This is a genomic window from Streptomyces liliifuscus, assembly GCF_016598615.1.
Taxonomy (GTDB): domain Bacteria; phylum Actinomycetota; class Actinomycetes; order Streptomycetales; family Streptomycetaceae; genus Streptomyces; species Streptomyces liliifuscus.
On sequence record NZ_CP066831.1, the window covers coordinates 6,417,570 to 6,648,255 of the forward strand.

Consider the following 230,686-nt stretch of genomic DNA (forward strand, 5'->3'; position numbering starts at 1 on the left):
CCGGTCCCAGGTCCTCGCGCCGTCCACGCTGCGGGTGACGTTCGCCTACCTGGTCACCGTGATGCACACCGCCGTGCGGGACCGGACGATCGCGTTGAACCCGTGCGCCGGCATCAAGCTGCCGGAGGTCCGCCGAGTCGAGATCGTGCCCCTGGAGCCCGACGCTGTGCGCGCGCTGATCGAGGCCGCGACGCCCCGGTACCGCGCGATGATCCTGCTCGCCGCGGCCTCCGGGCTGCGACAGGGCGAGATCTTCGGGCTGGAGGTCGACTGCATCGACTTCCTTCGCCGCGAAGTGGCGGTGCGACAGCAGCTCATCACCCCCGACAAGGACACCGACGCCGAAGGGGACGAGCCGCCCGAGCCGTACCTCGGTGAACCGAAGACGCACGAGAGCTACCGCACGGTGCCGTTGGCCGCCTCGGCGCTCGATGCCCTCGCGGCGCACCTCCAGCTGCACCCGGCGATCACGGTGGAGATCGAGGACAAGACCGACCCGCGGAAGCCGAAGCGTCGCAAGGCGCAGATGCTGTTCACCAGCGACCGCAACGAGGTGATCCGGCGGGCCAATTGGTCGTACGTCTGGGAGCGCATGGAGGAGAGGGCGAACGAGGCCCTCGGCAAGGCCTACGCGGAGGCGTACGCGGCATGGGTGCAGGGCGGCCGGCGCGAGGGCGACGAGCCCGCGCTCGTCCGGGTGCCGGACGGCGCGAGCATGCACGACCTGCGTCACTTTTACGCGTCGCTGCTCATCAGGAACCGAGAGGACGTGAAGACGGTGCAGGTGCGCCTCGGCCACTCGAAGCCGTCGATCACGCTCGACATCTACACGCATCTCTGGCCGAGCAAAGAGGACACAACGCGGGCCGCAGTTGAGGCGGTCCTCGGCGATGTGCCCGCGTTGTGCCCTCCGGCCGCAGCGATTTCGAGTTAGTGCAGCTCAGAGCGTTGTGTTAGCGGTAGTTGACGAACTGCAACGCGAAGTCGAAGTCCTGGCCCTTCAGCAGCGCCTGCACGGCCTGCAGGTCGTCACGGCTCTTCGAGCTGACCCGCAGCTCGTCGCCCTGCACCTGTGCCTTCACGCCCTTCGGGCCCTCATCACGAATGATCTTCGCCACCTTCTTCGCGTTCTCCTGGGAGATGCCTTCCTCGATCGAGGCGAAGATCTTGTACTCCTTGCCGGAGAGCTGGGGCTCACCGGCGTCCAGCGCCTTCAGCGAGATGCCCCGCTTGACCAGCTTGGACTGGAAGACGTCGAGGATGGCCTTGACCCGCTCCTCGGAGTTGGCCTCCATAAGGATCTTCTCGCCGGACCAGGAGATGGAGGCGCCGACGTTCTTGAAGTCGTAGCGCTGGGAGATCTCCTTGCCGGCCTGGTTGAGGGCGTTGTCGACCTCCTGCCGCTCGACCTTCGAGACGATGTCGAAACTGGAGTCGGCCATGTCCTGTGGCTCCTTGTATCGGGGTGCGTAGTGGCGGCCGTCGAGCACCGCGTCGGTCCCGGGCCGCATCCGCATAAGCCTAGCCACCCGCTCCCCTCCGAGCGCCGATCAATCGGGTGGCGAAGCACCCCCGAGCATCGGGTATCGTTTACGTCGTTGCCACAGAGCGCCGCCAAACAGCGGTTCGAATGGCAGCGACCCCGGCGGTGTGCCCGAGCGGCCAAAGGGAGCAGACTGTAAATCTGCCGGCTCAGCCTACCCAGGTTCGAACCCTGGCGCCGCCACGCTGAGAGAAACCCCTTCCGAACTGTGAGAACGCAGTTCGGAAGGGGTTTCTGCGTGTTTGGGGCGATGCGTCCCGGCGGCCGAGTTCTGGGGCCTGGGCCTCCCCGGCCTCCCGCCGCTTCCTTCGTACCCTGAGTTCATGTCCTCACGTCGCAGGAACTGCCCCGAGTGCCGTCGCGAGATTGCCGTTGTCGCGGGGCGGTTCGCCCGGCACGACCCGCCTGGGGCGCGGGGGAGTGGGGAGCTCGTGTCGTGTCCCGGGTCGCGCAGACAGGCGGAGCTGGGCGCTGCGCAGCCGGCGCTGGACGGGTATGTCGTCGCGGACTTCCCGGGCCAGCTGCCGCTCTTCTGACCCCCGCTGCGCGCTCACTCTCGCTGTCACTGCCCCGGCCGACCCCGCAGCTGCCTGACTGACTGGCCCGCCAGTCCCCTGGCTGACCTCACAGCCCCGCGCTGCACCGCCGATTCCCGGGCGGTGCCGCGCCCCGCCCCCTGGCGGTTCAAGGCCGGCGTACGTCCATCCGGCTCACCAGCCCGTCCGCCCCGAAGGCGTACACGTGCTCGACCGACTCCTCCGCCCAGTGTTCGCCCGTGGCGTCCCGCAGCCCGGGGCGCACCAGGGCGACCACGCGTCGCCCCTCCTCGTCGAGGCGCAGCCCCTCCAGTCGTACGAGGGGGTGTGCGGCCGCGAACTGCGCTGCCCAGTAGGCGCGTACCGCCTCGTGGCCGTGCAGGCGGACCCCGTCGGCGACGTTCGGCCAGTTCACGTCGGGCGCCAGACAGTGGGGGATGAACGCGTCGCGTTCGGCGGTGCTGAAGATCTCGTACATCCTCCGCAGCAGGGCCTCCTGAGCTGCGGGTACCTCAACCGGCACGGATTCTCCCCCTCGCGCTCGTGGGGCGGGGGTGGCCGATCACCGCCCCACGCCCGCGTGCGTGCTCACGGTCAGTTCCCGGCCACCGACTTCACCGCCACGGACACCGGCGCCGACCCGCTGATCAGCTCCAGCGTCAGCCCGGCCGTCGCCGGAGTGTCCACCAGTTCCGCGAGGACCGCCGCGACGTCGTCGCGCGGGATGGGGCCGCGTCCCGTGGCGGCCTCCAGGCGTACGAGACCGGTGCCGGCGTCGCTCGTCAGCATCCCGGGACGCAGGATCGTCCAGTCCAGGCCCCGGTGAGCGCGTACGTACGCGTCGGCCTCGCCCTTGGCGCGCAGATACGCGTCGAAGACGTCGTCCCCGGGGTGCTCCGGATCCGCGCCCATCGACGAAACGACCACGTGCCGACGCACTCCGGCCCGGGCGGCCGCGTCCGCGAAGAGCACGGCCGCGCCCCGGTCCACAGTGTTCTTGCGGTCCACCCCGCTGCCCGGGCCCGCGCCCGCCGCGAAGACGGCGGCGTCCGCGCCCTCCAGGTGCGTGGCGACCTCCTCCACCGAAGCGGACTCCAGATCGCACAGGACCGGCTCGGCGCCGGCCGCCCGCAGATCCTCGCCCTGCTCGGCGCGGCGGATGATCCCCGCCACCTCGTCACCGCGCGCGGAGAGCAGCCGCTCCAACCGCAGCGCGATCTGACCATGACCTCCAGCAATGACAATGCGCATGTTTCCGACCGTACGCCCGGACGACCCCACTCGCCGCACAACCCTGTGGATAACTCGTGGGTCTCATGAACGATCACTGTGTACGAGGGGTGACGCCGCACGGCGTCATGAAGGAGACCGTCATCACCACCACACGCGAGAGCCGCGCGATGCGCATGAGCACTGCCACGCGCCACCGCCCTGCCCTGCGCAAGACCCTCACCGCGGCCGCCTGCACCACGGCGCTGCTCGCCGGCGCGGCCGCCTGCGGCACGGTCGAGAACCTCACCGCCGGTCAGAAGGTCGACCGCGCCTTCGAAGGGCTCGGCGAAAAGAAGTCGCTGGCCTTCGAGTTGGGGCTCGACGCCAAGCCCTCCGCCCTCACGGAACTGGCCAAAGAGGCGGAGCCCGGCGAGGAGTTGCCGCCCGAGCTCGCCGAACTGTTCACCGGAGTGCGGATCAAGGTGTCCGTCGAGTCGAGGAAACCGCTCGCCGACTCGGGTGAGAAGGATCTCGTCGGTACGGGCGTGACGATCTCGGGGCCCGATGGCGTTCTGGCCGAATACCGCCTCGTCGGCGACTTCACGTACTACCGCGCGGACATGAAGGCGCTCGGTGAGGCCATGGGCTTCCCGCTGCCGTCGGCCGACGAACTCCCCGAGAGCGAGAAGGAGCTCAAGAAGGTCATTGAGGGAAAGTGGGTCAAGGTCGACACCAGCGAACTCGACCGGGCCGGGAAGGGCACTCCTGGCTCTGAGAAGGGCGACAAGGGCAGCAAGACCGACCAGCCCGGTGGGCCCGACGAGATCGACACCAAGACCCAGCAGAAGATCCTCAAGGCCGTACGCGGAGTCGTCGCCCGCGAGGTCACCTTCAGCAACGAGGGAGGCAGCGACGGCGTCGAACGGATCGTCGCCAAGGCCTCGTTCCGCGAGCTGCTCACCGGTGTCCTCGACAAGCTCCGTCCGCTGGCCGACGACCTTCCGGCGGGCGCCGAACTGCCCACCGACGAGGACCTCAAGGAGGCCCCGGACAAGAAGATCGCCGTCAACTTCTCTCTGAAGAACGGCGACTTGACCCGTGTCTCCGTAGACCTCGCCGCGCTCGCGGACGGTCCGAAGGGCACCCGGCTCCCCCTGGTGGTCAAGTTCGGTGAGGCGGGCGACGTCAGCGCGCCGTCCGGTGCCACCGAGATACCCGCGGACGGGTTCGGCGGCCCGGGAAGCCCGTTCACCGGGGGCCTGCTGGGCGGCTTCTGACGGCCTGTCCGGAACCCGACGGCCAAGGGCGACCCGATGGCCACGAGAAGGTGGATGTCGAAAGCATCAGCACGCGCGCGTGGAGCCCGAACAGGCTCCACGCGCACGTGCCCGTACTGAAAGCCGCACCCGCCTCAGGCCGCCCCAAGCTCCACGAAGCCTCATGACGGCTCCTCCGCCCGCCCCGTCCTCCCCTGTCGAGGCAGGTCCAACGCCACGGTCACGGCGGAGTTGCAGTACTCCCGCACCGCACTCGTACGCGCCACCACCCGCCCCCGATGCACCACGATCCGGCTGTACGCCAGGGACAACGCCGCGTCGAGCCGGTCCCCGCGCACCGCGAGCAACTCCGCGGGGAAACCGGCCTCCACCCGCACCTCGGGCAGCCCGAGCGCGGCCCGCGCCGACGAACTCACCGCGTCGTAGGCGTCCCCGGCGCGCAGCCCGTACCGCGAAGCCAGCAGATACGCCGCCTCCAGTGGGTCCCCGCGCCCCACGGGGTTCGACACGTCCCTGAGGGCGCCGCTCCCGGCCGCCACGCGCACCCCGGCCGCCCGCAGCAGCCGTACCGGAGCCGTTCCGCGGCGGTCCACGCCCGAGCAGCCGCCCTGGGGCAGACAGATCACGCTCACGCCGGCCGCGGCGAGTTGGTCCGCCGCCCGCGAGGCGACCTCGGAGGGCAGCCGCCCGAGTCCGCCGCAGGGGCCGAGCGTCACCCCGGGCCGCAGTCCGCCGGCCATCGCCGCGAGCCGTGCGAGCCGCGCAGGGTCGTCACCGTCCGTGTGCAGATCGACCGGGCAGCCGTGCTCGGAGGCGACCTCCAGGACCGCCTCCACATATCCCGTCGGATCAGGATCCAAATCTGGACAACCACCCACTACGGAGGCGCCCATTTTCACCGCGTCCCGCAGTATCGCCAGCCCGTCGGCCCCGGCGAGCCCGGTCAGCACCCGCGGCATCGCCACCACGGTCAACTCGGCCAGCCCCCGCAGCGCGCGCCGCGCCTGGAGCACCGCGCCCATCGAGCCCAGCCCCTGCACATCGCCCACGCGCACGTGCGAGCGCAGGGCGGTGGCACCGTGCCCGAGCTGGAGCAACGCGGCCTCGGTCGTACGGCGCTGGACCTCCTGGGCCTCGTACGACACCGGTCCGTCGCCGTCCGCCGACAGGGCGGTGTCCCCGTGCGCGTGGGGCTCGGCCGGGGCCGGCAGGAGCAGATAGCCGGCGAGGTCCACGCGCGCGCTGTGCGCGGTGAGGCTGCCCGCCGTGCCGACCGCCTCGATGCGCCCGCCGCCCAGCCTTACGTCCACGGTCCGGCCGTCGGTGAGCCGGGCACCGCAGAGCAGCAGGTCGGAGCCGTCGCTCCGGCCGGACGAACCCGAGGAGCCCGACGAGGACGAGGAGGAGTGGGGCTGCTGCGGCTGACTGTCGGGCATCGCGCTCCTGGGGCTCGGCGGCCGCTGCGAAGGAGGGACACAAGATCACGCAGCGTGAGTCGAGCCTAGGGCGGCGACCGGCGTGCATCGAGGAGGAGCGGAATAGTCGTACCGGTGTGGTCCGTCGTGCCGGAGGGGCGCGTGAAACTCCCCGCGAGCGGCCCGGAACGGGCCGGGGCAGGTGCCGCGAAACGGATTTGGGCGTTCGGTGGCGGAGCGTGTAATGTCTTCATCGCTCGCCCCAATAGCTCAGTCGGTAGAGCGTCTCCATGGTAAGGAGAAGGTCTACGGTTCGATTCCGTATTGGGGCTCTGGTGTGGAAGGTTCCCGTCGCAAGACGGGAACCGATCACATCACAGCGGTGTAGCTCAGTCGGTAGAGCAAGCGGCTCATAATCGCTGTGTCACCGGTTCAAGTCCGGTCACCGCTACTGACAGTAGCCGATTGTGGGGTCGGTCCTTCGATCGGCTACTCTTCTATGCGTTATAAGCGTTAATCGTCCCATCCGTTCGTCAAGGAGCACTCCTGTGGCTGCCACCGACGTCCGCCCGAAGATCACGCTGGCCTGCGTGGAGTGCAAGGAGCGGAACTACATCACCAAGAAGAACCGGCGTAACAACCCGGACCGACTGGAGATGAAGAAGCACTGCCCGCGTTGCAATGCGCACACCGCGCATCGCGAAACGCGATAAATCAGGCTCGTACACGAGGCCGTCCCCTGAAGTCGGGGGGCGGCCTCGCGTCGTTACACCCAGCTGCGAACCAGGAGGTGCCGGGCCCATGGCGCTCGACCAGTCCTTCGTGGGGCGGTCCTATCCGCCCACCGAGCCCTATGAGGTCGGCCGGGAGAAGATCCGCGAGTTCGCGGAGGCGGTGGGCGACACCAACCCCGCGTACACGGACCCGGAGGCCGCCAAGGCCCTCGGTCACGCCGATGTGATCGCCCCGCCGACCTTCGTGTTCACCATCACGTTCAAGGCCGCGGGACAGGTCGTCCAGGACCCCCAACTCGGGCTCGACTACAGCCGTGTGGTGCACGGCGACCAGAAGTTCGTCTACCGCCGCCCCGTGCGTGCGGGCGACCGGCTCACGGTCACCTCCACCATCGAGGCGATCAAGTCGCTGGCGGGCAACGACATTCTGGACATCCGCGGCGAGGTCCACGACGAGGCGGGCGAGCACGTGGTGACCGCCTGGACCAAGCTCGTGTCCCGCGCGGCCGAGGGGGCGTGAACAGATGACGGCGAAGATCTCGTACGACGACGTCGAGGTCGGCACCGAACTGCCGGCCCAGACCTTCGGCGTGACGCGCGCCACGCTCGTGCAGTACGCGGGCGCCTCGGGGGACTTCAACCCGATCCACTGGAACGAGAAGTTCGCCAAGGAGGTCGGCCTCCCGGACGTCATCGCGCACGGCATGTTCACCATGGCCGAGGCGGTCCGGGTCGTCACCGACTGGACCGGTGACCCGGGCGCGGTCGTCGAGTACGGCGTCCGCTTCACCAAGCCCGTCGTCGTCCCGAACGACGACCAGGGCGCCACGATCGAGGTCAGCGGCAAGGTCGCGGCCAAGCTCGACGACAACACCGTCCGCGTCGACCTCGTCGCGATGAGCGCGGGCCAGAAGGTCCTGGGCATGTCCCGCGCGGTCGTCCGCCTCGCCTGACGGGGCAGGGCCCGCCGGGGCGCGAGAAGCGCAAGTCCGGGGCACGTGAAGCGCAGGTAAGGGGCGTCCGCCATTGCGGGCGCCCCTTACTGCTTGCCTCTCGCACCACCTGTCTTCTCCTCGCCGCGCCCCCACCCCTTGACCTAGTTAGTGATTGAGTACTAACTTGTTCGCATGGTCAGGATGAGCGCAGAAGAGAGGCGCGAGAGCGTCATCCGCGCGGCGATGAGCGAGTTCTCCCGGGGCGGCTACTACGGCACGTCCACCGAGGCGATCGCCAAGCGTGTGGGTGTCTCGCAGCCGTACCTCTTCCGCCTCTTCCCGGGCAAGAAGGCGATCTTCCTGGCGGCGGCCGAGCGGTGCATGGAGGAGACCATGCGCACCTTCGCCGACGCCTCCAAGGGGCTGGAGGGCGAAGAGGCCCTGCACTCCATGGCGAACGCGTACACCAGGGTCATCGCCGAGAACCCCGAACAACTGCTCATGCAGATGCAGATGTACGTCGCGGTGGCGGCTGCCGAGCAGACCGGCGACCACGAACTGGGCGAGGCGGTGAGGGCGGGCTGGATGCGCCTGTGGGACACCGTCCATCTGCCGCTCGGTGCCGATGTCGACGAGACCACGACCTTCATGGCGTACGGAATGCTCGTCAACTGCCTGGTGGTCATGGGATTCCCGCCCGACCACCGGGTCTGGGAGGGGCTATACCCCTCGGCCCGGGCCAAGGGTCGGCTCGAACACTGAACCAGGGGTGGCGGAGATTGCCGCCCTTTCATGCCCGTGAAAGTTAGTCAGCAATAACTAATTGAAGTCAGCGATCACCCGCTGGGGGAAGCGATGTCACAGCAGACCGCACGTCGCGGGGGAGCCGTCTGGGCCCTCGTCATCACCAGCGTCGCCGGGTTCATGGCGGCGCTCGACAACCTCGTCGTCACCACCGCCCTGCCCTCGATCCGTGAGGACCTCGGGGGAGACCTCCCCGATCTGGAATGGACCGTCAGCGCGTACACGCTCACCTTCGCCGTGCTGCTGATGTTCGGCGCGGCCCTGGGTGACCGGTTCGGCCGGCGCCGGCTCTTCCTCGTCGGCATCACCGTGTTCACCGGCGCGTCCGCCGCCGCGGCCATGGCGCCCGGCATCGACTCGCTGATCGCCGCCCGCGCGGTCCAGGGCGTCGGCGCCGCCATCATGATGCCGCTGACGCTGACCCTGCTCACCGCCGCCGTTCCGGCCGCCAAGCGCGGGATGGCGTACGGGATCTGGGGTGCCGTCAACGGTCTCGCGGTCGCTTCGGGGCCGCTCATCGGCGGCAGCCTCACCGAGCACATCTCCTGGCAGTGGATCTTCTGGCTGAACGTTCCGCTGGGGCTGGCGCTCCTGCCGCTCGCCCGGTTGCGGCTGTCGGAGTCGTTCGGCGTCGGCGCCCCGCTCGACATCCGCGGCACCCTGCTGGCCAGCGGTGGCCTCTTCGGGATCGTGTACGGGCTGGTCCGGGCGCCCGTCGTCGGCTGGACGGACGGGATCGTCCTGCTGGGGCTGTTCGCGGGCACCGCTCTGCTCGTCGGCTTCGTGCTCCACGGCATCAACGCCAAGAACCCGATGCTGCCGATGCGGCTCTTCCGCAACCGGGCCTTCGCCGGGATCAACGCGGCCAGCCTGCTGATGTTCCTCGGGATGTTCGGCTCGATCTTCCTGCTCAGCCAGTACATGCAGGGAGTCCTCGGCTACTCGCCCACCGAGGCGGGACTGCGCATGCTGCCCTGGACGGGCATGCCGATGCTCATAGCGCCCGTCGCCGGCTATCTGTCCGACCGGATCGGCGGCCGCCCGGTCGTCGCCGCGGGTCTGTTCCTGCAGGCCGTCGGGCTCGGCTGGTTCGCCACCGTCATCGCGCCCGACACGCCGTACGCCACACAGTTGCCCGCCCTGATCATCAGCGGCGTGGGCATGTCCCTCTTCTTCGCCCCCGCCTCCAACCTGGTCATGTCCAGCGTCAAGCCGCAGGAGCAGGGAATCGCGTCCGGCGCCAACAACGCGCTGCGCGAGGTCGGCGGCGCGCTCGGTATCGCGGTGATGGCCTCGATCTTCTCCGCCCAGGGCGGCTACGGAACCGCACAGACCTTCGTGGACGGCACCCAGCCGGCGCTCTGGGTCGGCTCCGCCGCGGTGGCCGTGGCGGGAGTCGCGGCACTGCTCATCCCCGGTCGTCGCCGTGCGACGGAGGCGGCGGACGAGAACGCGGAGACCCCGCCCGAGCGGGTGCTGGAGACGGCCTCCCGCTGAGGGCCTCACCGAGTCCGGAATCCAAACGCTCGCTTCGCCTTCGGCTCGCAGTTGGCTCGCGGTTGGTCCGGATGTCGAACCCACGAGAGTTCGGAAATCAAACCGAAAGGAGTCCGATCATGCCCACCCTTCCCTGGACCGTGCCGAACAAGCCGCCGCAGGGCGCCGAGGTGCACGTCTTCGCCTCCCGCTTCGAGACCCGCACCCGCTGGGGAGCGCTGAAGTTCTTCGCCAGGACACCGGCCGTCTGGCGGCAGGTGAGCAGGGCCCCGGGAGCGTACGGCGCCACGCTCAAGGCGGCCCCGCTGCGGCGGACCTTCTGGACCCTGTCCGCCTGGGAGTCGCCCGCGGCGCTCAAGGCCTTCGCCCGCTCCGGCACGCACGCGCCGACCGCCCGGGGCCTCGGCCCCCAGATGCGGGACGCGAAGTTCGTCTCCTGGACGGTCACGGCGGACGACCTCCCGCTCGACTGGCCGGAAGCATTGCGCCGTCTGTGACCGACCACCGCCGCGGACAGCTGCCCGGCCCCGAGAACGGCCCCGCCCCGACCGGCGGGGCCGTTCTCGTACTCTTGGGCACGTGCTGGAACTCCACGACGCCCCGCTCGCCCCGCTGACCACCTTCCGGCTCGGCGGCCCCGCCGCGCGCCTGATCACCGCCACGACCGACGCCGAGGTGATCGCCGCCGTCCGCGAGGCCGACGACTCCGGCACGCCGCTGCTGCTGATCGGCGGCGGATCCAACCTGGTCATCGGCGACAAGGGCTTCGCGGGCACGGCCCTGCGCATCGCCACCCGCGGCTTCGCCCTCGACGGTACGAAGCTGGAGCTGGCCGCAGGCGAGGTGTGGACCGACGCCGTCGCCCGCACCGTCGAGGCCGGTCTCGCGGGCATCGAGTGCCTCGCCGGAATCCCGGGCTCCGCGGGCGCGACACCCATCCAGAACGTGGGGGCGTACGGCCAGGAGGTGTCGTCGACGATCACCGAAGTGATCGCCTACGACCGGCGGACCCGTGAGACGGTCACCGTCGCGAACGCCGAGTGCGCCTTCTCGTACCGCCACAGCCGTTTCAAGGCCGACCCCGAGCGCTTCGTCGTGCTGCGCGTCCGCTTCGACCTGGAGAACGCCTCCGGGCTGTCCGCGCCGATCAAGTACGCCGAGACGGCCCGGGCCCTCGGTGTCGAGCCCGGCGACCGCGTGCCGCTGGAGAAGGCCCGCGAGACCGTCCTGGAGCTGCGCTCCGGCAAGGGCATGGTGCTCGACCCGGAGGACCACGACACCTGGTCGGCCGGCTCGTTCTTCACCAACCCGATCCTCACCCACGAGGAGTTCGCCGTGTTCCACGCGCGCGTGGAGGAGCGCCTGGGTGACGGCGTGCTCCCACCCGCGTACCCGGCGGGCGACGGGCACACCAAGACCTCCGCGGCCTGGCTGATCGACAAGTCCGGCTTCACCAAGGGCTACGGCACCGGCCCCGCCCGCATCTCCACCAAGCACACCCTGGCCCTCACCAACCGCGGCGAGGCCACCACGGAGGACCTCCTCGCGCTCGCCCGCGAGGTCGTCGCGGGCGTCCACGCCGCCTTCGGGATCACGCTCGTCAACGAACCGGTGACGGTCGGCGTCAGCCTCTGAGGCACCCCCCGGGGTGCGCCCGCCGCCCCCGAGCGCGGCGGCGGGATATTTCGCTTGCCGGTCGCCCGGCCCGGCGATCACCCTGGGGCCATGAGAGAACTCCTGTGCGGCTGAGGGGCGACGAGTTCCGGCCGAGCGCCGGCCGGTACGCGTTCCGGGTGGTCCAGCCGCGCCCCGCGCTGCGCCACACCACGCTCAGCGACCCCTTGCGGGGCTGGGGCTATCTGGTCGGCGACCACGACGGACTGGCCCGCCTCGCCGCGCTGTTCTCGTTCGCCGCGTACTCCCGGCACACGGTCGTCCACGTCCCGCTGCGCGACAGCGTGCCCAGGACGTACGCGCCCGGAGTGCCGGTCGACCTCGTCCTCGCCCACCGGTCACTGGGCCTGCGGCCCTCCGTGTGGCCGTCGCTGCGCCGCGGGCTGACCCGGGGCACCCCGGGCACCGTCCGCACCGACGAACAGCGCACCGCGGACCACGCCGCGGCCTGGCAGGCGCGCTGGGAGCAACGCTGGGAGCGCCTGGACCCCGTCGACCGGATCCGCCCCGCCGTGCACGCCCGGACACTGTTCCTCTTCGGCGCCCGGGACACCTTCGCCTCGGCGTCCGTCCAGCTGGAGGTCGCGGCCGGCTTCGGCCCGCGCCACAAGAGGGCCGCCAAGGGATACGACGTGCTGGTCACCTCGCTCACGACACACCTGCCCCTGAGCCGGGGACGTCACACGGAACTGGACATCGGCTTCCAGGCGTATCCGCCCTACGCGCACTTCAGGCGACCGGGGCGCTCAGCCAGTCGTCGATCCCGGACAGCAGCTTCGCCTTGATGTCCTGCGGGGCCGCAGAACCCCGTACCGACTGCCGTGCGAGCTCGGCCAGTTCGGCGTCCGTGAAGGCGTGATATTGGCGCGCGATGTCGTATTGGGCCGCCAGCCGCGAGCCGAACAGCAGCGGGTCGTCCGCGCCGAGCGCCAACGGGACCCCCGCCTCGAAGAGCGTGCGCAGGGGGACGTCCTCCGGCTTTTCGTACACGCCGAGAGCGACGTTCGACGCCGGGCAGACCTCACAGGTGATGCCCCGGTCCGCGAGCCGCTTCAGGAGCCACGGGTCCTCGGCCGCCCGCACCCCGTGTCCGATCCGCGAGGCGTGCAGGTCGTCCAGGCAGTCACGGACGGACGCCGGGCCCGTCAGTTCGCCGCCGTGCGGCGCGGCCAGCAGCCCGCCCTCACGCGCGATGGCGAAGGCCCGGTCGAAGTCCCGCGCCATACCGCGCCGCTCGTCGTTGGAGAGCCCGAAGCCGACGATGCCGCGGTCCGCGTACCGCACGGCCAGCCGGGCCAGCGTGCGGGCGTCCAGCGGATGCTTCATCCGGTTCGCGGCCACCAGGACCCGCATCCCGAGCCCGGTCTCGCGCACGGCCGAGTCCACGGCGTCCAGGATGATCTCCAGCGCCGGGATCAGCCCGCCCAGCCGGGGCGCGTACGAGGTCGGGTCGACCTGGATCTCCAGCCACCCCGAGCCGTCCTTGAGGTCCTCCTCGGCGGCCTCCCGCACCAGCCGCTGGATGTCCTCGGGATCTCTGAGGCACGACCGCGCCGCGTCGTACAGCCGCTGGAAGCGGAACCAGCCGCGCTCGTCGGTGGCCCGCAGTTTCGGTGGCTCCCCGCTGGTCAGCGCGTCGGGAAGGTGGATCCCGTGCTTGTCGGCGAGTTCCAGCAGAGTGGTGATTCGCATCGACCCGGTGAAATGCAGGTGCAGATGAGCTTTGGGCAGCTCAGAGACCTCACGTACGTGCTCCATTCCAGGATCCTGCCGTACGCCGAGTCCGTATCGGTAGCGCTTTCCCTGAACGTGGTCTTGCTCGCACTGAGACACGAACCAGGACACGAAGAAGCGGGCCGCCTCCCTGGGAGGCGGCCCGCTTCTTACCCCACTCACGGTGAGGAGGTTCAGTCCTTGGCCTCGGACAGCAGCTTCTGGATCCGCGAGACGCCCTCGACGAGGTCCTCGTCACCCAGCGCGTACGAGAGCCGGAGATAGCCCGGCGTGCCGAAAGCCTCGCCCGGGACGACCGCGACCTCGGCCTCCTCCAGGATCAGCGCGGCCAGCTCGACGGAGTTCTGCGGGCGCTTGCCGCGGATCTCCTTGCCGATGAGGGCCTTCACCGAGGGGTACGCGTAGAAGGCGCCCTCGGGCTCCGGGCAGAGCACGCCGTCGATCTCGTTGAGCATCCGCACAATGGTCTTGCGGCGGCGGTCGAAGGCCTCGCGCATCTCGGCGACGGCCGTCAGGTCGCCGGAGACGGCGGCGATGGCGGCGGCCTGGGCGACGTTCGACACGTTCGACGTGGCGTGCGACTGGAGGTTCGTCGCGGCCTTCACCACGTCCTTCGGGCCGATGATCCACCCGACACGCCAGCCGGTCATCGCGTATGTCTTCGCGACGCCGTTGACCACGATGCACTTGTCGCGCAGCTCCGGCAGGACCGCCGGGAGGGAGGTGAACTTCGCGTCCCCGTAGACCAGGTGTTCGTAGATCTCGTCCGTCAGCACCCACAGACCGTGCTCGACGGCCCAGCGGCCGATGGCCTCGGTGTCCTCGGCGCTGTAGACCGCACCCGTCGGGTTGGACGGCGACACGAAGAGGACGACCTTCGTCTTCTCCGTACGGGCCGCCTCCAGCTGCTCGACCGAGACGCGGTAGCCGGTCGTCTCGTCCGCGACGACCTCGACCGGGACACCGCCGGCGAGACGGATCGACTCCGGGTACGTCGTCCAGTAGGGCGCCGGGACGATGACCTCGTCGCCCGGGTCGAGGATCGCGGCGAACGCCTCGTAGATGGCCTGCTTGCCGCCGTTGGTCACCAGGACCTGGGAGGCGTCAACCTCGTAGCCGGAATCGCGCAGCGTCTTGGCGACGATCGCAGCCTTCAGCTCGGGAAGGCCGCCGGCCGGCGTGTACCGGTGGTACTTCGGGTTCTTGCAGGCCTCGATGGCGGCCTCGACGATGTAGCCCGGGGTCGGGAAGTCGGGCTCACCGGCGCCGAAGCCGATCACCGGACGTCCTGCGGCCTTGAGGGCCTTGGCCTTGGCGTCCACGGCGAGGGTGGCGGACTCGGAGATCGCACCGACCCGGGCGGAGACCCGGCGCTCGGTGGGAGGGGTTGCAGCGCTCATGGGCCCATCGTTCCAGACACGAAACCTCTCCGGCACACGGGTTTCACAGACTGAGCACCGGCCGACAAAGTCCTTACGGACACTTTCTGTTCGACGACCGGCCGTCGACCACGTACACTCTCACCTCGTTGGCCTTCACCGGCCGCGCCCACCCGGTGCACACCGAGCACCCGGGCGGATGCGGTACGTTGTTGGGGAAACAAAGGGTCGTAGCTCAATTGGTAGAGCACTGGTCTCCAAAACCAGCGGTTGGGGGTTCAAGTCCCTCCGGCCCTGCTACACACTCCTTTCGCCAGGATGTGTGCGCATGTACGTACTGCATTGCACCGCCGTGCGGCTCATACCCGGGCGCGGCACGGCCACGACCCGGAATCAGGTGAGGACGAGTGACGGACGCCGTGGGCTCCATCGACATGCCTGATGCCCAGGATGAGGCGCCGGAGTCCCAGAAGAAGGGCCGCAAGGGCGGTAAGCGTGCCAAGAAGGGCCCGCTGAAGCGCCTTGCCCTCTTCTACCGCCAGATCGTCGCGGAACTCCGCAAGGTAGTCTGGCCGACCCGGAATCAGCTGACGACGTACACCACAGTGGTGATTGTGTTCGTGGTCATCATGATCGGTCTGGTGACTCTGATTGACTTCGGACTCGACAAGGCCGCCAAGTACGTATTCGGCTGAGCCAAGCGCGAAGGGCGCCGTACCCGGCGCCCGCTTTCGCGTGTTCCACCCCCATGATCCAGGAAGAAGCAGCCACCGTGTCTGACCCGAACCTGAACGACGCCGGCGAGTCGGTCGAGTCCGTTGACGACGAGCTCGACATCGTCGAGGGCGCGGACGTCGAGGACGAGGTCGAGGCTGCCGACGCCGAGGCCGGCGAGGCCGCCGAAGAGGCTGCCCTGCACGTCGAGGACGAGTCCGGTGAGGACGTCGAGGCCGACGTGGACGTCGACGAGCCGGCCGTCTCCGACGAGGCCGAAGAAGCCGAGAAGCTCGAAGAGCCCGAAGAAGAGGCCGAGCCGGTCGACCCCGTCGTGGCCCTCCGCGAGGAGCTCCGCAGGCTGCCCGGCGAGTGGTACGTCATCCACACGTACGCGGGTTACGAGAACCGCGTGAAGACGAACCTCGAACAGCGTGCCGTCTCCCTGAACGTCGAGGACTTCATCTTCGCGGCCGAGGTGCCGCAGGAAGAGGTCGCGCAGATCAAGAACGGCGAGCGCAAGACCGTCCGTCAGAACAAGCTCCCCGGCTACGTGCTGGTGCGCATGGACCTGACGAACGAGTCCTGGGGCGTCGTCCGCAACACCCCCGGAGTCACCGGCTTCGTGGGCAACGCGTACGACCCGTACCCGCTGACGCTGGACGAGATCGTCAAGATGCTCGCCCCAGAGGCCGAGGAGAAGGCCGCCCGCGAGGCCGCCGAGGCCGAGGGCAAGCCGGCTCCGTCCCGCAAGCTCGAGGTCCAGGTGCTGGACTTCGAGGTGGGCGACTCGGTCACCGTCACCGACGGCCCGTTCGCGACGCTGCAGGCGACCATCAACGAGATCAACGCCGACTCGAAGAAGGTCAAGGGCCTCGTCGAGATCTTCGGCCGCGAGACCCCGGTCGAGCTGAGCTTCGACCAGATCCAGAAGAACTGACCCCTCGCGGGACGATCTTCCGGAACACACGCCTCCGACCAGGTCAGACGGGCCTTCACAGCCTGTCTGACCTGCTCGGTTTTTGGCCGCACACAGATACCCGTTATCGTTGTGCGGTATGCCTCCGTCCGGATGATCCGGATCGGCGGCTGAAAACTCTCACTAGGACCCGGAGAGAGCAATGCCTCCCAAGAAGAAGAAGGTCACGGGGCTCATCAAGCTCCAGATCCAGGCCGGTGCGGCCAACCCGGCGCCGCCGGTCGGCCCCGCACTGGGCCAGCACGGCGTCAACATCATGGAGTTCTGCAAGGCCTACAACGCCGCGACCGAGTCGCAGCGTGGCTGGGTGATCCCGGTGGAGATCACGGTCTACGAAGACCGCTCCTTCACCTTCATCACCAAGACCCCGCCGGCCGCGAAGATGATCCTCAAGGCCGCGGGCGTGGAGAAGGGCTCCGGCGAGCCGCACAAGACCAAGGTCGCCAAGATCACCCAGGCGCAGGTCCGCGAGATCGCCACCACGAAGATGCCCGACCTGAACGCCAACGACCTGGACGCCGCGTCGAAGATCATCGCCGGCACCGCCCGTTCCATGGGCATCACGGTCGAGGGCTGACCTCCACCCCGTAGGAAAGACCGTGGCAGGGCCTGCTCGGCCCACACCACGACTCCTCAGAACACACAGGAGCAGTAGTGAGCAAGCGCAGCAAGTCTCTCCGCGCTGCGGACGCCAAGATCGACCGGGACAAGCAGTACGCCCCGCTCGAGGCCGTCCGTCTCGCCAAGGAGACCTCCACGAGCAAGTTCGACGGCACCGTCGAGGTCGCCTTCCGCCTGGGTGTCGACCCGCGCAAGGCCGACCAGATGGTCCGTGGCACCGTGAACCTCCCGCACGGCACCGGTAAGACCGCCCGGGTCCTGGTCTTCGCGACCGGTGACCGTGCCGAGGCAGCGACCGCCGCGGGCGCCGACATCGTCGGCTCCGACGAACTCATCGACGAGGTGGCGAAGGGCCGTCTGGACTTCGACGCCGTCGTTGCCACCCCGGACCTCATGGGCAAGGTCGGCCGCCTGGGCCGTGTCCTCGGCCCGCGTGGTCTGATGCCGAACCCGAAGACCGGCACCGTGACCCCGGACGTGGCCAAGGCCGTGACCGAGATCAAGGGCGGCAAGATCGAGTTCCGCGTCGACAAGCACTCGAACCTGCACTTCATCATCGGCAAGACCTCGTTCGACGAGACCCAGCTGGTGGAGAACTACGGCGCCGCGCTGGAGGAGATCCTCCGTCTGAAGCCGTCCGCCGCCAAGGGTCGCTACATCCGGAAGGCCGCGATCAGCACCACGATCGGCCCCGGCATCCCGCTCGACCCGAACCGCACCCGCAACCTCCTCGTCGAGGAGGACCCGGCCGCCGTCTGAGCCTGACGCTCACCGGCAGCCGCGTCGCACACGCGATTCCAGGACGGGCCCCGCAACCTTTCGAGGTGCGGGGCCCGTCCCTCTTTGTCAGATGCCCGTTTCCGGACCGGGTGTCAGTGCCCTGCGCTAGCGTGCAAGGCACAGGAATCGCATAGGGGGACGAATGAAGAGCACTGCCGTGCGACGCGCGACTGTCTCGATCGCGATGGCCGCCGCGCTGACGGGGGTCGCGGCCTGTAGCGGCTCGGACTCCGAAGGGGGCTCGGGCGGGAGTTCCGGCGGGGGCGACAAGGCGGCCGGCAAGGCCAAGACGCAGGCGAACCCGATCGTGGCCCTGCGCTCCGTCGAGAAGTCCACCGACAAGGCCGACTCCGCCAAGGTCGAGTCCACCACGACCATGGGCACGATGATGTCCATGGAGGCGGACGGCGCCCTCGGCTGGTCCGACGGCCTCACCGGCACCCTGACGATCACGTACACCGGCGGCACGATGGCCGACCAGATGCGCCAGCTGGGCACCACCTCCATGGAGGCCCGCTATCTGCCGGACGCCTACTACGCGAAGATGGGCGACAAGTTCGCCGAGCAGTCCGGCGGCAAGCACTGGATCAAGTACGCGTACGACGACCTGGCGGACCTCGCCGGCGGATCGGGCGCGTACATGAAGGACCAGATGCAGAACACCACGCCGAACCAGTCGGTGAAGCTCCTGCTGGCCTCCGGGGACGTCAAGAAGGTCGGCGAGGAGAAGGTGCGCGGCGAGAACACCACGCACTACTCGGGCACGGTCGACGTGGCGGACCTCGCGGGTGAGAGCTCGAACCTCACCGCGGACCAACTGGCCGACATGAAGCGCCAGCTGGAACAGGCCGGAGTCACCACCGAGACCATCGACATATGGGTCAACGACGAGGATCTGCTGGTCAAGAAGGTCGAGAAGGGCGAGCTGGCGACCGGCTCGATGTCCTCGACGGCGTTCTACAGCGACTACGGCGTGAAGGTCTCCACCGAGGAGCCCCCGGCCGGTGACACCGCCGACTTCAAGGACCTGATGCAGACTCAGCCGGCGGCTTGAGAGCTCTCGTACGGGACACAGGTGGGGGCGCCACCCAGGCGTCCCAGGCGTCCCGGCTGTTCACATGGGCCTCAAGGAACTCGGAGGACTGGCCGAGTCCCTCTGGGATACGCTCGCGCCCTGTCTGTGAGTCGCTCATCTGTTCCTTGGGGGGAACCATGAAGTTTTCTGTGCGCGGATCCGTGCGTCGTAGGACGACCGGTGCGGCACTCGCCGCGCTGGTGCTCGCCGGGGGTGCCGTCGGCTGTTCGAAGGACAGCGCGAGCCAGGAGTCGCCGAAGATGACGCCCGCCGCGGCCGTGGCCAAGGCGGCGAAGAACACGGAGGACATCACCTCCATCAGCTACCGGATGACCGGCAGGACCCCTGAGGAGGGGCGCGTCAAGGCCGATGCCCAGATGCGCATGAAGCCCGACGTCGCCATGAGCATGAAGATGACCGCCCTCGACCAGGGCGCGGACGGCACCGCCGAGATCCGCCTCGTCGACAAGGCGATGTACATAGGCGGCGGCGCCGCGGCCGCCAAGGAGATGGACGGCAAGAGCTGGATCAAGTTCGACCTGTCCACGCTGGGCGACGACGCGCTGGGGGGCGCGGCTCCGGGCGCCGGTACGGCCGACAAGAACCCGGCCCAGGAGTCCACCTTCCTCACCGGCTCCAAGGACGTGAAGAAGGTCGGCACCGAGAAGGTCGACGGCGTCGAGACCACGCACTACAAGGGCACCGTCACCCTCGACGAGTTCCGCAAGTCCCTCAAGGACGAGAGCAAGGCCACCCGCGAGCAGCGGGAGAAGAGCCTTGAGCAGTACGAGAAGATGGGCGTGGACGCGCTCACGATGGACATGTGGATCGACGGCGACGACCGCACCAAGCAGTTCCGTATGCAGGGTGACGCCGACAAGGGCAAGCTCGACATGACCATCACCTTCGTCGACTACAACAAGCCCGTGACGGTCGAGGCGCCGCCCGCCAAGGACGTCATGGACCTGGCCGAGATGATGGGCGACATCGAGAGCTGACATCGGCGTCGGCCGGCGTATGACGTCGGCCGACGTACGGATTTGCTTGACAGCGACCCGTTCACGTAACCTTCCACAGAAGCCAAAGACCGCTGGTCGTTGCCGTGTGCTCCTAGAGGGCGCGGTGACCGAAGGATCCGCTGAAACTGCGGACGACCCGCGTAGGTGACTGTGGATGAACTCCCGGGCAGTCCTGTACTTCGTACGGATCCGTTCGGTCGAGTCACGCCCCGTGCGCCTGCGCCGGGGCGTTTCGTTTTCCCAGTCTCCTTCTGAGCGGTCCTCATCACCCGGAAGGAGGCCACGCTTATGGCAAGGCCCGACAAGGCTGCCGCGGTAGCCGAGCTCGCGGACCAGTTCCGCAGCTCGAACGCCGCTGTGCTGACCGAGTACCGGGGTCTCACCGTGGCGCAGCTCAAGACGCTGCGTCGTTCGCTCGGTGAAGACGCCCAGTACGCCGTGGTGAAGAACACGCTGACCAAGATCGCGGCCAACGAGGCCGGGATCTCGACGCTCGACGACCTGTTCAACGGTCCGACGGCGGTTGCCTTCATCTCCGGTGACCCGGTGACGTCGGCGAAGGGTCTTCGTGACTTCGCCAAGGACAACCCCAACCTCGTCATCAAGGGCGGTGTCCTTGACGGCAAGGCGCTGTCCGCCGACGAGATCAAGAAGCTTGCGGACCTCGAGTCCCGCGAGGTTCTGCTCGCCAAGCTGGCGGGTGCCATGAAGGGCAAGCAGACTCAGGCTGCGCAGCTCTTCCAGGCGCTTCCGTCGAAGTTCGTCCGCACTGCGGAGGCGCTTCGCGTCAAGCTCGAAGAGCAGGGCGGTGCCGAGTAATTCGGCTCGCGCATTGACCGCCGCCTGAGGCGACGGTCGTAGCGGGCCGAACGTACGCCCGCCTCACCAGTACATCCGGCACCTGCCGATTTAGTGGAAGGACGCCATCATGGCGAAGCTGTCCCAGGAAGAGCTGCTCGCGCAGTTCGAGTCCCTCACCCTCATCGAGCTCTCCGAGTTCGTTAAGGCCTTCGAGGAGAAGTTCGACGTCACCGCCGCCGCCGCGGTCGCCGTTGCCGGTCCCGCCGGTGCCGCCGCCCCCGCCGAGGCCGAGGCCGAGCAGGACGAGTTCGACGTCATCCTCACGGGTGCCGGCGACAAGAAGATCCAGGTCATCAAGGTCGTGCGTGAGCTGACCTCCCTGGGTCTCAAGGAGGCCAAGGACCTCGTGGACGGCGCTCCGAAGCCGGTCCTCGAGAAGGTCGCCAAGGACGCCGCCGAGAAGGCCGCCGAGTCCCTCAAGGGCGCCGGCGCCTCCGTCGAGGTCAAGTAACACCACGAGTCGTCCGCCGCGGCGCCTGTGGGCGCCCCGCGGCGGCGGCTCGAGTGAGCCGACACAGCCTCTCCCGCAGGGGCTGTAACGCTGACGCACCGAAGAGCGATCATCCATCTGGGTGGTCGCTCTTCGGCGTTCGAGGGGGCCGTGCGGCGACTGCCTTGCGCTGTCGGTCGCTACGAGTATGGTGATCTTCGTTCGTGCCTCCGGCCGCCCTGTGACGGGCAGCAAGACAGGTTGCAAGACGGGTTGCAAGTGACGATGGCAGCACCCGGTTCGGGCATGGGGGGCCTTGACGAACCGCACGCAGCGCGCAATTCTCAGGACGCGTCGTCACAACGATCCGGATCCGAGGCATGGATCGGTGGCGAAGAGGGCAGTATCGATGTGCATCGAGGGCGTGGCTTGCAGCAGGGGTTGAGAACAACGAGGGTCTTCAAAAACCCGCACTGGACATCAGTGGGCCTAGTGGCTACACTGACCCTTTGCGCTGCCTGTTAGCTGCCTCCTGCCCGTCACCAGGGGCATGCCCTCGCTTCAGCACTGTGGATTGAACCGATCCTGACCTGGCCTTTTGGCTGATTCAGGAAACGGCTGTCCCGGTGTCCGGCTTGGGACCGGTACGCGCGTAGTGAGTCCGAGCCCTCGGAAGGACCCCCTCTTGGCCGCCTCGCGCACTGCCTCCGCGAATACGAACAACGGCGCCAGCACCGCCCCGCTGCGCATCTCTTTTGCAAAGATCAAGGAGCCCCTCGAGGTTCCGAACCTTCTTGCGCTGCAAACCGAGAGCTTCGACTGGCTGCTCGGAAACGACGCGTGGAAGGCTCGTGTCGAGGCGGCTCTGGACAGCGGACAGGACGTCCCCACCAAGTCCGGTCTGGAGGAGATCTTCGAGGAGATCTCCCCGATCGAGGACTTCTCCGGGTCGATGTCCCTGACATTCCGCGACCACCGCTTCGAGCCTCCCAAGAACTCGATCGACGAGTGCAAGGAGCGCGACTTCACGTACGCCGCCCCGCTCTTCGTCACGGCCGAGTTCACCAACAACGAGACCGGCGAGATCAAGTCCCAGACGGTCTTCATGGGCGATTTCCCGCTCATGACCAACAAGGGCACCTTCGTCATCAACGGCACCGAGCGTGTCGTCGTGACGCAGCTGGTCCGTTCGCCGGGTGTCTACTTCGACTCCTCCATCGACAAGACGTCCGACAAGGACATCTTCTCGGTCAAGGTCATCCCCTCCCGGGGTGCCTGGCTGGAGATGGAGATCGACAAGCGCGACATGGTCGGTGTCCGCATCGACCGCAAGCGCAAGCAGTCCGTCACCGTTCTCCTGAAGGCTCTCGGCTGGACGACCGAGCAGATCCTCGAGGAGTTCGGCGAGTACGAGTCCATGCGCGCCACCCTGGAGAAGGACCACACCCAGGGCCAGGACGACGCACTGCTCGACATCTACCGCAAGCTGCGTCCGGGCGAGCCCCCGACCCGTGAGGCCGCGCAGACGCTTCTGGAGAACCTCTACTTCAACCCGAAGCGCTACGACCTCGCCAACGTCGGCCGTTACAAGGTCAACAAGAAGCTGGGCAGCGAGGCCCCGCTGGACGCCGGGATCCTGACCGTCGAAGACATCATCGAGACGATCAAGTACCTGGTGAAGCTGCACGCCGGTGAGACCGAGACCGTTGGTCCCAACGGCGCCTCGATCGTCGTCGAGACCGACGACATCGACCACTTCGGCAACCGTCGTCTGCGCAACGTCGGCGAGCTCATCCAGAACCAGGTCCGTACGGGTCTGGCGCGTATGGAGCGTGTCGTCCGCGAGCGGATGACGACTCAGGACGTCGAGGCGATCACGCCGCAGACCCTGATCAACATCCGGCCGGTCGTCGCCTCCATCAAGGAGTTCTTCGGCACCAGCCAGCTGTCGCAGTTCATGGACCAGAACAACCCGCTGTCGGGCCTGACGCACAAGCGTCGTCTCAACGCGCTCGGCCCGGGTGGTCTGTCCCGTGAGCGGGCCGGCTTCGAAGTCCGTGACGTGCACCCCTCGCACTACGGCCGCATGTGTCCGATCGAGACCCCCGAAGGCCCGAACATCGGCCTGATCGGCTCGCTCGCCTCCTACGGCCGGATCAACGCGTTCGGTTTCGTCGAGACGCCGTACCGCAAGGTCGTCGAGGGTCAGGTCACCGACGACGTCGACTACCTCACCGCCGACGAGGAGGACCGGTTCGTCATCGCGCAGGCCAACGCCTCGCTCAATGACGACATGCGCTTCGACGAGGCTCGTGTCCTGGTCCGCCGTCGTGGCGGAGAGGTCGACTACGTCCCCGGTGACGACGTCGACTACATGGACGTCTCCCCGCGCCAGATGGTGTCCGTCGCGACCGCGATGATCCCCTTCCTGGAGCACGACGACGCCAACCGTGCCCTCATGGGCGCGAACATGATGCGCCAGGCCGTGCCGCTGATCACCGCCGAGGCCCCCCTCGTCGGTACGGGCATGGAGTACCGCTGCGCCGTCGACGCCGGTGACGTCATCAAGGCCGAGAAGGCGGGTGTCGTCCAGGAGGTGTCCGCGGACTACATCACCGTCGCCAACGACGACGGCACGTACACCACGTACCGCGTCGCCAAGTTCTCGCGCTCCAACCAGGGCACCTCGGTCAACCAGAAGGTGATCGTCGACGAGGGCGACCGGGTCGTCGAGAACCAGGTTCTCGCCGACGGTCCGGCCACCCAGGAAGGCGAGATGGCGCTGGGCAAGAACCTGCTCGTCGCCTTCATGCCGTGGGAGGGTCACAACTACGAGGACGCGATCATCCTGTCGCAGCGCCTCGTCCAGGACGACGTCCTCTCCTCGATCCACATCGAGGAGCACGAGGTCGACGCCCGTGACACCAAGCTCGGCCCCGAGGAGATCACCCGGGACATCCCGAACGTCTCCGAGGAGGTCCTGGCCGACCTCGACGAGCGCGGCATCATCCGCATCGGTGCCGAGGTCGTCGCCGGCGACATCCTGGTCGGCAAGGTCACGCCCAAGGGTGAGACCGAGCTGACCCCGGAGGAGCGCCTGCTCCGCGCGATCTTCGGTGAGAAGGCGCGCGAGGTGCGCGACACCTCGCTGAAGGTGCCGCACGGCGAGATCGGCAAGGTCATCGGCGTCCGCGTCTTCGACCGTGAGGAGGGCGACGAGCTTCCCCCCGGTGTGAACCAGCTGGTGCGCGTGTACGTGGCGCAGAAGCGCAAGATCACCGACGGTGACAAGCTCGCCGGCCGTCACGGCAACAAGGGCGTCATCTCCAAGATCCTGCCGATCGAGGACATGCCGTTCCTGGAGGACGGCACCCCGGTCGACATCATCCTCAACCCGCTGGGTGTCCCGTCCCGAATGAACCCGGGACAGGTCCTGGAGATCCACCTCGGCTGGCTCGCCAGCCGCGGCTGGGACGTCTCCGGTCTGGCGGACGACTGGGCGCAGCGCCTGCAGTCCATCGAGGCCGACAAGGTCGACCCCGGCACGAACGTCGCCACCCCCGTCTTCGACGGTGCGCGTGAGGACGAGCTGGCCGGTCTGCTGCAGCACACCATCCCGAACCGCGACGGCGAGCGCATGGTGCTCCCCACCGGTAAGGCGCCTCTGTTCGACGGCCGCTCCGGCGAGCCGTTCCCGGAGCCGATCTCGGTCGGCTACATGTACATCCTCAAGCTCCACCACCTGGTCGACGACAAGCTCCACGCCCGCTCGACCGGTCCGTACTCGATGATCACCCAGCAGCCGCTGGGTGGTAAGGCCCAGTTCGGTGGCCAGCGATTCGGTGAGATGGAGGTGTGGGCGCTGGAGGCTTATGGCGCCGCTTACGCCCTCCAGGAACTGCTGACCATCAAGTCCGACGACGTGACCGGCCGCGTGAAGGTCTACGAGGCCATCGTCAAGGGCGAGAACATCCCCGAGCCCGGCATTCCCGAGTCCTTCAAGGTGCTCATCAAGGAAATGCAGTCGCTCTGCCTCAACGTGGAGGTGCTGTCCTCGGACGGCATGTCCATCGAGATGCGCGACACGGACGAGGACGTCTTCCGCGCCGCGGAGGAGCTCGGTATCGACCTGTCCCGGCGTGAGCCGAGCAGCGTCGAAGAGGTCTGACGGGTCTGGCCGGGGCTTCCTGAAAACGAGCCCCGGCTAACCCCGGACCCCAGTCAGACCAGTGAAGAATCGACCCCGAAAGAGGGATTGACGACAAGTGCTCGACGTCAACTTCTTCGACGAGCTGCGGATCGGCCTTGCTACCGCTGACGACATTCGTCAGTGGTCACACGGTGAGGTCAAGAAGCCGGAGACCATCAACTACCGCACCCTCAAGCCCGAAAAGGACGGACTCTTCTGCGAGAAGATCTTCGGTCCGACCCGGGACTGGGAGTGCTACTGCGGCAAGTACAAGCGTGTCCGCTTCAAGGGCATCATCTGCGAGCGCTGCGGCGTCGAGGTCACTCGCGCCAAGGTGCGTCGTGAGCGGATGGGCCACATCGAACTGGCCGCTCCCGTCACCCACATCTGGTACTTCAAGGGCGTTCCGTCGCGGCTGGGCTACCTGCTCGACCTCGCCCCGAAGGACCTCGAGAAGGTCATCTACTTCGCCGCGTACATGATCACGTACGTGGACGACGAGCGTCGTACCCGCGACCTGCCGTCGCTGGAGGCTCACGTCTCCGTCGAGCGTCAGCAGATCGAGAACCGGCGCGACGCCGACCTCGAGACCCGCGCCAAGAAGCTCGAGACCGACCTGGCCGAGCTCGAGGCCGAGGGCGCCAAGGCCGACGTACGCCGCAAGGTGCGCGAAGGTGCCGAGCGTGAGATGAAGCAGCTGCGTGACCGTTCGCAGCGCGAGATCGACCGTCTCGACGAGGTGTGGACCCGATTCAAGAACCTCAAGGTCCAGGACCTGGAGGGTGACGAGCTCCTCTACCGCGAGCTGCGTGACCGCTTCGGGACCTACTTCGACGGCTCCATGGGTGCGGCTGCCCTGCAGAAGCGCCTGGAGTCCTTCGACCTGGACGAGGAGGCCGAGCGCCTCCGCGAGATCATCCGTACCGGCAAGGGCCAGAAGAAGACCCGTGCGCTGAAGCGGCTGAAGGTCGTGTCTGCCTTCCTGCAGACCTCCAACAGCCCCAAGGGCATGGTTCTCGACTGCGTCCCGGTCATCCCGCCGGACCTTCGCCCGATGGTGCAGCTGGACGGTGGCCGCTTCGCGACCTCCGACCTGAACGACCTGTACCGCCGTGTGATCAACCGGAACAACCGTCTGAAGCGGCTTCTCGACCTCGGCGCGCCCGAGATCATCGTGAACAACGAGAAGCGCATGCTCCAGGAGGCCGTGGACGCCCTCTTCGACAACGGTCGTCGTGGTCGCCCGGTCACCGGTCCCGGTAACCGCCCGCTGAAGTCCCTGAGCGACATGCTCAAGGGCAAGCAGGGTCGTTTCCGTCAGAACCTGCTCGGCAAGCGTGTGGACTACTCCGCGCGTTCCGTGATCGTCGTCGGTCCGCAGCTGAAGCTGCACCAGTGCGGTCTGCCGAAGGCGATGGCGCTGGAGCTCTTCAAGCCGTTCGTGATGAAGCGCCTGGTCGACCTGAACCACGCGCAGAACATCAAGAGCGCCAAGCGCATGGTGGAGCGCGGCCGCACGGTCGTGTACGACGTCCTGGAAGAGGTCATCGCGGAGCACCCGGTTCTGCTGAACCGTGCTCCCACCCTGCACCGCCTCGGCATCCAGGCCTTCGAGCCGCAGCTGGTCGAGGGCAAGGCCATCCAGATCCACCCGCTCGTCTGCACCGCGTTCAACGCGGACTTCGACGGTGACCAGATGGCCGTGCACCTGCCGCTCTCCGCGGAGGCGCAGGCCGAGGCCCGCATCCTGATGCTGTCCTCGAACAACATCCTCAAGCCCGCCGACGGCCGTCCGGTGACGATGCCGACCCAGGACATGGTCCTCGGTCTGTTCTTCCTCACCACCGACGGCGAGCTGCGGGACGTCAAGGGCGAGGGCCGGTCCTTCGGCTCCTCGGCCGAGGCGATCATGGCGTTCGACGCCGGTGACCTCTCGCTGCAGTCGCGCGTGGACATCCGCTTCCCGGTGGGCACCATCCCGCCGCGCGGCTGGACCCCGCCGGCTCAGGAGGAGGGCGACCCGGAGTGGCAGCAGGGTGACACCTTCCGCCTGAACACCACGCTGGGCCGTGCGCTCTTCAACGAGCTGCTGCCCGAGGACTACCCGTTCGTCGACTACGAGGTCGGCAAGAAGCAGCTCTCCGAGATCGTCAACGACCTCGCCGAGCGCTATCCCAAGGTCATCGTGGCGGCGACGCTCGACAACCTGAAGGCGGCCGGCTTCTACTGGGCGACCCGTTCCGGCGTCACCGTGGCCATCTCCGACATCGTCGTTCCCGACGCGAAGCGCGCGATCGTCAAGGGCTACGAGGACCAGGACGAGAAGGTCCAGAAGCAGTACGAGCGTGGTCTGATCACCAAGGACGAGCGCACGCAGGAGCTCATCGCGATCTGGACCAAGGCGACCAACGAGGTTGCCGAGGCGATGAACGCGAACTTCCCGAAGACCAACCCGGTCTCGATGATGGTCAACTCCGGCGCTCGCGGAAACATGATGCAGATGCGTCAGATCGCCGGTATGCGTGGTCTGGTGTCGAACGCCAAGAACGAGACGATTCCTCGTCCCATCAAGGCGTCCTTCCGTGAGGGCCTGTCCGTGCTGGAGTACTTCATCTCCACGCACGGTGCCCGTAAGGGTCTGGCCGACACCGCCCTGCGTACCGCCGACTCGGGTTACCTCACCCGTCGTCTGGTCGACGTGTCGCAGGACGTGATCATCCGTGAGGAGGACTGCGGCACCGACCGCGGTCTGCGTCTGGAGATCGCCGAGCGGGGCGCCGACGGTGTCCTGCGCAAGGCGGAGAACGTCGAGACCAGCGTGTACGCACGTGCGCTGGCCGAGGACATCACCGTCGACGGCAAGGTGCTGGCCCCGGCCAACACCGACCTGGGCGACGTCCTCATCGACGAGCTCGTCAAGTACGGCATCGAGGAGGTCAAGACCCGTTCGGTCCTGACCTGCGAGTCCGCCGTCGGTACCTGCGCCATGTGCTACGGCCGTTCGCTGGCCACCGGCAAGCTGGTCGACATCGGTGAGGCGGTCGGCATCATCGCCGCCCAGTCCATCGGTGAGCCCGGCACGCAGCTGACGATGCGTACCTTCCACACCGGTGGTGTGGCCGGTGACGACATCACCCAGGGTCTTCCCCGTGTCGTCGAGCTCTTCGAGGCTCGTACGCCGAAGGGTGTCGCCCCGATCTCCGAGGCCTCCGGCCGCGTGCGGATCGAGGAGACCGAGAAGACCAAGAAGCTCGTCGTCACCCCCGACGACGGCAGCGACGAGACGGCGTTCCCGATCTCGAAGCGTGCCCGTCTGCTGGTGGGCGAGGGCGACCACGTCGAGGTGGGCCAGAAGCTCACCGTGGGTGCCACCAACCCGCACGACGTGCTGCGCATCCTGGGTCAGCGTGCCGTCCAGGTCCACCTGGTCGGCGAAGTCCAGCGGGTCTACAACTCGCAGGGTGTGTCGATCCACGACAAGCACATCGAGATCATCATCCGGCAGATGCTCCGTCGTGTGACGATCATTGAGTCCGGCGACGCCGAGCTGCTGCCCGGTGAGCTTGTCGAGCGCTCGAAGTTCGAGACCGAGAACCGTCGTGTGGTCCAGGAAGGCGGCCACCCGGCCTCCGGCCGTCCGCAGCTGATGGGTATCACCAAGGCGTCGCTGGCCACCGAGTCGTGGCTGTCGGCGGCGTCCTTCCAGGAGACGACCAGGGTTCTGACGGACGCGGCGATCAACGCCAAGTCCGACTCCCTGATCGGCCTCAAGGAGAACGTCATCATCGGTAAGCTCATCCCGGCCGGTACGGGCCTGTCCCGCTACCGCAACATCCGGGTCGAGCCGACCGAGGAGGCCAAGGCCGCGATGTACTCGGCCGTCGGCTACGACGACATCGACTACTCGCCGTTCGGCACGGGCTCCGGCCAGGCCGTTCCGCTGGAGGACTACGACTACGGTCCGTACAACCAGTAAGCGGGTTGCTTGAGTTGAAGGGCGGTCACCCTGTGGGGTGGCCGCCCTTCGGCTTTTCCCGTGACGGGAACCTATGCCGGAAATGCCGCGTTGGAGCATGATGGAAGCCCAGTCTTTCGGGGGGAGGTGCTCCCGTGTCGTATCCGTCGTGGCAGCCGGGGGAGGGGCCGAAGGACGCGCAGGCCCGGCAGGGGTCGGGTGGTGTGCCGTCCTGGCGTGGGCAGGGGGGTCAGCCGCCGGTCTGGTACGGGCAGGGGGGTCCTCCGCAGCCCGGGTACGGGGACACCGCGCATGCCATGCTCGCCTCGCACTCCGACCGGGAGCGGGCCGTCGATGTGCTCAGAGCCGGCTTCGGCGAGGGGCGTATGGAGCAGGCCGAGTTCGAGAAGCGGGTGGCGCGGGCCTACGCGGCCCGTACGGTGGGCGAGCTGGCCCTTCTGGTGGCCGACCTGCCCCAGGGGCCCGTTCCGCTGCCGGCGGCCGTAGGGGCCGTGCCACGGACGTTCCTGCCCCTTCCGGTGCCGAAGACGAACGAGAAGGCGATCGGGTCGGCGATCTGCGGTGGGCTGTGTCTGGTGACCTTCGGGCTCACCGGTCTTCCCGCGGTGATTCTCGGCCATTCCGCGCGCTCCGAGATCCGTCGCAGAGGCGAGAGCGGTGACGGTCTCGCGCTCACCGGACTGGTCATCGGATGGCTGGCCACGGCCAGCTGGACCCTTGTGGTGACGCTGCTGCTCATCGCCGCACTGACGACCGGATGAAGATCACGGACGGCGTGGCGGGTTGGCATGGTCGGCTCAGAGATGTTAGTGCGGCCCATTTGTTTTGACCGCAGCGTATGAGGTAGGTACGCTCAGACCTTGTGCCTGGGGTGTGCCCTGGCTCCCGTGCGTGCCTTCAAACCGCAAGGGGAGTCGTAAGCGGCCACCGTAAATCTGCGCTCTTCTCGCTTCACGGCGAGAGTCTGCAGGATTCGACACACCCGACCGCGTGGGTCGGCGATGTTCCAGGTTAGCTTCACCATTCGGCACACAGAAACCGGAGAAGTAGTGCCTACGATCCAGCAGCTGGTCCGGAAGGGCCGGCAGGACAAGGTCGAGAAGAACAAGACGCCCGCACTCGAGGGTTCGCCCCAGCGTCGCGGCGTCTGCACGCGTGTGTTCACGACCACCCCGAAGAAGCCGAACTCGGCCCTGCGTAAGGTCGCGCGTGTGCGTCTGACCAGCGGGATCGAAGTCACCGCTTACATTCCGGGTGAGGGACACAACCTGCAGGAGCACTCCATCGTGCTCGTGCGTGGTGGCCGTGTGAAGGACCTGCCGGGTGTTCGCTACAAGATCATCCGAGGTTCCCTGGACACCCAGGGTGTCAAGAACCGCAAGCAGGCCCGCAGCCGCTACGGCGCCAAGAAGGAGAAGTAGAAATGCCTCGTAAGGGCCCCGCCCCGAAGCGCCCGGTCATCATCGACCCGGTCTACGGTTCTCCTCTTGTCACGTCGCTCATCAACAAGGTGCTGCTGAACGGCAAGCGCTCCACCGCCGAGCGCATCGTCTACGGCGCCATGGAGGGCCTGCGCGAGAAGACCGGCAACGACCCGGTCATCACGCTCAAGCGCGCTCTTGAGAACATCAAGCCGACCCTCGAGGTCAAGTCCCGCCGTGTCGGTGGCGCCACCTACCAGGTGCCGGTCGAGGTCAAGCCCGGCCGCGCGAGCACCCTGGCGCTGCGCTGGCTGGTCGGTTACTCCCGCGCCCGTCGCGAGAAGACCATGACCGAGCGTCTGCTCAACGAGCTTCTCGACGCCTCCAACGGCCTCGGTGCCGCTGTGAAGAAGCGCGAGGACACCCACAAGATGGCCGAGTCCAACAAGGCCTTCGCGCACTACCGCTGGTAGTCGCTACCCCCATCGAGACCGAGAGAAGACCGAAGCCTTATGGCTACCACTTCACTTGACCTGGCCAGGGTCCGCAACATCGGGATCATGGCCCACATCGACGCGGGTAAGACGACCACCACCGAGCGGATCCTCTTCTACACCGGCGTCAGCTACAAGATCGGTGAAGTCCACGACGGCGCTGCCACCATGGACTGGATGGAGCAGGAGCAGGAGCGTGGCATCACGATCACCTCTGCTGCTACCACCTGTCATTGGCCGCTTGAGGACAACGACTACACGATCAACATCATCGACACCCCGGGTCACGTCGACTTCACGGTCGAGGTGGAGCGTTCGCTCCGCGTCCTCGACGGTGCCGTCACCGTGTTCGACGGTGTCGCGGGTGTCGAGCCGCAGTCCGAGACGGTGTGGCGTCAGGCCGACCGTTACGGCGTGCCGCGCATCTGCTTCGTCAACAAGCTCGACCGGACCGGCGCGGAGTTCCACCGCTGCGTCGACATGATCAGCGGCCGCCTCGGCGCGCAGCCGATCGTCATGCAGCTCCCGATCGGTGCCGAGGCCGACTTCAAGGGTGTCGTCGACCTCGTCACCATGAAGGCTCTCGTGTGGTCCGCCGAGGCGGAGAAGGGCGAGATGTACGACGTCGTCGACATCCCGGCCACCCACACCGAGGCTGCCGAGGAGTACCGCGGCAAGCTCGTCGAGACGGTCGCCGAGAACGACGACGAGATCATGGAGCTGTACCTGGAGGGCAAGGAGCCTTCCGTGGAGCAGCTGTACGCCGCGATCCGTCGCATCACCATCGCGTCCGGCAAGTCCGAGGGCACCACGGTCACCCCGGTGTTCTGTGGCACCGCGTTCAAGAACAAGGGCGTTCAGCCCCTGCTCGACGCGGTCGTGCGCTACCTGCCGACCCCGCTTGACGTCGAGGCCATCGAGGGCCACGACGTGAAGGACCCCGAGGTCGTCATCCAGCGCAAGCCGTCCGTGGACGAGCCGCTGTCCGCCCTCGCGTTCAAGATCATGAGCGACCCGCACCTGGGCAAGCTCACCTTCGTCCGGGTCTACTCGGGCCGCCTGGTGTCCGGCACCGCCGTGCTGAACTCCGTCAAGGGCAAGAAGGAGCGCATCGGCAAGATCTACCGCATGCACGCGAACAAGCGTGAGGAGATCGAGGCGGTGGGCGCCGGCGACATTGTCGCCGTGATGGGCCTGAAGCAGACCACCACCGGTGAGACGCTCAGTGACGACAAGCACCCGGTCATCCTGGAGTCCATGGACTTCCCGGCGCCGGTCATCCAGGTCGCCATCGAGCCCAAGTCCAAGGGTGACCAGGAGAAGCTGGGTGTAGCCATCCAGCGTCTCGCGGAGGAGGACCCCTCCTTCCAGGTTCACTCGGACGAGGAGACCGGCCAGACCATCATCGGTGGTATGGGCGAGCTGCACCTCGAGGTGCTGGTCGACCGTATGCGCCGTGAGTTCAAGGTCGAGGCCAACGTCGGTAAGCCGCAGGTCGCGTACCGTGAGACGATCCGCAAGGCCGTCGAGCGCGTGGACTACACCCACAAGAAGCAGACCGGTGGTACGGGTCAGTTCGCCAAGGTGCAGATCGCGATCGAGCCGATCGTGGACGGCGACGCCTCGTACGAGTTCGTGAACAAGGTCACCGGTGGCCGTATCCCGCGGGAGTACATCCCGTCGGTGGACGCCGGTGCGCAGGAGGCCATGCAGTTCGGCATCCTCGCCGGTTACGAGATGACGGGCGTCCGCGTCACGCTTCTCGACGGTGCCTACCACGAGGTCGACTCCTCCGAGCTGGCGTTCAAGATCGCCGGTTCGCAGGCCTTCAAGGAGGCCGCCCGCAAGGCCAGCCCCGTGCTGCTCGAGCCGATGATGGCCGTCGAGGTCACCACGCCCGAGGACTACATGGGTGACGTCATCGGTGACATCAACTCCCGCCGTGGCCAGATCCAGGCCATGGAGGAGCGTGCCGGTGCCCGCGTCGTGAAGGGCCTCGTGCCCCTCTCGGAGATGTTCGGCTACGTCGGCGACCTCCGCAGCAAGACCTCGGGTCGCGCAAGCTACTCGATGCAGTTCGACTCCTACGCCGAGGTTCCCCGGAACGTCGCCGAGGAGATCATCGCGAAGGCCAAGGGCGAGTAACGCACACCGTTTGCACGCTTTAGGCTTGACACCGACCGACGGGATTCATCCGGAAACGGAAATCCCGGCGGGCGGCATCCCAGCAAAGATCACCCTGGCGCCGATGAGTAAGGCGTACCAGAACCACTCCACAGGAGGACCCAGTGGCGAAGGCGAAGTTCGAGCGGACTAAGCCGCACGTCAACATCGGCACCATCGGTCACATCGACCACGGTAAGACGACCCTCACGGCCGCCATTACCAAGGTGCTGCATGACGCGTACCCGGACCTGAACGAGGCCTCGGCCTTCGACCAGATCGACAAGGCTCCTGAGGAGCGCCAGCGCGGTATCACGATCTCCATCGCGCACGTCGAGTACCAGACGGAGACGCGTCACTACGCGCACGTCGACTGCCCGGGTCACGCGGACTACATCAAGAACATGATCACCGGTGCTGCCCAGATGGACGGCGCCATCCTCGTGGTCGCCGCCACCGACGGCCCGATGCCGCAGACCAAGGAGCACGTGCTCCTGGCCCGCCAGGTCGGCGTTCCGTACATCGTTGTCGCGCTGAACAAGGCCGACATGGTGGACGACGAGGAGATCCTGGAGCTCGTCGAGCTCGAGGTCCGTGAGCTGCTCTCCGAGTACGAGTTCCCGGGCGACGACCTTCCGGTCGTCAAGGTCTCGGCGCTCAAGGCCCTTGAGGGCGACAAGGAGTGGGGCCAGTCCGTCCTCGACCTGATGAAGGCCGTCGACGAGTCGATCCCGCAGCCCGAGCGTGACGTCGACAAGCCGTTCCTCATGCCGATCGAGGACGTCTTCACGATCACCGGTCGTGGCACCGTCGTCACCGGTCGTATCGAGCGTGGTGTCCTCAAGGTCAACGAGACCGTCGACATCGTCGGCATCAAGACCGAGAAGACCACCACCACGGTCACGGGCATCGAGATGTTCCGCAAGCTGCTCGACGAGGGCCAGGCCGGTGAGAACGTCGGTCTGCTGCTTCGTGGCATCAAGCGCGAGGACGTCGAGCGCGGCCAGGTCATCATCAAGCCCGGCTCGGTCACCCCGCACACGGAGTTCGAGGCCCAGGCGTACATCCTGTCCAAGGACGAGGGTGGCCGTCACACGCCGTTCTTCAACAACTACCGTCCCCAGTTCTACTTCCGCACGACGGACGTGACTGGTGTGGTGACCCTCCCCGAGGGCACCGAGATGGTCATGCCGGGCGACAACACTGAGATGACCGTTGAGCTCATCCAGCCCGTCGCCATGGAGGAGGGCCTGAAGTTCGCCATCCGTGAGGGTGGCCGGACCGTGGGCGCCGGCCAGGTCACCAAGATCAACAAGTAGGCCTCGCTTACCTGTTGGGCTTGAACGCCTGGTAGCTCCAGCATCGCTGAGCTCCTTGAAGGGGCCCGCACGACTTCGGTCGTGCGGGCCCCTTTGCTTTTCTGTCAGAACCGCCGGGGCCGTCCTGTAACGCATTCGACCGCCCGTTCCAAGTAGTAGTGACAGCAGGACGGACAACGGGAGGTTCACACCTTGGCATCCGACAGCAAAAGCCGGGGCGGTCCACCGGGAGAGCTGTACGACCCGGCCGCCTTCGAGGTCTTCTATCGCCGCCATGTCGACACCGTCACCCGCTTCATGGCCCGGCGGGTCACCGACCCGCACACCGTCGCCGATCTCACCGCCGAGACCTTCCTGGCGGTGATCGACTCCGCCCGTGCCTACCGCCCAGACCTCGGGAGCGAGACGGCCTGGCTGTACGGCATCGCGCGCAACGTGGTGGCCGCGGAAGCCCGAAGGAGCGCACGGCAGAACGTGCTCGGCGGCCGTATCGCCGGCCGCCGGCTGCTGGAAGGCGACGACATCGACCGGCTGGAGGAGAAGCTCGACGCCGAGGAGGCCGGGCGTCGCGCGCTGGCCGCCCTGGTCAGGCTCCCCGACGGCGAGCGTGCGGTGATCGAACTCGTCGCCGTCGACCAGCTGAGCGTCACCGAGGCCGCCGTGGCGCTGGGCATACGCAAGGTCACCGCCCGGGTGCGGCTGCATCGGGCGCGCAGGTCGCTGCGCTCGGCGGCGGCCGGAGCCGGCGGGCAGCAGGCAGCACTCACGTATGCAGGGGGAGAGGCATGAGCACCAGGACGACGAAGACCTTCGAGGACCGGCTGCTGAGCGAACTCCAGCGGGAGATCGCTCTCAGGGCCGAGGACCCGCCGGAGCCGGAGCCGGTGATCCGCCGCACGATCACCACTCGCCGGGCGCTGGTCGCCCTCGCGGCGTGTGTCGCCGCGGTGGGGGGCGTGGTGGCGCTGCCGGCGTCGACGGGCGGGGCGCAGGCGTACGCCGTCGAGCGGCACGAGGACGGCAGTGTCACCCTCACCCTCGACGAGATCGCCCTGAGTTGGGACGAGAAGACGGCGCTGACCGAGCGGCTGCGTGCGGAGGGCATCTTCGTCAGTGTCGACAAGCCCAGAAGCGGCTACGTCTGTGAGCAGCCGCGCGGTGAGCTGCCGCCTCCGCGCACGAGGAGCTACGACGTGGAGAAGGGCATCTGGAGTGAACCCTTGACGTACACCCTGCACCCCGGCGACACCCTGGCCTTCGAGGAGCCGGAGAGGGTGAAGGACGACGTCAGCCCCGCCTGGAGCATGTACGTGGTCGAGGGACGGATCAAGCCCTGCAAGGAAGTGCCCTTCGAAGGGCTTGTGGGGGAGGACTAGCCGGGCGGGCCCGTACGACCGAGGTCGTACGGGCTCTCGGGCCTTCCCATCTTCGAAACTATTCGGCGCGTTCGACCCGTTGTCCCCTCGCTGCACTCCCTTCACCATTTGTCATGCCGCTGACCAAATAGGGGATCGAGGGGTGTGGCATGTCTGGGTGCGTCAGTCGTAGGGGTGTGCTCGGGGCCGGGATCGGGGCTGTGCCGGTGCTGTCGATGGGGGCCGGGAGTGCGTGGGCCGACGACGGGGGTGGGGGTCTGCGGGTGGGGGACTCGGGGGCGTATCTGTCCTTCTCGCCGGTGGCGGGCGGGTTTTCGCTGGTCGGGGTGGCGGTGGTGGTCAGCCCTGACGACCACCCCGGAGTCGTACGGGTGGCAGGGGATCTGCGGGACGACATCGAGCGGGTCACGGGGGTGCGGCCGGGTTCGACGGTGGCGCGGGAGGTCGTCCTCGTCGGGACGATCGGGCGCAGTCCGCTGATCGACGGGCTGATCGCGGCCGGGAAACTCGACGTCCGCGGGATCCGGGGCAGGTGGGAGACCTCCCTGCAGACCGTGGTCGAGCGGCCGATGCCGGGGGTGGAGCGGGCCTTCGTCGTCGCGGGCAGTGATCCGCGCGGCACGATCTTCGGGGCGTACGACGTCTCGTACGGGATCGGGGTCTCGCCCTGGTACTGGTGGGACGACGTGCGGCCGGTGCGGCGGAGCGAGGTGTACGTGCTGCCGGGGCGGTACAGCCAGGGAACGCCGGCGGTGAAGTACCGCGGGGTCTTCATCAACGACGAGAACCCGGCGCTGGGGACGTGGGCGCCCGCGTTCTTCGGGCCGGGGAAGGCGCCCGGCCATCCCGGCGGCTTCAACGCGGACTTCTACGCCAAGGTCTTCGAGGTGCTGCTGCGGCTGAAGGCGAACTATCTGTGGCCGGCGGTGTGGGGGCGGGCCTTCGCCGAGGACGACCCTGAGAATCACGCGAGGGCGAAGGCGTACGGGATTGTCATGGGCACGTCTCATGAGGCGCCGATGATGCGGGGCATCGAGGAGTGGAACCGGCATGCGGTGCCGGCTGTGCGCGACAGCGCGGGGAACATCGTGACGCCGGGTCGGGATCCCTACGGCGGCACCGGGGAGTGGTCGTTCCGGCGCAACTCCGAGGCGGTCAAGGCGTATTGGCGCGAAGGCGTGCGGCGCATGGTCGACCAGGACTTCGAGGGTGTCGTCACGCTGGGGATGCGGGGGAACGGCGACACGAGCCTCCCTGATGGTGACGGCATCGAGCTGATGCGGGAGATCATCGCGACGCAGAGGTCGATCATCGAGGACGTCACAGGCCGCGCGGCCGCCGAGACCCCACAGGTGTGGACGCTCTACAAGGAGGTCCAGCGGTACTGGGACCGCGGGCTCCGGGCGCCGGACGACGTGACCGTCGTGCTGACCGACGACAACTGGGGCAACATCCGCAAGCATCCGGATCCGGCGGAGGCGGTCCGTGGCGGCGGGTACGGGCTCTACTACCACTTCGACTACGTCGGCGTCGGCCGCAACTACAAGTGGGTGGACACCACTTCGCTGCCGAACATGTGGGACCAGCTCCACCAAGCGGTCGAGTACGGGAACCGGGAGCTGTGGGTCACGAACGTCGGCGACTTGAAGGGGAACGAGCTGCCGACCGAGTTCTTCCTCAACTACGCCTGGGATCCGGGACGTTGGCCGCTGGAGAGGCTGGGGGAGTGGGAGCGGGGGTATGCGCGGCAGAACTTCGGTGAGGGGTCTGCTTCCGGGATCGCGTCGGTGCTGGCGAGGTATGCGCAGCTCCAGTCGCGGCGGAAGCCGGAGCTGTTGAACCGCCGGATCACGCTGGTGGACGGGAAGGTCGTGCACGACGACCAGCAGACGCCTTTCCACTTCGGTCACCGTGAGCTGGAGCGGGTGACGGAGGAGTGGCGGCGGCTGGGGAAGGACGCGGAGCGCATCGGCCGCCGGTTGCCGGCCGCGGACCAGGACGCGTGGTTCGAGCTCGTCGGGTACGCGGTGGCGGCGACGGCCAACCTGTACGGGTTGCGGAAAGCGGAGTTCACCAACCTGCTGTACGCGCGGCAGGGGCGGGCCGCGACGAATGACCTGGCGGCCGAGGCGGAGGCCGGACTGGCGCGGGACTTCGCCCTGGCCGAGCGCTTCAACTCCCGGGTGGCGGGCGGCAAATGGCGTGGTTTCCAGACGCAGCCGCACATCGGGTACGGGGATGTGGAGCGGTACGGGCCGAACGCGCCGTGGCAGCAGCCCGAGCGGGACAACGTCGCGTTGCCGGATGAGATCTTTCCGGCGGTGAAGCGGGTGGGGGTGCCGGTGGGGGCTGAGATGGGGGTGGCGGTGGATGGGGCGGAGGAGGGGAGTGGTGGCCCGGTTCGCATGCCTCTGGTGAGGCCGTGCTGCCTGTGTTCAGCCCGTATCAGACCCGGCCCGACCAGTACATCGAGGTCTTCAACCGGGGGCGTACGGCCTTCGACTTCCGGATCACGCCGTCGGTGCCGTGGATCGGGGTCGACTGTCCGCGGGGTCGGGTCGAGAAGCAGGTGCGGGTGGTGCTGACGGTGGACTGGGACCGGGCTCCGCGGGGGCGTACGGAGGCGTCGGTGAGCGTGGAGGGGGCGGATGCGGTGGTGACGGTCGGGGTGGTTGCCGAGTCTCCGTCGGCGGGCGGGCTGTGGGGGGCGCGGGATGCGCGAGGGCTTCGGGGGTTCGTCGAGGCGGGTGGGTACGTGGCCGTCGATGCCGAGCACTTCGCGCGTTCGGTGGGGGCGTGGCGGAGGATCGACGGGATCGGGCGTACGGGGGCGGGGGTGACGCCGTGGCCGGTGACGGCTCCGCGGCGGACGCCGGGGGGCTCGTCTCCGCGGCTGGAGTACGAGGTGAGCCTGCTGTCCGAGGGTGAGGTCACGGTGTGGGCGTACCTGTCTCCGCGGAACCCGACCTTGCCGACGGGTGGGCTGAAGTACGGGATCTCGTTCGACGGGGACGCCCCGCAGATCGTCGACATCCATGCGGCCACGGGCGCCGATGACGGTCTGATGGACATCGAGTGGGCCCGCAACACATCGGACAACGTCAATCGCACGGCTACGCGCCACATGATCGGGGCTGCCGGGGTGCACCGGCTGAAGTTCTGGATGGTCGATCCGACGGTGGTGGTGCAGCGGCTGGTGATCGATACGGGTGGGTTGACGCCGACGTATCTGGGGCCGCTGGAGAGCTACCGCGTGCGCTGAGCGGTGTCCGTTGGGCCGCGTTCGTTGAACCGCGTTCGCTGAGCCGTACTCGTTGAGCCGTATTCATTGGAGGGATCGCGCATGAAGAACTTCCGTATGTCTGTTGTCGGGCTGCTCGGCGTGACGTTGCTGGTCACGGGCTTCACAGGTGTCCAGACGGCTGCGGCGCACGAGGCCCCGCAGGGCGGGAAGGCGCCGCTGCGGGCGCTCGCCGAACGCGCCGACCTGCGGATCGGTACGGCCGTGGACATGGCGGCGCTGGGCGAGGACACGACGTATCGGCGGACGACCGGGCGTGAGTTCAACTCCGTCACCGCCGAGAACGTCATGAAGTGGGAGGTCGTCGAGCCGGCGCGGGGGACGTACGACTGGTCGGGGGCGGATGCGTTGGTGCGCTTCGCGCGTGATCGGGGGCAGGTCGTGCGCGGCCACACGCTGGTGTGGCACAGCCAGTTGCCGGGGTGGCTGACGGCGGGGGTGGCGGACGGTTCGATCGGAGCGGGGGAGCTCCGCGGGATCCTCCGGAAGCACGTCACCACGGAGGTCAAGCGGTACAAGGGCAGGATCCAGCAGTGGGACGTGGTGAACGAGGTCTTCGAGGAGGACGGCTCGCTGCGGAACTCGATCTGGCTGCAGAAGCTCGGACCGTCGTACATCGCCGACGCCTTCCGCTGGGCGCACGCCGCTGACCCGAAGGCGAAGCTCTTCCTGAACGACTACAACGTGGAGGGCGTCAACGCGAAGTCGACTGCCTACTACGAACTGGCGAAGCGGCTTCGGGCGGAGGACGTTCCCGTGCAGGGCTTCGGGATCCAGGGGCATCTGGCGATCCAGTACGGCTTCCCGGGGGATGTGGCGGGGAACCTCGCACGGTTCGAGCGGCTGGGGATGCAGACCGCCTTCACCGAGGTGGACGTACGGATGATCCTGCCCGCGGACGCGGAGAAGCTCGCCACGCAGGCGACGTACTTCAGGGGGCTGCTGGACGCCTGCCTGGGGGCGCGGAGCTGCAAGTCCTTCACCGTGTGGGGGTTCACGGACAAGTACTCGTGGGTGCCGGGGGTTTTCGCGGGGCAGGGGGCGGCGACGTTGCTGGGAGAGGACTTCGGACGGAAGCCGGCTTATGGAGCTGTGCGGGAGGGGTTGGCGGAGGGGCGTTGACCCGGGCCGGTGTCGGCCGCGCTACTTGGCTTCGCTCTTGTTCGCGTAGCGCGGCAGGTCTTCCGTCGAGATCGTCCGGTCGCCGATGGTGACGTCCTCGCCGTAGACGGTCTGGTGGCCTGTCTGGTGGCATGGTCGTCATTCGTGGCGTGCCTGTCGGCGGCCCAGTGGAACGGGGCCGGTCACCCCGAGGCCAGTTGTTCCGCTATCTCCTGGATCCAAGCGCCGGTCCTCGCCGGGTCGTTGAGGGTCTCGACCCATGCTTCCGGCTCCAGTTTGTGCTTGGCGGGGCCTGATTTGAGAGCGATGAGCAGGGATCTGGCGGACTCCCGCATCTCGGCCGTCGTGCTGCCGCTCCCGGAGATGTCGGGACCCGCCGCCAGGGCGTAGATCTCGCGCGCCATGGCCTGGCGTTCGCCCTGCGACACCTTCTTCCAGAACTTCAGGGCATGCTTCAGCGACTCCTTGCGGGACGCGGCCTCCGCGGGGGTCTCGCCCTTCGGCGCCCAGCGCTCGGGGTGGTGGACCTCTTCGTAGCGCTTCGTGGCGGCGCGGAGCGCCTTGTACATGGTGACGCCGAGGACGAGGCCGGCCCCGGCCCCGGCGAGGCCCCATCCGACCGGGTTGCTCGCCAGCCCGACCGTTCCCGCCGCGACCGCCGTCACGATGCCGGCGGCGGCCTTGGTGGACTCGCCCCCGCCGCTGACCGTCTCCTTGCCCATCTTGGTGAGCTGCTTCTTCTTCGCGTACCCCTGCACGGTGCTCAGCTTTTCCACGTCTCGTTCGGCGTGCTGGAGGGTCTCGGCGGCGTCACGGGCTTCGCCCATCGCATCCCAGGCGGCGTCGATGGCCTCGGAGACCAGCTCCAGCCGTTCCGGGCCGTCGTGGGCCCAGTAGGCGTCCAGTGCGACGTAGGCCTCCGCGGCGGCCCAGCCGGCCTGCTCCCGCGACTCGTTCAGCCGGGCCAGTGACCCGGCCTGGACGACGTTGGGGTCTCCCAGCTTCTTGATCTGCCGGTACTTGGTGGCCGCCCCGCCGACGCGGAAGGCGGACCGCATGCCTTTGATCGCGCCGATGGAGGCGCTGGCGATACCGCTCGCCTCGGACGCCACCGCGGCGTCCGCCGCCTTCTGGACCTTGGTCACCTCCTTGGCGATGGCGGCGCTGTAGCTTCCCGAATTGGCGGCGCCGACAACCGCGTCGGCCCCCTTGGTCTTGGCCTTCTTCTTCGCCGTGTGGTGGTTGGCCCCGGTCTCGTGCTTCTTGGCGTCCTTCATGTTCTTGTACGCGTCCATGCCACTGACCACGGTGCCGGCGGCCTCCGTGAGGAGGTTCCCCGACGCCGCGGAGGTCCCCGAGGCGGCGGTGGAGTGCTTGAGGCCCTCATTGGCCGAGACGGCGGCCTGCTGGGTGAAGGCCGCGTTGGTGGGGGTCTGGAAGCCCTTGATGAAGGTGTCGATGGGTTCGAGATTCTTCTTGAACCTGTCGAGGAGCGCGGCGATCCGGTCGCGATAGTTCTTCTTCTTCGCTCCGGCGGACGCGCCGCTGTTCTCCGCCGTGCCGTCTCTCTCAGTGTCCCGGGCGGGGTCTCGGGCGGTGTCCCGGGCGCGCTGCACCGCCGCGGTCGTGGCCCGGTTGCCGGCGCGGGACTGCATCGCGAGGAGGGCGTGCTCCGTCGAGCGTGCGGACATACTCCCGGTCCGGCCCCCTTCCCGACGCTGCTGGGCCGACGTCAGGCCGGCTGCAGACTGCCGTGTCGAGGTGCGGTGGATCGGGGTGCTCATGGATGGGCCTCTCCTGTACCGGACCGGGCGAGGCGAAGGTAGCCACACCTGGCAAACAGAAGGGGAGCGGCGGGGAAACTCCTCGCGGATGCTGTGGGGCGCGTGCGGTGGGTTGCTCGGGCCGAGTTGGCCACCCGCCTCGCCCCGGGGTCAGGCCGACGGCCGTCGCGAGGCCCAGAGTCACGGACGCTCCGTCGGAGTCCCTGAACAGCAACTCGACTGGCGGGCCTGACCTCGGGATCCGAACTGATCTTGCATGCGAGGGACGCCGACGCCTAGTAAATTCGCTGCTGCGTACGGTTTCGTACGGGGCAGTTGTGACGGGGGTTGAGGCGTGGCGGGATATCGGCCGACGGACTGGCATGTCCTCGATCTGGAGAAGGATCCGACGCCGGGGGATCCGGTCCGGGTGAAGTCGCTGGCCAAGAGCCTGCACGACTTCGCGGACGATGTGCAGGACGCGCTGCGTCTCGTCAAGGGGATGGCGGAGGAGGACGCCGTCCTGACGATGGTGGGCAAGACCGCCGATGTGTTCCGGGACGAGTTCTCCGGCGTCCCGAAGAACTTGAAGAAGCTCAAGAAGTCGTACGACCTGGCCGGGGACGCGCTGGCGGCGTACTGGCCGGAGCTCGAACGCGCGCAGGCGCTGGCCGACAAGGCCCTCGCCAGGGGGCGCGAGGCTCAATCCGATCTCTCCTCCGCCAAGTCCCGGCTCTCGTCGGCCGATTCGTGGGTGACCCGGGCGAACAAGGAGGCGGACAAGTACAAGGACGACCCGACCAGCGGTAAGGACGTCGAGAAGCCCGACGAGGCCAAGGTCAGGGCGGCGACCCGGGATGCGCAGAGTGCCAAGGACGCGCACACCACCGCCCAGTCGGATGTGACCTCCGCGCAGAGTGCGCTGGACGCGGCGAAGAAGATGGCCGCCGACGCCCGTCGGATGCGTGAGGAGGCCGCGGGCGAGGCGAAGCGCAAGCTGGACGAGGCGTCCGACGCGGGGATCCAGAACCGCAAGTGGTACGAGGAGGTCGGAGACTGGTTCGTCGACAACTGGGACACCATCGTCGCCGTGTGCAAGGTCGTCGTCGCCGTCCTCGGGATCATCGCCCTCATTATCGGTGGGCCGATTCTCGGCGCCATCGTGCTCATCGCCGCTCTCGTCGTCCTGGCCGACACCCTCAACAAATACATGAAGGGACAGGCGTCCCTGTGGGATGTGGCCTTCGCGGCGCTGGACTGCATACCCGGAATGAAGGGCCTCACCACCCTCGGCGGACTCGCCAAGGGGCTCAAGGGCCTCCGGACCATGAACGGGCTCAAGGTCGGGCTCAAGGGCATGGCCGAGGGCGTTCGCGGTATGAGCGGCGTCTTCAAGGGCGGAGCCCGCATGCCGGGTGGCCAGATCCCTTACCGGGCGCTGTCCCCGAAGGCCAGGCAGCTCACCCGGGCGCTGGAGAACGGGCACATACCCATCCGGCCCGGAGAGGTGAACGTCTCCCATCTCTCCGAACTCCAGAGCTTCCACGGGGTCGAGCACGCCATCATCCAGAATCCGGCGGGAGATCTGCGCCTCTTCCGGGGGACGGAGCGGACGAGCTCCATTCCACGGGACCTCAGGGGACAGGATTACGATTTCATCGCCCATACGCACCCGGAGGATCGAATTCCCGGACCGCCCAACCGAATAGAAGAGGCGCGGGGAATTCCCAACAGCATGTCGCGGGACCTGGAATACAAGGCGTCGGATCATATGGAAGTGGTCGTCAGCAGGGACGGAAATCTGAGATTCTTCGACGGTGCGGGAATCCGCGAGCTGCCGCAGGGGACATATCCTGAGGGTGGTCCGGTGAATCCATTGGGGTTCATCGTTCCCGTGCGAATGGGATGACCGATGTGCATACCTTGGCATGAACCGCGCAGCGGAAAGGGAAAGCTGTAATGAGTAATGAACACGCTTCGTGTGTCTTCTGCGGGGAATTCGTCCTGCACATCCCCGGGTGGGCCAGCAGTGTTCCTTCGTACCGCCTCATGCGGGCGACCTGGCAGGAGGACCACGCGTTCGTGGTCGGGTCGCTCCACTTCTCCTGCCTGCGTGCCTCGCCCGCCCGGTCGGAGTTCGCCGCCGAGTTCGCGCAGATCGCGACAGGACACGGAAGGGAGATCACGTATCAGGCGGCCGGCGAGACCCAGACGCTGATCCAGCCCGGTCTCGGCTACGTCGAGCAGATCTTCCGGGGCGACGAATGCGCCATCCATCGCAGTGACACCCGGGACAGCTGGCTCGTGCAGGAGCATGCCGGGCCCTGGTACGTGCTGGACCGGCCCCAGTTGGAGGACATCGCGCAAGGGAAGCAGCCTCGTCTCGACCCCGGTGTGGAGCGGATCGTGCTCCCGCGTGAGCCGATGGCGAATCTCGCCGATGCCACGCTTCCCGAACTCCTGGACAGCCTCGGCGTCACGGACCGGTATCCGGATCTCGCGGCGGGGGAGCCGGAGTACGAGTTCTGGAAGTACTTCGCCCCCAAGCGCGTACTGGAGTACGCGGTGATCGCGACCCCGCCCCTGCCGACGGAGGCGGACGTGTTCCTGCGTGGCTACGCCCCGGGCTATCGGCCGATCGACTTCGACGCACTCGAACGCGACGAGCCCCGGAGCTGAGAAGCCGGACGACGCGGGCAGGGGGCAGGCCCGCCGACCGCGAGCGACCGCGATCGCGTCGCGAGTGCAGGACGGCTGCGAGACCTGGCGCCTCAAGCCCGGGGGGTGCCCCGCGGTGAGGGCCCGCCCGGCCCGCCCGTGCGAGCCTGTGTTTGACCTGCGTCACCCTGGGGGTATTCTCTCCGGCTCGATTGGCCAGCCGTATGCCCCGTATGGCAGACTGTCGGGGTTGCTCGGTTGAGTGCCGATGCTGCGCGCCTCCCGCCGGGAGGACCGGAAGCGAGTCCCACAGTACTCGTCGCTCCAACTGCCGTAAGGCAGCGCTGGGGCGGACGTACGGGAATCTTCCGGGAAGTGTCAGCGGGGTGCCGACCAGGCGCCCGGTGGGTGTTCAGCCCCCGGTCCTGCGGTTGTCTTTTGGGCTCAGCCGCGTCCCTCGGTAGGGAAAATCCACTCGTGGATATCTCTGTCAGCAGGAGCGCGACACGCCCGACCGCGTGGGTCGGAGGCAAGGGACGCGAACCCCCGGGTTCCAGAGCGTTAAACGAGACTAAGGACTACTGAGTAGCCATGGCGGGACAGAAGATCCGCATCCGGCTCAAGGCCTACGACCACGAGGTCATCGACAGCTCGGCGAAGAAGATCGTCGAGACGGTGACGCGAACTGGTGCGTCTGTCGCGGGCCCGGTGCCGCTGCCCACTGAGAAGAACGTGTACTGCGTCATCAAGTCGCCGCACAAGTACAAGGACTCGCGCGAGCACTTCGAGATGCGCACGCACAAGCGCCTGATCGACATCCTCGACCCGACGCCCAAGACCGTTGACTCCCTGATGCGACTCGACCTCCCGGCCGGTGTCGACATCGAGATCAAGCTCTAGGGGCCGGTGATCTGAGAATGGCTAAGCAGATCAAGGGCATCCTGGGCGAGAAGCTCGGCATGACGCAGGTGTGGGACGAGAACAACCGTGTTGTTCCCGTGACGGTCGTCAAGGCCAGCCCCAACGTCGTCACCCAGGTCCGTACGAACGACTCCGACGGCTACGAAGCGGTCCAGATCGCCTTCGGCGAGATCGACCCGCGCAAGGTGAACAAGCCCCTCAAGGGTCACTTCGCCAAGGCCGACGTCACCCCCCGCCGCCACCTCGTCGAGATCCGCACCGCGGACGCCTCCGAGTACACGCTGGGTCAGGAGATCTCCGCCGAGGTCTTCGAGGCCGGCGTGAAGGTGGACGTGACCGGCAAGAGCAAGGGCAAGGGCTTCGCCGGTGTCATGAAGCGTCACAACTTCAAGGGCCTCGGCGCCGGTCACGGCACCCAGCGCAAGCACCGCTCTCCCGGTTCCATCGGTGGCTGCGCCACCCCGGGCCGTGTGTTCAAGGGCCTCCGCATGGCGGGTCGCATGGGCAACGAGCGGGTCACCACCCAGAACCTGACCGTCCACGCCGTTGACGCGGAGAAGGGTCTGCTGCTCATCAAGGGCGCGGTTCCCGGTCCGAACGGCGGCCTCGTCCTGGTCCGCACTGCGGCCAAGGGGGCCTGAGGTAACGATGAGCACTGTTGACATCCTTTCGCCGGCAGGCGACAAGACCGGGACGGTCGAGCTCCCCGCGGAGATCTTCGACGTCGAGAAGATCAGCATCCCGCTGCTTCACCAGGTCGTAGTCGCCCAGCTGGCCGCTGCCCGCCAGGGCACGCACAAGACCAAGACCCGTGGCGAGGTTCGCGGTGGCGGCAAGAAGCCGTACCGCCAGAAGGGCACCGGCCGCGCCCGTCAGGGCTCGACCCGCGCGCCCCAGTTCGCCGGCGGTGGCGTCGTCCACGGCCCGCAGCCGCGTGACTACTCGCAGCGGACCCCGAAGAAGATGAAGGCCGCGGCCCTGCGCCACGCCCTCACCGACCGGGCCCGCAACGCTCGTATCCACGTCGTCACCGGCGTGGTCGACGGCGAGATCTCCACGAAGGCCGCGAAGTCCCTGCTGGGCAAGATCAGCGAGCGCAAGAACGTGCTCCTGGTCATCTCCCGCGAGGACGAGCAGGGCCTGCTCTCCGCCCGCAACCTGCCCCAGGTGCACATCCTGGAGCCGGGCCAGCTGAACACGTACGACGTTCTCGTCTCGGACGACGTGGTCTTCACCCAGGCCGCCTTCGAGTCCTTCGTGTCCGGCGCGCCCTCCGCAGAGCGGAACGCTGACACCGAAGGGAGCGAAGCCTGATGGCTACGCGTCACCCGAGCATTGCGCCCAAGGCGGCCAAGGCCGCCAAGGCCGCGCGCGTCGCCAAGGCGAAGCGCCACGCCACCGAGGGCAAGAACACCGTCGAGACCCCGCTGAGCAAGTCCTTCACGGATCCCCGTGACGTGCTCCTCAAGCCGGTCGTCTCGGAGAAGAGCTACGCGCTTCTCGACGAGGGCAAGTACACCTTCGTCGTGGACCCGCGGGCCAACAAGACCCAGATCAAGCAGGCCGTCCAGGCGGTCTTCTCGGTCAAGGTCACCGGGGTCAACACGATCAACCGTCAGGGCAAGCGCAAGCGCACCCGCACCGGCTTCGGCAAGCGTGCGGACAGCAAGCGCGCGATCGTGACCCTCGCTGAGGGCGACCGTATCGACATCTTCGGCCAGGCCTCCTAACGGAGTGCCCTGGTCCGAATATCGGACGAGGACTGAGAAATGGGAATCCGCAAGTACAAGCCGACTACGCCGGGCCGTCGTGGCTCCAGCGTCGCCGACTTCGTCGAGGTCACGCGGTCCACGCCGGAGAAGTCGCTGGTTCGCCCGCTGCACAGCAAGGGCGGCCGTAACAATTCCGGTCGTGTGACCGTTCGCCACCAGGGTGGTGGACACAAGCGCGCCTACCGTGTCATCGACTTCCGTCGCCATGACAAGGACGGCGTGCCGGCGAAGGTCGCGCACATCGAGTACGACCCCAACCGCACCGCGCGCATCGCGCTGCTTCACTACGCGGACGGCGAGAAGCGCTACATCCTCGCCCCCCGCAACCTGTCGCAGGGCGACCGCGTCGAGAACGGTCCCGGGGCCGACATCAAGCCGGGCAACAACCTGGCCCTCCGCAACATCCCGGTCGGTACCACGATCCACGCGATCGAGCTCCGTCCCGGTGGCGGTGCCAAGTTCGCCCGCTCCGCCGGTGCCTCTGTGCAGCTGCTCGCGAAGGAGGGCCAGATGGCCCACCTGCGCATGCCGTCCGGAGAGATCCGCCTGGTCGACGTGCGCTGCCGCGCCACCGTCGGCGAGGTCGGCAACGCCGAGCAGTCGAACATCAACTGGGGCAAGGCCGGCCGTAAGCGCTGGCTGGGCGTCCGCCCGACCGTTCGCGGTGTGGCGATGAACCCGGTTGACCACCCGCACGGTGGTGGTGAGGGCAAGACCTCCGGTGGTCGCCACCCGGTCTCGCCGTGGGGTCAGAAGGAGGGTCGTACTCGTTCGCCGAAGAAGGCTTCGAACAAGTACATCGTCCGCCGCCGCAAGACGAACAAGAAGCGCTAGGAGCGGGTTTAGATGCCGCGCAGTCTCAAGAAGGGGCCCTTCGTCGACGACCACCTGATCAAGAAGGTGGACGCCCAGAACGAAGCCGGTTCCAAGAACGTCATCAAGACCTGGTCCCGTCGCTCGATGATCATCCCGGCCATGCTCGGCCACACGATCGCGGTGCACAACGGCAAGACCCACATTCCGGTGTTTGTCACCGAGTCGATGGTCGGCCACAAGCTCGGCGAGTTCTCGCCGACGCGCACCTTCCGGGGTCACGTCAAGGACGACCGGAAGTCGAAGCGCCGCTAACGCGGGGTGGAATCGACCATGACAGACACTGGAAGGACAACCATGGAAGCCAGGGCCCAGGCGCGGTACATCCGCGTTACGCCCATGAAGGCCCGCCGCGTGGTGGACCTTATCCGTGGCATGGATGCCACGGAGGCTCAGGCGGTCCTGCGTTTCGCCCCGCAGGCCGCGAGCGTGCCGGTCGGCAAGGTGCTTGACAGCGCCATTGCCAACGCCGCACACAACTACGACCACACCGACGCCGGCAGCCTTGTCATCTCCGAGGCCTACGTCGACGAGGGCCCGACCCTGAAGCGGTTCCGTCCGCGTGCCCAGGGCCGTGCCTACCGGATCCGCAAGCGGACCAGCCACATCACCGTGGTCGTCAGCAGCAAGGAAGGTTCCCGGTAATGGGCCAGAAGGTAAACCCGCACGGGTTCCGACTCGGCATCACCACCGACTTCAAGTCCCGGTGGTACGCCGACAAGCTGTACAAGGACTACGTCAAGGAAGACGTCGCCATCCGTCGGATGATGACGTCCGGCATGGAGCGCGCCGGCATCTCGAAGGTTGAGATCGAGCGCACCCGTGACCGCGTCCGTGTGGACATCCACACCGCGCGCCCGGGCATCGTCATCGGCCGTCGTGGCGCCGAGGCCGACCGCATCCGCGGCGACCTCGAGAAGCTGACCGGCAAGCAGGTCCAGCTGAACATCCTTGAGGTCAAGAGCCCGGAGACGGACGCTCAGCTGGTGGCCCAGGCCGTCGCCGAGCAGCTGTCCTCCCGCGTCTCCTTCCGTCGTGCCATGCGCAAGAGCATGCAGGGCACGATGAAGGCCGGCGCCAAGGGCATCAAGATCCAGTGTGGTGGCCGTCTCGGCGGCGCCGAGATGTCCCGCTCGGAGTTCTACCGCGAGGGCCGTGTGCCCCTGCACACGCTCCGCGCGAACGTCGACTACGGCTTCTTCGAGGCCAAGACCACCTTCGGCCGCATCGGTGTGAAGGTCTGGATCTACAAGGGCGACGTCAAGAACATCGCCGAGGTCCGCGCCGAGAACGCCGCAGCCCGCGCGGGCAACCGCCCGGCCCGTGGTGGCGGCCCGGGCGGCGACCGCCCGGCCCGCGGCGGTGGCCGCGGTGGCGAGCGTGGCGGCCGCGGCCGCAAGCCGCAGCAGCAGTCCGCCCCGGCTGCCGAGGCCCCCAAGGCCGAGGCTCCGGCGGCTGCCGCTCCGGCTGAGAGCACCGGAACGGAGGCCTGACCGAAATGCTGATCCCCCGTAGGGTCAAGCACCGCAAGCAGCACCACCCCAAGCGCCGTGGTCAGGCCAAGGGTGGTACGGAGGTTTCGTTCGGCGAGTACGGCATTCAGGCCCTCACGCCGGCGTACGTGACGAACCGCCAGATCGAGGCGGCTCGTATCGCGATGACCCGTCACATCAAGCGTGGCGGCAAGGTCTGGATCAACATCTACCCGGACCGCCCGCTGACCAAGAAGCCCGCCGAGACCCGCATGGGTTCCGGTAAGGGTTCCCCCGAGTGGTGGGTCGCGAACGTGCACCCGGGCCGGGTCATGTTCGAGCTGTCCTACCCCAACGAGAAGATCGCCCGTGAGGCCCTCACTCGCGCAGCCCACAAGCTGCCGATGAAGTGCCGGATCGTCAAGCGCGAGGCAGGTGAAGCGTGATGTCGGCCGGTACCAAGGCGTCCGAGCTGCGCGAACTGGGTGACGAGGAGCTTCTCGCGAAGCTCCGCGAAGCCAAGGAAGAGCTGTTCAACCTCCGCTTCCAGGCGGCGACCGGTCAGCTCGAGAACCACGGTCGGCTGAAGGCCGTCCGGAAGGACATCGCGCGGATCTACACCCTGATGCGTGAGCGCGAGCTGGGCATCGAGACGGTGGAGAGCGCCTGATGAGCGAGAGCAACGTGACTGAAGAGACCAAGACGAGCCGCGGTTTCCGCAAGACCCGTGAGGGTCTCGTCGTCAGCGACAAGATGGACAAGACCGTCGTCGTCGCCGTCGAGGACCGCGTCAAGCACGCGCTGTACGGCAAGGTCATCCGCCGTACGAACAAGCTCAAGGCCCACGACGAGCAGAACGCCGCGGGCGTCGGCGACCGAGTCATCATCATGGAGACCCGGCCGCTGTCCGCGACGAAGCGCTGGCGCATCGTCGAGATCCTCGAGAAGGCCAAGTAATTCTCCTGCGGGGCACCCCCCGCAGGACAGTTCCGCCAGGCTCGGCAGGGGTCCGAATCCCGTACAGGACAAGGCCCCTGCCGGGAACCGGCAGACAAACAGGAGATAGACGTGATCCAGCAGGAGTCGCGACTGCGTGTCGCCGACAACACTGGTGCGAAGGAGATCCTTTGCATCCGTGTGCTCGGTGGCTCCGGTCGCCGCTACGCGGGCATCGGTGACGTGATCGTCGCCACCGTCAAGGACGCGATCCCCGGCGGCAACGTGAAGAAGGGTGACGTCATCAAGGCGGTCATCGTTCGCACCGTCAAGGAGCGCCGCCGTCCCGACGGCTCGTACATCCGCTTCGACGAGAACGCCGCCGTCATTCTGAAGAACGACGGCGACCCTCGCGGCACCCGCATCTTCGGCCCGGTGGGCCGGGAGCTGCGCGAGAAGAAGTTCATGAAGATCATCTCGCTCGCGCCGGAGGTGCTGTAAGCATGAAGATCAAGAAGGGCGACCTGGTACAGGTCATCACCGGTAAGGACAAGGGCAAGCAGGGCAAGGTCATCGCGGCCTACCCCCGCGAGGACCGCGTCCTGGTCGAGGGTGTCAACCGGGTCAAGAAGCACACCAAGGCCGGCCCGACCGCTCGCGGTTCGCAGGCCGGTGGCATCGTCACGACCGAGGCGCCCGTCCACGTCTCCAACGTCCAGCTGGTCGTTGAGAAGGACGGCAACAAGGTCGTCACGCGTGTCGGTTACCGCTTCGACGACGAGGGCAACAAGGTTCGCGTTGCCAAGCGGACGGGTGAGGACATCTGATGGCTACCACCACGACTCCGCGTCTCAAGACGAAGTACCGCGAGGAGATCGCGGGCAAGCTGCAGGAAGAGTTCTCCTACGAGAACGTCATGCAGACCCCGGGTCTCGTCAAGATCGTGGTCAACATGGGTGTGGGCGACGCCGCCCGCGACTCCAAGCTGATCGACGGCGCGATTCGCGACCTCACCACGATCACCGGTCAGAAGCCGGCCGTCACCAAGGCTCGTAAGTCCATCGCGCAGTTCAAGCTGCGTGAGGGCCAGCCGATCGGTGCCCACGTCACGCTTCGTGGCGACCGCATGTGGGAGTTCCTGGACCGCACCCTGTCGCTCGCGCTGCCGCGCATCCGCGACTTCCGTGGTCTGTCCCCCAAGCAGTTCGACGGCCGTGGCAACTACACCTTCGGTCTCACGGAGCAGGTCATGTTCCACGAGATCGACCAGGACAAGATCGACCGCGTCCGGGGTATGGACATCACCGTGGTCACCACGGCGACCAACGACGCCGAAGGCCGTGCCCTTCTCCGTCACCTCGGCTTCCCCTTCAAGGAGGCGTAAGCGAGATGGCGAAGAAGGCTCTGATTGCCAAGGCTGCTCGTAAGCCCAAGTTCGGCGTACGTGGCTACACGCGCTGCCAGCGCTGCGGCCGTCCGCACTCCGTGTACCGCAAGTTCGGCCTCTGCCGTGTGTGCCTTCGTGAGATGGCTCACCGTGGCGAGCTGCCGGGCGTGACCAAGAGCTCCTGGTAGTCCCGTACTTCGGGATTCCGGAAGCTCTCGGTAAGTAAAGGGCGATGTCGGGTGCCCATCTCTCCATGGCTTAGGCTAGGAGGGTTGGGCGCCTGGACGCCCGTACGACTTACTACGCCGTAGGTCCCCGCACCGCACCCGTCCCGCCACTGAGTGGGGAGAGGGATGGCGCACTGGAAACCCCGGCGAGAGAGGCCGAAGGCCAATTCATGACCATGACTGATCCCATCGCAGACATGCTTACTCGTCTGCGTAACGCGAACTCGGCGTACCACGACGATGTCGCGATGCCGCACAGCAAGATCAAGTCTCACATCGCGGAGATCCTCCAGCAGGAGGGCTTCATCACCGGCTGGAAGGTCGAGGACGCCGAGGTCGGCAAGAAGCTCGTCCTCGAGCTGAAGTTCGGCCCGAACCGTGAGCGCTCCATCGCGGGCATCAAGCGGATCTCGAAGCCGGGTCTGCGTGTGTACGCGAAGTCCACCTCCCTGCCCAAGGTGCTCGGTGGCCTCGGCGTGGCGATCATCTCCACGTCGCACGGTCTCCTCACCGACAAGCAGGCCGGCAAGAAGGGCGTAGGCGGAGAAGTCCTCGCCTACGTCTGGTAGCGGAAGGGAACGGAAGAAGCTATGTCGCGTATTGGCAAGCTCCCCATCACGGTTCCCGCCGGCGTGGACGTCACCATCGACGGCCGTACGGTTTCGGTGAAGGGCCCCAAGGGCTCTCTCTCCCACACCGTCGCGGCGCCGATCGAGATCGCTAAGGGCGAGGACGGCATTCTCAATGTCACCCGCCCGAACGACGAGCGTCAGAACAAGGCCCTGCACGGCCTGTCCCGCACGCTGGTGGCGAACATGATCACCGGCGTGACCACGGGTTACGTGAAGAAGCTCGAAATCAGCGGTGTCGGTTACCGAGTCCTGGCGAAGGGTTCCAACCTGGAGTTCTCGCTCGGCTACAGCCACCCGATCCTGGTCGAGGCCCCCGAGGGCATCACCTTCAAGGTGGAAGCCCCCACCCGTTTCTCGGTCGAGGGCATCGACAAGCAGAAGGTCGGCGAGGTTGCGGCCAACATCCGCAAGCTGCGCAAGCCCGACCCGTACAAGGCCAAGGGTGTCAAGTACGAGGGCGAAGTCATCCGCCGCAAGGTCGGAAAGGCGGGTAAGTAAGCCATGGCATACGGTACGAAGATCGCTAAGGGCGACGCTTACAAGCGTGCTGCCATCAAGCGGCGCCACATCCGGATCCGTAAGAAGGTCAACGGAACGGCTGAGCGTCCTCGCCTGGTCGTGACGCGCTCGAACCGCCACATCGTGGCCCAGGTCATCGACGACATCAAGGGTCACACCCTGGCGTCGGCGTCGACCCTGGACGCGTCGATCCGTGGCGAGGGCGAGAAGTCCGCGCAGGCCGGCAAGGTCGGCGCTCTTGTCGCCGAGCGCGCCAAGGCCGCCGGTGTCGAGGCTGTCGTATTCGACCGTGGTGGCAACCAGTACGCCGGGCGCATCGCTGCCCTGGCGGACGCCGCCCGCGAGGCCGGACTCAAGTTCTGAGTCCTGGTTCCGTAGCTAGCGGAAACAGAGAGAGGTAATTCCAATGGCTGGACCCCAGCGCCGCGGAAGCGGTGCCGGTGGCGGCGAGCGGCGGGACCGGAAGGGCCGTGACGGCGGCGCTGCTGCCGAGAAGACCGCGTACGTTGAGCGCGTTGTCGCGATCAACCGCGTCGCCAAGGTTGTGAAGGGTGGTCGTCGCTTCAGCTTCACTGCGCTCGTCGTAGTGGGCGATGGCGATGGCACCGTCGGTGTCGGCTACGGCAAGGCCAAGGAGGTGCCGGCCGCCATCGCCAAGGGTGTTGAGGAGGCCAAGAAGCACTTCTTCAAGGTCCCCCGTATCCAGGGCACCATCCCGCACCCGATCACGGGCGAGAAGGCGGCGGGCGTCGTCCTGCTCAAGCCTGCTTCCCCCGGTACCGGCGTTATCGCCGGTGGCCCGGTGCGTGCTGTCCTCGAGTGCGCCGGCGTCCACGACATCCTGTCGAAGTCGCTCGGCTCGTCCAACGCGATCAACATCGTGCACGCGACCGTGGCGGCCCTCAAGGGCCTGCAGCGTCCCGAGGAGATCGCGGCCCGCCGCGGTCTGCCCCTCGAGGACGTCGCCCCCGCGGCTCTGCTCCGTGCGCGTGCGGGAGCGGGTGCGTAATGGCTCGCCTCAAGGTCACGCAGACGAAGTCGTACATCGGCAGCAAGCAGAACCACCGTGACACCCTGCGCTCCCTTGGTCTCAAGGGGATCAACACGCAGGTCGTCAAGGAGGACCGCCCCGAGTTCCGCGGAATGGTTCACACCGTCCGCCACCTCGTGACGGTTGAGGAGGTCGACTGATCATGGCGGAGAACAACCCGCTCAAGATCCACAACCTCCGTCCCGCCCCGGGCGCCAAGACCGCCAAGACCCGTGTGGGTCGTGGTGAGGCGTCGAAGGGTAAGACGGCTGGACGTGGTACCAAGGGCACCAAGGCCCGTTACCAGGTTCCGGAGCGCTTCGAGGGTGGCCAGATGCCCCTCCACATGCGTCTCCCGAAGCTCAAGGGCTTCCGGAACCCGTTCAAGACCGAGTTCCAGGTCGTGAACCTCGACAAGCTGGGTGCGCTGTACCCGGAGGGTGGCGAGGTCACCGTCGAGGGGCTCGTCGCCAAGGGTGCCGTTCGCAAGAACAGCCTCGTCAAGGTCCTCGGCCAGGGCGAGATCACCGTGGCGCTGCAGGTTTCGGTTGACGCCGTCTCCGGCTCCGCCAAGGAGAAGATCACCGCCGCCGGCGGTACCGTCACCGAGCTCGTCTGAAATCACCAGGCGTCTCGATGACTTGAGCGATCCCGACCGGGGGTGCCCCACAAAAGGGGCATCCCCGGTTGGTCGTTCCTAGGGGAGCGGTGTCGCCGGTAAGGTGGCCTGCACTGCTAATTTTCGCCCGGTGTGACCTCTGGGAACTCAGGGCGGTTCTTAACTGTTAGTCAGCTGTCCGTTACTTATTCGTCGAACCTCAAGACCGTCACCTCTGACGCACTTGCGCGGGGGTCGCAGGAGGCACCGTGCTCACCGCGTTCGCCCGGGCGTTCAAGACGCCCGACCTGCGCAAGAAGCTGCTCTTCACGCTCGGCATCATCGTGGTCTATCGGGTTGGCACGCACATCCCGATCCCCGGTGTCGACTACAAGAACGTCCAGATCTGTATCGACGACGCGAGCCAGAACACGGGCCTGTTCGGTCTGGTCAACATGTTCAGCGGTGGCGCCCTGCTGCAGATCACGATCTTCGCGCTGGGCATCATGCCGTACATCACGGCGAGCATCATTCTGCAGCTGTTGACCGTGGTGATCCCGCGTCTGGAGGCCCTCAAGAAGGAGGGTCAGTCCGGTACGGCGAAGATCACGCAGTACACCCGTTATCTCACGGTGGCGCTGGCCATCCTGCAGGGCACCGGCCTCGTGGCCACCGCCCGCAGTGGTGCACTGTTCACCAGCTGCCCGGTCGCGAACCAGATCGTGCCCGACCAGTCGATCTTCGTCACGATCACGATGGTCATCACGATGACCGCCGGTACGGCCGTCGTCATGTGGCTCGGTGAGCTCATCACCGACCGCGGCATCGGCAACGGCATGTCGATCCTGATGTTCATCTCGATCGCCGCGACCTTCCCGTCCGCGCTGTGGGCCATCAAGCAGCAGGGCAACCTCGCGGACGGCTGGATCGAGTTCGGCACCGTGATCGCGGTCGGTCTCGTCATGGTCGGTCTGGTCGTCTTCGTGGAGCAGGCTCAGCGCCGCATTCCCGTCCAGTACGCGAAGCGCATGATCGGCCGCCGGTCCTACGGCGGCACGTCCACGTACATCCCGCTGAAGGTCAACCAGGCCGGCATCATCCCTGTGATCTTTGCCTCGTCGCTGCTCTACATCCCGGCGCTGATCGCTCAGTTCGCAGGTGGGACGTCCGGCTGGAAGACCTGGATCGAACAGAACCTCACCAAGGGTGACCACCCGATTTACATCAGCACGTACTTCTTGCTGATCGTTTTCTTCGCCTTCTTCTACGTGGCAATCTCGTTCAACCCCGAGGAAGTCGCGGACAACATGAAGAAGTATGGTGGCTTCATCCCGGGCATCCGGGCTGGCCGGCCGACCGCTGAGTACCTGGGATACGTACTCAACCGGATCACCTGGCCAGGTTCGCTGTACTTGGGGCTGATCGCTCTCGTACCGACGATGGCGTTGGTTGGTTTCGGGGCAAACCAGAACTTCCCGTTCGGTGGTACCAGCATCCTGATCATCGTGGGTGTGGGTCTGGAGACGGTGAAGCAGATCGAGAGCCAGCTCCAGCAGCGCAATTACGAAGGGTTCCTCCGCTGATGCGTATCGTCCTCGTCGGGCCGCCCGGTGCGGGCAAGGGAACGCAGGCCGCGTTCCTCGCCCAGAACCTGTCGATCCCGCACATCTCCACGGGCGACCTCTTCCGTGCGAACATCAGCCAGCAGACGGAACTCGGCAAGCTGGCGAAGTCGTACATGGACGAGGGCAACCTCGTGCCCGACGAGGTCACGATCGCCATGGCCAGGGACCGCATGGAGCAGCCGGACGCCGCGAACGGCTTCCTGCTCGACGGCTTCCCGCGGAACGTCTCGCAGGCCGAGGCGCTCGACCAGGCGCTCAAGGCCGACGGCGTGGAGCTGGACGCGGTGCTCGACCTGGAGGTCCCCGAGGACGAGGTGGTCAAGCGCATCGCCGGCCGCCGCATCTGCCGCAACGAATCGAGTCACGTCTTCCATGTGACGTACAGCCCGCCGAAGAAGGAAGGCGTCTGTGACGCCTGCGGCGGCGAGCTGTACCAGCGGGACGACGACTCCGAGGAGACCGTCCGCAGGCGCCTGGAGGTCTACCACACGCAGACCGAGCCGATCATCGACTACTACCGGGCCCAGGGCCTGGTCGTGACGATCTCGGCGCTCGGCAAGGTGGACGACGTCACCAAGCGCGCGATGGAGGCCCTCGACCGTCAGGTGGAGGGCAAGGACCAGAGCGACGAGGACAAGAGCGACAGCGAGGACGGCGACGACAAGTAGTCGTCCTGGCTGGTTCGGCCGCGGTGCCCCTGTCGGGCGCCGCGGCCGTACTGTTGTGTACGTAACCGAGTAGGCAGAGAAGACGGAGAGCGCGGGCCCTCATGGTGCAGATCAAGACCCCCGAGCAGATCGCCAAGATGCGTGAGGCGGGCCTGGTCGTCGCCGCCGTCCACCGGGCGACACGGGAAGCGGCGGTACCCGGGGCCACGACGAAGGACCTCGACGAGGTCGCCCGCAAGGTGCTGGCCGAGCACGGTGCCAAGTCGAACTTCCTGGGATACGGCGGGTTCCCCGCGACGATCTGCACCTCGGCGAACGAGGTAGTCGTGCACGGCATCCCGAGCGACGACGTCGTGCTGAAGGACGGCGACATCATCTCGATCGACGCCGGCGCCATCGTCGACGGCTGGCACGGGGACGCCGCCTTCACCGCCTTCGTCGGGTCCGGTCACGCTCCGGAGCTCATCGAGCTGTCCCGGGTGACCGAGGAGTCGATGTGGGCCGGGATCGCCGCGATGAAGCTGGGGAACCGGCTCGTCGACGTCTCCCGGGCCATCGAGACGTACATCCGGCGACAGCCGAAGCCCGGTGGTGGCAAGTACGGGATCGTCGAGGACTACGGCGGCCATGGCATCGGTACCGAGATGCACATGGATCCGCATCTGCTGAACTACGTGGAGCGGCGGCGGGGGAAGGGGCCGAAGCTCGTTCCCGGGTTCTGCCTCGCCATTGAGCCCATGGTTTCGCTGGGTACGCCGAAGACCGAGGTGCTGTCCGACGACTGGACGGTCATCACCACGGACGGTACGTGGTCGTCGCACTGGGAGCACTCTGTCGCTCTGACCGAGGGCGGTCCGCTTGTGCTTACCGCTCCCGACGGGGGTAAGGCGAAGCTGGCCGAGTATGGGATCACGGCTGCGCCTGATCCCTTGGGCTGAGTTCGCTCTGTAGGGGTGGGCTGGTGTATGTGTCGCGGCTGCGGGCCCGTGGGGGCTGGTCGCGCAGTTCCCCGCGCCCCTGAGCGCCCCCTGCGGGGCGCGCCTGCTGCTTAGGGATCTTCCAAGCGGGGCAGGCTATCTCGATTCGTCTTTCCGAGGGCCCTGGCGTAGACTGACTCGTCGGCTCTCGTGCATCTGCATGTCTGCGTGCAGTAAGCGCGGGGTCGATCAAGGTAGTCGATTCGAAGGGCGAAGCGTGGCCAAGAAGCAAGGTGCCATCGAGATCGAGGGCACTGTCGTCGAGTCTCTTCCGAACGCCATGTTCAAGGTCGAGCTCCAGAACGGCCACCAGGTCCTGGCACACATCAGCGGCAAGATGCGCATGCACTACATCCGCATCCTCCCTGACGACCGGGTCGTGGTGGAGTTGTCTCCGTACGACCTGACCCGTGGCCGGATCGTCTACCGGTACAAGTAGATCTTGCCTGTGTCCCGTATTCCGCGGGGCGGTGGCACTGACCCGGAGAACCTCACCCAATGAAGGTCAAGCCGAGCGTCAAGAAGATCTGCGACAAGTGCAGGGTGATCCGCCGTCACGGCCGGGTCATGGTCATCTGCGAAAACCCGCGGCACAAGCAGCGCCAGGGCTGACGCACGACCGAACCTTCTGCACCCGCAGAGCTTCGCGCGACGCAAGTAGTACATGTTCATACGCAGAGCCCGGATCCGCTGTTCACAGCGATTCCGATACCCCCGGTCGGAGGCTGGGGACCCAACCCGTACCTCATACGGCGGGCTGGGAACCGGTTCTGCGGAAGACCTCCGAACGACAACTGGAGCCATTGAATGGCACGCGTTTCCGGTGTTGACATCCCGCGCGAAAAGCGCGTGGAGGTTGCCCTCACCTACGTGTTCGGCATCGGCCGGACCCTCTCGCAGAAGACGCTGGCCGACACCGGCGTCAACCCCAACACCCGCGTTCGCGACCTCTCCGAAGAAGAGCTGGTCCGCATCCGCGAGTACGTGGACAACAACTTCAAGACCGAGGGTGACCTCCGCCGCGAGGTTCAGGCCGACATCCGCCGCAAGGTCGAGATCGGCTGCTACCAGGGTCTGCGCCACCGTCGTGGCCTGCCCGTCCACGGTCAGCGCACCAGCACGAACGCTCGTACCCGCAAGGGCCCGCGTCGCGCCATCGCCGGCAAGAAGAAGCCGGGCAAGAAGTAGTCCGCAGCGGACAACGCTTCATCAGCGGTCTTCGCTGTAGGACCGACCACCTCCCCGTAGGAGATTTAGATGCCCCCCAAGGGTCGTCAGGGCGCCGCCAAGAAGGTGCGCCGCAAGGAAAAGAAGAACGTCGCTCACGGTCACGCGCACATCAAGAGCACGTTCAACAACACGATCGTCTCGATCACGGACCCCTCGGGCAACGTGATCTCCTGGGCCTCCGCCGGCCACGTCGGCTTCAAGGGCTCGCGCAAGTCCACCCCCTTCGCCGCGCAGATGGCCGCCGAGTCGGCCGCCCGCCGCGCGCAGGAGCACGGCATGCGCAAGGTCGACGTCTTCGTCAAGGGCCCGGGCTCGGGTCGCGAGACGGCCATCCGTTCGCTTCAGGCGACCGGTCTTGAGGTCGGCTCCATCCAGGACGTGACGCCCACGCCGCACAACGGCTGCCGTCCGCCCAAGCGCCGTCGCGTCTGACGCACGGTTGTCTTGATTTTTCTGGGGTCCGGGCGGTATGGCCTTTCGGGGCCGTGCCGCCCGTACCCTTGTAGTACTCAAGGGCATCAAATAGTGGGTGCCCATGACTGAAGGATTCACCACATGCTGATCGCTCAGCGTCCCTCGTTGACCGAAGAGGTCGTCGACGAGTTCCGCTCCCGGTTCGTGATCGAGCCGCTGGAGCCGGGCTTCGGTTACACCCTCGGCAACTCGCTCCGCCGGACTCTTCTCTCCTCGATCCCCGGTGCGGCTGTCACCAGCATCCGCATCGATGGTGTCCTGCACGAGTTCACCACCGTGCCGGGCGTCAAGGAGGACGTCACCGACCTGATCCTCAACATCAAGCAGCTGGTCGTCTCCTCGGAGCACGACGAGCCGGTCGTGATGTACCTGCGCAAGCAGGGCCCGGGTCTGGTCACCGCCGCCGACATCGCGCCCCCGGCCGGTGTCGAGGTGCACAACCCGGACCTCGTCCTCGCCACGCTCAACGGCAAGGGCAAGCTGGAGATGGAGCTGACGGTCGAGCGTGGCCGTGGTTACGTCTCCGCGGTGCAGAACAAGCAGGTCGGTCAGGAGATCGGGCGCATCCCGGTCGACTCGATCTACTCGCCGGTGCTGAAGGTCACGTACAAGGTCGAGGCGACTCGTGTCGAGCAGCGCACCGACTTCGACAAGCTGATCGTCGACGTCGAGACCAAGCAGGCCATGCGTCCGCGTGACGCCATGGCGTCGGCCGGCAAGACCCTGGTCGAGCTGTTCGGGCTCGCTCGCGAGCTCAACATCGACGCCGAGGGCATCGACATGGGTCCGTCCCCGACGGATGCCGCGCTCGCCGCCGATCTCGCCCTGCCGATCGAGGAGCTGGAGCTCACCGTTCGGTCGTACAACTGCCTCAAGCGCGAGGGCATCCACTCCGTGGGTGAGCTCGTGGCCCGCTCCGAGGCGGACCTGCTCGACATCCGCAACTTCGGTGCGAAGTCGATCGACGAGGTCAAGGCGAAGCTGGCCGGCATGGGCCTGGCCCTGAAGGACAGCCCGCCCGGATTCGACCCCACGGCCGCGGCCGACGCCTTTGGCGCGGACGACGACGTGGATGCAGGGTTCGTGGAGACCGAGCAGTACTAAGAGCTCGGGCTCGATGGTCCATACTCGGGTGCGGGTGCGCTGTGGCTTGTCGCGCAGTTCCCCGCGCCCCTTCCGGACTCGCCCCTTCGGGGCTTTGTCCGGATCTTCGACGGGTGACCGCCCGCTCGGACACTGACCTCGGTACCTGATACGGCCGGGGCAGACACCTAGGAGAAACACCATGCCGAAGCCCACCAAGGGTGCCCGTATGGGCGGCAGTGCCGCGCACGAGAAGCTGCTTCTCGCGAACCTCGCGAAGTCGCTCTTCGAGCACGGCAAGATCACGACCACCGAGGCGAAGGCCCGTCGGCTTCGGCCGTACGCCGAGCGTCTGGTCACCAAGGCGAAGAAGGGCGACCTTCACAACCGCCGTCAGGTGCTCTCGGTCATCACGGACAAGAGCGTCGTGCACACGCTCTTCACCGAGATCGGCCCGCGCTACGAGAACCGTCCGGGTGGCTACACCCGTATCACCAAGATCGGTAACCGCCGTGGCGACAACGCGCCCATGGCTGTCATCGAGCTGGTGGAGGCCCTGACCGTGGCCCAGCAGGCCACCGGTGAGGCCGAGGCGGCGACGAAGCGCTCCGCCAAGGACGCCGAGGTCGAGGCCAAGGCCGAGGAGACTCAGGTCGAGGACGCCAAGGTCGACGTGACCAAGGCTGACGAGGAGTCCAAGGACGCGTAAGGCTGTCCTTCGACTGCGGCGCCGTTGTGGCTGGTCGCGCAGTTCCCCGCGCCCCTATGGGGCGCGCTTGAGCGGGTCCGTTCCTTTCGAGGGACGGGCCCGCTTCTGTGTTCTTGAGAGGATCTCCAGGTGAGCGATGAAGTAGAGCCCGGGTACGTCCGCGTCCGTCTCGACCTTTCCTACGACGGGAGCGAGTTCTCCGGGTGGGCCAAGCAGGCCGGGGGGCGCCGGACCGTGCAGGGGGAGATCGAGGATGCCCTGCGGACGGTGACGCGGTCGCGGGACGTCACGTACGAGCTGACCGTGGCCGGGCGGACCGATGCCGGGGTGCATGCCCGGGGGCAGGTGACGCATGTCGATCTGCCCGTCGAGGTGTGGGGTGAGCAGCGCGGGAAGCTGCTGAAGCGGCTGGCCGGGCGGTTGCCCAGGGATGTGCGGGTGTGGGCGGTCAGGGAGGCGCCGAGCGGGTTCAACGCGCGGTTCTCGGCCGTCTGGCGGCGGTACGCCTATCGCGTCACCGACAATCCCGGTGGTGTCGATCCGTTGCTGCGCAGTCATGTCCTCTGGCACGACTGGCCGCTCGACGTCGATGTCATGAACGAGGCCGCGGAGCGGTTGCTCGGTGAGCACGACTTCGCCGCCTACTGCAAGAAGCGGGAGGGCGCCACGACCATCCGTACGCTTCAGGAGCTGAGCCTGGAGCGGGGGAGTGACGGGATCATCACCGCCACCGTGCGCGCCGATGCCTTCTGCCACAACATGGTGCGGTCGCTCATCGGGGCGCTGCTGTTCGTGGGGGACGGGCACCGGGGAGCCGACTGGCCCGGGAAGGTGCTCGCCGCGGGGGTGCGGGATTCGGCCGTGCATGTGGTGCGGCCGCACGGGCTGACGCTCGAAGAGGTCGGGTATCCGGCCGACGAGCTGTTGGCCGCGCGGAACAAAGAGGCACGAAACCGGCGGACCCTGCCGGGAGCGGGGTGCTGCTGAGGAGAGCCGCGGCCCCTGTGTGACGGGAGTCGCGCCCCCTGTACAGAGGGGCAAGTGGCTACATATGCCCGCTGTGGCGTGTGATGAAACCCCTGCGTAACACGTACGTTCGGACGTAACCTCTGAAACTCGGTTATGATTCCGCTGCTCGGCTGAAGGTTCGATTAGGGGTTGGCCGAGTTCGGGTGGGGGTAACGGGCCGCAACGGCCCCGGGGGTTTTGCATGAGTGCAGTGGGGACTGCTCGTGTTCCGCAGAACAGGAAACGAAAAAGGACGCCGCAGAGTCATGGGCTCCTGCCGACGCCGCCTGACGACGTCGAGAAGTACTCGTACTCCCGTCGGTACCTGTGGGTGCTGACGGTCGGTTCGCTGATCAGCTTCGCGTGTCTGGCGATGAGCCAGTTCCTGTTCACGGCGTCGAGTCCGTGGTTCTGGCTGACGCTGCCGCTGCTGGCGTTCATCATCGCGGACTACCTGATCTCGTTGTACCTCGACGGGCTCAGCAAGGACTTCGACATCAAGGGCCACAAGCGTCTCGTACGCCAGTGGCGGCCGGCCGTGTACCCGAGCGTGGACATCTTCCTGCCGGTGTGCGGTGAGCCCCTGGAGGTGCTCCACAACACCTGGGTCCATGTGAACCGCCTCGCGGACAGCTACCAGGGTGTCGTGAACACGTACGTCCTGGACGACGCGGCCGAGGAAGAGGTCGGGGCGATGGCCCGCGACTTCGGGTTCAACTACGTGGTGCGCGAGAACCGCGGCTGGTTCAAGAAGGCCGGCAACCTCAACCACGCCTTCGAGAAGACCCACGGCGACCACATCCTGATCCTGGACGCCGACTTCGCGCCGCGCGCCGACCTGCTCGACGAGCTGCTGCCGCACATGGACGACGACGAGAAGTGCGCCATCGTGCAGTCGCCGCAGTTCTTCCGCATCGTCGACGCGCAGAACTGGATCGAGCGCGGCGCGGGCGCCGTGCAGGAGCAGTTCTACCGGTCCGTGCAGACCTCCCGTGAGGACAAGGACGGCTCCATCTGCGTCGGCTCGTGCGCGATCTACCGGCGCGCGGCCCTGGAGCAGACCAACGGCATCACGCTGATCGAGCACTCCGAGGACATGTACACCGGCTTCGACCTCAGGGCGCTCGGCTGGAAGCTGCGCTATGTGCCCGTCGCGCTGTCCGCCGGCGTGTGCCCGGACACGGCCGGTGCCTTCCACAACCAGCAGTACCGCTGGTGCATGGGCTCCCTGGAGCTCCTCACCAGCAAGCGGTTCTGGGAGATGGACCTCAAGTTCAAGACCCGGCTCTGCTATGTGTCGGGGTTCCTCTACTACCTTCAGACCGCGCTCGCCACGTTCATCGCGCCGGTCATCCCGCTCGCCCTGATGATCCTGCGGCCCGACCTGCTGCGCGCCGAGGCCGCCCTGTGGGTGCTGCCGAGCGTCGCGTACGTGACGCTGGTCCTGCCGCTGTGGCACCGGGCGCCCTACCGACTAGAGGCCTGGGCCGTCCGGATCATGTACGGGTGGTCGCACGTCTTCGCGGTCTGGGACGTGATGCGGGGCCGTCCGATGGGCTGGAAGCCCACGGGCTCGGCGGGCGCCAAGAAGAACGGCATGCGCCGCTACTGGAACTGCATGATCTTCTGGACCGGCGGCACCGCCGTCCTGTGGATCATCGTCGCCGCCTGGCGCATGCTCACCCTCTATCCGCCGGACTTCGCGCTGATGCTGTCCGCCGGCCTCTTCTACGCGATGGTCGTCGGCCGTGTCCTCGTACAGCCGCGTGCCCAGGAAGTGCAGGAAGCGACCGCATGAGTTTTTCCGTACGCCGAGTGCGGGCATCACGTCCCGTGCGGGCGCTCGCCGCCACGCTCATCGCCGGTGCGCTGCTGGCCGGGTGCAGCACGTTCTCCGAGGAGGGCCGCGACCAGTACGAGCGCGGACAGGGCGAGCAGCCGGGTGCCGAGGGCACCGGTGAGGCCAGTGAGTCCGCGAAGCCGGAGCCGCCGTACGACGTGCGGCCGCTGCTGGACCCGAAGAAGAAGTACCTGGGCGTGGCCGCCGACGGCGCTCCCGCCAAGATGAACGCCGTCAAGGACTTCGCGAAGCGCGCCGGCAAGAAGCCCAACCTGATCGAGTTCTACTCCGCCTGGGGCGACCAGTACGAGCAGGAGCTCGTGAAGAACTCCTGGGACTACGGCTCTGTCGCGTTCATCGCCTGGGAGCCCTTCGAGACCAGCATGAAGGACATCGCCTCCGGCAAGGAGGACGAGTACATCCGTGAGTACGCGAAGTCCGTCAAGGAGCTGAACCTGCCCGTCGCGATCAGCTTCGCGCACGAGATGAACGGCTTCTGGTACCCGTGGGGCACCAAGAAGACCAGCGCCGCCGACTTCACCGCCGCGTACAAGCACATCCACGACATCTTCGACGACGAGGGCGCCACCCAGGTCATCTGGGTGTGGAGCCCGAACGTGACCCACCCGATGCCGAAGGTGAAGCTCAAGCCGTACTGGCCGGGCGACGACTACGTCGACTGGGTCGGTGTCATCGGCTACTACGCGGCCACCGGCCCCAACACGTACCAGACGCTGTACGGGCCGACGATGACGCAGATCCGCGGCTTCACGAACAAGCCGTTCATCATCGCGGAGACCGCCGCGCAGGCCGGTGAGCGCAAGCCCGCCGACATCAAGTCCCTCTTCCAGGGGACCGTGCAGCGCGACGACGTCATCGGGTTCGTCTGGTTCAACTTCGACAAGGAGACGGACTGGCGCATCAACAGCGGTCCGCTGTCGGAGAAGACCTTCAAGCAGCAGGCGGCGAACTCGAGCTTCGGATTCGATGTGACGAAGCCATGAGCGACCGACGCACGCCCACCTGGGCGGACGACTCCGAGTTGCACGACGAGTACGGGTACGGACAGCAGCAGGGCCAGGGGCAGAGCCATGCCCAGGGACAGGGGCAGGCGCAGGGGCAGCAGCAGTACGCCGACAACGGGTACCCGCAGCAGAACGAGCAGTACCAGCAGCACCAACAGAATCAGCAGCACCAGCAGTACGGCCACGGAAACCAGCAGCAGTACGCCCCCACCCCCACCGACGAGGACCAGCGGCGGTACGCGCAGCAGGAGAGCCTGCGGCAGTACGCGCAGCAGGCCCAGACCCGTCCCCGGGTACAGCCGACCTACCCTCCGTACCAGGAGCAGGCCTACCAGGGCGGCTATGTCACGGAGACGGGCAGCTGGCGCTTCGACGTCCACGACCGGACGTCCTCGTACCCGGACCAGCAGACCTACGACACGTACGCGCCGTACGACCCGTACGCCTCGTACACCGCGGTCGAGCCGGAGGCGGCTCCCGCGTCCGTGGAGCCCGAGGCGGAGTCGGAGAAGCCGGGATACACGCTGCCGCCCGTGCAGGAGTCGGCGTGGGCGGTGGACGGCGGGCGGAGCAAGCTGCTGGGCCGCTGGGTGATGCTCTGCGTCCTGCTGATCCAGACCGGGCTCTCGCTGCGGCTGCGCGGCACCGCGTTCCAGGACGAGGCGCTCTACATCGCGGCCGGTCACTACGAGGTCGGGAACATCCTGCACGGCACGCCCGTGCCGGGTGACTTCGAGGGCTACTTCTCGGGCTATCCGAAGCTGTACCCGGTGCTCGCGGCCATGGTCGACAGCGTGGCCGGGCTCGCCGGAGTGCGCATCGTCAGCCTCTTCTTCATGCTCGGCGCGACCGCGCTGCTGTACGCGACGACCCGCCGGATGTTCAACGTCCGGGCGGCGCTCGGCGCGGCGGCCCTCTTCTCGGTCATCCAGTCGACGGTGTTCCTCGGCAACTTCGCCACCTTCGACGCGGCGGCGATCTTCCTGCTCGCCCTGGCGTTCTGGATCGTCGTACGGACCGGCAGGTCGCACATCCTGATGGTCGTGCTCGCGGCGCCCCCGGCCTTCCTGGCCTTCGGCACCAAGTACGCGGCGGGTCTGTACCTGCCGACCCTGGTGGTCCTGGCGGTACTGACCGCCTACCGCCACCGCGGGCTGCTCGCGCTCGCGCGCGGTGTGCTGTTCGGCGGGGCGATGCTCGCCATGCTGGTCGCCTCCTACCTCTACACCGGGTCGCTCGGCGGTATCAGCCAGACCACCACCGACCGTGCCAAGGGCGCCGACACGGCGGCGACGATCCTGCAGCACAGCTCCGAGTGGGGCGGGCTGATGTTCCTCGCCGCGCTCGGCGGCTCCATCGCCTATGTGATCCGCCCGAGCATGGGCGAGATGCCGTGGGTCGACAAGAAGGGCCCGGGCAAATTCCGGCGGATCTCGCTCGGTGTGGTGCTGACCGGCACCGCGCTGCTCGCCCCGGCCTACCAGATCCACCTGCAGACCGAGATCTCGCTCTTCAAGCACGTGGGCTTCGGTCTGCTCTTCGCCGGACCGATGGCGGGCCTCGGCATGTCCCGGCTCGTCGGCCCGCACTTCCGGCACCCGCAGCTCGGGATCATGCTCTACGTCCTGACGCTGGTGTTCGGCATGGTGCAGTCCCAGCAGGCGTACAGCTTCCCGGACTCCAAGGAGATGACGGCGATCCTGCGCAACATGGTCGACCGCAAGGGCAGCTACCTCGCCGAGGAGCACGAGGTCCCCGCGTACTACCTGCGGGACAAGACCGACTACGACCAGTGGCAGAGCACGTTCGGCATGGACTACAAGGACAAGAAGGGCAAGCAGCACTCCGGCCCCGATGCCTACCGTGCCGCGGTCAAGGACGCCAAGTTCGACGTCATCGTGTTGCGCGGGACGGTCACGCCGGAGGTCGATACGGCCGTGACCGACGCGCTGCGCGGCAATTCCCACTACCGCCTGGCAGCCGTGTCGCGCTTCACCACCAGCAAGGGCGACGGCGCGTTCCGGATTTGGGTGAAGCGATGAGTGTCAATGCCTCTCCGCCGTACGGCGGCGGATACCCCGATGCCCAGGGTGGCCATGATCCGTACGCGGGTCAGGGCGCCTACGCGGGACAGGGCGCGTACGCCGACGGTCAGGGCGGCTACGGCGGTCCTGGTCAGGGCGCCTATGCCGACCCGGCACAGGACGCGTACGCGGCGGCCCCCGGTCAGTACGCCGACCCCGGCCAGTACACCGATCAGGGCGCCTACACCGCGCCCGGGCAGCAGCAGGCGCAGGCCGCCGAGCCCGTCGCGCCGGCGCCGGTCGACCCGGAGCCGTCCGCCGACGAGCCGGGGGAGGACGAGCCCGAGGAGTCGAAGGGCGGCCGGCTCGCCACTGCCGTGACGTTTCTGCTGCCCACGACGCTCGCCTTCGCCATGATCTGGCGCGGCATCGGCGACCGCCAGCTGTGGCGGGACGAGCACGCCACCTGGTGGGCGGCCACGCTGTCGTTCCACGACCTGAGCCTGCTGATCCGCTCGATCGACGTGGTGTTCACGCCGTACTACGTGTTCATGCACATGTGGCTCGCGGTGGCGGGGGACTCCCCGACCGCGATGCGCATCCCGGGTGCGGTGGCCATGGCGGCCTCGGCAGGGCTGCTCGCCCTGCTCGGGCGGCGGCTGTTCACCACACAGGCGGGCATCCTCGCGGGGCTGGCCTTCGCCGTCGTGCCGGTCACGACCCGGTTCGGGCAGGAGATCCGGCCGTACGCCTTCGCCGTGGCGGCGGTGCTGCTGTCGACGCTGCTGCTCGCGCGGGCGCTGGACAAGCCGTCGTTCAAGGTCTGGGTCGCCTACACGCTGTCGGTGCCGCTGATCGGCTGGAGCCACCTGGCCTCGATGGCGGTGCTCGGCGCACATCTCGTGATGATCGTGATCGCGCGCCGCGCGGGCGACAAGATCGTGGGCTGGGCGTACACGGCGGCCTTCACGCTGGGCATGTGCTTCGTCGTCCCGATGGCCGTCTCGGGCTCGGGGCAGAGCGGTCAGATCGCCTGGAACAACCCCGGCATCGACGACCTGATGGACTTCCCCATGAACCTCTTCGGTTCCTGGGCGGTGGCCGTACCGGTGATGGCACTCGGCACGGTCGGGCTGTTCTTCGCGGGCCGGCTGGCCCTTCCGCTGGCCGCCTGGATCGTGCTGCCGCCGCTGGTGACCTATGTCACCGCCGCGCAGCTGCACCTCTTCCTGCCGCGCTATCTGCTGTTCACGGCGCCCGCGTGGGTGCTGCTCGCCGCCGTCGCCGTGGTCCGGATCGCCGGCCCGGTGGCCGGTGCGAAGGCCGGTACGGGGGCGGCGGCCAGACGCGGCTTCGGCTGGGTGCTCGTGGCGGCCACGGTCGCCGGGATCGCCTTCCAGTCGCTGCCGGGCATCCGTGAGACCCGGCAGAACGCGCTGGGCGAGCCGGACTACCGGGGCGCCGCGCAGCTCATCGAGGCCGGGCAGAAGAAGGGCGACGGCATCGTCTTCAGCGGTGTGCAGACCGAGCGCCGGGCCATGGCCTACGAGCTGCGCGACGACTCGGGCCGTCCCAAGGACTGGCTGATGTACCGCACACCGCAGGAGCGGGGCTCGTTCGACGCGGCCGAGTGCCCGCATCCCGCCAAGTGTCTGGCCAAGGCCGACCGGCTCTGGCTCGTGTCGACCACGCTCGACGGGAAGCCGTTCAGCGGCATGCCGAAGACGTCGGCGACCGTGATCCAGCGAAGCTTCAAGGTCGTGAAGACCAAGAAGCTCAAATACCTCCAGCTCGTGCTCCTCGAAAGGACACGCGCGGCGACGGACGACTCGTCCGAGGAAAAGGACGACGCCGCCAAGCGCAAGGTGCATACCTGAGTTGGGTTGCCGGACGCGGGGCCAGTCCCGCGTCCGGTGGGGGGCGAACAGAGAAATGGGGAGGGAAAGAGATGTCGTACGACGTGGGGGCGGACGTGGCTGTCACCGTGGTGATGCCTACGTACAACGAAGCCGCCAATCTGCCGAGAATGGCCGAGGCTGTGCTTCAACTGCCGCTGAACGGGCTCCACTTGAAGATAGTGGACGACTCTAGTCCGGATGGTACAGGACGCATCGCCGAGGAGCTGGCGGAGAAGTACAACTGGGACGGGCAGCGCCGGATGAGCGTGCTGCACCGCACCGAGAAGGACGGCCTGGGGCGTGCGTACGTCGCCGGCATGAGCGCCGCCGTCGACGAGGGCGCGCAGTACGTCGTCCAGATGGACGCCGACGGCAGCCACCCCGTGGAAGCGGTCCCACGCATGCTCGGCACCGCCGTGGCCTCGGGCGTCGGCCTGGTCATCGGCAGCCGGTACGTCGAGGGGGGCCAGCTCGACGACGACTGGGGCGCGCACCGGGTGCTGCTGTCCCGCTTCGCCAACCGCTACGCGCGTACGGTGCTCGGCACGAAGATCCGCGACATCACCGCGGGCTTCAACCTCTGGTCGGCCCAGACCCTGCGCGACGTCGACCTGCACTCCCTGGACAGCGCCGGCTACAGCTTCCAGGTCGAGCTCAAGTTCAAGGCCGTACGGGCCGGTCACGCGGCCGTGGAGATCCCGATCCGCTTCGAGGAGCGGACCGAGGGCGTCTCGAAGATGACCCTGCGCACCCAGCTGGAGTCGGCCGTGGTGCCGGTGAAGCTGCGGCTCAAGCACAAGTAGGCATGCGCAACGCGACCAGGCATGCGGAAGTGCGAGCAGCAGTAGGCGAGTAGATACGGGACGGCGGCCTGCCGGGGGGCGGGCCGCCGTTCTGTTCTCCGGCGGCCGTTCCGCCGGTCGAACCAGGTCTACTGGTTCGCGGCCGCCGACGCCTGGGCCTCGCCGCGGCGGTGGATCTGCCGGAAGGTGAACTCGGCCAGGTCGTCGCCGGTGGTGAAGACCTTGGAGTCCTTCTGGGTCACGTCCTTGCCGTTGGTGAAACCGGCGACCGTGAAGTACGTGTAGCGGCCGTACGAGTTGGTGGTCGAGCGGCAGATCGCCGAGCGGCAGAAGGTGGGGACGCCCTCGCCGGCCAGGGACTGGACGACGCTCTTGGCGTCGGCGTCGTTCTTCGCCTTGAGGGCCTGGCCCTCGGCGTCGAAGACGGCCACGCCCACGGTCACGGCGATCCCGTCCTTGGCGTACGTGACGCGCATGAACCGGGTGCAGTCGTTCTTGGTGAGAACCGGGCCGAGCGTGCCCTGGGCGGCCGACGCGCAGTTCTTCGTGGACGCCATCGCGCCCTTCTTGTAGACGGTCTCACCCATCGTCAGCTGCGTACCCGGGAAGAGAAGGTCCGGGGCGAGCGGCGCGGTGTCCTTCTTGACGTTGCCTATGAAGTCCTTCGGATCCAGCGGCGGCGGCGCCGACGTCTCCGCGAAGGACGGGCCGGTGCCCGTGGTGTCCGACGGGATGGCCGCGGACGTGGGCAGCTCGGAGGCAGGCCTGTTCGACGCCTGTTCGTTGCCGTCCGCCGAGACCACGGCCATGGCGACGGCGGTGCCGACCGCGACCGTGGCGAGCGCGCCTCCGCCGATCAGCAGCCATCTGCGGCGCCGATTGCGCGTTTCGGACGCCTCGGCCAGCGCCGCCCAGTCGGGTGACTGACCGCCCCACTGCGGCGGTTGAGAACCTGATCCCCCGGAACCCCACGAGGGTCCCCCCTGCCCAAAGCTCATGGGGCGCATCTTAGACGGGACATGGGGTGTGCTGGTCCGTCTCTTGCAGCACCGGAACCCCTAGCGTGTCAAGCGTGAATGAGGCCAAAGGGGGCATCTCAGGGTGGTTGGTACGAGCCGCGTCCTGGCACGCGTGGGTCGTTCTGGGGGTCGCGCTCGGAGCCGGCGCGGCCGAGACGTCCCTGCGTACACGGGACGGGGGTATGGACAACGCCATCGTCGTACGGGCCGCGAGGGCCTGGCTCGACGGTGGATCCCCGTATGACGATCCGCACTTTCTTTATTTGCCCGGAGCGGTGCTGGCCGCCGTTCCGCAGGCCCTTTTGCCCTGGGGTGTACTGCGGCTCCTCGTCCCCCTCGCCGTCACCGGCGGGCTCGTCGCCGGCTGGGCGTGCGCGCTGCGGCTGTACGGGGTCCCGTGGCGGAGCCGGTTCGCCGTGCTCGGCCTGACCGGGCTCGCCCTCGGGTTCGCGCCCTTCGGGCATCTCGTGCGGCTCGGGAACTGGACCGTCGTCGCGGTCGTGGCGCTGCCGTTCGCCCTGCTCCTCGCGAGCCGGGGGAGGTGGGGTGCGGCGGGGGTCGTGATCGGCGCCGCGATCGCCGTGAAACCGCTGCTGGTGCCTCTGGTGCTGCTCTTCGTCTTCGCGCGGCGGTGGCGGGGGCTCGCACCGGTGGTTCTCGTGCCCGCGGTGGTGTCCGGGGGTGCGGCGCTGCTGATGCCGGATCCCGCGGGGTTCTTCACGCGGACGTTGCCGTTTCTGCTGCGGGGGGACGACGCGTTCGTACGGCTCTATGAGGCGTCGCCCGCGGCTGTGCTGCCGCGGGTGGGGGTGCCTGAGGGGGTTGCCGTGCTGGTGGCCTGCGGGGCCGCCGGGGTCGGGGTGTGGTGTGCGTATCGGTGCTGGCGGCGGGAGGGGAAGGTCGTCGACACGGGGGTGATGTTGATGCTGTCGGCGTTCCTGGTGTCCCGGCCCTCGTACGACCACTATCTGCTGGTGGTTCTTCCGGTGCTGCTCGCGGGGGTGATGGAGGCGGGGAGCGTGGCCCGGGGGGCGTGGTTCTGGGTGGCGCTCGTGCCGCAGGTTCCAGGGCTTGCCCTGCCCTACCTGGAGCCCGTGACCCGGCGGGCTTTTCGGGACTCGCTTACGCTGTGTCTGCTCGCGGGTGCGGTTGCCGTTCGGTTGCTTTCACGGGCACCCGGAGCCTGGGGCTGTGCCCACCAGTCCCGCCCTGCGGGACGCCTGCCCACAGCCGCGGGGGCTGGGCGGCGTCACTCGTTTTGACCCTTCTGGGGCGGCGCGAGTACTCTTGCACTTCGTTATGCGTATCGGCTTGGTCGTTCTCACGCGAGAGGCCCTTACGTAGGTTCCCTGGAGCAGTTACCAGTGGGCGGCATACGGGCAGCGTTCCCGGCATTGTCGTCCCCAGCTGCACGATCGCTTCAGTGATGCCATGTGTCAGGACCCATCCACTGAAGAAGCGAAGGCTACGAAGTGCGTACGTTTAGCCCCAAGCCCGGCGACATCACTCGCCAGTGGTATGTCATTGACGCTCAGGATGTCGTCCTGGGCCGTCTGGCGACCACCGCCGCGAACATCCTCCGGGGCAAGCACAAGCCGATCTACGCCCCCCACGTCGACGCTGGTGACTTCGTCATCATCATCAACGCCGACAAGGTGCACCTCTCCGGCAACAAGAAGACCCAGAAGCTGGCGTACCGCCACTCCGGTTACCCGGGTGGTCTGCGCTCCGTCCGTTACGACGAGCTGCTGGCGAAGAACCCCGAGAAGGCCGTCGAGAAGGCCATCAAGGGCATGATCCCCAAGAACACCCTGGGCCGTCAGGTGCTCTCGAAGCTGAAGGTCTACTCGGGCGACCAGCACCCGCACGCTGCTCAGCAGCCGGTGCCGTTCGAGATCACCCAGGTCGCGCAGTAGTTCCGGCCACCCCCTAAGACGAAAAAGAATCTGAGGAGAATCGTGGCCGAGACCACCGTTGAGCAGCCGGTCGAAGAGACTGAGACCGAGCTCGTCGACGTCGAGCAGTACACCACCGAGTCCGAGGTGCCCGTCGAGGGCGAGTACACCTCGGAGTCCCTCGCCGGCCGCTTCGGCGACCCGCAGCCGGCCGCCGGCCTGGGCCGTCGCAAGAACGCCATCGCCCGCGTCCGGATCGTCCCGGGCTCCGGCAAGTGGAAGATCAACGGTCGCACCCTTGAGGACTACTTCCCCAACAAGGTGCACCAGCAGGAAGTCAACGAGCCCTTCAAGGTGCTCGAGCTCGACGACCGCTACGACGTTGTCGCCCGCATCTCGGGTGGCGGCGTCTCCGGTCAGGCCGGTGCCCTGCGCCTCGGCGTGGCCCGCGCGCTGAACGAGGCGGACGTGGACAACAACCGCGGCGCCCTCAAGAAGGCCGGATTCCTCAAGCGTGACGACCGTGCGGTCGAGCGCAAGAAGGCCGGTCTCAAGAAGGCCCGTAAGGCCCCGCAGTACAGCAAGCGCTAAATATCGCTCAGCTGTTTTGCACGAAACGCCCCGGCGGCACGTTCTGTGCCGCCGGGGCGTTCGTTTACCACAACCTTGGAACAGGTCCGGAAGTCTGCCTCGAGACAGGCCTGCAAGGCGGCAGCCTTGCGACGCACCTGGGAGATATACAGGTCCGGGGGATATACCTGACAGGGGTCGTAGCCGGACCCTGACAAGGGCCGCAGCCGGACCCCTGGCCTGAGCCGCACGTTTCTGAGTAAGCCTGAGCAAGTTCGGAGGACACCAGTGGGACGACTCTTCGGGACGGACGGCGTACGCGGTGTCGCCAACGCGGATCTGACGGCCGAGCTCACGCTCGGCCTCTCCGTGGCGGCGGCGCACGTACTGGCCGAAGCGGGAACCTTCGAAGGCCACCGGCCGACGGCGGTGGTCGGACGGGACCCGCGCGCGTCCGGGGAGTTCCTGGAGGCCGCCGTGGTCGCGGGCCTCGCCAGCGCGGGCGTGGACGTCCTGCGCGTCGGCGTCCTGCCGACCCCCGCGGTGGCGTATCTCACCGGTGCGCTCGGCGCCGACCTCGGTGTGATGCTCTCCGCCAGCCACAACGCCATGCCGGACAACGGCATCAAGTTCTTCGCCCGCGGCGGACACAAGCTCGCCGACGAGCTGGAGGACCGGATCGAGGCCGTCTACGAGGAGCACCGCACCGGCGCTCCCTGGGACCGGCCCACCGGCTCGGGCGTCGGCCGCGTCCGTTCGTACGAGGAGGGCTTCGACCAGTACGTCGCCCATCTCCTCACGGCCGTTCCGAACCGTCTGGACGGTCTGAAGGTCGTCCTCGACGAGGCGCACGGCGCGGCCGCCCGCGTCTCGCCCGAGGCCTTCACCCGCGCGGGCGCCGAGATCGTCACGATCGGTGCCGAGCCGGACGGGCTCAACATCAACGACGGGTGCGGCTCGACCCACCTCGGTCTGCTGAAGGCCGCCGTCATCGAGCACGGGGCCGCTCTCGGCATCGCGCACGACGGTGACGCCGACCGGTGCCTCGCCGTGGACCACACGGGGGCCGAGGTCGACGGCGACCAGATCCTCGCCGTGCTCGCGCTCGCGATGCGGGAGCGTTCCGAGCTGCGGTCCGACACCGTGGTCGCGACGGTCATGTCGAACCTCGGGTTCAAGCTGGCCATGGAGCGGGAGGGGCTGTCCCTCGTGCAGACCGCGGTCGGGGACCGGTATGTGCTTGAGGAGATGAAGGAGCACGGGTTCGCGCTCGGCGGCGAGCAGTCCGGACACGTGATCATTCTTGACCACGCGACCACGGGTGACGGGACGTTGACCGGGCTGCTGCTCGCGGCGCGGGTCGCTCAGACCGGTCGTACGCTTCGGGAACTCGCGTCCGTGATGGAGCGGTTGCCGCAGGTTCTCATCAACGTGCCGGATGTCGACCGGTCGCGGGTGGGGACGTCCGCGGAGTTGGCCGCGGCGGTGGGTGAGGCCGAGCGGGAACTCGGGGCCACCGGGCGGGTGTTGTTGCGGCCTTCCGGGACCGAGCCGTTGGTTCGGGTGATGGTCGAGGCGGCGGATATTGATCAGGCTCGGTCTGTGGCTGGGCGGCTCGCTGATGCGGTGAAGTCCGCGCTCGGTTGATCCTTGGGCCGGGTTGGGGGCGGGGGCTGCTGTTCTTTGCGGGGTGCGGGTTCGTTGTGGCTTGTCGCGCAGTTCCCCGCGTCCCTGAAAGCCAAAGGATTGCGCAGTTCCCCGCGCCCCCAACCCCAGCCTCAGCCCCAGCCCCAGCCCCAAAAGGCTGCGCAGTTCCCCGCGCCCCTAAGGGCGGGCTCTCTGCTTTGACCAGAACCACTTCTGGGCCAGGAGGGTCAGCGTTCCTGCGAGGACGATGCCCAGGAGGTTCAGGAGGAGTTGGTTGGTGGAGCCGAGGGTTTGGGTGGTGTCTCCGTAGCTGAGGGCCACGGCGGCGTTGGCGGCGGCCGGGACCGTGGTGACGGAGATGGCGACGCCGACCAGGAGGCCCGACTTGGCGGAGGTCAGGGAGAGGGTGCCGGCGATGCCCGCGAGGACCGCCACGACGAACGAGAACGCGTCCGGGGCGTAGACGAAGGCCGTGTTCGGGCGGTCGCCCTCCAACTGGGCCTCGCTGAACAGGCCGAGGGCGTCCATGAAGAGGCTGAAGGCGACCGTCACCGCCATCGCCACCGCGAAGCCCACCAGCAGCGCGATCAGGGAGCGCAGGGCCAGGCGCGGGTGCCGCTGGACCAGGGCAGTGCTGAAGCCCGCCAGCGGGCCGAACTCCGGGCCCACCGCCATCGCGCCCACGATCAGGATCGCGTTGTCGAGCACCACACCGCACGCCGCGATCATCGTGGCGAGCGTGATGAAGGCGATGTACGTGACCGAGAGCGTCGACTCCTCGTGCGTCGCGTCCGCCAGGTGCTCCCACAGGACCGCGTCCGCGCCCTCGCCGGGGGCGTCGTCCGCCGCCTTGTCGGCACGATCCGACAGCGACAGGTCGATGTTCTCGACGGCGATCGAGCCGTGCGTGTCGATCTCCAACTCGCGCAGGCCGCCGATCAGTTCGTCGCCGGCCTCGCGCGCCACGTCGACCATCACGATGTCGCCCGCGGGGTTGCGGGCGGCACCCGGTACGACCGCCAGGTGAGTGGTGCCGACCGTGTTCTCGATCAGGCGGACCACGGCGTCGGTTCTGTCGGCCGGGGTGATCAGGCGGAGATGCAGCATGCCCCGCAGAGTAGCCGCGGAGGATGACGGACCGGGGCATCGCCCTCGCAGCTGCCCTTCAGCTCCTCTACAGCTTGCGCAGGCTCAGTTTCTGCACCTTGTGGTCCGGGCCCTTGCGGATGATCAGGGTGGCGCGGCCGCGGGTGGGTGCCACGTTCTCCAGGAGGTTCACCTTGTTGATCGTGCGCCAGGTCGTCCGGGCGTAGTCGAGGGCCTCGTCCTCCGACACCTGCGTGTACTTGCGGAAGTACGAGGACGGGTTCTGGAAGGCGGTGGCGCGCAGCTTGCGGAAGCGGTTGAGGTACCAGGCCTCGATGTCCTCGGCCCGGGCGTCCACGTACACGCTGAAGTCGAAGTAGTCGGCGAGGCCGACGCGGGTGCGGCCGTCCTTGCCGGGGAGGGCGGGCTGCAGGACGTTCAGGCCCTCGACGATCAGGATGTCCGGGCGGCGGACGGTGAGCCGCCTGCCGGGGACGATGTCGTAGATGAGGTGCGAGTAGACGGGGGCCGTCACCTCGTCCTTGCCCGCCTTGATGTCCGCGACGAAACGGGTCAGCGCCCGGCGGTCGTACGACTCGGGGAAGCCCTTCCTCGACATCAGGCCGCGGGCCTGGAGCTCCTTGGTCGGCAGCAGGAAGCCGTCCGTGGTGACCAGCTCCACGCGCGGGTGCTCCGGCCAGCGGGACAGCAGGGCCTGCAGCAGGCGCGCGACGGTGGACTTGCCGACGGCGACCGAGCCCGCGACGCCTATCACGAACGGCGTACCGGACTGGGAGCCCTTCTCGCCGAGGAACGTGTTCAGGGCGCCGCGCAGGCCGTCGGTCGCGCCGACGTAGAGGTTGAGGAGCCGGGAGAGCGGGAGGTAGATGTCCCGCACCTCGTCGAGGTCGATGACATCGCCCAGGCCGCGCAGCTTCTCCACCTCCTCGGCGGTCAGCGGCAGCGGCGTCTTCTCACGCAGCGCGCTCCACTCGGAGCGGGTGAGGTCGAGGTAGGGAGTCGCCTCCGGCCTGGGCCGGTGGGCGCTCCGCGGCAACGAGGAGACCGGTGAGATCACAGTTCATTGTTACGGGAGTTTGAACAGGGTGGCGGGTGGAGTCCGTCACGTCGGTGCGTTCTACACGCGTCCGGAGGCGTCCGCGGGTATGGACCGCCGGGTCGTACGGGGATAGCGTCCCGCCATCCGGGAGCGAGCCGCCTTCCGGTGTTCTGGGGGGTTTGGGGTGGTCGTCATGGCCGTGCGTTTCCGCGTGCGTGGATTCGGCAGACGCAGACCGGGTCCGGCGGCCGGGGTCCCGTCGCTGGAGCACGAGGGCCGGGTGTGCAGCGAACTGGCCGTCGACCTGCCGGACGAGGACCTGGGGGAGTACCTCTACGACTGCATCGACCTGTACGAGATGGGCAGCAAGCCGCGCTGCGAGGAGGTCGAGTACCTGGGGATGGTGCAGGAGGCCATCGACCGGATCGAGCGGGGCGAGTAGGGGAGCGGGGAGCAGGGCGCTCGGGCTGCTCCGGGCGTTCCGGGCTCTCCGGGCGCCAATTTCCGATATCGGGCACGCGGTGCCGGGGCGGGGCGGGCGTCGGCATCTAGGCTGCCGCCATGTGCGGAATCGTGGGATACGTGGGGTCGCAGTCGGCGCTCGATGTGGTGGTGGCCGGACTGAAGCGGCTGGAGTACCGGGGTTACGACTCGGCGGGCGTCGCGGTGCTCGCGGACGGCGGGATGGCCGCCGCGAAGAAGGCCGGGAAGCTCGCCAACCTGGAGAAGGAGCTGGTCGAGCGGCCGTTGCCGACCGGGTCCACGGGCATCGGGCACACGCGGTGGGCCACCCATGGAGGGCCGACCGACGCGAACGCCCATCCTCATCTCGACAACGCGGGGCGGGTCGCCGTCGTCCACAACGGCATCATCGAGAACTTCGCCGCCCTGCGCGCCGAGTTGGCGGAGCGGGGGCACGAGCTGACCTCCGAGACCGACACCGAGGTCGTCGCGCATCTGCTCGCCGAGGAGTTCTCCGCGTGCGCCGATCTCGCCGAGGCCATGCGGCTGGTGTGCCGGCGGCTGGAGGGCGCCTTCACGCTGGTCGCCGCGCACGCCGACGAGCCGGATGTGGTGGTGGGGGCCCGGCGCAACTCGCCGCTCGTGGTCGGGGTCGGGGAGGGCGAGGCGTTTCTCGCCTCCGATGTCGCGGCGTTCATCGCGCACACCCGGTCCGCCATCGAGCTCGGACAGGACCAGGTGGTCGAGCTGCGGCGGGACGCGGTGAGTGTCACCGGATTCGACGGACGACCTGCCGAAGTGCGCCCGTACCACGTCGACTGGGACGTGTCCGCCGCAGAGAAGGGCGGCTACGACTACTTCATGCTCAAGGAGATCGCCGAGCAGCCGAAGGCCGTCGCCGACACGTTGCTCGGGCGGATCGACGCGAGCGGGGCGCTCTCGCTCGACGAGGTCCGGATCTCCCCGAGCGAGCTGCGGGAGGTCGACAAGGTCGTGGTGGTGGCGTGCGGGACCGCCTTCCACGCCGGGCTGATCGCCAAGTACGCCATCGAGCACTGGACGCGGATCCCGTGCGAGGTGGAACTCGCGAGCGAGTTCCGGTACCGGGATCCGATCCTGGACGCGCGGACGCTGGTGATCGCCATCTCGCAGTCCGGGGAGACCATGGACACGCTGATGGCGCTGCGGCACGCGCGGGAGCAGGGGGCCAGGGTGCTGGCCGTCTGCAACACCAACGGGTCGACGATTCCGCGGGAGTCCGACGCGGTGCTCTACACGCACGCGGGTCCTGAGGTCGCGGTCGCCTCGACCAAGGCGTTCCTGACACAGCTCGTGGCCTGCTACCTGGTGGCCCTGTACCTGGGCCAGGTCCGCGGGACGAAATGGGGCGACGAGATCCAGGCCGTGGTCCGTGACCTGTCCCGGATCTCGTGCGAGGTCGAGCGGGTGCTGGAGACGATGGAGCCGGTGCGGGAGCTTGCGCGGTCCCTCGCCGGGAAGAACACGGTGCTGTTCCTGGGGCGGCACGTGGGGTATCCGGTGGCGCTGGAGGGCGCGCTCAAGCTCAAGGAACTCGCCTACATGCATGCCGAGGGCTTCGCGGCGGGGGAGCTGAAGCACGGGCCGATCGCCCTGATCGAGGAGGATCTGCCGGTGGTTGTCGTCGTGCCGTCGCCTCGGGGGCGGTCCGTGTTGCACGACAAGATCGTGTCGAACATCCAGGAGATCCGGGCGCGGGGGGCTCGGACGATCGTGATCGCGGAGGAGGGGGACGAGGCGGTGGTTCCCTACGCGGATCACCTGATCCGCATCCCTGCGACACCGACGTTGCTTCAGCCGCTGGTGGCGACCGTTCCCTTGCAGGTGTTCGCGTGCGAGTTGGCCACCGCCCGGGGCAACGAGGTGGATCAGCCGCGGAACCTGGCGAAGTCGGTGACGGTGGAGTAGGGCGACTTCAGCGCTTCTTTGATGGGTAAGGCCAAGGGCAGGGCTGAAGGGGAGGCGAAGGGGATCCTGCTTGTACTGGACGTGCGCGGCATCCCCGTGCCGACCGACGTGCGCGAGCGCATCACCACCTGCACCGATCTCGACCGCATGGACGCCTGGCTGGAGCGTTCCCGTACGGTCGAGCGGGCCGAGGATCTGTTTGCCGAGGACCCGGAGGTCCCGTCGAGCCCCTCCGAAGGGGCCTGACCGGATGGGCGGTTCTGAGGCGGAGAGCGGTCAGGCGGACGGCTCGGAGGATACGGACGACTCCGAGGACGAGTTGTTCAACCTCTTCCGGTTCACTACGACGTGCCTCGCGTTGGGCATCCCCAAGGAGAAGGTGGCGGGCGAATTCCGGCACTCGCTGGAGGACTTCAGACAGCGCGGAGTTCTGCCCCTTGAGGAACTGGCCCAGCTGAGAGCCTCCACGGACGCGGGCACAAAGGAGCACCCTGCCCAGTGGGCCGCAGGTTTCGCCGCGGGATATCTCGCGGCCTGGGCCGCAGCGATCCTGCGTGTCCTGGACATCCGCGGTCTCGACTTTGGTCAGGACAAGCATCTTTTCCGACCTCTCAACCTCTGCACCGACGCGGACCTGCTCACCCGCTTTCTCGACCGTGCCGTCACCGCGACACACGCGGCCGATCTGGTCGCCGGGGAGCCGAGCCTGCTGGAACGCGACGGATCGTAGAGTGCCCTGATGAGCATCATCGGGGTCGGAATCGACGTAGCTGAGATCGACCGGTTCGCGGCGTCGCTGCAGCGGACGCCTGGGATGGCCGAACGGCTGTTTGTGGAGAGCGAGTTGCTGCTGAGCAGCGGGGAGCGACGGGGTGTCGCCTCCCTTGCCGCCCGCTTCGCTGCGAAGGAGGCGCTGGCCAAGGCGCTGGGCGCGCCGGGGGGCCTGCGCTGGACCGATGCCGAGGTCTACGTCGAGGACAGCGGGCAGCCCCGGCTGCGGGTTACGGGGACCGTTGCTGCGCGGGCGGCTGAACTGGGGGTTCGGTCGTGGCACGTTTCGTTGAGCCATGACGCGGGGGTGGCTTCTGCGGTGGTGGTGGCGGAGGGGTAGGGGTGGTTTCGTCGCCGCCTGCGGGCGGGTGGGGGCTGATCGCGCAGTTCCCCGCGCCCCTAAAAGACTGCGCAGTTCCCCGCGCCCCTGGGTGGGTGGGGCTGCGGCTCGTCCGTCAGGGGCGCGGGGAACTGCGCGACCAGCCCCCACGCACCCGCAGCCGACGTACCGGCTCGGCGCGCAGTGGCGGAATGCGGGAAACTCGGGGCCATGCGTACTGCGTACAGCGTGGAGACGGTCAGGGCGGCTGAACGGGAGTTGATGGGGCGGCTTCCGGAGGGGGCCCTGATGCAGCGGGCGGCGGCCGGCCTGGCCGCGGCCTGCGCCGAGTTGCTGGGGCGCGTCTACGGAAGCCGGATCGTGCTGCTGGTGGGGAGTGGCGACAACGGAGGCGACGCCCTCTACGCCGGCGCCCGCCTGCGCAGACGCGGCGCGGGCGTCACGGCCGTACTGCTCGCACCCGACCGCACCCACACCGGCGGACTCGACGCCCTACGACGGGCGGGCGGCACGATCGTGCGAGGGGCGGACGCGGACGCCGCGGCGGAGTCGATCCGTCGCGCCGACCTCGTCGTCGACGGCATCGTCGGCATTGGTGGGAAAGGCGGCCTGCGGCCCGACGCCGCACCCCTCGCGGACCTGGCCCGCGACTCCCGCGCCGCCGTCGTGGCCGTCGACCTGCCCAGCGGCGTCGAGGCCGACAGCGGGGAGGTGCGGGGCGCCGCCGTGCGGGCCGATCTGACCGTGACCTTCGGGACGCACAAGCCGGGGCTGCTCGTCGATCCCGCGAAGGAGTACGCCGGGTCCGTGCGGCTCGTCGACATCGGGCTCTCGTTGCCCGACGAGGCGGACATCGAGGCGTTGCAGCACGCCGACGTGGCCGCACTGCTGCCCGTGCCGGGGGCCGAGAGCGACAAGTACCGGCGCGGGGTCGTGGGGATCGCCGCCGGGTCCGCCCGGTATCCCGGTGCGGCCGTGCTGGCCGTCGCCGGGGCCCTGCGGGGCGGGGCCGGGGCCGTGCGGTACGTCGGGCCCGCCGGGGACGCGGTGATCGCGCGGTTCCCGGAGACGCTGGTGTCGGACGGTTCGCCCGAGAGGGCCGGCCGGGTGCAGGCCTGGGTGGTCGGACCCGGGGCCGGCGACGACGCCGATTCCGTGGCGGCCGTGCTGAAGTCGGACGTCCCGGTCCTCGTGGACGCCGACGGGCTGCGGCTCGCGGACCGGGACGTCGTACGGGCCCGGACCGCGCCCACGCTGCTGACGCCGCACGCCGGTGAGGCCGCCGCGCTGCTCGGCGTCTCGCGGAACGAGGTCGAGGGTGCCCGGCTGACCTCCGTACGGGAACTCGCGGCGGCGTACGGGGCGACCGTGCTGCTCAAGGGGTCCACCACCCTCGTGGCCGAGCCCGGTGGCGGGGCGGTGCGCGTGAATTCCACCGGCACCGCCTGGCTCGCCACCGCCGGGAGCGGGGACGTGCTGTCGGGGCTGACCGGGTCGCTGCTCGCCGCCGGGCTCGGGACGCGGGACGCGGGCAGCGTGGGGGCGTATCTCCACGGGCTGGCCGGACGGTTCGCGGCGGACGGGGCGCCCGTGGGGGCGTACGACGTGGCCGACGCGGTGCGGGAGGCCTGGCGGGACGTCATGGAGGGCTGACCGCTCCCGCGTTACCGTCGCGCCTCGCCAGGGACGTGTCCCACTCCATCGCGTACCCCTTCCGCGTGCGCACAACGGGCGACCCTTCCGCGCGGCTGAACCCCGTACGCCGTCCCAACGGTTTCGCTGGGGGCATGGTCCGTCAGAGAACCGTTGCCGTGTTGGTCGCCGTCATCACGGCGCTGTCCGTGCCGGGGGCCGTCGCGGAGCCTCCGCCCGCACCCGGCGCCTCCGGGGTCCCCGCGCCGCTGAGCGAGCTGGTGCCGGGGGTGCCCCCGGGGCCGTCCCAGCCGTGGCAGTTGGACACCCCCGACCAGGCGCTGACCCCGAAGGTCTACACGCCGAGCGCCGACGAGGACGCCGCCGAGCCGCCCGACGCCGCCGCGGAGAGCGACGAGCTGATCGAGTACGTACCGCTGAGTGACGCCGTGGAGCGGCAGTCCGGGGTCGTGGCGTGCAGCAAGCAGACCGGGCCGTACCAGCGGCAGGTCGAGCGGTGGCTGCGGCTCAGGGTGGACGGCAGGCAGTCCGCGAGCGACTGCCGGGTCATCCGGGCCTTTCAGATCAGATACGGGATCCGGCCCGACAGTGGCTTCGCCGGGCCCGTGACCTGGGCGAAGATGCAGCTCCTGTCGGCCGCGAAGAACCCGAACGCCGCCGGGAAATGCCCCGTACGGGCCTACCGGGTCGCCTGTGTCGATCTCACCCGGCAGCTGACCTGGGTGCAGAAGGGCACGAAGGTGCTGTTCGGGCCGGTGCCGATCCGCAGCGGAAAGGCCGGGTACCGGACCAGGTCCGGCTGGCACCGCGTCTACTGGAAGCACAAGAACCACTGGTCGACGCTCTACAACACCCCCATGCCGTACAGCCAGTTCTTCAGCGGCGGGCAGGCCTTCCACGGCATCTACGGCAGCGTCTACAACCCGCCCGGCTCGATGGGGTGCGTGAACATGCGGATCGCCGACGCTCGCACGCTGTGGGGCGTGCTGTACAAGGGCGACAGCGTGTACGTGTGGGGCCGTAGGCCCGGTACCTGAGGGTTGTGTCCGACCCCTCTGAGACACTGGGCACGATGACTGAAACTGCACCCGCGCGGGCCCGCGCCGAGATCGACCTGGCCGCACTGCAGGCCAATGTGCGGGCTCTGCGTGCCCAGGCGCCGACGGCCGCCCTCATGGCGGTGGTCAAGTCCGACGCGTACGGACACGGGGCGCTCCCGTGTGCCCGCGCGGCCCTGGACGCGGGCGCGACCTGGCTGGGCACGGCCACGCCCGAGGAGGCCCTGGCCCTGCGCGCGGCCGGACTGTCGGGCCGGATCATGTGCTGGCTGTGGACCCCGGGCGGGCCCTGGCGGGCGGCCGTCGAGGCCGATCTGGACCTGGGGATCAGCGGGTTGTGGTCGCTGCGTGAGGCCGTGGAGGCCGCGCGGGCGTCCGGCCGTGCGGCCCGCGTCCAGCTGAAGGCCGACACCGGGCTCGGGCGGAACGGCTGCCAGCCGGCCGACTGGCCCGAGCTCGTGGCCGAGGCCCTGCGCGCCGAGGCCGAGGGGCTCGTCAAGGTCACCGGTCTGTGGTCCCACTTCGCCTGCGCGGACGAGCCCGGCCATCCCTCCGTCCAGGCCCAGCTCGGCTGCTTCCGCGAGATGCTGGCGTACGCGGAGGGGCAGGGCGTCCGCCCCGAGGTCCGGCACATCGCCAACTCGCCCGCCACGCTCACGCTCCCCGAGAGCCACTTCGACCTCGTACGGACCGGGATCGCGGTGTACGGCGTCTCGCCCGGCCCCGAGCTGGGCACCCCGGCCGACCTCGGGCTGCGCCCGGTGATGACCCTGTCGGCGTCGCTGGCGCTGGTGAAGCACGTACCGGCGGGGCACGGCGTCAGTTACGGACACCACTACGTCACTGCGGGCGACACGACCCTCGGCCTGGTGCCCGTCGGGTACGCGGACGGCATTCCGCGCCACGCCTCCGGCACCGGGCCCGTCCTGATCGCCGGCAAGTGGCGGACGGTCGCGGGACGGGTCGCGATGGACCAGTTCGCGGTCGACCTCGGCGGGGACGAGCCACCGGTCGGCGAGAGGGTCGTCCTCTTCGGGCCCGGCGACCACGGCGAGCCGACCGCCGAGGACTGGGCCAAGGCCGCGGGCACGATCGCGTACGAAATCGTCACCCGGATCGGAACCCGGGTGCCGCGCGTTTACGTGAATACCGAACAAGCGGGGTAACCGCATAGATGCCGGGCACGGCATCGCGGGAACCGGCAGCACGACCAAGCAGCACGACCAAGCAGTACGACTGACACCAAGAGCGACACCGACGACGGACGACATGGGCAGCACCCCGGCGAAGAGGAGCGGTACGTGAGCGAGAGCAGTGCGGAGGCCGCCGTGGAAGCGGCCACGGCCGCAGCCTCGGCCGTCTCCGCAGCGGGGGGCGCGAACTGGCGCAGGGCCGGGATCGCGGGCGCCGCGATAGGCGTGGTCGCCGCGGGCGCCGCCGCCGGAGTCGCCATAGAGCGGCTCACGGTCGGCCGGGGCATGCGCAGGAAGGCCAGGCTCGCCCTCGACTCGGCCGGTCCGTACGGGTCGTTGCGCGGCATGCCGGGCAAGGCCGTCGCGGACGACGGCACGGAGCTGTACTACGAGGTGGACGAGGTGGAGCCCGACTCCACCCTCGCCCCGCGCCGCCGGCGGCTCTTCGGCCGCAAGTCCCCGGCCCCCGTCACCGTCGTCTTCAGCCACGGCTACTGCCTCAGCCAGGACTCCTGGCACTTCCAGCGGGCCGCGCTGCGCGGTGTCGTGCGGACCGTCCACTGGGACCAGCGCAGCCACGGCCGCTCCGCGCGGGGCGTGGCCCAGGTCCAGGACGACATGCCGGTCACCATCGACCAGCTCGGCCGCGACCTGAAGGCCGTCATCGACGCGGCCGCGCCCGAGGGACCGATCGTCCTCGTCGGCCACTCGATGGGCGGCATGACGGTGATGGCGCTGGCCGACCAGTACCCCTCCCTGATCCGCGAGCGGGTCGTCGGCGTCGCCTTCGTCGGTACGTCGTCGGGGAAGCTCGGCGAGGTCAACTTCGGGCTGCCCGTCGCGGGCGTCAACGCGGTGCGGCGGGTGCTGCCCGGAGTGCTGAAGGCCCTGGGGCAGCAGGCCGCGCTGGTGGAGCGCGGGCGGCGGGCCACGGCCGACCTGTTCGCCGGGATCATCAAGCGGTACTCGTTCGCGTCCAGGGACGTCGACCCGGCGGTCGCGCGGTTCGCGGAGCGGCTGATCGAGGGCACACCCATCGACGTGGTCGCGGAGTTCTATCCGGCCTTCACCGACCACGACAAGACGGAGGCGCTCGTCCACTTCGCCGAGATGCCCGTGCTCGTACTGGCCGGGGTCAAGGATCTGGTCACGCCGAGCGAGCACAGCGAGGCCATCGCCGATCTGCTGCCGGACGCCGAGCTGGTGCTCGTGCCGGACGCCGGGCACCTGGTGATGCTGGAGCACCCCGAGGTCGTCATAGACCGGCTGGCCGACCTCCTCACCCGCGCGGGAGCCGTCCCTGCAGGGGCTACCGTGGGTGGTTATGGAAGCACCAGCAGCACCGCGCAACCCGGCTGAGTCCTCGGGACCCTCGGAGCCTTCCGTGGCCGGCGTCACCACTGAGATCACCGTCAACTCACCCGAACAGATGCGGGAGTTGGGCCGTCGGCTCGCCAAGCTGTTGCGCGCCGGCGACCTCGTGATGCTCACCGGCGAACTCGGCGCGGGCAAGACGACGATGACCCGCGGGCTCGGCGAGGGGCTCGGCGTACGGGGTGCGGTCACCTCGCCCACCTTCGTGATCGCACGCGTGCACCCGCCCCTCGGCGGGGGTCCGCCGCTGGTCCATGTGGACGCGTATCGCCTGGGCGGCGGGCTGGACGAGATGGAGGACCTCGACCTCGATGTCTCGCTGTCCGACTCCGTGATCGTCGTGGAGTGGGGCGAGGGCAAGGTCGAGGAGCTGGCCGAGGACCGGCTGCACGTCCTCATCCACCGGGCCGTCGGCGACACCACCGACGAGGTACGGCACGTCACGCTGACCGGGGTCGGGGAGCGGTGGGCGACGGTCGGGCTCGGCGCGCTCTCCGCCTGATCCGGCCTGGTCCTCGTAGGTTCGCCCCAACATTCCGACATGGCGTCGGGAAGATGTTGCGTCGGGCGGCTTCGGCGTGTTCACATGGACGGAGGAGTTGGTTAGGTCTACCTAACCACGTCTGCTCCCGGAGCCGCTAGGAGGCCGCCATGGCGACGTCTGAACGTGACGTGTCGCGTCCGCGGGTTTCTGTGGAGCGGGAGCCTTCTGGGGTGGCTGGGGTGTCGATGCGGGAGTTGCTTGCGGCGGGGGTGTTTGCGCGGGTCGTTTCCACGCCGCCGGCCCCACCGGCTTCGCCGGTTCGGGAGGAACGGCGGCGCGCCGCGTAGCGCTCTGCGGGGGCGTCGTTCGGATTCTGCGGGTGCGCTGTGGCTGGTCGCGCAGTTCCCCGCGCCCCTAAAAGATTGCGCCGTTCCCCGCGCCCCTAGGAGCGCGCCGTTCCCCGCGCCTCCGAAAGACAAAAGACTGCGCCGTTCCCCGCGCCCCTGAGGACCGCGCCTCTGAGGGCCGCGTTCCTGGTGGGGTGCTCGTGTTGGTCTACTTGATTACCGTGATCTTTGCGCCGATGGTGGCGAACTCCCACATGGCTGTGCCGTCTTCGCGGGATTCGCGGATGCCGCCGAGCTTCTTCGAGGAGGCGGGGGCGGAGGTCGTGCCGTTCAGGGCGGCGCTGAAGCCGATCGCTACGCCGGACACGTTCGTGAAGCGGACGACGTGTTCCACGGCGACGCCGTCCGAGCCGGTGATCTTGCCGGAGCGGGAGGTGACGACGTACGTGGCGGGCGTGGGATCCACCGTTCCGGGGGTCACCTTGAACGTCCGCTTGACCCGGTCACCCGCCCCGACGAGCCACACGCGGTCGTCGTCCACCGAGTAGACGACCCGTCGTCCCGTGCCCGAGTCGGAGGGCAGTGCCGTCGGGTGCTGTTTGTCCCGGGGGGCCTTGGCGGCCGCGGTCTTCGAGGAGTCGTCGGCCCGGGAGGAGCCCAGGCCGCCCGGCACGTCCGCCGACGCCTGGTAGGCGAGGAAGCCGATCGCCGCGAGCGCCGCCGCGGTGAGCCCGGCCACGATTCCCGAGCTGCTCCGAACCACCTTGGGTGCCCACCTCTCGTACGGCATTTATGACTTCTGTGACGTTAGCAGCAGGTATGCGACGGATTGGGGCGGCCGTGCTCCGAGCCCGGGCGCCGTAGGCTGTTCGCGTGCTCTTGCTCGCTCTGGATACCGCCACCCCCGCCGTCACCGTCGCGCTGCACGATGGGACGTCCGTCATCGCCGCCTCCAGTCAGGTGGACGCACGCCGGCACGGGGAGTTGCTCCTGCCGGCCGTCGACCGGGTGCTCGCCGAGGCCGGGCTGCGGCTCGACGCCGTCACCGGCATCGTGGTCGGCGTGGGCCCCGGCCCGTACACCGGGCTGCGCGTCGGTCTGATGACCGCCGACACCTTCGGGCTCGCGCTAGGCATCCCCGTACACGGACTGTGCACGCTCGACGGTCTCGCGTACGCGGCCGACAGCTCCATCGCCGACGGGCCTTTCGTCGTGGCCACCGACGCCCGGCGCAAAGAGGTCTACTGGGCGCGGTACGCCGACTCGCGCACCCGGGTCACCGAGCCCGCCGTCGACCGGCCGGGCGACCTGGACATCGGCGGTCTGCCCGCCGTCGGCGCGGGTGCGCTGCTCTACCCCGACACCTTCCCGGACGCGCGCGAACCCGAGCACGTCTCGGCGGCGGCGCTCGCGTCCCTGGCGGCGGAACGGCTGGCCGCGGGCGAGGAACTGGAGGCGCCCCGGCCCCTCTATCTGCGCCGGCCGGACGCCCAGGTGCCCAAGAACTACAAGGTGGTCACACCCAAGTGACGAGCGCGGTGCTGCGCGAGATGCGCTGGTGGGACATCGAGCCCGTGCTGGAGCTCGAGAAGGACCTCTTCCCCGAGGACGCCTGGTCGCGGGGCATGTTCTGGTCGGACCTGGCCCATGCGCGGGGGCCCGGGGCGACTCGGCGGTACGTCGTGGCCGAGATCCCGTCCGGGTCCGGGGGCGGTGCGCGGATCGTGGGGTACGGCGGGCTCGCCGCCGCCGGGGACGTCGGTGACGTACAGACCATCGCCGTCGCCCGCGAGCACTGGGGCACCGGCCTCGGCGCGCAGATACTGACCGAACTGCTGCGGGCCGCGACCGCGTTCGAGTGCGCCGAGGTGATGCTCGAATGCCGCGTCGACAACATCCGCGCCCAGAAGCTGTACGAGCGCTTCGGGTTCGAGGCCATCGGATTCCGGCGCGGCTACTACCAGCCGGGGAACGTGGACGCGCTCGTCATGCGACTCAACGACCCATCGACATCCGTACAAGGAACCGAGATCAATGGCTGACGAACCGCTCGTCCTCGGCATCGAGACCTCCTGCGACGAGACCGGCGTCGGCATCGTCCGCGGCAGGACCCTGCTCGCGGACGCGATCGCGTCCAGCGTCGACGAGCACGCGCGCTTCGGCGGAGTGGTGCCCGAAGTCGCGTCCCGTGCGCACCTGGAGGCGATGGTCCCCACCATCGAGCGGGCGCTGAAGGAGGCGGGCGTCAGCGCGAGGGACCTGGACGGGATCGCCGTCACCGCGGGCCCCGGGCTCGCGGGCGCGCTGCTCGTCGGGGTGTCGGCGGCGAAGGCGTACGCGTACGCGCTGGGCAAGCCGCTGTACGGGGTCAACCACCTCGCCTCGCACATCTGCGTGGACCAGTTGGAGCACGGGGCGCTGCCCGAGCCGACCATGGCGCTGCTCGTCTCCGGCGGGCACTCCTCGCTGCTGCTCTCCTCGGACATCACGAGTGACGTACGGCCGATGGGCGCGACCATCGACGACGCGGCCGGTGAGGCCTTCGACAAGATCGCGCGAGTGCTGAACCTCGGCTTCCCCGGCGGGCCTGTCATCGACCGGTACGCCAAGGAGGGGGACCCGGGTGCCATCGCCTTCCCGCGCGGGCTCACCGGGCCGCGGGACCCCGCGTACGACTTCTCGTTCTCCGGGCTGAAGACCGCCGTGGCTCGGTGGATCGAGGCCAAGCGGGCGGCCGGGGAGGATGTGCCGGTGCGGGATGTGGCCGCGTCCTTCCAGGAGGCCGTCGTCGACGTGCTGACGCGCAAGGCGGTACGGGCCTGTCGTGACGAGGGTGTCGACCACCTGATGATCGGTGGGGGAGTCGCCGCGAACTCGCGGCTGCGGGTGCTTGCGCAGGAGCGGTGTGAGGCCGCGGGGATTCGGCTGCGGGTGCCGCGGCCGAAGTTGTGTACGGACAATGGGGCGATGGTTGCCGCGTTGGGGGCGGAGATGGTTGCGCGGGGGCGGGCCGCGTCAGACTGGGATCTGTCCGCGGATTCCTCGTTGCCGGTTACTGACACGCATGTGCCTGGGCAGGCGCATTCACATTCCCATTCGCATGGTCATGATCATGTGCATGAGGTCAGTAAGGGCAATCTGTACTCATGACTGTTGCGTTGATGTGGGAGGCGCGGGCTGTTGAGGGGCGGGGGGAGGAACTGCTCGCCTGGGTGAGGGGGCAGGACCTCCCGGCGCGGCCCCTGCGTCGGGAGGTCCTGCGGGCTCCGGGGGATCGGGTGCTCGTCATTACGTGGTGGGATGCCGCGTATGAGTCCGAGCTGCCTGAGTTGCCGGAGCCGGCTGGGGAGTTGGTTGCGCGGGCTGTTCATCGGTGGCGGTTCGAGTCCCTCGACGGGTAGGGGTTCCGGGGGTGTTTGTCGGGTGCCGGCCGGTGGGGGCTGGTCGCGCAGTTCCCCGCGCCCCTAAAAGATTGCGCCGTTCCCCGCGCCCCTAGGGCGCCTCCGTTTCCCTTGAAGCGCAGTGCAGGCGGCGGTTTGGGCCCAGTTGGCGTTCCGGGCCCGTCAGGGTTATGTGGGTCGTGTGGTGGGTGGTTGTGCTGGAGCTGCCCAGGCGGAGTTCCAAGGCGCCTGGTTCCACGATGCGTTGGCCCCTCCCGTCCGTGAACGCCGAAAGGTCCGGGTGGAAGGTGAAAGTGATGCGGCGGGCCTTGCCGGGGGGCAGGGTGAGGCGGTGGTAGGCGATCAGGCGGACGTCGGGGCGGGTTACGCGGGCCACCGGGTCGTGGAGGTAGAGCTGGACCACCTCCGTGCCTTCTCGGGGGCCCGTGTTGCGGACCGTGACCGACACGTCGTACGAGTCGTCCGTGCCGATCTCCGTCTCGTCCCGGTCCTCGAAGTCCTCCCAGATGAAGTCCGTGTAGCCGAGGCCGTGACCGAAGGGGTGCAGGGGGGTCGGGTCGAGGTTGCTCACCGTGCCGGCCAGGCCCAGTGGGGGCTGGAGGTAGGTCCACGGCTGGCCGCCGGGCTCCTGCGGGACGCTCACGGGGAGCCTGCCCGAGGGGTTCACGCGGCCCGACAGCACTCCTGCCACTGCCGGGCCGCCCTCCTCCCCCGGGAAGAACGCCTGGACCGAGGCGGCCAGTTGGTTGTGCCAGCGGCCCAGCGCGTACGGGCGGCCGGTGAGCAGGACCAGGACGACCGGGGTGCCGGTGGCCGTCAGGGTGTCCAGCAACTTGGCCTGTACGCCCGGGAGTTGTAGGTCCCCCACGTCACAGCCCTCGCCCGATGTGCCCCTGCCGAAGAGGCCCGCCCGGTCACCCAGTACCGCCACGCAGACGTCCGCCTCGGCGGAGCGTGCCACCGCCTCCGCGAAGCCCGAGGTGTCCGGGTCCGTGGTGTCGCAGCCCTCGGTGAACGTGACCTTGGCGTCGGGGAGTTCGGTGCGCAGGGACTCCAGGAGAGTAGGGATCTCGATGCCCATCGGCCGGTCGGGGTGGTTGATGCCCACGTGCGAGGGGAACGAGTAGCAGCCCAGCATGGCGAGGGCGTCGGCGGCGCGCGGGCCGACCACGGCGATCCGGGTGTCGGGGGCGAGGGGGAGCAGGCCGTCCGGGTTGGAGAGCAGGACGACGGACTCCTCGGCGAGGCGGCGGGCCAGCACCCGGTTCGCGGTCGAGTCCAGGTCGATCGGGCCGGTCGGCTCGGGGGTCCAGTCCTCGTCCAGCAGGCCCAGTTCGCACTTCTGGCGCAGCACCCGGGCGGCTGCCCGGTCCACCAGGGACTCGGGGATCGTGCCCGCGCGTACCGCCTCGACCAGCGGGTCGCCGTAGCAGCGGAGGGTGGGGAGTTCGACGTCGATGCCGGCCGCCAGGGCCGCGTGGGCGGCCTGAGCCTTCGTGCCCGCGACCCGGTGCAGGGTCTCCAGGAAGCCGACGCCGAAGTAGTCGGACACGACCGTGCCCGTGAACTGCCATTGGTCCCGCAGGAGTTCGGTCAGCAGATACGGGTCCGAGGACGCGGGCACGCCGTCCGTGTCCGTGTACGCGGCCATCACCGAGCGGGCCCCGCCCTCGCGCAGCGCGAACTCGAACGGCGGCAGGGTGATGTCGGCGAACTCGCGCACACCGGCTCGTACGGGGGCGAGGTTGCGGGCGCCCGCGGAGGACGCGTACCCCGCGAAGTGCTTGAGCGTGGCGACGACTCCGGCGGACTCCAGGCCGCGGACGTAGGCCGCGCCGATCGTGCCGACCAGGTACGGGTCCTCGCCGATGGTCTCCTCGACGCGGCCCCAGCGGGGGTCCCGTACGACGTCCAGGACGGGGGCCAGGCCCTGGTGGACGCCGACCGAGGCGAGGTCCCGGCCGATGCGGTGGGCCATCTCCTCGACGAGGTCGGGGTCGAAGGTGGCGCCCCAGGCCAGGGGGACCGGGTACGCGGTGGCGCCCCAGGCGGTGAAGCCCGCAAGGCACTCCTCGTGGGCGACGGCCGGGATGCCGAAGCGGCCGGCCTCGGCGATACGGCGCTGGGCGCGGGCCAGTGCCTGCGCGCCGAGCGCCGGGTCCACGGGGGCCGAGCCGAAGGAGCGGGTCAGCTGGCCGAGGCCGTGGGTGATCAGCTCGTCCCAGTCGTAGTCCGAGGTCATCTCCAGCTGGTTCGGGGCGACTCCGTCGCCGTCCGTGGCGGCTCCTACCCACACGCCGTACAGCTGGGCGGTCTTCTCCTCCAGGGTCATCCGGGCGAGCAGGTCGTCGACCCGGGCCTCGGCGGGCAGGGCGGGATCACGCCAGGGGGCGGTGGTCATGAAACTCCTGTCGGGGTCAGAGTCGAGTGGGTTCACTTGCCGCCCACGCCCATCAGGCCGCCCACCAGGGCTCGGCGGGCCACCAGGTACACGGCGAAGATGGGGATGCCGGAGAGGACCACCGAGGCGAGCAGGGCGGGGATGTTCACGCCGAACTGGCTCACGTAGTTGAAGAGTCCGAGGGTCAGGACGCGTGGGCCGTCGGACTGGGTGAAGATCAGCGGGAAGAGGAAGCCGTTCCAGGCCTGGAGCGCCGCGAAGATGACGACCGTGCTGATGCCGCCCTTGGCCAGCGGGACGGCGAGCTGGAACAGCATCCGCTGCGGGGAGGCGCCGTCCAGGGCCATCGCCTCGTACAGGTCCTCCGAGACGTCCCGCAGGGTGCCGACGAGGACGAGGACCGAGACCGGCATCGCGAAGGCCGCGGTCGGCAGGATGACCGCCAACAGGCTGTCGTACAGGTTGAGTTTGGCGATCAGGAGGTAGAGGGGGACCACGACCGCCTGGGCCGGGATCGCCACGCCGAGGAGGAACAGCCGGAAGGCGAGGCCCGACCAGCGGTTGCGGGTACGGACGGCGACGTACGCGATCGGGACGGACAGGCCGAGGACGATGGCCACGACCGCGACGGCCACGATCGCGGTGTTGCTGAGCAGATGGCCGAAGCCGCTGTTCAGCACGGTGTTGTAGTTGTCGAGCGTCGGACTCGTGGGCGGGTTCAGCGGGTTGCCGGTGAGTGCCTTGTCCTGGCTGGTGAGCGAGGCCGACAGCATCGCGTAGATCGGGACGAGGACGATCGCGAGCCAGATGACCGAGCCGAGGCCCGAGACGGGGTTGCCTCGCCTGGTCCAGTGCTTGCGGCGGCGTCGTGGGGGCGGTGGCGTGGGGCGCTCCTCGGTCTTCGCGGGACGCGGACGCGGCAATGTGTCGTGTGACACTCCGTCACATCCCTTCGCGGGTGCTGCGCATGCTGCCGAAGCCGGTCAGCCGCACGAGGATCAGGGACAGCCCCGTGGCGGCCACCACCAGGAAGGACGCGATGGCGCTCGCGTAGCCGAAGTCGTAGCTCTTGAAGCCCGCCTCGTACATCAGGTACGGCAGGATCGCCGTGTCGGTGCCCGGGCCGCCCTTGGTGAGGATCAGCACGGTCTCGAAGTACGTGAGCGAGCCGACGACCAGCAGCACGGTGGACGTCGTGACGGTGTGCCGCAGCTGCGGGAGCGTGATCGAGAAGAACTGGCGGTAGCGGCCCGCCCCGTCGATCGCCGCCGCCTGGTAGAGCACCTCGGGTATCTGACGGGCCCCGCCCTGGTAGATCAGGGTGTGGAAGGGGATGAACTGCCAGCCGCCGACGAAGACGATCGCGAGGAACGCGCCGCTGGAGGAGCCCAGGATGTTCTCCTGGATGATGCCGAAGTTCGGGTCGAGCAGGGCGTAGAAGAGCAGCGCGATCGCCGTCGAGGAGAGCAGGAACGGCACGAAGAAGATCGCGGACAGGACCGCCCGGTTGCGCTGGCGGCCCGCCGCCCAGACACCGAGCAGCAGGGCGATCACCGTCTGGAAGACCCAGCTGGCCGCCGTCAGCAGGACGGTGAGCCACAGGGACTGGACCATCCGGTCGTCGTTGACCAGCTTCCGCCAGTTGTCCAGGCCGACCGGCTGCGGGTCGCCCAGGCCGTCCCAGCTGGTGAAGGAGAGGTAGAAGGCCAGGACCATCGGGACGACGGCGAAGAACGCGAAGAAGAGGACGCCGGGCAGGGCCCAGGCCGCGTGCGGGCGGCCGACGGCGGAGGACTTGGGCGACTTGGCGGGCGGGGTGGACGTGGTGGCAGTCGGTTCTGTGGGGCGGGCCTTCGTCGGGCTCGGTGCGCTCACTTCAGCTCCTTGAGCGCCGACACGAACTGGCTCGGCGAGGACTTCCCGACGAACAGCTTGTTGATCTCGGTGAGCATCGGCGTCGCGATGTCCGCGCCCAGCGCCTGGTCCCAGGAGAGCGTGAAGGCGGGCGCCTTCTCGACCATCTCGTACTGGAACGTGGCGAACTCCGGGTTGGGCGAGGCCTCCAGCAGCTTGGCCGCGTTGGCGGTCGTCGGGATGTCGCCGTTGGCCACCAGCGCCTTCGCGTACGTCTCCGAGGCGCAGTCCTTCAGGAAGGCGATCGCGGCGTCCTTGTTCTGCGTACGGGCGTTGACGGACCAGTAGTTGGTGGGGTTGCCGACGACGTTGCGGATGTCGCCCGTGCCGCCCTCGACCGTGGGGAACGCGCACCAGCCCAGGTTGTTCTTCGCGAAGGACGGGAACTTGCCGAGCTGCGTCGAGTACTCCCACGAGCCCATCAGGTGCATCGCCGCCTTGCCCTTGGCGAAGACGGCCGGGGCGCCGCCGTTGACGTACGACACCGAGCTGAACTTCGAGCCGAACGCGCCGTCGTCGATGAGTTCCTTGACGGTCTCGGCGGCCTTGAGGACGGCCGGGTCGCCCCAGGCGGACGCGTCGCCGCCCTGGATCTTCGCGAAGACCTCGGGGCCGCCGATGCGGTCGACGAGGTACTCCAGCCACATCAGCTCGGTCCAGGTGTCGGCGCCGCCGAGCGCGAACGGAGTGATCCTCGCGGCCTTCAGCTTGGCGTTGATGTCCTGCAACTCGGCCCAGGTGGTGGGCGGTTGGAGCTTGTGCTCGGCGAAGACGGACTTGTTGTAGAAGAGGATGACCGGCTGCATGCCGCGCATCGGTATGCCGTAGTTGCGGCCGCCGAGTCCGCCGGCCGCGAGCACCGAGGGCAGGAAGCCGCTCTTCAGGACCGGGTCGTCCGCGATGGTGTCGGTCAGATCGATGAGCTGGTTCGCCTCCTGGTAGGCCTTGATGGAGCCGCCGCCCCAGTTGAAGAAGACGTCGGGGGCGCTCGGGGAGCCCATCGCCGTGCGGAGCTTGGCCGAGTAGTCCGAGCCCGGGACCTTCTCCAGTTTCACCTTGCCCTTGGCCGACTTGCTGGCAGCGGACTTGTTGAAACGGTCGACGGCCGCCGTCTGGACCTTCACCGCGTCGTCCCCGTACACCATGGCCGTGATCGTGCTGCTGCCCCCGCCGGAACCGTCGCCGGAGCCGCAGGCGGTCAGACCAGTGGTGAGCAGGGTGGTGGCACCGGCGCCGAGGACCCAGCGCCTGCTGAACGTCCTGCTGTCGAACGTCCGGCTGCCCAGGCTCCCGGGGCTCTCGCCCGTGGGCTGCCCGCCCGTGGGCCGTCCGCCGTTGGACCGCCCGCTGATCGACTCCATGACAGCACCTCTTTTTGGACTCGCGACACGAATGTTTCGGAAGGCACTTCGAATGTTCCGGGAACGTATGGCTGCCGAAGGGCTTCGTCAAGAGGTTGCGCAGGGATACGATCCGGTCCATGACTCGCCCGAATCCCGCTGTAGCCCAGTCGGCGACACTCGCCGAGATCGCCCGCGAGGCGGGAGTCTCCGCTCCGACTGTTTCGAAGGTGCTCAACGGCCGTGCCGATGTGGCCCCCTCGACCCGCACCAGGGTCGAGGAACTGCTGCGCAACCACGGCTATCGGCGCCGCCGGGCCGAGGCGTCCCGGTCGCCGTTGATCGACCTGGTCTTCCACGAACTGGAGAGCGCGTGGGCGATGGAGGTCATCCGGGGCGTGGAGAACGTGGCGCGGGACGAGGGGCTGAGCGTGGTCCTCTCCGAGAGCGCGGGCCGCCTCACGCCCGGGCGCACCTGGGCCGACCAGGTCGCCGCCCGCCGCCCGCACGGTGTCGTCCTCGTCCTGAACGGGCTGGACGAGTCCCAGCGGGCGCTGCTCACCAGCCGCTCGATCCCGTTCGTGGTGGTCGACCCGGCGGGTGACCCGGGCGACGACGTGCCGTCCGTGGGCGCCACCAACTGGCAGGGCGGCCTCGCGGCCACCCGTCATCTCGCCGACCTCGGCCACCGGCGCATCGGCGTGATCAGCGGACCCTCACGGATGATGTGCAGCCGCGCCCGGCTCGACGGCTACCGCGCGGCGCTCGACACGGCCGGGCTGCCCGCCGATCCCGCACTCGTCCGCACCGGCGACTTCCACCACGAGAGCGGCTACCGGGAGGGCCTTGCGCTGCTGAAGCTCCCCGACCGTCCGACGGCCGTCTTCGCGGGCAACGACCTCCAGGCGCTCGGCCTGTACGAGGCCGCCCGCGAGCTGGGTCTGCGCGTACCGGAGGACCTCAGCATCGTCGGCTTCGACGATCTGCCGGTGGCCCGCTGGGTCGGCCCGCCGCTGACCACGGTCCGTCAGCCGCTCACGGAGATGGCCGAGGCCGCGGCCCGGCTCGTCCTCGACCTCGGCCGCGGCGAGCGCCCGTCCGCCGCGACCCGGGTGGAGCTGGCCACGAGCCTGGTGGTGCGCAGCAGTACGGCGGCGCCGGCGGGCGAGGGGCGGGCGGCGTACTTCGGCGCACAGTGACCGAGTCGGCCCGTGAGCTGCGCCGGACCGGCGCTTCGAAACTTTCGAAGATCCTCGACGGGTGCTGGGTGGGGCGCCGCGCGGGCTGCGATGCGGGCTGCTGTGCGGGTGCCGTCCGCCCCCGGCGGCAACTGAGAAGACTCAACGAAATATGAGAGTTTGACTAGGAAAACCGGGAAGTGGTTCCTCGTTGTAATAATTCGGACTTACGTTCCTCTCTGTGAGCGGAGAAGACGAGCACGGGGGCGGGGGCGCCGCGACACCCGGCGCGGGGCGGCAACTATCCAGACGGGCAAGGCTGTTGAGGGCCGCGGGAATCGCGCTCGGCTGCGCCCTGATCGTCTCGCTGGCCGGCGCGGCATGGGCGTACTGGCATCTGAACCAGAACATCAAGAGCGTCGACATCGACAGCGCGCTGGGCGACGACCGCCCGGCGAGGGCGATGTCGACGCCGAGCCCCTACGGCGCGGCCTCCCCCTCCCCGCTCCCGAGCGGCGCGCTCAACATCCTGGTCCTCGGCTCCGACTCGCGGGACGGCAAGCGCAACAAGGAACTCGGCGGCGGCAGCAGCGGCGGGGCCCGGTCCGACACCGCGATGGTCATCCACCTCGACGAGGGCCGGACGAAGGCGACCGTGGTGAGCATCCCGCGCGACACCCTCGTCACGCGCCCCTCCTGCCCGCGGGAGTCCGGCGGTTCGACATCGGTGTCGTACGGCGCGATGTTCAATACCGCGTACTCGGTCGGCGGGCCCGTCTGCGCGGTCAAGACCGTGGAGTCCATGACGAACGTCCGCATGGACCACTACATCGAGATCGACTTCGCGGGTTTCGCCGATCTGGTGGACGCGCTGGGCGGGGTCACGGTGACGACGGACGAGGACATCTCCGACGAGGACAGCCACCTCGAACTGGAGGCGGGCACCCACCACCTCGACGGTACGAAGGCGCTGGCCCTCGCGCGCACCCGGCACGGCATAGGCGACCAGAGCGACCTCGGCCGCATAGGTCTTCAGCAGCAACTGGTGAAGGCCCTGCTCGACCAGGTCGACTCCACGAACCTCCTCACCAACCCCACCCGCCTCTACCGCGTCGCCGACGCCCTCACCGACAGCCTCACCACGGACACCGGCCTCAACTCCCTCACCGAACTGATGAGCCTCGGCCAGAGCCTGAAGGCCCTCTCCTCCAGCACGACGGAGACCGTGATGATGCCGGTGGTCCCGGCCCCGTCCGACCCCAACCGGGTGGTGGCGAACGAGCCGGAGGCGAGCGAGCTGTGGGAGTCGTTGCGCTGAGGCGCTTCCAGCCGGAGCTGCCCGATCCCCTTCACCTGCCGTAACCTCGAAGTGACCATTGATGCACACAGCGTGGTGTGCACAGGTGGAGGTGGGGTCCTTGAGTGAGCAGTCGCCGATCGCGTGGAGGTACTGCGGCCACCAGTTCAAGATGTGGCGGCAGGAGGCGGGGGTCAGCCGGGAGGATGTCGGCAAGGAGTCCAACTACTCGCCGGACACGATCACTTCGTTCGAGCGCGGGGTGCGCCGACCGACGGCCCGACTGCTCGACATCGGGGACTAACTGTTCGGCGCCCGGGGGAAGTTGAAGGCGGCGGCGCAGTATCTGGAGCCGGAGAAGTTTCCGCCGCGCACGCAGGACTTCATGGACTGTGAGGCGGACGCGATCGCGTTGCAGTCGTATCAGACCCTGCTGATGCCCGGTCTGTTGCAGACCAAGGCGTACGTGCAGGCGTTGCTCAACGCCCACTATCCGCCGTTGGACGACGAGACGATCGAGAGCCGGGTGGCCGCCAGGCTGGAGCGGCAGCAACTGTTGTTCCGCAAGCCGACGGCGTATTTCGGCTTCGTCTTCGAGGAGATCGTGCTCCGGCGTCCGGTGGGTGGATCGGCGGCGATGAGGGAGCAGTGTCGACGCCTGCTGGAACTGGGGGAGTTGCGCAATGTCTCCGTCCAGGTGCTGCCGACCGACCGGGGTGCGCATGCCGGACTCAACGGCCCCATAGTGCTGATCGAGACGCCCGAGCGCGAGCATTACGCGTACGAGGAAGGGCAGGCAGTCAGTGTGCTGCACTCGGGTTCGAAGGAACTCAGCGATCCGACGCAGCGCTTTGGCATGATCCGTACGCAGGCCCTCAGTGCGGAGGAGTCGGCGCGGTTCATCGGGAAGGTGGCTGACGAGTGGTGAACACCGAACTCTCCTGGTTCAAGTCGAGTTACAGCGGCACCGAGGGCGGGGACTGCGTCGAGGTCGCCCTCCGCCCCCGTACCGTCCACGTCCGGGACTCGAAGCTCAACCCCATCGATGATCGCCCCGAGTTGACCGTCCCCGCCTCCGCGTGGGCGGAGTTCGTCGCGCACGTCGGGGCTTGAGCTTCGGGGGTCGGGATTCGAGACCTTTTTAGTGAGGAATGGGTGGGTGGCTCAACCCGCCCTCCCTCCCTTGTGCCCCGCCGAGGCGGGCTCAAGTGACGCCCGGGCCAGGGGAGATGACTTTTCGTGATCGGGTCGCGGCGGAGCGTGGCGGGCGTGTAGCGTGCGCCCAAAGAAATGACCCCCGTGGGTGTTAGCGCACCGCGCGGGGGTCTGACCAACTAGATCGAGGACAAGTCGATCCATGGCTACCGCCCAGCTTAGTGCTGCCCCGCGCCCCTCCGCCCATCCCATGGCCAATCCGGGGTACGGGAAGAAGTCCGCGCCCGACCAAGAGCCCCGTACCGGGCGGGACTTCGTACATCTGCCCGCTCGTGAGGCGTCGATCGCCGGGTATCTCGACCGGCTCGACGACGAGGCGGACATGTCCATCAAGACCCTCGCCAAGCATCTGCCGTACGGGCAGTGCGCCATCGGGACCGCCCTCAACAACCTCTCCGCGGCCGGGCACCTGCGGCGAGTGCGCCGGCCCGTCACCGTCGACGGCTGTCCGCGCTGGGTGTGGCACACCTTCTTCTCGCGTGCTGCGCGTGACGACGCGTGGTGGAGTGCCTTTCTGGCCGGGGAAGCGCCGGTCACCGAGCCCTCGCGGGCGGTGAGGTCGGCCGCGCACGGCTTGCTCGCGCGGCTCGGCCGTATCGACGCCCGGCTCACGCTGTCCGCCGCCGAGTGTGGCGTGCTGGAGGAGCAGGCCGCCGAGTGGTTCGCGCGGGGTGCCGGTGAGGCGCAGCTCGTGCAGGCGGTGATCGCGGGGCTTCCGGAGCGGGTGGCGCATCCGTACGGGTTCGTACGGGCCCGGCTGCTCGGCAAGCTGCCGCCGGAGCCGGTCGAGACGTGGGCCGCGCGCTACGAGGTGGTGTGCACGGCGTGTGGTGAGCCCGGTGAGGGGGGTGAGATGCGGGGCGGGTTGTGCGGGGGCTGCTGGGGTGCGCGGCCCGGCCTCGCCGCCGATCAGGTTCGCGCCCGTGCGGGGCAGGTGCGTGCCGCCCTTCGGACAGGGCGGCCTACGGAGAGTACAGAGAACGGAGCACGCGCATGACGACGTTGCAGCACGGTCCGCCTGTGACCGGGGCAGGATGGAGGGGAGGAGGCGACGCCATGACCCCCAGCACTGCCGATCAGCCCCAGATGCTCGTCGAGGAATTCGAGGAGCTCGCCCGCAATGCGCCCGAGCTCGTGCAACTGGAGTTCATCAACGGAAAGGTCGTGGTCAAGCCCGTGCCGGACGGCAACCACAGCGAGATCATCGTGTGGCTTCAGGAAGTGTGCATGCAGCATCGCCCTGATCTCCGGCTGTATGCCGAGCGGGAACTCAAGATCGAGGAGTACCGCAAAGGGCGGGCCAAGCCGGACGGCGTTCTGGCTCCTCGCAGGCACTTCGTCGGGACGGGCGAGTGGGCCGAGCCGGGCGGTGTTCTGATGACTGTCGAGGTCACCTCCCGTGATCGGGACACGAACCAGCGCGACCGCGTCGACAAGCCACACGGCTACGCGGCCGCGGAAATCCCCGTCTACCTTCTCGTCGACCGGGACACGAACAGCGTCACCGTGTACGCCGATCCGGAAAAGGGGGAGTACCGCTCGGTCACCAGCCGGGCCTTCGGTGTCGCGATCGACCTCCCGGACCCCGTCGGTTTCACCCTGGAGACCGACGAGCTCAAGGAGTTCGCCTACTGACGTGACCTGGTGACCTGCGGAAACGGGGCCGTCGGAGAACTTCTCGAAGAGATCCCGAAGAAGTTCGGCGAGCGTGTCGATCCCGCTGTCCGCCGTTCGACGCACAGGTGAAAGGGAAGGTGGGACGAGCCCCGCCCCCGTACCGAGAGACTCAGGAGTCACCATGCCCCGCTACCTGTCGATGATCCGGATCGATGAGCAGAACGCGCCCGCCGAGGGGCCGAGCGACGAGCTCATGGCGCGGATGGGGGAGCTGATCGACGAGATGACGAAGGCCGGGGTGCTGCTGGACACCTCGGGGCTGAAGCCGACCGCGGAGGGGACGCGGGTGCGGTGGGAGGGCGGGGAGATGTCCGTCACCGACGGGCCGTTCACCGAGGCCAAGGAGGTCGTCGGCGGGTACGCGATGCTGCAGGCCAAGGACAAGGCCGAGGCCGTCGAGTGGACCAAGCGGTTCCTCCAGATCCACGAGGCCCACTGGACGGTGACCTGCGAGGTTCGGGAAATCGTCGAAGGCTGAGCCTTGGACGGATGGCCCAGGGGGGTGTCTGATGGTGGAGCGTGACACCAGAGTCAGAGACAGGGCCCGGGGCAGGGCCTGGGGCAGGGGCGACAGGCGGTCCTGCCCCCGCCCCCGCCCACACCATTGAGACCGTCTTCCGTATCGAGTCGCCCCGCATCATCGCCGGGGTCGCGCGCATCGTGCGGGACGTCGGGATCGCGGAGGAGCTGGCGCAGGACGCGCTGGTCGCCGCGTTGGAGCAGTGGCCCCGGGAAGGCGTGCCCGGCAATCCCGGGGCCTGGCTCATGGCCACGGCCAAGCACCGGGCCATCGACCTCGTACGGCGGCGCGAGCGGTACGCGCGCAAGCTCGTGGAGATGGGGCGTGACCTGGAGGCGTCCGCGCCGCACGGGCACCTCGACGAGCCGGCCGATCCCGACGACATCGACGACGACCTGCTGCGACTCGTCTTCACCGCGTGTCATCCCGTGCTGTCCGCCGAGGCCCGTATCGCCCTCACCCTGCGGCTGCTCGGCGGGCTGACCACCGTCGAGATCGCCCGCGCGTACCTCGTCCCGGAGGCGACCGTCGCCCAGCGCATCGTGCGCGCCAAGCGGACGCTCGCCGCGAAGGCCGTCGCCTTCGAGGTGTCGTACGGGCCCGAGCGCGAGGCCCGGCTCGGGTCCGTACTCGAAGTCATCTACCTGATCTTCAACGAGGGGTACGCGGCCACCGCGGGCGACGACCTGCTGCGCCCCGCGCTCTGCGAGGACGCCCTCCGACTCGCCCGTGTGCTGGCCGAGTTGATGCCCAAGGAGCCCGAAGTGCACGGGCTGGCCTCCCTGTTGGAGATCCAGGCGTCGCGGTCGGCCGCGCGCACCGGGCCGTCGGGCGAGCCCGTGCTCCTCAAGGACCAGCAGCGCTCCCGGTGGAACCGGCTCCTCATTCGCCGCGGGTTCGCCGCCCTCGCCCGTGCGGAGGCCGTGTCCACGGGTGGCGGGCGCGGGCCGTACGTTCTGCAGGCCGCCATTGCCGCGTGCCATGCCCACGCCCATTCGTACGAGGAGACCGACTGGGGGCGGATCGCCACGTTGTACGGGCTGCTGGCCGCCCGGACTCCGTCTCCGGTCGTCGAGCTGAACCGGGCTGTCGCCGTGTCCATGGCCGAGGGGGCCGGGGCCGGGCTTGTCCTGGTGGACGCGCTGGTCGGCGAACCGGCCTTGCGGGGTTATCACTTGCTGCCCAGTGTGCGGGGGGATCTGCTGGTGCGGCTCGGGAGGGTGCGGGAGGCGCGGGGGGAGTTCGAGAGGGCGGCATCTTTGACGCGTAACGAGCGGGAGCGGGGGCTTTTGTTGGGGAGGGCGGAGGAGTGCGGGTAGCTCCGCCGGTTCGCTTCGCTGGGCGGGCGGTTCGGAGTCTGCGGGTGGGTGGGGGCTGGTCGCGCAGTTCCCCGCGCCCCTTACGGGGCCGTGGTTGCCGGAGCCAGTCAGGGGATTCAAGGTGCCGCGCCCCTTATGGGGCGCCCCCGGGGCGCCGGTGGTGTCGCTCGAACGGCTCATCCACCGCGAGGCTCTCCGGGTGTCGTGGCACGGTGGGGATACCAGTCGCCACCACCGGACCCGGGAGCGTCGTCATGGCAGATCTGCAGGACGAACTGCACGCAACCGCCGAGGTCGGCGAGCTGGATCGCCCCGATGTCGAGGGGGAGTTCGAGTCGGATGTCCTTGAGGACGAGCATGGGCTCGCAGTCGACGCCGGACCCGAGGGGGACGCGGCCGACGACACCCTCGTACGCGCGCACGCCCTTCTCGCCGCCCACCCCGTCGCCGACGGCTACAGCGGTCTGCCGTGGGCGCTGCGGCACCTGCCCTGGTACGACCTGGAGCTCGGCGAGAGCACGATAGACACGGATGTGCCCCGGCTGAGGGAAGGGCACGTGGGGGCGTTGTTCTGGTCGCTGCATCTGTCCGAGGGCCTCGTCGGTGAGCGGGCCGTCGGGGCCACGCTGGAGCAGCTCGACCTGGTGAGGACCGTCGTGGAGGCCCATCCCGAGGGCCTGCGGATGGCACACAGCGCGGCGCAGGTCACGGACGCCAGGAACTGTGGGCGGGTCGCCGTGCTGCTCGGTCCCGCGGCCGCCGCCGCGCTGGACGACTCGCTGGGCATCCTGCGCGCGCTGCACTCCCTCGGCCTGCGCGTCCTCACCCTCTCCGGCGCGTCCTGGGCCGGCAAGAACGGGCTGACCAGGTTCGGCGAGGAGGTCGTACGCGAGACGAACCGCATCGGCGTACTCGTCGACCTGTCCGGCGCCTCCGACGCGACCGTCCGCCGCGCGCTCACCATCTCCAAGTCCCCGGTCGTCTTCACCCGCTCCGCCGCCCGCGACCTGCGCCCCCACCCGGCGAACCTCCCCGACGACGTGCTCGTCGAGCTCGGCGCCACCAAGGGCCTGTGCCTCGTGCCGCTGACCGCCGAGCAGACGGGCCCGTCCGTACGGGACGTCGCGGACCACCTCGACCACGTACGCGCGCTCGCGGGCCCGGAGTGCGTGGGCCTGTCGGGGACGTACGACTCCGGGGCCGCGCACCCCCAGGACCTGTCCGACGCCTCGGGATATCCGCGCCTCGTCGCCGAACTCCTCGGCCGCGGCTGGTCCGAGTCCGACCTGGCGCTGCTCACCTGGGGCAATGTCCAACGCGTCCTGCGCAGCGCGGACTTCACGGCTCGCGCCGCGCGCAGCCGGCGGGAGCCGTCCACGGCGAAGATCGCCGAGCTGGACGGGTAGCCCAGCCCCCCGGGTCGTTCTTCGGCTGCGGGTGGGTGGGGGCTGGGCGCGCAGTTCCCCGCGCCCCTCAAAAGCGCCGGCCTCGGCCCTCGTTCAGTCTCAGCAGGCGCACGGTCTCAGGTGGCGCACAGTCTCAGGTGGCGCAGAGGCAGAACGGGTGGCCGGCCGGGTCCGCGTACACCCGCCAGCCCCGCTCCTGGTCCCCCGTTTCGAGGACCTTCGCGCCCAGCGCCAGGATCTCCTTCTCCGCCGCGTCCATGTCCTCGACCGTCAGGTCCAGATGGAACTGCTGGGAGCCGTCGGGCGCGGGCCACTTCGGCGGTACGTGGCCGGGGGCGGCCTGGAACGCCAGCGTCCGTCCGCCGGGCAGCCGCAGGTCGACCCAGTCGGCCTCCCCCTCGGCCTCGACGGTGCCGCCCAGCACCTCGGCGTAGAACGAAGCGAGCGCGCGGGGGTCGGGACAGTCCAGAACGACGGTGCCCAGTGTGGCGACAGCCATGACTTCCTCCTCGGTCGTTACCTCTAGATGCAGTCAACCAGTAACCGTTACCGCATGCTGCCTCAATGGAGGTAACAGTGCAAGGGCGGGGACGGAGTGGGGAGGGGGTGGGGCGGGAGTGGGGTGAGTGTCTTGGTGGCGACAATCTCGATGGACGTGACATGTACCCCTCGGGTAACTTTCCGGCGGGGGTTTGATCACTGATGCCCCCTCAGCTTTCACTGATCCTTCGTTTTCTTTCGCATCTCGTCTCAGGGGGAATGTTGATGAAGAAGTCACGGCTCGGCGCGCTGGCGATGACGGGCGCCGCCACCGTCGCCATGATGGGGCTCGCCACCGCCCCGGCCCAGGCGGGCACCGCGGGGTACAACCTCTGCGCCCAGGCCACGAGTTCCGTCTACAACTCGCTGTGTCTGTACTACAACTCCAACCAGGAGGGCTCGTTCGCCGCGTTCACGCGCAACGTCGCCGACCTGGAGCCGTGGATCTTCGGCCACATCGGCACGCCCAACAGCGCCGGCCAGGGCCAGGGCGTCAAGAACAACGCGGCCAGCGCCGCCAACCCGGGCGACAACTGCTGGCGCGTGTACTTCAACAGCAACTACGCCGGTGCCAGCGACTACATCGGCGACAGCGGATACCGCCAGCTCATCCACACGTACAACGAGAACGCCTCCGTGAAGGCGTGCTGACGAACCGATGAGACGACCACTCCCGCGGGCCACGTACTCCGTGGTGCTGATGTCCGCCCTCGCCGCGGGACTGATCAGCGGCTGCTCGACCAGTGGGACGCCGAGCGACTCGGAGCCCTCCGGCTCCGCCGAGGCCCAGGTCCGGGCCCCGGCCTCGGCCGAGTCGCTCGGCTTCACTCCACGACGCCTCGATCTCCCCGTGTACGACTACCAGTTGAGCCCCGCGCAGTACGCGAAGGTCGCCGAGGCGAAGCAGATCCTCGTCGCCGCGTGCATGAAGCGGTACGGATTCTCCTGGAGCGCCCCGGCACCCACGGTTCCCCGCCAGGACCGCAGGTACGGGGTCATCGATCTCCGCGCCGCGCAGCGGTACGGCTATCACCTGCTGCCCACGGACAGCTCTGCCACGGCGGCGCCCGGAACCGCGGCCCGTTCCAAGGAGGAGTCGGCCGCCCTCACCGCGGGACAGCTGCTCGACGGCGACACCGGCGAGTCCCGCCTCGCCGCCGGGTACGACGCCCCGGTGAAGCAGGTCCGCGGCAAGGCGGTGCCGCCGGGCGGCTGCGCGCAGGAGGCCGAGCGGAAACTGCTGGGCCGGGACGACCTGCGGTCCGAGGCCGGGGTCGTGAGCCGGATCAACACCGAGTCGTTCGGCTCGTCCATGAGCACCCCGGCCGTGAAGGCGGTCTTCGCCAAGTGGTCCTCGTGCATGAGGAAGGCGGGGTACGACTTCGCGGACCCGCTCAAGAGCATCGGGTCAGCCGATCTGAACGTACCCGCCGCGCCCGAGGCCGAGACCGAGCTCGCGACCGCGGATGTGAAGTGCAAGGAGTCGGTGGACCTCGTCGCCGTCTGGAGCCGCGCGGAGACGTCCATCCAGCGCACGATGATCAAGAAGAAGGCGTCGGCGACGGCGGCACAGCGCGCCGACAACACGACGCGGCTGCGCAACGCGGCGGAGGTCGTCAAGAAGTCCGGGTGACCGACCGGCCACGGTCGACGGTGGCCGGTGCTGACCAATGGCGGTGCGTTGAGCGGTTCGGGACGACTGCGTGCGTGGGGCGGTCCGGGGTGGCCGCGGTTACCGTATGGCCGCCGCCGGAGGTAACGTCGCCGGTATGAATGACCGCGCGCCCGCACCCGGCGGGCTGGCACTTCTCCAGTCCCTGGTGAACACCCTGGACATCGAGTCGGGTGCCGACTCCCTGGACACGGTGGAGGGGCGCGCCGGGCTGGGCCTGGCGGAGGCCGACGTGGAGGCCGCGCGGGAACTGCGTGAGTCGCTGCGGGCCGTCTGTCTCGCGCACGCGGGCCATCCGGCACACCGGGAGGTACGCCCCCTCGACGAGCTGCTCGCCTCGGCCCCGCTCGTCGTCACGGTCTCCGCGGCGGACGGCTCGGCCACGCTCCGGCCGGCGGACCCGGCGGTCCTCACCTCCCGGGTCGCCGCGGCCGTCGCCGAGTCCCTCACCGCCGGCACCTGGCTCCGCCTCAAGGCCTGCGAGGCACCGGACTGCCACTGGGCGTACTACGACCGCAGCCCGGCGGGGCGTGGCCGCTGGTGCTCGATGTCCGTCTGCGGGGCACGGGCGAAGATGCGCCGCTATCGCGCGAAGTAGACCGTTCCCGGACTTGTGCCGGCCCGACCCTGCATGCGTATGGGTCGGCGCCGCGGGAGTCGGTGCCGCCTGGACCACTGTCCGGGCCGTCATGTCCGGGTGCACGGTGCAGTAGTACCCGTACGCCCCGGCCGTCGTGAACGTGAAGCTCCAGCTCTGCCCCTTCTGCGGGATGGCGACCGGACCGGAGGTGGTCTTCACGTCGTGCGGGGCCGGTCCTGGTTGGTCCACTGGACGGTCTCGCCGAGCTTGTTGCCCATGATGTCGACCTGGTGGTCGGCAGCGGCGGCTGCGGGCGCCTGAGCCGTGCTCGCCGCCGTGTCGGTCGTGGTGCCGGTCGTCGACGCCGAGCCCGGCGACGAGCAGGGCCCGGTTCCCGGCCGGCGCCCGGCGGTGCCGTTCGCCGGTGTCTCTACTGCGCAGTGCAGGGCATGTGCCGATCAGGCGGCCGGTCGGCCCATCGCCCGGTACGTCCAGCCCGCCGCCCGCCACACGGCGGGGTCGAGCGCGTTGCGGCCGTCCAGCACGACGCGGTCCGTCACGGCCTCGCCGAGCGCCGCCGGGTCCAGCTCGCGGAACTCGCTCCACTCGGTGAGGTGCAGGACGGCATGAGCGCCGCGTACGGCCTCCGCGGCCGTCTCCGCGTACGCCAGGGTCGGAAAGAGGCGCCGGGCGTTGTCCATGCCCTTGGGGTCGTAGACCGTGACCTGGCCGCCCTGCAGATGAATCTGCCCGGCGACATTCAGCGCGGGCGAATCCCGGACGTCGTCGGAATCCGGCTTGAAGGTCGCGCCGAGCACCGCGATCCGCTTCCCGAGGAACGATCCGCCGCCGAGTGCCTCACGCGTCATTTCCACCATCTGGCCGCGGCGCCGCATATTGATGGAGTCGATCTCGCGCAGGAAGGTGAGCGCCTGGTCGGCGCCCAGTTCACCGGCGCGTGCCATGAAGGCGCGAATGTCCTTGGGGAGGCAGCCGCCGCCGAAGCCGATGCCCGCGCGCAGGAACTTCTTGCCGATCCGGTCGTCGTAGCCGATCGCCTCGGCGAGCTTCACGACGTCGCCGCCGGCGGCCTCGCAGACCTCGGCCATCGCGTTGATGAAGGAGATCTTGGTGGCGAGGAAGGAGTTCGCGGCGGTCTTCACCAGCTCGGCGGTCGGGAAGTCGGTCACCACGAAGGGCGTGCCCTCGGCCAGCGGCGTCGCGTACACCTCGCGCAGCAGCTTCTCGGCGCGCTCGCTGCGGACGCCGGCCACGATGCGGTCGGGGTGCAGCGTGTCCTGGACGGCCAAGCCCTCGCGCAGGAACTCGGGGTTCCAGGCCAGCTCCACGTCCTCGCCGGCGGGGGCGAGCCCGACCAGCGTGCGGCCCAGCCGCTCGGCCGACCCCACGGGCACGGTGGACTTGCCGACGACGAGGGCGGGGCCCGTCAGATGGGGTGCGAGCGAGGCGAAGGCGGCGTCGACGTACGACATGTCGCACGCGTACTCGCCGTGCTTCTGCGGGGTGTTCACACAGACGAAGTGGACGTCACCGAACTCCGCGACCTCGGCCCAGTCCATGGTGAACCGCAGCCGCCCGCTGGACCCCTCGATACCGGCGACGTGCTTGGCCAGCAGCTCTTCGAGTCCCGGCTCGTACATCGGGACCTCGCCCCGCTGGAGCATCTCGATCTTCTCGGGCACGACGTCGAGTCCCAGCACCTCGAACCCGAGCTCGGCCATGGCGGCGGCGTGCGTGGCGCCGAGGTAGCCGGTGCCGATCACGGTGATCTTGAGGGCCATGGATGCTCCAGTAGGTGTCCGTCAGGTATCCGTCAGGGGTGCGCCTGCAGTGCGCCTCGAGTGCGCTGACCGAGCATAGTCGGGGCTTGTTCGAGTGCTTCACCGGGCAGTTTTCCTCTTGTCGCCAAGCTCACGTATCACTCCCGTGGGCGGGCCCCTAAAATTTGAGTTACTTAACGGTAATTAGCGTCAGCATCACAGCGTCTTTGGAGCGTGAGAGACCTTGGCCGGATCGGCTGATTTCGACCTGTACCGCCCGTCCGAGGAGCACGACATGCTCCGCGACGCGATCCGCTCACTGGCCGAGGCGAAGATCGCGCCGTACGCCGCGGCGGTGGACGAGGAAGCCCGTTTCCCCCAGGAGGCTCTGGACGCCCTGGTCTCCTCCGACCTGCACGCCGTGCACGTACCGGAGACGTACGGCGGTGCAGGCGCCGACGCGCTGGCCACGGTGATCGTGATCGAGGAGGTGGCGCGGGTCTGTGCCAGCTCCTCCCTGATCCCCGCGGTGAACAAGCTGGGCTCGCTCCCGGTGATCCTCTCCGGCTCCGAGGACCTGAAGAAGAAGTACCTGGGCCCGCTGGCCAAGGGTGACGCGATGTTCTCGTACGCCCTCTCCGAGCCGGACGCGGGCTCGGACGCGGCGGGCATGAAGACGAAGGCGGTCCGCGACGGCGACTTCTACGTCCTGAACGGCGTGAAGCGCTGGATCACCAACGCGGGCGAGTCGGAGTACTACACGGTGATGGCCGTGACCGACCCCACCAAGCGCTCCAAGGGCATCTCGGCCTTCGTCGTCGAGAAGTCGGACGAGGGTGTCTCCTTCGGTGCCCCGGAGAAGAAGCTCGGCATCAAGGGCAGCCCGACGCGCGAGGTCTACCTCGACAACGTTCGCATCCCGGCCGACCGCATGATCGGCGAGGAGGGCACAGGTTTCGCCACCGCGATGAAGACCCTGGACCACACCCGCATCACGATCGCGGCCCAGGCCCTCGGCATCGCCCAGGGCGCCCTCGACTACGCCAAGGGCTACGTCCAGGAGCGCAAGCAGTTCGGCAAGGCGATCGCCGACTTCCAGGGCATCCAGTTCATGCTCGCCGACATGGCCATGAAGATCGAGGCCGCCCGCGCCCTGACGTACCAGGCCGCGGCGAAGTCGGAGCGCGTCTCTGCCGGAGGCGGCGAAGGGGACCTCACCTTCCAGGGCGCCGCGGCCAAGTGCTTCGCGTCGGACGTGGCGATGGAGGTCACCACGGACGCGGTCCAGCTCCTCGGCGGCTACGGCTACACCCGCGACTACCCGGTCGAGCGCATGATGCGCGACGCCAAGATCACCCAGATCTACGAGGGCACGAACCAGGTCCAGCGCATCGTGATGGCACGGAACCTGCCGTAGGGCCCGCCGTCGGCCCGCATGCCGTGGCCCTCCGCCCCTCGGCGGAGGGCCACAGCTGTGTCCGGCCCTTCGGAAGCGGTACGCGCCGACGCACGGCCCGCCGGTCGCTCATCGGCCGTTCATCCGCCCCGGGCGACGATCTTTTCTGCTTTCGCCAGGATCCGGGCCTTCCGCGCGTTCGCCTTCTCCAGGGCTGATCGCTGCCCGGCTATTTCCTTGTCCTGGATCCTGGTCTCGGCTTGCTGCCATGTGCGGATCAGACGGGTGGATTCCTTGCAGGCGTAGTCGGCGGCCGCGGTGAGCAGTTCCTTCCCGCCGGGTTTCGGAGAACTCAGATCGGCCTTCGAGAGCGCCTGCAGAGGGTCCGTGAACGAATAGCCCTTCTTGGCCATGCACCTTGACCAGTCGGCGGTGACCGCCTTCACCTTGGGATCCTTCAGGGACTCAGTGAAGCTTTTGCCGCTGATCTGCCGGGCGGCAGGGGAATCCATGGGGTGGCCGCCGGTGAGTTCCTTCTGGGACACGGCCAGGCAGCCCGAAGGACCGCTCATGGCGGCCTCCTGCCGGGCCGAGGTCTTCGGAGGCGCGGTGGTGTCACCGAGCCATGTGGGAGGGAGGTGATAGCCGTAGGTCAGGACGTCGGCCTTTACGATCGGCCCATAGCGTCGCGCGACCTGATAGGGGTCGGGATCGCTTCGACGACCTGTCTTGCCCGTCGTCTCCTTTATCGGCGGCACGTTCCGCTTCTGCAGGCACGTATTGAGCAGAATGATGGTGGCGGGCTTGATGGCCGATATCTCGGCCGGCACCAGAAGATACTTCTGCACGGGCAGCGGGAGCGGATTGGCGTCGACGCCGGAGGACGGCTCCGCGCGCTCGGTGGTCTCCGTGGTCTCGGTGGGCGCCGCCGCCCGGGGGGCCCGGTCGGGGCGGTCCCCGGAAGCGGAACAGGAGGAAAGCCCCAGCAGGGTGGCTGCGGCGCAGGCCGCGGTGACGATGTTCCTGACGCGTCTCATGATCTATCGATTCTTCGATCGCTCGACAGCCCGTGGCGAACCGCGGGCTGCTCTACAAAGCATCCCGGCCCTGACCGCGGAAATCAGTCAGGGCCGGATCATGGCTCACCGGCAGGGCCGGATCATGGCTTACCGGATTACGGGCAACCGGCCTTCAGAGAGGCGTTCTCGTTGTACGTGTACCAGAGCTGCCCGTAGGAGTTTCCAGCCAGCCAGTCGACATTCCCGCCGTAGTTGCTGCTGTAGTAGACCCACATGGAACAGTTGAGGCCGTTGATCTCAGCCGACGCCGCGTTGTTCTTCACCGTCTGTCCCGCACCGGAACCAGAAGAGTCGAAGCGGTAGTTGGCGAGATTCGGTATCGCAGCCGTCACATTGGCGTTGTTCTTGTCATAGGCGACGCTGAACTTCGCACCGGTCTGGCCGGAGTTGAAGTAGAGGCATACGTGACTCGAGGCGCACCGGCCGGTGCTCCCCTTCGTGTCGGACGAGTTGTGCGTGTCGGCGAACGCAGTACCCTGCGCCACCCCCAGGAGAGTCGCCAGAAGTGCGGCGCTTCCGACGAATGCTCTCTTTGCCTTCACTGCAGACCTCCGTTGTCATGTACGCGCAAATGCGCTCACAAGATCGTAAACTATCGATTGTGGTGATCGGCGTCAACGGATTAGAAGTGCGCTGACGTATTTATGGCCGATCTTGACCGAGTCCGGTGGCCCGTGGACCTGGGGCATGACTGAGGGCACCCCCTCGGGGGTGCCCTCAGTTCTGGATCTTCTGGATCGGTGCCCGGTCGCGCGGGGTCAGTTCCCCGACACCGTCACCTTCTCGTCGTTCTTCAGCTCGTTCACCAGGGTCTTGACCTTGGCGGTGTCCCACTGGAGGTTGCCGTTCGCGGAGTTGCCCGAGATCGGCATGTTCATCGACTTGCCGTCGCCGCCGGTGATGCCCTTCATGGCCCAGAACATCGAGGCGAGGTCCCAGAGGGACATGTCCTTGTCGACGGTGAGGGTGTCGAGGCCGGCGCCCATGGTCGGGTAGAGCTTGAAGGGGTTGAGGACCGTGGACGGCGTCGCCGTCTGGCTCGCCAGGGCCGCGAGGAACTTCTGCTGGTTCTTCGTACGGTCCAGGTCGCTGTTGGCGAACGCGTACCGCGTACGGACGAAGGCGAGCGCCTCCTCGCCGTTCAGGGTCTGCTTGCCCGCCTGGAAGTCGGCGCCGGACTTCTTGTCCTTGAACGCCTTGGGGATGTCCAGCTCGACACCGCCCACCGCGTCGACGATCTTGGCGAAGCCGGCGAAGCCGATCTCCGCGTAGTGGTCGATCCGCAGTCCGGTGTTGGCCTCGACGGTCCGCACGAGCAGCTCGGGCCCGTCCTCCGCGTACGCCGCGTTCAGCTTCACCTGACGGCCGGTGCCCGGGAAGGTCTTGCCGGACTCGGAGCCCACGAACGTGGGGATCGTCACGTTCGAGTCGCGCGGCAGCGAGATCATCGTGTTCCCGTTGTCGCCGACGTGCAGGATCATCATCGAGTCCGTGCGCTTGCCCTCGGCGGATCCCGTGCGGAGCTTCTTCTTCTCCTCGGCGGACAGACCCTCGCGGCTGTCGGAGCCGACGATCAGGTAGTTCGTGCCCTCGCCCGCGTCGGGCCGGTCGATCACCTTCGACAGGTCGACCTCGCGCTTGAGCTTCGAGTCGGCCCAGAAGTACGTGCCCACGGAGACCACGACCAGCACGGTGACCACCGTGATCGCGGTCCACTTGATCCGCTTGCGCCAGTTCGGCGCGGGCCGCGGACCCCGTCCATGGCCGCCGGGAGGATCCTGCGGACCGCCTCCGCCCGGCGAGCCGTACACCTGTCCGGTGTTGTAGCCGCTGTCGTAGGCGTCCTCGCCGTAGCCGTCCGTGTACGTCGGCTGGGGCGGGATTCCGCGCGACGGCGCCGAGGGGCGTGGACCGGCCCCCGAGCCGCGCTGCACCTGCCGCATCACACGGGCGCCCTCGGGCTCGGCGCCTGCGCTGCCGCGGCCGTGACGGTCGCCGCCGTTGTGTCCCTGGGGCCAATCGCTCATGGGCCCAGTGTGCAGGGTCCCACTGTGTGCCATACAAGAGTCTTCGGAAAATCGCACCAGGGCTGTTGCAGAGCTGATGCAAAGCAACCCTTGCGAGTGCCCGGCATAAGGTGGGCGGCATGACAGACCAGGCCCGTGCCCCGGAATCCGATATTCCGGGCAAGCCGACTTCGGCGTCCCGAACCACCCTGAGCCACATCATGAGCCACAACGACACCAACCTTCTGGGCACGGTGCACGGTGGCGTGATCATGAAACTGGTCGACGACGCGGCCGGCGCGGTGGCCGGGCGGCACTCCGGCGGGCCCGCCGTGACCGCCTCGATGGACGAGATGGCGTTCCTGGAACCCGTACGCGTAGGCGACCTCGTGCATGTGAAGGCACAGGTGAACTGGACGGGTCGTACGTCGATGGAGGTCGGCGTCCGCGTTCTCGCCGAGCGTTGGAACGAGTCGACGCCGCCTCAGCAGGTGGGCTCGGCCTACCTGGTCTTCGCCGCGGTGGATGCCGATGGCAAGCCTCGGCGGGTGCCTCCGGTGGTTCCGGAGACCGAGCGGGATCGGCGTCGCCATCAGGAGGCGCAGATTCGTCGTACGCATCGGCTTGCCCGGCGGCGGGCGATTGTGGAGTTGCGGGAGAAGCGGGCGTCCGAGGGGCTCGACGACTAGGGCGGCTGCGGCTGCGGCTGGGGCCGCGGGTGCGTTTGGCGGGTGCGGGCCGGATGTGGCTGGTCGCGCAGTTCCCCGCGCCCCTTACGGGGCGCGCCTGACTGGGCCGGGGAACGAGGCTCGGCCGGAGATTTGGGCGGCCACCTGGTATTCGGATGTGAGCCCCCGCCGGATTGGTTCTCTACGGGCAGACCACCTGGTCGCCCGTCACCGTTTTGAATTCGCCCTGGGTGGGGTCTTCCGCTCGGACCTTGTGGACCTGTTTGAAGTCCGCGCCGGCGATCACCTTCATGAGCGGGCCCTGGCCGTTCACGGGGCGTAGCTCGCTGCCGGGCAGGGCTGTGGCGAGGGATTTCGCGGAACGGTCCCAGCGGGGGTCGTACTGGACGATCGTGCGCGGGACCGAGCGGTCGGGGGCGTTCACGGGGGCCCGGGTCGTGCGGAAGCCGGTGGCCGCCAGGCCGCTGTCGACGCGGCGGCCGAGGCCGGCGGTCATGGTGCCGTTCTCGACCTGGACCCGGATCTGCTGCGGGGCGACATCGACACGCAGGGCGTTCGAGCGGACCCGGTGCGGGGCGAGCGGCTTGTCGTCGCGCAGGGTGCGGAAGAGCCGGTCCGCCTTCTGCTCGTCCCACTTCAGGGTCGAACCGATGCCCTTCACGGCGTACCCCATCTTCCCGATCGGGACCGTCGTGAACTCCGAGGAGGACGGCGAGAAGCTACGCATCGCCCGCCCCAGGTCGACGAGTTCGTCGGACCCGAGGCCCTTGTCGGCGCGCACCGAGCCGAGCACGGCCCCGGTCACGTCCCGGAACCTGATCGGGTTGAGCAGCACTCCCGACGAGGTGGCCCGCTCGATCAGCGCGGCCAGGAAGCGCTGCTGGCGCTGCATCCGGCCGAGGTCCGAGGCCCCGTCGATGTGCCGCGAGCGCACGTACTGCAGCGCCTGCCCGCCGTTCAGATCGTGCACACCGGTCGGCAGGTCGAGCCCGGTGTAGGTGTCCTTGAGCGGCTTCACCGTGCAGATCCGGACCCCGCCGAGTACGTCCACGGTCTTGATGAAGCTGGTGAAGTCGACCTCCAGATAGTGGTCGATCTTGACGCGGGTCATGTTCTCGACGGTCCGCACGGTCAGCTGCGGCCCGCCCTCCGCGTACGCGGCGTTCAGCTTGACCGGGTGCGGCTGGTGCCGTCGGCCGGTGGTGCGGTCGATGTGGGCGGGCGTCTCGGCGTACGAGTCGCGCGGCAGGCTCACGATGCTGGCCCGCTTCCGGTCCTCGGAGAGGTGCACGATCATGATCGTGTCGGTGCAGTGGCAGGGGGCGCCGCCGAGCCGGTACTTCTCCTTCTCCTCCGGGGTGATCCGGTCGCGGCCGTCGGTGCCGACGAGCAGGACGTTCATGCCGTGGCCGTGCGCGGGCCGGTTCTTCATGTCCTTGAAGGGGTCGATCCGGTCGATGTCGGAGCCGAGACCGGTGAGCAGCGCGTGCCCGATGCCGGCCGCCGCGAGCACCGTCACGGACACCGAGGTCGTCACCCGCATGGCCCAGCGCGGCCGCCTGCGCCGTACGGGCGGCCGCGCTGGGCGCTGCCGCTGTGGGCGGGCGGGGGAGCGGGGCGGCGTGGGCAAGGCGGACACCTCCGCGTCGGCCGGGTGTGGGGGTCCGTGAGCACCGTAGGCCCATACGATCTGCGGCCCGGCGCAGGGACCGGGCGGCGCGCGTCCGTGTCCCCCATTCGCGGTAACGTAATCCGCGATGAACGCCAAGCCCGACGCGCAGCTCCCCGCCGTTTCCGTGATCATGCCCGTCCTCAACGAGGAACGGCATCTGCGCGGAGCCGTCCAAGCGATCCTCGCCCAGGAGTACGGGGGCGAGATGGAGGTCGTGATCGCCATCGGTCCCTCGACGGACCGTACGGACGAGATCGCGGCCGAGCTCGTACGAGAAGACCCCCGTGTGCACACGGTCCCGAACCCGACCGGCCGCACCCCCGCCGCGCTGAACGCCGCGATCAAGGCCTCGCGCCACCCGATCGTGGTACGCGTCGACGGGCACGGCATGCTCTCGCCGAACTACATCGCGACCGCCGTCCGCCTCCTGGAGGAGACCGGCGCGCAGAACGTCGGCGGCATCATGCACGCCGAGGGCGAGAACGACTGGGAGCACGCGGTCGCCGCGGCGATGACGTCGAAGATCGGCGTGGGCAACGCGGCCTTCCACACGGGCGGCGAGGCCGCACCGGCCGAGACCGTGTACCTCGGTGTGTTCCGCCGTGAGGCCCTGGAGCAACAGGGCGGCTACAACGAGGAGTTCATCCGCGCCCAGGACTGGGAGCTGAACTTCCGGATCCGTGAGGCGGGCGGCCTGATCTGGTTCTCGCCCGAGCTGCGGGTCTCGTACCGCCCGCGTCCCTCGATGCTGGCCCTGGCCAGGCAGTACAAGGACTACGGGCGTTGGCGTCATGTCGTCGCCCGCTACCACTCGGGTTCGATCAACCTGCGCTATCTGGCCCCGCCGGCCGCGGTCTGCGCGATCGTCCTCGGGCTCGTGGTGGGCGCGGCGGTGACGCCCTGGGGCTTCCTGGTCCCGGGCACCTACCTGGCGGCGATCGCCCTCGGCTCCCTCCCCGCGGGCAGGGGGCTGCCGCTGAAGGCCCGGCTGTGGATTCCCGTCGCCCTCGCCACCATGCACATGTCGTGGGGCATCGGCTTTCTGAGCAGCCCGAAGTCACTGGCGAAGAAGGTCATCGCGTCGCGTCGGCCGGCGGTGCTGAGCGAGAACTGACCGCCTCCGCGGCAGACATGACGAAGGCCCCTTCCGGACAGGGAAAGGGGCCTTCGCCGTTCGCGGGATCAGCCGCAGTGGCGCTTGTAGTTGACCTGGATGTAGCTCGCGTTGCCGGCGGTGCCGCCGTAGTCGATGCAGGTGTCCACGGCCTTCAGGTACACGGGACCCGCGTAGTAGCTGAAGTTGCCCGAGTCCACCTCGCTGGCCCTCCACACGGTGTCGGTCCGGTGGACCCGCAGCCGGGCGTCCAGATACATCGACGAGCCCGGGGTGTCGCTGACGGTGACGACGCAGTTGTAACCGTTGGAGCTGTTGTACGTGACGAAGACGTTGCCGTCGCCGACGTCCCTGGAGCCGATCACGCTGTAGCCGGACCCGCAGCCGCCGTTGTAGGAGGCGGCCGAGGCGGTGCCGGTGGCGGCGACCGTTCCGGCGACCGTCAGGCCGAGGACGGCTGCCACCGAACCAAGTCGCTTGGTGTTGAACATGTTTGAGTTCCCGTCAGATCGGTGTCAGCCGCAGTGGAAGTAGCCGGACGGCGGAACGTGGTCCTGGATGATGTTGTTGCCGTTCAGGTTCCACACGTCCGTCTCGACCGCGATACAGCGGTCCACGCCCTTGAACTTGAAGTTCGCGTAGTAGAGGTACTGGCCGTCGTCCCCCGGGGGGACGTAGCCGTCCTTGTTCGTCCAGGCGTCCACTCTGATGCGGGACTTGACCCCGTAGTACGAACCGCGCTTCACGGCCGCGACGCAGTTGTAGGTGCCGTCCCAGAACAGGTAGGTCGTGGCGTACGTGGTGCCGTTGTACGTGTTGTTCCAGCTGTCGATCTGGGAGCCGTTGCAGCCGTACGTGGCTGCGCTGGCGGCGGGCGCCGTGACGAGCGAGTAGCCCGCGATGCCCGACAGCATGAGGGCCATCGAGGTGGCGTAGCGGGCGACTTTGCTCCTGGACTTCACGTTGCACTCCTGAAGGGCTCGACGGGGGAAGGAAGATCGTCGAGGATGATCACATCATCGAACTGCTCTTCGACAGCAGGTGTGATGTGTACATGTCCATTAATGGCCATGGAATGACTGATTCCGTGCGCTTGGAGTCCGCTCGATCCCGCACGTCAGGAGGCGGTGCGAGTCCCTCGTACCTGCGGTGGGGCGGCCGCTCGGGACCGCCCCACCGGGACGGCTACCAGCGGTAGGGCTTGTACACGTCCATGCACTGGCTCTTGTCCGACCCGTTGATGGCATCGGCGTTGCCGGGGATGTCCCCGGCCTTCGGGGCCGACTTCTTCGGATAGGCCGTGCCCGTACGCCAGTCGGCGCCCACGACGAGGGTGACCCCGGAGACGTCGGTGCTCCGCTTCACCGAACTCATCGGAATCCCCAGCGACTTGGCGACCCGCTGGGCGTCGCCCTCCAGGTCCGCACTCGGATAGCGGACGACCGTCTTGTCCTCGCTGAGCGACGCCGAGCGGTCCGCCACAGCCTGGGTGAAGCCCTTGCCGACGAGCTGATCCGCGATCGCGCTCGCCCGCAGGGGCGCCGCCCCCTCCGTGCTGGTCCGCGTGCCGTTCTGCACCTGTACGGCGATCTGGCCGTCGGCCGCGGCCGGGTCCTTGGAGGTCTTCTCCTCGGTCTTCTTCGCGCCCGAGTCCGTGCCGTTCTTGTCGAAGGGCACGTCGTCGCGGAGCATCGACCACAGCTTCTCGGCGTCGGCACCGGCCGGCACCACGTGGTTGGCGTCCAGCGGGTCAGGGACGTTCGGCATCGTCGTCATGGTGATGCGGTTCGTCGGTACCGTCTTGAGCTGCATGCCCAGGTCGTACAGCTTCTTGACCGTGCCGATCTCCTCGGAGACCGTCAGCGACTTCGTGGCCGCCTCGGCCAGACCCATCAGCCGGCCCGTGTCGGTGAAGACGTTCTGGTCCTTCATCCCGCGGATCATCGAGTTCATGTACATGTGCTGGGCCCTGGCCCGCATGAGGTCGCTGCCCCAGGCGTGGCGCGTGCGCAGCCACTGGAGCGCCTGCTTGCCCTGGACCTTCTTCGTACCGGCCTTCAGCTTCAGGCCGGAGCCGCCGGGCACACCGGGCAGCGGGCCGTCCTTCACGTTCTGTCTCACACAGACCTCGACCCCGCCGATCGCGTCCGCCATGCTCACGACGCCCGCGAAGTCGATCGTCATCCAGTGGTCGATGTAGACCCCGGTGAGGTTCTGCCAGGTGGCCAGGGTGCAGCCGGCTCCGCCGCGGGACAGCGACGTGTTGATGATGTCGTTGGTCGCCGAATAGGTCTTGCCGTCCTTCGGGTCCGTGCACTTGGGGATGTCGACGCGGGTGTCGCGCGGGATGGTCACCACCGCGGCGCTCTTGCGGTCCGCGGACAGGTGGATGAGCATTTGCACGTCGCCCAGCGGCGGGTTGCCGCGGTTGTCCCGGCTGCCGCCCAGGGCCACGTTCGCGTCGGAGGCACGGCTGTCGGAGCCGACCAGCAGGATGTTCAGCGGAGTCTGCCCGGCAGCGTTGGGCGCCGTCTTCGGCGCCTTCGAGTCGCCGCTGCTGCGCTCGCCCTTCTCGATGTTGTTGTTCAGGTGCCGGTAGTACAGGTATCCCGTGCCGGCGGTCCCGAGTATCGCCACCGCCAGGACCGTCGCAGACCAGCGCAGGGCCCGCCGTCTGCGGCGGGACCGGTCGGTCTCCTGGCCTCCTGGGCGCCGCGGGTTCCCGCCGTGCCTGCCCGGTCCGGCCGCTGTGCCCTTGCCCTGCGGTGCGAGGGACATCGTGTCCTCGACCGCTGGCACCTCCCCCTGCACACTGCTCCGACTCAACTCCCTGCCCCTTCCCCACCCCTGTTGCCCGACACGAGGCCGCGCCCCGCGTCCGGCCCTCCCTGGCCGGTGCGGAGCGAACCCTGTCAGGCCACCCTGTCCGACACTGGTCCGCCACCTGTCAGACCCCTGTGGGCCCGAACCGGGTTGGCTACGCATCGGCAAAATCAGCGACCGGCACGGTCGCGTGCTGTCGGCCCGGTATGCGGCCGACGTCGGACGGACGTGCAGTCGACACAGCGGTGCCCCACGTCAGACCAACGTGAGCCCCGCACGGTTGTGTTCCAAGCCGCAAAACTCCGAACCGAATCCCAACCGACCCGCACCTGAGACGGACTGACCTGCACCTGCCGAGTGCCGACCCCGCACTTGGCACCGGCCAACTCGGCACCTGACACCGGCTGAATCCGCCCCCAGGCAAACCCTCCTCGGCATCAGGCAGACCTGCCCCCGAATCCGAGCAACCCGCCCCCCAGCGCCGGCCGAGCCCGTCCTCGGCACCGAGCAGATCGGCCCCCGGGCCCCAACTCCACACCAGGCAAAGGCCCGCCGCTCGCCCCGTAAGACGTGCGGCAGGCCCGTCAGGTCGCTTGCGTCAGCGGGTCAGCTGGCGCACTGGACCTTGTCCGCCGTGGACTTCTCCACATCCGGGGTGGCGGCCGAAGCGGAGTTCAGCTTCACCCCGGCGCCCTTGAAGTCCTCTCCCAGCGTGAGTGTCATCGTCGGCAGTCCCTGGGAGTTGGTGACGCTCTTGCCCGGCTTCATCGCCGATCCGCTCAGACCCATGATGTCGGCCAGCCTGCGGGCCTGGTCCGCCTGATCGGGCGCGTACTCGAGCGTCGTCTTGGGCAGTGTCTGGCCCGAGTTGCCCGCGTTCTCGGACTTGGACACACCCGCTTCGAGCTGCAGCCAGTTGAGCTGGGCCTGCGCACTGCCGTCCGGGGCACCGCCGTTGAGGATCTGCACGCGCACCTCCGAGGCGGCGGACTTCTCGCCCTTGAGACGGGCGGCGACCGCGGCCTTCTCCTTCGCCTCCTTCTTCTTCACGGCGGTGAAGGAGGTGTCGCTCTTGATCATCTGGAAGACCTGGGGCGCGCGCGACTCGTCGACGACGACGGTCGCCTTGATCTTCTCGGCCGGGTTGTCCCGTACCGGCACCGTGGTGAAGGTGATGTTCTTCGGCGGCACCTTCTTCAGCTCCAGCGCCACGTCCTTGAGCGTGCTGACCTTTCCGATGCCGGTGTCCACCGTCAGTGCCTTGGTGGCGGCCTCGGCGAGCTTCAGCAGCTTGCTGGGGTTGGTGAGGGTGTCGCTGGACGCCATCTTGCGCATCAGCGATCCGAGGAACTGCTGCTGCACCTTGATGCGGTCGAGGTCGCCCTGGTTGCCGAAGCTGTGCCGGGTCCGCACGAAGGCGAGCGCCTGCTCGCCCTCGACCTTGGACGTACCGGCCGGCAGCTTGAGCTTCGACTCCTTGTCGTCGACGGCCTTCTCCACACAGACGTCGACGCCGTCCACCGCGGTGGTCAGGGTCTTGACGGCGTTGAAGTCGGCCATCATGAAGTGGTCCACCGAGATGCCGGTGACCTCCTTGACGGTGCGCATGGTGCAGCCCGGGTCCCGGCCGCCCTGACCCAGGCTCGTGTTGAAGCGCTGGTTGAGCGTCCCGGAAACGATCTTCTCCGTGCCGTCCTCCTGCTTGGTCGGACAGTCCGGAATGTCGACCATCAGGTCACGCGGAATGCTCATCGCGGTCGCGTTCGTACGGTCCTTGGAGACGTGCAACAGGATGTTCGTGTCGGCGTGTCCGACGCTGCCCTTGTCGCCGTAGCCCTCGTTGCCCGCACCGGTGCGCTTGTCCGTACCGATGATCAGGATGTTGAAGGCCTCGTCCTTGCTGAAGCCGCTCGCACCCGCGCTGCCGACGTCCGTCGTGCTGACGTTGCCCTCTAGGTGCTTGATGTAGGCGTACGCGGCCGCCGAGACACCGACCAGCACGAGGGCCATGCCGCCGCCGGTCCACAGCAGTATCTTCTTCGCCCGCGACTTCTTGGGTTTCGTCCGGCGGCGGCCCGGAGGTGGCTCGTCCGGCGTGCCGCGGCGCCTGCGCGGTCCGGGCACATCGGTGCCCGGAATCTCACGCTCACGCTCACGACCCGGCGCGGTACGCGGGCGTGTTGCCGCCCCTCCGGCGCGGGTGGCGGTTCTCCGGGGACCGGGAACCGTCGACTGCGGTGCGGAACTCTGCAGTCGCAGTTCGTAGTCGCCTGTGTTCGGGTTGAGTACCCACTGGTCTGCGGGGTCGATATCGTCCGCCCGCCCACGGCCTTGCGCGTCCACGGTTGCTTGAGTCCTCCGTCGGGGCCACGCGGCGTCTTTCCCCCTCAAAAGACGCTCGGTCAGTCGGTCCAACCAGTGCGCGACCTCAGGACGGACCTCAGGACCGGGTGCACCGGATCGCTCACACTATCCGCCCAGTTCGGCGCCGAGCGACGACGGTGAGAAATTCCACTTCCCTACAACCGGGCAATCCACCCAATTCTTTGAACGTACGTTCCCCGTCTTGGTGTGCTCTTTACCCAGAGGCCTGTTCGGGCGTTAACCGCAGGCGTCCTCGGCGGCCGTGTTCCCACGGAAAGTCGGCGCGGGACTCGGCGTCAGCGAAGGGTCTTCGGGCCGCTTTGCGCCCGATTTGCCATCTTCCTGACTGAAACCCTGGCGGTGGCCCCTCTCCCGCTCTCCATAACTCCCCTCGCGGGGCTCGTAGTTGTACGAATCGCCGTAAGCGTCCCCGTCACCGACCGACTCCGCACCGCTCCTCTTTGTGCCGGAATCCTCCGGAAGTTCCTTCGAGACCTCCAACGGGGCGTCCATGCGCAGCCGTTCGAAGAGTTTCTCCGCCTCGGGTTCCACGAGCTGGTCGCGATTGGCGTTGTACGCGTACGACTCCCGCGGCACCGTAAGGAATTGCACACGTTCGGTGGGGATGTTGCGCATGCCCCGGACCAGGTCGTACAGGCCCCGCAGGCTCGCGAGGCCCGGGTCGGTGGTGAGCGAGGAGGTCGCCGCGTCCAGCACCGGATAGAGCTTCACCGGATTCAGCAGTACGTCATTGCTGCGCACCTTGTTGACGAGGGCGCCCAGGAACCGCTGCTGGCGGTCCATCCGGTCGGTGTCGCTGCCGTCACCGATGGTCTTGCGGGCGCGTACGTACCCGAGGGCCTGCTCGCCGTTGAGCTTCACCTTGCCCGCGGGCAGCCGGAGCTTGGCGGCGGGATCGTCGATCGGCTCCTTCAGGCACACCACGACCCCGTCGACGGCGTCGACCATGTCCTTGAAGCCGTGGAAGTCCACGACCATGTGGTGGTCGATCCGGATGTCGGTCAGCTTCTCGACCGTACGGATCGTGCACGCCGAACCGCCGCTCTGGAAGGCGTAGTTGAACATCGCGAACGTCGGCGAGGTGCGGCTGCCGTCGGGCCGCCGGCAGCTCGGCACGTCCACCATCAGATCGCGGGGGAGGGAGACCGCGGTCGCGCTGCGCCGGTCGGCCGGGAGATGCAACAGGATGGTGGTGTCGGACCGCTCGGTGCCGGAGTCCCGTCCGTACTTCTGGTTCCCGTCCCCCGACCGTGAGTCCGACCCGATCAGCAGGATGTTCTGCGCGTCGCGCACCAGCGAGGTCGGCCGCTCCTTCTCGAACCGCGCGAGTTCGGCGGCGGTGTCGTCGTCCGACGTGATGTTGCCGTTCAGCTTCTCGTACAGCACCCAGCCGGCTCCCGCGGCGCCCACCACGACCACGACCACGCCGACCGCGGTGTACCGCAGCCACCGCCTCCGCCGCCGCCTGACCCCGGCCCCGGTGGGAGACGCCCCGACCCCGGGCCCGACCGCCCCCGGCGCCGCACCCCGAGTCCCTCCGGTGTCGCTCACGTCTGAGTCCACCCCTCATGGCGTACGGGCCTGCTCCTACGACCATGGCCCGGGAGGGGGCGGGAGGCTCCGGGGGGTGGGCCGAATGGGGGATGGGGAGGGGCCGGCTGCGGGCCCCTTCTTAGGGGCGCGGGGAACTGCGCAGTCTTTTGGGGGTTCGGGGGCGGAGCCCCTGAGTCAGCCCCTCACCCCGGCGGCCCCCGTCAACGAGCCGTAGCCGAAACCCGCTCACTCTCGATCCGCTTCGCCAACGCATCCTCCCCGACCTGCTCAAGGTTCCGGCACAACACCACGGACCCCCCGACGGCGAGCGGAGCGAAGAGCCCGGCGCTCAACCCCTCCCACGTGTCGTACGAAAGCGCGGACAACAACCGAGCCCCCGGCCCGCCCAGCCCCAGCCCGGGCGCATCCGCACGAGCCCGCTCGACAACCTCCGCCCCCGTCAGCTCCGCCCCGGCGACAACAACCGCGGGCGACTCCGGATCCACAGGCCCGTACGCCTGGAAGACATCCCCCTGACCGGGCACCTCGACGGCGTAGTCGGCGTATCCGGCCGGCACCTGGGCGAACCGCCGCCCGAGCGGCGCGAGCGACAACGCCACCCGCTCCCCGGAACACGCGAGCCCGGCCTCGAACTGCCCGGGCCCGGCCACCACATGGTCGGCCGCACCCGCATCACCCCCGACATCCGCCACGACCCCCACGGAGGAACAGGCGAGCAGCCACACCGCCGTCTGCCAGTGCGCGGGCAGCAGCAACGCGACCCGCTCCCCGGGCTCGGCGGCCAGCTCGCCCTGGAGCAGGTTGGCGGTCTTGGCCACCCAATTGGCGAAGGTGGCCACGGACAGTTCGACACGTTCACCCGTGGCGTCGTCGTAGAAGGTCACCAGGGGGCGCGCGGGATCCGTGGCGAGCGCGGATCGCAGCAGGTCGGCAGGGGTGCGGTCGGTGGCGTTCACGGGACGCAAGGGTACGCGGACACCCGCCCGGGCGGGTGAGTGAGGGCCACCGGTTCGGCGGAGTCCGGCCGACGGTCCGTCAAATCCCAGATGGACAGATAAGTATGACTATGTCCAGGATCAGGGGCATGCGCGGATATCTTGCTTCCTCGATTGCCGTCACGTGTGCGGCCGCCCTGGCCTTCCCCCTGGCCGTGTCCACCGACGCCGCGGCCGCACCCCCGGCGGCCGAGAGCCCGACCACCGACCGGGCGACACCGGACAGACCGGCATCCGAACGAACGGCCAGGGCCCGACCGGAAACACCGAGCACGTCGACGACATCGGCCGAGACGACAACATCGGCCGAGACGGCCGCCTCGGCCGAGGCGGCAGCAGGAACCGCCGTCTCCGCCTCCGCGGCCTCCGCTCCCGCGACCGACCGCTCGATCCCCGGCAGCACCCAGTCCCTCCCTCTGGCACCCCTCGCGCCCCCGGCCCCGTCCTCCGGCGATCGCACCCTGCCCCCCACGTCCGCCCCCGCTTCCCCCGCCGCCTCCGCCCAAGGTCTCCCGCGACGCGACGTACGCCGCTTCTCCCTCGTGGGTGTCGTCTGGGACAACCCGGACACGGAACTCCACGGCAGCGTCCAGGTCCGTACCCGCGCGAGCGGCACCGCCAAGTGGTCGCTCTGGCAGGACGTGGACACGCACAACCACGAGCACGCGGCGGACCCGGACACCGCGGAGCGCACTTCCGGGCGCGTGCGCGGGGCCACGGCCCCCCTGTGGGTCGGCGACTCGGACGGTGTGGAGGTCCGCGTCCAGGCGGAGGCGGACGGCAGGCCGAGAACGGACGGCCGGGCCGTCGCAGGCGACCCCCTCCCCACGGGCCTGCACATCGAACTGATCGACCCCGGCGTCGACCCGGCCGCCGAGCCCCCGCCCCAGGCCTCCGGGGTGGACGCCCCGCGGGGCAACGTCCTGACGGCGGAGGCGGCGGCCTCCTCCGCCGTCAACGCCGACCTCGCCCCCCTCGGCGCCACCGCGATCCCCGCCCTCAGCCAGAAGCAGACGGAGGCCGACCTCCTGGCGACCCGAGGCGAGACGGCGGAAGCGGCGAGCGCGAAGGACAAGCCGGGCGCGAAGGACAGGCCGGGGCCCAAGGACAAGCCGGGTACGACAGGCAAGACCGGCACGATCGGCACCGCCGACGCGGCGGACCCGGCGACGGGCCAGCGCGTGAAGCCGTACATCGGTGCACGTCCGCGCATTGTCACCCGCCGGGGCTGGGGCGCCGACGAGACGCTCCGCGAGCGGAACTTCAGCTACACGAAGACCGTGAAGGCCGCCTTCGTCCACCACACCGCGTCGGGCAACAACTACCGCTGCGCGCAGGCACCTTCAGTCATCCGCAGTATCTACCGCTACCACGTGAAGAGCAGCGGCTGGCGGGACATCGGCTACAACTTCCTCATCGACAAGTGCGGAAACATCTACGAGGGCCGGGCCGGAGGCGTGGCCAAGCCGGTCATGGGCGCACACACTCTCGGTTTCAACACCAACAGCATGGGGATCGCGGTCCTCGGGAGCTTCGGTGCCGCGAACCCGCCCGCCGCCGCGGTGAAGGCGATCGCGAAGCTCACGGCATGGAAGCTCGGCCTCTTCGGAGCGAACCCCAAGGGCAAGACATACCTCAAGTCCGGGGGCGGAAATCTCTACCGAAAAGGAAAGAACGTACGACTCAATGTAATCTCCGGTCACCGGGATGGTTTCGCCACCGAATGCCCGGGCGGCCGACTCTACGCGAAGCTCGGCAAGGCCCGTGCGACTTCGGCCCGCTACCAGGGACGATGAGGTCCGGTCGGCGGGAATGGTGAGCCCGGCAAGCCGGGGTCCCAGCCCCGGCGGCTCCCCACAGCCATACCTCCCCCAGAGGCGCCCCACAGCCATCGAAACGGTCTGCATACACTGGCCGGTCGAAAGACAGTTCGACCGGCCCCATCAGGAAGCAGAGACGACAGGTGACAGAAGCGATCCTCCTGGTCGGCGGCAAGGGCACACGGCTGCGCCCCCTCACGGTGCACACGCCGAAGCCGATGGTTCCGGCGGCCGGGGTACCGTTCCTCACGCACCAGCTGGCACGGGCGAGAGCGGCGGGGGTCGAGCACATCGTGCTCGCCACGTCCTATCTGGCCGAGGTCTTCGAGCCCCACTTCGGCGACGGCTCGTCGCTGGGGCTCCACATCGAGTACGTCACCGAGGAGGAGCCCCTCGGCACCGGCGGCGCCATCCGGAACGTGGCCTCCCGGCTGAGATCGGGCCCCGACGACCCGGTCCTGATCTTCAACGGGGACATCCTGACGGGCCTGGACATCCCGGCCCTGATCAGCACCCACCGGTCCTCGGGCGCGGACGTCTCCCTGCACCTGACGAGGGTGACGGACCCTAGGGCGTACGGACTGGTCCCCACGGACTCGTCGGGCCGGGTCCAGGCGTTCCTGGAGAAACCCCAGACCCCCGAGGAGATCGTCACCGACCAGATCAACGCGGGGGCGTACGTCTTCCGCCGCTCGGTGATCGACGCGATCCCGGTGGGCCGCCCGGTCTCGGTCGAACGGGAGACGTTCCCGGAGCTCCTTGCCTCGGGCGCCCACCTCCAGGGAATGGTCGACTCGACCTACTGGCTGGACCTGGGCACTCCGGGGGCCTTCGTTCGCGGCTCGGCCGACCTGGTTCTCGGCCGCGCCCCGTCCCCGGCCGTCCCGGGCCGCTGCGGCGACCGCCTGGTCCTCCCGTCGGCCACGGTCGCCTCCGACGCCAAACTGACCGGCGGCACCGTCGTCGGCCACGGCGCCACGGTCGGCGAGGGCGCCCGCATCTCCGGCAGCACGATCCTGGACGGCGCGGTCATCGCCCCCGGCGCGGTCATCACCGACTCCCTGATCGGCGCCCGCGCCCACGTCGGCGCCCGCTCGATCCTCACCGGAGCAGTCATCGGCGACGGCGCCTCGGTAGGCCCCGACAACGAACTCCGAGAAGGCGTACGCATCTGGTGCGACGCCCAAATCCCAGCCGCAGCACTCCGCTTCTCGTCGGACCAGTAACACCGACTCGACCAAGGGCTTGACCAAGGGGGGAGCCAGAGCCTGCGCAAACAAACTGGCGCAGGCTCACACCACCCAGCCCGTCCGGCGTTTGAGGACGAGCGCGGAGCGCGATACGGGGGTTCGGGGGCGGAGCCCCTGAAAAGGGACGGGAATGGGTAGGGGCGGCGGGGGCGAAAAAACTCAAAGCCGCCCAATATCCCCCCGAGGCATCCGCGGCTGACGCCGCCCCGGCGTACGCCCACTCAACAAAATGAGCCGAGCAGCCCGATGCCGCTGCCCCGCATAGGGCTCAAGCAACGACAACATCACGGCATCATCCGCATCCCGGTCCCCGGCCAACGCATACCCCACGATCCCAGGAAGGTGCAGGTCCCCGACCGTCACCGCATCCGCCGCCCCATGACTCCGCTGCACAACCTCCGCCGAGGTCCACGGCCCCACCCCCGCCACCACCTCAAGCCGCTCCTGGGCCCGCCCCACCTCGAACCCCACCGCCTCCTCCATCCGCCGAGCCACCCGCACGACCCGCAGAATCGTCGACGCCCGCTTGTTGTCGACCCCCGCCCGATGCCACTCCCACGAGGGAATCAACGCCCAGACCCGAGGCTCGGGCATCACGAACATCCCCCCGCCCCGACCCACCAGAGGCCCGGGCCCGGGCGCCGGCACCCCGTACTTCCGCACGAGCAACCGCCAGGCCCGATACGCCTCGTCCGTCGTCACCTTCTGTTCGAGAATCGACGGGATCAACGACTCCAGCACCAGCCCGGTACGCGTCAGCCGCAACCCGGGCCGCCGATGCCGAGTCACCGCCACGAGCCGATGCCGCGGCTCGAAGGCGTCGGGATCGTCCGACTCCCCGAGCATCCGAGGCAGCTGCTCCAGCAACCAATCGGCCCCGGGCCCCCAGGCCTCCCCTTCGACGGCACCGGCACGCACGGACACCCGCAGGGTCCCGGGCCCGACCGGCGTGAGACTGGCCCGCCACACGGCCCCGTCGGGCGTCGTACGGAAGGTCGGATCGGCGGGCCCCCGCCGCAACGGCCCGAGCACGAGCCCGAGATCCAGCGGCCACGGCGGCACCCAGCTCCGCGTACGCCCGCCGAGTCCGCCCGAGACTCCGCCCGACCGGTCCGCCCGAGCCTGCCCGGGCACGACGACATGCCCGCCGCGCACGGTCGTACGCGTCGGCCGAGGATCAAAACGTCCGGCCACGAATGAGGTCCTAGGGCTTGGGGAGCTCGGTCATGCCGTACGAGGATGCCGTACGAACCGGGGGCGATGTGAACGTCGGCGCTCAACGCACCTCGATGAACGCCCCCGCATCCCGCTCGGGCCGAGCCTTCGGCTCCTCCGCCGCGTGCCCGACCGCGACGGCCCCCATGGGATCCCATCCCTCCGGGAGCCCGAGCACGTCCCGCACGACCTCGCGGCAGAACATCGTCGACGACACCCACGCGGACCCGAGCCGCTCCCCGGCGAGCGCGACGAGGAAGTTCTGCACCCCGGCGCCCGCGGCGACCACGAACATCTCCCGCTCGGCCCCGTCACGCCGCTCGTCGCCGTACGTATGCGATCCGTCCATGACGAGACACGGCACGACCAGATACGGCGCGCCCCGCAGCACGTCCCCGCGCCGCACCCGCTTGGCGATGGACTCCGCGCTCTTCCCGTCCCGCTCCAGATCGGCGACCCAGGCGTCCCGCATGGCGTCGAGCAGCCGCGTCCGCGACTCGGCCGACTCCAGGAGTACGAATCTCCAGGGCGTCGTGTGATGCGGCGCGGGCGCGGTCACGGCGGCGGCCACCGCACGCCGTACGGCATCGGGGTCGACGGGCTCGTCGGTGAAGGCCCGGACGGTACGCCGCTGGGTGACGGCCTCCCGGACGGCCTCGGAGGTGCCGAGCCGGAACATGTCGTCGCGCGCGCCCCGGACCATGCCTCGCGTCCCTTCGTCCTTGCCGTCGTCGCCGTGTGTGCCCACCACGTGGGACAGTCCGCGCACGACCGCGACGGGCAGTCCGGCCGCCTTGCCCTTGACCAGGTCGCCGGCGGAGGCGAGCTCGTCGGCGGTGGCGACGACGGTGGCGCTGAGCGGGTTCCCGTGCGCGTCCGTGCCGCCCCGCAGATCGTCGAGTGCGCGCACTCCGGCGGCCCCGATGGCGACATCGGTGAGGCCGGTCCGCCAGGGCCGCCCGAACGTGTCCGTGACGACGACCCCGACCTCGACCCCGAGCGCGTCCCGCAGCCCGTCGCGGATCGCGCGCGCGGAGGCGTCCGAGTCCTCGGGCAGCAACAGCACGGTCCCGGAGGGGGTGTTGGAGGCGTCGACACCGGCGGCGGCCATGATGAGCCCCTGCCGGTTCTCCACGATCCGCAGCGGCCCGCGCCGTGCGACGACCCGCACGGTCTCGGCGTCGATCGCGGCTTCCCGGTCCGCCGCCTCGACGATCCGCCCCTCGGCCTTGGACACGATCTTCGAGGTGACCAGCAGCACGTCCCCGTCGACCAGGCCCGGCTCGGCGCCGGCGATCAGCTTGGCGAGATCGTCCCCCGGCCGTACCTCGGGCAGTCCGGGCAGGGCCCAGACCCGGAAGCCGGGCACACCGGACGGCAGCCCTTCGTCCCCGGCCGGAACCGGACTCGCGGAAAACCCGCCGCTCATGTGCCCCGTACTCCCGAACCCTTCGCTGCCGAACTCGGCGCTCCCGGAATCGTCGTCGCTCAAGCGCCCCGCACCTCCTCCGCCAGCGCCAGCGCCTGACGGGCCATCTCGGCCGTCGCGGCCAGGTCGGTCATCATCAGGGGCACGGCCCGGCACCGGATGCCGGCGGCGGCGACCTGCTCCACGGTCCCGGCGTCCACGGTGTCGACGAGCCAGCCGTCGAGCAGTCCCGAGCCGTAGTGCTCGGCGACCGCGGCGGCCGTGGACTCGACGCCGACGGCCGAGAGGACCTTGTCGGCCATGCCGCGCACGGGTGCGTCACCGACGATGGGGGAGAGGCCGACCACCGGGACACCCGCCTCGGCGATGGCCTCCCGGATACCGGGCACGGCGAGAATGGTGCCGACGGACACGACCGGGTTGGACGGCGGGAAGAGGATCACGTCGGCCGAGGCGATCGCCTCCAGCACTCCGGGCGCCGGCTTGGCCTGGTCGGCGCCGACGGGCACCACCGCGTACGCGTCCACGGAGGCCCGCAGCCGCACCCAGTACTCCTGGAAGTGGATGGCCTTGCGCTCGCCGTCGATCTCGACGGCCACATGGGTCTCGACGCGGTCGTCGGACATGGGGATCAGCCGGACGCCCGGCTGCCACCGGTCGCAGAGCGCCTCGGTGACGGCGCTGAGGGGATATCCGGCGCCCAGCATCTGCGTCCGCACGATGTGTGTCGCGAAGTCCCGGTCGCCGAGCCCGAACCACTCGGGCCCGACCCCGTACGCCGCGAGCTCCTCCTTGACGTGGAAGGTCTCGTCGGTCCGCCCCCAGCCCTGCTCCTCGTTGATACCGCCGCCGAGTGTGTACATCACCGTGTCGAGGTCCGGGCAGACCTTCAGCCCGAAGAGGTGGATGTCGTCCCCGGTGTTGCCGATGACCGTGACGTCCGCGTCCGGCGCGGCCTGCTTGAGACCACGCAGGAACCGGGCACCACCGATGCCGCCTGCCAGAACCACAATGCGCATGCATTCAGTCTTGCAGGCGGCTACGACAACGCGTCAGCCGGTTACGAGACCTCGGCCACAGTCCCCGACTCCGCCGCGCACCGCACCGCGTGCATCGGCATCTCCGTCAACCCGGGGTAGTACACGTGCAGGCTTATGGCCGGATCGAGCGAGTCGTTGACGACCTCGTGCACGTACCCGGGCGCGAACACACGCTGGGCGCCCGCGCCCAACGCGCGCGTGCCCCGCTCGGTGCGCTCGGTCAACGCGCCCTCCAGAACGGTGAGTACGCCGGAGGAGCGGCCGTGGTCGTGCAGCCCGCTGCCCTGTCCGGGAACCCAGGAGAGCAGCCACACCTCGTAGCCGGGCCCGGTGCGCAGCCGGTGGTACCAGCGGGAGGTCGCGTCGTACTCGACGAGGTGCTCCCACTGGGAGCGGTCGGCCGCGATGGAGCGGGCGAGACCGACGAAGTCGGCCACCGTGGCCGGGTGCTCGCGCGGTGCCTGGAGGAGGTGCGGTACTTCGAGGATGTCGCCGGCGATCTGGAGGTCGCTGTCGCTGTTCATGGGTGCGGTGGGTTCCTCGGCGGAAGAGAGTGCTGGAGGACTGGGGTGTCACGTACCGTCCGCCCGGGTCGCGGGCATGAGGTGTGCCCTTGGTACGGGCGAGGGGACCAGCAGCCGGGTCTTGGTCAGGGGACCCGGCGGCAGCCGGAGCGCGGTTGGCTCAACAGCTGCGACAGCAACAGCTACAGCGAGCGTGGGCAGCACCGAGGGACCCGGCGGTGCGGGTCGAGGTGAATGCCAGGTTCGCGAGCATGCCCACTAGGACACCGGTTCACACTCACACTGTCAACTTGATGTCCGGTATGTGGGCGATGTTTCACCTCATCCGGTTCATCTCTGTGGCGAAAGGTTTGTGCAGGAGCTCGCGAGGACACATGGCGCACAACCGGGCGCACGAACCTCGTCGCGATCCCGTGATCCATAGGGCATCCGTGTGATCCACATGTGATCCGGTTCGCTTCGTCGTTCGCACAGGAACGAGATCGAACTTCTGAGCGTCCTTCTTCGTACAGGTCCTGCACGGAGACGGAGCCCGGCCGGGTCCCTATTCGGCTGTCAGGGTTTATGCCGATTTGAACACTTTCCGCAAAGCCTTGGTTCCGCAGAGTGAATAAGGGGCCCAATAGCAGATCTCGGCTTGACTGGCCCGGATCGGCACACTTGTAATTTCACTCGTGTCGTTCAGCCGAAATCGGTAACGGCAGCATCACGGGGACGCGAGACGGACGAGGGGCGCACATGACCGAGCTGTTTCAGGAACTGCTGGTCGACGAGGCCGAAGAGGAGCTCGGCTGGCAGGAGCGGGCGCTCTGCGCGCAGACCGACCCCGAGTCCTTTTTCCCCGAGAAGGGCGGCTCCACCCGCGAGGCCAAGAAGGTCTGCCTCGCCTGCGAGGTCCGCTCCGAGTGCCTCGAATACGCGCTCGCCAACGACGAACGTTTCGGCATCTGGGGCGGCCTGTCCGAGCGTGAACGGCGCCGTCTGAAGAAGGCCGCCGTCTGATCGTGGCTTGATCGCGACCTGATCGCCGGCTGCGCGCCGCCCGACCGAACGGCGCACACCCCTACGTTCCGATACGTAACGAACGGCCCGTCGCAGGTGGGTTATCCACAGGCGGCGGGCCGCTCTGCTGCCCAGCCGTTAGTGTGGGCCTCCGTCCGAGACGCCCCGCTGTCCTCTGGGGGCACAGGCGTCCACCGCAGTCCATCGAACCGGGGCCCGTACCTCGATGTCCGTGCACAGCCATTCGGCAGGTCAGTACGACACTGCCACGCCCGAGTTCCCACGGCACGTGGTCACCGCAGTGCTCGTCTCGCACGACGGTGCCCGCTGGCTCCCCGACGCCCTCGCCGGGCTGCTCGGTCAGGAACGCCCCGTACAGAACGCCGTGGCGGCCGACACCGGCAGCGCGGACGACTCCGCCCGCCTGGTCACCGACGCCCTCGGCGCCGACCGGGTGCTGCACCTCGCCCGGCGCACCGGCTTCGGCCAGGCCGTCGAGGAGGCCGCCCGCACGGCCGGCGTGCTGACCCCGGACGACCTGCCGTACCTCAAGCGCCCCAGCGGCTGGGACCCGGTCACCCGCACCTGGCGCGACGACGCGTACGACATGCCGGAACTGCCCCACGGCGAGCCCGAGCAGTGGCTGTGGCTCCTGCACGACGACTGCGCCCCCGAGGCCGACGCACTCGCACAGCTGCTGCGGGTCGTGGAGAACGAACGGGAGCTCGGCAAGGAAGTCGCGATCGTCGGCCCGAAGCTCCGCGGCTGGTACGACCGCAGACAGCTCCTGGAAGTCGGCGTCACCATCGCCCACAGCGGCCGTCGCTGGACCGGCCTCGACCGGCGCGAACAGGACCAGGGCCAGCACGACCACGTCAGGCCCGTGCTCGCCGTGTCCACCGCCGGCATGCTGATCCGCCGCGACGTCTTCGAGGAGCTGGGCGGCTTCGACCGACGGCTGCCCCTGATGCGCGACGACATCGACCTGTGCTGGCGCGCCCAGGCCGCGGGCCACCGCGTCCTCGTCGCCCCGGAAGCGGTCGTGCGGCACGCCGAGGCGTCCTCCCGCGAGCGGCGCACCGTCGACTGCGTGGGCCGCACCTCCGCCTCCCCGCACAAGGTCGACAAGGCCGGCGCCGTCTACACCCTCCTCGTCAACAGCCGCAGCGCGGTGCTCCCCTGGATCCTCGTACGGCTCGTCCTCGGCACACTGCTGCGCACGGTCGCGTACCTCGTCGGCAAGGTCCCGGGACAGGCGGTCGACGAGATCCGCGGCCTCCTGGGGACACTGCTCCGCCCCGAGCGCATCCTCGCGGGCCGGCGCAGGCGCGGCCGCCCCCAGGTCGACAAGGGCGAACTGCGCCCGCTGTTCCCGCCGCCCGGCGCGACCGTGCGGGCCACCATCGAACAGGCCGCGGGCAGCCTCGCGGGCAGCTCCGACCCGGAGCTGAACGCGGCAGGACGACACGGCAGCGCCGTCGAGTCCGGGCCCGGCGGTGACGACGCCGACTTCCTGGAGGTCGAGCAGTTCGCCCGCCTCAAGCGCGTCGCCCGCAAGCCGGGACCGATGCTCTTCGTGGCACTCCTCCTCATCTCGCTCGTCGCCTGCCGTGAGCTCCTCGGCGGCGGCGCGCTCTCGGGCGGCGCGCTGCTGCCCGCCCCGGCCGACTCCTCCGAGCTGTGGTCGCGCTATCTGGACGCCTGGCATCCGGTCGGCGCCGGCGGCACCCAGTCCGCGCCGCCGTATCTCGCACTCGTCGCGATGCTCGCGAGCCTGCTGTTCGGCTCCACCGGACTCGCCGTCACCGTGCTGCTGGTCGGTTCGGTGCCGCTGGCCGGCTTCACCGCGTACTTCGCCTCCCGGCCGCTCGTCCAGTCACGCCTGCTGCGCGCCTGGGCGTCCGTGGCGTACGCCTTCCTGCCCGCCGCCACCGGCGCGCTCGCGGGCGGCCGCATCGGCACGGCCGTGCTCGCCGTGCTGCTGCCCCTCATCGCGCGCGCGGGCATCGCGGCCAGTGGCCTCGCCTCGGAGACGGCCCGCGGCAGCTGGCGCGCCACCTGGGCGTACGCGCTGCTGCTGACCCTCGCCACCGCCTTCACGCCCATCGTGTGGCCCATCGCGCTCGTGCTGGGCCTCGCCCTGCTGGTCGTGCGCCGCGGCGAGATCCCCGCCTACGGGCCGCGCTTCCTGGCCCAGCTCGGCACCCCGCTGCTCGTCCTCGCCCCCTGGTCGCTGACGCTGCTGCCGTTCGGCTTCTTCCAGCAGGCCGGGATGGAGTACGGATCGGGGGCGGCCTCCGCGCTCGACCTGCTGGGCGGCAGCCCGGGCGGCCCCGGGACCGTCAGCGGGCTGATGCTCATCGGCATCGTGTGCGCCGCCGTGGCCGCGCTGATGCGTACAGAGCGTCAGTTGGGAATCTGGACTGCCTGGGCGGCCGGCCTTGTGGGTCTCGTCTTCGCCGTCCTGTCCAACGGCTCCACCTGGGCCGGACCGGCCACCCTCGTCTACGGGCTCGCGTTCCTCGCCGCCGCCGCGCTCGGTGCCGACGGCGCCCGCTCGCGCGTGGCCGAGCAGAGCTTCGGCTGGCGCCAGCCGCTCGCCGTGCTCATCGCGTTCGCCGCGGCCGCCGGGCCTCTGCTCGTCGCCGCCGGGTGGATGATCCGCGGCGCGGACGGACCCCTGGAGCGCCGCGATCCCGTCCAGGTGCCCGCGTTCGTCGCCGAGGAGAGCGGCACCCGCGACCAGGCCCGCACCCTCGTCCTGGACAGCACTTCGCCGGCCGAGGTCGGCTACATGCTCGTCCGGGGCTCCGGCGCCCGCCTCGGCGACGCCGAACTGGCCGCGGCGGACGGCGAGAACAAGCCGCTCGACAAGGTCGTCGCGAACCTCGTGGCGGGCTCCGGAGCCGACCAGGCCGACCAGCTCGGCGGCTTCGCCGTGCGGTACGTCCTCGTGCGCGGCGGCGCGCCCCGCGAGGTCAGCCGCGTCCTGGACGCCACCCCCGGCCTGAGCCGGCTGAGCCAGCAGGACGGCAGCGCCCTGTGGCGCGTCGACCGGCAGGTCGCGCGCGCGGCCATCGTTCCCGACTCCGGCGAGCCGCAGCCCATCGCGGCGGGGCCCGTCGAACTGCACACCAAGATCCCCGCCGGTGCCGACGGCCGCGTCCTGCGCCTCGCGGACACCGCCGACGAGGGCTGGACGGCCACCCTCGACGGGAAGCCGCTCACCAGGACCACGGTCGACGGCTGGGCGCAGGGCTTCGAGCTGCCCGCCACCGCGGGCCGGCTGGACGTCACGTTCGAGGCCCCGATGAGCCACACCGGCTGGCTGTGGGCGCAGGGCGCGCTCGCCCTCGTCCTCGTGGTGCTCGCCCTGCCCGGCCGCCGCCGTGACGTCGACGACGACCTCCCCGAGGAGCCCGTCGTTCCCGCCCAGGCCGTCTCCGGCGAGGGCCGCAGGGCCCGCAGGCTGCGCGCCCAGGCGGAGGCAGAACAGTCGGACCGGCCCGACGGGTTCACCCCCGACGACCCCTCCGCCACTCCTCCTCCTTCGGAGGAGGTCCCTGTCGCCGCGCAGGTCCCGCAGCAGCAGACCTACGGAGAGTGGGACACGACGACGTACGCGGGCGCCGAGTACGGCACCTACGGCGGCGAGCAGCAGTACCAGGGCGCCCCGCAGTACCCGGCGGGCACCTACGACCAGCAGCAGTACCAGGCGGACCCGTACCAGACGGGCCAGTACGACCCGTACGCGTCCTACGGCACGGGGAACGCGGCGTACGACCCGACGCAGACGTACTCCCAGGGCTACGACCCGGCGTACGACCCGGACCAGCACCAGCAGCCGCCCCACGGCACCGACAGTGAGCGCCCCGACGGGAGCCAGCAGTGAACCGCACCACCGTGTCCCTGATCGCCGGCGTGACCGCGCTCGCCGCCGTCACCGGATTCGCCTCGATGTCCGAGCCGGACACCGCCGGCACGGCCACGGCGAAGGCGGCCGCCCAGCTGCCCGTGGAGCGCACCAGCCTGCTCTGCCCGGCTCCCAGCACCTCGGACCTCGCGGAGACCGCGTACACGTCCTTCACTCCCGTCACCGAGGGCACCGGTGACGACGGCGCGGCCGAACTCACGGCGGCGGGCGAGGAGTCGGCCGACGGCAGTACCGACGGCTCCAAGGACGACACGAACAAGGACGACGGCAAGGGCGGCAAGGACGGCAAGGAGAAGGCCGTCCTGACGCCGAAGGAGCCGGGCAAGCCGGTCACAGGCGAGGCCTCCGGCGCCGAGTCGCCCCCGCTCGTCGGCACCGCCGAGGGCAGGTTCGCGCCCGGCTGGACCGTCCAGCAGACGACGGAGATCGAGGCGGGCAGCGGCCGCGGCCTGCTCGGCACCAACTGCACCGCTCCGGACACGGAGTTCTGGTTCCCGGGCGCCAGCACCGCCAAGGAGCGCACGGACTACGCGCACCTGACCAACCCGGACGACTCCGCCGCGGTCGCCGACATCGAGCTGTACGGCAAGGACGGCGCCCTCAAGTCGACGGTGGGGGAGGGCATCCAGATCCCGCCGCGCTCCAGCGAGGCGGTGCTGCTGTCCACGCTCATCGACGAGCCGCAGACCGACCTCACCGTGCATGTCACGGTCCGCAGCGGCCGGGTCGCCGCCGGCGTCCAGGCCATCGACGACAAGCTCGGCGGCGACTGGCTGGGCCCCTCCACCGACCCCGCGGGCAGCCTCGTCCTGCCGGGCATCCCGAAGGACGCCACATCCGTACGGCTGATCGCCTTCGCGCCCGGTGACGCCGACGCCGACCTGAAGGTGCGGCTCGCCTCTCCGAACGGGCCGATCACCCCCGCCGGAAACGAGACGCTGCACATCAAGGCCGGCATGACCTCCGCCATCGACCTCGGTGACGTCACGCGCGGCGAGGCGGGATCCCTGATGCTGACGCCGACCGGGCGGGCCACGCCGGTCGTCGCGGCCCTCAAGGTCGTCCGCGGCAAGGGCGACAAGCAGGAGACGGCGTTCATCCCGGCGACCGGCCCGGTGGACACGCGCGCGACGGCCGCCGACAACCGCTCCAAGGGCTCCACGCTCTCCCTGGTGGCCCCGGGCCGGGCCGCGAAGGTCAAGGTCACGGCGTCCGCGGGCAGCGGCGGCGGCACGGCCGCGGAGAAGACGTACACGATCAGGGGCGGCACCACCCAGAACGTCGAGCTGCCCGTTCCCAGCGGGCTCAAGGGCACGTACGCGATCACGGTCGAGCCGCAGTCCGGTGGTCCCGTCTATGCGGCGCGCATGCTCGAAGAGGCCAGTGGCGGTGTACCGATGTTCACGGTGCAGACGCTGCCGGACGACCGGGGAACGGTGGAGGTACCGGACGCGGCGCAGGATCTCTCGGTGCTGCAGAAGTAGGACGCCGCACGTCTCCGGAAGTGCGGTCAGTCCTCCCCGTACCGGGGATCCACCGTCTCCGGAGTCAGGCCCAGCAGCTCGGCGACCTGCTCCACCACGACCTCGTGCACGAGCGCGGCCCGCTCGTCGCGCCCCTTGGTGCGGATCTCGACCGGGCGGCGGTAGACGACGACACGGGAGGGCCGGCCCTCGTGCGCCGGGATCGTGCCGCCCAGGGGAACCGTCTCGTCGGCCCAGCCCTCGTCACGCGCCGGGTCGAGCCGGGGTACCTCCAGCACCAGGAACTCGATGTCGGCGAGCTGCGGCCAGCGGCGCTCCAGCCGCTCCACGGAGTCCTGCACCAGATCCGCGAAGACCTCGGCCCGAGGCGCCGAGAGGGGTACCTGCGGCGGCGCCACGGGGCCGCGCATCCCCCGCCCGTGTCGATCACGACGACGGGGCCTGGGCTCGGCGGCACGGGGCGGTACGGGGTTGTCCATCACTGACGAAGAGTAGTCCCCAGACCCTTGCCCCGCCTGCACGTGTCCACCGACGCTCACCCCCTCGGGGGAGCGGCTCCGGGGCGTCCCGCGGCTCCCGCCCCACGGCGCGACCAGCGCCCACAACCGGCAGCGACTCACCAACCGCGTATGCCACTTGATGACCATTCCAGCCAAGGTTGGGCTCGTTTCCATATGCCTCTAGGACCACAGAAATAACGGCAATTGACAGCTTTCGCACCAACTCGGGACCACTCCTGGACCCGTCCGAAATTTCGCCAACACCCGTACCCGCAGGTCAACAAGGCGCGCCAGGAACCACCTGTGTCAGGAGTCACACCACGACACGGTGGAGTGACCCCGGGGGGAGTCGTCGCGGCCCGCTCAAGAGTGCGGTACCGTCCAACGTCGTGAGCCCTGTACGTCGCTGTTCGCGCACCGCTTGCGGCCGTCCCGCCGTCGCGACGCTGACGTACGTCTACGCCGACTCGACCGCGGTCCTCGGCCCGCTCGCCACCTACGCCGAACCCCACTGTTACGACCTGTGCGCCGAGCACTCCGAGCGCCTCACCGCCCCGCGTGGCTGGGAGGTCGTCCGGCTCGCCGACGGCTCCGCCCCCTCCCGCCCCAGCGGTGACGACCTGGAGGCGCTCGCCAACGCCGTGCGTGAGGCGGCCCGTCCGCAGGAGCGCGCCGCGCAGGCGGGCGGCGGCAACGCCCGCGGCGCGGACCCGATGGAGGTCGCCCGCCGTGGCCACCTCCGGGTGCTGCGCTCGCCGGACTCCTGAACCTCCTTCCCTCCAACGGGACTTCACCCCGTGCATATTCGGTGCACGTTTCACTCGGTGGCGCACGACCATTGACGTGAGCTTGTCGCGGACACGACCATTCCCCCGCCCGTGAGAAATCGCTTTCCGCATCGCGGAATCCGGGGAGGCTCCGTGTACATCCAGGAACTCGAGCCCGTGGCCGACTCGCTCGGCCTGTCCGCACTCGTCGCGACCCTGCCCCTCGTCATCGTCCTCGTCCTGCTCGGCGGCGTCCGGATGAAGGCGCACCTGGCAGGCCTCATCGGCCTCGCGGCCGCGGCCCTGGTCGCCTGGCTCGCGTACGGCATGCCCGTCGGCCAGACGCTCTCCAGCGCGGCCCAGGGAGCCGTGTTCGGCCTCTTCCCCATCCTGTGGATCGTCGTCAACGCCCTCTGGGTGTACCGGATGACCGTCCGCACCCGGCACTTCGACATCCTGCGCCGCTCGTTCGGACGGCTCTCCGACGACCCGCGCATCCAGGCGCTCGTCGTCGCGTTCTGCTTCGGCGCGCTCCTTGAGGCCCTCGCGGGCTTCGGCGCGCCCGTCGCGATCTGCTCGGTCATGCTGGTCGCGCTCGGCTTCGATCCCGTCCGCGCCGCCGTGGTCGCGCTGGTCGCCAACACCGCGCCGGTCGCCTTCGGGGCGATGGGCACCCCGGTCGTGACACTGGCTCAAGTCACGGGCCTGCCACTGGATTCCGTCGCCTCCGTGGTGGGCCGTCAGACTCCGCTGCTCGCCCTGGTGGTGCCCCTGGTGCTCGTCTTCCTGGTCGACGGGCGACGCGGACTGCGCGAGACCTGGATCCCGGCCGTGGCGTGCGGATTCGCCTTCGCCGTCGCCCAGTTCGCCGCATCCAACTACGTCTCCGCCCAACTGGCCGACATCGGGGCCGCCCTGGCCGGCGCGGGCGCGCTGATGGCGGTCCCGCACGCCCGCAAGCCCGCCCCCGAACCCGTACGGGCCGCGGTCCTGACCGGCGTACGCAGCGAGGACCTGGACGAGGAGGACCCGCGCCCCGAGGTGCTGCGGGCGTACGCCCCGTACGCGCTGATCGTCGTGATCTTCTCCATCGCCCAGATCCCGGTGGTGAAGGACCAGTTGGCGAAGGCGACCCGCACCTTCGACTGGCCGTTCCTGAACGTCGCGAACGCGGACGGCGACCCCGTCGGCGGCAACCTCTTCACCTGGCCCATCGTGTCCACGGGCGGCACGCTCGTCCTGCTCGCGGGGGTGTGCACGGCCGTCGTACTCGGGGTGCACGCGCGCGTGGCGGTCAGGGAATGGGCGGCCACCGTCCACGAGTTGAGGTTCGCGATCCTCACCGTGACGTCCGTGCTGGCGCTCGCCTACGTCATGAACCTCTCCGGACAGGCGGCCACGATCGGCCACTTCGTGGCGGCGGCCGGCGCGGGACTTGCCTTCCTGTCACCGGTCCTGGGCTGGTTCGGCGTGGCGGTCTCCGGATCGGACACCTCCGCCAACGCGCTCTTCGGCGCCCTTCAGGTCACCGCGGCCCACGAGTCGGGGCTCTCCCCGGAGCTCCTCGCGGCCGCCAACAGCTCCGGAGGCGTCCTCGGCAAGATGATCTCGCCGCAGAACCTCACCATCGCCTGCGCGGCGGTCGGCCTCGCCGGCCGCGAGGGAGACCTGCTGCGCAAGGTGCTCCCATGGAGCCTCGGACTCCTGCTGGTCATGTGCCTGATCGTCGTCGGACAGAGCTCGCCCGTCCTGGAATGGATGCTTCCATAGGCCTTGCGAAGTCCGTGCGGGGTCCGTGCGCGATGTCCGTATGTGCCCTCCCGGGTACCGCACGGCCGAGTGTCAGTGCGTACGGGTAGTTTGGGGCCACCGTTGAGGACTCAAGGAAGGCTGGCCGTGACCGCTGATCTGTCGCAGCTCGTAAAGGCGTACGACGTACGCGGGGTGGTCCCGGACCAGTGGGACGAAACGCTGGCCGAGCTGTTCGGCGCGGCCTTCGTGCAGGTCACGGGCGCCGACGCGATCGTGACCGGGCACGACATGCGCCCCTCGTCCCCCGGTCTTTCGCGGGCCTTCGCGCGCGGTGCGGCGGCGCGCGGCGTCGACGTGACCGAGATCGGGCTGTGCTCGACGGACCAGCTGTACTACGCGTCGGGGGCGTTCGGCCTCGCGGGCGCGATGTTCACGGCCTCGCACAACCCGGCGCAGTACAACGGCATCAAGATGTGCCGCGCGGGCGCCGCCCCGGTCGGCCAGGACACCGGCCTCGTGGAGATCCGCGAACTGGTCGAGTCCTGGATCGACTCCGGGGCCCCGACGTCGGACGCGACACCGGGCACGATCACCCGGCGTGACACCCTGGACGACTACGCGGCGCATCTGTGCGGCCTCGTCGACCTGACCGCCATCCGCCCCCTGAAGGTCGTGGTCGACGCGGGCAACGGCATGGGCGGGCACACCGTCCCGACCGTCTTCGACGGCCTGCCCCTGAGCCTCGTCCCGATGTACTTCGAACTGGACGGCACGTTCCCGAACCACGAGGCGAACCCGCTGGACCCGGCGAACATCGTCGACCTCCAGAAGCGCGTCCGCGAGGAGGACGCCGACCTCGGCATCGCCTTCGACGGCGACGCGGACCGCTGCTTCGTCGTCGACGAGCGCGGCGAGCCCGTCTCCCCGTCCGCGATCACGGCCCTGGTCGCCGCCCGCGAGCTGGCCAGGAACGGCGGCAAGGGCACGGTCATCCACAACCTGATCACGTCCTGGTCGGTCCCGGAGGTCGTCCGGGAGAACGGCGGCACGCCGGTACGCACGCGCGTGGGCCACTCCTTCATCAAGGCGGAGATGGCCACGTCCGGCGCGATCTTCGGCGGCGAGCACTCCGCGCACTACTACTTCAAGGACTTCTGGAACGCGGACACGGGCATGCTCGCCGCCCTCCACGTTCTCGCCGCCCTCGGTGGGCAGGAGGGCACGCTCTCCGCCCTCGTCGCCCAGTACGACCGCTATGCCGGCTCCGGCGAGATCAACTCCACGGTCGACGACCAGGCCGACCGCCTGGCCGCGATCAAGGCCGCCTATGAGGGCCGCGAGGGCATCACCCTCGATGAACTCGACGGCCTCACCGTCTCCGCCGCCGACTGGTGGTTCAACGTCCGCCCGTCCAACACGGAGCCCCTCCTCCGCCTGAACGCGGAGGCCCGCGACGAGCCGACGATGACGAAGGTCCGGGACGAGGCGTTGGCGATCATCCGGGGCTGAGGCCAAGGGGTTTCGCCCCCGCCGCCCCTACCCGTCCCGTCCCTGGGGGCTGCCGCCCCCAGACCCCCGCTTCGGCCTGAACGGCCTCGTCCTCAAACGCCGGACGGGCTACTGGTCAGCCTCTCCGGCGTTTGAGGAGCGGGGGTTCGGGGGCGGAGCCCCTGAGTCAGGGACGGGAATGGGTAAGGGCGGCGGGGGCGAACTCTCCCGACGCCCACCCCTCCCCACAGCGGTACCCTGACCAGGCCACATCACCGCACGACCCCGCCCCCGAAGGGACCCGACATGCCGCTCGAAGCCGGCCTCCTGGAGATCCTCGCCTGCCCGGCGTGCCACGCCCCCCTCAAGGAGCAGGAAACCGAGCTGATCTGCACCGGCCAGGACTGCGGCCTGGCCTACCCCGTCCGGGACGACATCCCGGTCCTCCTCGTGGACGAGGCCCGCCGCCCCGCATAGGCCGCAGAGGGCCCGCACAAGGCCCACCGCACAGGGCCCGCCGCCCCAGGCGACCCGCAAAGGGCCCGCCGCCCAGGCGACCCGCAAGGCCGAGCCCCAAGGAAGAACCGGCGACCGGAGGCTGCCGCCCATGCTCGACGAATCGCTGCTCGACGCCCCCGAGGCCCTCGCGGAGGCAGACCGCCGCGGTCTGCTCCGCGGCGCCGCCGAAGCGGGCGCCCGAGTCCGCACGGCGGCCCGGCACGCGGCCGAGGCGGGCATCCCCGAGCTCAAGCCGGACGGCCGCCCGCGAGCCGTCCTGATCGCGGGCCCCGGCGCCGCCGCGATCAGCGCCGCGGACCTGCTCGGCACCCTGGCCGGGGCGGGCTGCCCCGTCATCCGTCTGGCCCCCACCGGCGTGGCCCCGGCGGCGGGCGCACTCCGCTGGGAGCTGCCCGGCTGGGCGGGCCCTGTCGACCTGATCCTGATCGCCACCCCGGACGGCAGCGAGCCCGGCCTCTCGCTCCTGGTCGAGCAGGCCTACCGTCGCGGCTGCACGGTCGCCGCCGTGGCCCCGGCCCGCTCCCCGCTGACCGAGGCGGTGGACGGCGCCCACGGCCTCTTCGTACAGATGGCGACCGCCCCCTACGAGCCGGGGGCGCCCTCAGCCGCGTCCGCCCCCGGAGTGCTCTGGGCGCTGCTCACACCGCTGCTCGCGCTCCTCGACCGCACCGGTCTGGTCACCGCGCCGCCCGAGGCCCTGCAGAAGGTCGCCGACCGGCTCGACCAGATCGCGGAGCGCTGCGGCCCGGCCATCGCGACGTACAGCAACCCCGCCAAGACCCTCGCGGCCGAGCTGGCCGAGGCGCTCCCGGTGATCTGGACCGAGGGCACGTCCGCGGGCCCGGCCGGCCGCCGTTTCGTCGGCGCGCTGGCCGAGCTGGCGGGCCGCCCCGCGCTCGCCGCCGAGCTGCCCGAGGCGCTCGACGCGCACAGCGTCCTGCTCTCGGGCGCGCTGGCCGCCGGCGCGGACCCGGACGACTTCTTCCGCGACCGCGTCGAGGAGGCACAGGTCATGCACGCGCGCGTGGTCCTCCTCCGCGACCGGCCGACCGGCGGCCTCAGCGCCGCCCCCGCCGCCCGTGAACTGGCCCTCAGCCACGACACACCGATCAGCGAACTCGAACCGGATGACGGCGGCGACCTGGAGACCCTCGCCGAGCTGATCGCCATCACGGATTTCGCCGCCGTTTACCTGGCGCTCGCCTCGGGAGCCTGACCTTGAGCCACGCCTGGTGACCAGCGCCCGCTGAGCAGCGTACGTACGGAGAAGAAAACAGAGCATGGACCGCCTCGACAACACGATCCGCCCCTACGCCTGGGGCTCCACCACGGCCATCCCGCGCCTCCTGGGCGCCGAGCCGACCGGCGAGCCGCAGGCCGAGATGTGGATGGGCGCCCACCCCGGCGCGCCCTCGCGCACCCCCCGCGGCCCGCTCACCGAGGTGATCGACAAGGCTCCCGAGAAGGAGCTGGGCCCGGCGGCCGTCGCCAAGTTCGGCCCGCGCCTCCCGTTCCTCCTCAAGCTCCTCGCCGCGGGCGCCCCCCTCTCCCTCCAGGTGCACCCCGACCTCGCCCAGGCCAAGGAGGGGTACGAGGACGAGGAGCGCCGGGGTGTCCCGATCGACGCCCCGCACCGCAACTACAAGGACGCCAACCACAAGCCCGAACTGATCTGCGCGCTCACCGAGTTCGACGGCCTGTGCGGATTCCGGGCCCCGGCGGAGGCCGCCGACCTGCTCGCGGCCCTTGAGGTCGACTCCCTCAAGCCGTACGTCGATCTGCTGCACGCCCACCCCGAGGAGGCGGCGCTGCGCGAGGTGTTGACGGCCGTGCTGTCCGCGGACCGCGAGCAGATGGCCGCCACGGTCACCGAGGCGGCCGCGGCCTGCGCCCGGCTCGGCGGCGCCCACGCCCCGTACGCCGATCTCGCCCACCACTACCCGGGCGACCCGGGCGTCATCGCCGCGATGCTGCTCAACTACGTTCAACTGCAGCCGGGAGAGGCCCTGTTCCTGGGCGCCGGCATCCCGCACGCGTATCTGAACGGCCTCGGCGTCGAGATCATGGCCAACTCCGACAACGTCCTGCGCTGCGGCCTCACCCCCAAGCACGTCGACGTCCCCGAACTCCTGCGGATCGTCCGGTTCGAGGCGAGCGACCCGGGCGTACTGCGCCCCGAGGCGTCCCCCGACGGCGAGGAGGTCTACGAGACCCCCATCGACGAGTTCCGCCTCTCCCGGTACGCCCTCGTGGCGGGCGCCCCGGTCCACGACCTCACCCTCGCCACCCCGCAGATCCTGCTGTGCACCGCGGGTTCCGTACAGGCGGGCGAGCACGCGCTCGGCCCCGGCCGGTCCGTCTTCGTACCGGCGGGCGAAAAGGCGGAAGTGTCCGGAGAGGGCACGGTCTTCCGGGCCACCGTCATCGCCTGAGCCCGGCGACCCTCCCCATGGCGGGACCATGGCGGGATCCTCCGTCATGGCCCGAAACGGTCACTGTGGCGACCCGGCGTACCGATGTCGGCCCGGGCTGCAACAATGGCCCACCGCAAAGGGCGGGCAAAGCCCGGTACGGCAGCCGAGCGGGCAGACGGCCTGGCAGACGGCCGGCCGGGATGGCAGACGAAGGGACATCGGGAACACATGAGCGCGTCAGGCGGCACCAAAGCGATCGTGGCGGCACTCGCCGCGAACCTCGCGATCGCGGTAGCGAAGTTCGTGGCGTTCCTCTTCAGTGGTTCGTCGTCGATGCTCGCCGAGTCCGTGCACTCGCTCGCCGACTCGGGGAACCAGGGCCTGCTGCTCCTCGGCGGCAAGAAGGCCAAGCGCGAGGCGACCCCGCAGCACCCCTTCGGCTACGGCCGCGAGCGGTACATCTACGCCTTCCTCGTCTCGATCGTCCTCTTCTCGGTCGGTGGCATGTTCGCCATCTACGAGGGCTACGAGAAGATCAAGCACCCGCACGACATCACCCACTGGTACTGGCCGGTGGGCGTCCTCGTCTTCGCGATCATCGCCGAGACCTTCTCCTTCCGGACTGCCATCAAGGAGTCCAACACGATCCGCGGCAAGCAGTCCTGGAAGGAGTTCGTACGCCACGCCAAGGCCCCCGAGCTCCCGGTCGTGCTCCTTGAGGACCTGGGCGCGCTCGTCGGTCTGATCCTCGCGCTCATCGGCGTGGGCCTGGCCCTCGGCACGGGCGACGGCGTCTGGGACGGCATCGGCACCCTCTGCATCGGCATCCTGCTGATCGCCATCGCGATCGTCCTGGCCGCCGAGACCAAGTCGCTGCTCCTGGGCGAGGCCGCGGGCGTCGAGGACGTCAAGAAGATCGAGGCCGCCATCGTCGACGGCGAGACGGTCCCCGCCATCATCCACATGCGCACGCTCCACCTCGGCCCCGAGGAACTGCTGGTCGCCGCCAAGATCGCCGTCCGGCACGACGAAACGGCCACCGAGGTCGCCGCCGCCATCGACGCCGCCGAGTCCCGCATCCGCGAGGCCGTCCCGATCGCCCGCGTCATCTACCTCGAACCCGACATCTACAGCGAGACCGAGGCCGCAAAGGGCCCGGACGCCGAGGCAGCCCCCGGCGGCCCGGTACCCACCACCGACCACTGACTTCCCGTACGAGGATCCTGTACGAGGAGGGGGTCGCCCTCTTCCCCGTACGCCTCCCTCGTACGAGACCGGGCCCGCCGAGCGATTCGGCGGGCCCTTCCACGTACAAGGCCGTACGTCCGTGCCGCGCCGCCAGCGCGTGAACGGGCCAGGGCGGCGGCCCGGGGGGGCATCGACCATCCGCCCCCGTACTTACCACGGTGACCCTCGTACAGGCCGACCGCACATGCAGCGAGAGGTGCGAGGCCCCGGACGGGATCCGTGTGGCTACCGGATCTCGCGCAGCACGTCGAGAACCGCCGCCTCGTCGGCAGCCGTCATCAGCCGCTCCCGGAACCCGGTGTCCATCAACTTCCGCGACAGCAGCGCCAGGATCCGCAGATGCTCGTCCCCGGCGGCGGCCTCCGGCACGGAGATCATGAAGACCAGCTTCGCCTTCGTACCGTCGAGCGAACCCCACTCGACCCCCTCCGCCGACCGCGCGAACCCGACGACGGGCGCCGTCACCGCATCGGTCTTGGCGTGCGGGATGGCGATCTCCTCGCCGAGCCCGGTCGTGCCCTGCTCCTCGCGCCGCAGCGCCGCCGCAACCAACTCCTCGACGTCCGTGACCTTCCCGGTGGCGGCCAACAGCCCGGCCATCTCCCGGATCGCGGACTCCTTGTCACCGGAATCGAGCCGAACCTTGACGGTCTGCGCCGTGAGATACCCGGAGAGAACTTCGTCGTCCGAGTCCGAGTCCGAGCCCGAGTCCGAGCCCGAGCCCGAGCCCGAGTCTGCGTCCGAAACCGAAGCCGAAGCCGAAGCCGAAGCCGAAGCCGAGTCCGAAACCGAAGCCGAGTCCGAGGCACCGGCGGATGCAGGAGTCGATTCCGTCCGCTGGGCGGGAGCGTGCGCGGTGGCCGTCCCGCTGCCGGCGCCGAGGCCGTCACTGCCAACGCCAACGCCAACGCCAACGCCAACGCCAACGCCAACGCCCACGCCCGCGAGGGCGAGTTCGGGCTGCGGTGCGAGCCCGTCGGCCATCGGCCGGCCCTTCCGCCTGCGCTCACCGACGTCGATGAGCGCGACCGTGGTCAGGGCCGTCACCACGGTTCCGATCACCACGGCCACGAAGAACATCGGTACGCCGCTGACGGCACCCAGCACCGCCACGATCGGCCCGCCGTGCGGCACCGCGTCCTCGACCCCGGCGAGACCCGCGAGCGCTCCGGCCACCGCACCGCCGAGCATGTTGGCGGGGATGACCTGCGCCGGCCGTGCGGCGGCGAACGGAATGGCGCCCTCGGATATCCCGAACAACCCCATGAACAGCGAGGCGAGACCCGTCTCGCGCTCCTGCTCGGTGTAGAGCCGCTTCCGGATCAGCGTGGCGAGCCCCTGCCCGAGCGGCATCACCGGGATCGCGGCCGCGCACATGCCCATGACCTCCTGGTTGCCGGTCGCGATGAGCCCCGCGCCGAACAGGAACGCCGTCTTGTTGACCGGCCCGCCCATGTCGAACGCGATCATCAGCCCCAGGATCGCGCCGAGCAGCACCGCACTGGTCCCGGTCATCCCGCCGAGCCAGTCCGTCAGATGCTCGAAGACCCAGGAGATGGGCTTGCCGATCACGTAGATGAAGAACAGCCCGAGAGCCGTCGTCGCCACGATCGGGATCACGATGATCGGCATGATCGGCCGGACGAACTTCGGAACGTCGACCTTCTTGATCCACAGCACCAGATAGCCGGCGAGGAATCCGGTCACGATCGCCCCGATGAAGCCCGCGCCCGCCTCGGAGTCGTACAGCGAACCGGTGTTGGCGATCCACCCGCCGACCATGCCCGGTACCAGCGCGGGCCGGTCCCCGATCGCGTACGCGATATAGCCGGACAGGATCGGCACCATCAGCTGGAACCCGATGACGCCGATGTTGTTGACGTCCATCCAGAAGGAGCCCTTCGGGATGACCAGGCCACCGGACGGATCGGTGTGCCCGCCGAGCGACAGCGAGATCGCGATCAGCAGCCCGCCGACCACGACGAACGGGATCATGTAACTGACGCCGTTCATCAGCGCCTTGTACCCGATGCTCCTCTCCTTGCCGCCGCCACCACCGCCGCTGCCGGCGGGTGAGGAGGTACTGGTCCCGCCCCCACCTCCTCCGCGCACGGGCGCGGTCCGCACCTGCTCGATCAGCCGCTCGGGGTGGTGGATCCCCTCGGCGACGCCGACGGTCACGACCCGCTTTCCGGCGAACCGGCTCAGGTCCACATCCTTGTCCGCGGCGATGATCACGCCGTCCGCGGTTCTGACATCGTTGTCAGTGAGTACGTTTTCGGCCCCGATCGAGCCCTGGGTCTCCACCTTGATGTCGACGCCGAGCCGCTCCGCCGCCTGCGAGAGCTTCTCGGCCGCCATATAGGTGTGGGCAATGCCGGTCGGGCAGGCAGTCACCGCGAGCAGCTTCAACCGCTGCCGCTCGTCACTGCCGCCGCCCGTGGGGGGAAGGCCGGCCGGACTGGTCACGTCGATCTCCTAACGCCTTTGTTGTGGGGGATCGCGATCCGCGAGCTGGCGCACATGGTCCCGATCCCCGGCATCCTGCAACAGACCCCTGCACAGGACCAAAAGTTCAAAAGTCCCGGATTGTCCGGTCTTGTTGGCCCCTGAACCCGGCCCGGCGGACGCTAGGACTCCGCTTTCTTTCTGTCCGGAGGCGGACTGGGGCCCGCTGAGCCGATCGGTGTAGATTCGTAACCGAGCCAGACGTCGCTGCTGATGGCGGTCGGGCGGCCCCGTACGGGCCGACCGAGGGAGAGAGGGCCTCCGACGGACTGCGCTGCGCAAGGCACCGGGCATTCGTGTGCCCCGTGGGCGCACGTCCTGCCCCGCCGCCGCGCAGACCAGCCCACCCCACCTCGACCAACCCGAGGAGCAGCTCGAATGACCACTGTCGACAACCGACAGGACTTCAAGGTCGCCGACCTTTCCCTGGCCGACTTCGGTCGCAAGGAGATCACCCTCGCCGAGCACGAGATGCCCGGCCTGATGTCGATCCGCAAGGAGTTCGCCGCATCCCAGCCGCTGGCCGGCGCCCGCATCATGGGCTCGCTGCACATGACCGTGCAGACCGCCGTCCTGATCGAGACCCTGGTCGCCCTGGGCGCCGAGGTCCGCTGGGTGTCCTGCAACATCTTCTCCACCCAGGACCACGCGGCCGCCGCCATCGCCGTCGGCCCGAACGGCACGCCCGACAACCCCCAGGGCATCCCGGTCTTCGCCTGGAAGGGCGAGACGCTGGAGGAGTACTGGTGGTGCACGGAGCAGGCGCTGACCTGGCCGAACACCCCCACCGGCGGCCCGAACATGATCCTGGACGACGGCGGTGACGCCACCATGCTCGTCCACAAGGGCGTCGAGTACGAGAAGGCCGGCAAGGTCCCGTCCCTCGACACCGCCGAGTCCGACGAGCACCGCGTCGTCCTGGGGCTCCTGACCCGGACGATCTCCAACGGCTCGCAGAAGTGGACCCAGGTCGCCTCGGAGATCCGCGGCGTGACCGAGGAGACCACCACCGGTGTCCACCGCCTGTACGAGATGCACCGCGACGGCACCCTCCTGTTCCCGGCGATCAACGTGAACGACGCCGTCACCAAGTCGAAGTTCGACAACAAGTACGGCTGCCGCCACTCCCTGATCGACGGCATCAACCGCGCCACCGACGTCCTCATCGGCGGCAAGACCGCGGTCGTCCTCGGTTACGGAGACGTGGGCAAGGGCTGCGCGGAGTCCCTGCGCGGTCAGGGCGCCCGCGTGATCGTCACCGAGATCGACCCGATCTGCGCGCTGCAGGCGGCGATGGACGGCTACCAGGTCACGACGCTCGACGAGGTCGTCGACAAGGCCGACATCTTCATCACCACGACCGGCAACAAGGACATCATCATGGCCTCGGACATGGCCAAGATGAAGCACCAGGCGATCGTGGGCAACATCGGCCACTTCGACAACGAGATCGACATGGCCGGCCTGGCGCAGATCCCGGGCATCGTCAAGGACGAGGTCAAGCCCCAGGTCCACACCTGGAAGTTCCCCGACGGCAAGGTGCTCATCGTCCTCTCCGAGGGCCGCCTGCTGAACCTGGGCAACGCGACCGGCCACCCGTCGTTCGTGATGTCCAACTCGTTCGCGGACCAGACCCTGGCCCAGATCGAGCTGTTCACCAAGCCCGAGGAGTACCCGACCGACGTCTACGTGCTGCCCAAGCACCTCGACGAGAAGGTCGCCCGCCTCCACCTCGACGCGCTCGGCGTGAAGCTCACGACGCTCCGCCCGGAGCAGGCGAGCTACATCGGCGTAGAGGTCGAGGGCCCGTACAAGTCGGACCACTACCGCTACTGAGCAGCCGAGCCCGGCGCTCAGCCAACGGTTGTCAGCAGGCCCCCGTCGTCACCGGCGGGGGCCTGCCCCCTACGAGGACCCGAGCCACCATGCCCCGCGGCCGATATTCGCTCCATGATCCGCACGACCACACCCCCCTTGCCGAAGAACACTTCCACTGCGCGCCCGGCCCCTCCGGCTGGCGCTATGTCTCCCAACTGACCACCCCCTCCGGCGACCCGGCCGGTTCCGTCGACCTCGCTCTCGACGACCTCGGCCGCCCCATCCGCCTCGAACTGCACGCCTCGGGCTGGCAGGTCCGCGGCGCCGCCCTCGACGGCGTCACCTGGGTCCGCACCGACCCCACGGGAGTTCACGCCACCGAAGGCAATGTCCGCGCCCACGCCTTCACCGGCACATCCCCCGCGTTCCTCATCGCCACCGCACGTCTGCTGCGCCTCACCCCCGATGCCTCCGCCACGCGTGTACGCCTCGTCGCCTTCACGGACCCGGTCCTCGCCCCGCGCACCCTCGACCAGTCCTGGGCCCTGATCACGAGAGAAACACACGCCACTGACAACGGCCCCCTGGCCGTGGAGGAATACCAGGTCACAGCCCTGGACACCGGTGAGCAGCACGCCGTGCACCTCTCCGGCGACGTGATCCTCTCCGCACCCGGCATCGAGCTGGAGGACCTGGAATCCCCGCCGTCGGTGTTCGCCTGACGAAGGTGCCGGGGGAGCCCGCGAGCTACGCGGGCGGGGCGAAGCCGGTGGCGGGACGCTCGGCGCCGGCGTCCTGGGGTGCCGGTGCCGGTGCCGGTGCCGGTGTTGGCGTCGGTGTCGGTGTGGGGGCCGAGTAGACGGTGGGCGGCGAAGCCGATGGGTACGGATGGGGCGGGTAGACCGATTCCGGCGAAGGCACCATCCCGTACGGCGTCCCAGGCCCGCTCATGCCTGGCGCACCTGACGTACCTGGCATGCCCGTCATCGCCCCGCCCGCGGCAGTACCACCGACAGCGGCCCCGCCACTGAACGCCCGCCGGGCCTCCCGGGCCTGCCGCTCCTGCATCACGGCAGCCAGGTACGCCGCCGGCGGCACCCCCTGCGGCGCCGGAGCCCCGGTGCGCTCCGCGACATCGGCCGCGAGCCGCTCCGCCATCGCCCAGCCGACCTGCGGATCGAGCTGCTGCATCCGCGTCAGGTACTGCCGGACGGCCAGCCACAGCGCATCAGGAACGCCGGACAGATCAAGGCCGGAGAACCGCCCGGCCAGCCAGGGCGGCGGCGGAGGCACGAAGGACGTACGCCCGGCGGGAATCCGTTCCCGTACGACCAGAGTCCCCGCGAACACATCACCGAGCCGCCGCCCCCGCGCGGACACCAGTGAGGCGATGCACGCGACGACCCCGAACGTCATCAGGATCTCGACCACGCCGACCGCCCCGCGCACCAGCGCGTGCCGGAACCGGATCGGCCCGCCGTCGTCCCGCACGACCCGCAGCCCGCACGCCATCTTCCCCAGCGACCGCCCATGACTGAGCGTCTCCACGGCGATCGGACCACCCACCAGCAGAAGAATGAACGCGGCGATCGACACCGCCATCTGCGCCGCCTCGTCGAGCGCGGACGTGGACGCCACCAGGGCAATGGTCACCGCGACATAGGCGGCCACCGCCACCGCCAGGTCGAGCACCACGGCCAGCACCCGGCTCGGCAGCTTCGCGGGGCGCAACTCCAGCGCCACCGCCTCGCCCGTCACAAGCTCACTCACGCCCGCCGTCCTTCCCCGAACTGCCCCGAGGACAGCCAGTCTGCCAAGCTGAGGGCACATCGCGCCGCAGTGCGACAAGCTGACCACACGACGAGCAGCCGAGGAGCAGCCAACCCGATGGACCTCGACGTCTTCGTGTCCGCCCACCGAGCCGAATGGGACCGGCTCGACGCACTCCTCGGACGCCAAAGGCGCCTCACCGGCGCGGAGGCCGACGAACTCGTAGCCCTCTACCAGCGCACGGCGACCCATCTCTCCCTGATCCAGTCGAGCGCCCCGGACCCCCAGTTGACCGGCCGCCTCAGTCAACTGGTGGCACGCGCGCGTAGTGCGGTGACAGGCACCCGCCGAGCCTCCTGGCGCGATGTCACCCGCTTCCTCACGCACGGTTTCCCCGCCGCGGTCTACCGCTCACGCCACTGGTGGGTCCCCACCGCGCTGCTCTCCACAGCCGTCGCCATCGTCCTGGGGTGGTGGATCGGGACCCACCCGGAGGTCCAGTCCTCGATCGCGGCCCCGAGCGAACTGCGGGAGCTCACCCGCCCCGGCGGCGAGTACGAGACCTACTACTCGAGCCATCCGGCGACGTCCTTCGCGGCCCAGGTGTGGACGAACAACGCCCAGGCCGCCGCGATGTGCCTGGTACTCGGCGCCTTCCTCTGTCTGCCGGTCGTCTGGATCCTCTTCCAGAACATGCTCAACGTGGGCGTGGGCATCGGCCTGATGTCCTCGGCAGGCCGCCTCGACACCTTCCTCGGCCTGATCCTCCCGCACGGCCTCCTGGAACTGACCGCCGTCTTCGTAGCGGCCGGTACGGGACTACGTCTCGGCTGGACAGTCATCGACCCTGGCCCCCGCAGCCGCCGATCCGCCCTCGCCGAGGAGGGTCGAGCAGCCCTGGGCATGGCGATAGGCCTGGCCCTGGTCCTCTTCGTCTCGGGCGCCATCGAAGGCTTCGTCACCCCGTCCGGCCTCCCGACCTGGGCCCGCATCGGCATCGGCATAGCCGCCGAGCTGCTGTTCCTCGCGTACGTCTACATCCTGGGCGGTCGCGCGGCGCGGGCCGGCGAGACGGGCGACGTCGAGGAAGCCGAACGCAGCGCCTCCGTACCGACCGCCGCCTGATGTGCAGGCACGCCTACTGAGCTGCTAGTCTCCTCTTCGCCCCACAAAAACCGTTGACACGGGACGCGTGGGGAGGTAGATTCGAACAGTTGCCTAGAACTGGACAAGTTCGGTGGCGGCGGTTTAACATCTGTCAGCTTCCTGGAATTCGGTTCCGGAGAAGCACTTCCCGATAAATCAGGAACGAGTGGCCGGTAAGGCCGGTCAAAAACTTCTGATAAAGTCGGACTCGCCGAAAGAAAGCCACTAGGCAATCGAATAGGCAAAGGCCTCCCAACTGGCCACCGGAAATGAATTCCGACCGGAAACGGAACGGAAAACGAGTCTGGTAAGGTTGGAAACACGAAGGGAAGCGCCCGGAGGAAAGCCCGAGAGGGTGAGTACGAAGGAAGCGTCCGTTCCTTGAGAACTCAACAGCGTGCCAAAAATCAACGCCAGATATGTTGATACCCCGTCTCCGGTCGTCATGGCCGAAGATGAGGTTCCTTTGAAAAAGTCCTGCCGGGCATTGTTCCGGCAGGCGCACAGCGAGGACGCAGTGAACGACCGGTCTTATTCCGGCTGGTTGTTCCGCTCTCGTGTGTGTTCTCCCGATTACGGGAATACATTCACGGAGAGTTTGATCCTGGCTCAGGACGAACGCTGGCGGCGTGCTTAACACATGCAAGTCGAACGATGAAGCCCTTCGGGGTGGATTAGTGGCGAACGGGTGAGTAACACGTGGGCAATCTGCCCTTCACTCTGGGACAAGCCCTGGAAACGGGGTCTAATACCGGATAACACTCCTACAGGCATCTGTGGGGGTTGAAAGCTCCGGCGGTGAAGGATGAGCCCGCGGCCTATCAGCTTGTTGGTGAGGTAGAAGCTCACCAAGGCGACGACGGGTAGCCGGCCTGAGAGGGCGACCGGCCACACTGGGACTGAGACACGGCCCAGACTCCTACGGGAGGCAGCAGTGGGGAATATTGCACAATGGGCGAAAGCCTGATGCAGCGACGCCGCGTGAGGGATGACGGCCTTCGGGTTGTAAACCTCTTTCAGCAGGGAAGAAGCGAAAGTGACGGTACCTGCAGAAGAAGCGCCGGCTAACTACGTGCCAGCAGCCGCGGTAATACGTAGGGCGCAAGCGTTGTCCGGAATTATTGGGCGTAAAGAGCTCGTAGGCGGTCTGTCGCGTCGGATGTGAAAGCCCGGGCTTAACCCCGGGTCTGCATTCGATACGGGCAGACTAGAGTGTGGTAGGGGAGATCGGAATTCCTGGTGTAGCGGTGAAATGCGCAGATATCAGGAGGAACACCGGTGGCGAAGGCGGATCTCTGGGCCATTACTGACGCTGAGGAGCGAAAGCGTGGGGAGCGAACAGGATTAGATACCCTGGTAGTCCACGCCGTAAACGGTGGGAACTAGGTGTTGGCGACATTCCACGTCGTCGGTGCCGCAGCTAACGCATTAAGTTCCCCGCCTGGGGAGTACGGCCGCAAGGCTAAAACTCAAAGGAATTGACGGGGGCCCGCACAAGCAGCGGAGCATGTGGCTTAATTCGACGCAACGCGAAGAACCTTACCAAGGCTTGACATCGCCCGGAAAGCATCAGAGATGGTGCCCCCCTTGTGGTCGGGTGACAGGTGGTGCATGGCTGTCGTCAGCTCGTGTCGTGAGATGTTGGGTTAAGTCCCGCAACGAGCGCAACCCTTGTTCTGTGTTGCCAGCAACCTCTTCGGAGGGTTGGGGACTCACAGGAGACTGCCGGGGTCAACTCGGAGGAAGGTGGGGACGACGTCAAGTCATCATGCCCCTTATGTCTTGGGCTGCACACGTGCTACAATGGCAGGTACAATGAGCTGCGATGTCGCAAGGCGGAGCGAATCTCAAAAAGCCTGTCTCAGTTCGGATTGGAGTCTGCAACTCGACCCCATGAAGTCGGAGTTGCTAGTAATCGCAGATCAGCATTGCTGCGGTGAATACGTTCCCGGGCCTTGTACACACCGCCCGTCACGTCACGAAAGTCGGTAACACCCGAAGCCGGTGGCCCAACCCCTTGTGGGGAGGGAGCTGTCGAAGGTGGGACTGGCGATTGGGACGAAGTCGTAACAAGGTAGCCGTACCGGAAGGTGCGGCTGGATCACCTCCTTTCTAAGGAGCATCTAGGCCGCCAAGTTCTGCTTGGTGGTCCAGGGCCATTACGTCGGCACACGTCCGACGGTGGTTGCTCAAGGGTGGAACGTTGATTATTCGGCCGGTTCACGAGCCGGAGGCTTGCAAGTACTGCCCTCGTAAGAGGGTGTGGAAAGCATGATCTCTGGGCGGGAGCCGGCTGGGCACGCTGTTGGGTGTCTGAGGGTACGGACCTTGTGTCTGGATCTTCAGTGCCGGCCCCGGTACAGCATCGCGTGAGCGGTGTGTGACGGGTGGTTGGTCGTTGTTTGAGAACTGCACAGTGGACGCGAGCATCTGTGGCCAAGTTTTTAAGGGCGCACGGTGGATGCCTTGGTACCAGGAACCGATGAAGGACGTGGGAGGCCACGATAGTCCCCGGGGAGCCGTCAACCAGGCTTTGATCCGGGGGTTTCCGAATGGGGAAACCCGGCAGTCGTCATGGGCTGTCACCCACATCTGAACACATAGGGTGTGTGGAGGGAACGCGGGGAAGTGAAACATCTCAGTACCCGCAGGAAGAGAAAACAACCGTGATTCCGGGAGTAGTGGCGAGCGAAACCGGATGAGGCCAAACCGTATACGTGTGAGACCCGGCAGGGGTTGCGTGTACGGGGTTGTGGGATCTCTCTTTCACAGTCTGCCGGCTGTGAGACGAGTCAGAAACCGTTGGTGTAGGCGAAGGACATGCGAAAGGTCCGGCGTAGAGGGTAAGACCCCCGTAGTCGAAACATCAACGGCTCGTTTGAGAGACACCCAAGTAGCACGGGGCCCGAGAAATCCCGTGTGAATCTGGCGGGACCACCCGCTAAGCCTAAATATTCCCTGGTGACCGATAGCGGATAGTACCGTGAGGGAATGGTGAAAAGTACCGCGGGAGCGGAGTGAAATAGTACCTGAAACCGTGTGCCTACAAGCCGTGGGAGCGTCGCTCATCAAGTTTACTTGGTGGGTCGTGACTGCGTGCCTTTTGAAGAATGAGCCTGCGAGTTTGCGGTGTGTTGCGAGGTTAACCCGTGTGGGGAAGCCGTAGCGAAAGCGAGTCCGAACAGGGCGATATAGTAGCGCGCTCAAGACCCGAAGCGGAGTGATCTAGCCATGGGCAGGTTGAAGCGGCTGTAAGAGGTCGTGGAGGACCGAACCCACCAGGGTTGAAAACCTGGGGATGACCTGTGGTTAGGGGTGAAAGGCCAATCAAACTCCGTGATAGCTGGTTCTCCCCGAAATGCATTTAGGTGCAGCGTCGTGTGTTTCTTGCCGGAGGTAGAGCACTGGATAGGCGATGGGCCCTACCGGGTTACTGACCTTAGCCAAACTCCGAATGCCGGTAAGTGAGAGCACGGCAGTGAGACTGTGGGGATAAGCTCCATGGTCGAGAGGAAACAGCCCAGAGCATCGACTAAGGCCCCTAAGCGTACGCTAAGTGGGAAAGGATGTGGAGTCGCAGAGACAACCAGGAGGTTGGCTTAGAAGCAGCCACCCTTGAAAGAGTGCGTAATAGCTCACTGGTCTAGTGATTCCGCGCCGACAATGTAGCGGGGCTCAAGCGTACCGCCGAAGTCGTGTCATTCGTACACATATCCCCAACGGGAGTACGGATGGGTAGGGGAGCGTCGTGTGCCGGGTGAAGCCGCAGCGGAAGCTAGTGGTGGACGGTTCACGAGTGAGAATGCAGGCATGAGTAGCGATACACACGTGAGAAACGTGTGCGCCGATTGACTAAGGGTTCCTGGGTCAAGCTGATCTGCCCAGGGTAAGTCGGGACCTAAGGCGAGGCCGACAGGCGTAGTCGATGGATAACCGGTTGATATTCCGGTACCCGCTGTGAAGCGTCAAACATTGAACCAGGCGATGCTAAGTCCGTGAAGCCGCCCTGGAGCCTTCGGGCAAAGGGGAGTGGTGGAGCCGACGGACCAGACCTGTAGTAGGTGAGTGATGGGGTGACGCAGGAAGGTAGTCCAGCCCGGGCGGTGGTTGTCCCGGGGTAAGGGTGTAGGCCGAGTGGTAGGTAAATCCGCTACTCATCAAGGCTGAGACCTGATGCCGAGCCGATTGTGGTGAAGTGGATGATCCTATGCTGTCGAGAAAAGCCTCTAGCGAGTTTCATGGCGGCCCGTACCCTAAACCGACTCAGGTGGTCAGGTAGAGAATACCGAGGCGTTCGGGTGAACTATGGTTAAGGAACTCGGCAAAATGCCCCCGTAACTTCGGGAGAAGGGGGGCCATCACTGGTGATCGGATTTACTCCGTGAGCTGGGGGTGGCCGCAGAGACCAGCGAGAAGCGACTGTTTACTAAAAACACAGGTCCGTGCGAAGCCGTAAGGCGATGTATACGGACTGACGCCTGCCCGGTGCTGGAACGTTAAGGGGACCGGTTAGTGCACTTTCGGGTGTGCGAAGCTGAGAACTTAAGCGCCAGTAAACGGCGGTGGTAACTATAACCATCCTAAGGTAGCGAAATTCCTTGTCGGGTAAGTTCCGACCTGCACGAATGGCGTAACGACTTCTCGACTGTCTCAACCATAGGCCCGGTGAAATTGCACTACGAGTAAAGATGCTCGTTTCGCGCAGCAGGACGGAAAGACCCCGGGACCTTTACTACAGTTTGATATTGGTGTTCGGTTCGGCTTGTGTAGGATAGCTGGGAGACTGTGAAGTCATGGCGCCAGCCATGGTGGAGTCGTCGTTGAAATACCAGTCTGGTCGTGCTGGATGTCTAACCTGGGTCCGTGATCCGGATCAGGGACAGTGTCTGATGGGTAGTTTAACTGGGGCGGTTGCCTCCTAAAGAGTAACGGAGGCGCCCAAAGGTTCCCTCAGCCTGGTTGGCAATCAGGTGTTGAGTGTAAGTGCACAAGGGAGCTTGACTGTGAGACCGACGGGTCGAGCAGGGACGAAAGTCGGGACTAGTGATCCGGCGGTGGCTTGTGGAAGCGCCGTCGCTCAACGGATAAAAGGTACCCCGGGGATAACAGGCTGATCTTCCCCAAGAGTCCATATCGACGGGATGGTTTGGCACCTCGATGTCGGCTCGTCGCATCCTGGGGCTGGAGTCGGTCCCAAGGGTTGGGCTGTTCGCCCATTAAAGCGGTACGCGAGCTGGGTTTAGAACGTCGTGAGACAGTTCGGTCCCTATCCGCTGTGCGCGTAGGAATATTGAGAAGGGCTGTCCCTAGTACGAGAGGACCGGGACGGACGAACCTCTGGTGTGCCAGTTGTCCTGCCAAGGGCATGGCTGGTTGGCTACGTTCGGGAGGGATAACCGCTGAAAGCATCTAAGCGGGAAGCCTGCTTCGAGATGAGTATTCCCACCAACTAGATTGGTTAAGGCTCCCAGTAGACGACTGGGTTGATAGGCCGGATGTGGAAGCCCTGTAAGGGGTGAAGCTGACTGGTACTAATAGGCCGAGGGCTTGTCCTCAGTTGCTCGCGTCCACTGTGTCAGTTCTGAAATAACGAACGACACGTCTCCCCTCCTGGGCCACAGGGGGGTTGAGGCACCGGTTCAGAATTTCATAGTGTTTCGGTGGTCATAGCGTGAGGGAAACGCCCGGTTACATTCCGAACCCGGAAGCTAAGCCTTACAGCGCCGATGGTACTGCAGGGGGGACCCTGTGGGAGAGTAGGACACCGCCGAACAAAATTTGAATGAGAAAAGCCCCCGCACTTCGGTGCGGGGGCTTTTTGTGTTTTCAGGGCATTTTCGTGGCGGGGCTTCTTTCGGCCTTTTCCGCCCCTGCATTTCTCCAGCGCTCAAAGGCGGCCCGCTGCCTTGAGCGCAAGGTACGCGTCCGCCAAGGCCGGCGGGAGATCGTTCGGGGTCGCGTCGACGACAGTCACTCCGTGGCGGGTGAGTTGTTCCGCGGTGCGATGGCGTTCTGCCTGGGCCTGCGCCGCGGCAGCGGCCTCGTACACGGCTTCGGTGTCTCCTCGTGCTGCTGCCATGCGCTCTATGTGGGGGTCGGACACCGAAGCGACGAGGACTGTGTGGCGCTGGGTGAGGCGGGAGAGTACGGGAAGCAGGCCTTCCTCGATGGGGGCCGCGTCGAGGGTCGTGAGGAGCACGATCAGGGAGCGGCGGGGTGCCGTGCGGAGAGCGGTGGAGGTCAGGCCGCGGGCGTCCGTTTCGAGGAGTTCCGGTTCGAGGCGGGCCATGGCGTTGACCAGGGAAGGAAGGACATCGCCTGCGGAACGGCCCTGCACGAGGGCTCGTACGCGGCGGTCGTATCCGAGGAGGTCCACTCGGTCGCCTGCCCGGGAGGCCAGGGCTGCGAGGAGGAGGGCCGCGTCCATGGAGGCGTCGAGGCGGGGGATGTCTCCGACGCGGCCCGCTGAAGTGCGGCCCGTGTCGAGGATCAGGAGGATGTGGCGGTCGCGTTCGGGGCGCCAGGTGCGTACGGCGACCGTGGAGTGGCGGGCTGTGGCGCGCCAGTCGATCGAGCGGGTGTCGTCGCCGGGGACGTACTCGCGGAGGCTGTCGAATTCCGTGCCTTCGCCTCGGGTCAGGACGCTGGTGCGGCCGTCGAGTTCGCGCAGGCGGGCCAGCTTCGAGGGGAGGTGCTTGCGGCTGGTGAAGGGGGGCAGGACGCGTACCGTCCAGGGGACTTTGTGGCTTCCCTGTCGGGTGAGGAGGCCGAGAGGGCCGTACGAGCGGATGGTGACGCGGTCCGCGTGGCGGTCGCCGCGGCGGGTGGGGCGCAGCCGGGTTGTCACGCGTCGGCGTTCGCCTGCGGGGACCGTGAGCTCGTGACGGGACGCGGCGATCTCCGTGCCGGGCTGCCAGCTGCTTGGGGGCCAGGCGTCGCGGATGCGGGCGCGCAGCGGGCGGCTGGACGCGTTGGTGACCGTGAGGGTGACGTCGGCTGTTTCGCCGAGGCGTGCCGAGGTGTCGCCGGAGCGGGTCAGCCCGAGGCGGCGTACGGGGGCCGCCAGGGCGAAGTCGCAGGCGCAGGCGAGTGCCAGCGGGGCGTTCACGGCGAGGATGCCCGTCCAGCTGGGTTCCCAGATGCCGACGGGGAGGGTGCCGAGGGCCGCCAGGAGGGCGGCGCGTCCGGTGAGGGCCATCAGCGGGGTACGGGGACGTGGGCGAGGATCGCGTTGATGACCGAGTCGGCCGTCACGCCCTCCATCTCTGCTTCCGGGCGGAGCTGGATGCGGTGGCGGAGGGTCGGGAGCGCGAGGGCCTTCACGTCGTCCGGGATGACGTAGTCGCGGCCGGTCAGCCAGGCCCAGGCGCGGGCCGTGGCCTGGAGCGCCGTCGCGCCACGCGGGGAGACGCCCAGGGTGAGGGAGGGGGATTCGCGGGTGGCGCGGCAGATGTCCACTACGTAGCCGGTGATTTCGGGGGAGATCGAGGTCTTGGCGACGGCCGCGCGGGCGGCTTCGAGGTCTGCCGGGCCTGCGACGGGGCGTACGCCGGCGGCGCGCAGGTCGCGAGGGTTGAAGCCCTCCGCGTGGCGGCTGAGGACGTTGATCTCGTCCTGGCGGGACGGGAGAGGGATCGTCAGCTTGAGGAGGAAACGGTCCAGTTGGGCTTCCGGGAGGGGGTACGTGCCCTCGTACTCGACCGGGTTCTGGGTGGCGGCGACCAGGAACGGCTCGGGGAGCGGGCGCGGGGTGCCGTCGACCGTGACCTGGCGTTCCTCCATCGCTTCGAGGAGCGAGGACTGGGTCTTGGGCGGCGTGCGGTTGATCTCGTCGGCGAGGAGGAGGTTCGTGAAGACCGGGCCGGGCTGGAAGGAGAACTCGGCGGTGCGGGCGTCGTAGACGAGGGAGCCCGTGATGTCGCTCGGCATCAGGTCGGGGGTGAACTGGACGCGCTTGGTGTCGAGTTCGAGTGCGGATGCCAGGGCCCGGACGAGCAGCGTCTTGGCCACTCCGGGGACCCCTTCCAGCAGGACGTGTCCGCGGCAGAGGAGTGCGACGACGAGGCCGGTCACTGCGGGGTCCTGGCCGACCACGGCTTTGGCGATCTCGGCGCGCAGGGCTTCCAGGGAGGCGCGGGCGGTGCCCGGATCCCCTGTGTACCCGGCGTTGTCAGTGGTCGGGGCCATCATGGACGGCGTACCTCTCTTTCGAGGGCGTCGAGTTGGTCGGCGAGAGCGATGAGGGCCGCGTCGTCGCCGGGAGGCGGCCCGAAGAGGAGTGTGTGCAGGGCCTGTCCTTCCCGGCGGAGCTGGGCGGACAGGGCGGGGAGCAGGGCTTCGGGCGCGTGCGCCTGGGCGGGGGAGACACCGACGAGGGGGGCGAGGCGGGTGCGGGTGGTGGAGCGCAGAGCCGCGGCGGCGCGGTCGCGGGCGTTGGACTTGCGGTAGAGGCGGGCGCGGCCTTCGACGGTCTCGGAGGCGCGGATCGCGACGGGGAGCTTCTCGGGCACGAGCGGGCCGAGGCGGCGGGCACGCCAGAGGGCGGCCAGGATCGCGGCGAAGAAGAGCTGCAGCGTGCCCCAGAGCCAGCCCGAAGGCATCAGGTCGAAGAAGCTGCGGTCACCGGCGTCGGTGGCCGAGTCGTCGGAGAGCGAGGGGAGGTACCACACCAAGTGGGGGCGGGAACCGAGCAGTTGGAGGGCGAGCGAGGCGTTGCCCTGCTTGTCGAGGCGTTCGTTCCGGAGGATGTCGGGAGCACCGAGCACGACGGTGTCGCCGTTCCCCTCGGCCGCCGGGATGCGCAGCAGGGTGGGCAGGCCGTCGCCGGGGTAGCAGGAGTCGGTGTCGGGCGCGCTCGTGGTGTAGCGGATGCCGCCCGTTTCGGCCTTGCCCGCTCGCCGGGCTGCGGGCAGGGGGCAGTTCGGCGACAGCGTGGAGTCGAAGCTGGGCGCGGGGTCGGCGTCGACTCCGGGGGCGAGGGTGCCGACGGACGGGGCGCCGGGGGCGACGAGGAGGGTGCGGCCGCCGGAGTCGGTGACCGCAGAGTGGAGGCGGTCCTGCTGACGGTCGGTCAGCAGGTCGGGGCGGGCGACCAGCAGGGTCGTGTCGGAGCCGGCTGCCGCTGCGGCCTCTTCCAGGGTGGTGACCACGCGGGTGGACACACCTCGGTCGGCGAGGAGTTCGGCGACGGCGCGGCTGCCGGAGGGCTCTGCGGAGCGCGGGTCGAGGCTGCCGGTCTGGGCGTCCGAGCGGATCGCGGCGATGGCCACGGCGGCTGCCAGGAGGATCACGAGCGCGACCAGGACGCCCCGCGTGCGGGTCCACAGTTGACGGGCCGTGGGAGAGGCCGAGGTGGACGGCGGGGTGGCCTCGGGCGCCTCGGGTGCGGGGGCCTCGGTGGTCACTCGGCGGCCCCCTGGTGGGCGCTGTGGGCTGTGCTGTGGGTGCTGCTCGCGAGGACCGGCCTGGTGCGTTCCAGGTCGCGGTCGAGTTGTGAGAGGCGGTGGTACGTGTCCGAGCCGGCCGTTCGTCCGCCGTACGTCACGTCGTCGAAGTCCCGGGCGGCGGCGCGCAGTCGGTCCGTGTGGGCGGGGAGCGTGCGGCCCGCTTCGGCGGCGGCCTCGTCGGCGGTGCGGCCGGGGCGGGGGTCGAGGAGGGCGCGTTCCTCCAGGGAGCGCACGACGGCGCGCATGCGCTCCTGGACGGCTTGGTTCCAGTGGCCCTGGGCCGCGTGTGCCTCGGCGGCCGCGCGGTGCTCGGCCGCGCTGCGCGGCCGGTCGTCGAAGAGCGGGGCCGCTGATGTCGGGCCTCGGCGTGGGGTGCCGAGGCGCCACCAGAGGGCGCCGATGAGTGCCAGGGCCGCCAGGACGACGACGAGGAGGCCGAGCGCGCCGCCCGGTGTCGCGGAGGAGGCGGCGTTGAACAGTTTGTCGACCCACTCCCAGAAGGCGTCCAGGGCGCGTTGGAGCAGGCTGGGGTCGTTCTCGTGGTACATCCGCTTGGACAGCTCGCGCCGGGCCGCCTCCTGCGCGGGGTCGCGCGGGATGGTGACCGGCGGTTCGCCTTCGCCGCGAGACAGCGCGAGTACGGCCGTCCCGTCGGCGCGTGGCAGCGCGAGTACCGCTGTGAGAACTCCCCCCGCCAGGCTCACTCCGTCAGCTCCCCGGAGTGGAGCCGGGGGTGCCGGAGCCGTAGTCCTGGACGCCGGCCGCGCGGGCCAGGTCGAGGTCGAGGGCCTCGCGGCGGATGCGCTGGTCGATGTAGAGGAGCACGGAGACGCCGGCGGTGATCGGGAACGTGAGCATGGATCCGATCACCGAGCCGATCCCGCTGATGATGAGGAACGTCCAGCCGAGGTCGCCGGTGCCGGTGTTGAGGAAGCCGGTGACGCCCTCGCCGCTGAGTCCGGAGGCGAGGAAGGCGAAGGGGATCACGATGATCGACGCCACGATGTTCGCGATGATCGTGGCGAGCAGCTGGATGCCGAAGACCCGCCACCAGGAGCCGCGGACGAGCTTCGCGGAGCGGCTCATCGACTTGAAGACGCTCTGCTTCTCCAGCATCAGGGCGGGCGAGGCCAGCGAGAAGCGGATCATCAGCCAGAGCGCGACGACGGCCGCGGCCAGGCCGCCGAAGACGGCGAGCGCGATGGCGCCGTCACCTCCGCCGGCCAGGCCGACGAGGATGCCGGGCAGTGTGCCCAGGGCGCCGACCGTGATGGCGATGAGCGGCAGCAGGAAGGTCAGGCCGAAGAGCTTGGGCAGCTGCGGCCGGGCGTCGCTCCACGCCTCCGCGGTGGTCACCGACTTTCCGAGCACGGCGCGGCTGGTCACGGTCGTGAGCAGGGCGGTCGCCACGATCGTGCCGAGCAGGGTGATCAGCAGGACGACGCCGGAGTTCAGGAGGCTGTCGCCCAGGGCGCGCGACAGTTCGCCGGCGGTGGCGCTGGGGTCGTTGAGGGTCTCCGTGCTGGCGCTGTCGTCCAGGACGAAGCCCTGGAGCAGGATCACGGCGATCTGCGTGAAGACCGCGACGGTCAGCGAGATGCCGAGCACGGTGCGCCAGTGCGTACGCATCGTGGACACCGCGCCGTCGAGGATCTCGCCGACGCCGAGCGGGCGGAGCGGGATGACGCCGGGCTTGGCCGCGGGCGGGGGACCGCCCCAGCCGCCTCCCCAGCCCGGGTGTCCGCCGGGGCCGTAACCGCCGGGGCCGCCGTAGCCACCAGGGCCGCCGGGACCTCCGTAGCCGCCGTACCTGCCGGGGCCGGTGGGCGGCTGGCCGCCCCAGCCCGGGCCCGCGGGGGGCTGACCGCCCCAGCCGGGGCCGGGCGGGGGTGGTGGCGGGGCCTGGGGCGGGGTGTTCTGGGGGCTGCCGGGGGACGGCCACTGGGCCGGTGGGGGCTGCTCCTTGGACCACTTCGGGCCGGGGCCGGACGGGGCGGCGCCGGGTCGGCCCGGTTCGCCCGCCGGCTCCGTGGGACCGGGCCGGTCCGCGGGCTCGGCAGGGCCGGAAGCCGTCGGCTCCTGTCCGTTCTGCCCGTCGGAGGGGGCGGATCCGGGCGATGCCCAGCCCGGAGTGTCTTTCATCGTCGCTCCTTCACGGTGCCCGTCCGCGGTCGCGGCGGCAGGTTGGCAGCCATCGTGCCACGGTGTGGCCGGGAAGTGACCGGCTGCCGTATGGGCTGCACACCTTCAATTGTCCGGCCGGTACGGGGCAGACTGGGCGGATGGCTGATCAGTACGCGCAATCCCGCGAGAACAACCGGCCCACCGAGATACCGGCGATCCGGTGGGACGAGCCGCCGGAAGGCCCGGTACTGGTCCTCCTCGACCAGACGCGGCTGCCCGCCGAGGAGGTCGAGCTGGTGTGCACGGACGCGCCCGCCCTGGTGGAGGCGATCCGTACGCTCGCCGTGCGCGGGGCGCCGCTGCTCGGCATCGCGGGGGCCTACGGCGTCGCGCTCGCCGCCGCCCGGGGGTTCGACGTGGACGAGGCCGCGGCCTCGCTCGCGAGTGCCCGGCCCACCGCGGTGAACCTCTCGTACGGGGCGCGCAGGGCCCAGGCGGCCCACCTCGCGGTCCTGCGGGGCGGCGGTGACCAGAAGCAGGCCGCCGATGCCGCGCTGGCCGCCGCGCGGGCGCTCCACGAGGAAGATGCCCAGGCCAGCGCCCGTATGGCGACGCACGGGCTGGCGCTTCTCGATGAGCTGCTGCCCGGGGGAAACCATCGGATCCTGACGCACTGCAACACCGGTGCGCTGGTGTCCGGGGGCGAGGGAACGGCGTTCGCGGTGGCCCTCGCGGCGCATCGGGCGGGGCGGCTGCGCAGGCTCTGGGTGGACGAGACGCGGCCCTTGCTGCAAGGTGCTCGCCTGACGGCCTATGAGGCGGCGCGGAGCGGAATGGCGTACACCTTGCTCACGGACAACGCGGCGGGATCGCTGTTCTCGGCGGGAGAGGTGGACGCGGTATTGATCGGGGCCGACCGGATCGCGGCCGACGGTTCGGTGGCGAACAAGGTGGGGAGCTATCCGCTCGCGGTGCTGGCCAGGTACCACCATGTGCCGTTCATCGTGGTGGCGCCGGTGACGACGGTGGATCCGGACACTCCGAACGGAGCAGCGATCGAGGTCGAGCAGCGTGCCGGACATGAAGTGACGGAGATCACAGCACCCCAGGTGCCGGTGGCGGGAGCGGAAGCGGGAGGCGGGATACCGGTGGCACCCCTGGGGACCCAGGCGTACAACCCGGCGTTCGACGTGACGCCGCCCGAGCTGGTGACTGCGATCGTCACCGAAGAGGGCGCCGTGTCTCCTGTGACGGCTGAGGCGCTAGAAGAGCTGTGTGACAGGTCACGCCAGGTAACGATTTAGTTAATGGGATGATGTCGTTTATGAAGGGACGAGTCCTTGTCGTCGATGACGACACCGCACTGGCCGAGATGCTCGGCATTGTGTTGCGTGGTGAAGGTTTTGAGCCGTCTTTCGTAGCAGACGGCGACAAGGCGCTGGCCGCTTTCCGTGAGAGCAAGCCCGACCTGGTGCTCCTGGACCTGATGCTTCCCGGCCGGGACGGTATCGAGGTGTGCCGCCTGATCAGGGCGGAGTCCGGGGTGCCGATCGTGATGCTCACCGCGAAGAGCGACACCGTCGATGTCGTGGTCGGCCTGGAGTCGGGCGCGGACGACTACATCGTGAAGCCGTTCAAGCCAAAGGAGCTGGTGGCCCGGATCCGGGCCAGGCTGCGCAGGTCGGAGGAGCCGGCGCCCGAGCAGCTCGCCATAGGCGATCTGGTCATCGACGTGGCCGGTCACTCTGTGAAGCGGGACGGGGCGTCGATCGCGCTGACTCCGCTGGAGTTCGACCTGCTGGTGGCGCTGGCCCGCAAGCCGTGGCAGGTGTTCACGCGTGAGGTGCTCCTGGAGCAGGTCTGGGGCTACCGCCACGCGGCGGACACCCGCCTGGTGAACGTCCATGTGCAGCGGCTGCGCTCCAAGGTCGAGAAGGACCCGGAGCGGCCGGAGATCGTGGTGACCGTCCGTGGCGTCGGTTACAAGGCCGGACCGAGCTGACATGTCCCGGGACAGTGCCGCTTCGGCGCCCGGCCAGCCGGGGACCCGCGCGGGGCGGCCTGTCGGCCGGAAGACGACGGGCTCCCGCTGGGGACAGTTCACCGAGGGCGGGCTGCTGCAGGGCGGAGTCCAGGGCAGCCCGGTCCTTCGGCTGTTCATGCGCTGGGTGCGCCGTCCGCTGCTGCCCGTCATGCGGCTGTGGCGGCGCAACATCCAGCTCAAGGTCGTCGTCACGACCCTGCTGATGTCGCTGGGCGTCGTTCTGCTGCTGGGCTTCGTCGTGATCGGGCAGGTGCGCAACGGCCTGCTGGACGCCAAGGTGAAGGCCTCGCAGAGCCAGGCCACGGGTGGGTTCACGGTCGCCAAGCAGGAGGCCGACAGCGCGGCGGGCGCGGACGACGGCCCGGGCTCGGACGAGAACCCCGTGCAGAACGTGAGCGGGTGGATGAGCGCTCTCGTCGAGTCGCTGTCCAGCGGCGGCCAGGGCGCGTTCAGCGTCGTCACCCTCAGCACCGCCTCCGCCGACAACGACAGCAGGGGTCTCGGACCACGTGCTTCGGGCTTCGTCGACTGGAGCCTCAGCGTGCCCGAGGACCTGCGGGACCGGGTCGACGAGGGCGCGGGCGCGGCCCAGAGCTACACGCGCATCTTCTACACCAACGGCCAGGCGTCCCAGCCGGCGCTGATCATCGGCACCCAGCTCAACGACCCCAAGAACGACCCGTACCAGCTGTACTACCTCTTCCCGCTCACGCAGGAGGAGAAGTCGCTCAGCCTCGTCAAGGGGACGCTCGCGACGGCCGGGCTGTTCGTGGTGGTGCTGCTCGGGGCGATCGCCTGGCTCGTGGTGCGCCAGGTCGTCACGCCCGTACGGATGGCCGCCGGGATCGCCGAGCGGCTGTCCGCCGGGCGCCTTCAGGAACGTATGAAGGTCACCGGCGAGGACGACATCGCGCGGCTCGGCGAGGCCTTCAACAAGATGGCGCAGAACCTGCAGCTGAAGATCCAGCAGCTGGAGGACCTGTCGCGGATGCAGCGGCGGTTCGTCTCCGACGTGTCGCACGAGCTGCGCACGCCGCTGACGACCGTCCGGATGGCGGCCGACGTCATCCATGACGCGCGCGTGGACTTCGATCCGATGACCGCGCGGTCGGCCGAATTGCTCGCCGACCAGCTGGACCGGTTCGAGACGCTGCTCGCGGACCTGCTGGAGATCAGCCGCTTCGACGCGGGCGCGGCGGCCCTGGAGGCCGAGCCGATAGACCTGCGGGAGGTCGTACGCAGGGTCGTCAGCGGGGCCGAGCCGCTCGCCGACCGCAAGGGCACGCACATACAGGTCGTCGGGGACCAGCAGCCGGTGGTCGCCGAGGCGGACGCCCGGCGCGTGGAGCGGGTGCTGCGCAACCTCGTCGTCAACGCCGTGGAGCACGGCGAGGGCAAGGACGTCGTGGTCAAACTCGCCGCGGCGGGCGGAGCGGTCGCGGTCGCGGTGCGCGACTACGGAGTGGGGCTCAAGCCAGGCGAGGCGACCCGGGTGTTCAGCCGCTTCTGGAGGGCGGACCCGGCACGCGCGCGTACGACCGGTGGTACGGGCCTCGGCCTGTCCATCGCCCTGGAGGACGCGCGGCTGCACGGGGGCTGGCTGCAGGCCTGGGGTGAGCCGGGGGGCGGCTCGCAGTTCCGGCTGACGCTGCCGCGTACCGCCGACGAGCCGCTGCGGGGCTCGCCGATACCGCTGGAGCCCAAGGACTCGCGGCGCAACCGCGGGCTGAACGACGCGGGGCTGCCGCTCGGCGGCACGCAGAAGCTGGCCACGGTGCCCGCGCAGCCCGTCAGCGAGCGCACCGGGCCGCCGCCGATGATCGCTCCCCGGGTGACCGGCGCGGTGGACCCGGCCGCGCTGCCCGGCAACGGCGCGCGCGTGGTGCCGCGGCCCACCGCGGAGACGCGCGGCCAGAGCGCCGAGGCAGCGCAGGACGCCCCGTCCGAGGACGGCCGGGGAACCGGTGAGCAGCCGGAACAGTTGAAGCAGGGGGAGGAATCACGTGGGCGCTGACCGCGATCGGGGCGGCCGTCGGCGTCCGGTGCGTCTGATGACGTACGGCGTCTGTGGAGCCGTACTGCTGACCGGGTGCGCCTCGATGCCGGACGGCGGGGATCTGCGCGGCGTCGAGGCCTCGCAGCAGCCGGACCCGCAGGTCCGGGTGTTCGCCATGCCGCCGCGGGAGAACGCGCAGCCCGAGGAGATCGTGCAGGGCTTCCTGGAGGCGCTGACCAGCGACGATCCGGGGTTCGAGACGGCACGCAAGTACCTGACGGGCGAGGCCTCCAAGGAGTGGCGTCCGAATCAGTCGACGACGGTGCTCGCGGACGGGCCGAACACCGCGGCGGAGCACAGCGGCAGCCGGGAGGCGACCGGCGACTACGCCTACTCGCTGACCGGTACCAGGGTCGCCAAGGTGGACTCGCAGTTCGCGTACGAGCCGGCCTCGGGCACGTACAACGAGTTCGTGCACCTCTCCAAGCAGAAGGAGAAGGACGGCAGCAAGCAGTGGCGCATCGACGAGCTGCCGCAGGGCCTGGTGATGGGGAAGTCCGACTTCCAGCGCAACTACGTCTCCGTCAACAAGTACTACTTCGCGTCGAACACGTCGGGCGGGGCGGACAAGCGGCTCGGGGCGGTCGCCGACCCCGTCTATGTGCGTGAGCAGGTGGACCCGGTGACACAGATGGTCCGCTCGCTCCTGAAGGGGCCCACGAGCTGGCTCAAGCCGGTCGTCAGGTCCAGCTTCCCCACCGGCACGGCGTTGAAGAAGGGCGTCAAGTCACTGACGCTCGACGACCAGAACCGGCTGACGGTGCCGTTGAACGACAAGGCCGACCGGATAGGCCAGTCCGTGTGCACGGAGATGGCGGCCCAACTCCTTTTCACCCTCCAGGACCTGACGCCCACAGGCATCGACGAGGTGGAGGTGCAGCGTTCGGACGGTACGCAGTCGTGCGTGCTCGGTGCCAACAACGCCGAGGTCTACGTCGCGCACGGCCCGGCCAAGCGTGCCGAGTACGAGTACTTCATCGACGGTGAGAAGCGGCTCGTCCGGATAGCGAGCGCGGGCAGCGAGCAGGAGCCCGAGCCGGTGCCCGGTGCGCTCGGCGACGGTGACAAGGCGCTGCGGGCGGCCGCGGTCTCGCGGGACGAGGACACGGCGGCCGGGGTGTCGCTCGACGGGCGCTCGCTGTACGTCGGGTCGCTCGCGTCGGGCGGTTCGCTCGGGGAGCCCGTGCTGCGCAGCAAGGCCAAGTCGGAGGACGACGGGCTGACGACGCCCAGTTGGGACACGAGCGGGAACCTGTGGGTGGCCGACCGTGACCCGAAGAGCTCCAAGCTGCTGCTGCTCGCGAAGGGCGCGGGTGAGCCTGTGGTGGTCACGACGCCCGGGCTCGAAGGGCGGATCGAGGCGGTGCGGGTGGCCGCCGACGGTGTGCGGATCGCGCTGATCGTGCGGAATAACGACAGGACGACCCTGCTCATGGGGCGGATCGAGCGGCAGAACGGATCGGACGGGAAGCCTTCCGTCTCCATCCACGAACTGCGGTCCGTGGCACCGCGGCTGGAGGAGGTCACCGCCATGTCCTGGGCCGGCGACAGCCGTCTGGTCGTGGTCGGGCGCGAGGCCCGGGTCGTGCAGCAGATCCAGTACGTCCAGGTCGACGGCTCCACACCGGTCGGTCCGGCACCCGCCGCGCTCACCGGGGTGAAGGAGATCGCCGCCTCCGAGGACGAACGGCTGCCGCTGGTGGCCCACTCGGAGGACGGGATCGTGCGGCTCTCGTCCGGGTCCCAGTGGCAGACGGTGGTCAAGAAGGGGATGGCGCCGGTCTATCCGGGGTGAGCCCTGGGCAGGCCGGTCGGTGGGCCGCTCGGTGGGCAGGCCGGGGCCGGCTTGCCTCGCTTTCCGAGTGCCTCACTCGTGTGGGTGACAACGGCCCTGTGGTTGCCCGGAGTTGTCCACAGGGAGTTGTCCACAGGGGTGGCAGGGGCGCTCGGGCGTTGGCACAGTGGTGGGCATGCGGGGGTGGTGGCAGGACCTCACCGACCTGGTGCTGCCGGCCGAGTGCGGAGGCTGTGGGAGGCCTCGCACGGTGCTCTGCCCGGAGTGCCGTGCCGCCCTGACGGGGGCCGTACCGAGCCGGGTGCGACCGGAGCCGGAACCACCGGGGCTGCCGGTCGTGCACGCGGCGGCTCCGTACGAGGACGAGGTGCGCGCGGTGCTCCTCGCCCACAAGGAACGGGGTGCGCTGATGCTCGCGGGGTATCTGGGAGCGGCGCTGGCGGGGGCCGTGCGGGCGTCCCTCGCGACCGGCGGCGGGAGCGGGGCCGCACGCCTCGTGCCCGGCGCCTGCGGGCCTGGTGGACCCCGTGGACACGGGGTACCTGGTGGACACGGTAGACACGGCGGGCCCGTCGGAGCGGGCGGCTCCGGGATTCCCGTGTCGCTCGTTCCCGTGCCGTCCGCGCCCTGGGCGGTCCGGGCGCGGGGCCACGACCCGGCACGGCGGATCGCGCTCGCCGCGGCGGGCGAGCTGCGGCGTACGGGGACACCGGCCCGGGTGGTCGCCGTACTGCGGCAGCGGCGTGCCGTGGCCGACCAGTCGGGGCTCAACTCCCGGCAGCGGCTGGACAATCTCGCCGGTGCCCTGGAGGTGCCCGCGGGCGGCGCGCGGCTGTTGGCCGACGGCGGGCGGGTCGTGCTCGTCGACGACCTGATGACCACGGGCGCGTCCCTGGCGGAGGCGGCAAGGGCCCTGAACGCCGTTCTGGTGGCGAGAACCGGTCCTTACGGCCGAGTAACACCCAAAGTGACAGGGGAAGGGATGTCACAAGTGACGGCGAGAGGTGTAGGCCGACCAGAAGCGGTCAGGGAAATGAGAGGTACGAACGGCGCCGAAGGCTTGCTCGCAGCGGCTGTGGTCGCGGCGACTCCGGCATCTTTCGAAATAAACCGGAACTGACAGAGAAGTTGCGTCGTTGCAGGTAGTGACAGGTTCTATTCACCTGAATGGAGGTACGTCGCAGTAGAGGGTGACGCCATCCGTCCAGGCGAGATATGTTCGGTTGTGAGGGAATGGCGACGCCGTCCCTCGCATATCGGAATGCCGTGCCGTGGGTTTTCTGCAATCACCCGCGACAGTGGGTGGAGATCTTGCCCGCGGGGGAGGAGGAGGTGGAAGTCACCGAGTCCGAGGCTCCGGGAGTCGCTGGAGCCTGGTGCAAAAGGGAGATGCTCCGCCGTCGATGCGGAGTGATCCGGGAACGGAGTTCTGCGTGGACATCGTCGTCAAGGGCCGCAAGACCGAGGTGCCCGAGCGGTTCCGCAAGCACGTGGCCGAGAAGCTGAAGCTGGAGAAGATCCAGAAGCTCGACGGCAAGGTGATCAGCCTCGACGTCGAGGTGTCCAAGGAGCTGAACCCCCGGCAGGCCGACCGCTCCGACCGAGTGGAGATCACGCTTCACTCCCGCGGTCCGGTGATCCGGGCGGAGGCAGCGGCAAGCGATCCGTACGCGGCGCTGGACCTGGCGGCAGACAAGCTGGAAGCACGGCTGCGCAAGCAGCACGACAAGCGGTACACGCGCCGTGGCGCCCGCAGGATCTCGGCAGCCGAGGTCGCCGACCACGTCCCGGGTGCGGCGACGCTGAACGGGAACGGCAGTGTGGTCCACGAGGAAGAGCCCGAGGCCGTGCCGACCAAGAGGATCGGCTCGCTCGAGGTGAAGGGTGACGGCCCCCTCGTCGTCCGCGAGAAGACCCACGTCGCGTCCCCGATGACGCTCGACCAGGCGCTCTACGAGATGGAGCTGGTCGGGCACGACTTCTATCTGTTCGTCGACTCCGAGACCAAGGAACCGAGTGTCGTCTACCGGCGGCACGCGTACGACTACGGCGTCATCCACCTCAGCACGGACCCGATGGTCGCCAAGGCACAGCAGGCCCCGGCAGGCGGGGCACTGGGCGGCTGACCTCGCCCTCCGAGCTACCCCGGCCTTAGGCCGGGGGGACCCCGGCGGTGCCCCTGGAGTGCCCGTGCGCCCCCAGGGGCACCGGTGTGCGACCCCTCAGTGCCCCGCTCTGTCGTCCCGTTGTCGCCCGGGCATGAAATCATGGCCGTACCGGCCCAACCGGTGGGCCGTTGCCTCGGGTTGGCGATGGCACAGGAAACACAGGCCACGGCCTTCAGGGGGAGGAACCATGGCGGACAGCTTCGGACCGATGCGTGACGAAGATGCCGACGACGGCGTCGTCGGCATGGGCCCGGACGCGGGGTCCCCACGCAAGGAACCCATCAGGGTCCTTGTCGTGGACGACCATGCCCTCTTCCGTCGCGGCCTGGAGATCGTGCTCGCCGCCGAAGAGGACATCCAGGTCGTCGGCGAGGCGGGTGACGGCGCGGAGGCGGTCGACAAGGCCGCCGATCTGCTGCCGGACATCGTGCTGATGGACGTACGCATGCCCAAGCGCGGTGGGATCGAGGCGTGCACCTCCATCAAGGAGGTCGCGCCCAGCGCGAAGATCATCATGCTGACGATCAGTGACGAGGAGGCCGACCTCTACGACGCGATCAAGGCGGGGGCCACCGGGTATCTCCTCAAGGAGATCTCCACGGACGAAGTGGCCACGGCTATTCGTGCCGTCGCGGACGGGCAGTCGCAGATCAGTCCGTCGATGGCGTCGAAGCTGCTCACCGAGTTCAAGTCGATGATCCAGCGTACGGATGAGCGGCGGCTGGTGCCGGCGCCTCGGCTCACCGAGCGTGAGCTGGAGGTTCTCAAGCTTGTGGCGACCGGGATGAACAACCGGGATATCGCCAAGGAGTTGTTCATCTCCGAGAACACCGTGAAGAACCATGTGCGGAACATTCTGGAGAAGCTGCAGTTGCACTCCAGGATGGAGGCTGTTGTGTATGCGATGCGGGAGAAGATTCTCGAGATTCGTTGAGAGCGGCAGGTAGTGGCAGGGGCAGGACAGCGGTAGCGCCGTGGGGGCGTGGGTCGGGTTGTCGCTGCGGGCCGGATGTGGCTGGGCGCGCAGTTCCCCGCGCCCCTGAAAGCCCCCGACGCTGCCGACGGGGGCCTCGGTCTGTCTAGCCCAGCGTCCGGGCCAGTTCCGTTGTCAGGGCTTCTCGTAGGGACGGGGTGTTTGCCCGCTCCACTCGGATGTTGGTGCAGTCGACCCAGGTGGCTGCCTCCAGGAGGGCCTGGGCCACTGCCGGTACCGCCTTGGGGCTCTCCAGGGTGACCTGCTTGGCCACCAGCGTGGCGCCCTCGCGGGCCGGGTCCACGCGGCCGACCAGATGGCCGCCGGCGAGGACCGGCATGGCGAAGTAGCCGTAGACGCGCTTCGGCTTGGGGACGTAGGCCTCCAGGCGGTGGGTGAAGCCGAAGACGCGCTCCGTGCGGGCCCGCTCCCAGACCAGGGAGTCGAACGGCGACAGGAGCGTGGTGCGGTGGCGGCCCCGCGGAGGGGTCTCCAGGGCCGCAGGATCCGCCCAGGCGGGCTTGGCCCAGCCCTCCACCGTCACCGGGACCAGACCGGAGTCCGCGAGCACCGCGTCGACCTGCTCGCCCTTGAGGCGGTGGTAGTCGGCGATGTCCGCGCGCGTGCCGACGCCCAGGGACTGGCCCGCGAGCCGGACCAGGCGGCGCAGGCACTCCGTGTCGTCCAGCTCGTCGTGGAGCACGTCGGCCGGGATGGCGCGCTCGGCGAGGTCGTACACCCGCTTCCAGCCGCGCCGCTCGGTGCACACCACCTCGCCGTGCATCAGCGCGCGTTCGACGGCGACCTTCGTGCCCGACCAGTCCCACCACTCGCTGGTCTTCTTCGCGCCGCCCAAGTCGGTGGCCGTGAGCGGGCCTTCGGTCCTCAGCTGCTTGATGACCTGCTCGTACGTGCCGTCCGGCAGCGCGTGGTTCCAGTGCGGGCGGGCGCGGTAGGCGCGGCGGCGGAACGCGAAGTGCGGCCACTCCTCGACGGGGAGGATGCAGGCGGCGTGCGACCAGTACTCGAAGGCGTGGGGGCTCGGCGGAGCCGTGCCGTCGGACGCCGGGGTCCAGTAGGCGGTGTCCACCGTCTTGCGGCCGACCGCGCCGAGACGGGCGTACGGAATGAGTTCGTGGGAGCGGGCCAGGACGGAGATCGTGTCGAGCTGGACCGCGCCCAGGTGTCGCAGTACGCCTCGGACGCCGCCCCTGCGGTCGGGGGCGCCCAGGAAACCCTGGGCGCGCAGGGCGATTCGGCGGGCCTCGTCGGCGGTGAGATCGGCGGTGGGGCGCGGCAGACTCGTCATGGTCCGCACGATATGCGGTGCCACTGACAGTGGGCCCTGAGCTGCGAAAACCGCCGGGGAAGTCGGTCCGGGGGACGGGCGGGCGTCAGGAGTTCAGTCCTGGCGTGGTGCGGGCAGGTAGGGCGCTGTCGACGGCAGGCCCAGGTCCGACGGGAGCAGGGATCCGATCCAGCAGTCGCGGCGTACGCCCTTGTTGTTGATGCCGGAACGAAGGGTGCCTTCGATGGTGAAGCCGGCGCGTTCGGCGACCGCGCGGGAGCCCGTGTTGCCGACCTCGGCCCGCCACTCGACGCGGTCGATCGCCAGCTGGGTGAACGCCCAGCGGGAGGCGGTGACGGCGGCCTCGGTGATGTAGCCGTTGCCCCGGTGTTCCTTCGTCGCCCAGAAACCGATCTCGCCGACTCCCAGGGAGCGCATCGTGATGGCGAGCATGCCGGCGAGCTCACCGCTGATGGGCAGGAAGACACCGAAGGTGAACATCGAGCAGTCCACCCATCCGTCGGGCACCATCTGCTCGGTGAAGGCCGTGGCGTGCTCGGGCAGATAGGGCGAGGGGATCGTGGTCCAGCGCTGGATGTCGGGATCCTGGACGGCGTCGTACACGGCGTCGGTGTCGTGCGGTCCCACCGTGCGCAACAGGAGCCGTTCGGAGGTCAGTGTGACGGGGTCCATCGGCCGATTCTGCTCGGGCTTCGGTGAGGAAGCCATCACTTTAGCCCTGTGTGAGGCGGCGGTTACCTTTCGTAGCGCTTGCGCGGCACCTTCCGCATCCTCCGCCCGTTGTCCTAGTGGCTGTCACATGCAGACCTCCCGGCGCGGTGGGGTCCTCGCTTACGATGGCCGTTGCTCAAGCTGTGATTTGAAACTGTCATTGAAACCGACCGTCCCAGGCCCGACCGGCAAGGAGACAAACCCCCGTGTCCGTCCTCTCGAAGATCATGCGTGCAGGCGAAGGAAAGATCCTGCGCAAGCTGCACCGCATCGCGGACCAGGTCAACTCCATCGAAGAGGACTTCGTTGGCCTCTCCGACGCCGAGCTGCGAGCCCTGACCGATGAGTACAAGCAGCGGTACGCCGACGGCGAAAGCCTCGACGACCTGCTGCCCGAGGCGTTCGCGACCGTCCGCGAGGCCGCCAAGCGCGTCCTCGGCCAGCGTCACTACGACGTACAGATCATGGGCGGCGCCGCGCTCCACCTCGGCCATGTCGCCGAGATGAAGACCGGTGAGGGCAAGACCCTGGTCGGCACGCTGCCCACGTATCTGAACGCCCTCTCCGGAGACGGCGTTCACCTCATCACGGTCAACGACTACCTGGCCGAGCGCGACTCCGAGATGATGGGCCGTGTCCACAAGTTCCTGGGCCTGAGCGTCGGCTGCATCCTGGCCAACATGACGCCGGCCCAGCGCCGCGAGCAGTACGGGTGCGACATCACGTACGGCACGAACAACGAGTTCGGCTTCGACTACCTGCGCGACAACATGGCGTGGTCGCAGGACGAACTGGTGCAGCGCGGCCACAACTTCGCGGTGGTCGACGAGGTCGACTCGATCCTCGTCGACGAGGCCCGTACGCCGCTGATCATCTCCGGCCCGGCCGACCAGGCCACCAAGTGGTACGGCGACTTCGCGAAGCTCGTCACGCGCCTGAAGAAGGGCGAGGCGGGCAACACCCTCAAGGGCATCGAGGAGACCGGCGACTACGAGGTCGACGAGAAGAAGCGCACCGTCGCCATCCACGAGCCCGGCGTCGCCAAGGTCGAGGACTGGCTGGGCATCGACAACCTCTACGAGTCGGTGAACACGCCTCTGGTGGGCTACCTCAACAACGCCATCAAGGCCAAGGAGCTCTTCAAGAAGGACAAGGACTACGTCGTCATCGACGGCGAAGTCATGATTGTCGACGAGCACACCGGCCGTATCCTCGCCGGCCGCCGCTACAACGAGGGCATGCACCAGGCGATCGAGGCGAAGGAAGGGGTGGACATCAAGGACGAGAACCAGACGCTCGCCACGATCACCCTGCAGAACTTCTTCCGCCTCTACGACAAGCTCTCCGGCATGACCGGTACGGCGATGACCGAGGCCGCCGAGTTCCACCAGATCTACAAGCTCGGCGTCGTCCCGATCCCGACCAACCGGCCCATGGTCCGCAAGGACCAGTCGGACCTGATCTACCGCACCGAGGTCGCGAAGTTCGACGCGGTGGTCGACGACATCGCCGAGAAGCACGAGAAGGGCCAGCCGATCCTCGTCGGCACGACGTCGGTCGAGAAGTCCGAGTACCTCTCGCAGCAGCTCTCCAAGCGAGGCATCCAGCACGAGGTGCTGAACGCGAAGCAGCACGACCGCGAGGCCCCGATCATCGCCCAGGCCGGCCGCAAGGGTGCCGTCACCGTCGCCACGAACATGGCCGGCCGTGGTACGGACATCAAGCTCGGCGGCAACCCCGACGACCTCGCCGAGGCCGAGCTGCGCCAGCGCGGCCTCGACCCCGAGGAGCACATCGAGGAGTGGGCCGCCGCGCTGCCCGCCGCCCTGGAGCGGGCCGAGAAGGCCGTGCAGGCCGAGTTCGAAGAGGTCAAGGACCTCGGCGGGCTCTATGTGCTGGGCACCGAGCGGCACGAGTCCCGCCGTATCGACAACCAGCTGCGCGGTCGGTCCGGCCGTCAGGGCGACCCGGGCGAGTCCCGCTTCTACCTCTCGCTGGGCGACGACCTGATGCGCCTCTTCAAGGCCCAGATGGTCGAGCGCGTCATGTCGATGGCGAACGTTCCGGACGACGTGCCGATCGAGAACAAGATGGTCACCCGTGCCATCGCCTCCGCCCAGTCGCAGGTCGAGACGCAGAACTTCGAGACCCGGAAGAACGTCCTCAAGTACGACGAGGTCCTCAACCGGCAGCGCGAGGTCATCTACGGCGAGCGCCGGCGCGTCCTGGAGGGCGAGGACCTGCAGGAGCAGATCCAGCACTTCATGAACGACACGATCGACGCGTACATCGACGCGGAGACCGCCGAGGGCTTCGCCGAGGAATGGGACGTGGACCGGCTGTGGGGCGCCTTCAAGCAGCTCTACCCGGTGAAGGTCACCGTGGAGGAGCTGGAGGAGGCGGCCGGCGACCGTGCCGGTCTGACCGCCGAGTTCATCTCCGAGTCCATCAAGGACGACATCTACGAGCAGTACTCGGCCCGCGAGGAGCAGCTCGGCTCCGAGATCATGCGTGAGCTGGAGCGCCGGGTCGTGCTGTCGGTCCTGGACCGCAAGTGGCGTGAGCACCTCTACGAGATGGACTACCTCCAGGAGGGCATCGGCCTGCGCGCGATGGCCCAGAAGGACCCGCTGGTCGAGTACCAGCGCGAGGGCTTCGACATGTTCACCGCCATGATGGACGGCATCAAGGAGGAGTCCGTCGGCTACCTGTTCAACCTGGAGGTCCAGGTCGAGCAGCAGGTCGAGGAGGTCCCGGTCGAGGACGCGAAGCCGTCGCTCGCCAAGGGGGACGCGGTTCCGGCGGGTTCCTCCCGTCCGGAGATCCGGGCCAAGGGTCTCGACACCCCGCAGCGGCCGGACCGGCTGCACTTCTCCGCGCCGACCGTGGACGGCGAGGGTGGCATCGTCGAGGGCGACTTCACCAACGACGACGAGCCGGTGCGGTCGGAGTCCGACGGGCTTACGCGCGCGGAGCGGCGTAAGCAGCAGAAGGGTGGCCGTCGCCGCAAGAAGTGACGGTTCGCTCCGCGGGGTGGGTTTTGCTCCGCGGGGTGGGCGGTTCGCTTTGCGGTGTGGGCAGTTGAAGGGCCGGGCATCTTTTGGTGCCCGGCCCTTTGCGTTGGGTTGGCTTCCGGCCCCGGGCCCCGGCCCCCGGCCTCAGCCCCTGGCCCCTCGCCTGGCTTTCGGCGCCGCCGGGGTCGTGTTGTCGGCTGCGGGCCGTGGGGGCTTGTCGCGCAGTTCCCCGCGCCCCTTCCGGGGCGCCCAGGGTTGGGGCGTGCCTGGTCAGTCCTCGTTTGTGTGTGGCATGCGGGCGCCGCCGAGTTCTACTGCTGTGCAGCGCCAGCGGAGGTCGGGGCCCTGTTCCAGGCGGAAGGCCATGGCGCGGAGCTGGTCGCCCGCCCCGATGCGGGCGAAGGCCTCGACGGCGCCCGGACGGGGGACGTAGTAGCCGATGTCGCGGACGACGGGGCGGGTGCCGCGGGCGCGGAGAGGGCCGCGTTCGGCGAGCCAGGCCAGTTCGTCGTACGCGCGTCCCGCGGTGTGCCGGAGCATGCAGTGGACGGGGCGCTGACCACTCAGGACGGCCAGCAGACGGTCGGCGAACAGGTCGGTGGGGCGAGGCTGCCGGGGTGCGCCGGGAGGGCCCTCAGCGGGGACTGTGCGCGTTGTGGGGGTCGTCCGGGGCGGGGCTCCGGACGGGACCGGCGAAGTGGTCGAGGTCGTCGACGTGGTGGGTGGGCGGCCGTCGCGCGGGGGAGTGTGCGGGGCCGTGTGGGGTGCGCTCGTGCTCCGGGTCGGGGCGAGTGCGGTGCCGCCCGGCGCCGAGCCGCTCGGCGCCGAGTCGCCTGGGGTCGTGCCTGACCGCCTTGTGCGGGGTGTGCCTCCGCCCGGTGTCGTACGTGGTGTGCCGCCGCCCGGGCGGCGCGTGTCGTGGCGTACCGGCGGGCGGGTGCCCGGGGCGCCCGTGGTGCGCTTCGTCCTGGTCATCACCTTGTTCATGGCGGGATCCCCATTCCGTCGGACCGAGTCGATACCGGTCGGTAACTTTCCGTTGGGGATCTTGTACGAGGCCGGAGCGGGCGGCCGCAAGGACGCTGGGCGCGCGCCGGGGGCGCCGGAAGGTTCACCTATCAGGGTGACGGGGGAGGGCGGGAGGCTTGGCGGGGCTGGGGTGTACCGGGTGATGTGCGAGGCCGGGGGTGGACGCCTCCTGAGGGGTGGCCGGGACTCGAAAGGGGACGCCCGCACGTATCCTGAAGGCTCTCCCGGGAGGCGCCGAGCCGCCCCTCGGAGCCCTCCGACGGCGAAAGCCGAGGGCGAGATCCGGCGTCGAAGCCCGGCGGCGGGATCCGACCGACGCAATCCGACTACGAAAGCGGCCAGCCATGCGCGTCTACGTCCCCCTGACCCTCTCCGGTCTCGCCGAGGCGTACAAGACGGGTGAGCTGGGGTCGGGGCCCTTCGCCGCGTACGCCGTCACGCCCGCGCTGCGGGAGTGGTACCTGTCCGACGACATCGAGGAACTGGAGTACGCGGCGCTGAACCGGGCCGCGCTCGCCTCCCTGCGGCTGGTCGCGCTCGACCCCGGAGCCCCGCGGCGGCGGGTCGTCGTCGCCGTCGACGTGCCGGACGGGGCCGCCGTCGCCGATCCCGACCGGGGGCTCGACCCCTCGGCGCTCGGCGAGGTGCGGGTCGGTGGAGCCGTGGCGCTGGCCAAGGCCGCCGCCGTGCATCTCGACTCGGACGAGGCCGAGGCGGACGTGACCGCGGCCGTGGACGTGCTGGGCGCGGCCGACCGGGGTGACGACGACGCGCAGTTCGTCGTGGACGGGGCCGAGGACCACGAGCTGCTGTGGTTCGCCACGCAGGAGATCTCGAACCTGGTGGGGCTGGGCGACTGAGGGATCCGCCCTCCCGGTCGCGGTTCCTGGGGGCGTGCTGAAGCGCACAGGATGTGTTGTCAGTGTGGCCGGGTATTTTTTCGGTATGGGGATGCACGGAGCGGCACACATTGTCTGGGACTGGAACGGAACCCTGTTCCACGACAACACGGCGATCATCGGCGCGACGAACGCGGCGTTCGCCGAGCTGGGGCTGGAACCGATCACGCTGGAGAGGTACCGGGAGCTGTACTGCGTACCGGTGCCGAAGTTCTACGAGCGGCTGATAGGGCGGCTGCCCACGGACGAGGAGTGGGAGGTCATGGACCTGACCTTCCAGCGGTACTACACCGAGCACCGGGTGGGCTGCGGGCTCACCGACGGAGTGCCCGGGCTGCTCGCCGAGTGGGCGTCGGCCGGTCGCAGTCAGTCGATCCTGAGCATGTACGGGCACGACGAGCTCGTTCCGTTGGTACGGGGGTTCGGGATCGAGCCCCATTTCGTACGGGTCGACGGGCGGACCGGGCCGTCCGGGGGCAGCAAGGCCGAGCACATGGTCCGCCATCTGGGAGCGCTGACGGGCGTGGAGCCCGCTCGTACGGTGGTGATCGGGGACGCGGCGGACGACGCGGTGGCGGCGCTGCACGTGGGGGCGCGGGCCGTGCTCTACACCGGTGGGTCGCACAGCCGGGCCAGCCTTGAGGGGATCGGGGTGCCGGTCGTGGACAGCCTGGAGGAGGCTGTCTCGGAGGCCGAGCGGTTGGCGGCCTGAGTCGGCAGTTTCTTGGGGCCCTGGGGTGGGTCCCCCGCGTGAAACTGGGGGCTTCGCCCCCAGGCCCCCCGGGGTGAGGGGTCGGCTGCGGGTCCGTCGTGGCTTGTCGCGCAGTTCCCCGCGCCCCTAAGGGGCGCCCCTCGTGGAGCAAACTGTGCAGAGTGTCAAAAAGGGGGGCCCTCTTTTGTACACATACGGCTCATGACGGGGGGCCCGTGGAGAGCGATAGCCTTGTGCCGTGATCAGCGCGATACGTCGCGGGGGCCTTGTCGCCCCTGCCCTGCGCCCGGAACGCACGGACGACATCCGTGACCGGGCGGTCGCTGGTCTCCCCGGGTGGGGAAGCGCAGAAAGCGCCGCATACGCGGCAGGCGCAGGTGCACCGAGAGCAGCGTCACAGCCTCCGGAGCGGCCGAGAATGGCCGATAACGCCCCGCTCATCTCTCATCGCGGCATAGCGTCGAACGAGACCGGACACCCCGCGTCGCGGCGCTACGTCACTTCACGTTCTACGACGTCACGCAACGGCGCGCGACAGGAGCCAGAGGACAATGCAGACCAAGCTGGACGAAGCCAAGGCCGAGCTGCTCGAACGGGCCGCCCGGGTAGCTGAGAACAGCCCGGTCGGGGGGAATCTTCACCTGCCGACCGGGAAGACGGGCGCGAGCGCTCCCGACCAGGACACCCTGCTCGCGTTCCTCCAGCGCTACTACCTGCACACCGCCCCCGAAGACCTCACCGACCGAGACCCGGACGACGTCTTCGGAGCCGCCTTCTCGCACTACCGGCTGGCCGAGAACCGACCTCAGGGCACGGCCAACGTAAGAGTCCACACACCGACGGTCGAGGAGAACGGCTGGACCTGCAGCCACTCCGTCGTCGAGGTCGTCACGGACGACATGCCCTTCCTCGTCGACTCCGTGACCAACGAGCTGTCCCGGCAGGGGCGCGGGATCCATGTCGTCATCCACCCGCAGGTCATCGTGCGGCGCGATCTCACCGGCAAGCTCATCGAGGTCCTGAAGACCCGGCCCACCGGCGAGCTGCCCCACGACGCCTTTGTCGAGTCCTGGATCCATGTCGAGATCGACCGCGAGACCGACCGCGCCGATCTGAAGCAGATCACCGCCGACCTGGTGCGCGTCCTGTCCGACGCCCGTGAGGCCGTCGAGGACTGGGAGAAGATGCGCGACTCCGCGCTGCGCATCGCCGACGAGCTGCCCACCGAGCCGACCGCCGACGACCTGCGCGACCAGGAGGTGGAGGAGGCCCGTGAGCTGCTGCGCTGGCTGGCGGACGACCACTTCACCTTCCTCGGGTACCGGGAGTACGAGCTGCGCGAGGACGACTCGCTCGCCGCCGTTCCCGGCACCGGACTCGGCATCCTGCGCTCCGATCCGCACCACGCGACCGACGAGAGCCACCCGGTCAGCCCGTCCTTCGAGCGGCTGCCCGCCGACGCCCGTGCCAAGGCCCGCGAGCACAAGCTCCTGATCCTCACCAAGGCCAACAGCCGCGCCACCGTGCACCGGCCCTCCTACCTCGACTACGTCGGCGTGAAGAAGTTCGACGAGGACGGCAACGTCGTCGGCGAGCGCCGTTTTCTGGGCCTCTTCTCCTCCGCCGCGTACACCGAGTCCGTACGCCGGGTCCCCGTCGTCCGGCGCAAGGTCGCCGAGGTCCTCAAGGGCGCGGGCTTCTCGCCCAACAGTCACGACGGGCGCGACCTCCTCCAGATCCTGGAGACGTACCCGCGCGACGAGCTCTTCCAGACCCCGCCCGACGAGCTGCGGGCGATCGTCACCTCCGTCCTCTACCTCCAGGAACGGCGCCGCCTGCGGCTCTACCTGCGGCAGGACGAGTACGGGCGCTACTACTCGGCGCTCGTCTACCTCCCGCGCGACCGTTACACCACCGGCGTGCGCCTGCGGATCATCGACATCCTGAAGGAGGAGCTCGGCGGCATCAGCGTCGACTTCACCGCGTGGAACACCGAGTCGATCCTCTCCCGGCTGCACTTCGTGGTCCGGGTCCCGCAGGGCACCGAGCTGCCGCAGCTCAGCGACGCCGACAAGGACCGCATCGAGGCACGGCTCGTCGAGGCCGCCCGCTCCTGGGCCGACGGCTTCGCCGAGGCACTGAACGCGGAGTGCGGCGAGGAGCGCGCCGCCGAACTGCTGCGCCGGTACGGCAACGCCATCCCCGAGGGCTACAAGGCCGACCACAACCCGCGCACCGCGGTCGCCGACCTGGTCCACCTGGATCAGCTCGGCAACGGCAAGAACTTCGCACTCAGCCTGTACGAGCCGGTGGGGGCGGCCCCGGGCGAGCGCCGCTTCAAGATCTACCGCACCGGGGAGTCGGTCTCCCTCTCCGCCGTCCTGCCGGTCCTCACCCGGCTCGGCGTCGAGGTCACCGACGAGCGCCCCTACGAGCTGCGCTGCTCGGACCGCGCGTCCGCGTGGATCTACGACTTCGGTCTGCGCCTGCCCAGGACGGGCAGCGGCAACGGCGACCACCTCGGTGACGACGGCCGCGAGCGGTTCCAGGAGGCCTTCTCGGCGACCTGGACCGGGCAGGCCGAGAACGACGGCTTCAACTCCCTCGTCCTGAGCGCCGGCCTGAACTGGCGGCAGGCGATGGTGCTGCGCGCGTACGCCAAGTACCTGCGGCAGGCCGGTTCGACGTTCAGCCAGGACTACATGGAGGACACCCTCCGCAACAACGTCCACACCACCCGGCTGCTCGTCTCGCTCTTCGAGGCGCGGATGTCGCCGGACCGCCAGCGCGCCGGCCTCGAACTGACCGACGCCCTCCTGGAGGAGCTGGACGCCGCCCTCGACCAGGTCGCCAGCCTGGACGAGGACCGGATCCTGCGCTCGTTCCTCACGGTCATCAAGGCGACCCTGCGAACGAACTTCTTCCAGGAGGCGGGCGGCGGCGAACCGCACACGTACGTCTCCATGAAGTTCGACCCGCAGGCCATCCCGGACCTGCCGGCGCCGCGTCCGGCGTACGAGATCTGGGTGTACTCGCCGCGCGTCGAGGGTGTCCACCTGAGGTTCGGCAAGGTCGCGCGGGGCGGGCTGCGCTGGTCCGACCGGCGTGAGGACTTCCGGACCGAGATCCTCGGCCTGGTCAAGGCGCAGATGGTCAAGAACACCGTCATCGTGCCCGTCGGAGCCAAGGGCGGCTTCGTCGCCAAGCAGCTGCCCGACCCGGCCGTGGACCGCGACGCCTGGCTGGCCGAGGGCATCCGCAGCTACAAGACCTTCATCTCGGCGCTGCTCGACATCACCGACAACATGGTGGCCGGCGAGGTCGTACCGCCCGCCGACGTCGTCCGGCACGACGAGGACGACACCTACCTCGTCGTCGCCGCGGACAAGGGCACGGCCACGTTCTCCGACATCGCCAACGGCGTCGCGGAGAGCTACAACTTCTGGCTCGGGGACGCCTTCGCCTCCGGCGGCTCGGCCGGCTACGACCACAAGAAGATGGGCATCACCGCCCGCGGCGCCTGGGAGTCCGTCAAGCGGCACTTCCGGGAGCTGGCCGTCAACACACAGACCGAGGACTTCACGGTCGTCGGCGTGGGTGACATGTCCGGTGACGTGTTCGGCAACGGCATGCTGCTCAGCGAGCACATCCGGCTGGTCGCAGCCTTCGACCACCGGCACATCTTCATCGACCCGAACCCGGACGCGGCCACCTCGTACGCCGAGCGCCGTCGCCTCTTCGAGCTGCCGCGCTCCTCCTGGGAGGAGTACGACAAGACGCTGCTGTCGCAGGGCGGCGGCATCTTCCCCCGTACGGCCAAGGCCATCCAGCTCAACAGCCACATTCGTGAGGCCCTCGGCATCGAGGGCAACATCGCCAAGATGACCCCCGCCGACCTGATGAGGGCGATCCTCAAGGCGCAGGTGGACCTGTTGTGGAACGGCGGCATCGGTACGTACGTGAAGGCGTCGACCGAGTCGCACGCGGACGTCGGCGACAAGGCCAACGACGCGATCCGGGTGGACGGCGCCGACCTCCGGGTCAAGGTTGTCGGTGAGGGCGGCAACCTCGGCCTCACCCAGCTCGGGCGCATCGAGTTCGCGCAGGCCGGCGGCAAGGTCAACACCGACGCCATCGACAACAGCGCGGGCGTGGACACCTCCGACCACGAGGTGAACATCAAGATCCTGCTCAACGCGGTGGTCGCGGACGGCGACATGACCGTCAAGCAGCGCAACAAGCTGCTCGCCGAGATGACCGACGAGGTCGGCGCGCTCGTCCTGCGCAACAACTACGCGCAGAACACGGCCCTGGCCAACGCGCTCGCCCAGTCCAAGGACATGCTCCACGCCCAGCAGCGCTTCATGCGCCATCTGGTCCGCGAGGGCCATCTGGACCGGGCGCTGGAGTTCCTGCCGACCGACCGGCAGATCCGGGAGCGGCTCGGCACCGGGCAGGGTCTGACCTCGCCGGAGACGGCCGTCCTCCTCGCGTACACGAAGATCACGGTCTCCGACGAGCTGCTGCACACGTCGCTGCCCGACGATCTGTATCTGCGGAGCCTGCTGCACGCGTACTTCCCGACCGCGCTGCGCGAGCAGTTCATCGAGCAGATCGACAACCATCCGCTGTCGCGCGAGATCGTCACGACCGTGCTGGTCAACGACACGGTCAACACCGGTGGTACGAGCTTCCTGCACCGGCTCCGCGAGGAGACCGGGGCCTCGCTGGAGGAGATCGTCCGGGCGCAGACCGCGGCCCGTGCGATCTTCAACTCCAGCGAGGTGTGGGACGCCGTCGAGGCGCTCGACAACACGGTCGACGCGGGTGTCCAGACCCGGATCCGGCTGCACTCGCGGCGGCTCGTCGAGCGGGGGACGCGGTGGTTGCTCAACAACCGGCCGCAGCCGTTGGAGCTCGCCGAGACGATCGACTTCTTCCGTGAAGGGGTCACGCGGGTCTGGGCCGAGCTGCCCAAGCTGCTGCGGGGTGCGGATCTGGAGTGGTACCAGCAGATCTACGACGAGCTGTCCGGGGCCGGGGTGCCCGACGAGCTCGCCCAGCGGGTGGCCGGGTTCTCGTCCGCCTTCCCGTCGCTCGACATCGTGGCGGTGGGGGACCGGGTGGGCAAGGACCCGATGGACGTCGCGGAGGTCTACTACGACCTTGCCGACCGTCTGCGGGTCACGCAGCTCATGGACCGGATCATCGAGCTGCCTCGTGCGGATCGGTGGCAGTCCATGGCTCGGGCGTCCATCCGGGAGGACCTGTACGCGGCGCACGCCGCGCTGACCGCGGATGTTCTTGCCGTCGGTAACGGGGGGTCCACGCCTGAGCAGCGGTTCAAGGCGTGGGAGGGGAAGAACGCGGCGATTCTTTCCCGGGCGCGGACGACTCTGGAGGAGATTCAGGGGTCCGAGGCGTTCGATCTCGCGAATCTGTCTGTGGCGATGAGGACGATGCGGACGATGCTGCGCACGCGGACGTAGTCCTGGCGACAGGAGAAGGGGCGCCCTGCGGGTTGGGGGCGCCCCTTCTTTTCGCCCCCGCCGCCCCTACCCATTCCCGTCACTACTCGGGGGCTCCGCCCCCGAACCCCCGCTCCTCAAACGCCGGAGGGGCTGAGTTGTAGCCCCCAGGGGAAGGGAAGTCCCCGGAGCAACCCGGGTCTCTCGATCAACATCTACCTAAGTGGCCCCCAAGCGGCCTACACCCCGTACAGGGTTCAGTGAGGGACACTTAGGATAAATAGGATGAACGAGGAATCGCTTCCCGCGCAGGGCGTCGCACCGGACGTGTCCGTGGTCGTGATCGTCTACAACGACGAGTCACGGCTGGTCACAGCCGTGCGCTCCGTGCTGGAGCAGACCTTGCGGAACGTCGAGGTCGTGATCGTGGACGACCGGAGCACGGACGGGTCGTACGACGTGGCGAGGGGGCTGGCCGCCGAGCAGCCAGGGCGGGTCCGGGCCTTCCGGCTCGACCGGAACAGCGGAGGATGCGGGGCTCCCCGCAATCACGGCATCGCCCAGGCCCGCGGCACATACGTCCTCTTCCTCGACAGCGACGACGTACTGGAGCGCAACGCCTGCCGGAACATGCTGGAGGCGGCCGAGACGACCGGCGCCGACCTGGTCTCCGGGATGTGCGTGCGGGTGCACGTGGACTCGCGCAACGGCAAGGAGGTCAAGTGGTACCCGTGGCTGTACGCCCGTACCCGCACCCTGGAGTCGATCTCCGAGCTGCCCGACCTGCTCGTCTTCGACACCCTCTCGACGAACAAGTGCTATCGGAGGGAGTTCCTCGTTGAGCAGGGGCTCGCCTTTCCTGTCGGCATTCACTACGAAGATCTCCTCTTCTCCGCCCAGGCCTACGCCGCCGCCCGCCGCATCACCCTCATCCCGAACCGCGTCTACGACTGGAACGTCGTCGACAAGGCCGCGACGAAGTCGATCAGCAACAGGCGTGCCGAGATCGCCAACTTCTCGCACCGGATGGAGATCCATCGGCGGGTCGATCAACTCCTCGCGGACAAAGGTCTGCTGGAGCTGAAGTTCCACAAGGACGTCAAGTTCCTCAAGCACGACCTGGTGCTGCATCTGCGTGACCTGCCGTTCCGGGACGCCTCCTACCGGGAGGAGTTCGCCGCGATCGCCCGCGGCTATCTGGAGTCCATCGACCGCGCCGCCTTCGACGAGGTGGAGCCCATCCACGCCATCTGCGCCTATCTGCTGCAGAAGAGCGACTGGGACAACCTTCTGCCGGCCGTGGACACGCTCACCAACCGCGACAAGATCTCCGCGCCGATGGTGGAACGCGACGGCCGGATCTACTGGTGCGCGGAACATCTCGACGACCACCTCGACGGCGACTTCGCCCGGCACGTCCTGGACGTCACCGAACTCGGCTATCACGCCAAGCCCGTCGAGAAGATGTTCCTGCGCAACGTTCTGACCGGGTACGAGGAGGCCGCCGGTACCGTTCGGCTCGCTGGGCACATCACCAATCCCCTCGGTGTCGTTCCGCCCGGCGCCCGGCTCGGCGGCGAGCTGGAGTTCGCCGCCCGTCGCAAGGGCGTGCGCTTCCAGGTCTTCCGCTTCCCCGTCGCCACCCTGCGGCACGAGGGCGAGGCCATCGCCTGGGAGGCGTCGGCCGACCTCGCGCGCGGGCTGCGGCCCCTGGGCATCGTGGACGCGGTGTGGGACGTACGGCTGCATCTCGACGTCGACGGCGCCCGGACCACCACCCGTCTCACCGCCTCCGAACCCGGGCTGGCCGACGGGCAGTTGCCCGTCCGGCCCCGGCTCACCCGGCTGGTCGCCGACCATGTCACCCCCGAGATCTCCTCGCGCGGGCATCTCTCCTTCCGGATCGTGACCCGCGAGAAGGTGGACGCGCTCGTCGAGCGGGGTGTGCGGGGCGCGCCCGGCCGGTTCGCCAAGTCCGGGTACCGCAAGGTGAAGGAGGTGCGCAGGAAGCTCACCTCCGGCGACACCAAGATCCGCCTCTACCACGAGGTGTTCAGCCGGCTGCCCGTGAAGAAGGGGCTCGTCGTCTTCGAGAGCCACCTGGGCCGGCAGTACAGCGACAGCCCGAAGGCGATCTACGAGGAGATGCGGCGCCAGGGGCTCGACTTCGAGGCCGTGTGGTCGTACACGGGCAGCGGTCCCGCCGGGTTTCCGGCCGACGCCACTCTCGTACGCCGCTGGTCGCTGCCCTATCTGAAGGCGCTCGCGCAGGCCGAGTTCTGGGTCGACAACCAGAGCTATCCGCTCAAGCTCACCAAGCGGCCCGAGACGACCTACATCCAGACCTGGCACGGCTCGGCTCTCAAACGGATGGGCTTCGACGAGCCCGAGTGGAAGCTCAGGACCCGGCCCGAGCAGGCCGAACAGCAGCGCACCCTCGACCGTTTCGACCGGTTCCTGATCCGCTCCGAGCACGATGTACGCACCCTCGCCCAGGCGTTCCGCCTCAAGGAGAAGACGCTGCTGCGGGTCGGTTATCCCCGCAACGACGACCTCGTGCGAACCAGAAGGAGGGAAGAGGAAGTCGGCCTTCGCGAACGCGGGGCGCTCGCCGCCGAGTTGGGGATTCCCGACGACAAGGCCGTGTTGCTGTACGCGCCCACCTTCCGGCAACACGGGGGCAGGCAGCGGCGGTTCGAGCTTCCCTTCGACGTGGAGCGGTTCGCCGACACGTTCGGCGACCGGTACGTCCTGCTCGTGCGCTCGCACTACCTCAACCACGTCGTGCTTCCGCCGTCCGTGCGCGGGCGCGTCATCGACGTATCGGCACACCACGACGTGACCCCGCTGCTCGCGCTCGCCGACGGGCTGATCACCGACTACTCGTCCGTGATGTTCGACTACGCGCTCCTCGGCCGGCCGATGTTCTTCTTCGCCTACGACTACGAGGAGTACGTGCACGAGGGCCGCGGCACCTACTTCGACCTGCTGGAACGGGCGCCGGGACCGGTCGTGCGCACCGAGGAGGAGCTGCACACCGCCCTCGCCTCCCTGGACGAGCAGGCCGTGAAGTACGCGGAGGCGCGGGAGGGGTTCGTGGCGGAATTCGGCGAGTACGACAAGGGGAACGCCGCCCAGAGCATCGTCGACCAGTTCTTCGCGCAGTGGAGGCGTGGATGACCCTCGTGAGCACCGAACCGCAGCGGGACGTCTTCTTCGTCTCCAACAGTGTCGACGAGCTGGGCGGAGTGACCAGTTGGTCGCACCAGATGGCCCGGCTCCTCACCGGGCGCGGGCACCGCGTCCACGTCGTCGGTATAACCCCGTCCGACGTCGTGCAGGAACTCGGCGAAGTCGCTTACCCGATGACGACGTTGTACGCCGGACAGCCGCCGCGTCCCGGCCGGGCGCGTGAGGCGAGCATGCGCGAGCAGGCCGTCAGGCTCACCGCGCTGTTCCGGGCGGCCCGGCCCGGCGCGGTCGTCATCGTCACGCAGGTGTGGGCCATGGAGTGGGTGGCGCAGGCCGACACCCGCGGGCTGACCGTGATCGGCATGAGCCACGAGTCCTTCGAGTACTCGAAGGCGTCCTCGCGTTTCCAGCGGGTGCGGAAGTACTACCAGGACGTCGACCGCATGCTGGCGCTGACCCGCGAGGATGCCGACCTGTGGATCGGACAGGGCATGAACAACGCGTCGTTCATGCCGAACCCGCTGCCGTTCATGCCCGACGTGCCCTCGCCGCGCACCGAGAAGGCGGTCGTCAGCATCGGCCGACTGCACGACCAGAAGGGCATCGACATGCTCCTCGACACCTGGGCGGAGGTCGCGCCGCGCCACCCGGACTGGCGGCTGCGCATCTACGGCTCGGGCGAGGACGAGGAGATCCTGAAGAAGCAGTGCACGGCTCTCGGACTCGACAACTCCGTGGACTGGATGGGGCGTACGAGCGATGTGGCGGGCGCCCTGCGCGGCGGTTCCGTCTTCGTCCAGTCCTCCCGGGGCGAGGGTTTCCCGCTCGCCCTCATGGAGGCCATGGCGACCGCCGTGCCCTGCGCCGCCTTCGACTGCGCCCCGGGCGTCCACGAGATCGTCCACGACGGCGAGGACGGCCTGCTCGCCACCCTGGGCAACACCGGTGAACTGGCCCGCCGCCTCGACACGTTGATGTCCGACAAGGAGCTGCGGGACGGTATGGGCGACCGGGCCCGCATCAACATCCAGCGCTACACGACGACCGAGATCGTGAACAGGTGGGAGGACCTGTTCAGCTTCCTCGAACGCTGATCCCGGCGGATCCCGGCGGATCCCGGCGGATCCCGGTTGTTCGTCGGCTGCGGGTGCGCTGTGGTTGCTCGCGCGGTTCCCCGCGCCCCTCAGGAGGCTTTCCCCCCACCCCCGGTGAACTTCTCGTACTCCTTCAGCACTTCCTCCGTGGGCCCGTCCAGACGGAGCTCGCCGCGTTCGAGCCACAGCACCCGGTCGCAGGTGTCCCGGATCGACTTGTTGTTGTGGCTCACCAGGAACACCGTCCCGGCGTGCTTGCGCAGCTCCCGGATACGGTCCTCGGACCGCTTCTGGAAGGAGCGGTCCCCGGTGGCCAGGGCCTCGTCGATCATCAGCACGTCATGGTCCTTGGCCGCGGCGATGGAGAAACGGAGCCGCGCGGCCATTCCGGACGAGTACGTCCGCATGGGCAGCGTGATGAAGTCGCCCTTCTCGTTGATGCCGGAGAAGTCGACGATCTCCTGATACCGCTCGCGCACCTGTTCCCGGGACATTCCCATCGCGAGGCCGCCGAGATAGACGTTGCGCTCGCCGGTCAGGTCGTTCATCAGGGCGGCGTTCACCCCGAGCAGTGAGGGCTGCCCGTCCGTGAAGATCCGCCCGTGCTCCACCGGAAGCAGTCCGGCGACGGCCTTGAGCAGCGTGGACTTCCCGGACCCGTTCGTGCCGATGAGCCCGATCGCCTCCCCCCGGTACGCCGTGAAGGAGACCGCCTTCACGGCGTGCACCTTCCGTACGCCCGAGGCCTGTTCGGTCTTCTTCCGGCGCAGGATGCGATTGAGGGCGGCGGTGGCGCTTCCGCGGCCGGCCCCCGTGCCGTTGACGCGGTAGACGATGTCGACACGGTCAACGACGACCGTGGGGATGGGCTCGGTCGCGACGGCGGGGACACGGTCCGCGACGAGGGTGGGGGCGGGTGCGTTGGTGGGATCAGCCACGGCCGTACGTCTCCTCAGCCTTCCAGAAGTAGATGAAACCGCCGACGCCGGCGAGCAGCGCCCAGCCGACCGCGAGCGCCCACACATGGTGGGGCAGCTGGCTCGCGTGGAAGGTGTCGATGAGCGCGAACCGCATGAGGTCGATGTAGACGGCGGCCGGGTTGCACTCCAGGGCGACCAGCACGATGTGCGGCATGTCCTGGTGGGCGGTGAGCACCTTGTCGATGCTCCACATGACACCGGACACGTACATCCAGGTGCGCAGCACGAACGGCATCAGCTGTGCGATGTCCGGTGTCCTCGCACCCATCCGGGCCATGATCATCGCCACGCCCGCGTTGAACACGAACTGCAGTGCCAGGGCGGGAACGACCAGGAGCCAGGACACACTGACGGGCACACCGACGCAGAGCAGGATCACGAACAGCGCGGCCATCGAGAACAGCAGCTGCTGGAGCTGTTGCAGCGCGTACGACACCGGGAGCGCGGCCCGCGGGAAGTGCAGGGCGCGCACCAGGCCGAGGCTGCCGGAGATCGCCCGGGTGCCCGCCATGATCGAGCTCTGCGTGAACGTCCACACGAAGACGCCGGTGACCAGGAACGGGATGTAGTCCGGTACGCCGCGGCTCGTGCCCATGAGCTCGCCGAAGATGAAGTAGTAGACCGCCGCGTTCAGCAGGGGCGTGGCCACCTGCCAGACCTGGCCGAGCTTCGCCTGGCTGTACTGGGCGGTGAGCTTGGCCGTGGCGAACGCCGTGATGAAGTGCCGGCGCGCCCACAACTGACGGACGTACGCGGGAAGTGACGGGCGGGCGCCGCTGACCGTGAGGCCGTAGCGGGCGGCCAGCACCGCGGCGTCGTCGGACGGGGCGGCCGATGCCCGCACCGGGTCGGGTGCCGGGGGCGGTGTGTGGAGGACCTGACTCACATCCGCTGCTTTCGCTCGGAGCGCGGGGCTCGTGGGAGGGGTGTGCGAACGCTTCTTTTACGTCGCTACGGGCCCGCCTTTACCCGTACCTGGGACCCTCTTTACGTCGGGACGGAACCGTATCGTCGTCACGTGAGCGTAGGCCGATCTCACGTCGGAACGCAACCGTTTCGTCGTGACGCCCCTATGCTGATGAACATGACGACGAACGCCGACGGGACCCCGACGAACGCCGAAGGGACCCCAGAGAGCCCGCAGCGGCCGCGCCGCCGGACTCCCGCCGGGGCGGCGGTGCTCCGGGAGGACGTGACGGAGGCCATCAGGGCGGCCGTCTTCGAGGAGCTCGCGGCCGTCGGATACGCGCGGATGTCCATCGAGGGGATCGCGCGCCGCGCGGGCGTGGGCAAGACCGCGGTCTACCGCCGGTGGCGCTCCAAGCTGCACCTGGTGCTCGACCTGGTGTCGGCCGTCGCGGTGCAGGGGCTGCCGGCACCCGACACGGGCTCCCTGGAGGGCGACCTGCGTCTGCTGTACGAGGTCACGTCACGGGCCCTGCGTCACCCTGTCGCCTCGCAGATCATCCCCGACCTCCAGGCCGAGGCCGCCCGCAATCCGGACATCGCCGAGGCCATGCAGAAGGCTCTGCGGGAGGGGCAGGAGGGCGTCGCCAGCGGCATCGTCGCCGCGGCGGAGCGGCGCGGCGAGGTCCGGATGGGCATCGACGACGAGCTGGCGCTCGACCTGATCTCCGGACCGCTGTACTGGCGCTCGGTGGTGATCCGCAGCCCCAAGCTGCCGAAGGGGTACCTGGAGAGCCTGGCCCGGGCCACGGCGGTGGCGCTCAAGGCGTTGTAAGGATGTTGTAAAGGCGGCCGCAAGACGTCGAAGGGTGTCGAAATGGCGCCGCCGGGTCACGAAGTCCGGGTCCACGTGCGGGTAGTGGAAGTCGGCCGAGGCTGGTCCCGTGCATGCCAGGGAGCCGCGTATCGTCGCAGCTCCGCCCGCCTTGCGGGGCGCCCCGGCAAGGGGCGTCAACCCCGTAGCGTCCGGATCGTTGTCATCCGGGCCTCACTTTCGAGGCCCTCGGGGGCGCATACTGGACTGACGATGACGAAGCCATCCGCGCCCCGGCGCCACCTGTCCACCAGTCCCTTCAAAGCTCCGGTTGTCCCGGTCGCCAAGCACTTCGCCCTGGGTGACCGTGTTACGCACGACCAGTTCGGCCTGGGCAGGATCGTCGGCGTCGAGGAGGGCATCGCGATGCTCGTCGACTTCGGCTCCCGCCAGGCCCGTATCGTCAGCCCCTACACCCGCATGGACAAGCTCTGACGGATCCCGTCAGTACACCGTCAGTCACTCGCCGCGGCCCCCGGACGACGTCCGGCCCGCGGCGAGCGCGTTTCTGGACCTCCTGAGCCGGCCTTCTGAGCGGGTCTTCCGAACCAGTCTTCCGAACCGGTCTTCCGAACCGAGGGGGGCGGCCCCGGTCCTCAGCCCTCTTGGGCCTGGCCCCGCCGGGCCTCGGGATGAAGCCGTACCCAGCCCTCCCAGGCCGACGTGATCATGTCGTGGACGTCGTACTTGGCCTTCCAGGCCAGTTCCGCGGCGATGCGGTCGGCGGAGGCGACGACGCGCGGCGGGTCGCCGGGGCGGCGAGGGGTGACGGCAGGGGCGAGCGTGTAGCCGGTGACCTCGTTGATCCGGTCGATCATCTCGCGGACGGAGACGCCCTCGCCGCGGCCGATGTTGAGGGTCAGGTCCGTGCCGGGAGCGGCGGCCAGCCGGCGGGCGGCCGCCACATGGGCCTCGGCCAGGTCGGCGACGTGGATGTAGTCGCGGACGCACGTGCCGTCGGGGGTCGGGTAGTCGTCGCCGAAGACGCGCGGGGGCGCACCTTCGGTGAGCTTCTCGAAGACCATGGGGATCAGATTGAAGACGCCCGTGTCGGCCAGCTCCGGCGCCGCGGCGCCCGCCACGTTGAAGTAGCGCAGGGAAGCCGTCGACAGACCGTGGGCGCGGCCCGTGGCGCGGACCAGCCACTCGCCCGCCAGCTTGGTCTCGCCGTACGGGCTCATCGGCACACAGGGTGTCTCCTCGGTCACCAGGTTGACGTCGGGCATGCCGTACACGGCCGCGGAGGACGAGAACACGAAGGACGGCACCGCGGCGGCCGTGACCGCCTGCAGCAGCACCCGCAGCCCCTCGACGTTCTCGCGGTAGTAGTGCAGCGGCAGGTCCACGGACTCGCCGACCTGCTTCTTCGCCGCCAGATGGACGACACCCGTGACGCCGTGGTCCTTGAGCGCCCGGGCCACCCGCTCCCCGTCCAGGGTCGAGCCGACGACCAGCGGCACCCCGTCGGGCACGCGCTCGGCGATCCCGGTGGACAGGTCGTCGTACACCACGGCCCGTTCGCCCGCCTCGGTCATCGCACGGACGACGTGCGCCCCGATGTAGCCGGCGCCGCCGGTGATCAGCCAGGTCATGTATCGGCCGTCCCCTCGTGTGTCGGTTCGTCTGTCGGTCGGTCGAGCCGACTTTCAGTGAAGCAAACGCCTCATTCTGCGACCCACCACGGTGGTCATGCCACGCCAGCCGGGCGCCAGGCGCAGTGCGAGCGAGCCCGCGTGGGTCGCGTACGGCTGGACGAGCAGCAGCCCGTGCCGGCCGTTGGGCACGACGGACCGGCGCAGCAGGCCAGGGCCCGCGACGGCGTGCGCGGTGGTCTCGCGGCTCGTGCCGTCGTGGAAGCGCAGGCGGAGGCGCAGGTCCCAGGTGCCGGAGCCGAGCGCCGCGAGGTCGACGCCCGCCTCGGCCGTCCAGGAGTCGGTGCCCCCGTCGCTGCCCGGGCCGTCGTCGACGGGATCGACGTCGTCCGGCAGGAACCGGGCCGTCACCGTGAGCCCGACCGCCCCGTCGTGCCGGTTCACGAACTCGGCGTCCACGGACGCCGGCGCCGCGTCCGCCATCCGCCCGTACAGCTCGTGCAGACGCAACCGCAGCCGGGTGGCACGCGCGCGTGGCCGCAGTTCCGCGTCGACGGCCACAGGGAGGAGGCGTACGGGCCGGAACAGCAGGTGTTCCAGAGTCACCTGGGTCAGATCGGCGGACCAGACCGGCGTACCGTCCGCGAGCCGTGCGTACGGCGGCCGCAGCCGGGCCGGGCGCGCCGCGACCTCCTTGACGCGGGTCAGGTCGCGGGGCTCCTCGGAGGCCGTCACGACCTGTGCGACGACCCGACCGGGCGCCGGTGCGAGCGCCAGGTCCCCCGCGTCGAACGTCGCGAGGTACGCACGCGTGAGGGCCCACCACTCGCTCCGGTACACGGGACCGCGCTGGTCGAGCTCGCGCGCGTACATCCGCAGCGAGTGGTCGAGGAACCGCGCGCGCGTCGCCCGCGCCAGCCGCTTCTCACCGGCGGCGAGGAGGATGTCGTACGAGAGGGCGTGGGCGGTGATCCTGGACCGCCAGTTGCCGACGCCCGCCCGGTCCAGCGAGATCGACAGCCGTTCGGCGCCGCGGCGCACGTGCCAGACGTACACCGTGTCCGGGATCAGCGCGATGCGCGGACCGGCGGCGAGCACGCGCGCGGTGAAGACGAAGTCCTCGTAGGGGAAGCGTCCTTCGGGGAAGCGGATGCCGTGCTCGCGCAGGAAGTCGGTGCGGTAGAGCTTGTTGACGCAGAGGGTGTCGTGGACGAGGTGGGTGCGGCGGGACGGGTGCTTCACCAGGGCGGCCTTCGCGTACAGCTCGGGCTGCCAGGGGACCTCGCGGCCGGACGGCAGCTCGCGGCGCACACACAGACCGGCGGCGACCTCGGCCCCGCGCCCGGCGGCCGCGTCCAGGAGCGCGTCCACGGCACCGGGCGGCAGGACGTCGTCGCTGTCCAGGAACATCACGTACGGGGCCGTGGCGGCGTCGACGCCGTCGTTGCGGGGGCTGCCGCAACCGCCGCTGTTGACCTTGCGGCGGAGCACCCTCAGGCGGGGTTCGTCGAGGGCGAGGCGGTCCAGGAGATCCGCGCTGCCGTCCGCCGAGCAGTCGTCCACGGCGATCACCTCGCGGACGGCGGGCCCCTGCGCGAGGGCCGAGCGCACCGCGTCCGTCACATGGGCGGCGTCGTCGTACCCGATGACCACGACGCACACCTGTGACTGGTGGGGAGGTATGGCTTGGATGGGTCGCATGACTTCCACAGGGCGAAATAATGGCTGGTGTAGGTAATTTTCCGTTAAGAGGTACTTACTGTCTCGTGGGGAAGATGACGGGAATTGTGTGAGGGTTCCGTCTCCGCTGATCGAATTCCCGTGGACCGGACCCCGGTCGGCCGGGTCCCGGCGGTCCACAGACGGCGGAAGGAGAGCGCCGCGGCCGCGACGAGCAGTCCGTTGCGGACGAACATCAGCAGGGTGCCGGTCCAGGTGCAGTCCATGACGTCCCTGTACAGGACGGGGTACGCGAGGGCGCTGGCCGCCGCGGCCAGCGTGATCAGCACGGCCACCGGACGCTGCGAGGTGTGCCGCGAGGTCAGACACACCGCGGCCAGGCCGAGCAGCCACACCAGGTACTGGGGACTGATCACCCGGCTCGTCACGGTGAACAGGAGCACGGCACAGAGCGCGGCGTCGTACGGGGTCGCCGGCGTCCAGTGCCGGGCCCGCAGGCGCCACAGCAGCAGGGCCCCGAAGGCGGCGACGGTGAGTGTCAGCGACGCCGCGGCGATCGTGGTGACGTACGGCCCCGTGAACTCCATCGCCCCGTACCGGTAGCGCACCTGACCCGGCCAGCCGGCGTGCCGCGCGAACGAGAGGGCCGTCCCGCCGAGCGACTCGATCTGCACGCCCCGGCCGCCCTGCTGGCGCAGGAAGTCGAAGGGGTCGCGGAAGAGCGCGGCGAGTGCGAGGAGCAGTGCGCCCGCGGTGACGGCCGCCGACGTCCACACCTCCCTCGTCGTACGCCCCCTGGGGGTGCCGATCAGGATCAGCGCGGGCCACACCTTCACGAGAGCGCCCAGCGCGGCGAAGGCGCCGCACGCGCGCGTGGAGCGCGAAAAAGTCAACAGGGCGATGACGGCAAGGGCGGTGACCTGCACGTCGTAGCGGGCCAGCGGGAGGTGCAGGAGGAGGGGGAGGCCCCCGATCCACAGGGCCGCGCCGCGCAGGCTGCGGCCTGTCCGGGTGCCCGCGCGCGTGAGGGCGACGGCGACCACGGCGTCGGCGGCGAGCGCCAGGACCACGAACGCCTGGAAGTACGTCAGCCCCGGCAGCAGCCCGGGGGACAACAGGACCGGGCCCGCGCCCGGCGGGTACTGCCACAGCCGGTCGCCCGAGGGGAACGTGCCGTGGGCGAGCACGCCGTACCAGCGGGCGTACAACCCGTGCACCTCACGCGCGACACCGCCGATGCCCAGCGGGGCGTGCCCGTCCCGGGCGAGCAGCCAGAGCATCAGGGCGCGGGTGGTGAGCCAGCCGACGGCGACGAGGAGGAGACGGGGCTTCATCCAGGGCTTCACCCGACGGATCGTAAGCCGCAAGAAGGCACATAACGTCCGATGACGGGTCAATCACGTGGGAAGGCTGACTAATAGCACAAAATCTGGTGCATGGTCGTCAAGCGCCCGCAGGTTGCCGTCGCCGTGCTCGTACCCGCACTCGTCATGTTCGGGATCGGTCTCTGGGGGATCGATCGTGGCGGGATGTGGCGGGACGAGGCGGTCACCTTCCAGGTGGCCCGGCGCTCGCTCCCGCAGATCTGGCAGCTCCTGCACTCCGTGGACGCGGTGCACGGCCTCTACTACCTCCTCATGCACCCCGTCCTCGCCTTCCACCCCGGCGAGGTCGCCCTGCGCCTCCCCTCGCTCTGCGCGGCCGCCGCGACCGCGGGCCTGGTCGCGGCCCTGGGCGCCCGGCTCGCCCGCCCGAGGGTGGGCCTGTGGGCGGGCCTGCTGTACGCCGTGACCCCGATGGCCGGTCACTTCGCCCAGGAGGGCCGTTCGTACGCCCTGGTCGCCGCCGGGGTGGCGGCGTCGACGCTGCTGCTGGCGCGGGCGACGACGGTCGGCGGGGGCGGAAACCTGGGCAGGGACGGAAACGGGGGCGGGGACGGGGATCAGGAGGACGAGCCCGTGGGCCGGCTCGCCCGGCACGCGCGCGTGGTCGGCTGGTGCGCGTACGGAGGGGTCGTCGCCGTCACCGTCCTGCTGCACGAGTTCGCCGTACTGATCCTGCTCGCGCACGCCGCCACCCTGGCCCTCTCCCGCATGCCCCGCCGCGTGTGGCGCGACTGGGCCTGCGCCGCGGGTGCCGTACTCCTCGTCCTGCTTCCGCTCGCCCTGGTCTCCAGTGGCCAGGCGGAGCAGGTCGCCTGGCTCCGGCCCCCGGGCGGCGGCACCGTCGAACGCCTGCTGCGCTCCTTCACGGGCCCGACCCAGCTGGTCCTCGGCCCGTATCTGCTGCTGATCGCCCTCGCCCTGCGCATCCCGTTCACCCCGCCGGCCCGCCGCGGCGAACTCTCCCTCCCCACGGTCGCCCTGCCGCTGCTGCTCCTCCCGCCCGCGGCCCTCATCGCGGTCTCCCGCCACTGGCCGCTCTACGACGACCGCTATGTGCTGTACGCGCTCGCCGGGGCGCCGTTGCTGGCGGCGGCGGGGGCGGAACGGCTGCTCCTGGCGGCACGCAGGGTGGGACTTGCGCGGCGCGAGACCGACGGCCTGCTGCGGGGCTCGGGGGGCGGTCCCGGCGTCGCTCCGGGTTCCGGTGCCGGTTCCGGTGCCGATTTCGACTCGGATCCCGGTCTCGTACGAGGCTTCCGGGTGCCGTACGCCGCCACGCTGGCCGGCGTGCTGGCCATCGGCCTCGCCTTCGTCTCGCAGCTTCCGGTCCTCCGGGAGGACCGGGACCCCGCCCGCCGCCCCGACAACCTCGCCGTCGTCTCGGCCGCGGCCGCCCAGCGGATGAGCCCCGGGGACTCCGTGCTCTTCCTGCCGTCGCTCGGCAGGCGCTCCGCGCTGGCGTACCCGAAGGGGTTCCAGGGCACGCGGGACATCGCGCTGGAGGAGCCCGCACACGTCTCCGGCACGCTCTACGGGCGCGAGACCGGCCCGGACGAACTGCGCCGCAGACTCGCCGGCCTGGACCGCGTATGGGTGGTCGCCGAGCCGTACGCGCTGAAATCGGCCTGGTATCCGAGCGATCCGACCGAGCGGGTCAAACTCACCGTCGTGGGCGAGGAGTTCGTGCCGCAGGCCGAGTTCGTACGGAAGGGGTCGATTCTGCGGCTGTATGTGCGGAGGGCTCCGACGGTGTGAGGGGCGGGGCGGGGTGCGTGCCCCGTGGTGTGTGGGCGGTGGTCAGGTGCCGCAGCCCGGGGTCTCGGCCAGGGCCGCCGCGTCCAGTGCGTTCGTGAGCTTGTCGAGACGGGCGCGCAGTTCGAGGATCTCGTCCAGTTCGAAGGTCGTAGCGGCGGCGATCCGGCGCGGTACGCGCAGTGCCTGCTCGCGCATGGCCGTGCCCTCGTTCGTGAGTCCGACCACCACGGACCGCTCGTCACGCGCACTGCGCTCACGGCGTACGAGGCCGGCCGTCTCCAGTCGCTTCAGCAGCGGCGACAGCGTGCCGGAGTCGAGCCGCAGGTGCTCGCCGACCTTCTTCACGGGCAGCTCGCCGTGCTCCCACAGGACGAGCATGACCAGGTACTGGGGGTAGGTGAGCCCCAGGTCCTTCAGCACGACCCGGTACACGCCGCCGAAGGCACGGGAGGCCGCGTTCAGGGAGAAGCAGATCTGCTGGTCGAGACGGAGGAAGTCCTCGTCCCGAACGGGCTGCTGTACGGAGGGGTCGGGTGCGGGCGTCGTGGTCATGGCCCCAGGATACCTCCAGTGCGTCATTTAGTTGTGCACAATTGAATTGTGTGCTCTACTTGTGGTCGTGAGGGGGGCCGGCCAAGGCCCGCCGATACGACGTTGACCCTGAGAGGGATGGTTTTCATGGACGCGCTCTACACCGCTGTCGCCACCGCCACCCACGGCCGTGACGGCCGGGCCTACAGCTCCGACGGCAAGCTCGACCTGGAGCTGGGCATACCGGTGGAGATGGGCGGCAACGGTCAGGGCACGAACCCGGAGCAGCTGTTCGCGGCCGGTTACTCGGCCTGTTTCGCCAGTGCGCTCGGGCTGGTCGGGCGGGCGGCGAAGGTTGATGTCAGTGACGCGGCGGTGACTGCCGAGGTCGGGATCGGCAAGCAGGGGGAGGGGTTTGCCCTTGCTGTCACGCTGCGGGTGGAGCTGCCCGAGTCCGTGGACGCGGAGACCGGCCGCAAGCTGATCGAGCAGGCCCACCAGGTGTGCCCGTACTCCAACGCGACCCGGGGCAACATCCCGGTCGAACTCGTCGTCGAGTAGTAGCTTTCTCCGCCCCCGCCGCCCCTACCCATTCCCGTCCCTTTTCAGGGGCTCCGCCCCCGAACCCCCGTATCGCGCTGACGCGCTCGTCCTCAAACGCCGGACGGGCTGGGTGGGGGCCGGCGGGGGTGGGTGGGTTGACCGTGGGCGGGTGGGGAAGCGGCCTGAACGGCCTCGTCCTCAAACGCCGGACGGGCTGAGCAGGGGCTGGCGGGGGCGGGTGGGGGATCGGCCTGAACGGCCTTGTTCTCAGGCGTCGGGCGGGCTGGGTTGTCCGTGCGGGATCGTTGTGGCTGGTCGCGCGGTTTTCAGCCCCTCCGGCGTTTGAGGAGCGGGGGTTCGGGGGCGGAGCCCCTGAGTCAGGGACGGGAATGGGTAGGGGCGGCGGGGGCGATGGAACTCCGCCAGCAGCAACGGCACACCCACCACCGGCACCAGCCACACCATCACCATCAGGCGGTCGATGGCGATGTCGGGATGAGCGGCGATGCTGAGTACGCCGGTGCCGGCCGCGGCGGCGAGGAGGACTCCGAAGGCGGGCCACCGCCGGAGGGCGCCCCACCCGCCGGCGACCAGAAGAGTCAGGAACAACGGCTCACCGAACTGCCGCCGCAGCCACTCCATCCAGAAGTTGAGCTCCAGGTGGAAGAACTCCCACCACGCCCGCTCCCGGTCCGGCCGGTTGAAGTGGTCGGTGAGAAGGTCCTGGAGACTGTCGGACTCCGAGGGATACGGAAGCAGCCGGGTCAGCAGCATGACGCCCACGGCCGCACCCACCATCACCTTCAGCAGCGTCTTCACGGCCGCGCCCACAGGCCGCCCCGCCCGCCTCCGGTGGAGACCGATCAGACACAGCCCGCCGGCGAGACACACCGACAGGAACAGCGCCTGCGAGTGCTTCACGGTGAACAGCAGCGCCAGCGAGACCCCCACCAGACCGGCGGCTCCCGCCCGCCCCCGCAGCACCAGCGCACACCCCCACAGCACCGCCAGAGTGAGCGCCATCATCGTGCCCTCGGTCATGGGCCGCATCGCGGTCGCACCGGTCGGCAGGACGTAGTAGAGGGCCTGCCCGGTCAGCGCCAACCCCACCGGCACACCCACCGTCCGCAGGACGAGGAACACCAGCGCGCCCCCGACCACCGTGACGACCACCCCCGCCGCCCACAGCCCCCACGTCACCCCGAGCACCGTCACGAACGGCAGGAGCAGCAGCGGATACCCGGGCCGCACCTCGAAGATCCGCATGAACCGTTCGCTCATGAACGGCGCGGTCCACCCGGACGTCTGCCCGGCCGCCAGCCGCCGCCCGACGCTCCAGTCGTAGTAGCCCCGGCACTCGTCCCGGATCCCCGGCCCCGGATCGGGAGCACGGAAGCGCCGCACGTCCACGCTGTGGTTCCGCGACGCGGTCTCGGCCCGGCTCGCGCACACGTACGCGATCGTGCGCCCCGCCGCCTCCTCCTTGTCCGCACCGCCCAGACTCAGCGCGTACGACAGGTAGTTGCGGCTGTCGGGCGTGTCGCGGCCAGTGACGTTGGCGAGTTGGAGACAGCCGAAGAGGGCGGCGAGGAACAGCACCCACGCGGCGGGGCGAGCGCTCACGAGCGGGCCAACTGCCCGCTCGGGACGCCGGGTGCGGGGACCGTGGGCGACACGGCGGCCAGGTCCTCGCCCAGCATCACCAGCCGTACGACCCGCTCCGACGCCCGCCCGTCGTCGTAACCGCCGAACCGCTCCCGGAAGGCCTCCCGCAGTCGCGCCGACTCCTCGTCCCGCCACGCGCCCGAGGCGAACAGTCGCGCCAATTCGCCCTCGTCGTAGGCCACATGGCCCGGCGGGCGCTCGGTCACGTCGAAGTAGGTGCCGCGTCCGGCGAGGTAGGTGTCCCGGTCGTAGGTGTGCAGGACGATCGGCCGGTCGAGGTGGGCGTAGTCGAACATCAGGGCCGAGTAGTCGGTGACCAGCGCGTCGGAGGCGAGCATCAGATCCTCGACGCTCGGCTCGTCGGTGACGTCCAGGAGCACACCCCGCCGAGCCAAGTCCCTGAGCTCCAGGCCGCGTTCGTGACGCTGCGCCAGTGACGGATGGAGGCGGACCGCCAGGACGTGGTCGCCCGGCAGCCCGGCCGCGAGGCGTTCCAGGTCGCAGGTGGGCGCGTAACCGCCCTGACGGTGGTCGCGGTTGGTCGGCGCGTACAGGATCAGGGTCCTGTCGTCGCCGACGTCCAGCCGCTGCCGTACGGACTCGCGTCGGCCCGGCTCCGGGCGGACCAGGCAGTCGTTGCGCGGGCTGCCCGAGCGCAGGGACACGAAGTCGCAGGGGTACGCGCGGTCCCAGACCAGCTCCGAGTGCGGGTTCGCGACCAGGCTGTAGTCCCAGCGGTCGGCCCGGTGCAGCATCTTCGGGACGCTGAAGCCGCGTCGCGCTCCCGGGTACTTGAGCAGGTCCGCACCCATCGACTTCAGTGGGGTGCCCTGGTGGGTGTGGATGTGCACGGCACCCTCGCGCTTCACCAGGTCGTTGGCCCAATTGACGTTGTTGACCAGGTACTTGGCCCTCGCCGTCACCTTCCGGTACGCGCGGCTGCCCGGCAGGACGTGCTCGACGTCAGGCGGCAGCGTGTCCACGTATTCCTTCCCCACCACCCACACGCCCCGGATGTGCGGGGCGATCTCCCGCGCCTTGCGGTGGATCGCGGCCGGATCGCCCAGGACACCCCGGTGCGAGAAGGCCGAGTACACGGCCAGGTTGGGGTCGAGTGCCCGCCGCAGGACCAGCCGTCGGTGCGTCGCGAGCAGCACCCTGCGCAGCCGCCGTCGCCAGACCCGGTAGCGCCTGCGCAGACCGGCCCGCAGCACGGCGGCCGCGCGGTGCAGTCCGTAGAGGGCGTACGGGGTCCGGGCGAGCAGCGTGAAGGACACACGCGGGATGTCCGCGCCGAGCCGGTGTCCGCTCGGGCGGTACGTCCGCAGGTCCCGGGCCGCCCGCCGGTGGAACTCGGGGCGGGCCGACGGCGGTACGCGGTCCTGCTGGCGGAGGATGAAGAGGTAGTGGTCCGCCATGTGGTCGTAGAGGAAGCCGCGCCACCGCTCCAACTCGGGCCGCTCCGCGATGAACCGGAACAGCCGCTCGTACTGCGCGAACACCTCGAAGTGCTCCCGGCTCGGCGTGCGCATCGCGTTGCCCTGGCGGCGCTGCCGGTAGTACACGCAGATCCGGTCGACGAGCGTGATCGTGCGGGCCGTCCACAGTGTCTGGTAGACGACCACCGCGTCCTCGTAGAAGCCGGTGGGGAAGGTGAAACCGCCCTCGCGGAAGAAGTCGAGGCGGTAGGCCTTGTTCCAGACGACCGTGAACAGGTCGAGCAGATCGGGGCGTTCGGCGACCGTGAACACCTCGGGGCCCGGCGCCTCGAACACCGCCGCGTCCCGGTTGCGCCGCACCGGGCCGTGCCAGTGCGTGCGCGCGTAGTCGAACAGGACGATGTCGGGCCGCGAGGTCGCGTCGATGCGCTCGGCGATCGCCCGCAGGGTGCCCGGTGTGTAGCTGTCGTCGCTGTCGAGGAACAGCAGGTACTCGCCCCGCGCCAGCTTCGCGCCGTGGTTGCGGGCCGGGCCGATCCCGCCGTTGACGGGCAGATGCACCGGTACGACCCGCTCGTCGCGGGCCGCGAACTCGTCGATGATCGCCGAACTCCCGTCCGGGGAGCAGTCGTTGACGACGATCACCTCGAAGTCGCCGTACGACTGGTCGAGGACCGACTCCAGGCATACGCGCAGATAGCCCTGCACGTTGTGGACGGGCACGACGATGCTGAAGCGGGGCATGGCACCTCCAGGTCCGGGAACCGGCGGGGATTTCGGGGGACTTGACGGCGGCATCAGCGGGCCGGCGCGTGGGTCCGTGGGCCGACGACGACCGCCGCTCTCGCCGCCGGAACGGGGAGGCGCTCGTGCAACGGCACCACCGGCGGCAGTTCCTCCTCGGACTGCCCCAGCAGCACCCGGCGTACGACCCGCTCGGCGGCCCGCCCGTCGTCGAACCGGCAGAAGCGCTCCCGGAACCGGTCCCGCAGCCCGGCGGACCGCTCGTCCGCCCACTCGCCCGTCGTGAGGACCCGGATCAACTCGTCCTGCGTACGGGCGACATGGCCGGGCGGCTCGGCCAGCAGGTCGAAGTAGACGCCCCGTGTGGCCCGGTAGACGTCCCAGTCGTCGGCGTAGGTGACGATCGGCCGGTCCAGGTTGGCGTAGTCGAACATGATCGACGAGTAGTCCGTGATCAGGGCGTCCGAGGCCAGACAGATGTCCTCGGTGTCCCGCGAGGCCGTGACGTCGATCAACTTGCCGGAGGACACGGCCTGTTGGAGGTCCGCGTCGCCTTCGAGGAAGTAGTGCGCCCGCAGCAGCACCACGAACTCGGGTCCCAGCTCCGCACAGAAACGGGCCAGGTCGAACTGGGCGGACACATCGCGCGGATAGTCGCGGTACGTCGGCGCGTACAGCAGCGCCACCCGGTCCTGCGGGATGCCGAGCCGCTCGCGGATCTCGGTGACCTCGGCCGGATCCGCCGTGTAGAAGCGGTCGTTGCGCGGATAGCCGTACTCCAGATGCGTGAAGGCGCTGGGGTAGGCGCCCGACCAGACCTCCGTGGAGTGCGCGTTGGAGGAGAGGGAGTAGTCCCAGCGGTCCGCGCGCTCCATCAGCCGGCCGAAGCTGCCGGTGGCCGCCGCGACGGCCCGGTACTCGATCTGGTCGACACCCATCCGCTTCAGCGGCGTCCCGTGGTGCGTCTGGACGTGCACGGATCCGGGGCGTTTGACCATGGCCGTCTCGAAGTTGACGTTGTTGAACGTGTACTTGGCCCGCGCCAACACCTCCCAGTACCGCCTGCTCCCGATCACCACGCTCTCCACGTCCTCGGGCATGCTCGCCGCGTCCTGCTCCCGCACCAGGAACACCGACCTGATGTGCGGGGCGAGTTCGCGTGCCTTGCGGTGGATGGCGGCCGGGTTGCAGGCGTAGCCGCGACCCCAGTACGCCGCGTAGACGGCGAGGTTCTCGTCGAGGGGCCCCCGCAGGTACCTCCGGTACGGGCCGCGAGGGCGGCCTCGGCGCCATCTGCGGGCGGCTCGGGTCGCGAACGCGCGGGCCTGCTCCGTCCGTCGCTCGGCACCGAGGAGCGCGCGGAACGTGGCGTACGCACCGCGGGCGAGCAGCCGGTTGCGCAGCCCCCTGGTGCGGTGGCCCGCCGGGCGGTGGCGGCGGTAGAGCCTGCCCGCGCGGCGGAAGAAGGCCCTGCGGCAGGAGGTGGCCGCCGTGTCGAGGACCTCGGCGAAGAGATGGTCGAAGAGGGCGCCCGAGGTGTCCTGGGGCAGGTCCTGTTCGGCTGCCCGCCTCAGTACCAGCTCCACCTGGTCGAGGAGTTGGCGCTGTGCGGCGGGTGTCGCGCCGCCGCCGTTGCCGCTGGGGCGCCGCTCATGACGTCGTACGCAGACCGTGTCCAGCGCGGCGGTCCTCCCGGCCGCGAGGGTCACCAGACCGGACCAGCCGATGTCCGTGAAGTGGCCTTCCGGGAAGGTGAGTTGGTGATCGGCGAGGAATGCCCTTCGGTAGGCCGTGGCCCAGACCGGTCGCCGTACGTCCGTGGGGTCGTCGTCGCCTCGTTCCGCCACCGGTTCGCCGACCCACCAGGGCACGCGCTCGTGGGCGAGGTGCAGGACGTCCACCTCGCCGGTTTCCTGGAGCCGTGCGTCCATCGCCGCGAGTGCTCCCGCCGTCAGGACGTCGGTCGCGTTCAGGAAGAGCAGGTATGTGCCGGTGGCCGCGTGCATGCCTGTGGCGCGGGAGCCGGTGGGGTGGGTGACGCGGGGGTCCCTGTCGGTGTACTCCCCGGTGACGGTCGCCGCCGGGGAGTCGGGGGTGTCGCAGACCGTGATCAGCTCGAAGTCCGTGAAGGACTGGGCCAGGACCGAGTCGAGGGCGGTGGGGAGGCGCCCCGCGAGGCCTTGTGCGGTGACGATGACGCTGAAGCGGGGCATGTTGTGCGGTGCTCTTTCTTTGACGGGGGTGGGTGGCGTGTCGGGTGCGGGCCGGTGGGGGCTTGTCGCGCAGTTCCCCGCGCCCCTAAAGACAAAGGCAAGGGCTACCGCCCCCGAAGATGAAAGACAGGGGCGCAGCCCCGTCTTTCAGGGGCGCGGGGAACTGCGCGACCAGCCCCCACCGGGGCCGTACCCGACGCACCGAACCCCGCCGCCGCTAGAGACAAGGGGCCTGGCCCGCCGGTGTGGGGACGGTGGTCAGGGGAGTGGAGGGGGACCGGTCCGCCGCCGAGGGCACAGGGTGGCGGTCGGTGGGCGGCACCACCGCCGGAAGCCCCGCCATTTCGCCGAGCACGACCCGGCGTACGACCCGCTCGGCCGCGTGACCGTCGTCGTACGGGCAGAAGCGGTCCCGGAACGCCGACCGGAGCTGCGTGGAACGGGACCCGCGCCAGTGCCCCGTCGCGAAGATGTCGATCAGCTCGTCCTCGCTGCGCGCCACCGCCCCGGGCGGAAACGCGCGCAGGTCGAAATACGTGCCGCGCGCCGCCTCGTACGCCTCCCAGTCGTCCGCGTGGATCACGATCGGCCGGTCGAGGCCCGCGTAGTCGAACATCAGGGAGGAGTAGTCGGTGATCAGGGCGTCCGAGGCGAGGCACAGGGACTCGACGCTCGGGTGGTCCGACACGTCGATGAGCCGGCCGGCGCTCCGCACGAGCGGGGCCCCGTACGCGTGGTGCGCGCGGGCCAGCAGGACGAAGCGCGGGCCGAGTTGGCGCAGCACCCGCTCCAGGTCGAGCGCGGTGCGCTGGGTGCTCCGGTAGTCGCGGTGCGTGGGCGCGTACAGGACGGCGACCGCGCCCTCGGGGATGCCGAGGTTCTCGCGCAGCCGGGCCACGTCGGCCGAACCGGCCTGCTGGAACACGTCGTTGCGCGGCTGGCCGTACTCCAGTGTCGTGTAGCCGGACGGGAACACGCGCTCCCAGACGAGGGTGGAGTGGCGGTTGGCGGACAGGCAGTAGTCCCACTGGTCGGCGTCGCGCAGCAGGTGGGTGAAGTCCGTGCCGCGGGCCGCCGCCGGGCGTTCCTGGAGGTCCAGGCCCATGTGCTTGAGCGGTGTGCCGTGCTGGGTCTGGACGAGGATCTGGCCGGGGCGCTTGACCAGCCGGGGGTCGAAGTCGGCGTTGTTCACGAGGTACTTGGAGCGGGCGAGGGCCGTCCAGTACGCGGCGGTGCCCGGTGTCAGCCTGCGCGTCGCCGTCGGGATCGTGTGGTGGAACTCGGGGCGCGCGATCCACGCGGTGCGCACGTCCGGCGCGTACGTCCGGAACGCGGACTCCAGCGCCCCCGGGTTGCAGCCGTGGCCGCGTCCTCCGTGGCTGGTGAACACGGCCTGGTCGGCCCGGACGGGAAGCCGGAGCTGGAGCTTGTAGTGCAGCCGCAGCGCTGCCGTGCGGAGGGTCCGGGCCAGTGCCCCGGTGAGTCGCGTGACGCCTCGCTGGAGCCGCACCGCCGCCCACAGCGCGCGGTACGTGGGGTGACTGCCCAGGCGCACCAGCGCGTGCCGCAGCCGGTTCTCGGACGGGAGGTCGGCGGCCGGTACGCGGTAACGGACGTAGTGGGCACGGGCCTTGCGCAGGAACAGGGCGCGGGAGCCGCGCGGCACCCGGTCGCGCTTGAGGAACACGGCCGACAGATGGTCGACCATGCGGCGGAACAGGACCGGCCGCCAGTGCGCCAGTTCGGGGTGCGCGTCGAGATGCGCGAAGACCCGGTCGTACTGGTCGAAGATGTCGAAGTGCTTGCTGCTGACCGTGCCGAGGATGTTCCCCCGGCGGCGCTGGCGGTAGTGCACGCAGACGCGGTCGAGCGTCGCGATCGTCCCGGCGGCCATCAGGACCGGGGACGTCCAGGGGGTGTCCTCGTAGTAGCCGGGCGGGAAGGCGAACCCCTCCCCGGCGATGAACTCCCGGCGGTACGCCTTGTTCCACACGACCATGAGGACCTTCAGCAGGCCCGGCCGGTCGTCGAGCGTGAACGGCGCCGGCGCGTTCTCGGTGAGCTGGCCCGCCTGTACGTTGCGTACCGTCTCGCCCGACCAGAAGGTGCGCGCGTAGTCGTAGACCAGGACGTCCGGGTCGCCGGTCTCCTTGACGCGGTCGGCGATGGCCCGCAGGGCGTCCGGGGTGAGGGTGTCGTCGCCGTCCAGGAAGATCAGGTAGTCGCCGGTCGCGTACCGCATACCGGCGTTGCGGGCCCGGCCGAGGCCCACGTTCTCCTTGAGGTGGACGGCCCGCACACGGGGGTCGGCGGCCGCGAACTCGTCGATGATCGCGCCGCAGGCGTCGGGTGAGCAGTCGTCCACCGCGATCAACTCGAGGTCGGTGAAGGACTGTTCGAGAACGGATGCCATGCACTCGTGCAGATATGCCTGCACCTGGTACGCGGGGACAATGACACTGAACCGGGGCAAGGGACATCCTTGTGTCGGCGCGGGCATACTGCCCGGAAACGGCCGAAGGGGTTACCGGGTTACGCCGGATGCGGCATGTGGGGGACCCGGGGTGAACGCGAAGGGGCGGGCCGATGACGGCCCGCCCCTCGCGATGTGTACTCCGGGTGCCCGACCCGGATGTCCCGGACGCTACTTCACCGCGCCCGCCATCACACCGGACACGAACTGCCGCTGGAACGCGAAGAACACGGCCAGCGGGATCACCATCGAGATGAACGCGCCGGGCGCCAGCGTCTCGATGTTGCCGGAGAACTGACGGGTCTGCTCGGTCAGCGCGACCGTCAGCGGCCGCGAGTCGGAGTCCGAGAAGACCAGCGCCACCAGCATGTCGTTCCACACCCACAGGAACTGGAAGATGCCGAGCGACGCGATCGCGGGCGCGCCGAGCGGCAGGATCACGGTGGTGAACAGACGGGTCTCGCTCGCGCCGTCGAGCCTTGCGGCCTCCAGGAGTTCACGCGGGATCTCCGCGAAGAAGTTCCGCAGCAGGAAGATCGCGAACGGCAGGCCGAAGCCCACGTGGAACAGGACGACACCGATGACGCTGCCGAAGATCCCGAGGTCGCCGAAGAGGTCGGAGAGCGGGATCAGGGCGACCTGCACCGGCACCACCAGCAGTGCCACCACGGCCAGGAACCACCAGTCGCGGCCCTTGAAGTCCATCCAGGCGAAGGCGTATCCGGCCATGGCCCCGATGACGATGACCAGGACCGTGGCCGGCACGGTGATCCAGATCGTGTTGAGCAGGGAGTCGGTGATCTCCTCCTTGCCGAGCAGGGTCGAGTAGCTCTCGGTGGTGAGCTGGGACGGCTTGCTGAAGACGTCCCACCAGCCGGAGGCGGCGATGTCGGTCGGGTCGCGGAACGACGAGGCGAGCAGCCCGACCGTCGGTGTCACCCAGAGCAGTGCGATCAGGATGAGGAAGACCCGCATCACACCGCCCGCCGCGCCGCTCGCCAGCTTTGTGGCCAGCGAACGCCGGGGCGGACCGGCCGCGTCCACGGCCACCGGTGGTTCCTTCAGGGGTACGGAGGGTGCGGTCACCGTCGGCGCTCCCTTCGCAGTCGGCGGATGTTGACGATCATCACGGGCAGGACGAGCAGCAGCAGTACGACGCCGATCGCACTGCCGAGGCCCAGGTCGCCGCCACCACCGAAGGACGCGTTGTAGAGCTGCAGCGCCAGGACGTTGGCCTCGTCCTGGGTGGGCTGCGGGGCGATGATGTAGATCAGGTCGAAGATCTTCATCACGTTGATCATCAGGGTGATCAGCACGACGACGAGGACCGGTGCGAGCAGCGGCACGGTGACCCGGCGGAACACCTGCCACTCGTTGGCCCCGTCGACCCGGGCCGCCTCCAGGAGGTTGCGGTCGACTCCGGCGAGCCCCGCCGCGATGAGCACCATCGCGAAGCCCGCCCACATCCAGGCGTACGCGGCGATGATCGCCGGGGTGACCAGGCTCGGGCCGAGCCAGTCCACGCCGTTGTAGGGCGCCGCGAAGTTCGAGGCGGGCAGGCGCAGTTGGGCACCGTCGGCGGAGGCCGGCAGCGTGAACGTACCGTCGTCGCCCGCCTTCGCGGAGGCCACGACCTTGCCGTCCTTGACCGCCTCGACCTTGATGCCGGGCAGGGCCTTCTCACCGGTGTCGACGGCGCCCTTCTCGCCGCCGCCGCCCAGCTTGAAGTCCAGCCAGACCGTGCCGGACACCCCGTCGCCCGAGGCCTCGGCGGGCTTGGCGTCCCCGGGGCTGCCGGGCACCTTGTTCGGGGCGATGCCGACCAGCGGGATCAGGGCCGGGGAGCCCGCGCTCACCGTGCCCGTGGAGGTGAAGGAACCCCCGCCGGACGCCTTCAGGTCGCTCTCGGCCGAAGGGCGCGCCTTCGGATAGACCGATGACTCGGCGAAGGTGTCGTGCACCCCCACCACCACGGCGTTGGCCACGCCCTGGTCCGGGTCCGCCTCGTACACGAGCCGGAAGATGATGCCCGCGGCGAGCATGGAGATGGCCATCGGCATGAAGATGACCAGCTTGAACGCCGTTGCCCAGCGCACCCGTTCGGTCAGCACGGCGAAGATCAGACCGAGCCCGGTGACCAGCGCCGGAGCGACCGCCACCCAGATCGCGGTGTTCTTGACCGCGGTGAACGTGGCGTCGTCCGTGAAGATGTCGCCGTAGTTGCCCAGCCCCACGAAGCCCGAACCGTCGGCGTCGTAGAGACTGCGCCAGATCGAGTACCCGATCGGGTAGACCACGAGCGCGCCGAGCAGCACGATCGCGGGCAGCAGGAACAGAGCTGCCACCCACGGCCGGGTACCCATCACGCTCTTGCGTTTTCCGGCGGGGGGCACCGGACCAGCCGGGCCCCCCGCCGTCGCCACCTGCGACGACATGGGCTGCCGTCAGCCCTTGTACGCCTTGGCGGCGTCCGCTTCGAGCGCCTGCTGCGCGCCCTCGACGTCCGAGGGGGTCTTCAGGAAGTCCTGCAGCGCCTTCCACTCGCCCGCGCCCTGGGTGCCACCGAAGGCGGCCGGGGCCTGGTCGGACATGTCGAAGCGGAAGTCGTCGCCCGCGTCGAGCAGCGCCTTGGCGATGTCCTCGGCCACGGCGTCCTTGTAACTCTTCAGGTCCATCTCCTTGTTGGGGGAGATGATGCCGCCCTGCGCCGCCCAGAGCTCGGCCGCGTCGGTCGACGCGAGGAAGGTGATCAGGGCCTGTGAGGCCTTGTCGTCCTTCAGGATCACGGCCACGTCACCACCGCTGACGACCGGTGACTCGTCGCCGACCGCCGGGAACGGGAAGACCTTGGCGTCCGTGCCAATCTTGGCCTTCGTGTCGGCGTTGATGTTCGCCGCGACGAAGTCGCCCTCGTAGACCATGGCGGCCGGGGTGTCGCCCGAGAAGGTGTTCGTCACCGACTTGGGGAACTCGGTGCGCAGCGCGCCGGCCCTGCCGCCCGCGATCAGGTCGTCCTTGCCCCACAGCTGGGCCAGCGTGGTCAGGGCCTCCTTGACGGAGGGGTCCGTCCACTTGATCTCGTGCTTCGCCAACTGGTCGTACTTCTCCGGGCCCGCCTGCGAGAGATAGATGTTCTCGAACCAGTCGGTGAGGGTCCAGCCGTCCTGGCCGCCGATGGAGACCGCGGGCGAACCGGCGTCCGACAGGGTCTGCGCGGTCTGGAGGAACTCGTCCCAGGTCTTGGGTTCCGCGGTGATCCCGGCTGCCTCGAACGCGGCCGTGTTGTACCAGACCAGGGACTTGTTGGCGGCCTTCGCGTAGACGCCGTACTGCTTGCCCTCGTAGGCGCCCAGGTCCTTCCAGCCCGTCGAGAAGTTCTTGTCGATCTGCGCCTGTGCCTCGGCGCCGAGGGGCTTGACCCAGCCCTTGTCGGCGAACTGGTGCAGCACACCGACCTGCGGCAGGAACGCCACGTTCGGCGGCTTGCCGCCCTGGATCTTCGTGCCCAGGAAGGTGGAGGTGTTGTTGCCGGTCGGTACGAAGCTGACCTCCGCGCCCGTCCGCTTCTCGAACTCGTCCAGGACCTTGGTGAAGTTGTCCTGCTCAGGGCCGGTCCAGACGGCCGCGACCTCCAGCTTCTGGCCGTCCAGCTTGGGGAGCTCGACACTGGCGGCGCCGCCGGTCTCGCTTCCCCCGCCTCCTTCGTCGCTCTTGTCGTCGTCACCGCCGCACGCCGTGAGCGTGAGCGCCATCGCCCCCGCGACGACGGCGGCCGCGGCTCGCGCGGTCCTGCTCATCTTGTGCGACTTGTGGTGCGACCTGTGTGTACGAAGAGTGTTGCTGCGCATGACTTGCCCCGTTCTTCGTCGAACGTCCGAGCGCTGTCCCGTGCGCTCTTGGTCTACGCCCGTGCGCTTGGCGGCGGCAAGAGCGCCTGCGCTGTCAAGACCGTGATCGTAACCGCGTCGTGACGTGGGGACTTGCGGCCACGCCCCGGACCCCGAGGGGGCGCGTCGCCGGGTGCGGCCCCGCTGTGCCTGACCGCGCAGTTCCCCGCGCCCCGAAAAGGGGCGCGGGGAACTGCGCAATCTGTTGGGGGTTCGGGGGCGGAGCCCCCGAGTGAGGGACGGGAATGGGTAGGGGCGGCGGGGGCGAGAAAACGCCGGACGAACCCGCAGCTAGAGAAGCGAAGGCACCTCCGTCGCCGAGACGGAGCGAGCGGCCCGCTCCAGGGCGCTGGCCAGGAGCGCCAGGTCCGTGGGCCCGTTGCCCAGCTCACGAACGGGCCGACGAGCGGGCGGATCGCCCATACGAGCCCACTCCAGGGGCACAACCGTGGGACGCAGAGTCGCCGTACGAGGAATACGCCCCGTGACCCGACCCCCCTGGAACGGCGTTGACCGACCGGCCGGTCCGCCGAGCCGCCCCCGCCCGGGCGCAGGTTCCTCCGGCCCGGCCACCACCGCTTCGAGGACAACCCGGAGCGTGGCCCGCCGAGCCAGCTCCGTCTCGTCCGTCCGCTCCCCGCCCCCGGTCGCCGCCACCAGATGCACCCCGAGCCGCTCCCCGTCCCGCGCCACGGCTTCCAGCGCCCGCACGACCGACCCGGCCGCCGGGCGGCCGGGGGAGCCCAGCGCGGGGGAGAGCAGGGCGTCTAGGTCATCGACGACCACGACGAGCCGCGGGAGCGCAGGCCCCGTGTCCGAACGCGGCCGGCTGGCGACGGGACGCAACCGGAGCGTGGAACTGGAGGGAGTGTCGATGTCCCCGGCACCGGCGGACCCACCGGCCGCACCGCCCTGCCTGGCCGCTCCTGAACCGGCCGAACCGGCCGATCCAGTCGCACCCGCCGAACTCGCCGAACCTGCGGACCGCTGGGCGACGACACGGCCAGACGCCCCCTGTCGGTCCTGCCGATCCTGTCGCGCCTGCCTGTCCTGTCGGTCCTGCACGGCGTGCCACTCGGCGAAGTCGAGCCGGCCGAGCAGCTCGGCCCGCCGCTTCAGCTCGGCGGCCAGGGACTGGGCGAACTCCCGCATCCGTACGGGATCGTGGGCGCCCAGATGCGTCGTCACGTGAGGCAGGTCCGTACACACCTGGAGCCCGTCCCCGCGCGCGGCCGCGCCACCGCTGCCCGTGCCGTCCCGGCCGTCGATGAGCACGATGCCGAGCCGGTCGGGCCGCTCGGCGGCGGCCAGCGAGGCGGCCACCGAACGCAGCAGTTCCGTGCGCCCGCTGCCCGAGGGGCCCTCGACCAGCAGATGCGGCCCCTCGACCGCGAGGTCCACGCAGACGGGCCCGCGGGGACCGGCGCCGAGCACGGCCGTGGCCCGGCCGCCGAGCGCCTCCGTGTCGTCGGCCGCGTCCGCCCAGCGGGCCATCAGTGACGCCGGGGTGGCCCTCGCCAGGCCCAACTCGTCGAGCAGCCGGGCGGCTTGGGGCAGCGGCGCCGACACACGGGTGTGCCGCTCGCCCACCACGCCGTCCGCGCGGAGCGGCGCCAGCGCCCGGGCGAACCGCTCGGCCCAGGCCATGGACACGGCGTCCACGGCGGCGACCGTGCCGTGGCCCACGGGCCCGCCCTGCGCGGGGGACGCGGAACCGCCCGGCTGCTTGCCGTGCGCCACGCGCAGCAGTCGCAGCGCCGTCGCCACGTCCCCGCTGAGCAGCGCGACGGCACCGCACTCGCGGAAGGCGGGCGAGGCCGCGCAGGCCGCCTCGTACGTGTCCGTCACCGGTGAGGCGGGCGACGCGGCCGGCGTCTCCACGAGACAGATGACGTGGATCCCGGCCTGGGGCCCCTCGGCCGCGAGCCGTGACACGGCCTCCCGCACACCGGCCGACCCGGGGTCCCCGTCCACCACGACGACGGTGTGGGGGCCCGGCCACTCGGTGTCCGCCGGATCGTCGGACCGCGCCCAGGAGGGCCGCCTGGCCCGCCCGCGCGAGGCCGCGTCACTGGTCTGCGTACCGCTGCGGGGGAGTCCCAGGTGGGTGATGTTGCTGTCGCGTGCGGTGGGGTGGGCGCGGGGCAGCGCCGGGTCGGTGGAACCGGTGCGCCCACCGGCGCGGGCCGCGTCGCCGTCGGACGGGTGCCTCGACCGGGCCGGACCGTCGGAGGAGGAAGATGAAGCGGAAGAAGAGGAGGTGGTGGAGGAAGAGGAGGACCCGGGACGGCCGCTCGTGCCACCGTCATGCCCCCCAGGGCCACCCGCGCCTCCATGGCCCCGCTCGCCGCCGGGTTCCCGTCGCTCGTCGCCGTCCGACCGTCGTACGGCCGAGAAGGCTCCGCTGTCGTCCGGTGAGCCGTCGCCGAGGCGCCACGCCCCTCCGCCGGTGGACACGGAGGCCCGGCCCGCCTCCGCCAGGTGGTCCTCAAGCCTGCGGACCAGCTCCTCCGTACGCGCCGTCGCCTGTTCGCGGTCGTAGGCGAGGAGGAGACGGCAGTCCTGGCCGTGGGTGGGACGGAGATGGGGGAGCCAGCCGAGCCAGGACCACTCGGCGGTGCGCTCCTCCACGGAACGCGAGCGGTCCGTGCTGATCAGGGTGATTTCCAGGGCGTCGGGCGAGTGCAGCGCGGCGAGCTGGGAGACCACCGCGCGGGCGAGCCCCGAGAGGCGGCCGCGCGGCCCGGCCAGGCCCAGCGCCCCGACCTCCCGCAGACCCGCGGTCACCGGCACGGAGGGGAGCAGGCCGGAGCCGTCGGGCGCGCTCCGGTCCGCCGTGCCGAGCCGCACCGTGAGTGTCTCGGGGTGTCCCGGGCCGCGCTCCCACAGTCGCGGACCCGGTCCGAGCGCGGCCAGCAGCAGCGCGGCGGGATCGGGCCACCGCTCGGGAGCGGACGCGCCCGCGACGAAGGGCTCCTCGGCTGCCGGTGTCTCGTACGCGTCGTCGTACGTGTCGTCGTACGCCTCGTCGTGCTCCGTGTCCGGTTCGTCGCTCCGGCCGCCCGCCAGCCGCCTGGCCCATGCGGAGAGCCCGCCGCGCTTGCGCACACCGCGTGGCACGGGTGTCCCCCGGAGGGGAGTGCCTTTTCGGCCGCCCTCACCGGGGGCGGGTGCGTCCGGGTTCTCCTCGGGGGCTGCTGCCGAGGGCGCTCCGGGGTCCGTGCTCTCGATCCGGGGTGCCCGGCCCTGCCCGGGCACGACGGTCGGGCCCGCGGGCGTGAGCCCCTGGGGCGAGGACGTGGCCCCGGCGGCCCCGTGGGAGCGCCCGCCCTCGGCGGAGCCCCACCCCGCGGTGCCGTACCCGTGATGCGTCTCGGCGGTCGGCGGCGCGCTCCGGAAAGGCGACGCCGCCTCAGGAGCGCCCCCGTCGCCCCCGTCGTGCCTGTCCCCCCGAACGCCCCCGTCGCGCGCGTGGGGCACCCTCGCCGCTCCGGCTGCCTCACCCGGTGCCGGCGCCGGTGCCTGCTGTCCCGTACGACCGGACGTGGCCGTCGGCTGTTCCCGCTCGGGGGTCTCCGGTGCCGTCACGACCCGGATGTGGCCCTCGCCGTCCGGTGCGGTCTCCCGCACGACGGCCGGTTCGCCCGCCGGGGCCAGGCGCAGCGCGGACTCGCCCACCCGAAGGAGTGCCCCAGGCGCGAAGCGCACCTGGCGCTCGCCCACGCGCCGGCCGTCCAGCGTCGTGCCGTTCGTGGAGCCCAGGTCCACCACCGAGACGCGGCCGTCCGCCGCGACCGTCACGGCGCAGTGCAGACGGGAGACGTCCGGGTCGTCCAGCGGCACGTCGGCGTCGGCCGAGCGGCCGATGTCGATCCGGCCGCCGTGCAGGAAATGGACGCCTCCGGCGTCGGGTCCGGCCACCACGCGCAGCTGTGCCGCGGCGGGGTCGAGGTCGGGACCGGGCTCCGCGGGGGAGCCGAGCGACAGCACGGCGCCGTCCATGAGAGGTGGCTCGCCCAGCGTGCAGCGCTGCGCGTCGAGCCGCTCCGCCCCCGCGTACAGCACCCCGGCTCCCTCGCCCCCGACCGCCGAGGCGAGGCCGGAGGCCACCGCCGCGAGCGCGGTCCCGGCGGGTGCTGTCACCAGCACGTCGCAGGACGCGGGGCGTCCCTCGGGGCGCGTCCCCAGCGGGTCTACGACGGTCAGCCGGATCTGCATCGCCGTCAGCGGTCCCTTCTGTCGCGGGCGCCCGCGACGAGGCTGCCCCGCGGTCCCCCACCGCAGATTCCCCCCACCGCACACGGGCACGTCGGCCAGTACGGAAAGCATCCTCGCACCTGCCACTGACAACACGCCCGTCCTCCACCGGCATGTGATCTTGATTGGTCGGCTCTGCCCGCAAAAGTGCCTGACCAATGCCCGAGCGATGTCCGCTTGAGATCGGTCACGTCAAGATGCGGCAACCAAACCACCCAAAGCGAGCGTCTTTTCATCGAACACATACAGGAACGGCTTACGTAATGCATGGGCAGGCAGGGTGAGGGAAACCGCAGCGGGACGACAGCCCGGTGCCACGTTCGACGGCACTACAGTGGGTCGGAACCATCCGTAGCAGGGTGGACGGATCAGTCAGGCAAGCAGCAGGGAGCGCATGACGTGCGGCCGGTAGGGAGCAAGTACCTCCTTGAGGAGCCGCTTGGGCGCGGCGCCACAGGCACCGTCTGGCGCGCCCGCCAGAGGGAGACAGCGGGCGCCGAGGCGGCAGTACCCGGTCAGCCGGGTGAAACGGTGGCGATCAAGGTCCTCAAGGAGGAGCTCGCCAACGACGCGGACATCGTGATGCGGTTCCTGCGCGAGCGCTCCGTGCTGCTCCGCCTGACCCACCCGAACATCGTGCGCGTACGGGACCTCGTGGTCGAGGGTGATCTGCTGGCCCTGGTCATGGACCTGATCGAGGGCCCCGACCTCCATCACTATCTGCGCCAGAACGGCCCGTTCTCGCCGGTCGCCGCCGCGCTCCTGACCGCCCAGGTCGCGGACGCGCTCGCCGCCAGCCACGCCGACGGAGTCGTGCACCGCGACCTCAAGCCCGCGAACGTCCTGCTCAAGCAGGGAGGCGGCCAGATGCACCCGATGCTGACCGACTTCGGCATCGCGCGCCTCGCCGACTCCCCGGGCCTGACCCGCACCCACGAGTTCGTCGGCACGCCCGCCTATGTCGCGCCCGAGTCGGCCGAGGGCCGCCCGCAGACCTCCGCCGTCGACATCTACGGCGCCGGAATCATGCTGTACGAGCTGGTCACCGGCCGTCCCCCGTTCGGCGGCGGATCGGCCCTGGAGGTCCTGCACCAGCATCTGAGCGCCGAGCCGCGCCGGCCCTCCACGGTCCCCGACCCGCTGTGGACCGTCATAGAGCGCTGCCTGCGCAAGAACCCGGACGAGCGGCCCAGCGCCGAGAACCTCGCCCGCGGGCTGCGTACGGTCGCCGAGGGCATCGGCGTGCACGCGAACTCCGCGCAGATCGCCGCCGCCGAGGCCGTGGGCGTCATGCTCGCCCCGGACCTGGCGCCCGCCGCCGTGCCGGGCGACTTCGGTGCCGCCGACCCCACCCAGGTGCTCCCGCAGGGCGCGGCCTCGTACGACCCGAACGGCGCGACCAGCGTCCTGCCGCACACCGGCGCCGCCGACCCCACCGCCGTACTGCCCAACCGTGGCGCGGCCGACCCGACGGCCGTGATGCCGCCGGTGCCCCCGGGGCAGCCCGGGGGCGGTCCCGAGGACCCGCACCCCTGGCAGAACCAGCTGCGGGCGGCCCGCGACCGCAACGAGCCGACGCAGATGCAGCCGTACCTCGACCCGAACGAGGACCCGCTGCGGCGGCGCCCGCAGCGCCAGGTCGCCAGGCCCCAGCAGCAGCCACCGCCGCAGCCGAGGCCCCAGCAGCCGCAGCAGCGCCGGCAGCGACCGCCCCAGAACCAGCCCGGGTACGGCTATCCGCAGCAGGGGCAGCAGCCCCAGGGGTACGCGCCCCAGCACCAGCCCCACCAGCCGCAGCAGCGGCACGCTCCGCCCCAGCAGCCTCAGCAGCCCGCGCCGAGGCCGCCGCGCGAGCCCCGGCAGCGCAGCGCCAACCCGATGAAGATCCCCGGCCTCGGCTGCCTCAAGGGATGCCTGTTCACCATCGTCATCCTGTTCCTGGCCGGGTGGGCGATCTGGGAGTTCAGCCCGCTCCAGGGCTGGATCGGCACGTCCAAGAGCTACTGGGACCAGCTGACGGACTGGGTCGGCACGGTCTCCGGCTGGGTCGAGGACCTGGGCGGCGGTTCCGGGAAGTAAGTCTTCTCAGGCGCCAATAAGCCTTTTCAGGTATTTCAGAGCATTGCCCCTTCAAATCCCCGGAACCGCGGTGCGGTTCTGGGGATTTGTCGACACCTGGGGGGTGATTTCTGTCGCCGAAGAGGAGGTTGGCGCTCTGGGCGCGTAGCTTTATCGGCAACACGCGCCCGTAGGAGCAGTCTTGGTACGGAAGATCGGCAGCCGGTACACCGCCAACCAGATTCTGGGGCGGGGCAGCGCCGGCACGGTGTGGCTCGGCGAGGGGCCCGAGGGCCCCGTCGCCATCAAGCTGCTGCGCGAGGACCTCGCGTCCGACCAGGAGCTCGTGGGCCGTTTCGTGCAGGAGCGGACGGCCCTGCTGGGCCTGGACCACCCGCACGTCGTCTCCGTACGGGACCTCGTGGTCGACGGCAACGACCTCGCCCTGGTCATGGACCTAGTCCGGGGTACGGATCTGCGGACCCGGCTCGACCGGGAGCGGCGGCTCGCGCCCGAGGCGGCCGTCGCCATCGTGGCCGACGTCGCGGACGGACTCGCCGCGGCGCACGCGGCGGGGGTCGTGCACCGGGACGTCAAGCCGGAGAACGTGCTGCTCGACATGCAGGGGCCGCTCGGGCCCGGCGGCTCGCACCCCGCGCTGCTCACCGACTTCGGGGTCGCCAAGCTCATCGACTCCCCGCGGCGGACGCGGGCGACGAAGATCATCGGCACGCCGGACTATCTGGCGCCCGAGATCATCGAGGGGCTGCCCCCGCGGGCGGCCGTCGACATCTACGCGCTGGCGACCGTGCTCTACGAACTCCTCGCGGGATTCACGCCGTTCGGCGGCGGTCACCCGGGGGCGGTCCTTCGCCGGCACGTCACCGAGACCGTCGTCCCGCTGCCCGGGATTCCCGAGGAGCTGTGGCAGCTGCTCGTGCAGTGCCTGGCGAAGGCGCCCGCGTCCCGGTTGCGGGCGTCCGAGCTGGGCGAGCGGCTGCGGGAGCAGTTGCCGCTGCTGGCGGGGATGCCACCGCTGGACGTGGACGAGCCGGACGGGGGCGAGGACGGGAGCGGCGGGTACGACGACGCGCCGGACGAGCCGCAGGCTCCGCGGGAGCGGGTCCGGCGGGGGGCCGTTCCGCTCGTGCCCGGGGCCAAGCCGGACTCCAACCGTGACACGCATACGTCGATGAGGGTGCCGGGGCCCGACGAGCTCGCGGGCGGCGCCCGTGGCACGGCCCGGGCGCCGCGGGCAGCGGGGGCGCCGCGGCCGGGGTCCGCGCGCCATCGGGCCGCCGCGGCCCGGCGTCGGAGGATCACGTTGGGGGCGGCGGGGGTGGCGCTCGTCGCTGCGGTGGGGGTTGGCGCGTGGCTCGCCACCTCGGGGGACGACGCGGGTGCGACGCCCTCCGAGACGGAGACGTCGGCGCCGGCTTCGCCCTGACGGGCCGCTTGTCGTTTTTCGGGTGCGGGTTCGTTTGGGCTGAGCGCGCAGTTCCCCGCGCCCCTCAACAGCACGGGGCTACCGCCCCTGAAGACGAAAGGCAGGGGCGGTAGCCCCTCTTTCGTCTTCAGGGGCGCGGGGAACTGCGCGACCGGCCCCCACCGGCCCGCACCCGACGAACCGAGCCCCGCCAATCACAAGCCCCCCGTTCCACCGGCGGAGCCACTTCGTGGAGCCGTTACGCTGGAGGCGTGGCAGTCGTCGATGTATCCGAAGAGCTCAAGTCCCTCTCCTCGACCATGGAGTCGATCGAGGCCGTCCTGGACCTCGACAAGCTGAGGGCAGACATCGCCGTGCTCGAGGAGCAGGCGGCAGCGCCGTCCCTGTGGGACGACCCGGACGAGGCGCAGAAGATCACCAGCAAGCTGAGCCACCTCCAGGCCGAGGTGCGCAAGGCCGAAGCGCTCCGCGGGCGTATCGATGATCTCAGTGTCCTCTTCGAGATGGCCGAGGAGGAGGACGACCCGGACACCCGGGCCGAGGCCGAGACCGAGCTCACCGCCGTCAAGAAGGCGCTGGACGAGATGGAGGTCCGGACCCTGCTCTCCGGGGAGTACGACTCCCGCGAGGCGCTCGTCAACATCCGCGCGGAGGCCGGTGGCGTCGACGCCGCCGACTTCGCCGAGAAGCTGCAGCGCATGTACCTGCGCTGGGCCGAGCAGCACGGATACAAGACGGAGGTCTACGAGACCTCGTACGCGGAAGAGGCCGGCATCAAGTCGACCACCTTCGCCGTCCAGATCCCGTACGCGTACGGGACGCTCTCGGTGGAGCAGGGCACGCACCGGCTGGTGCGCATCTCGCCCTTCGACAACCAGGGACGGCGCCAGACCTCCTTCGCGGGTGTGGAGATCCTTCCCGTCGTCGAGCAGACCGACCACATCGAGATCGACGAGTCCGAGCTCCGGGTGGACGTGTACCGCTCGTCCGGGCCCGGCGGCCAGGGCGTCAACACGACCGACTCCGCGGTGCGGCTCACCCACCTCCCCACCGGAATCGTCGTCTCCTGCCAGAACGAGCGGTCGCAGATCCAGAACAAGGCGTCCGCGATGAACGTGCTGCAGGCCAAGCTCCTCGACCGGCGCCGGCAGGAGGAGCAGGCCAAGATGGACGCCCTCAAGGGCGACGGCGGCAACTCCTGGGGCAACCAGATGCGTTCGTACGTCCTGCACCCGTACCAAATGGTCAAGGATCTGCGCACGGAGTTCGAAGTCGGAAACCCCGAGGCCGTTTTCAATGGCGAGATCGACGGGTTCCTCGAGGCCGGAATTCGCTGGCGCAAGCAGCAGGAGAAGTAGGCGACATTTGTAGACGTCGTTTTGTCGACAGGGCAACTGCCATCCATCGGACGGCAGTTGCCCTTTGTGTAGGCCGATGTCTGGGTTTTACATCACACTCACATGACGCTGTGCCGGTCAAAAGAGCTTGATCTGGACATCGCGGTCGCAACGACCTTGACGTTGCATTGAAAAGTGGGAAAGCTGACGCGCGGCATGCGTATCTCTGGGGCGCATGTGAACCGGGAGCTCCACCGAGCTTTCCCCGACGTCGCGGCCCCGGGCGCTGCACCATTGACGATGAGCTACTGGGGGTAGCAACCAGATGACCAAGAAGACGCGTATCCGGATCGCGCGGATAGCCGCCGGCGCGGTGATCGCCGCCGGTGCTTCGCTGACCGCCGCCGGTGCCGCTTCGGCTCTCGACGTCGGTGTCGAGGTGGGCGGTCTGAACGTCGGCGCCAAGGCCGACGAGAGCGGTGTCGAGGTCGGCATCGGTGTCGAGGACCCGACGACCCCGGCCCCGACTCCCACGGAGCCGACCGAGGAGCCGACGGTTATTCCGACGGACCCGACCGACCCTCCCACCGAGGAGCCCACGGAGGAGCCGACCGAGGAGCCCACTGAGCCGACGGAGGAGCCGACCGACGAGCCCACCGACGAGCCGAGCGACCCGGGCAACGGCAACGGCGGCAGCGCCGGTGGCAACGACACCGACCCCGACGGCGGCTCCCAGCCGGTCGAGCAGGGCGCGGGCAAGGAGAGCCTGACCGACACCGGTTCGGACACCTCCGCCCAGGGCACCGGCGGCGAGCTGGCCGAGACCGGCGCCGCCGAGAACATCACGTACCTGCTGATCGGCGCCGCCACGATGATCGCCGGTGGCATCGGCTTCCGTATGCTGCCCCGCCTCATGAACGGCCGCGGCGCGGCTGCCTGACATCATGGGCGTACGCGCGTGAGTGTGTGACGTGAGTGCGTGAGAAGGGCCCGGAGCTTGAAGCTCCGGGCCCTTCCTCATGTCTTGTCCGCGCCTTGTCGTCCGCTGCGGTCGTGCCTCGTGCGTGCCCGGTCGTGCCTCGCGCGCGTCCCTACGCGGTCTGGTGGGCCAGCAGGGCCACTGCCGCGATCAGGATGGCGAGCAGTGCGATCAGGGCCATGGGGTTGAGGCCGCCGCCGAAGGGGCCCTCCTGCTGCAGCCGCGCACGGTTCGCGCGGCAGACGGGGCAGCGGCCCTCGTTCACGGGCGCGGCACAGTTCGCGCACACCAGCCGGTCGTACGTCATGCGCTCGCCCTCCTTGCACCGGTTCCACGTACACAACGCTCTCGGGAACGGATACGTTCCCCCTCCACTGTGCCAGGTTCCTCCGGAGGGTGCGCGGGTTCTTGTGCGGGGGCTGGGCAGGGCGCCTCCTGAGGGGTGGCTTGCGTTGTCTCGCGGCTACAGGCCGTGTGTGGCCGGTCGCGCAGTTCCCCGCACCCCTTCGGGGCGCGGCCCCTCTCAGAGGTTGCCCCGCACAAAAGCGCACAACCCTTGCGCAACCTCTCCCGGCGACTGCGCGCGTGTACCCGGGTCGCGTATGGTCACGCTCATCTAACCCCGATATCCCCGACGGCCTGTGGTGCATCCGTGATCCGATTCGACAACGTGTCCAAGGTCTACCCCAAGCAGACCCGCCCCGCTCTGAGGGATGTGTCCCTGGAGGTCGAGCGAGGCGAGTTCGTGTTCCTGGTGGGGTCCTCCGGCTCCGGAAAGTCCACCTTCCTGCGGCTGATCCTCCGCGAGGAGCGGACCAGCCACGGTCAGGTGCACGTCCTGGGCAAGGACCTCGCGCGCATCTCCAACTGGAAGGTGCCGCAGATGCGCCGCCAGCTCGGGACGGTGTTCCAGGACTTCCGCCTCCTGCCGAACAAGACGGTCGCCGAGAACGTGGCCTTCGCGCAGGAGGTCATCGGCAAGTCGCGCGGCGAGATCCGCAAGTCCGTGCCGCAGGTGCTCGACCTCGTCGGGCTCGGCGGCAAGGAGGACCGGATGCCCGGTGAGCTGTCCGGCGGTGAGCAGCAGCGGGTGGCGATCGCGAGAGCGTTCGTCAACCGGCCCAAGCTGCTGATCGCGGACGAACCCACCGGAAACCTCGACCCGCAGACCTCCGTCGGCATCATGAAGCTGCTCGACCGGATCAACCGGACGGGCACGACCGTCCTGATGGCGACGCACGACCAGAACATCGTGGACCAGATGCGCAAGCGCGTCATCGAGCTGGAGAAGGGCCGACTAGTCCGCGACCAGGCGCGCGGCGTGTACGGCTACCAGCACTGACCGCGACCTCCCTCACGCTCTCGGCGCCACCGCAGAGCAGGGGGAGGACTCCCCACGCATCCGCCACGGAAAGGCCTGAGAAGACGCCATGCGCGCCCAGTTCGTTCTGTCGGAGATCGGTGTCGGTCTCCGCCGCAATCTGACGATGACCTTCGCGGTCGTCGTCTCGGTCGCCCTGTCCCTCGCCCTGTTCGGCGGTTCGCTCCTGATGAGCGACCAGGTGAACACGATGAAGGGCTACTGGTACGACAAGGTCAACGTCTCGATCTTCCTCTGCAACAAGAGCGACGCGGAGTCCGACCCCAACTGCGCCAAGGGAGCGGTCACCACCGAGCAGAAGAAGCAGATCGAGACCGACCTCGACAAGATGTCCGTCGTCGAGACCGTCTCGCACGAGTCCAGCGACCAGGCGTACAAGCACTACAAGGAGCAGTTCGGCGACTCCCCGCTCGCCGCCTCGCTCACTCCGGACCAGATGCAGGAGTCCTTCCGCATCAAGCTGAAGGACCCGGAGAAGTACCAGGTCATCGCGACCGCCTTCGACGGCCGTGACGGCGTGCAGTCCGTGCAGGACCAGAAGGGCATCCTCGACAACCTCTTCGGGCTCCTCAACGGCATGAACTGGGCCGCCCGCGCGGTGATGGCGATGATGCTCGTCGTCGCGCTGATGCTCATCGTCAACACGGTGCGCGTCTCCGCCTTCAGCCGTCGGCGTGAGACCGGGATCATGCGCCTGGTGGGCGCCTCCGGCTTCTACATCCAGGCGCCGTTCATCATGGAGGCCGCGGTCGCCGGACTGATCGGCGGCGGGGTGGCGTGTGCCTTCCTGCTGATCGCCCGGTACTTCATCATCGACCACGGTCTGGCCCTGTCGGAGAAGCTGAATCTGATCAACTTCATCGGCTGGGACGCCGTTCTCACGAAGCTGCCGCTCATCCTCGCGACGAGTCTGCTGATGCCCGCGCTTGCCGCGTTCTTCGCGTTGCGCAAGTACCTGAAGGTGTGACGCATGCCAAGAGGGCCGTACCGGCAAGCGCCGGTACGGCCCTTCTCGTTGTCCTAGACTCACCGGCATGTCAGGCCGTGACCTGTTCTGTCAGCCCCGCCGTTTCGGCCGCGGGGCGGCCCTGACGTTGGTCTTCGCGAGCGTTCTCGCGGCGGGCGCCGCGACCGGCTCGTTCGACACCCCGGGCCGCAAGAACGCCTCCCCGTCCGCGAAGTCGGCCCCGGCGGGCCACCAGGAGGACGTCGCCGACGCCGCCGCCGAGGCGATGGCCGACGGCAAGTCCCCGGTCGAGGCCGCCGAGCGGGCCGTCAGCCGCAGCGGCGACCGCTGGGGCGCCGTCTACTCCCAGGGCGAGTACGAGGAGTTCGAGGAAGCCCTCGACGGCCAGTACACCGGCGTCGGCCTGTGGGCCCGGCGCGAGCGCGACGGACGTATCGAGGTGACCCGCGTGCAGTCCGGCTCGCCCGCGCAGGCCGCCGGGATCCGCCAGGGCGACCGGCTGCGCAGCATCGACGGCCACCGGGTCGACGGCAGGCCCGTCACGGAGGTGGTCTCATTACTGAGGGGCGACGCCACCGACGCGAGCGCCGGAACGACCGTCGCTCTCGGCCTTGAGCGCGGCACGCGCACATGGCGCGAGACCCTGCGCCGGGCCCGCCTGTCCACCGACTCCGTGACGGTCCGCGAACTGCCCGGCGGCGTCACCGTGATCAAGGTCGCCGCCTTCACCAAGGGTTCCGGAGACCTCGTACGGACCGCCGTGGCCGACGCCCCCACGGGCACCGGGGTCGTCCTGGACCTGCGCGGCAACTCCGGCGGCCTGGTCACCGAGGCCGTCACCGCCGCCTCCGCCTTCCTCGACGGCGGCCTCGTCGCCACGTACGACGTGAACGGCGACCAGCGTGCCCTGCACGCCGATCCCGGCGGTGACACCACCAGACCCCTGGTCGCGCTCGTCGACGGCGGCACGATGAGCGCGGCCGAGCTCCTCACGGGGGGCCTGCAGGACCGCGGCCGGGCGGTCGTCGTGGGCTCCAGGACCTTCGGCAAGGGCTCGGTCCAGATGCCGAGCCGGCTGCCCGACGGCTCCGTCGCCGAGCTGACCGTCGGGCACTACCGCACCCCCTCCGGCCGCGGCGTCGACGGCCGCGGCATCACTCCCGACCTGGAGGCCGAGGAGAGCGCGCTGGAGCGGGCCGAGACCGTACTGAGCGGGCTCGGCGACCCCTCGTAGCCGACCGGACCCGGCATTCCGGGCCGACGGTCCGCGTCTCCCGTAATCGGCTTTCCCTCGTGGGCCCCTCTAGTGCGAAAATGGCCAGCACTATGAGCAAGGGCATGTACGTACCGAAAGAATCCCAGCCGAAGCAGGGAGGGGGCACCTCCGGCAAGGTCAAGGACGGCAAGCGCAAGATCGTCGCGCAGAACAAGAAGGCGCGGCACGACTACGCCATCATCGACACCTACGAGGCCGGGCTCGTCCTCACCGGCACGGAGGTGAAGTCCCTGCGCCAGGGCCGGGCCTCGCTGACCGATGGCTTCGTCCAGATCGACGGGAACGAGGCGTGGCTGCACAACGCCCACATCCCGGAGTACAGCCAGGGCACGTGGACCAACCACACCGTGCGCCGCAAGCGGAAGCTGCTCCTGCACCGCGAGGAGATCGACAAGCTGGCGTCGAAGTCCGAGGAGACGGGTCACACGATCGTGCCCCTCGCCCTCTACTTCAAGGACGGCCGCGCGAAGGCCGAGATCGCGCTCGCCCGGGGCAAGAAGGAGTACGACAAGCGGCAGACCCTCCGCGAGAAGCAGGACCGGCGGGAGTCGGACCGGGCCATCGCGGCGGCCAAGAGGAAGCAGCGGGGCGAGTAGCGGCCGGTGGGCGCCGGGCCGCCGGGCCGCCGTGCCGCCGTGCCGCAGGGAATACGGTGGCATGGGTGCGCGTTGGTCACGTACGATGGCACTGCACCTCATAGCGGGTGCGCACCTCTTCGCTTGGAGAAGTTCCGAAGAGGCTTGAAAAATCAACATGGGGATGATCGGTTTCGACAGCGGCTGTTGAAGCAGGGGAAGCGTGTCGAGGAAGCGGCAATGATCTCGTTAACCATATGTCGCAACCAATAATCGCCAATTCCAAGAGCGATTCCCAGTCCTTCGCCCTCGCTGCCTAATAACAGCGACTGAAGGACCCTAAAAGGGTGTCAGCCCGGGGGTGTTCCCGACCCGGACCCTGGCATAATCTAGGGAACTAAACCATCGAGCCCGGTCACGGGGTTCGATGGGAAATCAAACAGTGACTGGGCCCGTCGGCGACTTGTTCGCGTGATCACCGGGGCCGA

At 69.1% G+C, this 230,686-nt stretch carries 197 protein-coding genes, 4 tRNA genes, 3 rRNA genes, 1 other RNA gene and 2 pseudogenes (2 of these 207 only partly in view); 150 read left to right on the forward strand and 57 right to left on the reverse strand.

Translation table 11 applies throughout. The features are described from left to right. On the forward strand, positions 1-934 hold the 3' portion of the coding sequence (locus JEQ17_RS27665; protein ID WP_200397726.1) for a tyrosine-type recombinase/integrase. The gene continues 425 nt to the left of window position 1, outside the view; only the last 934 of its 1,359 coding nucleotides appear in the window; the start codon falls outside the window, past its left edge; the stop codon is at positions 932-934. A 19-nt stretch (positions 935-953) separates the two neighbouring features. Here JEQ17_RS27665 and JEQ17_RS27670 read toward each other — a convergent pair whose 3' ends face one another. After that, positions 954-1,442 carry a YajQ family cyclic di-GMP-binding protein gene (locus JEQ17_RS27670; protein ID WP_189844605.1) on the reverse strand — a complete coding sequence of 163 codons (489 nt, stop codon included), beginning with the start codon at positions 1,440-1,442 and terminating at the stop codon, positions 954-956. Positions 1,443-1,644: 202 nt separating this feature from the next. Here JEQ17_RS27670 and JEQ17_RS27675 point away from each other — a divergent pair. Together JEQ17_RS27675 and JEQ17_RS27680 are read left to right on the forward strand one after the other, a co-directional pair. Then, positions 1,645-1,726 (forward strand) — tRNA-Tyr (locus tag JEQ17_RS27675). Positions 1,727-1,866: 140 nt separating this feature from the next. Next, positions 1,867-2,079 carry a hypothetical protein gene (locus tag JEQ17_RS27680; RefSeq protein WP_200397727.1) on the forward strand — a complete coding sequence of 71 codons (213 nt, stop codon included), beginning with the start codon at positions 1,867-1,869 and terminating at the stop codon, positions 2,077-2,079. A gap of 148 nt (positions 2,080-2,227) precedes the next feature. Here JEQ17_RS27680 and JEQ17_RS27685 read toward each other — a convergent pair whose 3' ends face one another. Together JEQ17_RS27685 and JEQ17_RS27690 are read right to left on the reverse strand one after the other, a co-directional pair. Beyond that, complete coding sequence (locus JEQ17_RS27685; RefSeq protein ID WP_234048391.1) at positions 2,228-2,602, reverse strand: nuclear transport factor 2 family protein; 375 nt, start codon at positions 2,600-2,602, stop codon at positions 2,228-2,230. A gap of 71 nt (positions 2,603-2,673) precedes the next feature. After that, positions 2,674-3,330, reverse strand: a complete 657-nt coding sequence (locus tag JEQ17_RS27690; protein ID WP_200397728.1) for an NAD(P)H-binding protein — start codon at positions 3,328-3,330, stop codon at positions 2,674-2,676. Positions 3,331-3,395: 65 nt separating this feature from the next. Between JEQ17_RS27690 and JEQ17_RS27695 the strand changes: the two genes are divergently transcribed. After that, complete coding sequence (locus tag JEQ17_RS27695) at positions 3,396-4,568, forward strand: hypothetical protein (protein ID WP_234048392.1); 1,173 nt, start codon at positions 3,396-3,398, stop codon at positions 4,566-4,568. Between the two features lie 161 nt (positions 4,569-4,729). Here the strand turns inward: JEQ17_RS27695 and JEQ17_RS27700 are convergent, their stop codons facing one another. Continuing rightward, positions 4,730-6,004 (reverse strand): amidohydrolase family protein, encoded by a 1,275-nt coding sequence (locus JEQ17_RS27700; protein WP_200397729.1) that lies wholly within the window; start codon positions 6,002-6,004, stop codon positions 4,730-4,732. 238 nt (positions 6,005-6,242) lie between these two features. On the opposite strand from JEQ17_RS27700, the gene JEQ17_RS27705 reads away from it, so the two are divergent. The 10 genes from JEQ17_RS27705 to JEQ17_RS27750 all read left to right on the forward strand — a co-directional run bounded on the left by JEQ17_RS27705 (position 6,243) and on the right by JEQ17_RS27750 (position 12,412). Next, positions 6,243-6,315: transfer RNA gene (locus JEQ17_RS27705), tRNA-Thr, on the forward strand. Positions 6,316-6,361: 46 nt separating this feature from the next. Continuing rightward, a tRNA-Met gene (locus JEQ17_RS27710) sits at positions 6,362-6,434 on the forward strand. 97 nt (positions 6,435-6,531) lie between these two features. Continuing rightward, positions 6,532-6,696: a 50S ribosomal protein L33 gene (rpmG, locus tag JEQ17_RS27715; RefSeq protein WP_003948671.1), complete on the forward strand. Its 165-nt coding sequence runs from the start codon at positions 6,532-6,534 to the stop codon at positions 6,694-6,696. Positions 6,697-6,784: 88 nt separating this feature from the next. Continuing rightward, a complete protein-coding gene (locus tag JEQ17_RS27720) occupies positions 6,785-7,237 on the forward strand; it encodes a MaoC family dehydratase N-terminal domain-containing protein (protein WP_200397730.1) in 453 nt (150 codons plus the stop codon). A 4-nt stretch (positions 7,238-7,241) separates the two neighbouring features. After that, positions 7,242-7,670, forward strand: coding sequence for a MaoC family dehydratase (locus JEQ17_RS27725; RefSeq protein ID WP_200397731.1), 429 nt, complete (start codon positions 7,242-7,244; stop codon positions 7,668-7,670). Between the two features lie 174 nt (positions 7,671-7,844). Next, the gene (locus tag JEQ17_RS27730) at positions 7,845-8,414 is read left to right on the forward strand and encodes a TetR/AcrR family transcriptional regulator (RefSeq protein WP_200397732.1); all 570 of its coding nucleotides are present in this window, start codon (positions 7,845-7,847) and stop codon (positions 8,412-8,414) included. 93 nt (positions 8,415-8,507) lie between these two features. Then, positions 8,508-9,953 (forward strand): MFS transporter, encoded by a 1,446-nt coding sequence (locus JEQ17_RS27735; protein ID WP_200397733.1) that lies wholly within the window; start codon positions 8,508-8,510, stop codon positions 9,951-9,953. 119 nt (positions 9,954-10,072) lie between these two features. After that, positions 10,073-10,450 (forward strand): DUF3291 domain-containing protein, encoded by a 378-nt coding sequence (locus JEQ17_RS27740; RefSeq protein ID WP_200397734.1) that lies wholly within the window; start codon positions 10,073-10,075, stop codon positions 10,448-10,450. Between the two features lie 82 nt (positions 10,451-10,532). Next, complete coding sequence (locus JEQ17_RS27745) at positions 10,533-11,588, forward strand: UDP-N-acetylmuramate dehydrogenase (protein WP_200397735.1); 1,056 nt, start codon at positions 10,533-10,535, stop codon at positions 11,586-11,588. Between the two features lie 104 nt (positions 11,589-11,692). Further along, a complete protein-coding gene (locus JEQ17_RS27750; protein ID WP_200397736.1) occupies positions 11,693-12,412 on the forward strand; it encodes a hypothetical protein in 720 nt (239 codons plus the stop codon). On the opposite strand, the gene JEQ17_RS27755 is transcribed toward JEQ17_RS27750, so the two are convergent. Beyond that, entirely contained in the window at positions 12,357-13,385 is a 1,029-nt protein-coding gene (locus tag JEQ17_RS27755) for an adenosine deaminase (RefSeq protein ID WP_200397737.1), read from the reverse strand. The two genes, JEQ17_RS27750 and JEQ17_RS27755, sit on opposite strands and share 56 nt — an antisense overlap. 149 nt (positions 13,386-13,534) lie before the next feature. Next, entirely contained in the window at positions 13,535-14,761 is a 1,227-nt protein-coding gene (locus tag JEQ17_RS27760) for a pyridoxal phosphate-dependent aminotransferase (RefSeq protein WP_200397738.1), read from the reverse strand. 203 nt (positions 14,762-14,964) lie between these two features. Between JEQ17_RS27760 and JEQ17_RS27765 the strand changes: the two genes are divergently transcribed. The 20 genes and pseudogenes from JEQ17_RS27765 to JEQ17_RS27860 all read left to right on the forward strand — a co-directional run bounded on the left by JEQ17_RS27765 (position 14,965) and on the right by JEQ17_RS27860 (position 40,580). Further along, positions 14,965-15,037, forward strand: a tRNA-Trp gene (locus JEQ17_RS27765). 110 nt (positions 15,038-15,147) lie between these two features. Continuing rightward, positions 15,148-15,435: a preprotein translocase subunit SecE gene (gene secE / locus JEQ17_RS27770; RefSeq protein WP_055517385.1), complete on the forward strand. Its 288-nt coding sequence runs from the start codon at positions 15,148-15,150 to the stop codon at positions 15,433-15,435. Between the two features lie 77 nt (positions 15,436-15,512). Then, positions 15,513-16,394, forward strand: a complete 882-nt coding sequence (nusG, locus tag JEQ17_RS27775) for a transcription termination/antitermination protein NusG (protein WP_200397739.1) — start codon at positions 15,513-15,515, stop codon at positions 16,392-16,394. Positions 16,395-16,575: 181 nt separating this feature from the next. Then, the gene (rplK, locus tag JEQ17_RS27780) at positions 16,576-17,010 is read left to right on the forward strand and encodes a 50S ribosomal protein L11 (protein ID WP_030359033.1); all 435 of its coding nucleotides are present in this window, start codon (positions 16,576-16,578) and stop codon (positions 17,008-17,010) included. A 77-nt stretch (positions 17,011-17,087) separates the two neighbouring features. Continuing rightward, entirely contained in the window at positions 17,088-17,813 is a 726-nt protein-coding gene (rplA, locus tag JEQ17_RS27785) for a 50S ribosomal protein L1 (protein WP_143642867.1), read from the forward strand. A gap of 163 nt (positions 17,814-17,976) precedes the next feature. After that, positions 17,977-18,888 (forward strand): hypothetical protein, encoded by a 912-nt coding sequence (locus JEQ17_RS27790; protein ID WP_200397740.1) that lies wholly within the window; start codon positions 17,977-17,979, stop codon positions 18,886-18,888. 158 nt (positions 18,889-19,046) lie between these two features. After that, complete coding sequence (locus JEQ17_RS27795; protein WP_200397741.1) at positions 19,047-19,907, forward strand: DUF1396 domain-containing protein; 861 nt, start codon at positions 19,047-19,049, stop codon at positions 19,905-19,907. A gap of 309 nt (positions 19,908-20,216) precedes the next feature. Further along, positions 20,217-20,747, forward strand: a complete 531-nt coding sequence (rplJ, locus tag JEQ17_RS27800) for a 50S ribosomal protein L10 (protein WP_055610505.1) — start codon at positions 20,217-20,219, stop codon at positions 20,745-20,747. Positions 20,748-20,856: 109 nt separating this feature from the next. Beyond that, a complete protein-coding gene (gene rplL / locus JEQ17_RS27805) occupies positions 20,857-21,240 on the forward strand; it encodes a 50S ribosomal protein L7/L12 (RefSeq protein ID WP_143642864.1) in 384 nt (127 codons plus the stop codon). 664 nt (positions 21,241-21,904) lie between these two features. Continuing rightward, positions 21,905-25,387, forward strand: coding sequence for a DNA-directed RNA polymerase subunit beta (gene rpoB / locus JEQ17_RS27810; RefSeq protein ID WP_200397742.1), 3,483 nt, complete (start codon positions 21,905-21,907; stop codon positions 25,385-25,387). Between the two features lie 97 nt (positions 25,388-25,484). Continuing rightward, positions 25,485-29,384, forward strand: coding sequence for a DNA-directed RNA polymerase subunit beta' (locus JEQ17_RS27815; RefSeq protein ID WP_200397743.1), 3,900 nt, complete (start codon positions 25,485-25,487; stop codon positions 29,382-29,384). A gap of 134 nt (positions 29,385-29,518) precedes the next feature. Next, on the forward strand, positions 29,519-30,145 hold the full coding sequence (locus JEQ17_RS27820) for a DUF1707 and DUF4190 domain-containing protein (protein WP_383394107.1): 627 nt from the start codon (positions 29,519-29,521) through the stop codon (positions 30,143-30,145). A gap of 288 nt (positions 30,146-30,433) precedes the next feature. Continuing rightward, positions 30,434-30,805, forward strand: coding sequence for a 30S ribosomal protein S12 (rpsL, locus tag JEQ17_RS27825; protein WP_003948652.1), 372 nt, complete (start codon positions 30,434-30,436; stop codon positions 30,803-30,805). A 2-nt stretch (positions 30,806-30,807) separates the two neighbouring features. After that, complete coding sequence (gene rpsG, locus JEQ17_RS27830; protein WP_030345396.1) at positions 30,808-31,278, forward strand: 30S ribosomal protein S7; 471 nt, start codon at positions 30,808-30,810, stop codon at positions 31,276-31,278. A 39-nt stretch (positions 31,279-31,317) separates the two neighbouring features. Then, positions 31,318-33,444: an elongation factor G gene (gene fusA / locus JEQ17_RS27835; RefSeq protein ID WP_143642861.1), complete on the forward strand. Its 2,127-nt coding sequence runs from the start codon at positions 31,318-31,320 to the stop codon at positions 33,442-33,444. Positions 33,445-33,587: 143 nt separating this feature from the next. Beyond that, positions 33,588-34,781, forward strand: coding sequence for an elongation factor Tu (gene tuf, locus JEQ17_RS27840; RefSeq protein WP_055610510.1), 1,194 nt, complete (start codon positions 33,588-33,590; stop codon positions 34,779-34,781). Positions 34,782-34,973: 192 nt separating this feature from the next. Beyond that, positions 34,974-35,570 carry an RNA polymerase sigma factor gene (locus JEQ17_RS27845; protein ID WP_200397744.1) on the forward strand — a complete coding sequence of 199 codons (597 nt, stop codon included), beginning with the start codon at positions 34,974-34,976 and terminating at the stop codon, positions 35,568-35,570. Continuing rightward, positions 35,567-36,157: a hypothetical protein gene (locus tag JEQ17_RS27850; RefSeq protein ID WP_200397745.1), complete on the forward strand. Its 591-nt coding sequence runs from the start codon at positions 35,567-35,569 to the stop codon at positions 36,155-36,157. Before JEQ17_RS27845 ends, JEQ17_RS27850 begins: the two co-directional genes overlap by 4 nt. A 149-nt stretch (positions 36,158-36,306) precedes the next feature. Continuing rightward, a pseudogene (locus JEQ17_RS27855) lies at positions 36,307-39,419 on the forward strand (glycosyl hydrolase 115 family protein). 81 nt (positions 39,420-39,500) lie between these two features. Next, positions 39,501-40,580 carry an endo-1,4-beta-xylanase gene (locus tag JEQ17_RS27860; protein ID WP_200397746.1) on the forward strand — a complete coding sequence of 360 codons (1,080 nt, stop codon included), beginning with the start codon at positions 39,501-39,503 and terminating at the stop codon, positions 40,578-40,580. Positions 40,581-40,762: 182 nt separating this feature from the next. Here JEQ17_RS27860 and JEQ17_RS27865 read toward each other — a convergent pair whose 3' ends face one another. Next, positions 40,763-42,364, reverse strand: coding sequence for a hypothetical protein (locus JEQ17_RS27865; RefSeq protein ID WP_200397747.1), 1,602 nt, complete (start codon positions 42,362-42,364; stop codon positions 40,763-40,765). Positions 42,365-42,698: 334 nt separating this feature from the next. Here JEQ17_RS27865 and JEQ17_RS27870 point away from each other — a divergent pair. The 38 genes and pseudogenes from JEQ17_RS27870 to JEQ17_RS28055 all read left to right on the forward strand — a co-directional run. Further along, a pseudogene (locus JEQ17_RS27870) lies at positions 42,699-43,745 on the forward strand (putative T7SS-secreted protein); the annotation flags it as partial. Between the two features lie 557 nt (positions 43,746-44,302). Beyond that, complete coding sequence (locus JEQ17_RS27875; protein WP_200397749.1) at positions 44,303-45,022, forward strand: hypothetical protein; 720 nt, start codon at positions 44,303-44,305, stop codon at positions 45,020-45,022. Between the two features lie 570 nt (positions 45,023-45,592). Next, on the forward strand, positions 45,593-45,901 hold the full coding sequence (gene rpsJ, locus JEQ17_RS27880) for a 30S ribosomal protein S10 (RefSeq protein ID WP_003948644.1): 309 nt from the start codon (positions 45,593-45,595) through the stop codon (positions 45,899-45,901). 17 nt (positions 45,902-45,918) lie between these two features. Continuing rightward, the gene (gene rplC / locus JEQ17_RS27885) at positions 45,919-46,563 is read left to right on the forward strand and encodes a 50S ribosomal protein L3 (RefSeq protein ID WP_055614929.1); all 645 of its coding nucleotides are present in this window, start codon (positions 45,919-45,921) and stop codon (positions 46,561-46,563) included. 7 nt (positions 46,564-46,570) lie between these two features. Then, complete coding sequence (gene rplD, locus JEQ17_RS27890) at positions 46,571-47,236, forward strand: 50S ribosomal protein L4 (RefSeq protein ID WP_200397750.1); 666 nt, start codon at positions 46,571-46,573, stop codon at positions 47,234-47,236. Next, positions 47,236-47,652, forward strand: a complete 417-nt coding sequence (rplW, locus tag JEQ17_RS27895) for a 50S ribosomal protein L23 (protein ID WP_055614927.1) — start codon at positions 47,236-47,238, stop codon at positions 47,650-47,652. The genes rplD and rplW overlap by 1 nt, the downstream gene beginning before the upstream one ends. A 39-nt stretch (positions 47,653-47,691) precedes the next feature. Further along, positions 47,692-48,528, forward strand: a complete 837-nt coding sequence (rplB, locus tag JEQ17_RS27900) for a 50S ribosomal protein L2 (protein ID WP_055614926.1) — start codon at positions 47,692-47,694, stop codon at positions 48,526-48,528. A gap of 12 nt (positions 48,529-48,540) precedes the next feature. Continuing rightward, positions 48,541-48,822, forward strand: coding sequence for a 30S ribosomal protein S19 (rpsS, locus tag JEQ17_RS27905; protein WP_010986346.1), 282 nt, complete (start codon positions 48,541-48,543; stop codon positions 48,820-48,822). A 42-nt stretch (positions 48,823-48,864) separates the two neighbouring features. Then, entirely contained in the window at positions 48,865-49,212 is a 348-nt protein-coding gene (gene rplV, locus JEQ17_RS27910) for a 50S ribosomal protein L22 (protein WP_055524703.1), read from the forward strand. Continuing rightward, the gene (gene rpsC / locus JEQ17_RS27915) at positions 49,212-50,060 is read left to right on the forward strand and encodes a 30S ribosomal protein S3 (RefSeq protein ID WP_200397751.1); all 849 of its coding nucleotides are present in this window, start codon (positions 49,212-49,214) and stop codon (positions 50,058-50,060) included. The genes rplV and rpsC overlap by 1 nt, the downstream gene beginning before the upstream one ends. 5 nt (positions 50,061-50,065) lie before the next feature. Next, positions 50,066-50,485 (forward strand): 50S ribosomal protein L16, encoded by a 420-nt coding sequence (rplP, locus tag JEQ17_RS27920; protein ID WP_055614924.1) that lies wholly within the window; start codon positions 50,066-50,068, stop codon positions 50,483-50,485. Next, entirely contained in the window at positions 50,485-50,709 is a 225-nt protein-coding gene (gene rpmC, locus JEQ17_RS27925; RefSeq protein WP_003998824.1) for a 50S ribosomal protein L29, read from the forward strand. The genes rplP and rpmC overlap by 1 nt, the downstream gene beginning before the upstream one ends. Then, positions 50,709-50,996 (forward strand): 30S ribosomal protein S17, encoded by a 288-nt coding sequence (gene rpsQ, locus JEQ17_RS27930; RefSeq protein WP_143642848.1) that lies wholly within the window; start codon positions 50,709-50,711, stop codon positions 50,994-50,996. Before rpmC ends, rpsQ begins: the two co-directional genes overlap by 1 nt. Before the next feature lie 111 nt (positions 50,997-51,107). Beyond that, complete coding sequence (rplN, locus tag JEQ17_RS27935) at positions 51,108-51,476, forward strand: 50S ribosomal protein L14 (protein WP_003992364.1); 369 nt, start codon at positions 51,108-51,110, stop codon at positions 51,474-51,476. A gap of 2 nt (positions 51,477-51,478) precedes the next feature. After that, positions 51,479-51,802, forward strand: a complete 324-nt coding sequence (gene rplX / locus JEQ17_RS27940) for a 50S ribosomal protein L24 (RefSeq protein WP_055614922.1) — start codon at positions 51,479-51,481, stop codon at positions 51,800-51,802. Continuing rightward, complete coding sequence (gene rplE, locus JEQ17_RS27945; RefSeq protein ID WP_010986351.1) at positions 51,802-52,359, forward strand: 50S ribosomal protein L5; 558 nt, start codon at positions 51,802-51,804, stop codon at positions 52,357-52,359. The genes rplX and rplE overlap by 1 nt, the downstream gene beginning before the upstream one ends. A 5-nt stretch (positions 52,360-52,364) precedes the next feature. Beyond that, on the forward strand, positions 52,365-52,550 hold the full coding sequence (locus tag JEQ17_RS27950) for a type Z 30S ribosomal protein S14 (RefSeq protein ID WP_003948630.1): 186 nt from the start codon (positions 52,365-52,367) through the stop codon (positions 52,548-52,550). 209 nt (positions 52,551-52,759) lie between these two features. After that, complete coding sequence (rpsH, locus tag JEQ17_RS27955; protein WP_055614920.1) at positions 52,760-53,158, forward strand: 30S ribosomal protein S8; 399 nt, start codon at positions 52,760-52,762, stop codon at positions 53,156-53,158. A gap of 21 nt (positions 53,159-53,179) precedes the next feature. Continuing rightward, a complete protein-coding gene (gene rplF, locus JEQ17_RS27960; RefSeq protein ID WP_189845070.1) occupies positions 53,180-53,719 on the forward strand; it encodes a 50S ribosomal protein L6 in 540 nt (179 codons plus the stop codon). Positions 53,720-53,722: 3 nt separating this feature from the next. After that, entirely contained in the window at positions 53,723-54,103 is a 381-nt protein-coding gene (rplR, locus tag JEQ17_RS27965; protein WP_055614918.1) for a 50S ribosomal protein L18, read from the forward strand. Between the two features lie 43 nt (positions 54,104-54,146). Further along, the gene (gene rpsE / locus JEQ17_RS27970; protein ID WP_055513610.1) at positions 54,147-54,749 is read left to right on the forward strand and encodes a 30S ribosomal protein S5; all 603 of its coding nucleotides are present in this window, start codon (positions 54,147-54,149) and stop codon (positions 54,747-54,749) included. Further along, positions 54,749-54,931, forward strand: a complete 183-nt coding sequence (rpmD, locus tag JEQ17_RS27975; RefSeq protein WP_055553514.1) for a 50S ribosomal protein L30 — start codon at positions 54,749-54,751, stop codon at positions 54,929-54,931. The genes rpsE and rpmD overlap by 1 nt, the downstream gene beginning before the upstream one ends. A gap of 2 nt (positions 54,932-54,933) precedes the next feature. Then, on the forward strand, positions 54,934-55,389 hold the full coding sequence (gene rplO, locus JEQ17_RS27980) for a 50S ribosomal protein L15 (protein ID WP_055614917.1): 456 nt from the start codon (positions 54,934-54,936) through the stop codon (positions 55,387-55,389). 248 nt (positions 55,390-55,637) lie between these two features. Beyond that, positions 55,638-56,951, forward strand: coding sequence for a preprotein translocase subunit SecY (secY, locus tag JEQ17_RS27985; protein ID WP_200397752.1), 1,314 nt, complete (start codon positions 55,638-55,640; stop codon positions 56,949-56,951). After that, positions 56,951-57,661, forward strand: coding sequence for an adenylate kinase (locus JEQ17_RS27990; RefSeq protein WP_200397753.1), 711 nt, complete (start codon positions 56,951-56,953; stop codon positions 57,659-57,661). Before secY ends, JEQ17_RS27990 begins: the two co-directional genes overlap by 1 nt. Before the next feature lie 101 nt (positions 57,662-57,762). Beyond that, a complete protein-coding gene (gene map / locus JEQ17_RS27995; protein ID WP_200397754.1) occupies positions 57,763-58,599 on the forward strand; it encodes a type I methionyl aminopeptidase in 837 nt (278 codons plus the stop codon). Between the two features lie 256 nt (positions 58,600-58,855). Beyond that, complete coding sequence (gene infA / locus JEQ17_RS28000) at positions 58,856-59,077, forward strand: translation initiation factor IF-1 (RefSeq protein WP_003948620.1); 222 nt, start codon at positions 58,856-58,858, stop codon at positions 59,075-59,077. Positions 59,078-59,136: 59 nt separating this feature from the next. After that, complete coding sequence (gene rpmJ / locus JEQ17_RS28005; RefSeq protein ID WP_003998809.1) at positions 59,137-59,250, forward strand: 50S ribosomal protein L36; 114 nt, start codon at positions 59,137-59,139, stop codon at positions 59,248-59,250. A 195-nt stretch (positions 59,251-59,445) separates the two neighbouring features. Next, positions 59,446-59,826, forward strand: coding sequence for a 30S ribosomal protein S13 (gene rpsM, locus JEQ17_RS28010; RefSeq protein WP_107022207.1), 381 nt, complete (start codon positions 59,446-59,448; stop codon positions 59,824-59,826). 69 nt (positions 59,827-59,895) lie between these two features. Next, on the forward strand, positions 59,896-60,300 hold the full coding sequence (gene rpsK, locus JEQ17_RS28015; RefSeq protein ID WP_003956432.1) for a 30S ribosomal protein S11: 405 nt from the start codon (positions 59,896-59,898) through the stop codon (positions 60,298-60,300). A gap of 123 nt (positions 60,301-60,423) precedes the next feature. Next, entirely contained in the window at positions 60,424-61,446 is a 1,023-nt protein-coding gene (locus JEQ17_RS28020; protein ID WP_019055532.1) for a DNA-directed RNA polymerase subunit alpha, read from the forward strand. Positions 61,447-61,627: 181 nt separating this feature from the next. Beyond that, positions 61,628-62,134, forward strand: coding sequence for a 50S ribosomal protein L17 (rplQ, locus tag JEQ17_RS28025; RefSeq protein ID WP_200397755.1), 507 nt, complete (start codon positions 61,628-61,630; stop codon positions 62,132-62,134). A gap of 129 nt (positions 62,135-62,263) precedes the next feature. Further along, complete coding sequence (gene truA, locus JEQ17_RS28030; protein ID WP_200397756.1) at positions 62,264-63,121, forward strand: tRNA pseudouridine(38-40) synthase TruA; 858 nt, start codon at positions 62,264-62,266, stop codon at positions 63,119-63,121. A gap of 223 nt (positions 63,122-63,344) precedes the next feature. Next, positions 63,345-64,940, forward strand: a complete 1,596-nt coding sequence (locus JEQ17_RS28035) for a glycosyltransferase family 2 protein (protein ID WP_200397757.1) — start codon at positions 63,345-63,347, stop codon at positions 64,938-64,940. Then, positions 64,937-65,986 carry a glycoside hydrolase family 26 protein gene (locus JEQ17_RS28040; protein WP_200397758.1) on the forward strand — a complete coding sequence of 350 codons (1,050 nt, stop codon included), beginning with the start codon at positions 64,937-64,939 and terminating at the stop codon, positions 65,984-65,986. The genes JEQ17_RS28035 and JEQ17_RS28040 overlap by 4 nt, the downstream gene beginning before the upstream one ends. After that, positions 65,983-68,049, forward strand: coding sequence for an ArnT family glycosyltransferase (locus JEQ17_RS28045; protein WP_200397759.1), 2,067 nt, complete (start codon positions 65,983-65,985; stop codon positions 68,047-68,049). The genes JEQ17_RS28040 and JEQ17_RS28045 overlap by 4 nt, the downstream gene beginning before the upstream one ends. Next, on the forward strand, positions 68,046-69,908 hold the full coding sequence (locus JEQ17_RS28050) for a glycosyltransferase family 39 protein (protein ID WP_200397760.1): 1,863 nt from the start codon (positions 68,046-68,048) through the stop codon (positions 69,906-69,908). The genes JEQ17_RS28045 and JEQ17_RS28050 overlap by 4 nt, the downstream gene beginning before the upstream one ends. A 71-nt stretch (positions 69,909-69,979) precedes the next feature. After that, the gene (locus JEQ17_RS28055) at positions 69,980-70,732 is read left to right on the forward strand and encodes a polyprenol monophosphomannose synthase (protein WP_200397761.1); all 753 of its coding nucleotides are present in this window, start codon (positions 69,980-69,982) and stop codon (positions 70,730-70,732) included. Positions 70,733-70,860: 128 nt separating this feature from the next. On the opposite strand, the gene JEQ17_RS28060 is transcribed toward JEQ17_RS28055, so the two are convergent. Continuing rightward, complete coding sequence (locus JEQ17_RS28060) at positions 70,861-71,730, reverse strand: hypothetical protein (protein ID WP_383391659.1); 870 nt, start codon at positions 71,728-71,730, stop codon at positions 70,861-70,863. Between the two features lie 74 nt (positions 71,731-71,804). Here JEQ17_RS28060 and JEQ17_RS28065 point away from each other — a divergent pair, with 74 nt between their 5' ends. The 4 genes from JEQ17_RS28065 to glmM all read left to right on the forward strand — a co-directional run bounded on the left by JEQ17_RS28065 (position 71,805) and on the right by glmM (position 75,863). Next, complete coding sequence (locus JEQ17_RS28065) at positions 71,805-73,013, forward strand: glycosyltransferase family 87 protein (RefSeq protein ID WP_407700085.1); 1,209 nt, start codon at positions 71,805-71,807, stop codon at positions 73,011-73,013. Positions 73,014-73,223: 210 nt separating this feature from the next. After that, positions 73,224-73,667 carry a 50S ribosomal protein L13 gene (rplM, locus tag JEQ17_RS28070; protein WP_055614906.1) on the forward strand — a complete coding sequence of 148 codons (444 nt, stop codon included), beginning with the start codon at positions 73,224-73,226 and terminating at the stop codon, positions 73,665-73,667. A gap of 42 nt (positions 73,668-73,709) precedes the next feature. Next, the gene (rpsI, locus tag JEQ17_RS28075) at positions 73,710-74,237 is read left to right on the forward strand and encodes a 30S ribosomal protein S9 (protein WP_055614905.1); all 528 of its coding nucleotides are present in this window, start codon (positions 73,710-73,712) and stop codon (positions 74,235-74,237) included. A 267-nt stretch (positions 74,238-74,504) separates the two neighbouring features. Next, entirely contained in the window at positions 74,505-75,863 is a 1,359-nt protein-coding gene (glmM, locus tag JEQ17_RS28080) for a phosphoglucosamine mutase (protein ID WP_200397763.1), read from the forward strand. Positions 75,864-76,040: 177 nt separating this feature from the next. Here the strand turns inward: glmM and JEQ17_RS28085 are convergent, their stop codons facing one another. Both JEQ17_RS28085 and coaA read right to left on the reverse strand, forming a co-directional pair. Beyond that, complete coding sequence (locus JEQ17_RS28085; protein ID WP_200397764.1) at positions 76,041-76,970, reverse strand: DUF389 domain-containing protein; 930 nt, start codon at positions 76,968-76,970, stop codon at positions 76,041-76,043. 67 nt (positions 76,971-77,037) lie between these two features. Continuing rightward, complete coding sequence (gene coaA / locus JEQ17_RS28090; protein ID WP_200397765.1) at positions 77,038-78,027, reverse strand: type I pantothenate kinase; 990 nt, start codon at positions 78,025-78,027, stop codon at positions 77,038-77,040. A 175-nt stretch (positions 78,028-78,202) separates the two neighbouring features. Between coaA and JEQ17_RS28095 the strand changes: the two genes are divergently transcribed. The 10 genes from JEQ17_RS28095 to tsaE all read left to right on the forward strand — a co-directional run bounded on the left by JEQ17_RS28095 (position 78,203) and on the right by tsaE (position 87,309). Next, positions 78,203-78,451 carry a hypothetical protein gene (locus tag JEQ17_RS28095; RefSeq protein WP_200402120.1) on the forward strand — a complete coding sequence of 83 codons (249 nt, stop codon included), beginning with the start codon at positions 78,203-78,205 and terminating at the stop codon, positions 78,449-78,451. A gap of 119 nt (positions 78,452-78,570) precedes the next feature. Beyond that, a complete protein-coding gene (gene glmS / locus JEQ17_RS28100; protein ID WP_200397766.1) occupies positions 78,571-80,418 on the forward strand; it encodes a glutamine--fructose-6-phosphate transaminase (isomerizing) in 1,848 nt (615 codons plus the stop codon). Positions 80,419-80,439: 21 nt separating this feature from the next. Further along, complete coding sequence (locus JEQ17_RS28105) at positions 80,440-80,664, forward strand: hypothetical protein (protein ID WP_200397767.1); 225 nt, start codon at positions 80,440-80,442, stop codon at positions 80,662-80,664. Between the two features lie 4 nt (positions 80,665-80,668). Then, positions 80,669-81,148, forward strand: coding sequence for a hypothetical protein (locus JEQ17_RS28110; RefSeq protein ID WP_200397768.1), 480 nt, complete (start codon positions 80,669-80,671; stop codon positions 81,146-81,148). A 9-nt stretch (positions 81,149-81,157) separates the two neighbouring features. Continuing rightward, on the forward strand, positions 81,158-81,529 hold the full coding sequence (locus JEQ17_RS28115) for a holo-ACP synthase (RefSeq protein ID WP_200397769.1): 372 nt from the start codon (positions 81,158-81,160) through the stop codon (positions 81,527-81,529). A 210-nt stretch (positions 81,530-81,739) separates the two neighbouring features. Continuing rightward, positions 81,740-83,182, forward strand: coding sequence for an NAD(P)H-hydrate dehydratase (locus tag JEQ17_RS28120; RefSeq protein WP_200397770.1), 1,443 nt, complete (start codon positions 81,740-81,742; stop codon positions 83,180-83,182). 134 nt (positions 83,183-83,316) lie between these two features. Continuing rightward, positions 83,317-84,219: a L,D-transpeptidase gene (locus tag JEQ17_RS28125; RefSeq protein ID WP_200397771.1), complete on the forward strand. Its 903-nt coding sequence runs from the start codon at positions 83,317-83,319 to the stop codon at positions 84,217-84,219. A gap of 35 nt (positions 84,220-84,254) precedes the next feature. Then, entirely contained in the window at positions 84,255-85,406 is a 1,152-nt protein-coding gene (gene alr, locus JEQ17_RS28130) for an alanine racemase (RefSeq protein ID WP_200397772.1), read from the forward strand. Positions 85,407-85,541: 135 nt separating this feature from the next. Continuing rightward, positions 85,542-86,792 carry an alpha/beta fold hydrolase gene (locus JEQ17_RS28135; protein ID WP_200397773.1) on the forward strand — a complete coding sequence of 417 codons (1,251 nt, stop codon included), beginning with the start codon at positions 85,542-85,544 and terminating at the stop codon, positions 86,790-86,792. Beyond that, positions 86,758-87,309, forward strand: a complete 552-nt coding sequence (tsaE, locus tag JEQ17_RS28140; protein ID WP_200397774.1) for a tRNA (adenosine(37)-N6)-threonylcarbamoyltransferase complex ATPase subunit type 1 TsaE — start codon at positions 86,758-86,760, stop codon at positions 87,307-87,309. The genes JEQ17_RS28135 and tsaE overlap by 35 nt, the downstream gene beginning before the upstream one ends. Positions 87,310-87,846: 537 nt before the next feature. Here the strand turns inward: tsaE and JEQ17_RS28145 are convergent. Next, positions 87,847-88,428, reverse strand: coding sequence for a hypothetical protein (locus JEQ17_RS28145; protein WP_407700086.1), 582 nt, complete (start codon positions 88,426-88,428; stop codon positions 87,847-87,849). Between the two features lie 83 nt (positions 88,429-88,511). Here JEQ17_RS28145 and tsaB point away from each other — a divergent pair, with 83 nt between their 5' ends. From tsaB to JEQ17_RS50185, 4 genes are read left to right on the forward strand one after another with little or no spacing between them, the layout of a single operon-like run. Then, positions 88,512-89,168 (forward strand): tRNA (adenosine(37)-N6)-threonylcarbamoyltransferase complex dimerization subunit type 1 TsaB, encoded by a 657-nt coding sequence (tsaB, locus tag JEQ17_RS28150; protein WP_200397775.1) that lies wholly within the window; start codon positions 88,512-88,514, stop codon positions 89,166-89,168. Further along, the gene (gene rimI / locus JEQ17_RS28155) at positions 89,165-89,680 is read left to right on the forward strand and encodes a ribosomal protein S18-alanine N-acetyltransferase (RefSeq protein ID WP_407700087.1); all 516 of its coding nucleotides are present in this window, start codon (positions 89,165-89,167) and stop codon (positions 89,678-89,680) included. The genes tsaB and rimI overlap by 4 nt, the downstream gene beginning before the upstream one ends. Continuing rightward, positions 89,673-90,788, forward strand: coding sequence for a tRNA (adenosine(37)-N6)-threonylcarbamoyltransferase complex transferase subunit TsaD (gene tsaD / locus JEQ17_RS28160; protein ID WP_200397776.1), 1,116 nt, complete (start codon positions 89,673-89,675; stop codon positions 90,786-90,788). The genes rimI and tsaD overlap by 8 nt, the downstream gene beginning before the upstream one ends. After that, positions 90,785-91,039, forward strand: a complete 255-nt coding sequence (locus JEQ17_RS50185; protein ID WP_234048393.1) for a hypothetical protein — start codon at positions 90,785-90,787, stop codon at positions 91,037-91,039. The genes tsaD and JEQ17_RS50185 overlap by 4 nt, the downstream gene beginning before the upstream one ends. A 91-nt stretch (positions 91,040-91,130) precedes the next feature. Here JEQ17_RS50185 and JEQ17_RS28165 read toward each other — a convergent pair whose 3' ends face one another. From JEQ17_RS28165 to JEQ17_RS28180, 4 genes are all read right to left on the reverse strand, one after another. Next, positions 91,131-93,440 (reverse strand): beta-xylosidase/alpha-l-arabinosidase, encoded by a 2,310-nt coding sequence (locus JEQ17_RS28165; protein WP_200397777.1) that lies wholly within the window; start codon positions 93,438-93,440, stop codon positions 91,131-91,133. Positions 93,441-93,472: 32 nt separating this feature from the next. After that, on the reverse strand, positions 93,473-94,378 hold the full coding sequence (locus JEQ17_RS28170; RefSeq protein ID WP_200397778.1) for a carbohydrate ABC transporter permease: 906 nt from the start codon (positions 94,376-94,378) through the stop codon (positions 93,473-93,475). A gap of 4 nt (positions 94,379-94,382) precedes the next feature. Then, entirely contained in the window at positions 94,383-95,198 is an 816-nt protein-coding gene (locus JEQ17_RS28175; protein WP_234048788.1) for a carbohydrate ABC transporter permease, read from the reverse strand. Positions 95,199-95,311: 113 nt separating this feature from the next. Further along, entirely contained in the window at positions 95,312-96,715 is a 1,404-nt protein-coding gene (locus JEQ17_RS28180; RefSeq protein ID WP_200397780.1) for an ABC transporter substrate-binding protein, read from the reverse strand. A gap of 119 nt (positions 96,716-96,834) precedes the next feature. Here JEQ17_RS28180 and JEQ17_RS28185 point away from each other — a divergent pair, with 119 nt between their 5' ends. From JEQ17_RS28185 to JEQ17_RS28225, 10 genes are all read left to right on the forward strand, one after another. Beyond that, positions 96,835-97,893, forward strand: coding sequence for a LacI family DNA-binding transcriptional regulator (locus JEQ17_RS28185; RefSeq protein WP_200397781.1), 1,059 nt, complete (start codon positions 96,835-96,837; stop codon positions 97,891-97,893). A 220-nt stretch (positions 97,894-98,113) separates the two neighbouring features. Continuing rightward, positions 98,114-99,190 (forward strand): LCP family protein, encoded by a 1,077-nt coding sequence (locus tag JEQ17_RS28190; protein WP_325176289.1) that lies wholly within the window; start codon positions 98,114-98,116, stop codon positions 99,188-99,190. A 100-nt stretch (positions 99,191-99,290) separates the two neighbouring features. Next, on the forward strand, positions 99,291-99,473 hold the full coding sequence (locus JEQ17_RS50735; RefSeq protein WP_325176290.1) for a helix-turn-helix domain-containing protein: 183 nt from the start codon (positions 99,291-99,293) through the stop codon (positions 99,471-99,473). 21 nt (positions 99,474-99,494) lie between these two features. Next, positions 99,495-100,097, forward strand: coding sequence for a DUF5753 domain-containing protein (locus JEQ17_RS28195; RefSeq protein ID WP_325176291.1), 603 nt, complete (start codon positions 99,495-99,497; stop codon positions 100,095-100,097). After that, on the forward strand, positions 100,091-100,282 hold the full coding sequence (locus JEQ17_RS28200) for a DUF397 domain-containing protein (RefSeq protein WP_200397782.1): 192 nt from the start codon (positions 100,091-100,093) through the stop codon (positions 100,280-100,282). Before JEQ17_RS28195 ends, JEQ17_RS28200 begins: the two co-directional genes overlap by 7 nt. 244 nt (positions 100,283-100,526) lie before the next feature. Then, the gene (locus JEQ17_RS28205; RefSeq protein WP_200397783.1) at positions 100,527-101,381 is read left to right on the forward strand and encodes a hypothetical protein; all 855 of its coding nucleotides are present in this window, start codon (positions 100,527-100,529) and stop codon (positions 101,379-101,381) included. A gap of 59 nt (positions 101,382-101,440) precedes the next feature. Then, positions 101,441-102,019 carry a Uma2 family endonuclease gene (locus JEQ17_RS28210; RefSeq protein WP_200397784.1) on the forward strand — a complete coding sequence of 193 codons (579 nt, stop codon included), beginning with the start codon at positions 101,441-101,443 and terminating at the stop codon, positions 102,017-102,019. Positions 102,020-102,182: 163 nt separating this feature from the next. Next, positions 102,183-102,539 carry a YciI family protein gene (locus tag JEQ17_RS28215; protein WP_200397785.1) on the forward strand — a complete coding sequence of 119 codons (357 nt, stop codon included), beginning with the start codon at positions 102,183-102,185 and terminating at the stop codon, positions 102,537-102,539. A gap of 41 nt (positions 102,540-102,580) precedes the next feature. Beyond that, the gene (locus JEQ17_RS28220; protein WP_200397786.1) at positions 102,581-103,900 is read left to right on the forward strand and encodes an RNA polymerase sigma factor; all 1,320 of its coding nucleotides are present in this window, start codon (positions 102,581-102,583) and stop codon (positions 103,898-103,900) included. A 254-nt stretch (positions 103,901-104,154) separates the two neighbouring features. Further along, positions 104,155-105,306: a dipeptidase gene (locus JEQ17_RS28225; RefSeq protein ID WP_200397787.1), complete on the forward strand. Its 1,152-nt coding sequence runs from the start codon at positions 104,155-104,157 to the stop codon at positions 105,304-105,306. A gap of 133 nt (positions 105,307-105,439) precedes the next feature. Here JEQ17_RS28225 and JEQ17_RS28230 read toward each other — a convergent pair whose 3' ends face one another. Further along, positions 105,440-105,805, reverse strand: a complete 366-nt coding sequence (locus JEQ17_RS28230; protein WP_200397788.1) for a VOC family protein — start codon at positions 105,803-105,805, stop codon at positions 105,440-105,442. Between the two features lie 266 nt (positions 105,806-106,071). Between JEQ17_RS28230 and JEQ17_RS28235 the strand changes: the two genes are divergently transcribed. From JEQ17_RS28235 to JEQ17_RS28245, 3 genes are all read left to right on the forward strand, one after another. Continuing rightward, positions 106,072-106,497: a peptidase inhibitor family I36 protein gene (locus tag JEQ17_RS28235; RefSeq protein WP_200397789.1), complete on the forward strand. Its 426-nt coding sequence runs from the start codon at positions 106,072-106,074 to the stop codon at positions 106,495-106,497. Between the two features lie 7 nt (positions 106,498-106,504). Continuing rightward, positions 106,505-107,479: a hypothetical protein gene (locus JEQ17_RS28240; protein ID WP_200397790.1), complete on the forward strand. Its 975-nt coding sequence runs from the start codon at positions 106,505-106,507 to the stop codon at positions 107,477-107,479. 136 nt (positions 107,480-107,615) lie between these two features. Continuing rightward, complete coding sequence (locus JEQ17_RS28245; protein ID WP_200397791.1) at positions 107,616-108,116, forward strand: CGNR zinc finger domain-containing protein; 501 nt, start codon at positions 107,616-107,618, stop codon at positions 108,114-108,116. Positions 108,117-108,556: 440 nt separating this feature from the next. Here JEQ17_RS28245 and JEQ17_RS28250 read toward each other — a convergent pair whose 3' ends face one another. Beyond that, positions 108,557-109,900: a UDP-glucose dehydrogenase family protein gene (locus JEQ17_RS28250; protein ID WP_200397792.1), complete on the reverse strand. Its 1,344-nt coding sequence runs from the start codon at positions 109,898-109,900 to the stop codon at positions 108,557-108,559. Positions 109,901-110,123: 223 nt separating this feature from the next. Here JEQ17_RS28250 and JEQ17_RS28255 point away from each other — a divergent pair, with 223 nt between their 5' ends. Then, positions 110,124-111,296 carry an acyl-CoA dehydrogenase family protein gene (locus JEQ17_RS28255; RefSeq protein WP_267924799.1) on the forward strand — a complete coding sequence of 391 codons (1,173 nt, stop codon included), beginning with the start codon at positions 110,124-110,126 and terminating at the stop codon, positions 111,294-111,296. Positions 111,297-111,415: 119 nt separating this feature from the next. On the opposite strand, the gene JEQ17_RS28260 is transcribed toward JEQ17_RS28255, so the two are convergent. From JEQ17_RS28260 to JEQ17_RS28270, 3 genes are all read right to left on the reverse strand, one after another. Then, entirely contained in the window at positions 111,416-112,312 is an 897-nt protein-coding gene (locus tag JEQ17_RS28260) for a hypothetical protein (RefSeq protein WP_200397794.1), read from the reverse strand. A gap of 137 nt (positions 112,313-112,449) precedes the next feature. After that, a complete protein-coding gene (locus JEQ17_RS28265) occupies positions 112,450-112,839 on the reverse strand; it encodes a peptidase inhibitor family I36 protein (RefSeq protein ID WP_200397795.1) in 390 nt (129 codons plus the stop codon). A 273-nt stretch (positions 112,840-113,112) separates the two neighbouring features. Further along, a complete protein-coding gene (locus tag JEQ17_RS28270) occupies positions 113,113-114,381 on the reverse strand; it encodes an LCP family protein (RefSeq protein WP_200397796.1) in 1,269 nt (422 codons plus the stop codon). Positions 114,382-114,500: 119 nt separating this feature from the next. Between JEQ17_RS28270 and JEQ17_RS28275 the strand changes: the two genes are divergently transcribed. Continuing rightward, on the forward strand, positions 114,501-115,049 hold the full coding sequence (locus tag JEQ17_RS28275; RefSeq protein ID WP_200397797.1) for an acyl-CoA thioesterase: 549 nt from the start codon (positions 114,501-114,503) through the stop codon (positions 115,047-115,049). Positions 115,050-115,230: 181 nt separating this feature from the next. On the opposite strand, the gene JEQ17_RS28280 is transcribed toward JEQ17_RS28275, so the two are convergent. After that, on the reverse strand, positions 115,231-116,679 hold the full coding sequence (locus tag JEQ17_RS28280) for an LCP family protein (protein ID WP_234048394.1): 1,449 nt from the start codon (positions 116,677-116,679) through the stop codon (positions 115,231-115,233). Positions 116,680-116,806: 127 nt separating this feature from the next. Here JEQ17_RS28280 and JEQ17_RS28285 point away from each other — a divergent pair, with 127 nt between their 5' ends. Continuing rightward, positions 116,807-117,835, forward strand: a complete 1,029-nt coding sequence (locus JEQ17_RS28285; RefSeq protein ID WP_200397798.1) for a glycosyltransferase family 2 protein — start codon at positions 116,807-116,809, stop codon at positions 117,833-117,835. A gap of 68 nt (positions 117,836-117,903) precedes the next feature. Here JEQ17_RS28285 and JEQ17_RS28290 read toward each other — a convergent pair whose 3' ends face one another. From JEQ17_RS28290 to JEQ17_RS28315, 6 genes are all read right to left on the reverse strand, one after another. Beyond that, positions 117,904-118,326, reverse strand: coding sequence for a spore-associated protein A (locus JEQ17_RS28290; RefSeq protein WP_200397799.1), 423 nt, complete (start codon positions 118,324-118,326; stop codon positions 117,904-117,906). Between the two features lie 24 nt (positions 118,327-118,350). After that, positions 118,351-118,797: a hypothetical protein gene (locus JEQ17_RS28295; protein ID WP_200397800.1), complete on the reverse strand. Its 447-nt coding sequence runs from the start codon at positions 118,795-118,797 to the stop codon at positions 118,351-118,353. Positions 118,798-119,020: 223 nt separating this feature from the next. Beyond that, positions 119,021-120,613 (reverse strand): LCP family protein, encoded by a 1,593-nt coding sequence (locus JEQ17_RS28300; protein WP_200397801.1) that lies wholly within the window; start codon positions 120,611-120,613, stop codon positions 119,021-119,023. 651 nt (positions 120,614-121,264) lie between these two features. After that, entirely contained in the window at positions 121,265-123,001 is a 1,737-nt protein-coding gene (locus JEQ17_RS28305; protein ID WP_200397802.1) for an LCP family protein, read from the reverse strand. A gap of 258 nt (positions 123,002-123,259) precedes the next feature. Then, positions 123,260-124,594 (reverse strand): LCP family protein, encoded by a 1,335-nt coding sequence (locus tag JEQ17_RS28310; RefSeq protein ID WP_200397803.1) that lies wholly within the window; start codon positions 124,592-124,594, stop codon positions 123,260-123,262. A 203-nt stretch (positions 124,595-124,797) separates the two neighbouring features. Beyond that, complete coding sequence (locus tag JEQ17_RS28315) at positions 124,798-125,553, reverse strand: TIGR03089 family protein (RefSeq protein WP_200397804.1); 756 nt, start codon at positions 125,551-125,553, stop codon at positions 124,798-124,800. 110 nt (positions 125,554-125,663) lie between these two features. On the opposite strand from JEQ17_RS28315, the gene JEQ17_RS28320 reads away from it, so the two are divergent. Then, positions 125,664-127,388, forward strand: a complete 1,725-nt coding sequence (locus JEQ17_RS28320; RefSeq protein ID WP_200401762.1) for a peptidoglycan recognition protein family protein — start codon at positions 125,664-125,666, stop codon at positions 127,386-127,388. 167 nt (positions 127,389-127,555) lie between these two features. Beyond that, the gene (gene manB / locus JEQ17_RS28325; RefSeq protein WP_200397805.1) at positions 127,556-128,638 is read left to right on the forward strand and encodes a mannose-1-phosphate guanylyltransferase; all 1,083 of its coding nucleotides are present in this window, start codon (positions 127,556-127,558) and stop codon (positions 128,636-128,638) included. 183 nt (positions 128,639-128,821) lie between these two features. Here the strand turns inward: manB and JEQ17_RS28330 are convergent, their stop codons facing one another. The 4 genes from JEQ17_RS28330 to JEQ17_RS28345 all read right to left on the reverse strand — a co-directional run bounded on the left by JEQ17_RS28330 (position 128,822) and on the right by JEQ17_RS28345 (position 132,870). Further along, positions 128,822-129,856, reverse strand: coding sequence for a DNA-3-methyladenine glycosylase family protein (locus JEQ17_RS28330; RefSeq protein WP_200397806.1), 1,035 nt, complete (start codon positions 129,854-129,856; stop codon positions 128,822-128,824). 82 nt (positions 129,857-129,938) lie between these two features. After that, entirely contained in the window at positions 129,939-131,306 is a 1,368-nt protein-coding gene (locus JEQ17_RS28335; RefSeq protein WP_407700164.1) for a coenzyme F420-0:L-glutamate ligase, read from the reverse strand. A gap of 59 nt (positions 131,307-131,365) precedes the next feature. After that, complete coding sequence (cofD, locus tag JEQ17_RS28340) at positions 131,366-132,325, reverse strand: 2-phospho-L-lactate transferase (RefSeq protein WP_200397807.1); 960 nt, start codon at positions 132,323-132,325, stop codon at positions 131,366-131,368. A gap of 41 nt (positions 132,326-132,366) precedes the next feature. Then, the gene (locus JEQ17_RS28345; RefSeq protein ID WP_189845020.1) at positions 132,367-132,870 is read right to left on the reverse strand and encodes a cysteine dioxygenase; all 504 of its coding nucleotides are present in this window, start codon (positions 132,868-132,870) and stop codon (positions 132,367-132,369) included. Positions 132,871-133,608: 738 nt separating this feature from the next. Between JEQ17_RS28345 and JEQ17_RS28350 the strand changes: the two genes are divergently transcribed. From JEQ17_RS28350 to JEQ17_RS28360, 3 genes are all read left to right on the forward strand, one after another. After that, complete coding sequence (locus JEQ17_RS28350; RefSeq protein WP_053723761.1) at positions 133,609-133,872, forward strand: WhiB family transcriptional regulator; 264 nt, start codon at positions 133,609-133,611, stop codon at positions 133,870-133,872. 226 nt (positions 133,873-134,098) lie between these two features. Then, positions 134,099-137,764 (forward strand): glycosyltransferase family 2 protein, encoded by a 3,666-nt coding sequence (locus tag JEQ17_RS28355; protein ID WP_200397808.1) that lies wholly within the window; start codon positions 134,099-134,101, stop codon positions 137,762-137,764. Next, complete coding sequence (locus tag JEQ17_RS28360) at positions 137,761-139,290, forward strand: DUF5719 family protein (protein WP_200397809.1); 1,530 nt, start codon at positions 137,761-137,763, stop codon at positions 139,288-139,290. Before JEQ17_RS28355 ends, JEQ17_RS28360 begins: the two co-directional genes overlap by 4 nt. A 26-nt stretch (positions 139,291-139,316) precedes the next feature. Here the strand turns inward: JEQ17_RS28360 and JEQ17_RS28365 are convergent, their stop codons facing one another. Next, positions 139,317-139,769, reverse strand: a complete 453-nt coding sequence (locus JEQ17_RS28365) for a metallopeptidase family protein (RefSeq protein WP_200401764.1) — start codon at positions 139,767-139,769, stop codon at positions 139,317-139,319. A gap of 410 nt (positions 139,770-140,179) precedes the next feature. On the opposite strand from JEQ17_RS28365, the gene JEQ17_RS28370 reads away from it, so the two are divergent. The 7 genes from JEQ17_RS28370 to JEQ17_RS28400 all read left to right on the forward strand — a co-directional run bounded on the left by JEQ17_RS28370 (position 140,180) and on the right by JEQ17_RS28400 (position 147,936). Next, positions 140,180-140,557 (forward strand): DUF3499 domain-containing protein, encoded by a 378-nt coding sequence (locus tag JEQ17_RS28370; protein ID WP_200397810.1) that lies wholly within the window; start codon positions 140,180-140,182, stop codon positions 140,555-140,557. Between the two features lie 153 nt (positions 140,558-140,710). Continuing rightward, a complete protein-coding gene (locus JEQ17_RS28375) occupies positions 140,711-142,327 on the forward strand; it encodes an L-lactate permease (RefSeq protein WP_200397811.1) in 1,617 nt (538 codons plus the stop codon). A gap of 126 nt (positions 142,328-142,453) precedes the next feature. After that, the gene (locus JEQ17_RS28380; RefSeq protein ID WP_200397812.1) at positions 142,454-143,818 is read left to right on the forward strand and encodes a phosphomannomutase/phosphoglucomutase; all 1,365 of its coding nucleotides are present in this window, start codon (positions 142,454-142,456) and stop codon (positions 143,816-143,818) included. A gap of 285 nt (positions 143,819-144,103) precedes the next feature. After that, complete coding sequence (locus JEQ17_RS28385) at positions 144,104-144,274, forward strand: Trm112 family protein (protein ID WP_079053628.1); 171 nt, start codon at positions 144,104-144,106, stop codon at positions 144,272-144,274. 130 nt (positions 144,275-144,404) lie between these two features. Beyond that, on the forward strand, positions 144,405-145,532 hold the full coding sequence (locus JEQ17_RS28390; protein WP_200397813.1) for an SIS domain-containing protein: 1,128 nt from the start codon (positions 144,405-144,407) through the stop codon (positions 145,530-145,532). 64 nt (positions 145,533-145,596) lie between these two features. Continuing rightward, on the forward strand, positions 145,597-146,748 hold the full coding sequence (gene manA, locus JEQ17_RS28395; RefSeq protein WP_200397814.1) for a mannose-6-phosphate isomerase, class I: 1,152 nt from the start codon (positions 145,597-145,599) through the stop codon (positions 146,746-146,748). Positions 146,749-146,958: 210 nt separating this feature from the next. Beyond that, on the forward strand, positions 146,959-147,936 hold the full coding sequence (locus JEQ17_RS28400) for a cation diffusion facilitator family transporter (RefSeq protein ID WP_200397815.1): 978 nt from the start codon (positions 146,959-146,961) through the stop codon (positions 147,934-147,936). 267 nt (positions 147,937-148,203) lie between these two features. On the opposite strand, the gene JEQ17_RS28405 is transcribed toward JEQ17_RS28400, so the two are convergent. Next, complete coding sequence (locus JEQ17_RS28405) at positions 148,204-150,447, reverse strand: fructose-specific PTS transporter subunit EIIC (protein ID WP_200397816.1); 2,244 nt, start codon at positions 150,445-150,447, stop codon at positions 148,204-148,206. 417 nt (positions 150,448-150,864) lie between these two features. Here JEQ17_RS28405 and ahcY point away from each other — a divergent pair, with 417 nt between their 5' ends. After that, on the forward strand, positions 150,865-152,322 hold the full coding sequence (ahcY, locus tag JEQ17_RS28410) for an adenosylhomocysteinase (protein ID WP_143642772.1): 1,458 nt from the start codon (positions 150,865-150,867) through the stop codon (positions 152,320-152,322). Between the two features lie 89 nt (positions 152,323-152,411). Then, positions 152,412-153,026: a hypothetical protein gene (locus tag JEQ17_RS28415; RefSeq protein WP_200397817.1), complete on the forward strand. Its 615-nt coding sequence runs from the start codon at positions 152,412-152,414 to the stop codon at positions 153,024-153,026. Positions 153,027-153,051: 25 nt separating this feature from the next. Here the strand turns inward: JEQ17_RS28415 and JEQ17_RS28420 are convergent, their stop codons facing one another. After that, positions 153,052-154,074, reverse strand: a complete 1,023-nt coding sequence (locus JEQ17_RS28420) for an RDD family protein (protein ID WP_200397818.1) — start codon at positions 154,072-154,074, stop codon at positions 153,052-153,054. 117 nt (positions 154,075-154,191) lie between these two features. On the opposite strand from JEQ17_RS28420, the gene JEQ17_RS28425 reads away from it, so the two are divergent. The 4 genes from JEQ17_RS28425 (at position 154,192) to rrf (ending at position 160,993) form a co-directional block, all read left to right on the forward strand. Then, complete coding sequence (locus JEQ17_RS28425) at positions 154,192-155,199, forward strand: stage II sporulation protein M (RefSeq protein WP_200397819.1); 1,008 nt, start codon at positions 154,192-154,194, stop codon at positions 155,197-155,199. Between the two features lie 607 nt (positions 155,200-155,806). Continuing rightward, positions 155,807-157,332, forward strand: a 16S ribosomal RNA gene (locus JEQ17_RS28430). Between the two features lie 322 nt (positions 157,333-157,654). After that, positions 157,655-160,775 (forward strand): 23S ribosomal RNA (locus tag JEQ17_RS28435). 101 nt (positions 160,776-160,876) lie between these two features. Next, positions 160,877-160,993: ribosomal RNA gene (gene rrf, locus JEQ17_RS28440) — 5S ribosomal RNA — on the forward strand. Together the 16S, 23S and 5S rRNA genes form the textbook arrangement of a ribosomal RNA operon. A gap of 114 nt (positions 160,994-161,107) precedes the next feature. Here rrf and JEQ17_RS28445 read toward each other — a convergent pair. The 5 genes from JEQ17_RS28445 to JEQ17_RS28465 are packed head-to-tail and all read right to left on the reverse strand — an operon-like array spanning position 161,108 to position 166,808. Then, positions 161,108-162,418 carry a DUF58 domain-containing protein gene (locus tag JEQ17_RS28445; RefSeq protein ID WP_200397820.1) on the reverse strand — a complete coding sequence of 437 codons (1,311 nt, stop codon included), beginning with the start codon at positions 162,416-162,418 and terminating at the stop codon, positions 161,108-161,110. Further along, positions 162,418-163,410 carry an AAA family ATPase gene (locus tag JEQ17_RS28450; RefSeq protein WP_383394524.1) on the reverse strand — a complete coding sequence of 331 codons (993 nt, stop codon included), beginning with the start codon at positions 163,408-163,410 and terminating at the stop codon, positions 162,418-162,420. The genes JEQ17_RS28445 and JEQ17_RS28450 overlap by 1 nt, the downstream gene beginning before the upstream one ends. Continuing rightward, positions 163,407-164,624, reverse strand: coding sequence for a DUF4350 domain-containing protein (locus JEQ17_RS28455; protein WP_200397822.1), 1,218 nt, complete (start codon positions 164,622-164,624; stop codon positions 163,407-163,409). Before JEQ17_RS28455 ends, JEQ17_RS28450 begins: the two co-directional genes overlap by 4 nt. After that, positions 164,621-165,370: a DUF4129 domain-containing protein gene (locus JEQ17_RS28460; protein WP_200397823.1), complete on the reverse strand. Its 750-nt coding sequence runs from the start codon at positions 165,368-165,370 to the stop codon at positions 164,621-164,623. Before JEQ17_RS28460 ends, JEQ17_RS28455 begins: the two co-directional genes overlap by 4 nt. Positions 165,371-165,374: 4 nt before the next feature. Next, entirely contained in the window at positions 165,375-166,808 is a 1,434-nt protein-coding gene (locus tag JEQ17_RS28465; RefSeq protein WP_200397824.1) for a glycerophosphoryl diester phosphodiesterase membrane domain-containing protein, read from the reverse strand. 140 nt (positions 166,809-166,948) lie between these two features. Here JEQ17_RS28465 and mtnA point away from each other — a divergent pair, with 140 nt between their 5' ends. The 7 genes from mtnA to JEQ17_RS28500 all read left to right on the forward strand — a co-directional run bounded on the left by mtnA (position 166,949) and on the right by JEQ17_RS28500 (position 175,787). Further along, positions 166,949-168,094, forward strand: a complete 1,146-nt coding sequence (gene mtnA, locus JEQ17_RS28470; protein ID WP_200397825.1) for an S-methyl-5-thioribose-1-phosphate isomerase — start codon at positions 166,949-166,951, stop codon at positions 168,092-168,094. 8 nt (positions 168,095-168,102) lie between these two features. Next, a complete protein-coding gene (mtrA, locus tag JEQ17_RS28475; protein ID WP_188114266.1) occupies positions 168,103-168,792 on the forward strand; it encodes a two-component system response regulator MtrA in 690 nt (229 codons plus the stop codon). Between the two features lies 1 nt (position 168,793). Beyond that, positions 168,794-170,848 (forward strand): MtrAB system histidine kinase MtrB, encoded by a 2,055-nt coding sequence (gene mtrB, locus JEQ17_RS28480; protein ID WP_200397826.1) that lies wholly within the window; start codon positions 168,794-168,796, stop codon positions 170,846-170,848. Then, on the forward strand, positions 170,838-172,685 hold the full coding sequence (locus JEQ17_RS28485) for an LpqB family beta-propeller domain-containing protein (RefSeq protein ID WP_200397827.1): 1,848 nt from the start codon (positions 170,838-170,840) through the stop codon (positions 172,683-172,685). Before mtrB ends, JEQ17_RS28485 begins: the two co-directional genes overlap by 11 nt. 175 nt (positions 172,686-172,860) lie before the next feature. Beyond that, positions 172,861-173,805 (forward strand): ComF family protein, encoded by a 945-nt coding sequence (locus JEQ17_RS28490; protein ID WP_200397828.1) that lies wholly within the window; start codon positions 172,861-172,863, stop codon positions 173,803-173,805. Between the two features lie 313 nt (positions 173,806-174,118). Then, positions 174,119-174,811, forward strand: a complete 693-nt coding sequence (gene hpf, locus JEQ17_RS28495) for a ribosome hibernation-promoting factor, HPF/YfiA family (RefSeq protein WP_383394508.1) — start codon at positions 174,119-174,121, stop codon at positions 174,809-174,811. Between the two features lie 229 nt (positions 174,812-175,040). Further along, the gene (locus JEQ17_RS28500; RefSeq protein WP_055617175.1) at positions 175,041-175,787 is read left to right on the forward strand and encodes a response regulator; all 747 of its coding nucleotides are present in this window, start codon (positions 175,041-175,043) and stop codon (positions 175,785-175,787) included. Between the two features lie 145 nt (positions 175,788-175,932). Here the strand turns inward: JEQ17_RS28500 and JEQ17_RS28505 are convergent, their stop codons facing one another. Both JEQ17_RS28505 and JEQ17_RS28510 read right to left on the reverse strand, forming a co-directional pair. Next, positions 175,933-177,135: a winged helix-turn-helix domain-containing protein gene (locus JEQ17_RS28505; RefSeq protein ID WP_200397830.1), complete on the reverse strand. Its 1,203-nt coding sequence runs from the start codon at positions 177,133-177,135 to the stop codon at positions 175,933-175,935. 93 nt (positions 177,136-177,228) lie between these two features. Next, positions 177,229-177,807 carry a GNAT family N-acetyltransferase gene (locus tag JEQ17_RS28510; RefSeq protein WP_200397831.1) on the reverse strand — a complete coding sequence of 193 codons (579 nt, stop codon included), beginning with the start codon at positions 177,805-177,807 and terminating at the stop codon, positions 177,229-177,231. Between the two features lie 245 nt (positions 177,808-178,052). On the opposite strand from JEQ17_RS28510, the gene secA reads away from it, so the two are divergent. Beyond that, a complete protein-coding gene (gene secA / locus JEQ17_RS28515; protein WP_200397832.1) occupies positions 178,053-180,863 on the forward strand; it encodes a preprotein translocase subunit SecA in 2,811 nt (936 codons plus the stop codon). 267 nt (positions 180,864-181,130) lie between these two features. On the opposite strand, the gene JEQ17_RS28520 is transcribed toward secA, so the two are convergent. Beyond that, positions 181,131-181,847 (reverse strand): Rv3235 family protein, encoded by a 717-nt coding sequence (locus JEQ17_RS28520; RefSeq protein WP_200397833.1) that lies wholly within the window; start codon positions 181,845-181,847, stop codon positions 181,131-181,133. Between the two features lie 386 nt (positions 181,848-182,233). Here JEQ17_RS28520 and JEQ17_RS28525 point away from each other — a divergent pair, with 386 nt between their 5' ends. The 5 genes from JEQ17_RS28525 to JEQ17_RS28545 all read left to right on the forward strand — a co-directional run bounded on the left by JEQ17_RS28525 (position 182,234) and on the right by JEQ17_RS28545 (position 193,254). Then, positions 182,234-182,749, forward strand: coding sequence for a DUF6912 family protein (locus JEQ17_RS28525; protein WP_200397834.1), 516 nt, complete (start codon positions 182,234-182,236; stop codon positions 182,747-182,749). 85 nt (positions 182,750-182,834) lie between these two features. Further along, positions 182,835-183,500: an HAD family hydrolase gene (locus JEQ17_RS28530; protein WP_200397835.1), complete on the forward strand. Its 666-nt coding sequence runs from the start codon at positions 182,835-182,837 to the stop codon at positions 183,498-183,500. A gap of 551 nt (positions 183,501-184,051) precedes the next feature. Further along, positions 184,052-188,989, forward strand: a complete 4,938-nt coding sequence (locus JEQ17_RS28535) for an NAD-glutamate dehydrogenase (RefSeq protein ID WP_200397836.1) — start codon at positions 184,052-184,054, stop codon at positions 188,987-188,989. Positions 188,990-189,253: 264 nt separating this feature from the next. Next, entirely contained in the window at positions 189,254-192,148 is a 2,895-nt protein-coding gene (locus JEQ17_RS28540) for a bifunctional glycosyltransferase/CDP-glycerol:glycerophosphate glycerophosphotransferase (RefSeq protein WP_200397837.1), read from the forward strand. Further along, positions 192,145-193,254 carry a glycosyltransferase gene (locus JEQ17_RS28545; RefSeq protein WP_200397838.1) on the forward strand — a complete coding sequence of 370 codons (1,110 nt, stop codon included), beginning with the start codon at positions 192,145-192,147 and terminating at the stop codon, positions 193,252-193,254. Before JEQ17_RS28540 ends, JEQ17_RS28545 begins: the two co-directional genes overlap by 4 nt. Before the next feature lie 89 nt (positions 193,255-193,343). Here JEQ17_RS28545 and JEQ17_RS28550 read toward each other — a convergent pair whose 3' ends face one another. Further along, positions 193,344-194,210 carry an ABC transporter ATP-binding protein gene (locus JEQ17_RS28550; protein WP_407700165.1) on the reverse strand — a complete coding sequence of 289 codons (867 nt, stop codon included), beginning with the start codon at positions 194,208-194,210 and terminating at the stop codon, positions 193,344-193,346. After that, the gene (locus JEQ17_RS28555) at positions 194,185-195,120 is read right to left on the reverse strand and encodes an ABC transporter permease (protein WP_200397839.1); all 936 of its coding nucleotides are present in this window, start codon (positions 195,118-195,120) and stop codon (positions 194,185-194,187) included. The genes JEQ17_RS28550 and JEQ17_RS28555 overlap by 26 nt, the downstream gene beginning before the upstream one ends. 198 nt (positions 195,121-195,318) lie before the next feature. Here JEQ17_RS28555 and JEQ17_RS28560 point away from each other — a divergent pair, with 198 nt between their 5' ends. Continuing rightward, entirely contained in the window at positions 195,319-195,975 is a 657-nt protein-coding gene (locus JEQ17_RS28560) for a TetR/AcrR family transcriptional regulator (protein ID WP_200397840.1), read from the forward strand. A gap of 252 nt (positions 195,976-196,227) precedes the next feature. Beyond that, entirely contained in the window at positions 196,228-196,449 is a 222-nt protein-coding gene (locus JEQ17_RS28565; protein ID WP_055517933.1) for a hypothetical protein, read from the forward strand. A gap of 161 nt (positions 196,450-196,610) precedes the next feature. Here the strand turns inward: JEQ17_RS28565 and galE are convergent, their stop codons facing one another. From galE to JEQ17_RS28580, 3 genes are read right to left on the reverse strand one after another with little or no spacing between them, the layout of a single operon-like run. Continuing rightward, positions 196,611-197,606: a UDP-glucose 4-epimerase GalE gene (galE, locus tag JEQ17_RS28570; RefSeq protein WP_200397841.1), complete on the reverse strand. Its 996-nt coding sequence runs from the start codon at positions 197,604-197,606 to the stop codon at positions 196,611-196,613. A gap of 54 nt (positions 197,607-197,660) precedes the next feature. After that, complete coding sequence (locus JEQ17_RS28575; RefSeq protein WP_234048397.1) at positions 197,661-199,307, reverse strand: glycosyltransferase family 2 protein; 1,647 nt, start codon at positions 199,305-199,307, stop codon at positions 197,661-197,663. A 44-nt stretch (positions 199,308-199,351) separates the two neighbouring features. Beyond that, positions 199,352-200,620, reverse strand: coding sequence for a glycosyltransferase 87 family protein (locus JEQ17_RS28580; RefSeq protein WP_200401767.1), 1,269 nt, complete (start codon positions 200,618-200,620; stop codon positions 199,352-199,354). Positions 200,621-200,722: 102 nt separating this feature from the next. On the opposite strand from JEQ17_RS28580, the gene JEQ17_RS28585 reads away from it, so the two are divergent. Continuing rightward, positions 200,723-202,426: a glycosyltransferase family 39 protein gene (locus JEQ17_RS28585; protein ID WP_234048398.1), complete on the forward strand. Its 1,704-nt coding sequence runs from the start codon at positions 200,723-200,725 to the stop codon at positions 202,424-202,426. A gap of 42 nt (positions 202,427-202,468) precedes the next feature. Here the strand turns inward: JEQ17_RS28585 and JEQ17_RS28590 are convergent, their stop codons facing one another. After that, entirely contained in the window at positions 202,469-202,978 is a 510-nt protein-coding gene (locus JEQ17_RS28590) for a MarR family winged helix-turn-helix transcriptional regulator (RefSeq protein ID WP_200397842.1), read from the reverse strand. A 126-nt stretch (positions 202,979-203,104) separates the two neighbouring features. Between JEQ17_RS28590 and JEQ17_RS28595 the strand changes: the two genes are divergently transcribed. Continuing rightward, positions 203,105-203,518 (forward strand): organic hydroperoxide resistance protein, encoded by a 414-nt coding sequence (locus tag JEQ17_RS28595; RefSeq protein ID WP_055614076.1) that lies wholly within the window; start codon positions 203,105-203,107, stop codon positions 203,516-203,518. Between the two features lie 249 nt (positions 203,519-203,767). Here the strand turns inward: JEQ17_RS28595 and JEQ17_RS28600 are convergent, their stop codons facing one another. The 8 genes from JEQ17_RS28600 to JEQ17_RS28635 form a co-directional block, all read right to left on the reverse strand. Further along, positions 203,768-205,123 carry a hypothetical protein gene (locus JEQ17_RS28600; protein ID WP_200397843.1) on the reverse strand — a complete coding sequence of 452 codons (1,356 nt, stop codon included), beginning with the start codon at positions 205,121-205,123 and terminating at the stop codon, positions 203,768-203,770. Further along, positions 205,120-207,348, reverse strand: coding sequence for a bifunctional glycosyltransferase/CDP-glycerol:glycerophosphate glycerophosphotransferase (locus JEQ17_RS28605; RefSeq protein ID WP_200397844.1), 2,229 nt, complete (start codon positions 207,346-207,348; stop codon positions 205,120-205,122). Before JEQ17_RS28605 ends, JEQ17_RS28600 begins: the two co-directional genes overlap by 4 nt. Before the next feature lie 53 nt (positions 207,349-207,401). Then, positions 207,402-209,561 (reverse strand): bifunctional glycosyltransferase/CDP-glycerol:glycerophosphate glycerophosphotransferase, encoded by a 2,160-nt coding sequence (locus JEQ17_RS28610; RefSeq protein WP_200397845.1) that lies wholly within the window; start codon positions 209,559-209,561, stop codon positions 207,402-207,404. 217 nt (positions 209,562-209,778) lie between these two features. Further along, positions 209,779-212,034 (reverse strand): bifunctional glycosyltransferase/CDP-glycerol:glycerophosphate glycerophosphotransferase, encoded by a 2,256-nt coding sequence (locus JEQ17_RS28615; RefSeq protein ID WP_200397846.1) that lies wholly within the window; start codon positions 212,032-212,034, stop codon positions 209,779-209,781. A gap of 171 nt (positions 212,035-212,205) precedes the next feature. After that, positions 212,206-213,009, reverse strand: coding sequence for a carbohydrate ABC transporter permease (locus JEQ17_RS28620; RefSeq protein ID WP_200401769.1), 804 nt, complete (start codon positions 213,007-213,009; stop codon positions 212,206-212,208). Positions 213,010-213,116: 107 nt separating this feature from the next. Then, complete coding sequence (locus JEQ17_RS28625) at positions 213,117-214,469, reverse strand: carbohydrate ABC transporter permease (protein WP_200397847.1); 1,353 nt, start codon at positions 214,467-214,469, stop codon at positions 213,117-213,119. Between the two features lie 9 nt (positions 214,470-214,478). After that, positions 214,479-215,882: an ABC transporter substrate-binding protein gene (locus JEQ17_RS28630; RefSeq protein ID WP_200397848.1), complete on the reverse strand. Its 1,404-nt coding sequence runs from the start codon at positions 215,880-215,882 to the stop codon at positions 214,479-214,481. Positions 215,883-216,212: 330 nt separating this feature from the next. Continuing rightward, the gene (locus JEQ17_RS28635) at positions 216,213-220,139 is read right to left on the reverse strand and encodes an FHA domain-containing protein (protein WP_200397849.1); all 3,927 of its coding nucleotides are present in this window, start codon (positions 220,137-220,139) and stop codon (positions 216,213-216,215) included. 438 nt (positions 220,140-220,577) lie between these two features. Between JEQ17_RS28635 and JEQ17_RS28640 the strand changes: the two genes are divergently transcribed. The 4 genes from JEQ17_RS28640 to JEQ17_RS28655 all read left to right on the forward strand — a co-directional run bounded on the left by JEQ17_RS28640 (position 220,578) and on the right by JEQ17_RS28655 (position 225,960). Beyond that, positions 220,578-222,257 (forward strand): serine/threonine-protein kinase, encoded by a 1,680-nt coding sequence (locus JEQ17_RS28640; protein WP_200397850.1) that lies wholly within the window; start codon positions 220,578-220,580, stop codon positions 222,255-222,257. Positions 222,258-222,438: 181 nt separating this feature from the next. Continuing rightward, the gene (locus tag JEQ17_RS28645; protein ID WP_200397851.1) at positions 222,439-223,683 is read left to right on the forward strand and encodes a serine/threonine-protein kinase; all 1,245 of its coding nucleotides are present in this window, start codon (positions 222,439-222,441) and stop codon (positions 223,681-223,683) included. Between the two features lie 251 nt (positions 223,684-223,934). Further along, complete coding sequence (gene prfB, locus JEQ17_RS28650) at positions 223,935-225,041, forward strand: peptide chain release factor 2 (protein WP_189843485.1); 1,107 nt, start codon at positions 223,935-223,937, stop codon at positions 225,039-225,041. 304 nt (positions 225,042-225,345) lie between these two features. Then, a complete protein-coding gene (locus JEQ17_RS28655; RefSeq protein ID WP_200397852.1) occupies positions 225,346-225,960 on the forward strand; it encodes an LPXTG cell wall anchor domain-containing protein in 615 nt (204 codons plus the stop codon). 151 nt (positions 225,961-226,111) lie between these two features. Here the strand turns inward: JEQ17_RS28655 and JEQ17_RS28660 are convergent, their stop codons facing one another. After that, on the reverse strand, positions 226,112-226,306 hold the full coding sequence (locus tag JEQ17_RS28660) for a hypothetical protein (RefSeq protein WP_055615824.1): 195 nt from the start codon (positions 226,304-226,306) through the stop codon (positions 226,112-226,114). A gap of 345 nt (positions 226,307-226,651) precedes the next feature. On the opposite strand from JEQ17_RS28660, the gene ftsE reads away from it, so the two are divergent. The 5 genes from ftsE to ssrA all read left to right on the forward strand — a co-directional run. Further along, positions 226,652-227,341 (forward strand): cell division ATP-binding protein FtsE, encoded by a 690-nt coding sequence (ftsE, locus tag JEQ17_RS28665; RefSeq protein ID WP_200397853.1) that lies wholly within the window; start codon positions 226,652-226,654, stop codon positions 227,339-227,341. 88 nt (positions 227,342-227,429) lie between these two features. After that, positions 227,430-228,347 carry a permease-like cell division protein FtsX gene (ftsX, locus tag JEQ17_RS28670; RefSeq protein WP_055615826.1) on the forward strand — a complete coding sequence of 306 codons (918 nt, stop codon included), beginning with the start codon at positions 227,430-227,432 and terminating at the stop codon, positions 228,345-228,347. A gap of 67 nt (positions 228,348-228,414) precedes the next feature. Beyond that, entirely contained in the window at positions 228,415-229,581 is a 1,167-nt protein-coding gene (locus tag JEQ17_RS28675; protein ID WP_200397854.1) for a S41 family peptidase, read from the forward strand. 104 nt (positions 229,582-229,685) lie between these two features. Further along, entirely contained in the window at positions 229,686-230,219 is a 534-nt protein-coding gene (gene smpB / locus JEQ17_RS28680; protein WP_186001021.1) for an SsrA-binding protein SmpB, read from the forward strand. Between the two features lie 159 nt (positions 230,220-230,378). Further along, positions 230,379-230,686: a transfer-messenger RNA gene (gene ssrA, locus JEQ17_RS28685) on the forward strand; it runs 80 nt beyond the window's last position.

Excerpts from the sequence above, each read along its gene's own strand:
- JEQ17_RS28125 (WP_200397771.1), top strand. The coding sequence starts at position 83,317 with ATGGTCCGTCAGAGAACCGTTGCCGTGTTGGTCGCCGTCATCACGGCG.
- rpsG (WP_030345396.1), top strand. The coding sequence starts at position 30,808 with ATGCCTCGTAAGGGCCCCGCCCCGAAGCGCCCGGTCATCATCGACCCG.
- JEQ17_RS28585 (WP_234048398.1), top strand. The coding sequence starts at position 200,723 with ATGGTCGTCAAGCGCCCGCAGGTTGCCGTCGCCGTGCTCGTACCCGCA.
- rplK (WP_030359033.1), top strand. The coding sequence starts at position 16,576 with ATGCCTCCCAAGAAGAAGAAGGTCACGGGGCTCATCAAGCTCCAGATC.
- JEQ17_RS28210 (WP_200397784.1), top strand. The coding sequence starts at position 101,441 with ATGACCCCCAGCACTGCCGATCAGCCCCAGATGCTCGTCGAGGAATTC.
- tsaE (WP_200397774.1), top strand. The coding sequence starts at position 86,758 with ATGGAAGCACCAGCAGCACCGCGCAACCCGGCTGAGTCCTCGGGACCC.
- rplJ (WP_055610505.1), top strand. The coding sequence starts at position 20,217 with ATGGCAAGGCCCGACAAGGCTGCCGCGGTAGCCGAGCTCGCGGACCAG.
- JEQ17_RS28385 (WP_079053628.1), top strand. The coding sequence starts at position 144,104 with ATGCCGCTCGAAGCCGGCCTCCTGGAGATCCTCGCCTGCCCGGCGTGC.
- rpsQ (WP_143642848.1), top strand. The coding sequence starts at position 50,709 with ATGAGCGAGAGCAACGTGACTGAAGAGACCAAGACGAGCCGCGGTTTC.
- mtrA (WP_188114266.1), top strand. The coding sequence starts at position 168,103 with ATGATGTCGTTTATGAAGGGACGAGTCCTTGTCGTCGATGACGACACC.
- JEQ17_RS28350 (WP_053723761.1), top strand. The coding sequence starts at position 133,609 with ATGACCGAGCTGTTTCAGGAACTGCTGGTCGACGAGGCCGAAGAGGAG.
- JEQ17_RS28560 (WP_200397840.1), top strand. The coding sequence starts at position 195,319 with ATGACGACGAACGCCGACGGGACCCCGACGAACGCCGAAGGGACCCCA.
- smpB (WP_186001021.1), top strand. The coding sequence starts at position 229,686 with ATGTACGTACCGAAAGAATCCCAGCCGAAGCAGGGAGGGGGCACCTCC.
- JEQ17_RS28525 (WP_200397834.1), top strand. The coding sequence starts at position 182,234 with ATGCGCGTCTACGTCCCCCTGACCCTCTCCGGTCTCGCCGAGGCGTAC.
- JEQ17_RS27860 (WP_200397746.1), top strand. The coding sequence starts at position 39,501 with ATGAAGAACTTCCGTATGTCTGTTGTCGGGCTGCTCGGCGTGACGTTG.
- JEQ17_RS28660 (WP_055615824.1), bottom strand. The coding sequence starts at position 226,306 with ATGACGTACGACCGGCTGGTGTGCGCGAACTGTGCCGCGCCCGTGAAC.
- JEQ17_RS28235 (WP_200397789.1), top strand. The coding sequence starts at position 106,072 with ATGAAGAAGTCACGGCTCGGCGCGCTGGCGATGACGGGCGCCGCCACC.
- mtnA (WP_200397825.1), top strand. The coding sequence starts at position 166,949 with ATGGCTGATCAGTACGCGCAATCCCGCGAGAACAACCGGCCCACCGAG.
- JEQ17_RS28300 (WP_200397801.1), bottom strand. The coding sequence starts at position 120,613 with ATGTCCCTCGCACCGCAGGGCAAGGGCACAGCGGCCGGACCGGGCAGG.
- JEQ17_RS28110 (WP_200397768.1), top strand. The coding sequence starts at position 80,669 with ATGGGCGGTTCTGAGGCGGAGAGCGGTCAGGCGGACGGCTCGGAGGAT.
- glmS (WP_200397766.1), top strand. The coding sequence starts at position 78,571 with ATGTGCGGAATCGTGGGATACGTGGGGTCGCAGTCGGCGCTCGATGTG.
- JEQ17_RS28400 (WP_200397815.1), top strand. The coding sequence starts at position 146,959 with ATGAGCGCGTCAGGCGGCACCAAAGCGATCGTGGCGGCACTCGCCGCG.
- JEQ17_RS28275 (WP_200397797.1), top strand. The coding sequence starts at position 114,501 with ATGACAGACCAGGCCCGTGCCCCGGAATCCGATATTCCGGGCAAGCCG.
- JEQ17_RS28335 (WP_407700164.1), bottom strand. The coding sequence starts at position 131,306 with ATGAGCGGCGGGTTTTCCGCGAGTCCGGTTCCGGCCGGGGACGAAGGG.
- JEQ17_RS28320 (WP_200401762.1), top strand. The coding sequence starts at position 125,664 with ATGTCCAGGATCAGGGGCATGCGCGGATATCTTGCTTCCTCGATTGCC.
- cofD (WP_200397807.1), bottom strand. The coding sequence starts at position 132,325 with ATGCGCATTGTGGTTCTGGCAGGCGGCATCGGTGGTGCCCGGTTCCTG.
- rplW (WP_055614927.1), top strand. The coding sequence starts at position 47,236 with ATGGCTACGCGTCACCCGAGCATTGCGCCCAAGGCGGCCAAGGCCGCC.
- JEQ17_RS28630 (WP_200397848.1), bottom strand. The coding sequence starts at position 215,882 with ATGCGCAGCAACACTCTTCGTACACACAGGTCGCACCACAAGTCGCAC.
- JEQ17_RS28055 (WP_200397761.1), top strand. The coding sequence starts at position 69,980 with ATGTCGTACGACGTGGGGGCGGACGTGGCTGTCACCGTGGTGATGCCT.
- JEQ17_RS28225 (WP_200397787.1), top strand. The coding sequence starts at position 104,155 with ATGGCAGATCTGCAGGACGAACTGCACGCAACCGCCGAGGTCGGCGAG.
- JEQ17_RS28230 (WP_200397788.1), bottom strand. The coding sequence starts at position 105,805 with ATGGCTGTCGCCACACTGGGCACCGTCGTTCTGGACTGTCCCGACCCC.
- manA (WP_200397814.1), top strand. The coding sequence starts at position 145,597 with ATGGACCGCCTCGACAACACGATCCGCCCCTACGCCTGGGGCTCCACC.
- JEQ17_RS28500 (WP_055617175.1), top strand. The coding sequence starts at position 175,041 with ATGGCGGACAGCTTCGGACCGATGCGTGACGAAGATGCCGACGACGGC.
- JEQ17_RS28290 (WP_200397799.1), bottom strand. The coding sequence starts at position 118,326 with ATGTTCAACACCAAGCGACTTGGTTCGGTGGCAGCCGTCCTCGGCCTG.
- JEQ17_RS27690 (WP_200397728.1), bottom strand. The coding sequence starts at position 3,330 with ATGCGCATTGTCATTGCTGGAGGTCATGGTCAGATCGCGCTGCGGTTG.
- rpsH (WP_055614920.1), top strand. The coding sequence starts at position 52,760 with ATGACCATGACTGATCCCATCGCAGACATGCTTACTCGTCTGCGTAAC.
- ahcY (WP_143642772.1), top strand. The coding sequence starts at position 150,865 with ATGACCACTGTCGACAACCGACAGGACTTCAAGGTCGCCGACCTTTCC.
- JEQ17_RS28595 (WP_055614076.1), top strand. The coding sequence starts at position 203,105 with ATGGACGCGCTCTACACCGCTGTCGCCACCGCCACCCACGGCCGTGAC.
- JEQ17_RS27735 (WP_200397733.1), top strand. The coding sequence starts at position 8,508 with ATGTCACAGCAGACCGCACGTCGCGGGGGAGCCGTCTGGGCCCTCGTC.
- JEQ17_RS28365 (WP_200401764.1), bottom strand. The coding sequence starts at position 139,769 with ATGGACAACCCCGTACCGCCCCGTGCCGCCGAGCCCAGGCCCCGTCGT.
- JEQ17_RS27850 (WP_200397745.1), top strand. The coding sequence starts at position 35,567 with ATGAGCACCAGGACGACGAAGACCTTCGAGGACCGGCTGCTGAGCGAA.
- JEQ17_RS28545 (WP_200397838.1), top strand. The coding sequence starts at position 192,145 with ATGACCCTCGTGAGCACCGAACCGCAGCGGGACGTCTTCTTCGTCTCC.
- rpsJ (WP_003948644.1), top strand. The coding sequence starts at position 45,593 with ATGGCGGGACAGAAGATCCGCATCCGGCTCAAGGCCTACGACCACGAG.
- rpsS (WP_010986346.1), top strand. The coding sequence starts at position 48,541 with ATGCCGCGCAGTCTCAAGAAGGGGCCCTTCGTCGACGACCACCTGATC.
- JEQ17_RS27760 (WP_200397738.1), bottom strand. The coding sequence starts at position 14,761 with ATGAGCGCTGCAACCCCTCCCACCGAGCGCCGGGTCTCCGCCCGGGTC.
- rpsK (WP_003956432.1), top strand. The coding sequence starts at position 59,896 with ATGCCCCCCAAGGGTCGTCAGGGCGCCGCCAAGAAGGTGCGCCGCAAG.
- fusA (WP_143642861.1), top strand. The coding sequence starts at position 31,318 with ATGGCTACCACTTCACTTGACCTGGCCAGGGTCCGCAACATCGGGATC.
- JEQ17_RS27755 (WP_200397737.1), bottom strand. The coding sequence starts at position 13,385 with ATGGAGCACGTACGTGAGGTCTCTGAGCTGCCCAAAGCTCATCTGCAC.
- rpmJ (WP_003998809.1), top strand. The coding sequence starts at position 59,137 with ATGAAGGTCAAGCCGAGCGTCAAGAAGATCTGCGACAAGTGCAGGGTG.
- JEQ17_RS28050 (WP_200397760.1), top strand. The coding sequence starts at position 68,046 with ATGAGTGTCAATGCCTCTCCGCCGTACGGCGGCGGATACCCCGATGCC.
- JEQ17_RS28270 (WP_200397796.1), bottom strand. The coding sequence starts at position 114,381 with ATGAGCGATTGGCCCCAGGGACACAACGGCGGCGACCGTCACGGCCGC.
- JEQ17_RS28285 (WP_200397798.1), top strand. The coding sequence starts at position 116,807 with ATGAACGCCAAGCCCGACGCGCAGCTCCCCGCCGTTTCCGTGATCATG.
- JEQ17_RS28035 (WP_200397757.1), top strand. The coding sequence starts at position 63,345 with ATGAGTGCAGTGGGGACTGCTCGTGTTCCGCAGAACAGGAAACGAAAA.
- JEQ17_RS28095 (WP_200402120.1), top strand. The coding sequence starts at position 78,203 with ATGGCCGTGCGTTTCCGCGTGCGTGGATTCGGCAGACGCAGACCGGGT.
- JEQ17_RS27875 (WP_200397749.1), top strand. The coding sequence starts at position 44,303 with ATGAGTAATGAACACGCTTCGTGTGTCTTCTGCGGGGAATTCGTCCTG.
- JEQ17_RS28185 (WP_200397781.1), top strand. The coding sequence starts at position 96,835 with ATGACTCGCCCGAATCCCGCTGTAGCCCAGTCGGCGACACTCGCCGAG.
- JEQ17_RS28060 (WP_383391659.1), bottom strand. The coding sequence starts at position 71,730 with ATGAGCTTTGGGCAGGGGGGACCCTCGTGGGGTTCCGGGGGATCAGGT.
- rplB (WP_055614926.1), top strand. The coding sequence starts at position 47,692 with ATGGGAATCCGCAAGTACAAGCCGACTACGCCGGGCCGTCGTGGCTCC.
- JEQ17_RS28345 (WP_189845020.1), bottom strand. The coding sequence starts at position 132,870 with ATGAACAGCGACAGCGACCTCCAGATCGCCGGCGACATCCTCGAAGTA.
- JEQ17_RS28620 (WP_200401769.1), bottom strand. The coding sequence starts at position 213,009 with ATGCGGGTCTTCCTCATCCTGATCGCACTGCTCTGGGTGACACCGACG.
- JEQ17_RS27795 (WP_200397741.1), top strand. The coding sequence starts at position 19,047 with ATGAAGTTTTCTGTGCGCGGATCCGTGCGTCGTAGGACGACCGGTGCG.
- JEQ17_RS28205 (WP_200397783.1), top strand. The coding sequence starts at position 100,527 with ATGGCTACCGCCCAGCTTAGTGCTGCCCCGCGCCCCTCCGCCCATCCC.
- rpsE (WP_055513610.1), top strand. The coding sequence starts at position 54,147 with ATGGCTGGACCCCAGCGCCGCGGAAGCGGTGCCGGTGGCGGCGAGCGG.
- alr (WP_200397772.1), top strand. The coding sequence starts at position 84,255 with ATGACTGAAACTGCACCCGCGCGGGCCCGCGCCGAGATCGACCTGGCC.
- rpmD (WP_055553514.1), top strand. The coding sequence starts at position 54,749 with ATGGCTCGCCTCAAGGTCACGCAGACGAAGTCGTACATCGGCAGCAAG.
- JEQ17_RS27865 (WP_200397747.1), bottom strand. The coding sequence starts at position 42,364 with ATGAGCACCCCGATCCACCGCACCTCGACACGGCAGTCTGCAGCCGGC.
- rplQ (WP_200397755.1), top strand. The coding sequence starts at position 61,628 with ATGCCGAAGCCCACCAAGGGTGCCCGTATGGGCGGCAGTGCCGCGCAC.
- JEQ17_RS28610 (WP_200397845.1), bottom strand. The coding sequence starts at position 209,561 with ATGCCCCGCTTCAGCGTCATCGTCACCGCACAAGGCCTCGCGGGGCGC.
- rplC (WP_055614929.1), top strand. The coding sequence starts at position 45,919 with ATGGCTAAGCAGATCAAGGGCATCCTGGGCGAGAAGCTCGGCATGACG.
- JEQ17_RS28020 (WP_019055532.1), top strand. The coding sequence starts at position 60,424 with ATGCTGATCGCTCAGCGTCCCTCGTTGACCGAAGAGGTCGTCGACGAG.
- rplE (WP_010986351.1), top strand. The coding sequence starts at position 51,802 with ATGGCTACCACCACGACTCCGCGTCTCAAGACGAAGTACCGCGAGGAG.
- JEQ17_RS28245 (WP_200397791.1), top strand. The coding sequence starts at position 107,616 with ATGAATGACCGCGCGCCCGCACCCGGCGGGCTGGCACTTCTCCAGTCC.
- JEQ17_RS28085 (WP_200397764.1), bottom strand. The coding sequence starts at position 76,970 with ATGCTGCATCTCCGCCTGATCACCCCGGCCGACAGAACCGACGCCGTG.
- JEQ17_RS27700 (WP_200397729.1), bottom strand. The coding sequence starts at position 6,004 with ATGCCCGACAGTCAGCCGCAGCAGCCCCACTCCTCCTCGTCCTCGTCG.
- JEQ17_RS28425 (WP_200397819.1), top strand. The coding sequence starts at position 154,192 with ATGGACCTCGACGTCTTCGTGTCCGCCCACCGAGCCGAATGGGACCGG.
- JEQ17_RS27990 (WP_200397753.1), top strand. The coding sequence starts at position 56,951 with ATGCGTATCGTCCTCGTCGGGCCGCCCGGTGCGGGCAAGGGAACGCAG.
- rplP (WP_055614924.1), top strand. The coding sequence starts at position 50,066 with ATGCTGATCCCCCGTAGGGTCAAGCACCGCAAGCAGCACCACCCCAAG.
- JEQ17_RS28635 (WP_200397849.1), bottom strand. The coding sequence starts at position 220,139 with ATGCAGATCCGGCTGACCGTCGTAGACCCGCTGGGGACGCGCCCCGAG.
- JEQ17_RS28655 (WP_200397852.1), top strand. The coding sequence starts at position 225,346 with ATGACCAAGAAGACGCGTATCCGGATCGCGCGGATAGCCGCCGGCGCG.
- JEQ17_RS28445 (WP_200397820.1), bottom strand. The coding sequence starts at position 162,418 with ATGGCCCTCACCGGACGCGCCGCCCTCCTGGCGGCCCTCGGCACCCTC.
- mtrB (WP_200397826.1), top strand. The coding sequence starts at position 168,794 with ATGTCCCGGGACAGTGCCGCTTCGGCGCCCGGCCAGCCGGGGACCCGC.
- JEQ17_RS28355 (WP_200397808.1), top strand. The coding sequence starts at position 134,099 with ATGTCCGTGCACAGCCATTCGGCAGGTCAGTACGACACTGCCACGCCC.
- JEQ17_RS28490 (WP_200397828.1), top strand. The coding sequence starts at position 172,861 with ATGCGGGGGTGGTGGCAGGACCTCACCGACCTGGTGCTGCCGGCCGAG.
- JEQ17_RS28250 (WP_200397792.1), bottom strand. The coding sequence starts at position 109,900 with ATGGCCCTCAAGATCACCGTGATCGGCACCGGCTACCTCGGCGCCACG.
- JEQ17_RS28565 (WP_055517933.1), top strand. The coding sequence starts at position 196,228 with ATGACGAAGCCATCCGCGCCCCGGCGCCACCTGTCCACCAGTCCCTTC.
- JEQ17_RS28605 (WP_200397844.1), bottom strand. The coding sequence starts at position 207,348 with ATGCCCCGCTTCAGCATCGTCGTGCCCGTCCACAACGTGCAGGGCTAT.
- rpmC (WP_003998824.1), top strand. The coding sequence starts at position 50,485 with ATGTCGGCCGGTACCAAGGCGTCCGAGCTGCGCGAACTGGGTGACGAG.
- JEQ17_RS28390 (WP_200397813.1), top strand. The coding sequence starts at position 144,405 with ATGCTCGACGAATCGCTGCTCGACGCCCCCGAGGCCCTCGCGGAGGCA.
- JEQ17_RS28120 (WP_200397770.1), top strand. The coding sequence starts at position 81,740 with ATGCGTACTGCGTACAGCGTGGAGACGGTCAGGGCGGCTGAACGGGAG.
- JEQ17_RS28520 (WP_200397833.1), bottom strand. The coding sequence starts at position 181,847 with ATGAACAAGGTGATGACCAGGACGAAGCGCACCACGGGCGCCCCGGGC.
- JEQ17_RS27730 (WP_200397732.1), top strand. The coding sequence starts at position 7,845 with ATGGTCAGGATGAGCGCAGAAGAGAGGCGCGAGAGCGTCATCCGCGCG.
- map (WP_200397754.1), top strand. The coding sequence starts at position 57,763 with ATGGTGCAGATCAAGACCCCCGAGCAGATCGCCAAGATGCGTGAGGCG.
- JEQ17_RS28575 (WP_234048397.1), bottom strand. The coding sequence starts at position 199,307 with ATGCGACCCATCCAAGCCATACCTCCCCACCAGTCACAGGTGTGCGTC.
- JEQ17_RS28415 (WP_200397817.1), top strand. The coding sequence starts at position 152,412 with ATGCCCCGCGGCCGATATTCGCTCCATGATCCGCACGACCACACCCCC.
- JEQ17_RS28540 (WP_200397837.1), top strand. The coding sequence starts at position 189,254 with ATGAACGAGGAATCGCTTCCCGCGCAGGGCGTCGCACCGGACGTGTCC.
- JEQ17_RS27680 (WP_200397727.1), top strand. The coding sequence starts at position 1,867 with ATGTCCTCACGTCGCAGGAACTGCCCCGAGTGCCGTCGCGAGATTGCC.
- JEQ17_RS50185 (WP_234048393.1), top strand. The coding sequence starts at position 90,785 with ATGACTGTTGCGTTGATGTGGGAGGCGCGGGCTGTTGAGGGGCGGGGG.
- JEQ17_RS28115 (WP_200397769.1), top strand. The coding sequence starts at position 81,158 with ATGAGCATCATCGGGGTCGGAATCGACGTAGCTGAGATCGACCGGTTC.
- rplO (WP_055614917.1), top strand. The coding sequence starts at position 54,934 with ATGGCGGAGAACAACCCGCTCAAGATCCACAACCTCCGTCCCGCCCCG.
- JEQ17_RS28215 (WP_200397785.1), top strand. The coding sequence starts at position 102,183 with ATGCCCCGCTACCTGTCGATGATCCGGATCGATGAGCAGAACGCGCCC.
- JEQ17_RS28505 (WP_200397830.1), bottom strand. The coding sequence starts at position 177,135 with ATGACGAGTCTGCCGCGCCCCACCGCCGATCTCACCGCCGACGAGGCC.
- ftsX (WP_055615826.1), top strand. The coding sequence starts at position 227,430 with ATGCGCGCCCAGTTCGTTCTGTCGGAGATCGGTGTCGGTCTCCGCCGC.
- rplV (WP_055524703.1), top strand. The coding sequence starts at position 48,865 with ATGGAAGCCAGGGCCCAGGCGCGGTACATCCGCGTTACGCCCATGAAG.
- JEQ17_RS28145 (WP_407700086.1), bottom strand. The coding sequence starts at position 88,428 with ATGCCGTACGAGAGGTGGGCACCCAAGGTGGTTCGGAGCAGCTCGGGA.
- rplX (WP_055614922.1), top strand. The coding sequence starts at position 51,479 with ATGAAGATCAAGAAGGGCGACCTGGTACAGGTCATCACCGGTAAGGAC.
- JEQ17_RS27950 (WP_003948630.1), top strand. The coding sequence starts at position 52,365 with ATGGCGAAGAAGGCTCTGATTGCCAAGGCTGCTCGTAAGCCCAAGTTC.
- JEQ17_RS27725 (WP_200397731.1), top strand. The coding sequence starts at position 7,242 with ATGACGGCGAAGATCTCGTACGACGACGTCGAGGTCGGCACCGAACTG.
- rpsM (WP_107022207.1), top strand. The coding sequence starts at position 59,446 with ATGGCACGCGTTTCCGGTGTTGACATCCCGCGCGAAAAGCGCGTGGAG.
- JEQ17_RS28675 (WP_200397854.1), top strand. The coding sequence starts at position 228,415 with ATGTCAGGCCGTGACCTGTTCTGTCAGCCCCGCCGTTTCGGCCGCGGG.
- rplD (WP_200397750.1), top strand. The coding sequence starts at position 46,571 with ATGAGCACTGTTGACATCCTTTCGCCGGCAGGCGACAAGACCGGGACG.
- JEQ17_RS28180 (WP_200397780.1), bottom strand. The coding sequence starts at position 96,715 with ATGGAGTCGATCAGCGGGCGGTCCAACGGCGGACGGCCCACGGGCGGG.
- rplL (WP_143642864.1), top strand. The coding sequence starts at position 20,857 with ATGGCGAAGCTGTCCCAGGAAGAGCTGCTCGCGCAGTTCGAGTCCCTC.
- tsaD (WP_200397776.1), top strand. The coding sequence starts at position 89,673 with ATGGCTGACGAACCGCTCGTCCTCGGCATCGAGACCTCCTGCGACGAG.
- galE (WP_200397841.1), bottom strand. The coding sequence starts at position 197,606 with ATGACCTGGCTGATCACCGGCGGCGCCGGCTACATCGGGGCGCACGTC.
- JEQ17_RS28625 (WP_200397847.1), bottom strand. The coding sequence starts at position 214,469 with ATGTCGTCGCAGGTGGCGACGGCGGGGGGCCCGGCTGGTCCGGTGCCC.
- JEQ17_RS27670 (WP_189844605.1), bottom strand. The coding sequence starts at position 1,442 with ATGGCCGACTCCAGTTTCGACATCGTCTCGAAGGTCGAGCGGCAGGAG.
- JEQ17_RS28260 (WP_200397794.1), bottom strand. The coding sequence starts at position 112,312 with ATGAGACGCGTCAGGAACATCGTCACCGCGGCCTGCGCCGCAGCCACC.
- rplF (WP_189845070.1), top strand. The coding sequence starts at position 53,180 with ATGTCGCGTATTGGCAAGCTCCCCATCACGGTTCCCGCCGGCGTGGAC.
- JEQ17_RS27695 (WP_234048392.1), top strand. The coding sequence starts at position 3,396 with ATGAACGATCACTGTGTACGAGGGGTGACGCCGCACGGCGTCATGAAG.
- JEQ17_RS28105 (WP_200397767.1), top strand. The coding sequence starts at position 80,440 with ATGGGTAAGGCCAAGGGCAGGGCTGAAGGGGAGGCGAAGGGGATCCTG.
- JEQ17_RS28450 (WP_383394524.1), bottom strand. The coding sequence starts at position 163,410 with ATGATGGCCCCGACCACTGACAACGCCGGGTACACAGGGGATCCGGGC.
- JEQ17_RS28240 (WP_200397790.1), top strand. The coding sequence starts at position 106,505 with ATGAGACGACCACTCCCGCGGGCCACGTACTCCGTGGTGCTGATGTCC.
- JEQ17_RS28535 (WP_200397836.1), top strand. The coding sequence starts at position 184,052 with ATGCAGACCAAGCTGGACGAAGCCAAGGCCGAGCTGCTCGAACGGGCC.
- rpsC (WP_200397751.1), top strand. The coding sequence starts at position 49,212 with ATGGGCCAGAAGGTAAACCCGCACGGGTTCCGACTCGGCATCACCACC.
- JEQ17_RS27790 (WP_200397740.1), top strand. The coding sequence starts at position 17,977 with ATGAAGAGCACTGCCGTGCGACGCGCGACTGTCTCGATCGCGATGGCC.
- JEQ17_RS28580 (WP_200401767.1), bottom strand. The coding sequence starts at position 200,620 with ATGAAGCCCCGTCTCCTCCTCGTCGCCGTCGGCTGGCTCACCACCCGC.
- JEQ17_RS28045 (WP_200397759.1), top strand. The coding sequence starts at position 65,983 with ATGAGCGACCGACGCACGCCCACCTGGGCGGACGACTCCGAGTTGCAC.
- JEQ17_RS28040 (WP_200397758.1), top strand. The coding sequence starts at position 64,937 with ATGAGTTTTTCCGTACGCCGAGTGCGGGCATCACGTCCCGTGCGGGCG.
- JEQ17_RS28530 (WP_200397835.1), top strand. The coding sequence starts at position 182,835 with ATGGGGATGCACGGAGCGGCACACATTGTCTGGGACTGGAACGGAACC.
- JEQ17_RS27720 (WP_200397730.1), top strand. The coding sequence starts at position 6,785 with ATGGCGCTCGACCAGTCCTTCGTGGGGCGGTCCTATCCGCCCACCGAG.
- rplR (WP_055614918.1), top strand. The coding sequence starts at position 53,723 with ATGGCATACGGTACGAAGATCGCTAAGGGCGACGCTTACAAGCGTGCT.
- JEQ17_RS28165 (WP_200397777.1), bottom strand. The coding sequence starts at position 93,440 with ATGACCACCGCCCCCTGGCGTGATCCCGCCCTGCCCGCCGAGGCCCGG.
- JEQ17_RS28510 (WP_200397831.1), bottom strand. The coding sequence starts at position 177,807 with ATGGACCCCGTCACACTGACCTCCGAACGGCTCCTGTTGCGCACGGTG.
- JEQ17_RS28590 (WP_200397842.1), bottom strand. The coding sequence starts at position 202,978 with ATGACCACGACGCCCGCACCCGACCCCTCCGTACAGCAGCCCGTTCGG.
- JEQ17_RS27740 (WP_200397734.1), top strand. The coding sequence starts at position 10,073 with ATGCCCACCCTTCCCTGGACCGTGCCGAACAAGCCGCCGCAGGGCGCC.
- JEQ17_RS28465 (WP_200397824.1), bottom strand. The coding sequence starts at position 166,808 with ATGAAAGACACTCCGGGCTGGGCATCGCCCGGATCCGCCCCCTCCGAC.